General features: G+C 59.7%; 198 protein-coding genes, 1 other RNA gene and 3 pseudogenes (1 of these 202 cut by a window edge). 108 read left to right on the top strand and 94 right to left on the bottom strand.

Features of this window, described 5'->3' with window-relative positions:
• Nucleotides 1-117: 117 nt before the first annotated feature.
• Nucleotides 118-1,251: a hypothetical protein gene (locus DBP26_RS08135; RefSeq protein WP_146749653.1), complete on the bottom strand. Its 1,134-nt coding sequence runs from the start codon at nt 1,249-1,251 to the stop codon at nt 118-120.
• Complete coding sequence (locus tag DBP26_RS26850) at nt 1,248-2,324, bottom strand: hypothetical protein (RefSeq protein ID WP_146749654.1); 1,077 nt, start codon at nt 2,322-2,324, stop codon at nt 1,248-1,250. The genes DBP26_RS08135 and DBP26_RS26850 overlap by 4 nt, the downstream gene beginning before the upstream one ends.
• Nucleotides 2,325-2,752: 428 nt before the next feature.
• Between DBP26_RS26850 and DBP26_RS08145 the strand changes: the two are divergent.
• A pseudogene (locus tag DBP26_RS08145) lies at nt 2,753-3,004 on the top strand (phosphate-starvation-inducible PsiE family protein); the annotation flags it as partial.
• Nucleotides 3,005-3,182: 178 nt separating this feature from the next.
• Here the strand turns inward: DBP26_RS08145 and DBP26_RS08150 are convergent.
• Together DBP26_RS08150 and DBP26_RS08155 are read right to left on the bottom strand one after the other, a co-directional pair.
• On the bottom strand, nt 3,183-3,512 hold the full coding sequence (locus tag DBP26_RS08150; protein WP_108236783.1) for a DUF3509 domain-containing protein: 330 nt from the start codon (nt 3,510-3,512) through the stop codon (nt 3,183-3,185).
• A gap of 517 nt (nt 3,513-4,029) precedes the next feature.
• The gene (locus DBP26_RS08155; protein WP_108236784.1) at nt 4,030-4,449 is read right to left on the bottom strand and encodes an HPF/RaiA family ribosome-associated protein; all 420 of its coding nucleotides are present in this window, start codon (nt 4,447-4,449) and stop codon (nt 4,030-4,032) included.
• A 404-nt stretch (nt 4,450-4,853) separates the two neighbouring features.
• On the opposite strand from DBP26_RS08155, the gene DBP26_RS08160 reads away from it, so the two are divergent.
• From DBP26_RS08160 to DBP26_RS08185, 6 genes and pseudogenes are all read left to right on the top strand, one after another.
• Entirely contained in the window at nt 4,854-5,201 is a 348-nt protein-coding gene (locus tag DBP26_RS08160; RefSeq protein WP_108236785.1) for a DUF3649 domain-containing protein, read from the top strand.
• Entirely contained in the window at nt 5,198-6,814 is a 1,617-nt protein-coding gene (locus tag DBP26_RS08165) for a PepSY-associated TM helix domain-containing protein (protein ID WP_108236786.1), read from the top strand. The genes DBP26_RS08160 and DBP26_RS08165 overlap by 4 nt, the downstream gene beginning before the upstream one ends.
• On the top strand, nt 6,814-7,146 hold the full coding sequence (locus DBP26_RS08170; RefSeq protein ID WP_108236787.1) for a DUF3325 domain-containing protein: 333 nt from the start codon (nt 6,814-6,816) through the stop codon (nt 7,144-7,146). Before DBP26_RS08165 ends, DBP26_RS08170 begins: the two co-directional genes overlap by 1 nt.
• Nucleotides 7,147-7,153: 7 nt before the next feature.
• A pseudogene (locus tag DBP26_RS08175) lies at nt 7,154-7,725 on the top strand (sigma-70 family RNA polymerase sigma factor); the annotation flags it as partial.
• Nucleotides 7,714-8,709 (top strand): FecR family protein, encoded by a 996-nt coding sequence (locus DBP26_RS08180; RefSeq protein ID WP_108236789.1) that lies wholly within the window; start codon nt 7,714-7,716, stop codon nt 8,707-8,709. The pseudogene DBP26_RS08175 and the gene DBP26_RS08180, both read left to right, overlap by 12 nt.
• Before the next feature lie 45 nt (nt 8,710-8,754).
• Complete coding sequence (locus DBP26_RS08185) at nt 8,755-11,103, top strand: TonB-dependent receptor (RefSeq protein ID WP_256601031.1); 2,349 nt, start codon at nt 8,755-8,757, stop codon at nt 11,101-11,103.
• A gap of 116 nt (nt 11,104-11,219) precedes the next feature.
• On the opposite strand, the gene DBP26_RS08190 is transcribed toward DBP26_RS08185, so the two are convergent.
• The gene (locus DBP26_RS08190) at nt 11,220-12,095 is read right to left on the bottom strand and encodes an AraC family transcriptional regulator (protein WP_108236791.1); all 876 of its coding nucleotides are present in this window, start codon (nt 12,093-12,095) and stop codon (nt 11,220-11,222) included.
• Between the two features lie 171 nt (nt 12,096-12,266).
• Here DBP26_RS08190 and DBP26_RS08195 point away from each other — a divergent pair, with 171 nt between their 5' ends.
• Complete coding sequence (locus DBP26_RS08195) at nt 12,267-13,166, top strand: DMT family transporter (RefSeq protein ID WP_108236792.1); 900 nt, start codon at nt 12,267-12,269, stop codon at nt 13,164-13,166.
• Between the two features lie 57 nt (nt 13,167-13,223).
• Here DBP26_RS08195 and DBP26_RS08200 read toward each other — a convergent pair whose 3' ends face one another.
• Together DBP26_RS08200 and DBP26_RS08205 are read right to left on the bottom strand one after the other, a co-directional pair.
• Complete coding sequence (locus DBP26_RS08200) at nt 13,224-14,198, bottom strand: D-glycerate dehydrogenase (protein WP_108236793.1); 975 nt, start codon at nt 14,196-14,198, stop codon at nt 13,224-13,226.
• Between the two features lie 225 nt (nt 14,199-14,423).
• Entirely contained in the window at nt 14,424-15,371 is a 948-nt protein-coding gene (locus DBP26_RS08205; RefSeq protein WP_108236794.1) for a LysR family transcriptional regulator, read from the bottom strand.
• 181 nt (nt 15,372-15,552) lie between these two features.
• Here DBP26_RS08205 and DBP26_RS08210 point away from each other — a divergent pair, with 181 nt between their 5' ends.
• From DBP26_RS08210 to DBP26_RS08225, 4 genes are all read left to right on the top strand, one after another.
• The gene (locus DBP26_RS08210) at nt 15,553-17,064 is read left to right on the top strand and encodes an efflux transporter outer membrane subunit (protein WP_108236795.1); all 1,512 of its coding nucleotides are present in this window, start codon (nt 15,553-15,555) and stop codon (nt 17,062-17,064) included.
• Between the two features lie 147 nt (nt 17,065-17,211).
• Nucleotides 17,212-19,410: an FUSC family protein gene (locus DBP26_RS08215; protein WP_108236796.1), complete on the top strand. Its 2,199-nt coding sequence runs from the start codon at nt 17,212-17,214 to the stop codon at nt 19,408-19,410.
• Nucleotides 19,400-19,600: a DUF1656 domain-containing protein gene (locus DBP26_RS08220; RefSeq protein ID WP_108236797.1), complete on the top strand. Its 201-nt coding sequence runs from the start codon at nt 19,400-19,402 to the stop codon at nt 19,598-19,600. Before DBP26_RS08215 ends, DBP26_RS08220 begins: the two co-directional genes overlap by 11 nt.
• Before the next feature lie 18 nt (nt 19,601-19,618).
• Entirely contained in the window at nt 19,619-20,473 is an 855-nt protein-coding gene (locus DBP26_RS08225) for an HlyD family secretion protein (protein WP_108236798.1), read from the top strand.
• A gap of 18 nt (nt 20,474-20,491) precedes the next feature.
• Here the strand turns inward: DBP26_RS08225 and DBP26_RS08230 are convergent, their stop codons facing one another.
• The 3 genes from DBP26_RS08230 to DBP26_RS08240 form a co-directional block, all read right to left on the bottom strand.
• Nucleotides 20,492-22,588 carry a hypothetical protein gene (locus DBP26_RS08230; protein ID WP_146749655.1) on the bottom strand — a complete coding sequence of 699 codons (2,097 nt, stop codon included), beginning with the start codon at nt 22,586-22,588 and terminating at the stop codon, nt 20,492-20,494.
• Between the two features lie 192 nt (nt 22,589-22,780).
• Complete coding sequence (locus tag DBP26_RS08235; RefSeq protein ID WP_108236800.1) at nt 22,781-23,605, bottom strand: SDR family oxidoreductase; 825 nt, start codon at nt 23,603-23,605, stop codon at nt 22,781-22,783.
• A 27-nt stretch (nt 23,606-23,632) separates the two neighbouring features.
• On the bottom strand, nt 23,633-24,097 hold the full coding sequence (locus DBP26_RS08240) for a multidrug transporter (protein WP_108237034.1): 465 nt from the start codon (nt 24,095-24,097) through the stop codon (nt 23,633-23,635).
• Nucleotides 24,098-24,239: 142 nt separating this feature from the next.
• Here DBP26_RS08240 and DBP26_RS08245 point away from each other — a divergent pair, with 142 nt between their 5' ends.
• Nucleotides 24,240-27,011 (top strand): RHS repeat-associated core domain-containing protein, encoded by a 2,772-nt coding sequence (locus DBP26_RS08245; protein WP_108236801.1) that lies wholly within the window; start codon nt 24,240-24,242, stop codon nt 27,009-27,011.
• Nucleotides 27,012-27,106: 95 nt separating this feature from the next.
• Here DBP26_RS08245 and DBP26_RS08250 read toward each other — a convergent pair whose 3' ends face one another.
• Nucleotides 27,107-27,211, bottom strand: coding sequence for an alginate biosynthesis protein AlgA (locus DBP26_RS08250; RefSeq protein WP_108236802.1), 105 nt, complete (start codon nt 27,209-27,211; stop codon nt 27,107-27,109).
• Nucleotides 27,212-27,304: 93 nt separating this feature from the next.
• On the opposite strand from DBP26_RS08250, the gene DBP26_RS08255 reads away from it, so the two are divergent.
• Nucleotides 27,305-30,064 carry an RHS repeat-associated core domain-containing protein gene (locus DBP26_RS08255; protein WP_108236803.1) on the top strand — a complete coding sequence of 920 codons (2,760 nt, stop codon included), beginning with the start codon at nt 27,305-27,307 and terminating at the stop codon, nt 30,062-30,064.
• A gap of 78 nt (nt 30,065-30,142) precedes the next feature.
• Here the strand turns inward: DBP26_RS08255 and DBP26_RS08260 are convergent, their stop codons facing one another.
• From DBP26_RS08260 to yaaA, 13 genes are all read right to left on the bottom strand, one after another.
• Nucleotides 30,143-31,597, bottom strand: coding sequence for a mannose-1-phosphate guanylyltransferase/mannose-6-phosphate isomerase (locus DBP26_RS08260; protein WP_108236804.1), 1,455 nt, complete (start codon nt 31,595-31,597; stop codon nt 30,143-30,145).
• Nucleotides 31,598-31,826: 229 nt separating this feature from the next.
• Entirely contained in the window at nt 31,827-32,507 is a 681-nt protein-coding gene (locus tag DBP26_RS08265) for an alginate O-acetyltransferase AlgF (protein ID WP_108236805.1), read from the bottom strand.
• Between the two features lie 13 nt (nt 32,508-32,520).
• Nucleotides 32,521-33,696, bottom strand: a complete 1,176-nt coding sequence (locus tag DBP26_RS08270) for an alginate O-acetyltransferase (protein ID WP_108236806.1) — start codon at nt 33,694-33,696, stop codon at nt 32,521-32,523.
• 10 nt (nt 33,697-33,706) lie between these two features.
• Entirely contained in the window at nt 33,707-35,287 is a 1,581-nt protein-coding gene (locus tag DBP26_RS08275; RefSeq protein WP_108236807.1) for an MBOAT family protein, read from the bottom strand.
• Nucleotides 35,288-35,495: 208 nt separating this feature from the next.
• Nucleotides 35,496-36,632, bottom strand: coding sequence for a mannuronate-specific alginate lyase (locus DBP26_RS08280; protein ID WP_108236808.1), 1,137 nt, complete (start codon nt 36,630-36,632; stop codon nt 35,496-35,498).
• A gap of 7 nt (nt 36,633-36,639) precedes the next feature.
• Nucleotides 36,640-38,079 carry an alginate O-acetyltransferase gene (locus tag DBP26_RS08285; RefSeq protein ID WP_108236809.1) on the bottom strand — a complete coding sequence of 480 codons (1,440 nt, stop codon included), beginning with the start codon at nt 38,077-38,079 and terminating at the stop codon, nt 36,640-36,642.
• A gap of 13 nt (nt 38,080-38,092) precedes the next feature.
• Nucleotides 38,093-39,745 carry a mannuronan 5-epimerase AlgG gene (algG, locus tag DBP26_RS08290; RefSeq protein WP_108237035.1) on the bottom strand — a complete coding sequence of 551 codons (1,653 nt, stop codon included), beginning with the start codon at nt 39,743-39,745 and terminating at the stop codon, nt 38,093-38,095.
• Nucleotides 39,746-39,867: 122 nt separating this feature from the next.
• Nucleotides 39,868-41,376, bottom strand: coding sequence for an alginate export family protein (locus DBP26_RS08295; RefSeq protein WP_108236810.1), 1,509 nt, complete (start codon nt 41,374-41,376; stop codon nt 39,868-39,870).
• Nucleotides 41,373-42,800 (bottom strand): alginate biosynthesis TPR repeat lipoprotein AlgK, encoded by a 1,428-nt coding sequence (gene algK, locus DBP26_RS08300; RefSeq protein ID WP_108236811.1) that lies wholly within the window; start codon nt 42,798-42,800, stop codon nt 41,373-41,375. The genes DBP26_RS08295 and algK overlap by 4 nt, the downstream gene beginning before the upstream one ends.
• A gap of 2 nt (nt 42,801-42,802) precedes the next feature.
• Nucleotides 42,803-43,975, bottom strand: coding sequence for an alginate biosynthesis protein Alg44 (locus DBP26_RS08305; RefSeq protein WP_108236812.1), 1,173 nt, complete (start codon nt 43,973-43,975; stop codon nt 42,803-42,805).
• 64 nt (nt 43,976-44,039) lie between these two features.
• A complete protein-coding gene (gene alg8 / locus DBP26_RS08310; RefSeq protein ID WP_177411029.1) occupies nt 44,040-45,521 on the bottom strand; it encodes a mannuronan synthase in 1,482 nt (493 codons plus the stop codon).
• Between the two features lie 128 nt (nt 45,522-45,649).
• The gene (locus tag DBP26_RS08315) at nt 45,650-46,966 is read right to left on the bottom strand and encodes a nucleotide sugar dehydrogenase (RefSeq protein ID WP_108236814.1); all 1,317 of its coding nucleotides are present in this window, start codon (nt 46,964-46,966) and stop codon (nt 45,650-45,652) included.
• Between the two features lie 908 nt (nt 46,967-47,874).
• On the bottom strand, nt 47,875-48,654 hold the full coding sequence (gene yaaA / locus DBP26_RS08320) for a peroxide stress protein YaaA (protein ID WP_108236815.1): 780 nt from the start codon (nt 48,652-48,654) through the stop codon (nt 47,875-47,877).
• A 183-nt stretch (nt 48,655-48,837) separates the two neighbouring features.
• On the opposite strand from yaaA, the pseudogene DBP26_RS08325 reads away from it, so the two are divergent.
• The 5 genes and pseudogenes from DBP26_RS08325 to moaE form a co-directional block, all read left to right on the top strand.
• A pseudogene (locus tag DBP26_RS08325) lies at nt 48,838-49,944 on the top strand (polysaccharide deacetylase family protein); the annotation flags it as partial.
• A gap of 468 nt (nt 49,945-50,412) precedes the next feature.
• Nucleotides 50,413-51,807, top strand: coding sequence for a PhoH family protein (locus tag DBP26_RS08330; protein WP_108236816.1), 1,395 nt, complete (start codon nt 50,413-50,415; stop codon nt 51,805-51,807).
• 179 nt (nt 51,808-51,986) lie between these two features.
• Nucleotides 51,987-52,472 carry a cyclic pyranopterin monophosphate synthase MoaC gene (moaC, locus tag DBP26_RS08335; RefSeq protein WP_108236817.1) on the top strand — a complete coding sequence of 162 codons (486 nt, stop codon included), beginning with the start codon at nt 51,987-51,989 and terminating at the stop codon, nt 52,470-52,472.
• Between the two features lie 2 nt (nt 52,473-52,474).
• Nucleotides 52,475-52,720 carry a MoaD/ThiS family protein gene (locus tag DBP26_RS08340; protein WP_108237037.1) on the top strand — a complete coding sequence of 82 codons (246 nt, stop codon included), beginning with the start codon at nt 52,475-52,477 and terminating at the stop codon, nt 52,718-52,720.
• 2 nt (nt 52,721-52,722) lie between these two features.
• Nucleotides 52,723-53,184 (top strand): molybdopterin synthase catalytic subunit MoaE, encoded by a 462-nt coding sequence (moaE, locus tag DBP26_RS08345; protein WP_108236818.1) that lies wholly within the window; start codon nt 52,723-52,725, stop codon nt 53,182-53,184.
• Between the two features lie 110 nt (nt 53,185-53,294).
• Here the strand turns inward: moaE and rhlB are convergent, their stop codons facing one another.
• Both rhlB and DBP26_RS08355 read right to left on the bottom strand, forming a co-directional pair.
• Entirely contained in the window at nt 53,295-54,758 is a 1,464-nt protein-coding gene (gene rhlB, locus DBP26_RS08350; RefSeq protein ID WP_108236819.1) for an ATP-dependent RNA helicase RhlB, read from the bottom strand.
• A gap of 108 nt (nt 54,759-54,866) precedes the next feature.
• Nucleotides 54,867-55,523, bottom strand: a complete 657-nt coding sequence (locus DBP26_RS08355) for an alpha/beta hydrolase (RefSeq protein ID WP_108236820.1) — start codon at nt 55,521-55,523, stop codon at nt 54,867-54,869.
• Nucleotides 55,524-56,011: 488 nt separating this feature from the next.
• Between DBP26_RS08355 and DBP26_RS08360 the strand changes: the two genes are divergently transcribed.
• The 8 genes from DBP26_RS08360 (at nt 56,012) to DBP26_RS08395 (ending at nt 63,946) form a co-directional block, all read left to right on the top strand.
• Nucleotides 56,012-57,043, top strand: coding sequence for an amino acid ABC transporter substrate-binding protein (locus tag DBP26_RS08360; protein ID WP_108236821.1), 1,032 nt, complete (start codon nt 56,012-56,014; stop codon nt 57,041-57,043).
• A 66-nt stretch (nt 57,044-57,109) separates the two neighbouring features.
• Nucleotides 57,110-58,291 carry an amino acid ABC transporter permease gene (locus tag DBP26_RS08365; RefSeq protein WP_108236822.1) on the top strand — a complete coding sequence of 394 codons (1,182 nt, stop codon included), beginning with the start codon at nt 57,110-57,112 and terminating at the stop codon, nt 58,289-58,291.
• Between the two features lie 10 nt (nt 58,292-58,301).
• Nucleotides 58,302-59,399, top strand: a complete 1,098-nt coding sequence (locus tag DBP26_RS08370) for an amino acid ABC transporter permease (protein ID WP_108236823.1) — start codon at nt 58,302-58,304, stop codon at nt 59,397-59,399.
• Between the two features lie 10 nt (nt 59,400-59,409).
• On the top strand, nt 59,410-60,174 hold the full coding sequence (locus DBP26_RS08375; RefSeq protein WP_062386562.1) for an amino acid ABC transporter ATP-binding protein: 765 nt from the start codon (nt 59,410-59,412) through the stop codon (nt 60,172-60,174).
• A gap of 301 nt (nt 60,175-60,475) precedes the next feature.
• Nucleotides 60,476-61,783, top strand: a complete 1,308-nt coding sequence (locus DBP26_RS08380) for a CynX/NimT family MFS transporter (RefSeq protein ID WP_108236824.1) — start codon at nt 60,476-60,478, stop codon at nt 61,781-61,783.
• 89 nt (nt 61,784-61,872) lie between these two features.
• Complete coding sequence (locus DBP26_RS08385; RefSeq protein WP_108236825.1) at nt 61,873-62,358, top strand: nuclear transport factor 2 family protein; 486 nt, start codon at nt 61,873-61,875, stop codon at nt 62,356-62,358.
• Nucleotides 62,359-62,425: 67 nt separating this feature from the next.
• Entirely contained in the window at nt 62,426-62,740 is a 315-nt protein-coding gene (locus DBP26_RS08390; protein WP_108236826.1) for a GIY-YIG nuclease family protein, read from the top strand.
• A gap of 273 nt (nt 62,741-63,013) precedes the next feature.
• The gene (locus DBP26_RS08395; RefSeq protein ID WP_108236827.1) at nt 63,014-63,946 is read left to right on the top strand and encodes a glutathione S-transferase family protein; all 933 of its coding nucleotides are present in this window, start codon (nt 63,014-63,016) and stop codon (nt 63,944-63,946) included.
• A 55-nt stretch (nt 63,947-64,001) separates the two neighbouring features.
• Here the strand turns inward: DBP26_RS08395 and DBP26_RS08400 are convergent, their stop codons facing one another.
• On the bottom strand, nt 64,002-64,352 hold the full coding sequence (locus DBP26_RS08400; protein ID WP_108236828.1) for a glutaredoxin family protein: 351 nt from the start codon (nt 64,350-64,352) through the stop codon (nt 64,002-64,004).
• A gap of 5 nt (nt 64,353-64,357) precedes the next feature.
• Nucleotides 64,358-65,359: a nucleoid-associated protein YejK gene (gene yejK, locus DBP26_RS08405; protein WP_108236829.1), complete on the bottom strand. Its 1,002-nt coding sequence runs from the start codon at nt 65,357-65,359 to the stop codon at nt 64,358-64,360.
• A gap of 353 nt (nt 65,360-65,712) precedes the next feature.
• Between yejK and DBP26_RS08410 the strand changes: the two genes are divergently transcribed.
• A complete protein-coding gene (locus DBP26_RS08410) occupies nt 65,713-65,994 on the top strand; it encodes an HU family DNA-binding protein (protein WP_108236830.1) in 282 nt (93 codons plus the stop codon).
• Nucleotides 65,995-66,169: 175 nt separating this feature from the next.
• Here the strand turns inward: DBP26_RS08410 and rlmF are convergent, their stop codons facing one another.
• The 5 genes from rlmF to DBP26_RS08435 all read right to left on the bottom strand — a co-directional run bounded on the left by rlmF (nt 66,170) and on the right by DBP26_RS08435 (nt 72,883).
• On the bottom strand, nt 66,170-67,198 hold the full coding sequence (rlmF, locus tag DBP26_RS08415; RefSeq protein WP_108236831.1) for a 23S rRNA (adenine(1618)-N(6))-methyltransferase RlmF: 1,029 nt from the start codon (nt 67,196-67,198) through the stop codon (nt 66,170-66,172).
• A gap of 171 nt (nt 67,199-67,369) precedes the next feature.
• A complete protein-coding gene (locus DBP26_RS08420; protein WP_108236832.1) occupies nt 67,370-70,216 on the bottom strand; it encodes a valine--tRNA ligase in 2,847 nt (948 codons plus the stop codon).
• A gap of 228 nt (nt 70,217-70,444) precedes the next feature.
• Nucleotides 70,445-70,888, bottom strand: coding sequence for a DNA polymerase III subunit chi (locus DBP26_RS08425; protein ID WP_108236833.1), 444 nt, complete (start codon nt 70,886-70,888; stop codon nt 70,445-70,447).
• Between the two features lie 7 nt (nt 70,889-70,895).
• The gene (locus tag DBP26_RS08430; protein ID WP_108236834.1) at nt 70,896-71,324 is read right to left on the bottom strand and encodes a DNA polymerase III subunit chi; all 429 of its coding nucleotides are present in this window, start codon (nt 71,322-71,324) and stop codon (nt 70,896-70,898) included.
• Between the two features lie 68 nt (nt 71,325-71,392).
• Nucleotides 71,393-72,883: a leucyl aminopeptidase gene (locus DBP26_RS08435; RefSeq protein ID WP_108236835.1), complete on the bottom strand. Its 1,491-nt coding sequence runs from the start codon at nt 72,881-72,883 to the stop codon at nt 71,393-71,395.
• Nucleotides 72,884-73,189: 306 nt separating this feature from the next.
• On the opposite strand from DBP26_RS08435, the gene lptF reads away from it, so the two are divergent.
• Together lptF and lptG are read left to right on the top strand one after the other, a co-directional pair.
• Nucleotides 73,190-74,308: an LPS export ABC transporter permease LptF gene (lptF, locus tag DBP26_RS08440; RefSeq protein ID WP_108236836.1), complete on the top strand. Its 1,119-nt coding sequence runs from the start codon at nt 73,190-73,192 to the stop codon at nt 74,306-74,308.
• The gene (lptG, locus tag DBP26_RS08445) at nt 74,301-75,362 is read left to right on the top strand and encodes an LPS export ABC transporter permease LptG (RefSeq protein ID WP_108236837.1); all 1,062 of its coding nucleotides are present in this window, start codon (nt 74,301-74,303) and stop codon (nt 75,360-75,362) included. The genes lptF and lptG overlap by 8 nt, the downstream gene beginning before the upstream one ends.
• Before the next feature lie 97 nt (nt 75,363-75,459).
• Here the strand turns inward: lptG and DBP26_RS08450 are convergent, their stop codons facing one another.
• From DBP26_RS08450 to gap, 14 genes are all read right to left on the bottom strand, one after another.
• Nucleotides 75,460-75,948 (bottom strand): RDD family protein, encoded by a 489-nt coding sequence (locus tag DBP26_RS08450; RefSeq protein ID WP_108236838.1) that lies wholly within the window; start codon nt 75,946-75,948, stop codon nt 75,460-75,462.
• Nucleotides 75,949-76,044: 96 nt separating this feature from the next.
• Nucleotides 76,045-76,257: a cold-shock protein gene (locus tag DBP26_RS08455; RefSeq protein WP_108236839.1), complete on the bottom strand. Its 213-nt coding sequence runs from the start codon at nt 76,255-76,257 to the stop codon at nt 76,045-76,047.
• A 393-nt stretch (nt 76,258-76,650) separates the two neighbouring features.
• Nucleotides 76,651-77,772 (bottom strand): glycine cleavage system aminomethyltransferase GcvT, encoded by a 1,122-nt coding sequence (gene gcvT / locus DBP26_RS08460; protein ID WP_108236840.1) that lies wholly within the window; start codon nt 77,770-77,772, stop codon nt 76,651-76,653.
• A gap of 60 nt (nt 77,773-77,832) precedes the next feature.
• The gene (locus DBP26_RS08465; protein WP_108236841.1) at nt 77,833-79,209 is read right to left on the bottom strand and encodes an L-serine ammonia-lyase; all 1,377 of its coding nucleotides are present in this window, start codon (nt 79,207-79,209) and stop codon (nt 77,833-77,835) included.
• Nucleotides 79,210-79,350: 141 nt separating this feature from the next.
• Complete coding sequence (gene gcvP, locus DBP26_RS08470) at nt 79,351-82,209, bottom strand: aminomethyl-transferring glycine dehydrogenase (protein ID WP_108236842.1); 2,859 nt, start codon at nt 82,207-82,209, stop codon at nt 79,351-79,353.
• A gap of 10 nt (nt 82,210-82,219) precedes the next feature.
• Nucleotides 82,220-82,603 (bottom strand): glycine cleavage system protein GcvH, encoded by a 384-nt coding sequence (gene gcvH, locus DBP26_RS08475; protein ID WP_108236843.1) that lies wholly within the window; start codon nt 82,601-82,603, stop codon nt 82,220-82,222.
• 364 nt (nt 82,604-82,967) lie between these two features.
• Nucleotides 82,968-84,476, bottom strand: a complete 1,509-nt coding sequence (locus DBP26_RS08480; RefSeq protein ID WP_108236844.1) for a sigma-54-dependent transcriptional regulator — start codon at nt 84,474-84,476, stop codon at nt 82,968-82,970.
• A 98-nt stretch (nt 84,477-84,574) separates the two neighbouring features.
• Complete coding sequence (locus DBP26_RS08485) at nt 84,575-84,925, bottom strand: DUF5064 family protein (protein ID WP_108236845.1); 351 nt, start codon at nt 84,923-84,925, stop codon at nt 84,575-84,577.
• A gap of 60 nt (nt 84,926-84,985) precedes the next feature.
• Nucleotides 84,986-85,411 carry a YbaN family protein gene (locus tag DBP26_RS08490; RefSeq protein WP_108236846.1) on the bottom strand — a complete coding sequence of 142 codons (426 nt, stop codon included), beginning with the start codon at nt 85,409-85,411 and terminating at the stop codon, nt 84,986-84,988.
• 92 nt (nt 85,412-85,503) lie between these two features.
• Nucleotides 85,504-86,103, bottom strand: a complete 600-nt coding sequence (locus tag DBP26_RS08495) for a biliverdin-producing heme oxygenase (RefSeq protein ID WP_108236847.1) — start codon at nt 86,101-86,103, stop codon at nt 85,504-85,506.
• Between the two features lie 183 nt (nt 86,104-86,286).
• Nucleotides 86,287-88,875 carry a TonB-dependent receptor gene (locus DBP26_RS08500; protein WP_108236848.1) on the bottom strand — a complete coding sequence of 863 codons (2,589 nt, stop codon included), beginning with the start codon at nt 88,873-88,875 and terminating at the stop codon, nt 86,287-86,289.
• 121 nt (nt 88,876-88,996) lie between these two features.
• Entirely contained in the window at nt 88,997-89,902 is a 906-nt protein-coding gene (locus tag DBP26_RS08505; protein WP_108236849.1) for a FecR domain-containing protein, read from the bottom strand.
• A 154-nt stretch (nt 89,903-90,056) separates the two neighbouring features.
• Nucleotides 90,057-90,575 (bottom strand): sigma-70 family RNA polymerase sigma factor, encoded by a 519-nt coding sequence (locus DBP26_RS08510; RefSeq protein WP_108236850.1) that lies wholly within the window; start codon nt 90,573-90,575, stop codon nt 90,057-90,059.
• A 181-nt stretch (nt 90,576-90,756) separates the two neighbouring features.
• A complete protein-coding gene (gene gap, locus DBP26_RS08515) occupies nt 90,757-91,758 on the bottom strand; it encodes a type I glyceraldehyde-3-phosphate dehydrogenase (RefSeq protein ID WP_108236851.1) in 1,002 nt (333 codons plus the stop codon).
• Nucleotides 91,759-91,993: 235 nt separating this feature from the next.
• Between gap and edd the strand changes: the two genes are divergently transcribed.
• The 10 genes from edd (at nt 91,994) to DBP26_RS08565 (ending at nt 104,251) form a co-directional block, all read left to right on the top strand.
• A complete protein-coding gene (gene edd, locus DBP26_RS08520; RefSeq protein ID WP_108236852.1) occupies nt 91,994-93,820 on the top strand; it encodes a phosphogluconate dehydratase in 1,827 nt (608 codons plus the stop codon).
• Nucleotides 93,817-94,785, top strand: coding sequence for a glucokinase (locus DBP26_RS08525; protein WP_108236853.1), 969 nt, complete (start codon nt 93,817-93,819; stop codon nt 94,783-94,785). The genes edd and DBP26_RS08525 overlap by 4 nt, the downstream gene beginning before the upstream one ends.
• A 73-nt stretch (nt 94,786-94,858) precedes the next feature.
• Nucleotides 94,859-95,596 (top strand): response regulator transcription factor, encoded by a 738-nt coding sequence (locus tag DBP26_RS08530; RefSeq protein ID WP_108236854.1) that lies wholly within the window; start codon nt 94,859-94,861, stop codon nt 95,594-95,596.
• A gap of 6 nt (nt 95,597-95,602) precedes the next feature.
• A complete protein-coding gene (locus DBP26_RS08535) occupies nt 95,603-97,063 on the top strand; it encodes an ATP-binding protein (protein ID WP_108236855.1) in 1,461 nt (486 codons plus the stop codon).
• 308 nt (nt 97,064-97,371) lie between these two features.
• A complete protein-coding gene (locus DBP26_RS08540; RefSeq protein ID WP_108236856.1) occupies nt 97,372-98,658 on the top strand; it encodes an ABC transporter substrate-binding protein in 1,287 nt (428 codons plus the stop codon).
• Between the two features lie 151 nt (nt 98,659-98,809).
• Nucleotides 98,810-99,718 carry a sugar ABC transporter permease gene (locus DBP26_RS08545; protein ID WP_108236857.1) on the top strand — a complete coding sequence of 303 codons (909 nt, stop codon included), beginning with the start codon at nt 98,810-98,812 and terminating at the stop codon, nt 99,716-99,718.
• The gene (locus DBP26_RS08550) at nt 99,711-100,556 is read left to right on the top strand and encodes a carbohydrate ABC transporter permease (protein ID WP_108236858.1); all 846 of its coding nucleotides are present in this window, start codon (nt 99,711-99,713) and stop codon (nt 100,554-100,556) included. The genes DBP26_RS08545 and DBP26_RS08550 overlap by 8 nt, the downstream gene beginning before the upstream one ends.
• A gap of 2 nt (nt 100,557-100,558) precedes the next feature.
• Nucleotides 100,559-101,719: a sn-glycerol-3-phosphate ABC transporter ATP-binding protein UgpC gene (gene ugpC / locus DBP26_RS08555; RefSeq protein ID WP_108236859.1), complete on the top strand. Its 1,161-nt coding sequence runs from the start codon at nt 100,559-100,561 to the stop codon at nt 101,717-101,719.
• Between the two features lie 144 nt (nt 101,720-101,863).
• Nucleotides 101,864-103,219 carry a carbohydrate porin gene (locus tag DBP26_RS08560; RefSeq protein ID WP_108236860.1) on the top strand — a complete coding sequence of 452 codons (1,356 nt, stop codon included), beginning with the start codon at nt 101,864-101,866 and terminating at the stop codon, nt 103,217-103,219.
• A gap of 156 nt (nt 103,220-103,375) precedes the next feature.
• Entirely contained in the window at nt 103,376-104,251 is an 876-nt protein-coding gene (locus tag DBP26_RS08565) for a D-hexose-6-phosphate mutarotase (RefSeq protein ID WP_108236861.1), read from the top strand.
• Between the two features lie 51 nt (nt 104,252-104,302).
• Here the strand turns inward: DBP26_RS08565 and DBP26_RS08570 are convergent, their stop codons facing one another.
• Nucleotides 104,303-105,172 (bottom strand): MurR/RpiR family transcriptional regulator, encoded by an 870-nt coding sequence (locus tag DBP26_RS08570; protein WP_108236862.1) that lies wholly within the window; start codon nt 105,170-105,172, stop codon nt 104,303-104,305.
• A gap of 230 nt (nt 105,173-105,402) precedes the next feature.
• Here DBP26_RS08570 and zwf point away from each other — a divergent pair, with 230 nt between their 5' ends.
• From zwf to DBP26_RS08585, 3 genes are read left to right on the top strand one after another with little or no spacing between them, the layout of a single operon-like run.
• On the top strand, nt 105,403-106,872 hold the full coding sequence (gene zwf, locus DBP26_RS08575; RefSeq protein WP_108236863.1) for a glucose-6-phosphate dehydrogenase: 1,470 nt from the start codon (nt 105,403-105,405) through the stop codon (nt 106,870-106,872).
• Nucleotides 106,859-107,578 (top strand): 6-phosphogluconolactonase, encoded by a 720-nt coding sequence (gene pgl, locus DBP26_RS08580; protein ID WP_108236864.1) that lies wholly within the window; start codon nt 106,859-106,861, stop codon nt 107,576-107,578. Before zwf ends, pgl begins: the two co-directional genes overlap by 14 nt.
• Nucleotides 107,579-107,595: 17 nt before the next feature.
• Nucleotides 107,596-108,270, top strand: a complete 675-nt coding sequence (locus DBP26_RS08585; protein WP_108236865.1) for a bifunctional 4-hydroxy-2-oxoglutarate aldolase/2-dehydro-3-deoxy-phosphogluconate aldolase — start codon at nt 107,596-107,598, stop codon at nt 108,268-108,270.
• Between the two features lie 323 nt (nt 108,271-108,593).
• On the opposite strand, the gene DBP26_RS08590 is transcribed toward DBP26_RS08585, so the two are convergent.
• Nucleotides 108,594-108,857: a DUF3820 family protein gene (locus DBP26_RS08590; RefSeq protein WP_108236866.1), complete on the bottom strand. Its 264-nt coding sequence runs from the start codon at nt 108,855-108,857 to the stop codon at nt 108,594-108,596.
• 231 nt (nt 108,858-109,088) lie between these two features.
• Here DBP26_RS08590 and DBP26_RS08595 point away from each other — a divergent pair, with 231 nt between their 5' ends.
• Nucleotides 109,089-109,559, top strand: coding sequence for a PA2169 family four-helix-bundle protein (locus DBP26_RS08595; protein ID WP_108236867.1), 471 nt, complete (start codon nt 109,089-109,091; stop codon nt 109,557-109,559).
• A gap of 44 nt (nt 109,560-109,603) precedes the next feature.
• Here DBP26_RS08595 and DBP26_RS08600 read toward each other — a convergent pair whose 3' ends face one another.
• From DBP26_RS08600 to DBP26_RS08650, 11 genes are all read right to left on the bottom strand, one after another.
• Nucleotides 109,604-111,127, bottom strand: a complete 1,524-nt coding sequence (locus DBP26_RS08600; protein WP_256600959.1) for a sensor domain-containing diguanylate cyclase — start codon at nt 111,125-111,127, stop codon at nt 109,604-109,606.
• Between the two features lie 283 nt (nt 111,128-111,410).
• On the bottom strand, nt 111,411-111,683 hold the full coding sequence (locus DBP26_RS08605) for an HPr family phosphocarrier protein (protein ID WP_108236868.1): 273 nt from the start codon (nt 111,681-111,683) through the stop codon (nt 111,411-111,413).
• A gap of 16 nt (nt 111,684-111,699) precedes the next feature.
• Nucleotides 111,700-112,557 carry an RNase adapter RapZ gene (rapZ, locus tag DBP26_RS08610; protein ID WP_108236869.1) on the bottom strand — a complete coding sequence of 286 codons (858 nt, stop codon included), beginning with the start codon at nt 112,555-112,557 and terminating at the stop codon, nt 111,700-111,702.
• A 2-nt stretch (nt 112,558-112,559) separates the two neighbouring features.
• On the bottom strand, nt 112,560-113,024 hold the full coding sequence (gene ptsN, locus DBP26_RS08615; protein WP_108236870.1) for a PTS IIA-like nitrogen regulatory protein PtsN: 465 nt from the start codon (nt 113,022-113,024) through the stop codon (nt 112,560-112,562).
• A 12-nt stretch (nt 113,025-113,036) separates the two neighbouring features.
• Nucleotides 113,037-113,345: a ribosome-associated translation inhibitor RaiA gene (gene raiA / locus DBP26_RS08620; protein ID WP_108236871.1), complete on the bottom strand. Its 309-nt coding sequence runs from the start codon at nt 113,343-113,345 to the stop codon at nt 113,037-113,039.
• A 75-nt stretch (nt 113,346-113,420) separates the two neighbouring features.
• A complete protein-coding gene (locus DBP26_RS08625; RefSeq protein ID WP_108236872.1) occupies nt 113,421-114,923 on the bottom strand; it encodes an RNA polymerase factor sigma-54 in 1,503 nt (500 codons plus the stop codon).
• Nucleotides 114,924-115,108: 185 nt separating this feature from the next.
• Nucleotides 115,109-115,834, bottom strand: a complete 726-nt coding sequence (lptB, locus tag DBP26_RS08630; protein ID WP_108236873.1) for an LPS export ABC transporter ATP-binding protein — start codon at nt 115,832-115,834, stop codon at nt 115,109-115,111.
• A complete protein-coding gene (lptA, locus tag DBP26_RS08635) occupies nt 115,834-116,382 on the bottom strand; it encodes a lipopolysaccharide transport periplasmic protein LptA (RefSeq protein WP_108236874.1) in 549 nt (182 codons plus the stop codon). Before lptA ends, lptB begins: the two co-directional genes overlap by 1 nt.
• A complete protein-coding gene (gene lptC / locus DBP26_RS08640; protein ID WP_108236875.1) occupies nt 116,369-116,941 on the bottom strand; it encodes an LPS export ABC transporter periplasmic protein LptC in 573 nt (190 codons plus the stop codon). Before lptC ends, lptA begins: the two co-directional genes overlap by 14 nt.
• 10 nt (nt 116,942-116,951) lie before the next feature.
• On the bottom strand, nt 116,952-117,473 hold the full coding sequence (locus tag DBP26_RS08645; RefSeq protein WP_108237039.1) for an HAD family hydrolase: 522 nt from the start codon (nt 117,471-117,473) through the stop codon (nt 116,952-116,954).
• Nucleotides 117,474-117,485: 12 nt separating this feature from the next.
• Nucleotides 117,486-118,460, bottom strand: a complete 975-nt coding sequence (locus tag DBP26_RS08650; RefSeq protein WP_108236876.1) for a KpsF/GutQ family sugar-phosphate isomerase — start codon at nt 118,458-118,460, stop codon at nt 117,486-117,488.
• Nucleotides 118,461-118,772: 312 nt separating this feature from the next.
• On the opposite strand from DBP26_RS08650, the gene DBP26_RS08655 reads away from it, so the two are divergent.
• From DBP26_RS08655 to hisC, 10 genes are all read left to right on the top strand, one after another.
• A complete protein-coding gene (locus DBP26_RS08655; protein ID WP_108236877.1) occupies nt 118,773-119,582 on the top strand; it encodes an ATP-binding cassette domain-containing protein in 810 nt (269 codons plus the stop codon).
• A complete protein-coding gene (gene mlaE / locus DBP26_RS08660) occupies nt 119,582-120,379 on the top strand; it encodes a lipid asymmetry maintenance ABC transporter permease subunit MlaE (protein WP_108236878.1) in 798 nt (265 codons plus the stop codon). The genes DBP26_RS08655 and mlaE overlap by 1 nt, the downstream gene beginning before the upstream one ends.
• Complete coding sequence (gene mlaD, locus DBP26_RS08665; RefSeq protein ID WP_108236879.1) at nt 120,379-120,846, top strand: outer membrane lipid asymmetry maintenance protein MlaD; 468 nt, start codon at nt 120,379-120,381, stop codon at nt 120,844-120,846. The genes mlaE and mlaD overlap by 1 nt, the downstream gene beginning before the upstream one ends.
• A gap of 11 nt (nt 120,847-120,857) precedes the next feature.
• Nucleotides 120,858-121,514: an ABC transporter substrate-binding protein gene (locus tag DBP26_RS08670; protein WP_108236880.1), complete on the top strand. Its 657-nt coding sequence runs from the start codon at nt 120,858-120,860 to the stop codon at nt 121,512-121,514.
• Nucleotides 121,511-121,816: an STAS domain-containing protein gene (locus tag DBP26_RS08675; RefSeq protein ID WP_108236881.1), complete on the top strand. Its 306-nt coding sequence runs from the start codon at nt 121,511-121,513 to the stop codon at nt 121,814-121,816. The genes DBP26_RS08670 and DBP26_RS08675 overlap by 4 nt, the downstream gene beginning before the upstream one ends.
• Nucleotides 121,817-121,930: 114 nt before the next feature.
• The gene (locus tag DBP26_RS08680) at nt 121,931-122,170 is read left to right on the top strand and encodes a BolA family protein (RefSeq protein WP_081565357.1); all 240 of its coding nucleotides are present in this window, start codon (nt 121,931-121,933) and stop codon (nt 122,168-122,170) included.
• Between the two features lie 23 nt (nt 122,171-122,193).
• Complete coding sequence (murA, locus tag DBP26_RS08685; protein WP_108236882.1) at nt 122,194-123,459, top strand: UDP-N-acetylglucosamine 1-carboxyvinyltransferase; 1,266 nt, start codon at nt 122,194-122,196, stop codon at nt 123,457-123,459.
• 160 nt (nt 123,460-123,619) lie between these two features.
• Entirely contained in the window at nt 123,620-124,255 is a 636-nt protein-coding gene (gene hisG, locus DBP26_RS08690) for an ATP phosphoribosyltransferase (protein ID WP_108236883.1), read from the top strand.
• 147 nt (nt 124,256-124,402) lie between these two features.
• Nucleotides 124,403-125,731, top strand: coding sequence for a histidinol dehydrogenase (gene hisD, locus DBP26_RS08695; protein WP_108236884.1), 1,329 nt, complete (start codon nt 124,403-124,405; stop codon nt 125,729-125,731).
• 2 nt (nt 125,732-125,733) lie between these two features.
• Nucleotides 125,734-126,786, top strand: a complete 1,053-nt coding sequence (hisC, locus tag DBP26_RS08700) for a histidinol-phosphate transaminase (protein WP_108236885.1) — start codon at nt 125,734-125,736, stop codon at nt 126,784-126,786.
• An 86-nt stretch (nt 126,787-126,872) separates the two neighbouring features.
• Here hisC and algW read toward each other — a convergent pair whose 3' ends face one another.
• Nucleotides 126,873-128,033 (bottom strand): Do family serine endopeptidase AlgW, encoded by a 1,161-nt coding sequence (gene algW, locus DBP26_RS08705; protein ID WP_108236886.1) that lies wholly within the window; start codon nt 128,031-128,033, stop codon nt 126,873-126,875.
• Nucleotides 128,034-128,135: 102 nt separating this feature from the next.
• Here algW and DBP26_RS08710 point away from each other — a divergent pair, with 102 nt between their 5' ends.
• The 3 genes from DBP26_RS08710 (at nt 128,136) to cysN (ending at nt 132,149) form a co-directional block, all read left to right on the top strand.
• Nucleotides 128,136-128,894, top strand: coding sequence for a Nif3-like dinuclear metal center hexameric protein (locus DBP26_RS08710; RefSeq protein ID WP_108236887.1), 759 nt, complete (start codon nt 128,136-128,138; stop codon nt 128,892-128,894).
• A 250-nt stretch (nt 128,895-129,144) separates the two neighbouring features.
• Entirely contained in the window at nt 129,145-130,062 is a 918-nt protein-coding gene (gene cysD, locus DBP26_RS08715) for a sulfate adenylyltransferase subunit CysD (protein WP_108236888.1), read from the top strand.
• A gap of 188 nt (nt 130,063-130,250) precedes the next feature.
• Entirely contained in the window at nt 130,251-132,149 is a 1,899-nt protein-coding gene (gene cysN / locus DBP26_RS08725; protein ID WP_108236889.1) for a sulfate adenylyltransferase subunit CysN, read from the top strand.
• A gap of 562 nt (nt 132,150-132,711) precedes the next feature.
• Here cysN and DBP26_RS08735 read toward each other — a convergent pair.
• Nucleotides 132,712-133,149 carry a DUF1043 family protein gene (locus DBP26_RS08735; protein ID WP_108236891.1) on the bottom strand — a complete coding sequence of 146 codons (438 nt, stop codon included), beginning with the start codon at nt 133,147-133,149 and terminating at the stop codon, nt 132,712-132,714.
• 145 nt (nt 133,150-133,294) lie between these two features.
• On the opposite strand from DBP26_RS08735, the gene DBP26_RS08740 reads away from it, so the two are divergent.
• The 3 genes from DBP26_RS08740 (at nt 133,295) to zapE (ending at nt 136,456) form a co-directional block, all read left to right on the top strand.
• Entirely contained in the window at nt 133,295-133,918 is a 624-nt protein-coding gene (locus tag DBP26_RS08740) for an alpha/beta fold hydrolase (RefSeq protein WP_108236892.1), read from the top strand.
• A gap of 30 nt (nt 133,919-133,948) precedes the next feature.
• Nucleotides 133,949-135,298, top strand: a complete 1,350-nt coding sequence (locus DBP26_RS08745) for a tryptophan--tRNA ligase (RefSeq protein ID WP_108236893.1) — start codon at nt 133,949-133,951, stop codon at nt 135,296-135,298.
• A 63-nt stretch (nt 135,299-135,361) separates the two neighbouring features.
• Nucleotides 135,362-136,456 carry a cell division protein ZapE gene (gene zapE, locus DBP26_RS08750; RefSeq protein WP_108236894.1) on the top strand — a complete coding sequence of 365 codons (1,095 nt, stop codon included), beginning with the start codon at nt 135,362-135,364 and terminating at the stop codon, nt 136,454-136,456.
• A 501-nt stretch (nt 136,457-136,957) separates the two neighbouring features.
• On the opposite strand, the gene DBP26_RS08755 is transcribed toward zapE, so the two are convergent.
• Nucleotides 136,958-137,854, bottom strand: a complete 897-nt coding sequence (locus DBP26_RS08755; protein WP_177411034.1) for a GlxA family transcriptional regulator — start codon at nt 137,852-137,854, stop codon at nt 136,958-136,960.
• A gap of 243 nt (nt 137,855-138,097) precedes the next feature.
• Here DBP26_RS08755 and DBP26_RS08760 point away from each other — a divergent pair, with 243 nt between their 5' ends.
• Complete coding sequence (locus DBP26_RS08760; RefSeq protein ID WP_108236896.1) at nt 138,098-139,234, top strand: acyl-CoA dehydrogenase family protein; 1,137 nt, start codon at nt 138,098-138,100, stop codon at nt 139,232-139,234.
• Between the two features lie 110 nt (nt 139,235-139,344).
• Here the strand turns inward: DBP26_RS08760 and DBP26_RS08765 are convergent, their stop codons facing one another.
• A complete protein-coding gene (locus tag DBP26_RS08765; protein WP_108236897.1) occupies nt 139,345-140,382 on the bottom strand; it encodes an NADP(H)-dependent aldo-keto reductase in 1,038 nt (345 codons plus the stop codon).
• A gap of 240 nt (nt 140,383-140,622) precedes the next feature.
• Between DBP26_RS08765 and rplM the strand changes: the two genes are divergently transcribed.
• The 7 genes from rplM (at nt 140,623) to DBP26_RS08800 (ending at nt 145,640) form a co-directional block, all read left to right on the top strand.
• Complete coding sequence (gene rplM, locus DBP26_RS08770) at nt 140,623-141,051, top strand: 50S ribosomal protein L13 (RefSeq protein ID WP_108236898.1); 429 nt, start codon at nt 140,623-140,625, stop codon at nt 141,049-141,051.
• A gap of 14 nt (nt 141,052-141,065) precedes the next feature.
• Nucleotides 141,066-141,458: a 30S ribosomal protein S9 gene (rpsI, locus tag DBP26_RS08775; RefSeq protein ID WP_108236899.1), complete on the top strand. Its 393-nt coding sequence runs from the start codon at nt 141,066-141,068 to the stop codon at nt 141,456-141,458.
• Between the two features lie 261 nt (nt 141,459-141,719).
• Complete coding sequence (gene petA, locus DBP26_RS08780) at nt 141,720-142,313, top strand: ubiquinol-cytochrome c reductase iron-sulfur subunit (RefSeq protein WP_108236900.1); 594 nt, start codon at nt 141,720-141,722, stop codon at nt 142,311-142,313.
• On the top strand, nt 142,313-143,524 hold the full coding sequence (locus tag DBP26_RS08785) for a cytochrome bc complex cytochrome b subunit (RefSeq protein ID WP_108236901.1): 1,212 nt from the start codon (nt 142,313-142,315) through the stop codon (nt 143,522-143,524). Before petA ends, DBP26_RS08785 begins: the two co-directional genes overlap by 1 nt.
• On the top strand, nt 143,524-144,306 hold the full coding sequence (locus DBP26_RS08790; RefSeq protein WP_108236902.1) for a cytochrome c1: 783 nt from the start codon (nt 143,524-143,526) through the stop codon (nt 144,304-144,306). Before DBP26_RS08785 ends, DBP26_RS08790 begins: the two co-directional genes overlap by 1 nt.
• Before the next feature lie 281 nt (nt 144,307-144,587).
• The gene (locus DBP26_RS08795; RefSeq protein WP_108236903.1) at nt 144,588-145,205 is read left to right on the top strand and encodes a glutathione S-transferase N-terminal domain-containing protein; all 618 of its coding nucleotides are present in this window, start codon (nt 144,588-144,590) and stop codon (nt 145,203-145,205) included.
• Between the two features lie 18 nt (nt 145,206-145,223).
• On the top strand, nt 145,224-145,640 hold the full coding sequence (locus tag DBP26_RS08800) for a ClpXP protease specificity-enhancing factor (protein WP_108236904.1): 417 nt from the start codon (nt 145,224-145,226) through the stop codon (nt 145,638-145,640).
• Between the two features lie 173 nt (nt 145,641-145,813).
• Here the strand turns inward: DBP26_RS08800 and DBP26_RS08805 are convergent, their stop codons facing one another.
• From DBP26_RS08805 to DBP26_RS08820, 4 genes are all read right to left on the bottom strand, one after another.
• The gene (locus tag DBP26_RS08805) at nt 145,814-146,392 is read right to left on the bottom strand and encodes a BON domain-containing protein (protein WP_108236905.1); all 579 of its coding nucleotides are present in this window, start codon (nt 146,390-146,392) and stop codon (nt 145,814-145,816) included.
• Complete coding sequence (locus DBP26_RS08810) at nt 146,389-146,982, bottom strand: phosphoheptose isomerase (protein WP_108236906.1); 594 nt, start codon at nt 146,980-146,982, stop codon at nt 146,389-146,391. The genes DBP26_RS08805 and DBP26_RS08810 overlap by 4 nt, the downstream gene beginning before the upstream one ends.
• A 155-nt stretch (nt 146,983-147,137) precedes the next feature.
• Nucleotides 147,138-147,512, bottom strand: a complete 375-nt coding sequence (locus DBP26_RS08815) for a YraN family protein (RefSeq protein ID WP_256600981.1) — start codon at nt 147,510-147,512, stop codon at nt 147,138-147,140.
• The gene (locus DBP26_RS08820) at nt 147,509-149,323 is read right to left on the bottom strand and encodes a penicillin-binding protein activator (RefSeq protein WP_108236908.1); all 1,815 of its coding nucleotides are present in this window, start codon (nt 149,321-149,323) and stop codon (nt 147,509-147,511) included. Before DBP26_RS08820 ends, DBP26_RS08815 begins: the two co-directional genes overlap by 4 nt.
• Before the next feature lie 221 nt (nt 149,324-149,544).
• Here DBP26_RS08820 and rsmI point away from each other — a divergent pair, with 221 nt between their 5' ends.
• From rsmI to lpxC, 18 genes are all read left to right on the top strand, one after another.
• Complete coding sequence (gene rsmI, locus DBP26_RS08825) at nt 149,545-150,450, top strand: 16S rRNA (cytidine(1402)-2'-O)-methyltransferase (RefSeq protein WP_177411030.1); 906 nt, start codon at nt 149,545-149,547, stop codon at nt 150,448-150,450.
• Nucleotides 150,451-150,537: 87 nt separating this feature from the next.
• Nucleotides 150,538-150,895: RNase P RNA component class A (rnpB, locus tag DBP26_RS08830), an RNA gene on the top strand.
• 307 nt (nt 150,896-151,202) lie between these two features.
• Complete coding sequence (gene mraZ, locus DBP26_RS08835; protein ID WP_108236909.1) at nt 151,203-151,658, top strand: division/cell wall cluster transcriptional repressor MraZ; 456 nt, start codon at nt 151,203-151,205, stop codon at nt 151,656-151,658.
• 2 nt (nt 151,659-151,660) lie between these two features.
• The gene (gene rsmH / locus DBP26_RS08840) at nt 151,661-152,602 is read left to right on the top strand and encodes a 16S rRNA (cytosine(1402)-N(4))-methyltransferase RsmH (protein ID WP_108236910.1); all 942 of its coding nucleotides are present in this window, start codon (nt 151,661-151,663) and stop codon (nt 152,600-152,602) included.
• Complete coding sequence (gene ftsL / locus DBP26_RS08845) at nt 152,599-152,892, top strand: cell division protein FtsL (RefSeq protein WP_108236911.1); 294 nt, start codon at nt 152,599-152,601, stop codon at nt 152,890-152,892. The genes rsmH and ftsL overlap by 4 nt, the downstream gene beginning before the upstream one ends.
• The gene (locus tag DBP26_RS08850) at nt 152,889-154,637 is read left to right on the top strand and encodes a penicillin-binding protein 2 (RefSeq protein ID WP_108236912.1); all 1,749 of its coding nucleotides are present in this window, start codon (nt 152,889-152,891) and stop codon (nt 154,635-154,637) included. The genes ftsL and DBP26_RS08850 overlap by 4 nt, the downstream gene beginning before the upstream one ends.
• The gene (locus DBP26_RS08855; protein WP_108236913.1) at nt 154,637-156,100 is read left to right on the top strand and encodes a UDP-N-acetylmuramoyl-L-alanyl-D-glutamate--2,6-diaminopimelate ligase; all 1,464 of its coding nucleotides are present in this window, start codon (nt 154,637-154,639) and stop codon (nt 156,098-156,100) included. Before DBP26_RS08850 ends, DBP26_RS08855 begins: the two co-directional genes overlap by 1 nt.
• On the top strand, nt 156,093-157,463 hold the full coding sequence (murF, locus tag DBP26_RS08860) for a UDP-N-acetylmuramoyl-tripeptide--D-alanyl-D-alanine ligase (RefSeq protein WP_108236914.1): 1,371 nt from the start codon (nt 156,093-156,095) through the stop codon (nt 157,461-157,463). Before DBP26_RS08855 ends, murF begins: the two co-directional genes overlap by 8 nt.
• A complete protein-coding gene (mraY, locus tag DBP26_RS08865) occupies nt 157,463-158,545 on the top strand; it encodes a phospho-N-acetylmuramoyl-pentapeptide-transferase (protein ID WP_108236915.1) in 1,083 nt (360 codons plus the stop codon). The genes murF and mraY overlap by 1 nt, the downstream gene beginning before the upstream one ends.
• A 6-nt stretch (nt 158,546-158,551) precedes the next feature.
• Complete coding sequence (murD, locus tag DBP26_RS08870) at nt 158,552-159,898, top strand: UDP-N-acetylmuramoyl-L-alanine--D-glutamate ligase (RefSeq protein WP_108236916.1); 1,347 nt, start codon at nt 158,552-158,554, stop codon at nt 159,896-159,898.
• Nucleotides 159,898-161,112, top strand: a complete 1,215-nt coding sequence (gene ftsW / locus DBP26_RS08875; RefSeq protein ID WP_177411035.1) for a putative lipid II flippase FtsW — start codon at nt 159,898-159,900, stop codon at nt 161,110-161,112. Before murD ends, ftsW begins: the two co-directional genes overlap by 1 nt.
• Nucleotides 161,099-162,172, top strand: a complete 1,074-nt coding sequence (gene murG / locus DBP26_RS08880; RefSeq protein ID WP_108236918.1) for an undecaprenyldiphospho-muramoylpentapeptide beta-N-acetylglucosaminyltransferase — start codon at nt 161,099-161,101, stop codon at nt 162,170-162,172. The genes ftsW and murG overlap by 14 nt, the downstream gene beginning before the upstream one ends.
• Nucleotides 162,165-163,625: a UDP-N-acetylmuramate--L-alanine ligase gene (gene murC / locus DBP26_RS08885; protein ID WP_108236919.1), complete on the top strand. Its 1,461-nt coding sequence runs from the start codon at nt 162,165-162,167 to the stop codon at nt 163,623-163,625. Before murG ends, murC begins: the two co-directional genes overlap by 8 nt.
• On the top strand, nt 163,622-164,581 hold the full coding sequence (locus tag DBP26_RS08890; RefSeq protein ID WP_108236920.1) for a D-alanine--D-alanine ligase: 960 nt from the start codon (nt 163,622-163,624) through the stop codon (nt 164,579-164,581). The genes murC and DBP26_RS08890 overlap by 4 nt, the downstream gene beginning before the upstream one ends.
• A gap of 3 nt (nt 164,582-164,584) precedes the next feature.
• On the top strand, nt 164,585-165,457 hold the full coding sequence (locus tag DBP26_RS08895) for a cell division protein FtsQ/DivIB (protein WP_108236921.1): 873 nt from the start codon (nt 164,585-164,587) through the stop codon (nt 165,455-165,457).
• 15 nt (nt 165,458-165,472) lie between these two features.
• Entirely contained in the window at nt 165,473-166,732 is a 1,260-nt protein-coding gene (gene ftsA, locus DBP26_RS08900) for a cell division protein FtsA (RefSeq protein ID WP_108236922.1), read from the top strand.
• 61 nt (nt 166,733-166,793) lie between these two features.
• A complete protein-coding gene (ftsZ, locus tag DBP26_RS08905) occupies nt 166,794-167,984 on the top strand; it encodes a cell division protein FtsZ (RefSeq protein WP_108236923.1) in 1,191 nt (396 codons plus the stop codon).
• 112 nt (nt 167,985-168,096) lie between these two features.
• Nucleotides 168,097-169,008: a UDP-3-O-acyl-N-acetylglucosamine deacetylase gene (gene lpxC / locus DBP26_RS08910; protein ID WP_108236924.1), complete on the top strand. Its 912-nt coding sequence runs from the start codon at nt 168,097-168,099 to the stop codon at nt 169,006-169,008.
• A gap of 96 nt (nt 169,009-169,104) precedes the next feature.
• Here the strand turns inward: lpxC and DBP26_RS08915 are convergent, their stop codons facing one another.
• Nucleotides 169,105-169,569 carry a DUF721 domain-containing protein gene (locus DBP26_RS08915; protein WP_108236925.1) on the bottom strand — a complete coding sequence of 155 codons (465 nt, stop codon included), beginning with the start codon at nt 169,567-169,569 and terminating at the stop codon, nt 169,105-169,107.
• A 318-nt stretch (nt 169,570-169,887) separates the two neighbouring features.
• Between DBP26_RS08915 and secA the strand changes: the two genes are divergently transcribed.
• From secA to DBP26_RS08930, 3 genes are all read left to right on the top strand, one after another.
• Nucleotides 169,888-172,638 (top strand): preprotein translocase subunit SecA, encoded by a 2,751-nt coding sequence (secA, locus tag DBP26_RS08920; RefSeq protein WP_108236926.1) that lies wholly within the window; start codon nt 169,888-169,890, stop codon nt 172,636-172,638.
• Between the two features lie 124 nt (nt 172,639-172,762).
• Entirely contained in the window at nt 172,763-173,980 is a 1,218-nt protein-coding gene (argJ, locus tag DBP26_RS08925; RefSeq protein ID WP_108236927.1) for a bifunctional glutamate N-acetyltransferase/amino-acid acetyltransferase ArgJ, read from the top strand.
• 12 nt (nt 173,981-173,992) lie between these two features.
• Nucleotides 173,993-174,937 carry a Nudix family hydrolase gene (locus DBP26_RS08930; protein WP_108237041.1) on the top strand — a complete coding sequence of 315 codons (945 nt, stop codon included), beginning with the start codon at nt 173,993-173,995 and terminating at the stop codon, nt 174,935-174,937.
• Between the two features lie 406 nt (nt 174,938-175,343).
• On the opposite strand, the gene DBP26_RS08935 is transcribed toward DBP26_RS08930, so the two are convergent.
• The 3 genes from DBP26_RS08935 to DBP26_RS08945 all read right to left on the bottom strand — a co-directional run bounded on the left by DBP26_RS08935 (nt 175,344) and on the right by DBP26_RS08945 (nt 179,072).
• Nucleotides 175,344-175,922 (bottom strand): cob(I)yrinic acid a,c-diamide adenosyltransferase, encoded by a 579-nt coding sequence (locus tag DBP26_RS08935; RefSeq protein WP_108236928.1) that lies wholly within the window; start codon nt 175,920-175,922, stop codon nt 175,344-175,346.
• A gap of 5 nt (nt 175,923-175,927) precedes the next feature.
• Nucleotides 175,928-177,976 (bottom strand): ATP-binding protein, encoded by a 2,049-nt coding sequence (locus DBP26_RS08940; RefSeq protein ID WP_108236929.1) that lies wholly within the window; start codon nt 177,974-177,976, stop codon nt 175,928-175,930.
• A 145-nt stretch (nt 177,977-178,121) separates the two neighbouring features.
• Nucleotides 178,122-179,072: a putative 2-dehydropantoate 2-reductase gene (locus DBP26_RS08945; RefSeq protein ID WP_256600989.1), complete on the bottom strand. Its 951-nt coding sequence runs from the start codon at nt 179,070-179,072 to the stop codon at nt 178,122-178,124.
• 221 nt (nt 179,073-179,293) lie between these two features.
• Between DBP26_RS08945 and DBP26_RS08950 the strand changes: the two genes are divergently transcribed.
• Together DBP26_RS08950 and DBP26_RS08955 are read left to right on the top strand one after the other, a co-directional pair.
• Entirely contained in the window at nt 179,294-179,779 is a 486-nt protein-coding gene (locus tag DBP26_RS08950) for a YajQ family cyclic di-GMP-binding protein (protein ID WP_108236930.1), read from the top strand.
• Nucleotides 179,780-179,915: 136 nt separating this feature from the next.
• The gene (locus DBP26_RS08955) at nt 179,916-180,770 is read left to right on the top strand and encodes a mechanosensitive ion channel family protein (RefSeq protein WP_108237043.1); all 855 of its coding nucleotides are present in this window, start codon (nt 179,916-179,918) and stop codon (nt 180,768-180,770) included.
• 111 nt (nt 180,771-180,881) lie between these two features.
• On the opposite strand, the gene DBP26_RS08960 is transcribed toward DBP26_RS08955, so the two are convergent.
• Together DBP26_RS08960 and DBP26_RS08965 are read right to left on the bottom strand one after the other, a co-directional pair.
• Nucleotides 180,882-182,441 carry an AmpG family muropeptide MFS transporter gene (locus DBP26_RS08960; protein ID WP_108236931.1) on the bottom strand — a complete coding sequence of 520 codons (1,560 nt, stop codon included), beginning with the start codon at nt 182,439-182,441 and terminating at the stop codon, nt 180,882-180,884.
• Between the two features lie 42 nt (nt 182,442-182,483).
• Nucleotides 182,484-182,831 carry an MGMT family protein gene (locus tag DBP26_RS08965; RefSeq protein ID WP_108237044.1) on the bottom strand — a complete coding sequence of 116 codons (348 nt, stop codon included), beginning with the start codon at nt 182,829-182,831 and terminating at the stop codon, nt 182,484-182,486.
• A gap of 182 nt (nt 182,832-183,013) precedes the next feature.
• On the opposite strand from DBP26_RS08965, the gene DBP26_RS08970 reads away from it, so the two are divergent.
• The 5 genes from DBP26_RS08970 (at nt 183,014) to groL (ending at nt 187,793) form a co-directional block, all read left to right on the top strand.
• On the top strand, nt 183,014-184,021 hold the full coding sequence (locus DBP26_RS08970) for a DUF481 domain-containing protein (RefSeq protein ID WP_108236932.1): 1,008 nt from the start codon (nt 183,014-183,016) through the stop codon (nt 184,019-184,021).
• A 218-nt stretch (nt 184,022-184,239) separates the two neighbouring features.
• Nucleotides 184,240-184,971: a DUF2470 domain-containing protein gene (locus DBP26_RS08975; protein ID WP_108236933.1), complete on the top strand. Its 732-nt coding sequence runs from the start codon at nt 184,240-184,242 to the stop codon at nt 184,969-184,971.
• A 65-nt stretch (nt 184,972-185,036) separates the two neighbouring features.
• Nucleotides 185,037-185,543 (top strand): FxsA family protein, encoded by a 507-nt coding sequence (locus DBP26_RS08980; protein WP_108236934.1) that lies wholly within the window; start codon nt 185,037-185,039, stop codon nt 185,541-185,543.
• Between the two features lie 256 nt (nt 185,544-185,799).
• Nucleotides 185,800-186,093, top strand: coding sequence for a co-chaperone GroES (locus tag DBP26_RS08990; protein ID WP_108236936.1), 294 nt, complete (start codon nt 185,800-185,802; stop codon nt 186,091-186,093).
• 53 nt (nt 186,094-186,146) lie between these two features.
• Nucleotides 186,147-187,793, top strand: coding sequence for a chaperonin GroEL (gene groL, locus DBP26_RS08995; RefSeq protein WP_108236937.1), 1,647 nt, complete (start codon nt 186,147-186,149; stop codon nt 187,791-187,793).
• A gap of 276 nt (nt 187,794-188,069) precedes the next feature.
• Here the strand turns inward: groL and DBP26_RS09000 are convergent, their stop codons facing one another.
• On the bottom strand, nt 188,070-188,813 hold the full coding sequence (locus DBP26_RS09000) for a phosphatase PAP2 family protein (RefSeq protein WP_108236938.1): 744 nt from the start codon (nt 188,811-188,813) through the stop codon (nt 188,070-188,072).
• 218 nt (nt 188,814-189,031) lie between these two features.
• Between DBP26_RS09000 and colR the strand changes: the two genes are divergently transcribed.
• The 5 genes from colR (at nt 189,032) to DBP26_RS27250 (ending at nt 192,804) form a co-directional block, all read left to right on the top strand.
• Nucleotides 189,032-189,715 (top strand): two-component system response regulator ColR, encoded by a 684-nt coding sequence (gene colR / locus DBP26_RS09005; protein WP_108236939.1) that lies wholly within the window; start codon nt 189,032-189,034, stop codon nt 189,713-189,715.
• On the top strand, nt 189,705-190,985 hold the full coding sequence (locus tag DBP26_RS09010) for a HAMP domain-containing sensor histidine kinase (RefSeq protein WP_108236940.1): 1,281 nt from the start codon (nt 189,705-189,707) through the stop codon (nt 190,983-190,985). The genes colR and DBP26_RS09010 overlap by 11 nt, the downstream gene beginning before the upstream one ends.
• 202 nt (nt 190,986-191,187) lie before the next feature.
• Entirely contained in the window at nt 191,188-191,856 is a 669-nt protein-coding gene (locus tag DBP26_RS09015; RefSeq protein ID WP_108236941.1) for a class I SAM-dependent methyltransferase, read from the top strand.
• Nucleotides 191,857-191,860: 4 nt separating this feature from the next.
• Nucleotides 191,861-192,580 (top strand): lipopolysaccharide kinase InaA family protein, encoded by a 720-nt coding sequence (locus tag DBP26_RS09020; RefSeq protein ID WP_108236942.1) that lies wholly within the window; start codon nt 191,861-191,863, stop codon nt 192,578-192,580.
• A complete protein-coding gene (locus DBP26_RS27250) occupies nt 192,577-192,804 on the top strand; it encodes a hypothetical protein (protein ID WP_108236943.1) in 228 nt (75 codons plus the stop codon). The genes DBP26_RS09020 and DBP26_RS27250 overlap by 4 nt, the downstream gene beginning before the upstream one ends.
• A 237-nt stretch (nt 192,805-193,041) precedes the next feature.
• Here the strand turns inward: DBP26_RS27250 and DBP26_RS09030 are convergent, their stop codons facing one another.
• The 10 genes from DBP26_RS09030 to DBP26_RS09075 all read right to left on the bottom strand — a co-directional run bounded on the left by DBP26_RS09030 (nt 193,042) and on the right by DBP26_RS09075 (nt 207,373).
• Nucleotides 193,042-196,080, bottom strand: coding sequence for a multidrug efflux RND transporter permease subunit (locus DBP26_RS09030; RefSeq protein WP_108236944.1), 3,039 nt, complete (start codon nt 196,078-196,080; stop codon nt 193,042-193,044).
• Nucleotides 196,081-196,106: 26 nt separating this feature from the next.
• The gene (locus DBP26_RS09035) at nt 196,107-197,258 is read right to left on the bottom strand and encodes an efflux RND transporter periplasmic adaptor subunit (RefSeq protein ID WP_108236945.1); all 1,152 of its coding nucleotides are present in this window, start codon (nt 197,256-197,258) and stop codon (nt 196,107-196,109) included.
• A gap of 118 nt (nt 197,259-197,376) precedes the next feature.
• Complete coding sequence (locus DBP26_RS09040; protein ID WP_108236946.1) at nt 197,377-198,498, bottom strand: DUF1513 domain-containing protein; 1,122 nt, start codon at nt 198,496-198,498, stop codon at nt 197,377-197,379.
• Nucleotide 198,499: 1 nt separating this feature from the next.
• Nucleotides 198,500-199,564, bottom strand: coding sequence for an imelysin family protein (locus DBP26_RS09045; protein ID WP_108236947.1), 1,065 nt, complete (start codon nt 199,562-199,564; stop codon nt 198,500-198,502).
• 31 nt (nt 199,565-199,595) lie between these two features.
• Nucleotides 199,596-201,023, bottom strand: coding sequence for a di-heme oxidoredictase family protein (locus tag DBP26_RS09050; RefSeq protein WP_108236948.1), 1,428 nt, complete (start codon nt 201,021-201,023; stop codon nt 199,596-199,598).
• A gap of 143 nt (nt 201,024-201,166) precedes the next feature.
• The gene (locus tag DBP26_RS09055) at nt 201,167-201,706 is read right to left on the bottom strand and encodes an AP2/ERF family transcription factor (RefSeq protein ID WP_146749656.1); all 540 of its coding nucleotides are present in this window, start codon (nt 201,704-201,706) and stop codon (nt 201,167-201,169) included.
• A gap of 235 nt (nt 201,707-201,941) precedes the next feature.
• Nucleotides 201,942-203,288 (bottom strand): imelysin family protein, encoded by a 1,347-nt coding sequence (locus DBP26_RS09060; protein WP_108236950.1) that lies wholly within the window; start codon nt 203,286-203,288, stop codon nt 201,942-201,944.
• Nucleotides 203,289-203,588: 300 nt separating this feature from the next.
• Nucleotides 203,589-205,640 carry a bifunctional diguanylate cyclase/phosphodiesterase gene (locus tag DBP26_RS09065; protein WP_108236951.1) on the bottom strand — a complete coding sequence of 684 codons (2,052 nt, stop codon included), beginning with the start codon at nt 205,638-205,640 and terminating at the stop codon, nt 203,589-203,591.
• Nucleotides 205,641-205,935: 295 nt separating this feature from the next.
• The gene (locus DBP26_RS09070; protein ID WP_108236952.1) at nt 205,936-206,532 is read right to left on the bottom strand and encodes a Fe-Mn family superoxide dismutase; all 597 of its coding nucleotides are present in this window, start codon (nt 206,530-206,532) and stop codon (nt 205,936-205,938) included.
• 238 nt (nt 206,533-206,770) lie between these two features.
• Complete coding sequence (locus DBP26_RS09075; protein ID WP_108236953.1) at nt 206,771-207,373, bottom strand: LysE/ArgO family amino acid transporter; 603 nt, start codon at nt 207,371-207,373, stop codon at nt 206,771-206,773.
• Between the two features lie 108 nt (nt 207,374-207,481).
• Between DBP26_RS09075 and DBP26_RS09080 the strand changes: the two genes are divergently transcribed.
• The 3 genes from DBP26_RS09080 (at nt 207,482) to DBP26_RS09090 (ending at nt 210,417) form a co-directional block, all read left to right on the top strand.
• The gene (locus DBP26_RS09080) at nt 207,482-208,381 is read left to right on the top strand and encodes a LysR family transcriptional regulator ArgP (RefSeq protein ID WP_108236954.1); all 900 of its coding nucleotides are present in this window, start codon (nt 207,482-207,484) and stop codon (nt 208,379-208,381) included.
• 95 nt (nt 208,382-208,476) lie between these two features.
• Nucleotides 208,477-209,475: an NAD(P)-dependent oxidoreductase gene (locus tag DBP26_RS09085; protein ID WP_108236955.1), complete on the top strand. Its 999-nt coding sequence runs from the start codon at nt 208,477-208,479 to the stop codon at nt 209,473-209,475.
• An 81-nt stretch (nt 209,476-209,556) separates the two neighbouring features.
• Nucleotides 209,557-210,417, top strand: a complete 861-nt coding sequence (locus DBP26_RS09090) for an ATPase (protein ID WP_108236956.1) — start codon at nt 209,557-209,559, stop codon at nt 210,415-210,417.
• Between the two features lie 91 nt (nt 210,418-210,508).
• Here DBP26_RS09090 and DBP26_RS09095 read toward each other — a convergent pair whose 3' ends face one another.
• The 3 genes from DBP26_RS09095 to DBP26_RS09105 all read right to left on the bottom strand — a co-directional run bounded on the left by DBP26_RS09095 (nt 210,509) and on the right by DBP26_RS09105 (nt 213,143).
• Complete coding sequence (locus DBP26_RS09095; protein WP_108236957.1) at nt 210,509-211,558, bottom strand: alkene reductase; 1,050 nt, start codon at nt 211,556-211,558, stop codon at nt 210,509-210,511.
• A gap of 81 nt (nt 211,559-211,639) precedes the next feature.
• Nucleotides 211,640-212,806 (bottom strand): MFS transporter, encoded by a 1,167-nt coding sequence (locus DBP26_RS09100; protein ID WP_108236958.1) that lies wholly within the window; start codon nt 212,804-212,806, stop codon nt 211,640-211,642.
• Nucleotides 212,807-212,840: 34 nt separating this feature from the next.
• Complete coding sequence (locus DBP26_RS09105; protein ID WP_108236959.1) at nt 212,841-213,143, bottom strand: helix-turn-helix transcriptional regulator; 303 nt, start codon at nt 213,141-213,143, stop codon at nt 212,841-212,843.
• Nucleotides 213,144-213,382: 239 nt separating this feature from the next.
• Between DBP26_RS09105 and DBP26_RS09110 the strand changes: the two genes are divergently transcribed.
• A complete protein-coding gene (locus DBP26_RS09110) occupies nt 213,383-213,979 on the top strand; it encodes an ACP phosphodiesterase (protein ID WP_108236960.1) in 597 nt (198 codons plus the stop codon).
• Here DBP26_RS09110 and DBP26_RS09115 read toward each other — a convergent pair.
• Together DBP26_RS09115 and olsB are read right to left on the bottom strand one after the other, a co-directional pair.
• The gene (locus DBP26_RS09115; protein WP_108236961.1) at nt 213,940-214,728 is read right to left on the bottom strand and encodes a lysophospholipid acyltransferase family protein; all 789 of its coding nucleotides are present in this window, start codon (nt 214,726-214,728) and stop codon (nt 213,940-213,942) included. The two genes, DBP26_RS09110 and DBP26_RS09115, sit on opposite strands and share 40 nt — an antisense overlap.
• A complete protein-coding gene (gene olsB, locus DBP26_RS09120; RefSeq protein WP_108236962.1) occupies nt 214,728-215,483 on the bottom strand; it encodes an L-ornithine N(alpha)-acyltransferase in 756 nt (251 codons plus the stop codon). The genes DBP26_RS09115 and olsB overlap by 1 nt, the downstream gene beginning before the upstream one ends.
• A gap of 308 nt (nt 215,484-215,791) precedes the next feature.
• Here olsB and DBP26_RS09125 point away from each other — a divergent pair, with 308 nt between their 5' ends.
• The gene (locus DBP26_RS09125) at nt 215,792-216,373 is read left to right on the top strand and encodes a YceI family protein (RefSeq protein WP_108236963.1); all 582 of its coding nucleotides are present in this window, start codon (nt 215,792-215,794) and stop codon (nt 216,371-216,373) included.
• A gap of 2 nt (nt 216,374-216,375) precedes the next feature.
• Nucleotides 216,376-217,533 (top strand): phosphatidylserine/phosphatidylglycerophosphate/cardiolipin synthase family protein, encoded by a 1,158-nt coding sequence (locus DBP26_RS09130; RefSeq protein WP_108236964.1) that lies wholly within the window; start codon nt 216,376-216,378, stop codon nt 217,531-217,533.
• Between the two features lie 42 nt (nt 217,534-217,575).
• On the opposite strand, the gene DBP26_RS09135 is transcribed toward DBP26_RS09130, so the two are convergent.
• Complete coding sequence (locus tag DBP26_RS09135) at nt 217,576-220,227, bottom strand: RHS repeat-associated core domain-containing protein (protein ID WP_108236965.1); 2,652 nt, start codon at nt 220,225-220,227, stop codon at nt 217,576-217,578.
• Between the two features lie 314 nt (nt 220,228-220,541).
• Here DBP26_RS09135 and DBP26_RS09140 point away from each other — a divergent pair, with 314 nt between their 5' ends.
• Nucleotides 220,542-224,912, top strand: a complete 4,371-nt coding sequence (locus DBP26_RS09140) for a SpvB/TcaC N-terminal domain-containing protein (RefSeq protein WP_177411031.1) — start codon at nt 220,542-220,544, stop codon at nt 224,910-224,912.
• A gap of 73 nt (nt 224,913-224,985) precedes the next feature.
• Here the strand turns inward: DBP26_RS09140 and DBP26_RS09145 are convergent, their stop codons facing one another.
• The 3 genes from DBP26_RS09145 to DBP26_RS09155 form a co-directional block, all read right to left on the bottom strand.
• Entirely contained in the window at nt 224,986-226,509 is a 1,524-nt protein-coding gene (locus DBP26_RS09145; RefSeq protein WP_108236967.1) for a fumarate hydratase, read from the bottom strand.
• Nucleotides 226,510-226,748: 239 nt separating this feature from the next.
• Nucleotides 226,749-229,193 (bottom strand): RHS repeat-associated core domain-containing protein, encoded by a 2,445-nt coding sequence (locus DBP26_RS09150; protein WP_158541411.1) that lies wholly within the window; start codon nt 229,191-229,193, stop codon nt 226,749-226,751.
• Nucleotides 229,194-229,274: 81 nt separating this feature from the next.
• A protein-coding gene (locus DBP26_RS09155) for an RHS repeat domain-containing protein (RefSeq protein ID WP_158541412.1) crosses the window boundary here: on the bottom strand, nt 229,275-230,686 show its 3' portion. Its footprint extends 280 nt past the window's final position; only the last 1,412 of its 1,692 coding nucleotides appear in the window; its start codon lies off the right edge, out of view — the gene reads right to left on this strand; the stop codon is at nt 229,275-229,277.

The following is a 230,686-nucleotide window of genomic DNA, read 5'->3' on the forward strand; positions in this document are numbered from 1 at the left end:
AAAAATTTTCCTGCCGTGATTATGTCGTAGATTCCGTGATCAGATTTCGTATTTTTATAATTACTTATCCTTTCAAATAATGTCACTTCATCAAGGTCAATTTTTAAGCTGAAAAGTTTACGCACTTTCAGCCTCCTCTTCCTTTGTCGAGGGGAGAGTTGTTAGCATGAATTTTGAAATTAAAGTTCTCGCGGTGGTTTCAATTTTTGTGTGAATGTCTCGCTCTATGGTTCCTGAGGGTGGGAACCTATTAGTGGAATACTTATCCAATGACATGTATCTGTAAAAGCCCTTTACTTTTTGTGAGAACTTACTGCAATTTTCGGCATCTTCAAATTTTATCTCGATTTCATAAATATCAGGTGTGGCTGACTCCTCACTACATGTCCATACTACGTGAGACGTGTAAAATCCTTTTTCATGTAACGAGTCTACTTCTTTTGAATTTAGTACTCCTTTCCCATTTAGTGATGCACGAAATACATGGGTGCCAGAGTCGATATCGTCATTTTCAGTTTCCAGTTCATCTGAGATTCCAGAAGGTTTATTGATTTTTTCAGGATTGAAAACTGAAACTTTTGAAACATCTTTTAATGAGTAACCTTTGATTGCTTTGATCAGCTCCTCCAAGAACTGTGACCTAAGCTTTGGATTGTCTAAGAACTCTAGCGAAATCGTCTCTATCTTTGGTGGCGTTTCTTTGTCGTTACTTAGGATTTCGATAAGATGGTTTACCCACTTTTCAGAGTCTTCATTGTACGGAGAACGAAGTGTCAGTTCCCCTTTTTCTTCGGTGATTACGATAGTGGATTCTTTGGTGACGGTCTGTTGGAGTTGGCTTTTGTTGGGATTTATATCTGTGTAGGTTATTGTTAGCCTGATTTCGTTTTGATGTTTGGCAATGGTGGCGGATGCGTCCTTTGGATAGTCTTTAGAGTTTATTATATCTTTTAATTCGTTCGCAGCCTGTAGCACTTCTCCAGAACTGGTATTGGTTATGAATCTCGAGGTCGTTTTCTCCCGTTGAGTTATTGACTGAAGATTCGAGGTGAGTTCGTCATAGTCTCTATAGCCGGTGAACATTCGCGAGTAATAGAATGAAAGATTTTTTCTGTCTGTTTTTGGTGAGATAATAATGCCGCGTTTAAAAAATATTTCTGACAAGCTTTGATTGCTGACTTTTGAACTATTTACGGCATCACAAATTGCTTTGTCATTTGGCATATAAATGCTTTGTTTTTCTATACTCACCAGTCCAATTCCTCTTTGCTGAAGAAATCACTCACGGTAGCGATGAGTTCGAACTCTATTTTTTCTATAGTTTCCGACTTACCCCATTTCTTTATGTACTCTTGGGTGGCTGTCCTAAAATAATTTTTTGCCATATCGCTTTGATCAGATGCAATCGCTCGAATTGATATCTTTTTGTTGCTATTTAAAATCTGGTAGTTGGATAGAGAGTCGAGCAAGAAAAACATATCTTTCCAGTCATCTATTCTTGCTTTGTAATAAATTTTGTACCCTGCATCGATGGCTTTGATTGGCTCTTGCTTTGCGTTAAATAAATGTTCTTCTTGATACTCAATGATCATGAAAGGAGCAGAGATCAGCTCAAGGGTCGCTGGTCTGGAACTTGGTAGATTTTTGGCTTTATGAAGGTTAAGATCAGGGTAGAAGAATTGATAGTTTTCTCTGTTGAATTCCCCTCTAGAATGGAGTTTTTCCAAATCATCTATAACAGTTTTTATATATTTTATGCTGCTTGGTTCTAGTATGTGTATTTGCTGGTCTTTCTGTAGGTCTATGTTCAGGATGTTGATATCTTGCTCGCTTTCCGTGTTAGTGCTAGACTTTTTTGCGCTTTTTTTTCCATAGAAAATATCGTAAAAAGTGCTGTCCCACCCGCCGTCGTGATTGTATACGAACAGCATGCCCCTAATTTCAAGATCTTCTTGGGTTAATGAATATCGGGTTTTCCACTCATCGCTATAACGAGCGCAGTCTATTGAATGCGCTAATGACTTTAATGCTTTCCTAATAGCAAATTGTTTTATTGTTCCAGTTGCGTAACTTTTAAGATCTGTGTTTAGGGCAATTGTTTTTTCTGTGTATGGATCAATGTAAGAATAAACTACGTCTGTAGGATGATTGTGTGCTTTCTGCTCTGAGTCGGGCTCGGTTTTAGGTGGATTATGCTTCTGGGGTTGTACGCATTCGAAATTTTGGTCTGGTGGCGGATGTGAGTTCCATTTCAACCAAGGAATAATTTCGTTTGCAACTTTACCAGCAATTGCGGCAATACCAGCTCTTTCTCCTCCAGCCATTTTATTCCCTTATTTCTGAGTTTATCTGCTATCCATGCGCGAGCTTTAAATCCATAAGTCATTTGACAATGGCACGATGGCAGGCCAAACGCCAGCATAGATCAAAAACTGTTGGTGTCAATAACCATTGTGACCGGATGCCTTGGACGCTTTCCAGCCAGCATCCAGCCCTTTGCCTGTGCGACGTGAGTCATCGAGCCGAGTTCGTAAAAACGATCCGCTCAACCGATGACGCTTGGAGCGCCAAGGATCTGCGCTAGGAAAACTCAAAGTGTCGTGACGGAGAAAAACTCTACAAGCTTGTCGATTGAGGATTGGGTGTGTCGAAGGTGAGACCCAGCTACATCATCTGCCTCTCAGTTTTGGAAAGTTAATGTGAACAAAAAAATATTGAAATTTTTTTTCAGAAAACTCCCGGCAATTTCGTCAAGACCAACCACATGCCGGTTCGCTTCCTTATCTACGTGGCGATCACTGCACTGACTCGACTGCTGATCTCCGACGTCTCGCACCACGCGCCGCCGGACCTGGGTGTCGTGTACCTCAGTGGTGCAATTCTGCTGCTGGCCTTCGCGATCCTTGTGGTGCGCTACGCATCGTCGCAATTTCCTTCGGTGAAAGTGCCGGACCCGCACAGCAACAAGAAGGGCGCGGTGATCGAGGAGAAGGGAGAGATCTGAGGGGCTTGGCGAAGCGTTCGGCCGGTTTGGCCACATAACCAATAACAACTGGCGTTCGGTTTAGAAACACTGCATTGCAAGCGGGGAGGGGGAGATCCGCGAAATGGGAGGCGAGGGTACTCGTCGCCTCCTTCAGCTTCGCATCATGCGGGAAAACTTCCGGCTCAGACGTTCGGTGTCAAATGCCCACATTCAACTGCGGACGATTGAAGGACTGCTGGTTCGCCGGGGGCGGCGTCAGTTGTTTGAGGTCGCCATCGGTCATGGCGGCCAGAATCTTGATCGCACTGTGACCCTGTTCGATGGCAATGCCGAATTGAACGCTTTCGATCAGACGGCGCAAACGCTTCGGAGAGTTGCGCTGCTCGGCGCTGATCAGGCGTTTCGCAACCACGCCTGACGCGTTGGAAAGGGTCAGCATGATGGTGCCGTCTAGGCCCTGGATACTCAGATTGACCCGGTATTCTGGGTGGAATGCATCAGTGATCTGCTGAAAAGGGTTGTCCATGGCCTGATACCTGATTATCGATCTGCATAAGTTGACTGAGGGTTAGTCCCTTTAGTTCTGGACGGTGGATGGACGGTCGTCGTCCATTTGCGTCGGGTGGTCGTCAGCGGCCCCATCGAGCCATGAAAAGCGGGGCCTGCAGAGGTGGTGGCTCGACGCTCTGATACTTGCAGGGTTCGGGCCAGTCAGCGATTTCAGCGCGCTTCAATCGCTCGTGAATCCTTTAAGCACCTGAAATGTGACTGAGTTAATCGTTTCGGATCAGTGTGCAGTGCTAGCCAACTGCCGCCTCTTCAGGGTCCGAGCACCATTAACGCGCCGGGTGCCTGCTTTGTGTGCGTGACCTGACGGGTTGGTCAATTCTCGAGGTTAGCCAGAAGGCTGTCTAATCGGCCGATTCAGGCTCGTGAGCGTCAAGCTGCCTGCCGTTTGGCTGTTGTTGAGACGTAAAAAAGGCGGGCCCGTGTTGACGGGCCCGCCTGTTCATCTTGATCGCTCTGTTATCTAGCCGAGCGACTCAGCCTTGCCGAGCCTGATCGTTTTCGAGAAATTCTTCCTGTAGCAGGGCGTCCGTTTGGTCGGTGTTACGACTGTTGGCGCCACTGATGGAGTAAACGCCGCCACGCTTGCTGCGCAACTTGCCAAACAGGTGATCCAGCGCATGATCGAGCTTCAGCGCGGCGCCGTCCACGGCCTGGTCCAGCGAATCGGCCTTGTGCGTGACGGAAATGGGTTGGTGTCCTTTCGGCCGGGCTTCCATCTGGCAGCGGATGTCATGGGGGCCAGGTTTGTCGCCGTTTTCGTCGCCGATATGGACTTCGACGCGGGTGATGTCTTCATCGTAGCGTTCGAGCGTGCTTTCAACGGTGGTTCGTACCCACTCCTCCAGTCGGATGCTGCTTTCGATGTGGTTATCGCTGTTGACCTGGATTTGCATAGTTCTTCCCTTACTTTGGCTTGCTCGGGAGAGTCTCGACGAAGATGGATTTTCGTCTGCCCTCAGGCACAGTGTTGGCGCCGAACGGATAACAATTCAACCCCCAAAACAGAGAAATATTTCCTTGCAGAATTGATTTTTCAAGTCACTTAAAGAGGAGATACAGCGCTTTTCGACGCCGTAAGACATGCGTTTGGATAATATCCCCTCACGTCTGCCGAGACTGTGCGAAGTAGATTGCCAATCTTTTTGCATATGAGAATATTTATCATTAATATTGCGTTCTTTTATGCTTCTGCCGTTGTTCGGCCTTCGCATTGACCTTGCTCGGGACCCCTTCCTCTGATGACGATTCGCTCGTACTGCCGCGAAATCTCTGACGCCGTGATGAGGGTCTTTTCCTGATGCGAGTCTCGTCGTCAAGCCCTTGCGCCCTGAAACGGCGCCCAATACCTGCCCGCACGCGCGCGGGAGTAAGCGTCGGCATCCGGTTGGCCGTTGCATCCCGTGTAGTGGCGGCGCTGATCGGCGGCTACCTGCTGGCCGCCTTGGCCAGTGTCTGCATGGCGCAGTTCCTGCCGTTGCCTCGGGCTGAAGCGGCGGTGCTGTCGATGACGTTGTCGTTTCTCGTGTACTTGCCAGCTGTGCTGTGGTGCTTCGCCTGCCGTACCGCGTGGCGCGCTTGGTATGGCCTGATAATGCTCAACGCGTTCCTCGGCACGGTATACGCCAGTGCGAGGTGGCTGCTGTGAAAGATGGGTTTCGCCAGGCAATGGCCTGGTTGCATACCTGGGTTGGGCTGGTATTCGGCTGGCTGCTGTTTGCGATCTTCCTGACGGGCACGCTTTCGTATTTCAAGAACGAAATCACCCGATGGACACAACCGGAAATCGTGCCTCATGCGGTCACGACGGTGGACAGCATTCGCTTGGCGCAGGGTTGGCTGCAGCAAAACGCTTCCGACGCCAAACGCTGGTTCATTCGGCTGCCGGACGAGCGCACCCCCGAATTGGGCGTGAGTTGGGCGAAGGCAAAGGGCGGTTTCGAGGAAAAACCGCTGGACTCGCTGACCGGTACTCCAGTCCTGGCCCGGGACAGCAAGGGAGGCGAGTTCTTCTACCGTTTCCACTTCCAGTTGCAGATGCCTCACCCTTGGGGGCGCTGGCTGGCGTCGCTGGCCGCGATGGCCATGTTCGTCGCGCTGATCAGCGGCATCATTACCCATAAGAAAATCTTCAAGGAGTTCTTCACTTTCCGTCCACGCAAAGGGCAGCGCACTTGGCTCGATGGTCACAATGCAGTCGCGGTGCTGGTGCTGCCTTTCCACCTGATGATCACCTACAGCAGCCTGGTGATTTTCATGACCATGATCATGCCCGCCAGCATTCTCACCACCTACGGTAAAGATACGCAGGGCTTTTTCGACGACCTGTTCCCCGCATTCAAAACGGCTCCCCCCGCGCCCGAACGTGCGCCGCTGGCACCGATCGCGCCAATGCTCGCTGTCGCGGCGGACAAATGGCCGGGCAGTCGGGTCGGGCTGATAACGGTCAACAACCCCGGCAGCGCAAATGCTTCGGTGACGTTGACGCGCCATGGCGCCGATCACATCGCCAACGAACCCGGCACCGCGTTGGTGTTCGATGGGGTCAGCGGTGACTTGAAGAATCAAACCACCATGAGCTCGGCATCGCTGGTGCTGGCGGGTGGGCTTTATGGGTTGCACATGGGGCATTTCGCCGGCCCGCTCCTGCGCTGGCTGTACTTCCTGGCGGGTATCGGCGGTACCGCAATGATCGGCACCGGTTTGGTGATCTGGCTGGGCAAACGCAAGCTCAAGCACGCCAAAGCCGGCGTCATGCCTTTCGAGCTGCGGCTGGTGGAAGCATTGAATGTGTCCGGGATGGCGGGGTTGATGCTGGCGGTGGTCAGTTTTTTCTGGGCCAACCGACTGTTGCCGACCGGTTTCGCCGCGCGAAGCGATTGGGAAGTGAAAGTGTTTTTCTACGTATGGGCCGTGGCCTTGCTGCATGGCTTCGTCCGTGTGTTCCTGCGTGACGGCCGTACCGCGTGGCGAGAGCAGTTGACGCTCGGGGCATTGCTGTACTGCACGCTGCCGGTGTTGGACGTGCTAACGGCGGGCGATTATCTGCTGGCCTCGTTGAAACAGGGAGACATGACCCAGGCAGCGTTGGATGCGACGGCGGCGGCGACGGGGGTGTTTCTGGCCTGGGGAGCGTTCAGGTTCCGGCGGGATAGCAGCGCCGCATTGGAGGGTAGGTTCACCTCCCAAGACGTGAGGCGGGCCCCTGGCTTGCGTCATCAGCCGGACGGCGCCTCCGCCAACGTTCGCGAGGTCAACTGATGGTGCTGGCGACGTTGCTTTGTTACCTCGGCTTCACGGCACTGTGCTTGTCGATGAGCCGTCACTACGAGGCGCTCATCGGCGGCTCATTGTCGGTCGCGCGGAGTCGGTGGCTCAAATTAATGGGCTGGGGCACGTTGCTTGCTTCGCTCTGGGCGGCCGTTTGGGCCCTGAGCTTGGGGCAAGCGTTGGTGCAATGGTCTGCCGCGTTGATGGCCAGCGCAGTGGTGCTGGTTTTTGCGATGTCCTATTGGCCAAGGCTGGCCTTGTCGATGGCAGGAATCGGCGCGCTGCTCGCGCCGGTCGCTGCCTGCCTTCAACATTCGGCCTGAGCCCAAGATGATCGACCTCGTCCCTCCGACCTCGGCGCCTGCTGACGCCGACCCCGATGCCCCTAAAGCGGCTCGGGCGCATTTTCTCCAAGTCTTCCTCTCTCAACGCTCGCAGATGGAAGCGCTGGTCAGTCGACGCGTCGGTTGCCGGGCAACGGCGGCGGACCTGGTGCAGGACCTTTTCGTGAGGTTCTGGCGGCGACCTTTGGTTCAGGTCGAGGAACTCAACACGTACCTGCTGCGCTGCGCGGGTAATATCGCCATTGATCATTTGCGCACCGAGGGCACGCGGGCCCGTATCAATGAAGAGCTGCTGCCCGACGAGCAGGACCTGCGTACCGATGAGCCACAAGCCGCCGTCGAAGCGAGCAACGATTTGCGCCATATCGAAGCCGCGCTCCGCGAGTTGCCCGACAAGACCCGCCGTATCTTTCTGCTCAACCGCATCCACGGACGCAAATATGGCGAAATCGCCAAGGCCATGGGGCTCTCACAAAGCGCGGTGGAAAAACATATGATGCGCGCCCTGCAAGTCTGCAAGGCGAGCCTGGATCAGGACGCTCGCCGATGAAAGCGCCTCTGGATTCCGCTCTGATGATTTCGCCCGAACAACATGCCGCTGCCTTGCAGTGGCTCGCCCTGCTTCACGAGCAGCCAAGTGCTGCGGATCAGGCGCGTTTCAGCCGCTGGTTGCGCGCCGATCCCGCTCACGCCGAGGCTTACGCGCAGGCCCAGGTGATCTGGGAGCTGAGTGAAGAGCCTGCTGCCAAGCTCGCCGCGGAGGACTCGGCAGCCTTGGACGCGTTGCTCAGCAAGATGGATGCGCCGTCCAGGCGTCTATGGCCACATTGGACCGCCGCACTGGCGATGGCCGCGTCGGTGGTGATGGCGGTCGGCATAGGCTTGGGCTGGCAGCCGCAGCGCTGGATCGACGATATGGGCGCCGATTACGTTACGGGGCCGGGGCTCGTGCGCACTGTAACGCTGGCCGACGACTCACAGGTCACGCTCGACGCGGACAGCGCCATTGCGGTGGATTTCGCCAGGGGCGAGCGGCATGTGCGCTTGCGTCGAGGTGCGGCTTTCTTTCAGGTCACTCACAGAGGCCAGCCTTTCGTGGTGGACGCAAAGAAGGGTGAAACACGGGTGCTGGGAACACAGTTCGAAGTGCGCCTGCAGCCCGACGGGGCGCGGGTCACGGTGCTGTCCGGGCGCGTGGGGGTGAAGGCGGGCGCCGACTTGCCGCAACAGACACTCACGGCGGGCCAGCGCGTCACCTATGACGCGATCCACACGGCGCCTCCTCAGCCTGTCGACAGCGAAAGCCAGTTGGCCTGGCGTCAAGGGTGGCTGAATTACTACCGCACACCGTTGGCGGAAGTCATTGACGACCTGGGCCGCTACTACCCAGGGCGGATCGTGGTGCTCAACGATCGGCTGGCTGCGAAGACAGTCAGTGGCAGTTTCCCGAGCAAAGACCCGGCGGCGGTGCTGGCAGCACTCAAATCGGTCGTTGGGTTCGAGCAGTACGAAGCGTTGGGGCGGGTGATTGTGATTCGTTGAGCGGATCATGCAGAGGTGTGTTTGCACGTGAAAGTCTGGCTCGGCTTGTCCTTGGTCACCGTGTGGAGCGCTTGCGTTCAGGCGGACGAGCCTGCGTATGCGTTTTCACTGTCCGCCAAACCGCTGCCCCATGCGCTAAGCGAATTCAGCCGTGTCACCGGGCAGAGCGTCATCTACACGCAGGACGCTCCGTATGGCGTCGAGGCTGCGGCCCTCAAAGGATCATTCACTGCCGAACAGGCATTGGGCCGATTGCTGAGGGGATCGGGGCTGCGGTTTCGTCGTGCGACGCACGATACGTTCACGCTGGAACCTGCACCGAGCGACGGCGCCATTGCCTTGGACCTGACGCAAATCGACGCGACGCGCGACCGCACAAAGACCTGGCAGCCTCCGGCCAGTGCCTCCGTCATGCGGACCTCCACCCCTTCGCTGGAAAATCCGCAGTTCGTCAGTACGGTACCTGCTCAGGTGCTGCAAGACCTGGCCCCTCGTAACCTCGACGACGCTTTGAAAAACGTCAGCGGCGTGACTCAGGGCAACACGCTGGGCAGTACCCAGGACACGCTGATCAAGCGCGGCTTTGGCGAAAACCGTGACGGTTCGATCATGCGCGACGGGATGCCGGTGGTTCAGGGCCGCAGCCTCAATGCCACGGCAGAGCGCGTGGAAGTCCTGAAAGGCCCTGCCTCGCTGCTGTACGGCATTCAAGATCCGGGCGGGGTGATCAACGTGGTCAGCAAACGGCCCGAATCGCAGCCCAGCCATGCGCTGACGGCCCGAGGCTCGAGTTACGGCTCGGAGAAAAACGGCAGCGGCGCCACGTTCGACAGCACGGGGCCGGTGGGCGATTCGGCGCTCGCGTATCGTTTGATCGTTGACCACGAGGACGAAGATTACTGGCGCAATTTCGGCGTTCATCGCGAGTCCCTGGTGGCGCCATCGCTGGCTTGGTATGGCGAGGCCACGCAAATGATCGCTCGTTATGAGCATCGTGAGTTCTTGACGCCATTCGACCGAGGGACCGCTATCGACCCCGTCACCCATCATCCGCTGGACATTCCAGCCACTCGCAGGCTGGACGAGCCGTTCAATAGCATGGAGGGGCGCTCGGACCTGTATCACTTGGAAATCGATCACCAGTTCGACGAGAACTGGAAGGGTCATCTGGGCTACAGCTACAACCGGGAAACCTACGACGCCAGCCAGGTGCGGGTCACCGCCGTGAACCCGGCCAGCGGCACCTTGAGTCGCTCGATGGATGGTACCGGGGACGCCTTGAGCACGGACCGTTTCACCACGCTGAGCCTCGATGGCAGCGTCGATATCGCTGGAATGCGCCATGATCTGCTGGTGGGATTCGATGACGAGTACCGCAAGTTCTACCGTGGTGAGTTGATTCGGCAAAGGAGCCTGAGCACCTTCAGTTACCTGAACCCAATGTATGGCCGAGAGGTCGAGGGTACGCATGTCAGCGCCCCCGACAGCAATCAGTTGGATGTTCTGCGCAGTGACGCGTTATTTCTCCAGGATTCGCTGCACCTGAACGATAAGTGGGTATTCGTCGCGGGTGCGCGCTATCAACGCTTCGATCAGCAGGCCGGCAAGGGCATTCCGTTCACCCGGAACACCGACCTGAACGGCGAAAAATGGATTCCCCGCGCGGGGCTGGTCTATCGATACGACGACGAGGTGTCGTTGTATGGCAGTTACACCGAGGCGTTCAAACCCAACGCCAGCATCGCGGCGCTGACGGGCGGCACCGTGCTCGATTCAGGCACCTTGCCCGAACAGTCCAGGGCCTGGGAGCTGGGCTCGAAATGGGATTTGCAGAGCGGGGTCAGCGGCACGCTGGCGCTGTTTGATATCAGGAAACGCAACGTACTGGTGGCCAATTTCGACGCGCCAAGCGCCAGCACGGTCTACAGCACGGCCGGCGAGGTGCGTTCACGGGGTGTCGAACTGGAGCTTAGTGGGCAGTTATCCGAGCGTTGGAGCCTGATCGGTGGCTACGCTTTCACGGATGCCTGGGTGACGAAAGACCCGACATTGGAGGGTCACCGTTTGCAGAACGTGCCCAGGCACAGCGGCTCGCTGTCGGCAGCGTACGACGCGGGTGCGATGCTGGGCGGTGATCGACTGAGAGTCGGCGCCGGCGCCACTTACGTAGGCGATCGAGCGGGCAATCCCGCGAACGATTTCACCTTGCCGGGTTATACCATCGCCGACGCCTTCGCGACCTACGAAACGAAGCTGGACGGGCAAACGCTCACGTTTCAACTCAACGTGAAGAATCTGTTCGACCGAACGTACTACAGCTCGGCAGTAAGCCAGTATTTCGTTTCCCTCGGGGACGCGCGGCAAGTGGTTCTGGCGACCACGCTGGCTTTTTGAGAGGCTTCTGAGCGCTGCGCCTGAGCTTGCCTGTCGGGCTGTCTGACGCACCGCGTGGCCAGGTTTTTCTAGGTGCGGAGGTCGAACACCGGCACGAACCCGCTCGGAATGCGGCCTCAGGATTGAAACGCCAGCCGATAGGCCCCCGGCGTTGCGCCCATCGCCTGCCTGAACGTGTTGCTGAAATGGCTGGCACTGGCGAATCCACAGGCCAGCGCAATGTCACCAAAGGGCTGGCGCGTGTTGCGAAGTTGTTCGCGGGCCCGGTTGATGCGGCGGGCGAGCAGGTAGCGGTGTGGCGGCAAACCGAAGCTTTCACGGAACATCCGCGCGAAGTGGTATTCGGACAGCGCGCACAGGTTCGCCAGTTGCCCGAGACTCAGGGGTTCGGCGAGGTTCAGCTCGATGAACTCCACCAGCTGACGACGCAGGTGCGGCGCCAGGCCACCCTTGAGCTTCAGGCCTTCGCGCAGTCCCATCTGGTTGAGCACCATGTGATCGAGCAGGTCATGCGCCAAGCTGCTGGTCTGCAGACGGTCACCCGGTTCGCTCCAGTTCATGCGGATTAAACGATGAAAGCGCTCCGCCTGCGCCTGATCATCGAGGAAGGTGGCTTCGCGCAGCATCATTTCCCGAGGCTCGCGGTCCAGCAACGTGACGCAACGGTGCGCGAAGTCCTCAGGGCTGATGTAAAGGTGAGCCAGCCGGATATCGCCATTGACCACCCATGACGACTGGTGCCCGGCAGGCAATACGCACAGCTTGCCCGGTGCGCCTTTGCGGTCGGGCTGATCTCGGCGGTAAGTCCCTGTGCCACCGTCGATGTAGCAGGACAGGGTATGGTGGCTGGGGGCGTGATAGTCCTGGGCATCGTGGCGGTTGTTCCACAGTGCAGCCACGACGCCATCTCCCAACGAGGCACTTTGCTCCAAGCGCGCATGGGGCGAGCGGTTCAGCGACTGGAATACCTGAATGTGGTCGAGTGGGGGCATGGGGCTGCTCGTGGAACCTTGACTGCCGAGACGTGAACGCCATCGGTTGCGGTGTTTGCATCCTACTCCCTGAGAGGCTCGCTGGCAGCGGGGGAGCACGCAAATGCGCAAGTTTTTGCAAGTGGCGCCGACAGGCGTCGAGCAGACTGGTGGCTCATCGAGGAGCCTGTCATGAACATTTCGTTGTACCTGCTGACCGTCCTGATCTGGGGCACCACCTGGATAGCCCTGAAGCTGCAATTGGGCGAGGTGGCGATTCCGGTGTCGATCGTTTACCGCTTTGCCCTCTCGGCGCTGATTCTGTTCACGCTGCTGTTGGCCAGCGGCAAGTTGCAACGGCTCGGGCGCCGGGGGCAGTTCATTTGCCTGGCGCAGGGGCTTTGCCTGTTCTGCGTCAATTTCATGTGCTTCTACACGGCGAGCCGCTGGATTCCCAGCGGGTTGGTGGCGGTGGTGTTTTCTACCGCCACCTTATGGAATGCGCTCAACGCGCGGGTGTTCTTCAAACAGCAAATCGCTCGCAATGTGCTGGCCGGTGGCGCATTGGGCTTGCTCGGCCTGGGGTGTCTGTTCTGGCCTGAGCTTTCGGGGCACAGCGCCAGTCGCGAAACGCTCATCGGGCTCGGTCTGGCCCTGCTTGGCACGCTGTGCTTCTCGGCGGGCAACATGCTGTCGAGCCTGCAGCAAAAGGCCGGCCTGCGGCCGCTGACCACCAACGCGTACGGCATGTTGTACGGCGCGGCAATGCTGTGTGGGTACTGCCTGATCAGCGGAACACCGTTCGCGTTCGAATGGAATGCCCGCTACATCGGCTCGCTGTTGTACTTGGTGATTCCGGGTTCGGTGATCGGCTTCACGGCGTATCTGACGCTGGTGGGTCGTATGGGCCCGGAACGCGCCGCGTACTGCACCGTGCTGTTCCCCGTGGTAGCGCTCAACGTCTCGGCGTTCGCCGAAGGCTATCAGTGGACCTTGCCCGCCTTGATGGGGCTGGCATTGGTCATGGTGGGTAATGTTCTGGTGTTCAGGAAACCGAAAGCGGTATTGCCGGCAGCGGCCAAGTTGGCCTGAGGTCGGTGCTCTGAGGTGTGTTCCCACGCTGGGCGTGGGAACGGTCCACAGGAAGGCTCAGCCCTTCCAGGCCTGGGGGTTTACCAAGTCCCGCGGTTTCTCACCCAACAATGCGGCGCGCAGGTTGCTGTAGGCTCGGTCTGCCATGGCCTGACGGGTTTCATGGGTCGCCGAGCCAATGTGTGGCAAGGTCACGGCATTGCTCAACTGGAACAGCGGCGAGTCGGACAATGGCTCCTTTTCATACACATCCAGCCCAGCACCGCGCAGCGTGCCGTTTTGCAACGCTTCGATCAGGGCCTGTTCGTCGACGATCGGACCGCGTGCGATGTTCACCAGGATTGCGCTTTTTTTCATCAACGCCAGTTCACGCGTGCTGATCAAGTGTCGAGTCTTTTCGCTCAGCGGTACGACCAGGCACACGAAATCGGATTCGGCCAGCAGTTGATCCAGCGTGCGGAATTGCGCACCCAATGCTTGCTCCACCGCCGGCTTGCGCGAGTTGCCGCTGTACAGGATCGGCATGTCGAACCCCAGTCGCCCGCGACGTGCGACTGCCGCACCGATGTTGCCCATACCCACAATGCCGAGTGTCTTCCCGTAGACATCGGTGCCGAACTGCGGCGCCTCGATGCTTCGCGTCCATTTCCCGGCCTTGGTGTAGGCGTCCAACTCGGCCACGCGGCGCGCAGTGCTCATGATCAGCGAGAAACCCAGGTCCGCGGTGCTTTCCGTTAGCACGTCCGGCGTGTTGGTCAACAGGATGCCGCGTTCGCTGAGGTAATCGACATCGTAATTGTCGTAACCCACGGAAATGCTCGACACCACCTGCAGTTGCGCGGCGTTCTCCAACTGCTCGCGGCCCAGCTTGCGGCCCGCGCCAATCATGCCGTGCACGTGGGGCAGGGCATCGTTGAACTGTGCGTTCAAGTCGCCTTTTTTAGGGTCGGGAATGATCACGTTGAAGTCTTGCTGCAGGCGCTCGGCCATTTCCGGGGACACGCGACTGAAGGCAAGGACGGTCTTTTTCATCGGATAGCTTCTCTCGGCAGTTCAGAAGGACGATGCGTAGCACGCTAACATTCTTGTTGGAGGTTGGGCAGGGGGAGCCGCGCAACGGCTTTTGCAGGAGCGCGCTTGCCTTGGGCGGCAATCCGACGATTGCGGTGGGCCACAGCAGGTAGTAGGACTGGCACTCCGCAATCGTCGGAACGCCGCCCAGAGCACGCGCGGTCCGGCAATGGATATCGTTCGCCGTTACACCAACTCTGGCAGGACGTGGGTCTGCAAATCCGCCTCATGGGCCGCCATGATTTCCGGCAGCGAGCCGCGCAGGTATTCCACCCAGGTCTTGATCTTCGCATCCAGATACTGGCGCGACGGGTAAATGGCATACAGGTTCAGCTCGTTCGAGCGGTATTGCGGCAATACACGGCTCAGCGAGCCGTTACGCAAACCTTCGATGGCCGAATAGATCGGCAGGATGCCCACGCCCATGCCGCTGCTGATGGCAGCCTTCATCGCGTCGGCCGAGTTGACCTGAAAGGGCGAACTGCCGATGGTCACGGTTTCCTGGCCCTCGGGTCCGTCGAATGCCCACTTTTCCAGCGGAAAGGCCGGGCTGACCAGCCGCAGACACGCATGGTTAAGCAGATCCGTCGGCTTCTGCGGCAGCCCGAAGGCTTTGATGTAGGCCGGCGAAGCGCAAAAGATGCTGTAGGTGATGCCCAGCCGCTGCGAAACGAAGCCTGAGTCCGGCAGTTCGCTGGCCAGCACGATGGACACGTCAAACCCTTCTTCGAGCAGGTCCGGCACGCGGTTGGTCATCGTGAGGTCGAACGACACGTCGGGGTGGTTTCGTCGGTAGCGAGCGATGGCATCGATGACGTAATGCTGGCCGACGCCCGTCATGGTATGGACTTTCAATTGCCCGGCAGGGCGTGCATGCGCATCGCTGGCTTCTGCTTCCGCTTCTTCGACGTAAGCAAGGATCTGCTCGCAGCGCAGGAGGTAGCGCTTGCCGGCTTCTGTCAGGGCGATGCGGCGAGTGGTGCGGTTCAGGAGGCGGGTTTGCAGATGCGCTTCGAGATTGGAAACAGCGCGGGAAACGTTGGCGGTTGTGGTGTCCAGTTGAGCGGCCGCAGCGGTGAAACTGCCCGCTTGGGCCACGCAACTGAAAGCGCGCATGTTTTGCAGAGTGTCCATGGGCCGTTCTCTGGTGAGATAGCAAATTGTGACATGAAGTTACTGATCTATGTCAGCCATACCAAAGGATTATCTTCCTTTCAGTAACAAAGATTCGCAGAACGCCCGGCTTATCGGCGAAACAGACGCGTCCTAGAATCGCCGCTCGCTTCCACATCTCTCATTTCGGGTAATTGCAGCTGTGCCGCGTCGCATCGTCAGGGGCCTCATGCCCCTCAGTGTCTGGGCTTTAACGTTACTCATCAGCGGCTGCATTGGAACCGGCGGAATTGCCCCTCAGAGCACCACGTTATCGCCAGACAGTCTGGCGACCGACGAGGCCATCAAGGAAGCCGACAAGGATGCCCATTGGCCGGACGGCCAGTGGTGGCGGGCCTATGGCGATGATCAACTCAACCATTGGATCGAGCTGGCGGCGCTGGGCAGTCCCAGCCTGGCGATTGCCGCCGCCCGTGTTCGGCAGGCCAAAGCCATGGCCGGCGTCGCCGAGTCGGCCGAGTCGTTGCACGCTACCGCGGACAGCACTCTCAAACGTCACAACTGGCCCACCGACCCGTTCTACGGCCCCGGCGACCTGTCGAACACCAGTACGTGGGATAACAACGCGTCCATCGGCCTGAGCTATTCCCTGGACCTGTGGGGCAAGAAAAGCAACAGCACCGAGCAGGCGCTGGACATGGCCCATATGAGCGCAGCGCAAGCGCGGCAGGCGCAATTGGAACTGCAGGACAACATCGTCCGCGCCTATATTCAGCTGTCGCTGAACTACGCCCAGCGTGACATCGCCGAGGCGACCCTTGCCCAGCAAGAGCAGATCCTCGAACTGGCTCAGCGTCGGTTGAAGGGGGGGATTGGCACTCACTTCGAGGTGAGTCAGGCACAGGCGCCGCTGCCGGAGACCCACCGCCAGATCGACGCGCTGGATGAAGCCATTGCCCTGAGTCGCAATCAGATCGCAGCCCTGGCTGGAAAGGGGCCGGGCGACGGTGCCAGCCTCAAGCGTCCGACCTTGTCGCTAGGGACCGCACTCAAACTGCCGTCCTCGTTGCCTGCGCAACTGCTGGGCCAGCGCCCTGATGTCGTGGCCAGCCGCTGGCGCGTGGCGGCCCAGGCTCGGGGCATCGACGTCGCCCATGCCGGTTTCTACCCCAACGTCGACTTGATGGGCAGCCTCGGTTACATGGCCACCGGTGGCGGGATGCTGGAGTTTCTCACCGGTAAGAAATTCAACTACAGCGTGGGCCCCGCCATCACGTTGCCCATCTTCGATGGCGGGCGTCTGCGGTCGGAACTGGGTGTGGCATCGGCGGGGTACGACGCTGCGGTCGGGCAGTACAACCAAACCTTGATCAATGCGCTCAAGAACATTTCCGATCAGTTGATTCGCCGCGAGTCGATGAGCAAACAGCAAGTCTTCGCCGATCAATCGGTGGCGGCTGCGCAGAAGACTTACGACATCGCAAGGGTCGCCTATCAACGCGGCCTGACCGATTACCTCAATGTGCTCAACGCGCAAACGTTGCTGTTTCATCAGGAGCAGGTTCAGCAGCAGGTACAGGCCGCTCGCCTGACCGTTCACGCCGAATTGGTGGTGGCGCTGGGTGGGGGATTGATGGCAGGGAACGATTCGCCAGCGGCTGAAAAAACCGTCGCGCCGAAAACGCCGGTTTCGCTGAGCGTGCTGGGACAGTGATCAGATGAATGTTCCGCCAGACAAACAGGCCACTTCGTCGGATGTGCCGCCCAGGCCCGGCGCGCGCCTCCAAGGGATCGCATTCCAACGTAGGAGCGCGCTTGTCCGCGATATCGTCCTATCGGGCGATACAGGGCCTGAGTTGAAATGACCACCGTCCTGCACTGGCTCAAATCCCTGGAATTGCGTCGCGAACTCAACGGCTGGGCGCGCAGTGACGGGGTAACCTGGGTGTATATCTTCAAGGTGCTGATCGCCGCCTTCCTCACGTACTGGATCGCGATGCGCCTCGAACTGCCGCAGCCACGCACGGCCATGATCACGGTGTTCATCGTGATGCAGCCGCAGAGCGGGCACGTGTTCGCCAAGAGTTTCTATCGCCTGCTCGGCACGGTGGCGGGGTCCGTGGCGATGGTGATCATGATGGCGCTCTTCCCCCAGGACAGTGCGCCGTTTCTGACCCTGATGGCGCTATGGGTAGGCTTTTGTTGCGCAGGGGCTGCGCGTTATCGCAACTTTCGCGCCTACGGGTTCGTCCTGGCGGGCTACACCGCGGCCTTCACCGGGCTTCCGGCGCTCGCGCACCCGGAAACGTCGTTCATGGCAGCGGTCTGGCGGTTGCTGGAAATCTCACTGGGCATCGTCTGTTCGACATTGATCAGCGCGGCGATCCTGCCGCAGAGTTCCGGCGTTGCCATGCGCAACACGGTGTATCAGCGATTTGGCGTATTCGCCCGATTCGTGATCGATGGACTGCGCGGGCAGAGTGATCCCGAGGCGTTCGAGGCCAGCAACGTGCGTTTCATCGCCGATGCCGTTGGCCTCGAGGGGCAGCGTGCGGTGACCGTTTTCGAAGACCCACACATGCGCCGCCGCAACGGTCGTCTGAACCGATTGAACAGCGAGTTCATGACCATCACCACGCGCTTCAACGCCCTGCACCAGCTGCTCGAACGTTTGCGCCGCCGTGGCCTGACGCCGGCTGTCCAGGCCATCGAGCCGGGGCTCGACGCGCTGGGCGGATTGCTCGAGCCCTTTGCCGGACGCGCCCTGACCGATGCGGACGCTGCGCTGCTGGCCACGCGTTTGAGCGCCTTCAAATCCGAGATGCCCGACCACGTCCGCAGCCTGCGTGCCGAATTCGTCAAGACGGACCCCAGCGACGACGACTTGCTGGACTTCCACACGGCGTACGAGCTGCTCTATCGCTTCGTCGATGACATGCACGACTACGCGCAGACCCACGCTTCGCTGGCCGACCATCGTCACGCGCGCGAGAAGTGGGTCGAGCCATTCGTATCGACCACTAACTGGACCCTGTCGCTGGCGTCCGGTCTGCGGGCGCTGGTGATCATGGCCGTGCTGTCGTGGTACTGGGTCGCGACCGCCTGGCCAAGCGGGGCGATGATGACGTTGGTGTCGGCGGCCACGGTCGCGCTGTCGGCCACCACGCCCAATCCCCGCCGCATGTCCTTCCAAATGGCGTGCGGGACCTTCATCGGGGCGCTCCTCGGGTTTTTCATCACGTTCTTCGTGCTGCCGCGGATCGACGGTTTTGCGCTGCTGTGCATGGTGTTGGCCCCGGTGTTCGCGGTGGGGGCGTTTCTCACCACGCGGCCGCAGTGGGCGGGGTATGGGCTGGGCTTGCTGATCTTCTTCAGCATCGGTTCGGCGCCGGACAACCTCACGGTGTACAACCCTTATGCGTTCATCAACGACTACATCGGCATGGTCATCGGCATGCTGTTATGCGCCGCGGCGGGGGCGATCATCTTGCCGCCCAACAGTCGCTGGTTCTGGCGGCGACTGGAAAGCGATCTGCGCCAGCAGGTGAGTTTCGCCATCAGCGCCCCTTTGCGCGGCATCCGCTCCAGTTTCGAAAGCCGTACCCGGGACCTCATGCACCAAGCGTACGGCTTGGCAGCGGGCCAGCCGCTGGTGCAGCGCAATTTGTTGCGCTGGATGTTCGTGGTGTTGGAAATCGGCCACGCAATCATCGAACTGCGTCGCGAGCAGGACGCGCTTCCCGTGCATCCGAGCTACGCCCCATCACAGCCCTGGCAACAAGCGGTTCGTGCCATGGGGCGGGCGTTGGTGCGGCTGTTCATCCAACCCGATCACCACAATCTGGCGCGTTGCCTGTATGCGGTGGACCACGCGATCAACTGTGTGCAGAACACCGACGAGCCGTTCGCCCCGCATTTCGACACATCGGCGCTGCGTCGGGTGAAGAGCTACCTGCATTTCATCCGGACCTGCCTGCTCGACCCGCAATCACCGCTGGCCGCCTTTGCGCCCGCCCAAGCTGACGCGCAATTGGCGCAAGGACTTTCGCATGCCTCGTGAAATCGCCTTTCACGGCGTTTACATGCCGACCGTGACCCTGATGTTTCTGGTTGCGATGGTGTTGTCTTGGGCGCTGGATCGCTTGATGTCCGGCCTCGATCTGTACCGATTCTTCTGGCATCCGGCGTTACTGCGTCTGGGGCTGTTCAGCTGCATGTTCGGCGCAATGGCGCTGACCGTTTACCGTTAAGGCACATGTGAATTCGAGATGAAAAAACTCATCAGTCTGATCGCGACATTATTGATCCTGGCACTGGCCATCTGGATAGGCCGCCTGCTGTGGATTCACTACATGGACACCCCGTGGACCCGCGACGGTCGTGTCCGGGCCGACGTGATCAATGTCGCCGCCGACGTCAGCGGTGTGGTCATCGACGTGCCTGTCAAGGACAACCAACCCGTGAAGAAAGGCGACCTGCTGATGCAGATCGACCCCGATCACTACCAGTTGGCGGTCAAGCAGGCTGAGGCCGTGGTGGCGTCGCGCAAGGCGACCTGGGAGATGCGCAAGGTCAATGCCGCCCGCCGCAAGGACATGGATGCGCTGGTGATCTCGGCTGAAAACCGCGAAGACGCCTCCAATGTCGCTAACTCGGCCCAGGCCGACTACCAACTCGCGATCGCCCAACTGGAGGCCGCGCAACTGAACCTGCAGCGCACTCGCGTGCTGGCGGCGGTCGATGGCTACGTTACCAACCTCAACGTCCATCGCGGCGACTACGCGCGTATCGGTGAGGCGAAAATGGCCGTCGTCGACAAAAACTCGTTTTGGGTGTACGGCTTTTTCGAAGAAACCAAGCTGCCTCATCTCACCGTCGGCGATCCGACCGACATGCAGTTGATGAGTGGCGAAGTGATGAAGGGGCATGTGGAAAGCATTGCGCGGGCCATTTATGACCGGGACAACCCGGAAAGCCGCGAGCTGATTGCCGACGTCAACCCCACCTTCAACTGGGTACGCCTGGCCCAGCGCGTGCCGGTACGCATTCATCTGGACAGCGTACCGGCAGGCGTGGTCCTGGCGGCGGGGATGACTTGTACGGTGATCGTGAATCCTCAGTGAGGGACGCGCGCCGGTGGATCAGTCGATCGGCACTTCAATGCTCTCGACGGCGTACGCAGCGGTGATCCCGGCGGCCAGGACCGATGTCGTCGTCGCTGTGACAGCCACGCCGGCCAACGTTTCGCGGATGATCTTTATCGTGAGATCCCGGACGTAGTGCTTGAGGGCCGGGTTGTTGGGAATGAAGACCCCCGCCGAGTTGTAGGCCCCCAGAATGCTGCTGGGGGGAATGTTTTCACCGAAGTTGATCTCGGTCGGCTTGTAGCGAATTTTGTTCGCCTGCGTCGGATGCCTGGCGTTGTGATGATTCTGGTAGAGGTGATAGCCATCCAGTTTCCGCGCGTCGATCAGATAGGTGTGCCCTCCCTTTTGACCGCCGTAGACGAACGCGCCGGTGTGTTCCCGGTAGTAATAGGCGGAGGTCGAAATGCCTCTGCCGTCGAGTCCGAGTGCGTTGGGGTCACCGCCAAAGCCTCCGCGCACACCCGTGATCTGATGAATGTCTTTCTGAATTTCGAAGGCGGGTGTCCTGAGTTCGAAACCCTTGGCGAAAATTTCCTCAGGCGGGCGCATGTCGCCCCTGAAGACCTTGCCTCGATACACCACCAGATCGTGACCTTCCACGTGCCTGTTCAACAGCCGAGCATCCGTTTCTACCAGCCGCTGAGCATGCTCCGGCCCCCGGCGAAGCCTGTCGACCAGCTCCCCTTTGATGCGTTTGAGGTCCCCCGAGTGTGGCTTGATCATATCGGGGGGTGAGACCTGACCGTGGAAGGTTTGGGCCTTTCTCAAGTGCTTCAAGATCCTGGTGCTGATCCGGGTTCTGGTGATGGCTGACAGCGTCTTGCCAGCCAAGGCAACACCGAGCGGCACGACGATCCCGCTGATGCTTTCATAAAGTGCAGCCTCGTATTGAGCACTTGCCTGTTCGGGTATATCGGCTTGTGCGCCGCGAATGGCCTCCAGTACGGCAGCACTCTGCCCGAGCAGAAAGCTGGCCAGCAAGCGTACTGACATACCGCCCGCAGGCCCCAGCGGAAGTGTCGACAACAGTGCGAGCGTCTTGAGGATGAACACCCCTGCGTCCAAAGCCTGGTCCAACAGTCGCTCGCCATCGGTCGACACCAAGGTGTCCATATCTGAAACCATGCGCTCGATCTGAAGGGTATTGAGGGTCTCGAAAATGTCTTCGGCAGGAGGAAAGCTCAACGCCGGCCGCGCGCGCGGAGGGACACTGATGTAAGACATGATCGGCCGCAGCTTGTAGTCCCCCAGACTTAGCTGGTCATACAGCGCAAGTCGTTGAAGAATCGCACGGCGAAACACAGGCATCTGAATGAAGACATTGCGGTATTTCATGGGTAGCACATGAACCGCGTTGCCTTGGGGGTCACCCAGAAATATCACCAGCCCGCCATGAGTGGGTTCATCTGCGCAGGGCAAATAGGCCACCTGTCCTACGGTGTAGATCCTGCTGCGGGTTCGGAGCTCTACCAGTCGAAGTTTGACCTCACCCCGGAGGTACGCCCGCGCCGTCTCCCGGTAGACGGGCGGCGCATCGTCACGCATGGCGAAATTCTCCAAGTGCGTATCGGCCTCGACAGACAGCAGCAGCTTCGAAAGTCTCTTTGCGTTCGGCGTCTTCAAGCGTCGCTCGACTTCAGCCGTGTATCGGGCCTGGAGATTTGCCGATTCCAATGCAGTGATCAGATCTTCGGGGTAATCGTCAGGCCACACGACGCTCACTGCAGTCTCGGCTGCCAGCGCACGCCGATAGGTGTCGGTAACGATTTCCCGAAGAGTAAAGTTCTGGCTTCTCAGAGGGAAAAGCTCACCGGAGATCGAGATCAGCCCACTGGATTCCTTGTAGGTCTCTCGAAATTGCACCTTGATCCCCGTCTCGGCGCTGATTTGCTGTTTCAACTCGTCCGGGGCTGTAGACGCACTGACGATCTCACCTATCGCGGTGTCGATGTATTGCAGCGGATCCAGCAGGCTCGGATCGTAGACATCGTCGATCAAGGCGATCATTTCGTCGCTCAGACGCGTCAGCGCCTCTTCGCTCAAATCCTCGGGGGCGGCTGGCCCATCATGTAACGCAGTATCTGTACTCATGGCATCTTCCTTGATAATGAGCGGCTTCATCCAGAAGCCTTTGGTCGGGTCCTTCTTCGGGACACAGCCGAGAGTATGACGCGACGAGTTTTCCGACGCTGAAAGGATATTTACCGAGTGACAGGCGAAAAGGCGTCACGGGGCTTGGCCGTTTCTTACGCGCGTTAGAGAAAACGGCGTGGTTGGGGTCAGTTAAAGCGAAGCATCCAGTTTGAATCGCTTGCGCAGGATCCTTTCCAGCAGCGCTTTGGGCAGAAGCCTCGCCATCAGCGGCAGCGCGCGGCTGCCATTGCCGGAGCGCAGCAGACGCGGCGGGTGGCGTCGTTGCACGGCATCGAGCACGTCTCGGGCGAAATCGGCGGCAGGGGTGGGGTGGGTTTGCGAGGCATTGGCGCGGGCCCGTACGCCTTCGCGCAGTGGCCACCACGGCGAGCTTTCCCGAATGACCTGTTCGGCTTCATGGCTGGCGTTTTTGGCGAACTGCGTGTCGATTGCGCCGGGTTGCACTTCCATGACGCGCACACCGAACGGAGCCAGTTCCATACGCAGCGCATCGCTCAGCGAACCGACCGCCGCTTTTGACGCGCAGTAAGCGCCGCCAAAAGGCGTCGTCAGCACTCCCGAGACGCTGCCGATGTTCACCACCAAACCTTTGTTCTGGCGCAGCAGCGGGAACACTGCTCGGGTCACGCCGACGATGGAAAACACGTTGGTTTCGAACTGTCTGCGAATCGCCTCGACACCGCCATCGAGCAATGGCCCGATTCCGCCGTATCCTGCGTTGTTGATCAGCACATCCAGCCCTTTGCCAAGCTGAAGGAGCTCATTCGCCAGCCGCTCGACGGCTGCACTGTCGTTCACATCGAGTTCCACCGCTTGAAAACCGGCCGCTGCCAATGCTTGGACATCGCCTGTCTTGCGCGCCGTTGCCCACACCTCATGTCCGGCCCCTTTGAAGGCATCCGCCATGGCGCGGCCGATGCCGCTGGAGCAACCGGTGATCAGAATGACAGCCATCGTGATCCATTCCTTGAAGTCAAAGGGTTAGCCGGAAAACGTCCCTTGCAGGCGCTCGGCGCGAAATTCCAGGGTTTGCGGCCGATAGCCGTTACGCAAGGGGGGCATCGGGAGGCAATCCTGCCACTGGCTGCCCGGCAGTAGTTCGCCGGGGCCGCGATAGCGTGGTGCAGTGTAAGTGTCGTCCGCGAGGTTGACTGTATCGCCCGGGGCATAAGCGGCGACTTTCCAGCGCAACTCCTGCAGTGGAACGTCGTTGCCATTGTCAATCAGCACCAGCAGCGGGCGACCGACCGGGCATTGCTGTGGGGCGTAGTTGACGCGCAGTTGAAGACGCTCCAAGCGCTGAGCGTCGCGCTTGTCCTCCCAGACCACGAACCCCGCGACGATTCCCAACCCAATGGCGGCTGCCATTGAGACCGGCAAGGCTTTGGCCGGATAGCGCAGCAGCAGAATCAGCCAGGTGAAGATCAGTACGGCGCCGATGATCATGAATTCCGTCTCGCGAAGGCAGATGAGGGCATCGTACCGAAAGGGAAGAGGGGAGACCAAGCGGCGTTCTCCAGACAGACGGTTCAGACTGAGAGCCATGCCGCACTAATCTTTGAGACAGATCGCAAAGGATTGCAAACCCATGGCGTCTCTTTCCGCGCTGCATGCGAACACCCCCACGCTAACCGTGAGCGAATCTCGCGGCTATCTGGTGCGTGAGGTGTCTTTTTTTAGAGCAGACAGTGATGACGTTCCCCTGGAACGGGTTGATCGTTCTGCTTACGATCCCAGTGGCCGTCGTGTGGACCGCTGGGACCCCCGATTGTGGGACGCGGCGAATCAGGCCGGAAATGGATCGAGCAATGTGCGAGCGATCCACTCGCTCTCGGGGCAAGTGCTTCTGAGGGACAGCGTCGATGCAGGCTGCGACGTCGAGTTGTTGAGCGAAGCGGGGGCGAGTGTCTGTCGCTGGGGCGCCAGAGGCCAGTGGCAGCGGGTGGAGTACGATACGTCGCTTCGGCCTGTTGCGATCTTTGAAGGTGATGATTCGGTAGAGACCTGTGTCGAGAGGTTGACCTACGGCAGGCCTGATCAGGCTGAGAGCAACCGTTGCAGCTTGTTGATTCGACACGATGATCCGGCGGGTTCGCTCAGCAGCGACGCCTTTTCCCTGAGTGGTGAACTGACGCAGCAGACGCGGCGATTCCTGAATACGCTCGATGACGCTGATTGGCCTGAGGCCTTGGCCGAGCGTGATCAACTGCTGGAACCCGAGGAAGGCGCCACGACGTGCTGGATGTTCGGCGTGTTAGGAGACAAGATTCGGCAGGTCGATGCTGAAGGCAACACTCAAAGCTTTAGGCACACCGTCGCCGGGCAGTTGGTGTTCACACACGTTCAACCGACAGAACAGACCGTTCAAACGCTGGTGAGGGACATTCGTTATGACGCGCACGGACGCATTGCGTCAGAGACGGCAGGCAATGGGCTTGTTATAACGCTGACGTACGACGCCCTCGACGGTCGTCTGACACGGCTGCTTAGCGGTGACGGGCGTCTGCAGGATTTGCACTATGCCTATGACCCGGTGGGCAATGTCGTCAGTATTGAGGACCGGGCGCAGCCTACACGCTATTTCGCCAATCAACAGATCGAGCCTTTGCGTACATTTGCCTACGACACGCTGTATCAACTGATCGAGGCAACGGGTTACGAATCCGCTGCCGCCAATCGCGGCCCTCGCTCGTTTTCCACAGCGACCGGACTGAGCAATTACACCCAGCGCTATGAATATGACGCGGGGGGTAATCTCAAGAAGATGATTCACACAGGCGCGCAAAATCATACTCGCGTGTTTGCCACAGCACAGGACAGTAATCGTACGCTGCTGCGAAACGGCGATCGTCCACCGAGCGAGGAAGACATTGCTCAGGGCTTCGATGCCAGTGGCAATTTGCGGGAACTGGCGCCGGGTCAGCGACTGAGCTGGGATTCACGTAATCAGCTCAGTGAAGTGACGCCAGTCGAGCGGGATACCGGAGCAGATGACAGCGAGGTTTATCGCTACGACGCCGCAGGAAAGCGACTGCGCAAAGTGCGTGTTACCCAAGCTAAAGCAGCGGTCACTCATACCCACGAGGTGCGCTATCTACCGGGCCTGGAAATCCGCACCAACAGCGCGACCGGTGAAGTGCTGCATGTGATTGTCGCATCGGCAGGGCGCAGTGATGCCCGCGTGTTGCATTGGCAAGCCGGACGCCCCTCGGAAATCGACAACGACCAGATTCGCTACAGCCTCTCGGATCACCTGGGGTCAAGTGCGATGGAACTGGATCAAACGGGGCATTTGATTAGTCATGAGGTGTATTACCCCTATGGTGAGACGGCTTGGTTTGCGGCGAGAAGCGATGTTGAGGCTGCGTACAAGACGGTGCGTTATTCGGGGAAAGAGCGGGATGTGACGGGACTTTATTACTACGGATTGAGGTATTACGCGCCGTGGTTGATGCGATGGGTGAGTCCGGATCCTGATGGCGAGAGCGGCGGAATCAATCAGTTTTGTTTCTGCAGAAGCTCACCGATTCGATACGGTGATCCTGATGGCGCTGCTCCATACGATGTACCTCTTACTGTAATGGTCGCGAGCGGGCTGGGAGGGTTCAGTTCAAGTCAGTTGGCTAAAGTCAGGCAAGCTCTGGACATTTCTTCGGACTTTGTCACTCGCACTCGCGATGAATTGCTCAAGAGCAGGCCGGGCGCGGGAGTTGCCAAAGCGTTCGACGCCGCATTCGGTGAGCTGGATGAAGGGCTTCGTATACAGACTATGCATGCTGTCGCTGAGGAACTGGATAAGCAGAGGAACCTTCGGGTTTCCTTCGGCACACCCGAGGCAGATGTGGAGATAGAACTTTTTGATGGGCCGAAATACATGCAGGGTGCGGCGGATTTATTGGGAGAGTTCGGGGATACTGCCGGGAATATCCGACTATTCAAATCTCACGTCGAGAATGACCATGTATTGCGAATTGCGCATACGCTTGTGCATGAAACTGCTCACGCTGCCAATTTTGCCCGCGATACACATTACTACCATGTCCCGTTTCTTGACGCTGAGGCAAGCGAGAATGAAGTTAAAAGCTGGTCAAAAAAGGTTAGGCAGTCACTACGTCGCATTGCTCGGCAGGCACCTGTCGAGACCGGTTCAACTGGCCCCGAATACATCGAGGTCATGCAAGCGATTACAGAGCACGCCGAGAGTCCCGAGCAGCGCAAGGGAGCTTTTCTAAACATCCCCTCTGTCAGGGCGTCACTGTTGCGAATGAATGCTGATACAACGGCTTCGCTGGTGATGGCAACAAGGCTTCCAGAGAAATGGTGGCGGTCTGTCAATCGTCCTGTTCAAAGGGCTAGCTAACCTCCATTTGATGTTTGCTGGCAAAACCGCCCACCCCTGCGGATGGGGATACACAGAAGGCGGGCGGGGCAGTACAACGGTTTTTTACAGACCGATCAACGGGCGATGGTTTGAGTCTTCACACCTACATCGATACCCGGCGTCGAACGGCCGTAGACGTCTTCGAAACGTTCGATGTCGTCCTCGTGGGAAGAGACCAAACGGCACCTTGGCCGGCCTTCGGATCGGAGGTCAGTTACCGGAAAAACGTCGCACTAATCTTGGAAGAGATACCGCCAAGGATTGCACCCATCATGTCCTCTCTCTCCAGGCTGCACGCCCACACGCCCACGTTGACCGTGAACGAGCCGCGCGGTTTGCCGATTCGAGCTGTGTCTTTTTATTGTTCAGGGGTAGATGCCCTGCCTTCGGAACGTGTTGATCGTTCGGCGTTCGATGCATCGAGCAGGCTGGTCTTTCGTTGGGATCCGCGTTTATGGATCGCCGCCAACGGGACGAGCGATGCTCCCAGCAACCTGCACAATCTTCATTCGCTGTCCGGGCGAGTGCTGCTCACTGACAGTGTCGATGCGGGCTGTGCTGTCGAGTTGTTGAACGAGGCTGGAGCACGCGCATGTCGCTGGGGGGCGAAAGACCACGTGCAGCGGGTGGAGCACGACGGGCTGCTTCGGCCGGTTGCGATCTTCGAAGGCGAGGGTTCGGACGAGCGATGTTTAGAGCGGATGAGCTATGGCGGGGCTGATCTTGCAGAGCGTAATCAGTGCGGGCAACTGATCCGGCACGATGACCCGGCGGGTTCACTGTTCAACGAGGCATTTGCGATCACGGGTGGCATCACGCAGCAGGCGCGTCGATTTTTGACGGTGCTCGATACGCCCGACTGGCCAGAAGCCCTGAACGAGCGAGACGCCTTGCTGGAGGCCGGAGAGGGCTATCCGACGCGTTGGCAGTTTTCGGCAACAGGTGACGCCATCAGGCAGACGGACGCGATGGGGCATCTTCGCCTGTCGACATTTGCCCCGTCGGGGCTGCTCAAAGGGAGCCACTTGCAGCTGGTTGGCCAAGCGGTACAAGCGCTGAGCATCGACGTTGCTTATGACGCACAGGGGCGCGTTGAGTCTGAAACCGCCGGAAATGGTGTGGTCACTTCGCACATTTTCGATAAGGCGGATAGCCGATTACTCAATTTGCGAGTGGATGACGGTTGGCTGCAAGACCTCCATTACGCCTATGACCCGGTTGGCAATGTGCTGAGCATCGAAGATAAGGCGCAGCCCACGCGCTACTTCGCCAATCAGCAAATCGAACCCCTGCGCACGTTCGCTTACGATTCGTTGTATCAATTGATCAATGCGACGGGGTACGAGTCGGCGGTTGCCTCTCGTGGACCTGATGCGCTCGGTTTTTCCACGGCCGCGGATTTACGCAATTACACCCAGCATTATGAATACGACGCCGGAGGCAATCTGCAGAAGATGGTCCATACGGGTGCGCAAAATCACACACGGTTGTTCTCCACTGCACGCTATAGCAATCGGACATTGCTGCAAATGGGTGATCAACCGCCCAGTGAAGAAAACATCGCGCAGGGCTTCGATGCTGCGGGCAACTTACGGGAGCTGGCGCCGGGGCAGCGCTTGAGTTGGGATGTGCGCAATCAGATCAGTGAAGTCACCCCGGTTAAGCGAGAATCCGGGGTCAACGACCATGAAGTTTATCGATACGACGCCGCAGGAGAACGACTGCGCAAGGTGCGTGTCATTCGTGCCAGAGCGGTGACGCACGTGAGTGAGGTGCGTTATCTGCCGGGGCTGGAAATCCGTACGATCGAGGCGACGGGCGAAGCGCTGCAGATCGTCGTTGCGGAGGCGGGAGGTCGCGATGTACGCGTGTTGCATTGGGAAGCGGGACGCCCAGCGAACATTGACAATGATCAAGTGCGTTACAGCCTCAAGGATCATCTCGGGTCGAGCACCTTGGAGCTGGATCAAGCGGGGCAACGCATCAGCCAAGAAGCGTATTACCCCTACGGGGAGACAGCGTGGTTCGCTGCGAGAAGTGAGGTCGAGGCGACTTACAAAACGGTCCGGTATTCCGGAAAGGAACGGGATGCAACGGGGCTTTATTACTATGGGTTGCGACATTACGCACCGTGGTTGATGCGGTGGATCAATCCTGATCCTGTTGGGGATGCATTCGGGTTGAATCGTTACTGGTTTGTTTTCAATCGTCCGATCGCCTTCGCAGATCGTTATGGGCTAGCGCCAACGGAAGTCGTTGCAACAGATATTTCGAACTTTCCGCAGGGTGCGCAGAAGAAAATGCGTGAGGTGCTGAAACTGAGTAAGGAAATCTTGGGGTTCGTTATAGGGCAAATAGAGTTCGGCCCTTACAGTGCCAGCATGGGGGATGCGATGGAAACCAGCTTTGGCGAGGAGCGAGACCCCGAGAGTGAAGCATATTTGAAGCAGCGACTTGCAAGTATGAATGATTTTCTGAAACGACTCGATAGTGACCAAGAAGACCGCCTACTGCTGGCGAACCTGCCTAGCGGGATCAGAGGGGAGACCTCAGATGCGAGGGTAAAAGGGGACCGAACGATTACGCTTTCAACGCACTTGTTAGAGAAAGGTCATCCGTTATATATAGCGAAAACGCTTATCCACGAGGCTAGCCATGCCGTTCACCATACGCGTGATTTTGGCTACCTGGATTCGGGAGTAAGAACGCCAAGTTCATCCCCATCGTCCGTCAATCGCTACGTTGAAAAGCTGAAGTCGGCCTCTCGGCAGTTGAGAGCAACGGGCTTTAATGAAGCGGAAATGGAGGCGTGGGACAAGCTGCATTTCTTTGACCGGATGAGGCGGTTGGGGATTGCTGAGAATGACCCTGATATTCGTAGGCAGAACTTCAACAACGATGCGACTGTTCGCAAGTCCATGTTGATGCACAATGCCGACACCTTGGCGACTTTTTCAATCATCGGGTGGCACAACGCACATCCTCCAGTACGGCCGTCATGGAAGCAGAGACTCGCAAACATGTTTAAGTAAAAAGCCCCCACCCACCCTCTGCGGATGGGGATACACAGAAGGCGGGCGGGGGCAGTACAACGATTTTTTACAGACCGATCAACGGGCGATGGTCTGAGTCTTCACACCTACATCGATACCCGGCGTCGAACGGCCGTAGACGTCTTCGAAGCGTTCGATGTCATCCTCGCCCAGATAACTGCCGGACTGCACTTCGATGATTTCCAGCGGGATCTTGCCGGGGTTGCGCAGGCGGTGGACCGAGGCGATCGGGATGTAGGTCGACTGGTTTTCGGTCAGCAGGAAGACGTTTTCGTCACAGGTGACTTGAGCGGTACCCGATACAACGATCCAGTGTTCGGCGCGGTGGTGGTGCATCTGCAGCGACAGGCTGGCGCCCGGTTTGACCGAAATACGCTTGACCTGGAAACGACCGCCCATGTCCACGGAATCGTACGAGCCCCATGGGCGGTAGACTTCGAGGTGGCTCTGGGTTTCGTTACGACCCTGCTCGTTGAGGGTGTTGACCAATTGCTTGACGCCCTGAACCTTGTCCTTGTGGGCGATCATCATGGCGTCCTTGGTTTCCACCACGACGATGTTGTCCAGACCGATCACGGTGACCAGTTTGCCGTTGCCTTGCACCATGCAGTTGCGGCTGTCCTGAATGACCACGTCGCCCTTAGTGACGTTGCCGTGCTCATCCTTGTCGTGCACTTCCCACAGCGACGCCCAGCAGCCAACGTCACTCCAACCGGCCTCCAGCGGCACCACGCAGGCGCGTTGGGTTTTTTCCATCACGGCGTAGTCGATGGAATTGTCCGGGCAGCAGGCGAAGCTGGCTTGATCCAACTCGATGCTGTCGCCGTCGTGCTTGCTGCGCTCGAGGGTCAGCAGGCAGTTGTCGTAGATGTCCGGGTCGTGCTTCTTCAGCTCTTCCAGGTAGCGGCTGGCGCGGAACAGGAACATGCCGCTGTTCCAGAAGTAGCCACCGGCTTCGACGAATTCCTGAGCGCGTTTTTCGTCAGGCTTCTCGACGAACTGCGCCACGCGGCTGACGCCTTCCGGAAGCAGCGCGTCGTTGGTGGACTTGATGTAGCCATAGCCTGTTTCAGGACGGGTGGCTGGCACACCGAACAGCACCATCTCGCCACGCTCGGCGGCGACGGTGGCCAGGGCGAGTGCACGCTGCAGCGCTTTCTGGTCGTCGATGACGTGGTCAGCGGGCAGCACCAGCATCAACTCATCACGGCCTTCGTTGGCGAGCATCATCGCGGTGATGGCCACGGCAGGCGCCGTGTTGCGACCGAACGGCTCCATGATGATGCCTTGAGTGTCCAGGCCCAGACCGTCGAGCTGTTCGCCGACGATGAAGCGGTGGTCCTTGTTGCACACCACGATCGGGTGCTGCATGCCTTCGAACTGCAGGCGTTCGAGGGTCTGCTGGAACAGAGTGTGTTCGCCGGTCAATGCCAGGAACTGTTTTGGAAACTGTTTGCGCGAAAGAGGCCAGAGTCGGGAACCGCTGCCACCTGACAAGATCACTGGAATCATTTTGTTTCTCCAAAATTTCTATAGCGTTTGTTTGGGCTATACGTCGGTTGTATCTGTCGTTTCGGGTGTTTCTAGTTGTGCGTTATCTGTAGGAGCGCGCTTGCTCTGGGCCGCATTCGGACGATTGCAATGGTCCATTCCACACATCTGTGTCGGATGTACCGGCCCTTTCGCGGGCAAGCGCGCTCCTACGGCTTTCAGCCAGAAGCCGAAGGCGGTGTTCTCGGGTTTACTGGGTCGAAGTCGGGCGCTTGACCCACACAGGCGACAGGTTGCTGCCGTTGCCAGTGATGTACAGCACGGCGGCTTCGCCACGTTCCAGCGCAACGGGTTTCAGGTCGCTGACCTTCTTGTCACCGTCGAACAGCGCAAAGCTGACCTTGACCGGGTTGATTTCACGTTCGCCGGTACCTTTGGCCTTCACCGAATCCACGACCGACGTCTTGCCGTCAGCGGTTTTCAGGGTCAGCGCCTTGTCGCTGAGGTTCTGCACGCGCACCAGGGACTTCTGCTTGTTCTTGAAGGGCGGCTCTTCAACCAGTTGCGGGGCGCCCGAGGTGTTGTTGACGATGGTGTAGTAGTGGTCGCTCGCCAATTTCACCGGCAAGGTGTTGCTGCCGATCTTGGCGCTGTAGTCGCCCTGCGGCATGAAGCTGAAGTCGCTGCTGGCCAGTGGGCCGATTTCATTGAGGCTGGTGTTGCCGACGCTCGCGCTGATCTCGCTGTTGCTGGCGTTGTAGACGCGCACGAAGGTCGAGCCTTTTGGCGCGGTGGGGCCATACAGGGCAGCGTCGCCGCCGGCGAAGGCGGACAGAGAGACGAAGCCGAGGCTAGCGGCCAACACGCAAGTTTTCAGCAGGCCGGATTTGGTCGAACGAGTAGGCATGTGAGTAGTGGTCTGCATAGTCATTTGAGGAGTCCTCTCAGTTTTGCGCCCGGTTGGGCGAATCGGAGTTATTGGCGTTCTGCGCCAGATTTTGTTGTGGGTCACCGGCCTTCTTGAGTTCGGCGATCCACTGCGGATCGAACTCGGTCAGGTCGTTGTGTGCAGGCAGGTAGCGCTCGGGAAATTCCCAGATGAGCACTTGCGGTGGGTTGCTTTTGAACGCGTCCGTCTGCAGGTACTTGAGCATCGGCAGGATCGGACCGTGGCCGTCTTCGGCGTAGTTCACCACGTCGCTGTGCAAGGCCTGTTTGAGCGCGCCAGCGAAGTTCCAGTTGGGGTTGGCACTGTAGCTGGTGCCCACCAGGCCGACGGCTACCGAATTGTCGGCGAACAGTGCGTCATCCCCTTCACCCTCGGCTTGCGCAGGATTGGTGCTGCGCTGTTGGAGGTCGTCAGGCTTTGGCAGCAGGTTGCTGAACAATGGGTCCAGCGGCAGGAAGTTGGTCAGGTCACCCTTGTACGGCGCGGTGCTCTTGGCTTCGGTCACGAACGTCTGTGGATCACCGCTCAGCGGCGTCCTTTTCGAGATCGCGTCCCCCAATTGCTGGGCGACCACTTCGGCGCCCATCGGCGTCCAGTGGGTGTCGGTGCGCAGGAAGACCTGGCCCTTACCCTTGGCACTTTGCAGCGGCGCCAACAGATCAGGCGCGAAAATGCCGGCCTGGCTCATTTGGGCGTGGAACTGCTGGTACAGGTCGGTGTGCAGGGCCGAAGGCTTGTTGTCGCCGATGTGCTCGGGATACAGGCGGGTTTTGGCCGGGACGATGGCCAAGACCAGCTCGGTGCCCTGTTTTTTCAGGGTGTCACGCACCCCCTGGATGATGGCCAGATTGTCGGCTTCGTTTTGCTCGCCGTTGACCACCGCGTCGAATTCCTCATCGGTGTACAGCCACTGGTCCTTGCCCAGAATCACGCCCGGACGACCTTCGTTGAACACTTTGTAATCCAGCGCGGCCCAGAGATTGGTGCCCAGGCGCTTGATCGGAAACTGATCGTCGTAGTGGGTTTCCACCGCCTTTGTCCAGTGGCCATCGAGCACCGTGGTTTCTTTCGAAGTCGAGAAGCCAACGAAGCTGCGCAGCGACCACAGGCCCAGCACCAGGAGAATGGCCAGGAACAGGAAGATATATATGAAACGCAATGAGCGGGTCATGTCAGGCGCCTCAGAACTGGAAGTACAGGAACGGCGAGAAGCTGGCCGCCGAAAGTTTGAGAAGCGAGGCGACGAACATCAGCAGGATCAAGGCGCGCATGACGTAGCGCGACCAGTCGGCGGTCCAGTAGGCAGGCTGCACCTGCGCTTCTGTTCCGACGATGTAGCCCGGTTGATGGATGCTGCCCGGCTTGTCTCCTGGCACGGCCTTGATCAGGCCTGGCACTGTTGACGCTGGGCCATCCGCCTGAGCTGCCGCATCGCTGCTCGGGGTGTCCGAGACAGGCTTTTGCGGGGCCCGATTGCGGTAGAAGTCGCGCAGGCCGAAGAACGCCAGGGTGATGTACGCGACGATCAGGGTGGCCACTTGCAGGCCGGTCAGGCTGGCGCGGTTGAGGTCCGACAGCTGCCACTCACTGAAGCTGAACATTGCACCGTACATGCGGGCAGCGACGTGCAGGTTCTCTGCGCGGAAGATCACCCAGCCCATCACCACCAACAGGAAGGTGAAGGCCCAGCGCACCACGTTGAAGGTTTTTGGCGTGGTGTTGATGCCCAACGCTTTCTCGATGGCCAGCCACACACCGTGCCAGGCGCCCCAGACGATGTAAGTGATGTTCGCGCCATGCCACAGGCCGCCCAGCAGCATGGTCAGGAACAGGTTGCGATAGGTCGCCACCTTGCCGCCACGGTTGCCACCCAAGGTGATGTAGAGGTAGTCACGCAGCCAGGTGGAGAGGCTGATGTGCCAGCGGCGCCAGAACTCGGTGATCGACTGGCTGATGTAGGGTTGTTTGAAGTTTTCCATGAAACGGAAACCCATCATCAAGCCCAGGCCGATGGCCATGTCGCTGTAACCGGAGAAGTCGAAGTACAGCTGCGCGGTGTAGGCCAGCGCGCCCAACCAGGCATCACCTGTGGTGGGGTGCTGCAGCGCAAAGCAGTGGTCTGCCACTACGGCCAGGGTGTCGGCGATGAACACCTTTTTGATGAAACCCTGCATGAACCGCGTGCAGCCTTCGGAAAACTTGTCCAGCGTGTGCGTGCGGTTGTTGAACTGGTCCACCAGGTCACGGAAGCGCAGCACGGGCCCTGCAATCAGGTGAGGGAAGATCGCCACGAATGCGGCGAAGTCGATCAGGTTTCGTGTCGCAGGCGTGTCGCCGCGGTAGACGTCGATGATGTAGCTGATGGACTCGAAGATGTAGAACGAGATCCCGATCGGCAACAACACGTGAGTCAGGATGAACGGTTCTAGGCCGAACGAGGTCATGATCGCGTTGAGGCTGTCCACGCCAAAGTTGGCGTACTTGAAGTAGCCGAGGATGCACAGGTCAACGGCGACGCCGAGCAACAGCCAGCGCTGGGCCGGTTTGGTCTTGACCCCGGCGGCGCCAACGCGCAGGCCGATCCAGTAGTTCCACAGCGTTACCGCCGCGAACAGGGCCAGGAAGTCCACACGCCACCAGGCGTAGAACACGTAGCTGGCAACCAGCAGCAGCAGGTTGCGGTAGCGGTTTCCGCTCACGTAGTACAAGCCGAGAAATACCGGCAAGAACAGGAACAGGAACACGTTGGATGAGAAAACCATCCTTCTTTCTCCGTTTGTCCAGCATCAAGGGCCACAGCCCCCCCAAACCCCCCATGAAAAATGGAGGGGTGAAACATGAATCTCACTGCCAACGCCGCACTCTGTGCTGATCGTACCCACGCTCCGCGTCACCGCGGACGGCGCAGGAGCGACGGGGAAGGCATTCACACGCGGAGCGTGGGAACGATCAGACAGGGGGCATCACATCTTACGAGCCGCCTTTCTCACCCTTTTCATGACTTGGGTCATAGGTGCGGGTCAGGTCGCCGCCCAGGCGGAAGTTCTTGAAGGGCTGCATCTTGTGTTTTTGATCCAGCACATCGGGACCGCAGTCGTAGAGCGAGCAGTAGGGTTCGAGCCAGGCGAATTTCATGTCGGTTTTCAGGTCCGTCATGTCCTGCTTTTCACCATCGCGCGCTTGGAATTCATTGCCCGAGTCTTTGACCCCGGCCAGCACCCGGTCACCCAGGCGCTTCAACGCACCGTTGTTTTCCTGGCGCAGATCGACCCCATTGGCCTGGGCAAAACTGGCGATCATTGCCAGCGGCGGCAGGGCGTAGTTGTGGTAGGCCAGCGCCCGCTGTTTGCGTTTGAGCTCGTTGGGCAGGAAGCCTTGCGGATCGATCTGGTTGGCGGCGATCTTGAATTCCTTCACCGACCAGTCGAACAGGTCGCGGCGGTTGGTCGCTACGGCGGTCGACATCACTGACCACGCCGCCCAGTACGAATGGTTGTTGGTCTTGTCCAGCGGCAAATTATTCCAGTCGCTGACGACCTGATCGGCCAGTTTGCTGAACCAGGCTTCGATCACTTGGGCATCCTGCTGGCGAGTAGCCAATGGATGCGACTCGGAGAATTTCAGGCGCAGATAGGACGAGGACATGCTCCCCAATGCCCATTTGCGCATGGACTTGCCGGTGTGGTTGAAGTCCGTGGATTCCAGTGCGTCAGCCCGTGCCCAAGTCGTGAGCATGCCCAGCGCGCAGTCGAGTTGCTCTGGACGGCCGTCACGCATGTACTGCATCACCACTTTCGCGGTGTTGCGCTCCATGGTGGTGATGTCCTTGGTCGAATCGCGGAAGGCTTTTTCCGACACGGTGTTCAAGGTGGCGCGAGCCTTATCCGAGCCTTCGTACTTGCTGCGGAACTGCAGCGAGCCGGTGTAGGGCTGCGGCGTGGCCTCGCAGGTGAACTTGTTCTCGCCCGTCTTGAATTTCTCCACGCCCTCGTAGTACCCCTGCGGCGGCACCAGATTCGAAGCTGCGCTGGCCGAGGTGGCGAAGGCCGCCGCAGACAGCACGGCCAGTGAGAGCAAGGTAGGGAGCATCAGTTTTGGAGTGTGCATAAGAGCCTCATAACCCGGCTTGCGCGGTTTGATGCGCGGCATTCGGGAACACGTTGCGTTTGCATACTTTCGCTTCGACTTCTTGCGGCGCAGTGCCCGCTTCGGGGCCCTGAACTTCCAGCGCAAGCAGCTGCAGGTCGGCCCAGTCGCCGTCATTGCGCAGTTCGAAGGAGAAGCGCCCGTCGGTTTCGGATGTTTCAGGTTTTTCGATCTTCAAGTCTTCGTGGCGGCCGTTCATGTACCAGAGGCGCGCCTGAAGCGTTTTCACCGAGGTATCGGCGAACTTGATGTCGATCTGGTTGCTGCCGTTGCGCACATCCTTGATGCCGTTTTTGCCGTTGACCAGCAGTTCGTTGATGCCCGGTTTGAGCGAGGTCTTGGTGGTCATCAACGCCGGTTTGCCTTCGCAGCCGTTATCCAGCAGCGACATCATCTGGCGGTAGATGGTCTCCTGATCCAGACGGTACAGCGGCGAGAACTCCCAGATGAGGATCTTCGGCGGGTGCTTCTGGAAATCCTCGCTGCCCAGGTACTGCAGCATGGAGCCCTCCAGGCCACCGCCCGGGAATGCAACGTTCAGCACGTCGGCACCGATGTACTCCTGCAGGAAACCGGCGAAGTTGTAGTTCTTGCCACTGTGGCTGGTGCCGACCAGGGTGATCTCCGGGTTGCCGGAATCGCCGAACAGATCGCCGTCTGCAGCCTCGCCCTTGGGTTCGGTTTCGAACTGATCCATGTACTGGATCGCGTAACTGGTCCCGCACAACTGACCCGCCATATTGTGCAAGGTGCCCTTCTTGCCCATGCGACCTGACAAATGGGTCTCGAATTCACGCTTGGGAACGTCGGCGAACGCCGGCATTTTCTTCACGGACTCGGCCACGATTTTCGCGGTGCGCTGAGCACCGTAGGGGGTCCAGTGCTGGTCGCCGCGGAAGTAGAAGTCGTGGGCCTGCTGCTCGTTGGTCAACGGCGACAGGTCCGGCACGGTGTAGCCCATTTTTGCGAAGCGGCCGAGCATCGTCTGGTAATTGCGCAAGGCGGTGTTGTAGTCGAACTTGTCGCGGTCGGCAGGGAACAGTTTGTTGCGATCGACCAGGCCACGGGTCGGTTGGTAAACGATGACGAGCTCGACCCCCTTGCTCTTGAACGCGTCGTGCAGTTGCTGCATGCGGCGATAGCCTTCAGGGGTGGTGTCGAACTCTGTGCGCAAGTCCTCGCGTGTCCGGAACAGCCAGTCGCCCTGAGCCTGCACCAGCGTGGTGAAGTTCTGCTGGTAGCGGGTGACGTAGTTTTTCGCATCATGCGCTTCCGGGCACAGGCTGCAGCAAGGTTCCGCGGTGAAGCTTGGCGCCGTCGCATCGGCGGCTGACGCCGTGTTGCTGGCCGCGAACAATGCAGCGGCGAGGCCCGAGAGGGTCAGCAATTTGATCAAGTGTGCGTGCATGAATTTGGCTTCCTCAGTCCCGGAGTTGTTTCTGGCTTTCGACCGGGTCGATCAACACGGCTTTTTGTTGGCGCACCAGCAGATCGAGGATTTCGTCCTGGCGATCGCCGAGTACACCGTTGAAGCTGATTCCGCTGCTCTTGGTCGGTGCGAGCATCGACACTTTGTAAAGCTCCACGCTCAGTGGCGAGTCGATGGACAGGGGGCCTGAACCATTGGAGGTCAGTTCGCCGCCCACCATGATCAGCGAGACTTCGGCGTCAAACGGGTCGAGCTTGATGTCGCGGTCTGTGTCGGTCAGGTCTTTGATGTGGCCGTAGACCCCCATCAGCCCGTTACCGATCGCCAGGTTCTCGTACAGCTTGATGTTGGTGCTGTTGCGGACCCTGATACCGTGCCGTTTGTTGGCGAACACGCGGTTGCCCCACAGCAGATTGTCGGCGCTCTCATACAACGTGATGCCGTCGGTGTGGTTGCGGTAAATCTGGTTGTAGGCCACCAGATTGTTCACGCTGTTACGGTCCAGCACGATGCCCGACAGGTGGTTTTCATAACTCTTGTTATTGATGATGAAGCTGTCGTTCACCTCACGGGAGATGATGATCCCGTGTTTCTTCTTGGTCCCGTAGACGGTGTTCTCCGCGATGATCAGGCCGTGGGAGCGGTCGTGCGGGTCGATGCCGTAGACGATGTTGTCGTGGTAGGTATTGCCCTTGACCACGAAGTCGCGGGTCTCGTAGCAGTAGTAGCCATACCACAGGTCCGAGAATTCGGAATTGACGATCCAGCCGGTAGGGTCGGGCCGATTCATCTGCGCTTTCATGTTTGGCGTGTATTGGGAAATACTGATGCCGTACGACTTACTGTTGTTGTACCCCAGGCTCGCGACCTTGGTGTTGAAGATATAGGTCTGCGTGCCACCCCAAGACAGCAGGAAGGGGCGAAATTCCTTAGGTGCCTTGAACGTCGAAGGGCCGTTGGCTTTCTCGCTCCAGCCGGTCACTCGGGTGTCCTGGATGAACAGCTGGTTGTCGTTGATCACGAAGGCGCCGGCTTCCTGGGACAGGCGCAGCTCGGTGGTCTTCTTGTCGATTTCGAAGATGCCTTTTTTCCCGACGACGATCGGCAGGCGGGCAAGAAACACGCCTGGCGAGGTTTCGCTCAGGTATTGCTTGGGTACTTTCTTCGCCAGGTCCTGAAGGTTCAGGTACCCGTCATCGACGAAGATCGCCTGTGGGATGCCATGTTGACGGGCTACCCATTCGGACATCTTGTTGTCGCCGCCGATGAATTCCTTCAACGCGTCTTCCTGCATCATGCGGCGGATCGACACCTTCGCAACCTTGTTGCGCACGATCTTCTTCTGCATCGCTTGCTGGGTATAACCCGACAAGTCCGGCAGCTTGGGCTTGTCCATCATCAGCGGTTCGGCGGGTGGGCTGGAGATGGTGTAGGTCTTGGCTTCGTGCAGGTCCTTGACCGTTCCGCTGTCGGCAGGCGCCTGCGCCGCCGCTGCGGCGGGTTTGGCGACCGCCGCGGTGTTCGCCATCGCGGGCACGCCGGACAGCAGCAGGATGCCGCCGAGCACCGCGTTTCTCAGCGCGACACTGTCCAGCAGAGCGTGAGGCCACGCCCGAGGGCGCAAATTGCTTGTATGGCTGTTCATGTCATTTGCACTCTCATCAACCTGAAAACCACTGTCGAATGTCATACCCGCGTGGCTGACCGCCGAGCCTTCGTGGGCGCGCCGAATGGCCAGGACGGGGATGTAATCCATCGTGGTCATCCTCAGAAGCGCCAGATGACGTCGACGATGGCGCGATGCATGTAGTCGTCGACACCGCTGTGATACGCATCGCCGGGTTTGAACACGCCCGCGCGCAGACGAATCAGCGCTGACGGCTCATCGAACGACTGGCTCACCGACGCAGGCAGCAGGCCTTGCTTGAAGTACTTGGTGACCACCAGGTCCATCTCCTGACCCAAATCCTTGCGGCCGTCTTCCAGCGGCAGGGAGTCGAAGGTGCTGATGCCGTCAGCGTCGACGTTTTCGCGAGCCGGATTGATGCCTGCACCGCCGATGCCGGCGTGGCCGTCCACCCGACGGAACTTGTGGTAAATCAGCGAGGCGTCGTACTCGTCCTGCATCTGCCAGGAAGCGAACAGGGAGCCGGATTCCACGTTGGCCATCTCACCCTGGAAGGCTTCGCCGAAGCGGTGAACGCGCGAACGGGTTCCGGTCCAGTTCGAGCGGTTGCTTTCCAGCCCGTTCTGCTCGTAATTCTTGCTGGCGCGGGAGTAGGCCCCGCCGACTTGCCATTGCGGGTCGAGGCGCAAACGCAGGCCAAGGTCGGTCGCCCAGCCGTTGACGTTTTCGTTGTCCTTGCGCCCCGCCACGTACTGGTCGCTCGTGGCATCGTAGGTGGTGCCCAGGCGATCGCGATCACCGGTCAGCCAGGTCACGCTTCCCCAGTAATTGAGGGTGTTCAGGTTGCGGTAGTTGTAGGCGTCGCTGTTGGCCTGAATGCCGAGCCAGGTCAGGTCTGAGCGCGTGGTCTTGTCCAGGTCGTCGATGGATTCGCCCTGATGTTTCAGGCTGCCGCCATCATGGCTGTGATGAGCGCGAATGCCTGCCCACTGGCCGGGTGTCCATTGGTAGGCCACGTCGCCGAAGATGTGCTGACGGTCCTTGTCTTCGGCTGACAGTTCGGTCAAGTCGGTGCGGTATTCGCTGAAACGCTGGGCTGCGCCGACCTCAGCCTTGAGCAGCGTGGTGTCGAAGATCCAGTTGAGCGCTTCGATATTGGTGTCATGCCATTGGCCGTCATCGTTGCGCAGACGCTGGCGACCGAACTTGAGAATCTCGCCGGGGTAGGGGGTGAAACCGCTGTAGCCGACCCAGAATTCACGCAGTGCGGCGTAGCTGTCGTCCACTTCGCGGCTGCTGGAGGTCTTGCGCGCGCGCTGGCTGCTTTGCCCAGTGGCGTCGGTGACCTGCTGGTCCAGCGGGTCGGTCTGGATGGTGTCGGTGGCAGTGACCACCTGGCCCATGGCATAGCCGCTCCAGTTGCCCCATTCGCCGTAGGCCCATGGACGCAAGTCCAGACCGATACCGTTGACATCGCCACCGCCACGGGTGCCGAGGTCACGGTCGTCTTCAGCCTGCCCGGTGATTTTGATCTCGATCCCGAAATTGTTCGGCGTATCGGTCAAGGCAGCCAATGTCGGCGTGGCCCACATCAAGGTGAAGCCCAGGCCCAGCCCGGCTGTCACCAAAGGATTCAACTTAAGCTTCATAGAGGTGCGTCCTCGCCTTCTTTTTCTTCTTGCAGTGTTTGCAGCGCCAGCGCGTTCTGGGCGGTAGCGCCACGGACCTGCTGCTCGCGCTGGAGAAGGCTCTGTGCTTCGGCGCGCTTCTCGGGTGGCAATTGATCGTTGAGTTGCTGCATCAGGTCGGCCGCTTGCGGTGTGCCTTGGGCCTGGGCCAATTGGCCGAAAACCCACGCATTGACCGGGTTGGGCTTGATGCCCTTGCCTTGCGAGAACAGTTGCGCAAGCGCGAAGTCGGCGCTGTTCTGACCACCGCGAGCGGAGGTCAGCAGTTCATCGACGGCGCGTTGCGGGTCAGGTTTGCCAAGGTAGCCACGGCGGTACAACTGACCGAGGTAGTAGTGCGCGGAAATCTGTGTCGGCGCGGCTTTGCTCAGATGCGCTTCTGCCTTCTTCGCGTCCGGCAGCACCAGCTTGCCTTCGTAATACAGCTTGCCCAGCAGCAACTCGGCGCGCGGTTGATCCGCAGCTCGGCCGTTGTCCAGGTATTCCATCATCTTGTTCACGTCGCCCAGTTCGGGGTAGTCGTACAGCAACTGCGCCAGACTGACCCACGACGCCGGGTAGCCCGGCGCGACCTTCTCCAGCAATTGCTGAGCGGTTTTCTCGTCAGGTTTGCCGAGGCTGGAATCGGCCAGGACGCGGGCGACGGTGTCGACGCGCATGGCGGGGACAGAGCCGCTGGCATAGCCGCTTTCCATCTGCTTGATCAGCGCCGCCTGTTTGTCGGCTTCACCCCGTTTCTGATAGACCGTTGCCAGCTCCATGTAGCAGACATCGTTCGTCCGCAGCGCCTGCGTGCAGATCGATTCGACTTCCGCCAGATGCTGGTCGTAGGTGCCCTGGGTGCGGTACAGCACCACTTGGGCCAGCCCGGCTTCGGGGTAACCCTGCGCGCGCCATTCGTTGATCTTTTGTTGTGCGTTCACGTTGGGAAACGTGTGCGGGTACTGCAGGTAAAGCATGGCCAACGGAATCAGCGTGCCAGCCTCGCCGTTGGCGAAGGCCTTCTTCAACAGGGTCTCGGCTTCGCGCTGCTCGGCTTCGGTGGAGTTGGGCTTGACCGCCAGCAACTTCCCGAGGCGCGACTGGGCGCGAGGCGAGGTCTGCGCCGCTGCGCGATAGGTCGCTTCAGCCTGTTTGATGAGCTCGGGGTCGCGTGTGCCGACCTGAATATCTGCAAGACCCACCTGCGCATCGGTGTAGCCCATGTCTGCCAGTTGGCGATAGTTCTGCTCCGCGAGGTTGGTATCGCCCCGTTGCAGCGCTTCATTGGCCAGGCGTTGGTCGGGCAGATTCAGGCCGCAGCCGCTCAAGCCCAGGGCAATGCCCACGGCGATGGCCAGGTTCAGCACCGCCGGAGCAGACACGTTTCGTAGAGGGCCCGTCATGATCAGAGACCTGCTGCAGTGGCTTTATCGATCAGCCAGTTCAGCGAAGGGCCGCGGTCGCTGACCACTTCCACGGGGCGCCCGGCCAGGGTGCTGCTCAGGGATTCGTCAGGCTGGATCTGCACACGCAGGTCGGAGGACAGGTCGGCAGGGCTCAGCGCGGTGGAACTGACGATTTTGCCGCTGTGGGTGGTGTCGTCGCCGGCCACGGTGAAGTTGACGCGCGCGCCCGGCTGCACATCGTTGAACTGGCGATAGGTGAAGCGCGCATCGACAGTGGCGGCCGTGTTGCGTGGCACCAATTGGAAGATCACCTGGCCTTTGCTTGCGTACTGGCCGTCTGCGACCAGTTGCTTGCTGACGATGCAGTCGCAAGGGCTGGTCATGGTCCCGGCCAGTTGGCGACCGAAGAGCTCTTCGATCTTCGCCGGTTGCATTTCATCCGGATCCAGATTGCCTTTGAGCATGTCCAGCATGCTGGTGTTGAAGGTGGCCAGCGGGGCGCCCTTGGCCACATCACCGTTCGGAGCGACCAGGCTGGTCATGGTGCCCTCGCGCGGCATGGTCACGTCCATGGTCGGTACACTGACCAGACCCGACGTCGAGTGGCTGACGAAATACATGCCGTAGACGGATTTGGCGACGAATGCGAAGGCGGCCAGGCCGACCACGAAGATACCGGCGCTGAAGGTCACTGCACGCAGGCGGCCGAACGCGCTCAGGCCGCTGCCGTTGTCCTTGACCTTGCGGGCCTTGGTGAAATTGTCGCGTTGCAGGGTGGCGAGGACCTCACCCATGCTGACGATCTCGCCCGACAGGTGAGAGGTGATCAGGTGGCGCAGGGTTGCGATGTCCTGCGCTTCGAGGTGCTGGAATTGGCAGCCGATTCGGTTCGTGGCGGGATCGATGGCGCGAACCAGCAGTTCGACGTCCATGGCCAGGCCCAGGTTATCGATCAGGAACTGCAGGCGGCCCTTGATCACGTCACCCACGCGCGGTTTCAGGTTGGCAGGGGCGATGTAGCTCAGGCCGCCAGCGGACAGGTCCTCGATGCGCACCAGCGGCGCGTTGGGCTGGCCGTTGAGCAGGCGGAGCTTGGCTGGGATCTTGATCCGGGCGTGCTGGCGCTGGGCTTCGGATTCATGGACGACGTTTGCATTCACGGCTGTATTCATGACGGTAATTCCTGATTAATCGGTTGATCCATACGTGTTGTCAGAGCGCTGCTCAAAAGCCTTTTCATACCAACGTCAGCAGCACGGCAACGAAGATGCTGCCCGCCGAGAAAGTCATGGTTCGGGAAGACCAGGTGTTGAACCATTGCTGAAAGCTGGCCAGGTCCCGTTTCAGAGCGGTGGGCTGGCGGGTCCAGGATTGTTTGTCGAGGCGGAAGAACACGTAGATCTTCATCAGTGCGCCGACAATCTGGTTGTAATAGAGGATCACTGGATAGGCCGGGCCGATGCGGTGCCCGCTGCACGACAGCAGCAGGGTGAGGATCAGGCGGGTGATGCCGATCCACAGCAAGTAGGCCAGCAAAAATGCAATGCCGTATTTGAAGCTGGCCAACAGGGCGACGGTCAGGCCGAGAATGGATGTCCACATCGACACGCGCTGGTCGAACAGCACGATGCTGGTGAATACGCCCAAGCGGCGGACACCGAGCCCCAGCGCGCGGGAGTTCTGGCGCAGGTTGTTGCCGTACCAGCGGTACATGAGCTTGCGGCTGGCCTTGAGGAAACTCTTTTCGGGCGGGTGCTCGACGGTGTTGATCGCCGCATCCGGCACGTAGAACGTGTCGTAACCCAGACGCATCAGGCTGAACCAGCTGGATTTGTCGTCACCGGTCAAGAACTTGAAACGACCCAGACGCCAATGCTGCAGCGAGTCGCTTTCGACGTCGGCGATGAAGTCAGGATTGGTCACCACACTGGCGCGGAATACGGACATCCGGCCGGTCATGGTCAACACGCGCTTGGACAGGGCCATGGAGCACATGTTGATGTGACGCTGGGCGAAGCGCAGCTTGTGCCACTCGCTCATGATGTAGCCGCCACGCACTTCGCAGAATTCGTTGGTGGTCAGGCCGCCGACGTTGCCGAACAACTGGAACCAGGGCACGGTTTTTTTCACCACGCCTTCGGCCAGAACGGTGTCGCCGTCAATCACGGCAACCACGGCACGGTCATCGGGCATGTGGCGGGAAATGGCGCGGAAGCCGTACGCCAGCCCGTCGCGCTTGCCGGTACCGGCGATGCGCACGAAGTCCAGGGTGACATGGGCGGGAGGGTTGTACTTGGCCCAGAGTGACTTGACCAGCAACTCATCGGACCTTTCCACCAACGAGCAGACGACCGTGGTTGGAAAGCCACAGGCGATCGCCTCTTGAATGACCGAGCTGTATACCTCGGCGGTGGTCAGCGCATCGATACGGAAGCTGGTGACCATCAGGAACACGTGAGACGGATCGGCCGCCTTGCCCAACTTGCGCACCTTGCGGCGAAGATGCGGGTAGACGATGTAGAGAAAAATCATGCCGCGCACAAAGTGCGTTGCGCCCATCGAATAACGCCAGATGCCGACGATACCGACGAGAAAAATAAAGTCTTTCGACTGCGAGTCGAACAGCGATTTCGGCAGGGCCATCGCAATGACCGCCAGCAAACACAAGTAAAACAGCCAACCTGCGGCTTGAAGAAAGGCGTGTCTGAGCCCGTTCATAATCTGCATCCCTAAAAAACAGTTGCAAGCCGCAAGCTTCAAGCCTCGAGCCCAGGCAGAACGCGCTGGACTCGAGACCTGGAGCAGGCTCTTGACGTGTCGCTTGAAACTTGCAGCTTGCGGCTGCGTTACCAGCAGATGCCTTCGGTCTGGCCGTCTTCGCTGGTGGTGCCTTTCATGAAGCCCACCAGGTCGATGACTTTCTTGCCGGCTGGCGCATTGTTGGCCAGTTCGCGGAAGCGCTCATCGCGGTTGCCCAGGATGATGACGTCGGAGTTGTCGATCACTGCGTCGAAGTCGGAATTGAGCAGCGATGACACGTGAGGGATCTTGGACTCGATGTAATCCTTGTTTGCACCGTGAACGCGGGCGTACTCGACGTTTGCGTCGTAGATGCTCAGATCGAAGCCTTTACCGATCAGCATTTCGGCCAGTTCGACCAGTGGGCTTTCGCGCAGGTCATCGGTGCCCGCCTTGAAGCTCAGGCCCATCAGCGCCACTTTGCGTGTGTCGGCGGCGGCGACAATGTCGAACGCGTTCTGTACCTGCGACACGTTGCTGCGCATCAGCGAGTTGAGCAGGGGGGCTTCGACGTCCAGCGAGCTGGCACGGTAGGTCAGGGCGCGAACGTCTTTCGGCAGGCAGGAGCCGCCGAACGCGAAGCCAGGGCGCATGTAGTACTGGGACAGGTTCAGCGCCTTGTCCTGGCAGACCACGTCCATCACCTCGCGGCCATCGACGCCGACCGCTTTGGCGATGTTGCCGATTTCGTTGGCGAAGGTGACTTTGGTGGCATGCCAGACGTTGCAGGTGTACTTGATCATCTCGGCGACCGCGATGTCCTTGCGGATGATCGGAGCATCGAGCTCTTCGTACAGCGATTGCAGAACGTCGCCGGAGGCTTTGTCGAACTCGCCGATGACGGTCATCGGTGGATGGTCGTAGTCTTTGATCGCGGTGCTTTCACGCAGGAATTCGGGGTTGACGGCAACGCCGAAATCTACGCCGGCTTTCTTGCCCGAGCAGTCTTCCAGAATCGGGATGACCACGTTGGCAACGGTGCCTGGCAGCACGGTGCTGCGCACGACGATGGTGTGGCGCGAGGTCTTTTCGCGGAGCACGAAACCGATTTCGCGGCAGACGGATTCGATGAAGTCCAGTTCCAGATCGCCGTTCTTCTTGCTTGGCGTGCCGACGCAGATCATCGACAGGTCAGTGGCACGAATGGCCTCGGAAAAATCAGTCGTTCCGCGCAGTCGGCCGGTCTTGATACCGTCCTCCAGAAGCTCGCCCAAGCCTGGCTCCACAATCGGAGATTTACCCTGGTTGATCAGATCGATCTTGGCGCTGGAAATGTCCACACCGACCACATCATGACCACGCGCCGAGAGGCAACCAGCACAGACTGCACCGACATAGCCCAAACCAAAGATGCTAATACGCATCGTAATCTCCTCGATTTTTATGCCATTTAGTTGGCTGGATATAAGAACTTTCTTACATGCTTCGCGCACTCGTTCGCACGGCACGTTAATGTCGTGATACAAGCACAGGCAGAATTTAAAGTTGAGCGGCCTGAATATATGAGGCGGGCTCTAATACTAACGATTACACGCGTCGAGTAACCCATACATAGTTGTATGCGTTCCCGATCTGGGATATGGCATAGCACTCCAGCGGGTGTTTGCGAGTCCCTGGCGGGCCTCTGGACCAGGGCTTTGGGCCATGATGCAGTCTTGCCTCGCTCGTCAGTGGCTAAAGGCACCCTTTTGGTGCTTGCTCGTTTAACTCAACTAGTTTGGTGCGTTCTCTCCTTGCACGAACCATTTAGACGAAGTGCCTAACTATGTTGAACCTCAACTTCCAGATCTATCGCTAGTCCTTGTAAGAGATGTCTCACAGAGGGGGCGAGAATTGTTACGGGATGTAGGAACGCAAGGTTTCCCCAGAAGTTCCTGGCCGTCTGTCCTCTTTTTGAGATTTTTTGAAACAATGCGTCGATGTTCGATGGTTGCACTTTGATAGCACTTACCGTTTCCCCCTTTATCTAGAAGGGGTTGGCCCTAGTTAGGGCAAAAGTGCCACTAGTGAAAATCCGGAGACGAATGGTGAGCAATCCCAGTGTTAAATTTTTGAGAAAAAGTTCGGGAACTCGAGCCATGACTGTTTATTGGCGGCGAGCTTCTGACGCCTGCGCCGTTCGTCTGGCATAAACGGCAAAACGGAACTTCAGCGCTTGGCACTTTAGAAGAAAGAAGGGGGAATGATGGGGATGGCCGCTCTAGTGCGTGTGTCGGGAGCAGGGATTTTGCGAGGAGGGTGCGCCACGCTCGGACGCACCTGCTCGGAGCGGCTAGGCGTCGGCCTCATCCCGCAGAAACACCAGCTTGTCCGCGCTCGATAGCGATTTGGCGAACCGATAGCCCTGTACATCGAACTGCTTTAAATGTTCGGGCTTTTCGATACGCTCGCTGATCACGAAGCGGCTCATCATCCCGCGGGCTTTTTTGGCGTAAAAGCTGATGATTTTGTACTGCCCGTTTTTCTGGTCACGGAATTCAGTGTCGATGACGCGGGCTTTGAGGGCCGGGCGTTTGACGGCGGAGAAATATTCGTTGGACGCGAGGTTGAGCAAGACGTCGTCGCCTTGTTCAGCCAGCGCCTCGTTGAGCCATTCGCTAATGAGTGTGCCCCAGAAGGCATAGAGGTCTTTGCCGCGGGCGTTGGCCAGTTTAGTGCCCATTTCCAGGCGATAGGGCTGCATCAGGTCCAACGGTCGCAGCAGCCCGTAGAGACCGGAGAGCATGCGCAGGTGCTGTTGGGCGTAATCGAGGTCGCTGTCGGCGAGGGTTTCGGCGTCGAGGCCGGTGTAAACGTCGCCTTTGAAGGCGAGGATGGCTTGCTTGGCATTCTCAGGGGTGAAGGCCGGGGTCCAACTGCCGAAGCGTGCGGCGTTGAGGCCGGAGAGTTTTTCGGACAGGTGCATCAGTTCACCGATTTGAATCGGGGTCAGTTCGCGCAATTGGGTGATCAGTTCTTGAGAGTGATCCAGGTACTGCGGCTGGGTAAAGCGCTCGGTGGTCGGGGGCGTTTCGAAATCGAGGGTTTTCGCTGGGGATATCACCATCAGCATGGGGTCGTCTCCTTTGATCGTGGGGCGATTCTAGGGGTTGTGCGTGACTGACTCCAGCTATGGTGGCGATAGCCCTATGGGCTGAGGGCCGTTTCTATCCGCTACTGCGGCTGGCCCTGGCCAAATCCGCTATAGTGCCCCGCTGGTTTTGGCCTCTTCGTTCAAGGATTGGGAGCACGTGGTTTGCGCAAGCTGTTATTGATCGGTGCCTGTCTGATGGGCCTCAATGCTCACGCCGCTACCGGTGATATCGCCATCATCGACCGCAGCGTCTGGCCAGAGGCGTTGGACACGCCGCAGTTATTCGACGTCGCCTCCCGCGCGCAGATCCTCAGCTTCGCCCATCAGTTGATCGAGAGCGAGGGCCTTGGCGATACACAGCTCGCTGATCGGTTGGGCTTGAGGCAGATCAACATTCAGACGATCAACGTCGTGCGCACGCGCTTGTGGACCCGTCTGTTCGAAAACTGGAAAGCCGCTGAAAAATCCTGCGAAGCAGACGCCTCTTTCTGTGTGCTGGTGGACGATGTCCCGATGCTGCGACAGCGCGCGAGTGAATACAAAGTCGCCGATGACTCCTTTTATGCGCCTTGGGCAGCACCCGCCGATGCCTTCAACCAGCGCTACCTCAATGAGCTGCTGCGCATGGCGGCCCTGTTTCCGCAAACCAGCAGCGAAATCGAACGCTACAACTCCGATGAGCTGAGCGGCGAGGAAATGCCGGACCGCACCTTTCTACTCAATTTCGAGAGCGGGCCGTCGGCCGTCGATGGCGCCACGGACTGGCTGGCCGACTTCATGCGGCAACAGAACATCAACGCCACGTTCTTCGTGCTGGGCAAACCGCTCCAGAGTCGGGTGCAAAACAGCACACCGCAAGCCTTGCAACGCGTATATCGCCAGCAATGCGTGGGTCTTCAGGGTTGGGAATACCGCTCACATGCGCACTGGAATGGCTGGCAAGATTCCATTGAGCGAAGCGCTGCGCTGGTGCAGCAAGTGTTGCCGGACAACTTCGTGCCGTTGTTCCGTCCTCCTTACGGGCATCGCCGGGCGGACAGCGCGACCTTTTTCCGCGAGCAGGAGCTGCGTGTTTCGCTGTGGAATATCGACTCTCAGGACGCCACGGGGCGCATCAGTGCCGAGCAGGCGGCGAATCGGGTGCTGACCCTGATGCTGTTGTGGCGTCGTGGCAACGTCGTCTTTCATGACAGTGCGGACAAAGCGCAACAAGCGGTGCCATGGCTGATGGCCAACACTGCCCAAAGCGGTATTCAGTGGGAAGACTGTCATATTTATCCACAGCAGCTGTCGGACGAAGCCGATCCCGATGAGCCTGAAGATGACGACCCTGACGAGCCCGCCGACGAGCAGGAGGAAGCGCAGGCGCCAGGCGCCGATACACAGGCTGAACAGCCCGGAAACAGGGGATAGAAGAACGGGATAGGAGAGGGCCGCGTCGAGTTTTTTCAGGATTTCCCTTCGACCGGACTTCCGACTGTAAACGGGTGTGGCGGATCCGCCAAGGGCTATTCGTCATGCTGTGAAATAAACTTCAAAATGCGCTCAAAACGCTTTTTCATGTCATCGGTTTTGCGGTATTACGACAACAGACCGCCGAACCCTGCAACACAGGTGGCGTCACCCAGACCCCACTTTGCGCATTTCTCTCCTGCCTTAAGGTGAGAACCTCGGCGGCCTTCAGGCGCGGCATCGTCAGTGTGCCGCGTTATCTGGCGACTACAAAGGTGAGCGAGTATGGATGACCACGGACGCAGCCCTTCCTTTAACCAGCCAATCCTCTACGTGCTCGATACCAATGTCCTGATTCACGATCCAAACGCACTGCTGAATTTCGAAGAACATCACGTTGCACTCCCCATGACGGTCCTGGAAGAACTGGACAAGCTCAAGGCGGGCAAGCACTCGGTCGCCGCTGAATGCCGCCAGGCGATTCGGCTGATCGACAAGACACTCGGCGAAGCGACCCCGGAGGAGGTCGAGCGAGGCGTACCCATCGATCGGGGTACGGGGGTGTTCAAGGGTTATCTGTCCATCCTGATGAACAAGCGTGAAGAGCCTAACAGCCTTCTGCCCGAGCACCTGAACGACAACATCATCATCAACCAGTTGATCGACCTGCATGCACGTAAAAAGGACACGCGCATCGTGCTGGTCACCAAAGACATCAACATGCGCCTCAAGGCGCGCGCCTGTGGTATCGCGGCCGAGGACTACAGCACTGACCAGTTGGTCGATGACGTGTCCTTGCTGTCCCGCGGCTACCATACGCTGAGCGGTTCATTCTGGGATCGCGTGAGCAAGGTCGACACCCGGCAGGATCACGGGCGGACCTGGCACAAAGTGCAGATGAACGAGCAGATACCGGCCGTGCACATCAATGAATTCATCATCGATGAGCAGGGGTTCGTCGGATGGGTCAAGGGAGTGAAGGCCGATGAAATCGTGTTGCTGGACATGCACCAGGAGCCGCTGCTGCATCAGGAAGCCTGGGGGCTGAAACCTCGTGACATTTATCAGGGGCTGGCGCTGTTTGCCTTGCTGGACCCAGACATTCACCTGGTCAACCTGTCTGGCGCCGCGGGCTCGGGCAAGACCATTCTGGCACTGGCCGCTGCCATCGAGCAGACCATGGTCAGCAAACGTTACCGCCGCATCATCGCCACCCGCAGTGTGCAAGGGCTGGACCAGGAAATCGGCTTTTTGCCGGGCACCGAAGCGGAGAAGATGGAGCCATGGCTGGGCGCGATCACCGATAACCTGGAAGCACTGCACATGGATGACGAAAACACCCATGGCAGTGTCGATTACATCCTCAGCAAGGTGCCGTTGCAGTTCAAGTCCCTCAACTACATTCGAGGCCGCAGCTTCCAGCAAAGCCTGATCCTGATCGACGAATGCCAGAACCTCACCCCGCATCAGATGAAAACCATCATCACCCGTGCCGGTGCCGGTTCCAAGGTGGTCTGCCTGGGTAACCTGGCGCAGATCGACACCCCTTACCTGTCGGCCACGAGTTCAGGGCTGACCTACTTGACGGAGCGCTTCAAGGATTTCCCCAACGGCGTGCACATCACTCTGCAAGGGGTGCCACGCTCCATACTGGCCGAGTATGCAGAGAGTCATTTGTAAGGCTCAAAACGGCTTGACGATTAACCTGTAGGAACGCGCTTGCCCGCGATTTGCGCAGTGTCAAACGACGAAAGTGTCGCTGACGCACCGTAGTCGCGGGCAAGCGCGCTTCCACAATCGGAAAGCCGCACCTCTGCGTTTGGGTTTACAATCCCGACTCCTGGTCCCGGAGCCATCCTGTGCTTACCCATCTCGATTCCCAAGGCCGCGCCAACATGGTCGACGTCACTGACAAGGCGGTGACGTCCCGTGAAGCCGTGGCCGAAGCGCGCGTGCGCATGTTGCCTGAAACGCTGCAAATGATCGTCGACGGTGCTCATCCAAAAGGGGATGTATTTGCCGTCGCGCGAATCGCAGGTATCCAGGCAGCGAAGAAAACCAGTGACCTGATCCCCTTGTGCCATCCCCTGATGCTGACCAGCGTCAAGGTGGAGCTCAATGCAGAAGGCGCCGATACCGTTCACATCGTTTCCCGCTGCAAGCTGTCTGGGCAGACCGGTGTGGAAATGGAGGCGCTGACCGCTGCCAGTGTCGCTGCGCTGACCCTCTACGACATGTGCAAGGCGGTCGACCGTGGCATGGTCATCGAGCACATCCGGCTGCTAGAGAAGCTGGGCGGCAAGAGTGGCCATTTCGTTGCCGGTGACGCGGAGGGGGCAAGATGAGCATTCATGTTCAGGTCCAATACTTCGCCCGTTTCCGCGAAACATTGGGCGTGGAGAGCGAGACCCTCGACGGTGCTTTCGCTACGGTGGATGCCGTGCGGCAACATTTGCTGCAACGCGGCGGCGTCTGGGACGTGCTGAGCGAGCAAAGCATCATGTGCGCTCGCAATCAGGAATTGTGCTCGCTGAGTGAACCGGTCGAGCAGGGTGATGAAGTGGCGTTTTTCCCGACCGTGACCGGAGGCTGATCATGGCGATTCGTGTGCAGGCTGCGGCGTTCGATCCGGGCGCCGAAGTCAATGCGATGCACGATGCCAATGTTGGCGTCGGCGCAGTGGTGAGCTTCGTGGGCTACGTGCGCGATTTCAACGAGGGTCGCGACGTGGCGGGCATGTTCCTCGAGCATTATCCAGGCATGACGGAAAAGGCCCTGTCGCGGATTGTCGAGGAAGCCCGGCAGCGTTGGCCGTTGTTGAAAATAGAGGTGCTGCACCGGATCGGCGAGCTGCAACCAGGCGAGCCGATCGTGTTCGTCGGGGTGGCCAGCGCCCATCGGCAGGCGGCGTTCGAAGCCTGTGATTTCGTGATGGACTATCTCAAAACCCGCGCGCCGTTCTGGAAGAAGGAAAACACGTCAGAAGGCCCGCGCTGGGTGGAAGGGCGGGACAGCGACCATCAGGCCGCAGAGCGGTGGAAGACTACCGAGCTTTAGCTCTCCCTTGTGTAGGAGCGCGCTCGCCCGCGATGGCGTACTGTCAGACAACTCAATCGTTGCAGACGTAACACCATCGTGGGCAAGCGCGCTCCTACAGACAGTGGGCGTTATTCAGAAGCAGGCTGTGCCTTCTGCTTACGCACCACCGCCCTCAGGAGCTCAGTGGGCGGCATTTCGCAGCTGATCTTGCGCCCGAGCTTTTCTTCGATCGCCGGCAACTGATACGAGTCGTCTTCGCCAGCAAAACTGATGGAAACGCCTTCGGCACCCGCCCGACCGGTGCGGCCGATCCGGTGTACGTAGTCGTCCGGTACTTCGGGCAGGGTGAAGTTGATCACGTGGCTGATGCCATCGATGTGGATCCCGCGCCCAGCGACGTCGGTGGCGACGAGCACGCGGATCTTGCCCTCCCGGAACCCTTCAAGGGTCTTGATGCGTTTGTGCTGCGGGACATCGCCGGAAAGCTGCGCGGCATTGACGCCGTCACGCACAAGGCGCTCCTCGATGCGGCGCACTTCGTCCTTGCGGTTGGCGAACACCATCACGCGCTCCCAGCCGTTGTCGTTGACCAGGTTGTAGAGCAGCTTGTATTTGTCCGCTGCTGCGACGGCATAGACGTGCTGCTCGACGTTGTCGCTGGCAACGTTCTCGGCTTCGATCTCGACGATTGCCGGGTTGGTCGTCCATTGTTTCGCCAGATTCATCACGTCGTCCGTGAAGGTCGCAGAAAACAGCAAAGTCTGGCGTTCGCTTTTCGGCGGCGTCTGGCGAATGATCTGACGCACTTGGGGGATGAAACCCATGTCCAGCATCCGGTCGGCCTCGTCCAGCACCATCACTTCGACCATGTCCAAATGCACTTCGCCACGCTGGTTGAAGTCCAGCAAGCGGCCTGGTGTGGCCACGAGAATGTCGCAGTGCCTGGCTTCGAGCTGTTTGAGTTGCTTGTCGAAGTCCATGCCACCGACGAATGTCATGACGTTCAACTGGGTGTATTTGGTCAGCGCGGCGGCATCCTTGGCGATCTGCACCACCAGCTCGCGGGTGGGCGCAATGATCAGCGCTCGGGGCTCGCCCATGTAGCGTTCTTTGGGCGGCGGCGTCTGGGTCAGTTGCGTGATGATCGAAACCAGGAACGCGGCGGTTTTTCCCGTTCCTGTCTGGGCGCGGCCGATGGCGTCCTGGCCCTTTAGGGTATAGCCCAGCACACCCGCCTGGATCGGCGTGCAGTAGGGGAAGCCCAGGTCCTGGATGGCATGCATCAGTTCGGGGGCGAGGGGGAAGTCGTGGAAGCGGGTTTTGCCTTCTTGCGGCTCAACCACGAAGTCTTCCAGTTTCCAAGGTGCCACGGTTGGCTTGGGTACGCGCTCGCGACGGGGGCGTTCGGTCTTTTGCCTTGAGGGCGCTGACTTGGCCTGTGTTTCGGCCTGCGCAGGGTTGGCGACGGGCGTCGCGGCTTCCCGGGGGGCGGCTTCAGTCGGGTTTGGAGCGGCGGGGACGTGGACTGCTGGCGCGAGTGGCTCAGCCTCGCTCTTGCCGAACATCTTTTTAAGTGCTTTGAGCACGGTCATCTCGTCGATTGATTAAGGAGTGTACGCCGGGCAGTGTAAAGCAAGAACCCGGCGCGGCGTAGTGCCATACCAAATCCGCAGGAAAAAAGAAAGTGAAAGCGCTGGGTTTCAATGCAGCCGATCTGCGAGCCAGGCGCCTATGTCGTTAATTTCCTGCGGTAACACTTCGTGGCCCATTGGGTATTCCTGCCATGACGCGGTGACGCCTTGAGCCTTCAATTGCTCATAGGCAGTGCGCCCCATCGCGTTCTGAACCACTTCGTCGTAGTGGCCATGCAAGCAATACACCGGAATGCGCTGCTGGCTCGCTGACAAGTCCATGTCATCGCTGAAGGTGGGGGCGTAGGTAGACAGCGCGAGTACACCCCCCAACGGCCCTTCCCAGCGCAAGAAAGCCGCGTGCAAGACCACCGCGCCTCCTTGGGAAAAGCCCGCGAGAAAGATCCGCGCAGGGTCGATGCCGCTGTCCCGTTGCTGCTCGATCAATGCAATCACGTGCTGCGCCGAGGCTTCCAACTGATCGCGATCGATGGCCCGCGCCGGGCTCATGGCCTTGATGTCGTACCAACTCGGCATTTCGTAGCCGCCGTTGACGGTAACAGGGCGGGTAGGCGCCTGGGGCAACACGAAGCGCGTCGTGAGCAACCGCTGTTGCAGCGCTTCCGCGACGGGCATGAAGTCATAACGGTCGGCACCCAGGCCGTGCAGCCAGATGACGCAAGCATCCGCTGGTTTTTCAGGCTGGATAATCAGGGGTTCACTCATGCTTGCTCCATTTGTGTGCGATGACTTTGGCGCCATGCTTCAAGGTTGTGCGCGGTCATCGCGGTATATGAAAGAAGATGTCGCAAGGTTACAAGTTTACATCTTGACCTGTCGCTAATTTGACATTGCCACCATGATGGTACGCGCTTTGCTATAAGACCGTCGGAGTGAAGGCGCTCACCTCGGGCGGTAACACTATCAGGCCATCAATGATGCAGTCTGGTGTGACGCCGGGGCAGCACGGGGTCCGTGAAGCGGATGCCTGGCACGATTTGCCCGTAACCTCGCGTTGCGGGACATCAGGGGGCTTCAGTCCGCTTGACCCTATGGAATCCGACCGGCGCAGCAGCATGATGCCAGCGGCACGGAAAAGATCCGGGTCTCACGTCGCATGACCCAAAATCAAGCCAACACGGGTCATTAATGCCTCACAAGGGTGCGACGGGGCTAAAGCTCCTTACACAACAAAGGGCAAACTGGAGGTTTGAATGAAGATGTTGAAATCCACCCTGGCTGTAGTGGCCGCCGCAGCAGCACTCGGTGTCAGCAGTTTCGCCCAGGCGGGTGCGACACTGGACGCCATTCAGAAGAAAGGCTTCATTCAGTGCGGTGTGAGCGACGGTCTGCCGGGTTTCTCGGTGCCCGATGCAAAAGGCACCATCGTTGGTATCGACGCCGACGTTTGCCGTGCTGTAGCTGCTGCCGTGTTTGGCGATGCCAAGAAAGTCAAATTCAGCCAGTTGAACGCCAAGGAGCGTTTCACCGCGCTGCAATCGGGCGAGATTGACATCCTGTCCCGCAACACCACCTGGACCAGCTCCCGCGATGCGAGCATGGGTCTGGTGTTCCCAGGCTTCGTGACCTATTACGACGGCGTTGGCTTCCTGGCCAACAGCAAGCTGGGCGTCAAGAGCGCGAAGGAACTGGACGGTGCGACCATCTGTATTCAAGCCGGTACCACCACCGAGCTGAACGTGTCGGACTACTTCCGTTCCAACGGCCTGAAATACACCCCGATCACCTTCGACACCTCCGACGAAAGCGCCAAGTCGCTGGAATCCGGTCGTTGCGACGTACTGACCTCCGACAAATCGCAACTCTACGCACAACGCTCCAAACTGGCCTCGCCAAAAGACTACGTCGTTCTGCCTGAGACCATCTCCAAGGAGCCTCTGGCGCCGGTCGTGCGTCGCGGTGACGAAGAGTGGGCCGAGATCGTTCGCTGGGTCGGCTACGCGCTGCTGAACACTGAAGAAGCAGGCGTGACCTCCAAGAACGTCGAAGCTGAAGCCAAGTCGACCAAAAACCCTGACGTCGCTCGTTTGCTGGGCGCTGACGGTGAGTACGGTCCGCAGCTGAAACTGCCGAAGGACTGGGTCGTCAAGATCGTTTCCCAAGTCGGCAACTACGGCGAAATCTTCGAGAAAAACCTGGGCAAAACCACGCCTCTGGAAATCGACCGTGGCATGAACGCCCTGTGGACCAACGGCGGCATTCAATACGCACCACCAGTACGTTGATGGACCTGTGCCCGGCCGCGTGATGCGCAGCCGGGCACTTCGTTGCATTTCTTCCGGGGCACTCCCATGCAAAATCAGATCAGCGCACCCAAGCAGAGGCTATCCCTCAGCGACCCTAAAGTGCGTGCGTGGCTATTCCAGATAATCACGGTTATCGCGGTAGTCGCGATGGGTTGGTATCTGTTCGATAACACTCAGACCAACCTGCAACACCGGGGCATCACCTCCGGTTTCGGTTTCCTTGAAAACAGTGCCGGCTTCGGCATCGCGCAACATTTGATTCCGTTCACGGAATCGGACTCCTACGCGCGGGTTTTCGTCATCGGTTTGCTCAACACGCTGCTGGTTACCTTCATCGGCGTGATTCTCGCGACGCTCCTGGGCTTCATCGTTGGGGTAGCGCGGCTGTCCAACAACTGGATCATCAACAAGCTGGCAACCGTTTACGTCGAAGTGTTCCGTAACATTCCGCCGCTGCTGCAGATCCTGTTCTGGTATTTCGCTGTCTTCCTGACCTTGCCTGGCCCTCGTGCAGCGCATGGTTTCCTTGGCTCGTTCTTCGTCAGCAGCCGAGGTTTGAATATGCCGGCCGCGATCACCAACGACGCGACCCTGCCGTTCGTGATCAGCATTGTGCTGGCTATCGTCGCCATCGTGTTCATGGCGAAGTGGGCGAACAAGCGCTTCGACGAGACGGGCGTGCCGTTCCATAAGTTCTGGGCGGGCCTGGCGTTGTTCATCGTGATTCCAGCGTTGTGTGCACTGATCTTCGGTGCGCCCGTGCATTGGGAATTGCCGGAGCTCAAAGGCTTCAACTTCGTGGGCGGTTGGGTCCTGATCCCTGAATTGCTGGCGCTGACGCTGGCATTGACCGTTTATACCGCAGCGTTCATCGCCGAAATCGTCCGCTCGGGTATCAAGTCAGTCAGCCATGGTCAGACCGAGGCGGCTCGCTCGCTGGGCCTGCGGCCAGGGCCAACCTTGCGCAAGGTGATCATTCCACAAGCGCTGCGCGTGATTATTCCGCCGCTGACCAGCCAGTACCTCAACCTGGCGAAAAACTCTTCGCTGGCGGCCGGTATCGGTTACCCGGAAATGGTGTCGCTGTTCGCCGGTACGGTACTCAACCAGACCGGTCAGGCCATCGAAGTGATTGCCATCACCATGAGCGTCTACCTGGCGATCAGCATCAGCATCTCCTTGCTGATGAACTGGTACAACAAGCGCATTGCGCTGATCGAGCGGTGAGGACACGCGCATGACATCCCATACTTTCAAACCTGACATGCCGCCGCCGAGCAAAGTCTTCGGCCCGGTGGCATGGATCCGTCAGAACCTGTTCTCGAACTGGATCAACACCCTGCTGACGCTGTTCGCGATCTACCTGATCTGGCTGGTGGTCCCGCCGCTGTTGAGCTGGGCAATCTTCGATGCCAACTGGGTCGGTACTACGCGGGCCGACTGCACCAAGGCGGGCGCCTGCTGGGTGTTCATCGAGCAGCGCTTCGGCCAGTTCATGTACGGCTACTATCCTCAAGCGCTGCGCTGGAGGGTAGACCTGACCGTCTGGCTGGCAATCATCGGCGCTGCGCCGTTGTTCATCAAAGCAGTGCCGCGCAAGGCGATCTACGGCCTGAGTTTTCTCGTGATCTACCCGATCGTGGCGTTCTTCCTGCTGCACGGCGGGCTGTTCGGCATGGCCGAAGTGGCGACCAGCCAATGGGGCGGCCTGATGCTGACCCTGGTCATCGCCACCGTGGGTATCGCCGGTGCACTGCCGCTGGGAGTGATTCTTGCCCTGGGGCGTCGTTCCGATTTGCCCGCGATTCGGGTGATCTGCGTCACCTTCATCGAGTTCTGGCGTGGCGTTCCGCTGATTACCGTGCTGTTCATGTCCTCGGTGATGCTGCCGCTGTTTCTGCCCGAAGGCATGAACTTCGACAAGCTGTTGCGCGCCCTGATCGGCGTGATCATGTTCCAGTCGGCCTACGTGGCCGAGGTGGTGCGTGGCGGCATGCAGGCCATTCCCAAAGGTCAATACGAGGCCGCTGCGGCGATGGGCCTCGGTTACTGGCGTCGCATGGGCCTGGTGATTTTGCCGCAAGCCCTGAAGCTGGTGATTCCGGGGCTGGTCAACACCGTGATCGCATTGTTCAAGGACACCAGTCTGGTGATCATCATCGGGCTGTTCGATCTGCTCAACAGCGTCAAACAAGCCGCCGCCGACCCGAACTGGCTCGGTATGGCAACCGAGGGCTACGTGTTCGCAGCCCTGGTGTTCTGGATCTTCTGTTTCGGTATGTCCCGCTACTCCATGCACTTGGAGCGTAAGTTGGACACAGGCCACAAGCGTTAGGAGTTAAGTGATGAGTGAAGCTATCAGCAAGCCTCTGGGCGCCGAAGGCATGATCCGGATGGAAGGCGTACACAAATGGTACGGCCAGTTCCACGTACTCAAAGACATCAACCTGAACGTGCGTCAGGGCGAGCGCATCGTCCTGTGCGGCCCGTCGGGCTCAGGTAAATCGACCACCATTCGGTGCCTCAATCGCCTGGAAGAGCACCAGCAAGGCCGCATCATCGTCGACGGCACCGAACTGACCTCGGACCTGAAGCAGATCGAGACCATCCGCCGCGAAGTCGGCATGGTGTTCCAGCACTTCAACCTGTTCCCGCACTTGACCATCCTGCAGAACTGCACGCTGGCCCCGATGTGGGTGCGCAAGATGCCGAAGAAAAAAGCCGAAGAAATCGCCATGCACTACCTGGAGCGCGTGCGCATTCCAGAGCAGGCCCACAAATACCCGGGTCAGCTCTCGGGTGGTCAGCAGCAGCGCGTGGCGATCGCCCGGGCACTGTGCATGAAACCGAAGATCATGCTGTTCGACGAACCCACCTCGGCCCTTGACCCGGAAATGGTCAAAGAGGTGCTGGACACCATGGTCGGCCTGGCGGAAGAGGGCATGACCATGCTCTGCGTTACCCACGAAATGGGCTTCGCCCGCACTGTGGCCAACCGTGTGATCTTCATGGACAAAGGCGAGATCGTCGAACAGGCCGCCCCGAACGACTTCTTCGATAACCCGCAAAGCGACCGTACCAAGCTGTTCCTCAGCCAGATCCTGCATTGAGTTAACAGTCGCGGTACCCAAAAGCCCGGGCCTTGTGCCCGGGTTTTTTATGACGGCTGAAAATGCACAGACGACCTCTGTAGGAGCACGCTTGCCCGCGACTGCGGGTGTATCAGGCAGTCTGTAGGTGTCTGCCACACCTCGGTCGCGGGCAAGCGCGCTCCTACAGGGATTGGGTTCGTTCGGGGGGCGGTGGAAACTGTACCCAATCCCCTTGAAACTTGTGTTCTTTGCCATTCTCAAACAGGATGGCGTCTTTGCGCTCTGCGCTGTTACACAATCCTGCCCCCACGAGAATCCCATGACGACCAAGGCGCCGACGGCGAGCGACACGCTATCCCTTTCCCGAAAACATCACGAAATCGACGAAATGCTGATCGATGCGGAAGCTGACGACGAGCAGGTTCAACAGCATCGTCCAGTGTTGAAGCGACCGTGGTTTTTGCTGTTGGGGCTGGTGCTGGTGGCGCTGAACTTGCGCCCGGCATTGTCGAGCATGGCGCCGCTGTTGAGCGAGGTGTCGAAGAGTCTTGGGCTGTCGGCTGCCACTGCGGGCCTGCTGACGACCTTGCCCGTGCTGTGCCTGGGATTGTTTGCGCCATTGGCCCCCATTTTGGCGCGGCGTTTTGGGAGTGAGCGGGTGGTGCTTGGCATTCTGCTGACCTTGGCCTGCGGCATTCTTCTGCGCAGCTCGTTCGGCGTGGTCGGGTTGTTTACGGGGAGCATTCTGGCAGGCGCCTGCATTGGCATCATTGGCGTGTTGTTGCCCGGCATCGTAAAACGCGACTTTTCCCGTCAGGCCGGGGCCATGACCGGCGTTTACACCATGGCGCTGTGCCTCGGCGCAGCGGTTGCCGCGGGCTCGACCGTGCCCTTGAGCCATGCGTTTGGAGGCGATGTCGGCAATAGCTGGACGCTCGGGCTCGGTTTCTGGATCGTTCCAGCAGTGCTCGCGGCCGCGTTCTGGTGGCCGCAAACCCGTAACAGCCACGGCAAACACCAGGTTGCCTACCGCGTTCGGGGGCTATTTCGCGATCGGCTGGCCCGGCAAGTCACGTTGTACATGGGCCTGCAATCGTCTCTGGCCTACATTGTTTTCGGCTGGTTGCCCTCCATTCTCATCGCTCGTGGACTGACGCCGACCGAAAGCGGCCTGCTGCTCTCGGGGTCGATCATGATTCAACTGTTCAGCTCGCTGGTAGCGCCTTGGCTGGCGACGCGAGGCAAAGATCAGCGTTTGGCGATTCTTCTGGTCATGGGCCTGACCCTTGGCGGGCTGTACGGTTGCCTCTATGCCCCTGTGAGTCAGTTGTGGGTGTGGGCGGTGGTGCTCGGGCTGGGACAGGGCGGTACCTTCAGCCTGGCGTTGACCCTGATCGTCCTGCGCTCACGGGACGCCCACGTCGCTGCCAACCTGTCGAGCATGGCTCAAGGCATCGGCTACACGCTGGCCTCACTGGGGCCATTCGCGGTAGGCGTGGTGCACGACTGGACGGGTAGCTGGAGCGCAGTCGGCTGGATCTTCGGGGTGATCGGTGTGGCAGCCATCATTGCCGGACTGGGCGCAGGTCGCTCCCTGTACGTCGATGTCATCAGCGAAAAAGTGTGATTCGGGGTATTTGCCTGGCGAATGTCCGTGGCAAAACCCTGTGTTGCCGCTTATCGTGCAGGCATCTTTTCCATGGACGCCAACTTCCCATGAGCGACATCACCCCGAGTGAACAGAACAAGGCACTGATCAGCCGCTTCTACGAGGCGTTCAGTCGCCTCGATGCAGAAGCCATGGCCGCCTGCTACAGCGAAGACGTGCTCTTCAGCGACCCGGTCTTCGGTGAATTGCGAGGGGCCGAGGCGGGTGATATGTGGCGAATGCTGACATCCCGTGCCCAGTCTTTTTCGGTGCACTTCGACAACGTGCGCGCTGACGAGCGTTCCGGTAGCGCGCATTGGGTCGCGACCTATCTGTTCAGCCAGACCGGACGTACCGTGGTCAACGATATACAGGCGCGGTTCGTCTTCCGGGACGGCAAGATCTGCGAACACCATGACCACTTCGACCTGTGGCGCTGGTCACGGCAGGCGCTGGGTGCGAAAGGCGCGCTGCTGGGGTGGACGCCGCTGGTCCAGAACAAGATCCGCCATCAGGCGCGGCAGGGGCTGCGCGGCTTCCGCCAAGGACGCTAAGCACCCGTGGTCGACCGTCGAGCGCATCCTCTGTAATCTTGCGTGACGTTTCACCTGAGACCCTGCCGTGTCAGCCGAGAGCCGCTCCGACATTCCCTGCAAACCGTGGTTCGTGTACCTGGTACGCGCTGCCAACGGTTCGCTTTATTGCGGTATCAGCGACGATCCGCATCGACGTTTTCAAAAGCACCAGAGCGGCAAAGGCGCGCGCTTTTTCTGTTCAAGCCCTGCTGTGGCACTGGTGTACATCGAGTCCTGCCGCGACAAAGGCGAAGCCCTGCGCCAGGAGCGGCTGATCAAGAAACTGCGCAAGTCTGCGAAAGAGGCGCTGGCTGCAACGTTTATTGACCCGTCGTCGAGCGAACACCTCGTCATTTCGTAGCGCTCAGGTCGAGTTCGCAGCGTCATCGAGCGGTTGCGTTTCGCCATCCGTTCTGGCTGTCTGCCTGCCAGGAGCACTGCCTTATCCTATCTTCAACGCCCTTGACGTCTCCGACGTAGTCGACCCATTGTTTGACTGCTTGGCGAGCGCTAAAACTGGCTGCGATAAGCTCGATACGGGTTATCGCAAGTACCTGATTTGGCCTTCACGTCACTCGACGTGAAGCAGAGTAGCCACTAGGCTGGCCGTTCCCTAGACGAGGTCTCGAAGCACATGTCAGAGCTGATTCTGCATCACTATCCAATGTCGCTGTTCGCTGAAAAGGCCCGCCTGATGCTCGGTTTCAAGGGGGTGTCGTGGCGTTCGGTGATCATCCCTCCGGTCCTGCCAAAGCCTGACCTCATCGCGCTGACGGGGGGGTACCGCAAGACGCCGGTGTTGCAGGTCGGCGCAGATATCTATTGCGATACCGCTTTGATTGCCCGCCGTCTGGAGGCTGAAAAGTCAGCTCCTGCGTTCTATCCGGAGGGCCAGGAATTCAATGCTGCCAGCCTGGCTGCCTGGGCCGATTCGGTGCTGTTTCTGCATTCGGTCAGTCTGGTTTTTCAGCCGGCCTCACTGGCCGCGCGTTTCGCCAACCAGCCACCCGAGAAAATGAAAGCGCTGGTGAACGACCGCTCGAAGTTTTTTGAGGGAGGCACTGCGACGCGCATCCCGCTCGAACAGGCGCAGCATCAGTGGCCCACGCTGATGGGACGTCTTGAAACGCAATTGCAGCGCAACGGCGACTTCTTGCTGGGCGTGCCTTCCATTGCCGACTTCGCTGTGGCGCATACCCTTTGGTTCCTGAAGCAAACCCCAGTCACCGCTTCGTACGTCGACGATTACCCGGCTGTGCTGGCGTGGTATCAGCGTGTGATCGGTTTTGGCCATGGTGCGCCCAGTGAGCTCAGCTCGACAGACGCCATCGGGATCGCGCGTGCAGCGCAGCCAGCCCCGCTGCCGAACGAAGTGTTCAAAGACCCTAATGGTTTCGAGCCGGGTCAGCAGGTGAGCGTGTCGGCGGTGGACTACGGCGTTGACCCAGTGGATGGAGAGCTGATGTTCAGCGGCCGCGAGGAAATCATTGTGCGCCGCGAGGATGAGCGTGCAGGGAAAGTGCATGTGCACTTTCCCCGTTATGGATTTCGGATTGAGGTGCGCTGATTCATGTGAACCTTAGTTCGAGGTTGCTTCGAGCAATCCAAGGCGGACACGTTGATCACTTCAACGCTGCCAGAGTCTCCTCCGGCGAAAAGCCCCTGATCAACGTGCCATTCACATCGATCAGGGGAATGCCGCGACCACCCAGCGCCTCGTAAGCCTTGCGGCCTTCCTTGGACTTCTCGATGTCGTACTCGGTATAGGGAATGCCCTTGCTGTCGAGGAAGCGCCGCGTCTGTTTGCAGTAGCCACACCAGTCGGTCGCATACAGGGTGACCCTGGCGTTGCTCTGGACCTGCGCGGACACGGTGGGGTCAGGGTGGACGAAGTTTTCGATTTTGCCCCAGTTCTGATAGACCACGACCACCATCATGATCAACACGAACTTCTTCAAGGTGCGTACGAACATCGCGATCAGCGCCTTTTCAATTGGTCGGTCAGTTGGGTCGGCAAACCTCTGATGATCAGCGTCCCTGTTTCCTCGTCGTATTCGATCTTGTCGCCCAACAGGTGCGCTTCGAAGCTGATCGACAGTCCTTCAGCGCGGCCAGTGAAGCGGCGAAATTGGTTGAGCGTACGTTTATCCGCAGGGATTTCCGGCGACAGGCCGTAGTCCTTGTTCCGGATGTGTTCGTAGAACGCACGCGGGCGGTCTTCGTCGATCAGCCCGGAAAGCTCTTCCAGCGCGATCGGCTCACCCATTTTGCTTTGGCTGCTGGCGTAATCCACCAGTGCCTTGGTTTTCTCGCGGGTGGACTCTTCGGGCAAGTCTTCGCTCTCGACGAAGTCGCTGAAGGCCTTCAGAAGGGTGCGAGTCTCGCCGGGGCCGTCGACGCCTTCTTCGCAACCGATGAAGTCGCGGAAGTACTCGGAGACCTTCTTCCCGTTCTTGCCCTTGATGAACGAAATGTATTGCTTGGATGCTTTGTTGTTCTGCCACTCCGAAAGGTTGATCCGCGCGGCAAGGTGTAATTGGCCCAGGTCGAGATGACGTGAGGGCGTGACGTCCAGTGCTTCGTTCACCGCGACCCCTTCGCTGTGGTGCAGCAAAGCGATCGCCAGGTACTCGGTCATGCCTTGCTGATAGTGGGCGAACAGCACGTGCCCACCAACGGAGAGATTCGACTCCTCCATCAGCTTCTGCAGGTGTTCGACGGCCACCCGGCTGAACGCAGTGAAGTCCTTCCCATCGTCGAGGTATTCCTTGAGCCAGCCGCTGAACGGATAAGCCCCGGACTCGGGATGAAACAACCCCCACGCCTTGCCTTGTTTCGCGTTGTAGCTTTCGTTGAGGTCGGCCAGCATGTTTTCGATGGCTTGAGACTCTGCCAGTTCGGAATCTCGGGCGTGGAGGACTGCTGGCGTACCGTCGGGTTTCTTGTCGATCAGGTGAACGATGGCGTGACGGATCGGCATGGATTTCTCGGCTGCTGAAAAGGGACTGAACGGGAAAAGGACGGCCCGTGCGAAAGTCGGCAAGTGTACCGCAGACTGGGTGAATCTCGCGTGGGCGAGGGCTGAAACAGGGGAGGAGAGCGTAGTGATATGACTTTTTTACCCCTCAAACACGATAAAGCTGACCAAATGGCTAGTCAGGTGCGGATATTTACCTGTCTCTGTGCTAGCTTTGCCCGGTCTTGCGCACCGAGGCGCGCCAAGCATGCAGTTTGTGGGCGTTTGGCCGAACCAAAGACCGTTTTCGGTATCTACATTTCGCGTCCGTGCACACTCTGCAAACCATATGAATTTGATAGGGAAGGAACACCACCATGGCTCTGACTAAAGACCAATTGATCGCCGATATCGCAGAAGCTATCGACGCGCCAAAAACCACCGCGCGCAATGCTCTGGACCAATTGGGCCAAATCGTCGCTGACCAACTGGAAGCCGGTAGTGAGATCACTCTGCCAGGCATCGGCAAACTGAAAATCACCGACCGCCCGGCTCGCACTGGCCGCAACCCATCGACTGGCGCAGCCATCGAAATCGCAGCCAAGAAAGTGGTCAAGTTCGTTCCAGCCAAAGTGCTGACCGACTCGATCAACAAGTAAGCGACAACGCTGCTTGTGAAGAGAAACCGTGTGACGGAGCGATCCGAACACGGTTTTTTTGTGCCTGCGCTCTGGTTTTTGTAGGAACGCGCTTGCCCGCAACGGCGGTGTGTCGGACGACATTCAGGCGCTTGGCACGACACGGTCGCAGGCAAGCGCGCTCATACACCGACAATCAGCTGCGTTCGGTCACCCAACGCTCGGCACGCCATGTGGCCCGCTGGGCCCCGTCCTGAAACGTCCAGGCCACGAAGCGGCTTTGTTTCTGCCCCTGTGACATCTCCACCACATGGCGTTCCAGCGCGCCGGCCTTTTTCAGGGCCGCCTCGATCAGCGGCAGGTTGGAAGCTTTTGACACCAGCGTGCTGAACCACAACACCTGATTCGGCACTTGAGCGCTTTCGCTGATCAGTTGTGAAACAAACCGCGCCTCGCCCCCCTCGCACCACAGTTCGGCTGCTTGCCCGCCAAAGTTCAGCACCGGCAGTTTGCGCTTGGGGTCGGCCTTGCCCAGCGCGCGCCATTTGCGCTGGCTGCCGCGCAATGCTGCGTCAGCGGAAGCGTGAAAGGGCGGGTTGCACAGGCTCAGGTCGAAGCGCTCATCGGCCTGTAACAGACCGACCAGAATGTGCTTGCGGTCGGTTTGTTGGCGCAGGCTGATGGCTTTGCCCAAGGCGTTGGCCTTGACGATGGTAGTGGCCGAGGCGAGGGCGACCTTGTCGATGTCTGACCCCACGAAGTGCCAGCCGTATTCGCGATGACCGATCAGCGGGTAGATACAGTTGGCGCCGGTCCCGACGTCCAGCGCCTTGATCGCCGCACCGCGAGGGATGGCCCCTTCGTTGTGCTCGGCCAAGAGGTCGGCCAGAAAGTGGACGTAGTCCGCGCGGCCGGGGATCGGTGGACACAAGTAATCCGCCGGGATGTCCCAATGGGCGATGCCATAGTAGGCCTTGAGCAAAGCGCGATTGAACGCCCGAACCGCCGCTGGATTGGCAAAGTCAATGCTTTCCTTGCCGTAGGGATTGATGATCACGAACTGGCCCAGTTCAGGGCTGCTTTTGATCAACCGAGGGAAGTCGTAATGCCCCTGATGGCGATTGCGTGGATGCAGGCTGGCTTTTTCGCGCGGTTCGGCGGGTTTAGCCGCAGGGGCAGCTTTGGGCTTCTTGCGTGGTGGTTTGGGTGTGTCTGGAGTAGCCATGACGAATTCGATTCTCGTGAGAATACAAAACCCCGTAGGAGCGCGCTTGCCCGCGATTGCGTTGTGTCAGCTACACAATGGGGCTGACAAAATGCTATCGCGGGCAAGCGCGCTCCTACGGGGCTTGCGACCGGTCAGTCTGACCGGATGTCAGGCTGACCGCTTGTTTCATTACAAACTCGCAATCCGTGCGTGCTGCTCGGCCAGCTTGCCCAGGGCCTGCTCGGCCTCGGCCAGCTTGGCGCGCTCCTTGGCGATGACATCGGCAGGGGCCTTGTCGACGAAGGAAGCGTTGGACAGCTTGCCGCCCACGCGCTGCACTTCGCCTTGCAGGCGCTGGATTTCCTTGTCCAGACGTGCCAACTCAGCGCCTTTGTCGATCAGGCCGGCCATTGGTACCAGCACTTCCATTTCGCCCACCAGCGCGGTGGCGGAGAGCGGGGCCTCGGCGCCAGCAGCCAGCACAGTGAAGGACTCGAGCTTGGCCAGCTTCTTGAGCAGGTGCTCGTTTTCGCTCAGGCGGCGCTGATCTTCGACGCTGACGTTCTTGAGGAACAATTGCAATGGCTTGCCGGGGCCGATGTTCATTTCGCCACGGATGTTGCGCACACCCAGCATCAGGCCCTTGAGCCACTCGATGTCGCCTTCGGCGGCGGCGTCGATGCGCTCTTCGTTCGCCACTGGCCAAGGTTGCAGCATGATGGTCTTGCCCTGCACGCCGGCCAGCGGCGCCAGGCGCTGCCAGATTTCCTCGGTGATGAACGGCATGAACGGGTGCGCGAGACGCAGCGCCACTTCCAGGACCCGCACCAGCGTACGGCGGGTGCCACGCTGACGCTCGACGGGTGCGTTTTCATCCCACAGCACCGGCTTGGACAACTCCAGATACCAGTCGCAATACTGGTTCCAGATGAACTCGTACAGCGCCTGTGCCGCGAGGTCGAATCGGAATTGGTCCAGTTGACGGGTCACTTCGGCTTCGGTGCGTTGCAATTGAGAGATGATCCAGCGGTCCGGCAGCGAAAGCTCGAACGCTTCGCCGTTCTGACCGCAGTCTTCACCCTTGTCGAGCACGTAGCGCGCAGCGTTCCAGATCTTGTTGCAGAAATTGCGGTAGCCCTCGACGCGGCCCATGTCGAACTTGATGTCACGACCGGTGGACGCCAGCGAGCAGAAGGTGAAGCGCAGGGCATCGGTGCCATAGCTGGCGATGCCCTCGGCGAATTCGGCGCGGGTCTGCTTCTCGATCTTCTTGGCCAGTTGAGGCTGCATCATCCCGCTGGTGCGTTTTTGCACCAGGGCTTCAAGCTCGATGCCGTCGACGATGTCCAGCGGGTCCAGCACGTTGCCCTTGGACTTGGACATCTTCTGGCCCTGGCCGTCGCGCACTAGGCCATGTACGTAGACGGTCTTGAACGGGATCTGCGGGGTGCCGTCTTCGTTCTTCACCAGGTGCATGGTGAGCATGATCATCCGGGCGACCCAGAAGAAAATGATATCGAAGCCGGTCACCAGCACGTCGGTCGGGTGGAAGGTTTTCAGGAATTCGGTTTGCTCCGGCCAGCCCAGCGTGGAGAACGTCCACAGGCCCGAACTGAACCAGGTGTCGAGCACGTCGTTGTCCTGCTGCAGCGCGACGTCTGGCCCGAGGTTGTGCTTGGCGCGCACCTCGGCTTCGTCGCGGCCGACATACACCTTGCCTGCTTCGTCGTACCACGCCGGGATCCGATGGCCCCACCACAACTGGCGGCTGATGCACCAGTCCTGGATGTCGCGCATCCAGGAGAAATACATGTTTTCGTACTGTTTGGGCACGAAAGCGATGCGCCCGTCCTCGACTGCGGCGATGGCGGGCTCGGCCAGCGGCTTGGTGGACACGTACCACTGGTCGGTCAGCCATGGTTCGATGACCGTGCCGGAGCGGTCGCCTTTCGGCACTTTCAAGGCGTGGTCATCGACACTGACCAGCAGGCCGGCGGCGTCGAAGGCGGCAACGATCCGCTTGCGCGCCTCGAAGCGGTCCAGGCCTGCGTATTCGGCAGGCAGGGCAGCGTCGATGCTTTCGTTGAGCGTGCCATCGAGGTTGAACACCTGCGCCGCCGCAAGCACGGTGGCATTCTTGTCGAAGATGTTCAGCAGCGGCAGGTTGTGGCGCTTGCCGACTTCGTAGTCGTTGAAGTCGTGGGCGGGCGTGATCTTCACGCAGCCGGTGCCGAATTCAGGGTCGCAGTAGTCGTCGGCAATGATCGGGATGCGACGGCCTACCAGCGGCAGCTCGACGAACTTGCCGATCAACGCCTTGTAGCGCTCGTCGTTCGGGTTCACTGCGACGGCCGCGTCGCCGAGCATGGTTTCAGGACGGGTAGTGGCGACGATCAGGTAGTCCTGACCGTCGGCGGTTTTCACGCCGTCGGCCAGCGGGTAGCGCAGGTTCCAGAGGCTGCCCTTTTCGTCGTGGTTCTCCACTTCCAGGTCGGAAATGGCCGTGTGCAACTTGGTGTCCCAGTTGACCAGACGTTTGCCACGATAGATCAGGCCGTCTTCATGCAGGCGTACGAACGCTTCTTTGACGGCTTCGGACAGGCCGTCGTCCATGGTGAAACGCTCACGGCTCCAATCCACGGACGAGCCCAGACGACGGATCTGACGGCTGATGTTGCCGCCGGATTGATCCTTCCACTCCCAGACCTTCTCGAGAAATTTTTCACGACCCAGATCATGGCGGTTCTGGCCCTGAGCTTCGAGCTGACGCTCGACCAGCATCTGGGTGGCGATACCGGCATGGTCTGTGCCCGGTTGCCACAGGGTGTTGCGGCCCTGCATCCGGCGGAAACGGATCAGGGCGTCCATGATCGCGTTGTTGAAACCATGGCCCATATGCAGGCTGCCGGTGACGTTCGGCGGCGGAATCATGATGGTGTACGAGTCGCCCGCGCCTTGCGGAGCGAAATAGTTTTCGGACTCCCAGGTCTGGTACCAGGAAGTTTCGATGGCGTGCGGCTGGTAGGTCTTGTCCATGCGCGGCGGGAACCTGATCTGCTTTCAGTCGGAAAAGCCGGTCAGTATAGCTACAGGGGCAGCTTCAAGCCACAAACTATAAGCCGCAAGCTGATCGCCAGCGTACGGGGACTGTGGATTTTGTCCGCAAATCGTGGGAGCGCGCTTGCCCGCAAATACGTCGGCAAATCCAATATCTCGGCTCACTGACACGCCCTCATCGCGGGCAAGCGCGCTCCTGCTTGCAGCTTAAAGCTTGCCGCTTGAGGCTGCTGTTATCAGCCGCTCCATCCGCGCTTCGAGGCGACGCTTGATCTCGTTTTCGATATGCGGTGCGAAGTCGTGGATGACGTCCTGCATGATCAGTTGCGCAGCCGCCCGCAATTCGCTGTCAAGGTGCAACAGGTCGTCGGGATTTGGCGCAGCGGGCACAGGATCAGGGCGGGGAGGGGCAGGCGCTGCAAGGGCGGCGACAGGCTCCGGTTGCAACACTGGAACGTCGTGAGCGTCGGGTTCGTCTGCGGCAACAATCTGGCCGCTGACCACATCGAACAGCAAGGGAATCTGGCCTTCGCCGGGAACGGTGTCCGTCAGCAATGGCGGTTGCAGGGTGTCGTCGCCCAACAGCTGGCGGATCGACTCGAGATCATCCAGCAAGTGCGCCGAGTCTTTCAGGGATTTTGGATTATCCATTGTGTACTCAAAAACGCTGCAGTCGGTGGTTGTGCAGAGGATAGCCCTGTTCACGGTAGAAGCGGAAACTCTCTCGCGCCGCTTCGCGGATGGACGGTTCTTCTACGACGATTTCCGCGACGCGCGCGAATCGTTTGAAAAAGGGAGGGATGCGCAGGTCGAGATTGACCAGCAGATCCTGATGGGCAGCCGGGTCGTCGCCGATGCCAAGTGCCACAGGGGCGTCGGGATCGTCTTCGAGTGGGCCGTGGGGCACGAAGGTTTCGCCCTTGAAGCGCCAGAGACGGGCGTCCAGTTCTGCCCGTTGTTCGGCATCGCTGCAATGCAGGTAGATGCGGTGGCCCAGCCGCCAGGCCTTGTCGGTGAGTTTGCAGGCGAAGTCCAGGCGCGCGACAGGATCGGCGGTGGGCAGAATGTAAAAGTCGACTTGGGTCATGAACGGTCCATGGCGTGAAGCGTGCCGCAGGCTTCAGGATCAGCGCTGCGGCACGTTTCAGCGGCGTGTTACACGCCGGCGCGGTCGAGCAGGTATTGAGTCAGCAGCGGAACGGGACGGCCCGTGGCACCCTTGTCCTTGCCGCCGCTCAGCCATGCGGTACCGGCGATGTCCAGGTGTGCCCATTCGAACGATTTGGCGAAGCGGGACAGGAAGCAGGCAGCCGTGATGGTGCCGGCTTTCGGGCCACCGATGTTCGCGATGTCGGCGAACGGGCTGTCCAGTTGCTCCTGGTATTCGTCGAACAGCGGCAGTTGCCAGGCGCGGTCGTCGGCGCGTTTGCCCGCGTCCAGTACTTGCTCGATCAGCGTGTCGCTGTTGCCAAGCAGGCCCGAGGTATGGCCTCCCAGTGCGACGACGCAAGCGCCAGTCAGGGTCGCGATATCGATCACCGCCTGCGGTTTGAAGCGTTCGGCGTACGTCAGAGCGTCGCACAGCACCAGACGGCCTTCGGCGTCGGTATTGAGAATTTCGACGGTCTGGCCGCTCATGGTCTTGACGATATCGCCCGGACGCGTCGCGGTGCCGCTCGGCATGTTTTCGGCAGCGGCGATGATGCACACCAGGTTGATCGGCAGCTGCAGTTGCAGGGCGGCAGTCAGGGTGCCGAACACACTGGCCGCGCCGCACATGTCGAATTTCATTTCGTCCATGCCCAAGCCCGGCTTCAGGCTGATGCCGCCTGTGTCGAAGGTGATGCCTTTGCCGACGAGCACGAAGGGCTTCTCGCTCTTCTTGCCGTTGTTGTACTGCATCACGATCAGTCGAGGTGGCTGAGCGCTGCCCTGACCGACGGCGAGGAACGAGCCCATGCCCAGATCGGCGATTTTCTTCTCGTCCAGGACTTCCACCTTCAGGCCCTTGTTGGCCTTGCCCAAGGCTTTGGCCTGTTCGCCCAGGTACGTCGGGTGGCAGATGTTCGGCGGCAGGTTGCCCAGGGTGCGGGTTACCGCCATGCCTGCGGCGATGGCCTGGGCGTGTTTGGCGGCGCGCTCTACATCCGCGACGCTGGATTTGGCAGTCAGCAGCGTGACTTTCTTGAGGGCGCGAGGGTCGACTTTCTGGCTCTTGAACTGATCGAACACGTATTCGCCATCGGCCAGCGTTTCTACCAGCAGGCGGCTCTTGCCGTAGGTGTCGCGGTTTTTGACTTTGAGGTGATCCAGCGCAAAGGCCGCATCGGTCCCGCCCAGGGTTTTCAAGGTGCTCAGCACTGCGCCGACGATCTTGCGGAAGGGACGGTCGCCCAGTTCAGGCTCTTTCCCGGTACCAACCAACAACACGCGTTCAGCCTTGAGGTTCGGCAGGTTGTGCAGGAGCAGGGTCTGGCCGACTTTTCCCGCCAGGTCGCCGCGCTTGAGCACCGCGCTGATCGCGCCGCCGCTCAGCAGATCGATACTTTGTGCTACATCGCTCAGGGTACGGCCTTCACCGACGGCAACCACCAATGTGGCGGTTTTCAAGGTTTCTGCACTGACGCTCTTAACAACCAATTCCATGTCGGGGTCCCCGAATAAACTGTGGTTCATCGCAATTTGAATGCGCGGCGCGGCGGATTGCGATGAGCTGCAACCCTGTGCTCGCGACAAGGCCCGCAGTTTGACCCCGGCTCATGACCCCTGACAACCCCGTACAGGGCGCTCAGGCGCCTATAGGGTAAATAAGTATCCGGTGCACGCAGTGACAGACACGATCAATCACAGGATAATGCCGCATATTTTTTCGAGGGCCCGCGGTCGCGCGCGCCCTGAGTGACCCATTTCCTTGTCAGGCTGCCTGAGCGTGACGCCCCTGGAGTGTCTGGTTTGATTGTCTTCCGTTACCTGTCCCGAGAAGTGCTGGTTACCTTGAGCGCTGTGAGTGCCGTGCTGCTGGTCATCATCATGAGTGGCCGTTTCATCAAATACCTCGCCCAGGCGGCTTCAGGTGCGCTCGATCCGGGTGTGCTGTTTCTGATCATGGGCTTCCGTCTGCCGGGCTTTCTGCAACTGATCTTGCCGCTGGGGCTGTTCCTCGGCATTTTGCTTGCCTACGGGCGCCTGTACCTGGAAAGCGAAATGACCGTTTTGTCGGCGACCGGCATGAGCCAGCAGCGTCTCTTGGCGATGACCCTGGCACCTGCCGCGCTGGTGTCGCTGCTCGTTGCCTGGCTGAGCTTCAGCCTCGCGCCGCAAGGGGCCACCCAGTTTCAACTGCTGATCAACAAACAGGATGCGATGACCGAGTTCGACACCCTCGTACCGGGCCGCTTCCAGTTGCTGCGGGACGGCAGCCGCGTGACCTACACCGAAACCATGACCGACGACCGGATCAACCTCGGCGGCGTGTTCATCTCCGAGAAGAAGATGGACGAGAAGAAGGATCACGGCATCACGGTGCTGGTGGCCGAGAAGGGCAAGCAGGAAATCAAGCCGGACGGCAGCCGTTATCTGATTCTGAACAATGGCTATCGCTACGATGGCAACCCGGGGCAGGCCAACTACCGTTCCATCAAGTACGACACCTATGGTGCGCTGTTGCCCAAGCCTGACATCAGCGATGAAATCACCGACCGCGACGCCATCCCGACCTCCGAATTGTTCACCGGCGAAGACTCGCTGCGGAACAGGGCCGAGTTGCAATGGCGCATTTCGTTGCCGATCCTGGTGTTCATCGTGGCATTGATGGCCGTTCCGTTGGCGCGGGTCAACCCGCGTCAGGGCCGTTTCCTCAAGTTGCTGCCCGCCATTCTGCTGTACATGGCGTACCTGACCATCCTTATTGCCTCTCGCGGTGCGCTGGAGAAAGGCAAAATTCCCGCCGTGCTGGGCCTGTGGTGGGTGCACGGCATCTTCCTGGCCATTGGTCTGGGGCTGCTTTACTGGGAGCCGTTGCGTTTGAATCGGGCGAGTCGCCGTGCACAATCGGAGGTGGCCCGTGGTTAAGCTGGATCGCTACATCGGTAAAAGCGTCTTCATGGCGATCATCGCCGTGCTAGGCATCATTCTCGGTCTGGCATCGCTGTTCGCCTTCATCGACGAGATGGCCGACATCAGCGACACCTACACCTTCTGGGATGCGGGCAGCTACGTGGTCATGACCGCGCCGCGGCGGCTGTATGACATGCTGCCGATGGCTGCACTGATCGGCTGCCTGATTGGCCTGGGAACGCTGGCCAGCAGCAGCGAATTGACCATCATGAGGGCGGCGGGCGTTTCCATTGGGCGCATCGTCTGGGCGGTCATGAAGCCCATGCTGGTGCTGATGGTGGCCGGTCTGCTCATTGGCGAATACGTCGCCCCCGTGACCGAAGCGTCCGCTCAGGCCGCTCGTTCGCTGGCACAGGGCACGGGCGACGCGCAAAGTGCTCGCCATGGTCTTTGGCACCGTCAAGGTGAAGAGTTCATCCACATCAACACGGTGCAGCCCAATGGCCTGCTGTATGGTGTGACGCGGTACCGTTTCGACGACCAGCGTCACATGCTCAGCGCCAGTTTCGCCAAGCAGGCGAACTACAAAACCGATTACTGGCTGCTCAAGGATGTCTCCACCACACTGTTCCAAGAGGGCCGTACCGAAGTCGTCACTGCCCCGGAAGAGCGCTGGGACATTTCCCTCAGCCCGCAATTGCTCAGCACGGTCGTGCTGCCGCCCGAGTCGTTGTCGATGACGGGGCTCTATGGCTACGCGCATTACCTGGCTGACCAAGGGCTGGCAAACGGTCGCTATTGGCTTGCGTTCTACACCAAGATTCTGCAACCGCTGGTGACGGTCGCCCTGGTGTTGATGGCGATCTCCTTCATCTTCGGTCCGCTGCGCTCTGTGACCCTTGGGCAGCGCGTGTTCACCGGTGTTCTGGTGGGGTTCACCTTCCGGATCGCTCAGGACCTGTTGGGCCCGTCGAGTCTGGTGTTCGGCTTCTCACCGCTGTTCGCGGTGCTGGTGCCCGCAGGAATTTGCGCGCTGGCCGGCCTCTGGCTGCTGCGTCGAGCGGGCTGATCGCCTGATGCCATGAAAAGCCGACCTCAGGGTCGGCTTTTTTGTGGGCGCGAGATGGAATTGAAAGCAGATGCAGAGCGAGGCGCTCATCGCTCACTTATTTACCGCGCTTCGGAATTCGCACCAACTGCGTGTTCGAATACAGGTCATGCCAGGTGCGTTTGCGCTGGTCGAAGAGGCTCCAAAAGAAACCCAGGCCCACACACAGCCAGGAAGCGATCGCCACCAGAAAACGCAGCAATGCCTGCCACAGGCTGATGGCCGTCCCATCGGCATTCTGCACGCGGATGCCCCAAACCTGCATGCCCAGCGTCTGCCCGGCGTGGGTCCAGAATTTGGCGAAGAATGCGAACAGCGCGAACACCAGAAGGGTCGAGAGCAGCGGATCGCCATCGAGGGCTCCTGCGTCGGACAGTTGGCGAAGCCTGGCTTCGCCCATGACGCCCATCCACAGCAGTTTGTAAATGAAGGTGGTCACCATGAGGAGGGCAACGCACAGCAAGGCATCGTAGAAAATGGCCGCCAAACGTCGACCAAGCCCGGCCGGTGGGAAATCGCCCTGAGGGCTCAAGAGGTGTCGGGACATGACGCTGCCTGATCGTGAAGGTACCGACAGTGTAGAAAACGACAGGCATAAAAAAGCCCCTGATGTTGCCATCAGGGGCTTTTCAGGCTTCAGCAATCAAGCTTCAGCGATAACTTCGTCAGCCTGCATGCCTTTCTGGCCTTGCACGGCGACGAAGGTCACTTTCTGGCCTTCTTTCAGGCTCTTGAAGCCGCTGCCTTGAATAGCGCGGAAGTGGACGAACAGATCCGGACCGCTCTCTGGAGTGATAAAACCAAAACCTTTCTCGTCGTTAAACCACTTAACGGTACCGCTCTGACGTTGAGACATTTTCTTATTCCTTGAAGCATAAATTAATGACAGCCCCTTTCACACGAAAGAGTACTGGGCTGGTTGCAGGAAGAAGAAACGTAGAGCGGGATGTAGCATTGCTTTCAGCGCTACTGCCCAGGTCACGATCCCAGCGACCCATGCAAACACAGTTAAGCGACTCTACGCTAACTCTCGCAGAAAAAACAAGCCCCGGATAAGCCCGGTTTCAGGGGCTTTCGGCCACTTTTTGAAAACTTTAACCAAGGGACGCGAATCGATAGTTTTTGCAGTTGATGCTTATATGGAAGTGCAGTTTTTTTGACACTTTCGTTGCTGTTTTCAAGGCGCCAGACTGCAGCAGTCGAGCAATGACTTGCACTGTTGCGGTGCTGCAGTCTGTTGGCGTCCAGGTCAGCCGCGGAAATAACGCGGTGCGACGAAGGGCATTTTGCTGACTTTCATCGGCACTTTTTTACCGCGCACAATTGCCCAGAGCGGCGTCTCCAGTGCCGTCAATGCGGCGTCCACGTAGCCCATTGCAACAGGAGCGCCCAGTGTCGGGCCGAAACCCCCACTGCACACTCGGCCGACGACCTGATCATCTGCATCGACGATGTCGGCGCCCTCCCGAACAGGCGTGCGCTCTTGTGGCAAGAGCCCTACGCGCTTGCGTGCTGCACCGCTTTGGTGCTGAGCAAAAATCTCCTCGGCGCCTGGGAAACCGCCTGCGCGGGCGCCATCGGCACGGCGCACCTTGGAGATGGCCCACAGCAGGCTGGCCTGAATGGGGGTGGTCTCGGTGTTCATGTCGTGGCCGTAGAGGCAGAGCCCGGCTTCGAGTCGCAGGGAGTCGCGCGCGCCCAGGCCGATGGGGGCGACTTCCGGCTCGGCCAGCAGACGCCGGGCCAGGGACTGAACCTGGTCGCCGGGAAGCGAGATTTCGTAACCGTCCTCACCGGTGTAGCCCGAGCGGCTGACATAGCAGTCGATGCCGTCGATCTGCATTGCGGTGTATTGCATGAAGGTCATTTTCGCCACGTCCGGCGCCAGGCGGGAGAGTACCGTCACGGCCTGTGGACCTTGCAGCGCCAACAGCGCGCGCTCCTCGAAGAGTGGCGTGATTTCACACCGGCTGCCGATGTGCTGGCGCAAGTGAGCCAGGTCGTCGTTCTTGCAAGCGGCGTTGACCACGAGCATCAATCGATCGTCGCCCAGGTTGGCGACCATCAGGTCATCCAGAATCCCGCCTGCATCGTCAGTGAACAGGGCGTAACGCTGCATGCCCACGGGCAAGTCGATGATGTCCACCGGCACCAGGGTTTCCAGGGCGGCGGCAGCGTCGGCGCCGCTGAGCAGGATCTGACCCATGTGCGACACATCGAACAGGCCTGCCTGATCGCGCGTGTGCAGGTGTTCCTTCATCACGCCCGCCGGGTACTGGACAGGCATGTCGTAGCCTGCGAACTCGACCATCTTGGCGCCCAATTCTCGGTGCAGGGCGTTCAGCGGGGTTTTCAACAGTTCAGTGGACATCGATGACTCCTTGGAGGGGGCTTCGGCGCTCGGCGCTGAAACCCGAAAAAACGGCTGAAATCAGCACTCGATAATGTTCACGGCCAGCCCGCCACGGGCTGTTTCCTTGTACTTGCTTTTCATGTCGGCACCGGTCTGGCGCATCGTGCGAATGACTTTGTCCAGCGACACGAAGTGCTGGCCGTCACCGCGCAAAGCCATGCGCACAGCGTTGATGGCCTTGACCGAGCCCATGGCGTTGCGCTCGATGCAAGGAACCTGGACCAGGCCGCCAATCGGGTCGCACGTCAGGCCAAGGTTATGTTCCATCCCGATTTCGGCGGCGTTTTCCACCTGCTGCACGCTGCCGCCCAGGACTTCGCACAACGCCCCCGCGGCCATTGAACAGGCCACGCCGACTTCGCCTTGGCAGCCGACTTCGGCACCCGAAATGGAGGCGTTTTCCTTGTAGAGAATGCCAATGGCAGCGGCCGTCAACAGGAAACGGACCACGCCTTCTTCGTTGGCACCGTTGATGAAGCGCATGTAGTAATGCAGAACGGCCGGCACAATGCCTGCCGCGCCATTGGTGGGCGCTGTGACCACGCGCCCACCGTTGGCGTTTTCTTCATTGACTGCCAGCGCGTACAGATTGACCCAGTCCAGCACGGACAACGCGTCGCGCAGCGAAGCCTCCGGGTTCTTGCACAGCTGCCGGTACAACCCGGCAGCGCGGCGCTTCACCTTCAAACCGCCGGCGAGAATGCCTTCGTTGCGGCAGCCGGCTTCGACGCAATCCTGCATTACCTGCCAGATATTCAGCAGCCCAGCACGGGTTTCGGCCTCAGGTCGCCAGGCAGCTTCGTTGGCCAGCATGATTTGGCTGATGCACAACCCGGTGTTGGCGCAATGGGCCATCAGCTCCTTGGCGGTTTTGAACGGGTAGGGGAGAACGGTGTTGTCTTCGACGATTCGGTCGGCACCCGCCGCCTCCTCATCGACCACAAATCCACCGCCCACCGAGTAGTACTCGCGGCTGCGGATCTGCAATCCCGCATCGTCGAATGCGCGAAAGATCATGCCGTTGGGGTGATACGCCAACGGTTTGCGGATCATTGCCAGGTGCTGTTTTTCAATGAATGCAATGCTGTGCTCACCCAGCAGGTTGATCCGCTGGCTGTTGCGGATGCGCTGCAAGCGTTCATTCACCTGTTCGGTATCGACCGTGTCCGGGTGCTCACCCTCCAGGCCCAACAGCACGGCTTTGTCGCTTCCGTGCCCCTTGCCGGTGGCGCCCAAGGATCCGTACAGCTCGACTTTCACACAGGCCGTCGAGGGTAGAAGACCGTCGCGGCGCAAGCCTTCGACGAACCGCGCCGCGGCGCGCATGGGGCCCACGGTGTGGGAGCTGGAGGGGCCGATGCCGATCTTGAACAGGTCAAACACGCTCAGGGACATTGTCGCCTCCGAAGGGAAAGCAGCTATAAGCTTCAAGCTTCAAGCGGCAGGTAACGAGCTGATGGGTTTCGGACTCCAGGCCGCCAGCCACAAGAAAACGCGACCTGCTTTCTCTTGTGGCTTGCAGCTTGGGGCTGTTTGTCAGGCGTAGTTTTCGATGGAGGGGCAAGCGCAAACCAGGTTACGGTCGCCGAAAACGTTGTCGACGCGCCCGACCGGTGGCCAGTACTTGCCCTCGACCAACGAGGCCACTGGGTAGACCGCTTGCTCGCGGCTGTACGGATGACTCCACTCACCGACCAATTCCGCAGCGGTGTGCGGTGCGTTTTTCAGTGGGTTGTCGTCTTTGTTCAACTCACCGCTCTCGACCGCACGAATTTCTTCGCGGATCTTGATCATCGCGTCGCAGAAACGGTCCAGTTCTTCCTTCGACTCGCTTTCGGTCGGCTCGATCATCAGGGTTCCTGCCACCGGGAACGACATGGTCGGAGCGTGGAAGCCAAAGTCGATCAGGCGCTTGGCCACATCGTCTACGCTGATGCCGCTGCTGTCCTTGAGCGGGCGCAGGTCGAGGATGCATTCGTGCGCGACCAGGCCACTGCTGCCGGTGTACAGCACGGGATAGTGCTCTTCCAGGCGGCGGGAGATGTAGTTGGCGTTCAGGATCGCCAGCTGCGAAGCCCGTTTCAGCCCTTCGCCGCCCATCATGCGAATGTACATCCAAGTGATCGGCAGGATGCTCGCGCTGCCGAACGGTGCTGCGCAGACCGCGCCTTCCTTGCGCTCCATCTTGCCGTGGCCCGGCAGGAATGGCGCCAAGTGCGACTTCACGCCGATAGGGCCGACACCTGGGCCGCCGCCGCCATGGGGAATGCAGAATGTCTTGTGCAGGTTCAGGTGGGACACGTCACCGCCGAACTTGCCCGGTGCGCAGAGGCCCACCATGGCGTTCATGTTGGCGCCGTCGATGTACACCTGGCCGCCGTTGTCGTGGATGATGCCGCAGATTTCGCGAATGCCTTCCTCGAAAACGCCGTGAGTCGACGGGTAGGTGATCATCAGCGCCGCGAGGTGGTCACGGTGCTCGATGGCCTTGGCGCGCAAGTCCTCGATGTCGACGTTGCCACGGGCATCGCAAGCGGTGACGACCACGCGCATGCCTGCCATCTGGGCGGTGGCCGGGTTGGTGCCGTGGGCCGAGGATGGGATCAGGCAGATATCACGGCGCTCATCGCCACGGCTCTGGTGATAGGCGCGGATGGCCAGCAGACCAGCGTACTCGCCCTGGGAACCGGCGTTCGGTTGCAGCGAGATCGCGTCATACCCGGTGGCTGCACACAACATGGCTTCCAGCTCGTCGGTCAGTTGCTGGTAGCCAGCACTTTGCTCGGCAGGCGCGAATGGGTGCAAGTTGCCGAACTCGGCCCAGGTCACCGGAATCATTTCGCTGGCGGCGTTGAGCTTCATGGTGCAGGAACCCAGCGGAATCATGGTGCGGTCCAGCGCCAGGTCCTTGTCGGCCAGGCGACGCAGGTAACGCATCAGCTCGGTTTCTGAGTGGTAGCGGTTGAATACCGGATGGCTGAGGATCGGCGATTGACGCTTCAATCCGGCGGGCAGGTGTGATTCCACGCTGCTTGCCAGGGCACCGAAATCAGGGAGCGCCTGGCCGTCGGCCGCGAACAGTTTCCACAGCGCTTCAACATCGGCAGGCTGGGTGGTTTCGTCCAGCGAGAGACCCAGACGCTCGGCATCCACTTCGCGCAGGTTGATCTGTTGGGCACGGGCCTTGGCGTGCCATTCCGCGGTTTTCGCCCCGGTGTTCAGGGTGATGCTGTCGAAGAAGAAGGCCTGTTCGGCGTTCAAGCCCAGCTGGCTCAAGCCCTTGGCGAAGATCGCGGTCAGGTGATGCACGCGATTGGCGATACGGGTCAATCCGACGGGGCCATGGTAAACGGCGTACATGCTGGCGATGTTGGCGAGCAGGACTTGCGCGGTGCAGATGTTGCTGGTGGCCTTTTCGCGACGGATGTGTTGCTCGCGGGTCTGCATGGCCAGGCGCAAGGCCGTTTTGCCGAAGCGGTCGATGGACACGCCCACCAGGCGGCCGGGCATGTCACGCTTGTAGGAATCTTTGGTGGAGAAGTACGCCGCGTGCGGGCCACCGAAGCCCAGTGGTACACCGAAGCGTTGCGCGCTGCCGATCGCCACGTCCGCGCCGAACTCACCCGGCGGTGTCAGGAGGGTCAAGGCCAACAGATCGGCGGCAACGGCCACCAGTGCGTTGGCGGCATGGAAACGCTCTACCAGTTCGCGGTAGTCGAACAGGTCTCCATTGCTGGCCGGATATTGCAGCACGGCGCCGAAGAACTCGCTGACATCGTTCAGTTGGTTTTCATCCGCTACAACCACCTCGATCCCCAGCGGCTCGGCACGGGTGCGTAGCACGTCGAGGGTCTGAGGGTGACAGTGAGCCGAAGCGAAGAATTTGTTGCTGCCTTTGTTTTTGCTCAAGCGCTTGCAGAACGTCATGGCTTCGGCGGCAGCGGTCGCTTCGTCCAGTAGCGAGGCGTTGGCGATGGGCAGGCCGGTCAGGTCGCTGATCAGGGTCTGGAAATTGAGCAGCGACTCCAGGCGACCCTGGGAAATTTCAGGTTGATACGGGGTGTATGCGGTGTACCAGGCCGGGTTTTCCAGCAGGTTACGCAGGATCGGCGCCGGTGTGTGGGTGTTGTAGTAGCCCTGTCCGATGTACGTTTTGAACAGCTGGTTTTTCGCGGCGATGGCTTTGATGTCCGCCAGTGCGTCTGCTTCGCTTTGTCCGGCAGAAAGGCCCAGGACGCTGGTGCCTTTGATCGACTCTGGGATGACGGTGGCGCTCAGCGCCTCCAGCGAGTCGAAACCCAGAGTCGCCAGCATGGCGTGTTCGTCACTGGCACGAGGGCCGATGTGGCGGGGGATGAATTCGTTGGCGGTGCTCAATTCGATGCGATCGGTCATTACGCGTTCCTCAGGCTTCGGCGTTGGCTTTGATCAGGCGGTCATAGGCGTCCTGATCCAGCAAATGGCCGACAGCGGTAGCGTCGGAAGGAATAAAACGGAAGAACCAGCCTTGGCCCATCGGGTCTTCGTTGACCAGTTCCGGATTGGCATCCAGTGCCGGGTTGATCTCGACGACCTCGCCATTCAATGGCATGTAAACACCGCTGGCCGCTTTGACCGATTCAACGGTAGCCGCCTCGGCGCCTTTGTCGTAGGACTGTAGCTCAGGCAGTTGAACGAAAACCACGTCGCCCAGTGCGTCTTGTGCGAAAGCCGTGATGCCGACCGTAACGCTGCCATCCGCTTCGGCACGCAGCCACTCATGATCTTCGGTAAAACGCAATTCGCTCATGGAAACTCCCCGGGGGTAAAGACTGCTCGTCGTTGGCGCGAGCATGATGGGGCAGGTCTATAGCAAGTTTGCGGCCAAACTTGTACGAGGCTTGTAAATCAAGGCCTCCAGGGAGTTCGGCGAAGTATCGAGAGGAGTATTTGTAGCGAAATCGCTACAGTTTGGCACGGTTTGAAAAGTGCTTCGGGATCAACGCCTTGTCGCTTGGGGGTATACGCAGGTCGTAACGATATCGTTCCGGTGTTTCGAATTCGTTCCGGATGGCTTTTGTGGGAGCACGCTTGCCCGTCCTGGCGCGTGTCAGGCAATGCCTGTATCAGCAGTACCCCCTCTATAGCGGGCAGGCGCGCTCCTACAGGGCAGTCTACGGTCTGCCAGGGATTCCATACTTGCGCAGCCGATGGGCGATGGCGGTGTGGGAGGTTTGCAAGCGAGCCGCCAATTGCCGGGTCGAGGGATATTCGCCATAGAGTTTTTCCAGCAGCGACTTTTCAAAACCCTCTACCGCTGCTTCGAGACTGTGAATCTCGCCGTCGCCTTGCCGGGCCACGGACGTCCCGGCAATGTCCAGATCGCCAATGTCGACCAGCGCGCTTTCGCAGATGGCGGCAGCGCGGAAGATCACGTTCTGCAACTGTCGGACATTCCCTGGCCAGCGATTGCCCAGCAAAGCCGGGTATGTCGCAGGCGCGAGTCGGCACACCGGACGCTGAATCTGCGTGCAGGCCTGTTCCATGAAGAAGCGCGCGAGCAGCAGGATGTCCTGACCCCGTTCACGCAACGGCGGGACTTCCAGATTGAGCACATTCAGGCGGTAGAACAGGTCTTCACGAAAGGTCCCTTCGGCGACCATTTTTTCGAGGTCGCGGTGGGTCGCGCTGACAATCCGGACGTTGACCTTCACTTCTTTATCGCCGCCCACCCGACGGAAGCTCCCATCATTCAGGAACCGCAGCAACTTGGCCTGCAGATACGGCGACATTTCTCCGATTTCATCGAGAAAGACCGTTCCCTGATTCGCCATCTCCATCAGGCCGGGTTTGCCGCCTCGTTGAGCGCCGGTGAACGCCCCGGGGGCATAACCGAACAGTTCGCTCTCGGCCAGGCTTTCCGGGAGCGCCGCGCAATTCAGCGCCAGAAAAGGCGCGCCGTTGCGCGCGCTGACGGCGTGACAGGCGCGCGCCACCAGCTCTTTACCGGTCCCGGTTTCGCCGCGGATCAGCAGCGGGGCGTCCAGGGCGGCGACGCGCTGCGCACGGGCCTTGAGTGTGCGGATCGGAGCGGAATCGCCCAGCAGCGAATCGAAGCCCTCGGCATGGTCGTGATGCAGCGCCGAGAGGCGTTCGCCGATGCGGCTGGGCAAATACAACGTAAGCAGAGCCCCGGCGTCGGTGATAGGCGTGGCGTCCAGCAGCAAAGCCTCGCCGTTCAGGGTGACCTCACGCATGGGCAGCCGGAAGCCGTTTTCCAGCAATGCCGTCTGCAGTGCGGAATCGGTGAACAGATCGCCTACCGATTCTCCGGAAGGGTCGCGACCGGACAGAGCGACCAGTGCGGGGTTGGCCAGCAGTACGTGGCCGGCGCTGTCGAGTGCCAGCACCGGGTCGGTCATGGCGGCAAGCAGCGCGTCGAGTTGCAGGTGCCGTCGCTGCCCGGGGAGGATGTCCACGACTTTGATCGCTTCCACGCCCCGCACACGAAACAGCCTGTCCTTGAGCGCTTCCAGCAATTCATGGCTCAGCGTCGGTGCATCGATGTAGACGTTGGGTGGCACCATCTCCACGGCATCGAGGTTCAGATTCCGCGCGCCGAGGATCGCCAGCACTTCTTGAGTGATGCCGACGCGGTCGATGAACGTGACGTGGATGCGCATGGGTGTGAAAGCGGCCGGGCGGAAGTGAGCGCAGATTATGCCAGCAAAGCCTGCGGCATTTCATGCCGTACCGGGTGGCGAGCAATAGGAAAGCGTCGCTAGCCTAAATGCTCTGGCTTGACTGGGTCTCCCGATTTCATGTCGAGTTGGTCGCGAATGTCTTTGAACATGGCGTCGTACTGGCCATGCATGTCGTGCAGGTCCGTGTGCTTCGGCAAGCCGTGTTGCTCGGCCAGACGCGAAACATCGTGGGCGAAGTTGTAGGCCAGGTCTTTGGGCAGGTCGAATGTTTCGTTGACGCTTTTGCCATCGATCTCGCCTTCTAAGATGAAATGCATGCCGGGACCGGCGTCGGTCTGGCTCAATTCATAGCGAATGTGCAGGTCGTAACCGACGTCTTCCGGCTGCAGGGCCGCGTGGGCTATGTGCAGATGGCCTGGCTCGAACATGTGACGACTCCCTCAAGAAGCGATGATCGTAAGGAGCAGACCCTGTTGCTGGCTTTGGGTTCAGCGCTGGCCGGAAGACTCGGAACAGTCGGTCGTGCGTACGGCAGGCTCGGGGCGGGACCATATCCACAGATTGACCAGCACCATGCCGGTAATAGCGAAATACATCCACCAGTGGTGCTTCAGCATCAGCAGCATGACCACTGCGCAGATCAGCATGGTGACCGTCGCGCTGATCTTCGCGCCGCGAGCGATGAGTTTGCCGTTACGCCAATTGCTGAGCATCGGGCCGAAAAGCCGGTGGTTTTCCAGCCACGCGCTCAGGCGGGGGGAGCTTTTGGTTGCCGCCCAGGCGGCCAGCAGGATGAACTCGGTGGTGGGCAGCCCTGGAATGAAGATGGCGATGATGCCAATGGCAAGGCTGACGTACGCCAGGATGCCGAACAGGATGCGGGACAGTTTGCTGCCGGGCGGTGTGTGGGTCATGGGTCTCGGGACAACCGGGTGAAGAGCTTTTGCACGGGGCGCGCCCGTTGAAGGTGCCCAGCTTAACAAAGCCAGGCAGCCCGTGGGCACCCTCACGCGGGTTCGGACTCGGGTGCCGACGCGTAGGCGTGGTCCAGCAACGCGTTGAAACGCTCGAATGCCGCGATCGCGCCTTGGTCGAGCTGGCGCTCTTGTTCTTCACTGAAAGGCAATTCGTCGAGGATGCGGATGAAGCGCTTCCACCCATCGGCACGGCCACCCACGGGTTCACCCAGATGGCGGGCGCCGAAGGTTTCGCTCAGATTCAGCACGACGGCACGCTTGATCAGGAACGCTGCGCCGAGTTTCGAGCCCTCTGACACGAAGAGCCAGCCCAGCGCTTCGGCTTGTGATGGCGCGTCAACGGCACCCGCCAAGGGCGACGGAAGGGGGGCGTCGAGGTCATGGAGATCGGCTTTGGCCTGCTCGGCCCGGCAGCGCTCCGGAAGATCGGCGATCAGAACGGCCAGTTGTGGGTCGTTGTACAGCGCTTTCAGTTCTTGCTGGAACAGGTACTGAGCACTCAGAAAACGTTTGTAGCTGGCCAGCGTTTCGAAAGGCGCGTGGGCTTTGACGGCCTGGTCCAGCTTCTCGTGAGGGGCATGGGTTATTTGGTTGAGCCGTTGTGAGCGGCGAATCGGGGCATCGGACATGATGTCTTCCTTGGAAAGTGAGGCCTTGTAAACAAGACGGTTGAGTCTCGAACCGCAGTAGAAAAGATGATGATCGACGCGATCCGTAGGAGCGCGCTTGCCCGCGATCCGGGTGCCTCGGTTGTCGGGCAAACGGTGTCATCGTTTATCGCGGGCAAGCGCGCTCCTACAGGGACGTCACGTTTAGATGTCCCACACCAGATTGATAGCGAAATTGCGACCGGGTTGGGTCAGGCGGTCAAGGTTTGCTGGCGCAGTCACGCCTGCTTCGCCAACGCCGTCGTAGCCGCGCACGTCATCCCACAGCCAGTATTTCTTATCGGCCAGGTTGTAGAGACCGCCGCTGACCGTCACGTCGTCGGCAACCTTGTAATAGCCGGTCAGATCCACCAGGCCGAACCCCGGCGTCTTGAATGGCGAACTCGAGCCGTCGGGCGCGTGAAAACTGGAGTCGTCGACACGGGTTTTGCGCTTGACCAGGGTCCAGCTCAGCAGGCCACCGTAGCGTTTCTGGTCATAACCCAGCCCCCATACGCCGGTCAGCGGGTTGACGCTGTTGAGCGGTTGACCCGTGTCGTCATTGCGTCCGTAGGCGTAGGCGAGCGAGCCTTGGGTGTACAGGCCCTGCGGCGCGCCGAAGGTGTCCAGATTCAAACGACCCTTGAGTTCCAACCCCTTGATGGTGGCGTGCTTGATGTTATTGGACTGGAACACCGCGGCCGAGGAGGTCGCTGGCTGAATGGCGTCTTCATTGATGAAATCGCGGTATTTGTTGTAGAACACCGCCAGGTCGAACGACCCTTCGTCGAAGCGCCCGCGCAGGCCCGTTTCATAGCCTTTGCTTTTTTCCGGTTCGAGGTCCGGGTTCGGCTCGACGACATAGCCAGAATTGAGGTTCTGGAACCGGCCGTACAGCGCTTTGGCACTTGGCGTTCGGAAACCTTCGGCATATTGGCCGTACCAGGTATAGGCGTCGTTGATGGCGTAGGTCACGCCCAGTTTTGGCGACAGACGATGCCATTTCTTCTCTTTGTCGTTGAACTGATCGGCGCTGGTCAGGTTGACCGCGCGCAGGAACGCATCCGTGACGTGCGGATCGAGCCGTGTGTAGTCGTAGCGTGCACCTGGCATGAAGGTCCAGTCGCCCCAGGTGATCTGATCCTGAGCGAACAGGGCATAGGTGTTGATGGTTGGGTCCGGGAAGTCGCTGTTGGTCGCCAGGCTGTCGGAGGCAGTGGGGCTGGCCGTGCCAAGGGTGCGACAACTGCCCAGAACGGCGGCACAGGTTGCGGTCCCGCTGCGTTCACCTGTGACTTTCTGTTGCTTGAGGGTGGTGCCATAGGTCAACAGGTGCTCGGTATCACCGAGGTTGAAGGCCTTGTCCAATTGAGCGTCAAAGATCCACTGGCGTTCTTTATAGGTGGTGTCGCGAGTTCGCCAAACGTCCCGGCTGCCCGGCACGTAACGCTCGATGGTGTTCTGATCGGTCTTGGCAATCTGGTAGTTCAAGCTCCACTTGACGTTGTCTACCAGCAGGCTGTCCAGCGCGAAGGTGTTTTCCAGACCGAAACGCTCACGGGTGACGACGTCGTTGCCTTCGCGGCCTCGATAGAAGCCGAAACCGCGCCCGCCGGTGAAGGGCCCACCCACTGCACTCTTCTGATTGGTGTGGGTGTCGTCCTTGTACTTCTCGTAAGTGAATGCCAGACGATCACCTTCGCCATAGTTCCAGCCCAGTTTGGCCAGCACATTGGTGGCGCGAGCGTCTTCCGGGTTGGCCGCCGTACGATTCAGGCCAGTGCCACCGTGCTCACCGAAGGATTCGGTCTCGCGCCCGTTGCGTTGGCTGACATGCAGCAACGCGTCGAAATCACCTTCGCGACCGGCCACCGTGGCCGAGTTCAGCCAGCTATTGTCCGCCGAGCTGTACCCGGTCTTTAAGCGGGCGCCGACATCTTTGCCTTCTTTGATGATGTCGTCCGGGTCGAGCGTGTAATAGCTCACTGCACCGCCGATGGCGCTGCTGCCGTACAGCGCCGAGGCCGGGCCGCGCAGGACTTCCACGCGCTTGACGATTTCCGGATCGACGTAGTTGCGGTGCGTGTTGGCATAGGGCCCGGAAAAGTAGTTATCCGGCACTTCGACACCGTCGACTTGAGTCAGGATGCGGTCCCCATCGATGCCGCGAATGTTGTAGCCACTGGTGCCAGCGCGCTGACCGGCGCCGCCCACTGTCACGCCCGGCTCATAGCGCACCAGATCGCGAATGTTGTTGACGTTTTGGCGATCCAGTTCGGCGCGGTCGTGCACGGTGACGGTGCTGGGAACCGAAGCTACCGACTGCGCCTGACGGGTGGCACTGACGGTCACCGGGTCCAGTGCCAAGGTACCCGCGGTGTTGCGTTTCTCCAGCACGACAGTGTTGTCGCCCAAATGGCGATAGCTCAGGTTGCTGCCTGCCAGCAGACGATCGAGGGCCTTTTCTGCGGACATCGAGCCGGTGACTCCTGGCGACGTGACGTTCTGCGCCAAGTCTGCCGACATCCCCATCTGCCACCCTGTCACTGTGCTGAACGCGTTCAGCGCTGACACCAGCGGTTGTTGCTCGATCGAGAACGCGTAGTTGCCCGCCACGCGCGCCGGCTGCTCGGCGGCTGAAAGGGGCGCGCTGTGCAGGCCGGCGCACAGCACCGCGATGGTCAGCAGCGTCAGGGCGAAATGACCGGTGGGGCTGGAGGAGTCGGATAGGGGAGGGGTAAACGTGGGCGGCATCGATTGCACTCCGTGTCATGCGTGTCGTTACAGTGTTGGCAAGTGTATTGGTAATGGGAATCACTTGCATTGGCTATAACGAGACGAACGACTCGCGGCTATCGCGTAAAAATAATTGCCCTCAATTCAGAATCAGCAGCGCAGGCAGTTCGTGCAGGCGCGCGGAGGTGATTTGCGCCAATGAGCGGACCACGTCGATGGGATTGTCCAGCCGATAGTTGCCTGTCACCGCGACCCGATCCAGCTGGGTGTTGGCGTTGACGATCCAGCCGGGGTAGTAACGGCGTAGCTCTGTCAGGACTTCGCTCAGCGGGCAGTTATCGAAGATCAGGCGTCCCTGGACCCAGGCCAAGTCCCTGTTCCGATCTAGCTTCTCTCGGTCTCCGAAACCATCGGGGCCGACGCGCAGACTGTCGCCTGCATTCAGATTCATCTGGGAGTTGCCTTTGGCTGAATGGACATTTACGGCGCCACGTTCGACCTGAATCTGCGCGACACCGTCCAGATAACGCACGGCAAACGAGGTGCTGCTGGCGCTCATGCGCACCGGGCCAGCCTCGACTTCCAGTGGCAAACCCTTGGCGCCAGGCACTTCAAAGAAAGCTTCGCCCTCGTAAAGCCGGGCGATCCGTTGCCGATCATCCAACTCGCTGGAGAATGCCGATCGGGTATTGAGTAGCACCTTCGAACCGTCTCCCAGCTCCAGGCGCTGGCGCTCTCCCGCTACTGTCAGGTGGTCGGCCTTCAACCGTAGGGGCAGCTCGCTGAAGTTGAACAAGCCCAGTAGCACAATGGCGGCAGTGGCCAATGGCATCCAGTGCGGACGCAGGCGACGCAGGGCCGACGTTTTTTTGGGCGCGGCAACGCTCAGCGCTGCATCGAAAACCGGTCGGGAGTTCCAGATGGCCTCGGCCTTGGCGAACGCTTCGCCATGGGCAGGGTCGGCGGCGAGCCATTCCTGAAAACGCACGCGCTGTTGTGCGTCAGCACTTTCCAGTTCGATCAGCCAGTTCAGGGCTTGATCCATGGCGCTGTCGTTCGGCGTCGGGGATGCCTGACCAGGGCCGGATGAGTGAGAGTCCGTCAAGGGGCGTCCTCGGCTACACGGTATGGGGCGGGAGTTTAGCGCTATGGTGGCGAGCTTCCGCAAGATGTCTTGTGGAGTAAGGATCAGGCAGCTCTCATCGACGTTCAAGCCGGGCTGCAACCCCGACGCAAATTGCCATGATCAGCTTGAGTTCCTTTTGTACGGTGCTGGCGGAAACCCCTAGCTGTTCGGCAATTTCAGGATAGCTGCAGCCGTTCAATCGGCTCAGGGTGAAGATTTTCTGCTGGCGCGGCGTGAGCTTTTCCAGGCTCGCAGTAAGGCTTTGCAGCAATCGGCTGGCGTGCTCGGTGTCTTCCAGCGCGGCGTTGGGCGCGACGATGCTGTGAAGGTCGGCCAGGGGTAAATCCTCGACGACCGTGCGGGCGTGCAGGCGTCTGGCGCGCAGGTGATCCAGCGCCAGATTGCGGGCGGTCTGGAACACGAAGGGCTCGAGGTGCTCGATGGCGCGTTCGCGGAGCGCCCGGGCCACCCGAAGGTAGGTTTCCTGCAGCAAATCCTCGGCAGTGCTGGAGTTGCGGACCATGCGTTGGAGCGTGCGCAGTAGAATCGTCCGCCTTGCCAGGAAAACGTCGTTGAAGTGTGAATGACTCACAGATGTGCTCAACCAAAAAATCAGCTAATGATAATGATTGTCATTAACCGATTGGGTCAAGGGCTGAGTTTGCAAAGAATGTGTAAACGATAGATACGGGGTTTCAAGGCCGTGGGAATGCGCTGGCCCACGATGTCATCGCGGGCCAGCGCACCTGCAAATTGAAATGCCCCGGGAAGACTTATTCCGCCTTCATCAACGCCAGGCAATTATCCAGCATGCGGTTGGAGAAGCCCCACTCGTTGTCATACCAGGCCAGGACTTTCAGCAGACGACCGCTGACTTTGGTGTGGTTGGCGTCGAAGATCGATGACAGCGGGTTGTGGTTGAAGTCGTGGGAGACCAATGGCAGCGAGTTATAACCGAGAATTTTCGAGTGCTTCGCGGCGTCTTTCATGATCGCGTTGACCTCCTCCACCGTGGTATCGCGCTTGAGATGGATGGTCAGGTCCACCAGCGACACGTTGATGACCGGTACACGAACGGCCATGCCAGTCAGCTTGCCTGCCAACTCCGGCAGCACAAGGCCCACGGCCTCGGCGGCGCCGGTCTTGCTTGGGATCATCGATTGCGTGGCCGAGCGCGCGCGATAGGGGTCGGTGTGATAGACGTCAATCAGGTTCTGGTCATTGGTGTAGGCGTGAATCGTGGTCATCAAGCCGCTTTCGATCCCCAATTCGCGGTTCAGGACCTGCGCGACCGGGGCCAGGCAGTTGGTGGTGCACGAAGCGTTGGAGATCACTTGGTGGGATTGGCGCAGCACGTCATGGTTGACGCCGAAGACCACGGTGGCATCCGCGCCTTTGGCGGGCGCCGAGATGATGACTTTCTTCGCGCCGGCCGTAATGTGCGCGGCGGCCTTGGCACGGTCGGTGAACAGCCCGGTGCATTCGAACACCACGTCGATGTTCTCGGATTTCCATGGCAATTCGGCGGGGTTGCGAATCGCGCTGACCGCAATACGGTCACCGTTGACCGTGATGCTTTCCTTGTCGTGTTCGACAGTGGCGTCGAAGGGGCCATGCACGGTGTCGTACTTGAGCAGGTGGGCGTTGATCTCGCTGTCGCCCAGATCGTTGATGGCGACGACCTGCAAGTCCTGACGGTAGCCCTGGGTATAGAGTGCACGAAGGACATTGCGGCCGATCCGGCCAAAACCATTGATTGCGATGCGGAGCGTCATATGCCCATCCTCGGTGAATTTGTTGTTGGAATTACAAGATTATTCTCATAAAAATAGAAAACAAGCCTTTTTAGTGGCAGTATTTTGTTTTATCTACAAATAGAAACCCGTCGGGCCAGCACAATCGTCTGAAAATCAATGCGTTGCTGAAGCGTTTCTTCAGGGCCATCATGGTTGTCAGATTTTGTAAGCGCCTGAAACGGGTGACCCATCCGCTAGCCTGGAGTTCATGACAATGCATCCCCGCGTTCTTGAGGTAACCGAACGGCTGATCGCTCGCAGCCGTGACACCCGTCAGCGCTATCTGCAACTGATCCGGGGCGCTGCAAGTGATGGGCCGATGCGGGGCAAGCTGCAATGCGCCAACTTCGCCCATGGGGTGGCGGCCTGTGGCAGTGAAGACAAGCACAGCCTGCGGATGATGAACGCGGCCAACGTGGCCATCGTTTCGGCATACAACGACATGCTCTCGGCGCACCAGCCGTACGAGCATTTCCCCGAGCAGATCAAGAAGGCCTTGCGTGAGATTGGCTCTATCGGTCAATTCGCAGGCGGTGTGCCCGCCATGTGCGATGGCGTCACCCAAGGCGAGCCAGGAATGGAACTGAGTATCGCCAGCCGCGAAGTCATCGCGATGGCCACCGCCGTGGCGCTTTCCCACAACATGTTCGATGCCGCGTTGATGCTGGGTATCTGCGACAAGATCGTGCCCGGGCTGTTGATGGGGTCCCTGCGTTTCGGCCACCTGCCAACGATCTTCGTGCCGGGCGGGCCAATGGTGTCGGGCATTTCCAATAAGGAAAAGGCCGACGTGCGGCAACGCTACGCCGAAGGCAAAGCGACCCGCGAAGAACTGCTGGACTCGGAAATGAAGTCCTATCACGGTCCGGGGACTTGCACCTTCTACGGCACGGCCAACACCAATCAGTTGCTCATGGAAGTCATGGGGCTTCACTTGCCGGGCGCCTCCTTCGTCAATCCTTACACCCCGTTGCGCGATGCCCTGACACGCGAGGCCGCGTTCCAGGTGACCCGCCTGACCAAGCAGAGCGGCGAATTCATCCCGTTGGGAGAGATTGTGGACGAGCGTGCGCTGGTCAACTCGATCGTTGCATTAAACGCGACGGGCGGTTCGACCAACCACACGCTGCACATGCCGGCCATCGCGCAGTGCGCCGGCATTCAATTGACCTGGCAGGACATGGCCGATCTTTCGGAAGTCGTACCGACCCTCACTCATGTCTATCCAAATGGCAAAGCAGACATCAACCATTTCCAGGCAGCGGGCGGCATGTCGTTCCTGATCCGTGAACTGCTGGATGCCGGTTTGCTCCACGAGGACGTCAACACGGTGATGGGGCGTGGTCTGCGCCGCTACACCCAGGAGCCGTTCCTCGAGGACGGCAAGCTGGTGTGGCGTGATGGCCCCCGAGAAAGCCTGGATGAAAACATCCTGCGCCCGGTCGCCCGACCGTTCTCGCCAGAGGGTGGTCTGCGCGTGATCGAAGGCAACCTAGGTCGTGGCGTGATGAAAGTCTCGGCAGTGGCGCTCGAGCATCAAATTGTCGAAGCGCCCGCCCGCGTCTTTGAGGATCAGCAAGACCTGGCAGACGCATTCAAAGCGGGTGAGCTGGAACGAGACTTCGTCGCGGTGATGCGCTTCCAGGGGCCGCGCTCCAATGGCATGCCCGAGTTGCACAAGATGACGCCTTTTCTGGGCGTACTGCAGGACCGCGGATTCAAAGTGGCGTTGATCACCGACGGTCGCATGTCCGGCGCGTCAGGGAAAATCCCGGCGGCGATTCACGTTTGCCCTGAAGCGTCGGATGGTGGCCCTTTGGCTCTGGTGCGTGACGGAGACCTCATCCGAGTGGATGGCGTCAAAGGGACGTTGCAAGTTCTGGTCGAACCGGCAGAATTGGCGGCCAGAGAACCGGCGATCGGTCGCTTGTCCCACAACGTGGGCACCGGCCGCGAACTGTTCGGATTCATGCGCATGGCCTTCAGCTCGGCAGAGAAGGGGGCCAGTGCCTTCACTGCAAATCTGGAGACGCTCAAGTGACATTGGCGATGGTGGGTGATATCGGCGGCACAAATGCGCGTTTCGCCATTTGGGAAGACGATCAGTTGCATTCGATCCGGGTCTTTCCGACCGTCGATTACGCCAGCCCCGAGAAGGCGTTGGCGGTCTATCTGGAGGATCTGGAGCTGCAATTGGGGGATGTGCAATCCATCTGCCTGGCCGTGGCAGGCCCCGTGACGGGTGATGATTTCCATTTCACCAACAGTCACTGGAAAATCAACCGTCAGGCGTTCTGCAAGGCGTTGAAAATCGACCACCTGATCATGGTCAACGACTTCACGGCGATGGCATTGGGCATGACTCGCCTGACCGATGACGAGTACCTCACCGTCCGTCATGGCAAGGGCGACCCGAAAGGGGCGCGCGTGGTGATCGGTCCGGGGACCGGGCTGGGCGTGGGCACGTTGATCCGTTCCGGTGAAACCCATTGGACTGCTGTTCCTGGTGAGGGAGGCCACGTCGATTTACCTATCGGCAGCCACCGAGAAGCCCTGCTATGGACACGCCTGATGGCCGACCATGAGCACGTCAGTGCGGAAACCATCCTCAGCGGCGCCGGTCTGTTGCTGCTCTATCGCGTCAGTTGCGCTTTGGATGATATCGAACCGGTCTTGAAATCTCCTGCCGCAATCACCTCCGCGGCGCTCAAAGGCGATCCAGTGGCCAGCGCGGTGCTGGATCAGTTCTGCGTATTTCTCGGGCGCGTGGCGGGTAACAACGTGTTGACCGTCGGCGGCCGAGGGGGTGTGTACATCGCCGGTGGCGTGATCCCGCGTTTTGTCGACTTCTTCCTGCAGAGCGGCTTCAATAAGGCGTTCGCGGAAAAAGGCCTGATGAAGGATTACTTCAAGGACGTGCCGGTTTGGCTGGTGACGGCGGAATATCCCGGGCTTGTGGGGGCAGGCGTGGCCCTCGATCAGGCTGCGGCGAGCCGCCAGCTCTAAGCCACAAGCTGCAGCCTGTGGCTTGCAACTGATGCTTATAACAATAATTTGAGTACCCACAAGGACGATCCAATTGAACGCTGTCAGTAAATCGATACTGGTCGTCGACGACGATCAGGAGATTCGGGAATTGCTGCAGGCCTACCTGAGCCGCTCCGGCTTTCAGGTGCGTACCGTCGGTGACGGCGCCGAGTTTCGTCAGGCGTTCAATGACGAACCCAGTGACCTGCTGATACTCGATGTCATGTTGCCCGATGAAGACGGGTTCAGCCTCTGCCGCTGGGTTCGCCAGCATCCGCGGCAACCCCATGTCCCGATCATCATGCTGACGGCCAGCTCCGACGAAGCCGACCGAGTCATCGGCCTGGAGTTGGGCGCTGACGACTACATGGCCAAACCTTTCTCCCCCCGTGAGCTGCAGGCCCGAATCAAGGCCCTGTTGCGGCGTGCCCAGTTCGGGCAGGAGCGCGGCGGTGGCGAAGTGCTCGTGTTCGACGAGTGGCGTCTGGACATGGTCAGCCATCGACTGTTTCACAACGATGGCGAAGAAGTGATTCTCTCTGGCGCCGATTTCGCGCTGCTCAAGCTGTTCCTCGACAACCCCCAGCAGATTCTCGATCGTGACACCATTGGCAACGCGACCCGAGGGCGGGAGCTGATGCCTCTGGAACGCATCGTTGACATGGCGGTGAGCCGGCTGCGCCAACGTCTGCGGGACACGGGCAAGGCACCCCGGCTGATCCGTACCGTACGCGGCAGTGGTTATCTGCTGGCTGCCAACGTCCTGCCTCAAGCCAGCAACGGTTACTGACCGTCGATGAGCAACGAGAAGAAGCGCCGAGTGCCGGTGCCGCGCTCGCTGCTGGGGCGCATGCTGCTGTTGACGTTGCTCGCCGTGCTGCTGGCCCAGACGCTTTCCAGCCTGATCTGGCTGTCGCAATTGCGTGCGACGCAAATGGAAGGCCTGATCACCAGTGCCCGTAGCCTCGGCTTTTCCATGGCGGCGAGCGTGAGTTATTTCCGCTCACTGCCCGTGGCGTTTCGGCCGATGGTGCTCGACCAACTGCGCAGCATGGGAGGCACGCGGTTTTTCGTGTCGCTCAACGAACGGCCACTGGACATGCAAGTGCTGGAGCCCACCGTCCGCAAAACAGCGGTGATCGATGTGGTAGGCCAGGTGCTGCGGCAGAACCTGGGGGCTGCCCCCGACATCCTCGTGCGTTTCGTGCGACCCGAAGACCTGCGCATTTTCAACAGTGGCCTGAAACTCGACGAATTGCCGCGTTCCTGGGCGCACTACGCATTGACTCTGGAACCCTTGAATCCTCCAGTGCTGGTCACTCAGATCGAGCTCTCACCGGGCGAATGGCTGTATATCGCGTCCTTGCTGCCCGAGCCCTACACCATGCTGGAGGAGGAGGGGCTGCCCTCCCAACAGGTCTGGTTCATCGCGCTGACCAGCATTTTCCTGCTGCTGTTCATCGGCCTGTTGGTGCACTGGCAGAGCGGTCCGCTCAAACGTCTGGCTCGCGCCGCACGCGATCTGTCGCTGGGCGCGGACGTCGAGCCTGTCGTGGAAGGCGGCGGCAGCGAGGTGATTGAAGTGACGCGCGCCTTCAACACCATGCGCGACCGCATCAGCCGTTACCTGACCGAGCGCGGCCAACTGTTCAGCGCCATTTCCCATGATTTGCGCACCCCGATCACCCGCCTGCGCCTGCGCGTCGAGCTGTTGGAAGACGAGGCGATGCAAGCCAAATTCACCCGCGATCTGGACGAGCTGGAGTTGCTGGTGAAAGGCGCACTGCAATGCGTGAAGGATACGGACATCCATGAAAACATCGAGCCGGTGGACCTCAACCATGCTCTGGATTGCCTGATCGAGCCCTACTTGGGCGTCAATGGTGATGGCCGCGTCACCCTACAAGGCAAGGCCATGTCAATGTTCTATGGCAAGCCTCTGGCGTTGCGCCGTTGCATGGGCAACCTGATCGACAATGCCATCAAATACGGCGACAAGGCGCATCTGTTCGTCGAGGACGATGCCGAGGCTTTTGTGTTGCGTGTCGAAGACGAAGGGCCGGGCGTTCCTGAACAGCGTCTGGAGCAGGTATTCGAGCCGCATTTCCGTCTAGCGGGTAAACAGCAGCAGGGCTACGGCCTGGGGCTGGGCATTGCGCGCAACATTGCCCACAGCCATGGCGGAGAAGTGACATTGCAGAACCTGCGCGAGGGTGGGCTGCGCGTGACGCTTTACCTGCCTCGCGGGGTTGAATGAGTTGACGCGGTCGGACCTTTCGAAAGCGACGAGCCGCGAACTTTTGAATCCATGCGCCTGATCATTTCGCGATAACGCGGTTCACCAGGGCGAGCGTGCTTGCAACGATGCTACAGGGAGGGGGAGCAATATCATTTTCGGCGCTGTCCCATCCCGCATTGCGGGCGCAGCGGTTAGGTGTGCGAATGTCACCAGTTTGTGACATTCGCGCATCCCTTCGTTACCGTCCGCTCTAACTCGTTGTTTAGAATCCATGCAGCGCAAGCACCAAGACTTGCTCATGCATAACAACAAGAAAGGTCAACTAGATGAATTCGATCTCCCGTCTCGCAGCACTCGTTTCTCTCGCCTCGTTGTTCCCTCTGAGCGCCATCGCCGCTGATTCCAAAGGCACTGTCGAAGTGGTCCACTGGTGGACGTCGGGCGGTGAAAAAGCGGCTGTCGACGTGCTCAAAGCCCAAGTCGAAAAAGATGGCTTCACCTGGAAAGACGGCGCCGTGGCCGGTGGCGGCGGTTCGACCGCCATGACCGTGCTGAAAAGCCGCGCGGTAGCCGGTAATCCACCGGGTGTCGCACAGATCAAAGGCCCGGATATCCAGGAGTGGGCGTCCACGGGCCTGCTTGATACCGATGTCTTGAAAGACACCGCCAAAGAAGAAAAGTGGGACAGCATCCTCGACAAGAAAGTCTCCGACACCGTGAAGTACGACGGTGACTACGTGGCCGTTCCGGTGAATATTCACCGTGTGAACTGGTTGTGGATCAACCCGGAAGTCTTCAAGAAAGCCGGTATCGAAAAAGCCCCGACCACGCTGGAAGAGTTTTACGCCGCGGGCGACAAACTCAAGAAAGCCGGCTTCATCCCGCTTGCCCATGGTGGCCAGCCTTGGCAGGACAGCACCGTCTTCGAAGCGGTGGTCCTGTCGGTGATGGGGGCTGACGGCTACAAGAAAGCCCTGGTCGACCTGGACAACGGCGCCCTGACCGGTCCCGAGATGGTCAAGTCGCTGACCGAACTGAAGAAAGTCGCCACCTACATGGATCCCGACGGCAAAGGCCAGGACTGGAACCTGGAAGCGGCCAAGGTCATCAACGGCAAGGCCGGCATGCAGATCATGGGTGACTGGGCCAAGTCCGAATGGACCGCCGCCAAGAAAGTTGCAGGCAAGGACTACGAGTGCGTGGCGTTCCCTGGCACCGACAAGGCATTCACCTACAACATCGACTCGCTGGCCGTTTTCAAACAGAAAGATGCCGGAACCGCTGCCGGGCAGCAGGACATCGCCAAAGTCGTGTTGGGTGAAAACTTCCAGAAAGTCTTCAGCATCAACAAGGGCTCGATTCCTGTGCGCAACGACATGCTCGCCGACATGGGCAAGTACGGCTTCGATGCCTGCGCCCAGACCGCCGCCAAAGACTTCCTCACCGATGCGAAGAGTGGTGGGCTGCAACCGAGCATGGCGCACAACATGGCAACTACCCTGGCGGTTCAAGGGGCGTTCTTCGACGTTGTGACCAACTACATCAATGATCCGAAAGCCGACCCGGCCGACGCGGCCAAGAAATTGGGCGCTGCGATCAAGGCGGCTAAGTAAGCTGCGGTAGCGCTGGGCTGTAGGAGCGCGCTTGCCCGCGATACGGTGTGCCAGATACATAATTGTTGACTGATACCCCGCCATCGCGGGCAAGTGCGCGCCTACACCTGGACATGTTTGTGTTCTTCATTTTTCTGTACTGGATTTCACCATGAGTTCTGTTGCTGTGTTCAGCAAAGCCTCGCCGTTCGATGTACTGCAGCGCTGGCTACCTAAACTGGTGCTGGCGCCCAGCATGTTCATCGTTCTGGTGGGCTTCTACGGTTATATCCTGTGGACGTTCATCCTCTCGTTCACCAACTCTACATTCCTGCCGTCCTACAAATTCGTGGGGCTGGCGCAGTATGCCCGGCTGTTCGACAACGACCGCTGGTGGGTCGCGAGCAAGAACCTCGCGGTGTTCGGCGGCCTCTTCATTGGCATCAGCCTGGTCGTTGGCGTGTTGCTGGCTGTTTTCTTGGACCAGCGCATCCGCCGCGAAGGTTTCATCCGCACGGTCTATCTCTACCCGATGGCGCTCTCGATGATCGTCACTGGTACCGCCTGGAAATGGCTGCTCAACCCCGGCATGGGGCTCGACAAGCTGTTGCGTGATTGGGGCTGGGAAGGGTTCCGTCTGGATTGGCTGATCGATCCGGATCGCGTCGTGTATTGCCTGGTGATCGCCGCGGTATGGCAGGCGTCGGGCTTCATCATGGCGATGTTCCTGGCCGGCCTGCGGGGTGTCGATCAATCGATCATCCGTGCCGCTCAAATCGACGGCGCCAGCATGCCGAAGATCTATTGGAAAGTCGTGTTGCCTAGCCTGCGTCCCGTGTTTTTCAGCTCGGTGATGATCCTCGCCCATATTGCGATCAAGAGCTTCGACCTGGTCGCTGCGATGACTGCGGGTGGGCCCGGCTATGCGTCGGACCTGCCGGCCATGTTCATGTACTCGTTCACCTTCAGCCGTGGCCAGATGGGGATGGGGTCGGCCAGTGCGATTCTGATGCTCGGTGCGATTCTCGCCATCCTCGTGCCTTACCTGTACTCCGAGCTGAGGACCAAGCGCCATGACTAGTCTCGCCGAGAAACCGACATTGAGCTTGAGCCGCCTGGCGATTTACGCGGTGCTGATCGGCGCGGTGCTCATTTACCTGATCCCACTGGTGGTGATGCTGCTGACCAGCTTCAAGTCGCCGGAAGACATTGGCACTGGCAACCTGCTGAGTTGGCCTGCCGAAATCACCACCATCGGCTGGCTCAAGGCCTGGGCGACGGTGAAAGGATACTTCTGGAACTCGATCATGATCACCGTTCCGGCGGTGCTGATTTCCACTGCAATCGGCGCGTTGAATGGCTACGTGCTGTCGATGTGGCGCTTCCGAGGGTCGCAGATGTTCTTCGGTCTGCTGCTCTTTGGTTGCTTCCTGCCGTTCCAGACCGTGCTGCTGCCCGCTTCGTTCACGCTTGGCAAGATGGGCCTGGCCAGCACGACGACCGGCCTGGTCCTGGTTCACGTCGTTTACGGCCTGGCGTTCACTACGCTGTTTTTCCGTAACTACTACGTGAGCATTCCGGATGCGTTGGTCAAAGCTGCCCGCCTTGACGGTGCAGGCTTTTTCACGATCTTCCGTCGCATCATTCTGCCGATGTCTACGCCGATCATCATGGTCTGCCTGATCTGGCAGTTCACCCAAATCTGGAACGACTTCCTCTTCGGCGTGGTGTTCTCGAGCGGCGAATCGCAACCGATCACCGTGGCGTTGAACAACCTGGTCAACACCAGTACCGGGGTCAAGGAATACAACGTGGACATGGCGGCGGCGATGATCGCCGGCCTGCCAACCCTGCTGGTCTACGTGCTGGCAGGCAAGTATTTCGTGCGTGGGCTGACGGCCGGCGCAGTCAAGGGGTAATCATGGCAACGCTTGAACTTCGCAATGTAAACAAGACGTATGGTACCGGTCTGCCGGACACGCTGAAAAACATCGAGCTGTCTATCAAGGATGGCGAGTTTCTGATCCTGGTAGGCCCATCAGGGTGCGGTAAGTCGACCCTGATGAACTGCATCGCGGGCCTGGAAAACATTACCGGTGGCGCAATCATGATCGGTGATCAGGACGTCAGCGGCATGAGCCCGAAGGACCGCGACATCGCCATGGTGTTTCAGTCCTACGCGCTGTACCCCACGATGAGCGTGCGCGAAAACATCGAGTTCGGACTGAAGATCCGCAAGATGAGCCAGGCGGACATCGACGCCGAGGTGGCACGCGTCGCCAAGCTGTTGCAGATCGAACACTTGCTCAACCGCAAGCCAGGCCAGCTTTCTGGCGGTCAGCAGCAGCGAGTGGCGATGGGCCGCGCCTTGGCGCGCCGTCCGAAGATCTACCTGTTCGACGAGCCGCTTTCCAACCTCGACGCCAAGCTGCGTGTCGAGATGCGTACTGAAATGAAGCTGATGCACCAGCGCCTGAAAACCACCACGGTCTACGTGACCCATGACCAGATCGAGGCCATGACCCTGGGCGACAAAGTGGCTGTGATGAAGGATGGGATCATCCAGCAGTTCGGTACGCCGAAAGAGATCTACAACGACCCGGCCAATCAATTCGTCGCCAGCTTCATCGGTTCGCCGCCCATGAATTTCATTCCGCTGCGCCTGCAACGCAAGGAGGGTCGCCTTGTGGCCTTGCTGGACAGCGGGCAGGCACGCTGCGAATTGCCGATGAACATGAGCGATGCCGGGCTTGAAGACCGTGAGGTGATTCTGGGCCTTCGTCCTGAGCAGATCATGCTAGCGTCCGGTGAGGCGGCGGGGCTGCCTACCATTCGCGCCGAAGTGCAGGTCACCGAACCGACAGGGCCCGATACGCTGGTATTCGTGACCCTCAACGACAGCAAGGTCTGCTGCCGCCTCGCGCCGGATGTCGCGCCTGCTGTGGGTGAGACGTTGACCTTGCAGTTCGACCCGGCCAAGGTGTTGCTGTTCGACGCCGCTACCGGCGAGCGCCTGGGCGCGCTGAAGAAGTCGCAGCCTGCCGAGGGGGTGAGTAACGTCACCCGGCTCAACCGCAACTGACTCGCAATCATTCAAGGGTACCCATACCGTATCAACGAGCACATCTGACAGGGCGCTGCTGCCGTAACGAGGGCCCTGTCAGGCACACGAAGCAAGTGGTTAACGCTGTTCAAGGCTAATAACAATAAAACGAGGATCTAAGGGATGAAGAAGGTAAAAGGCAAATCGCTTAACCAGTTCCAGTTAATCGGTGGCTTGTCGGTCCTGAGCGCGTTGTCGCTGTCGGGAACGGCTTCCGCGATGGAACCGTTCAAAGCGAGTGAACACTTGACCGGCGACTGGGGCGGACTGCGCCAGGAGCTTTACGACAAGGGCTACGATTTCCCGATCGAGTACGTAGGCGAGGCGGGCTCGAACCTGGCCGGCGGCTATAACCACGACACGACGGGCCGCTACAGCGACCAGTTCGCGTTTGGCGTGCAAATGGATCTGCAGAAAATCCTCGGTTGGCATGACGCGGAATTCAAACTGGCGATCACCGAGCGTAGCGGTAACAACATCTCCAACGACCGTATAGGCGATCCTCGCGCTGGCACCCTCAGTTCCTCGCAAGAAGTCTGGGGCCGCGGGCAGACTTGGCGTCTGACGCAGATGTGGGTCAAGCAGAAGTATTTTGACGGTGCGCTGGACATCAAACTCGGTCGCTTCGGCGAAGGCGAGGATTTCAACAGCTTCCCATGCGACTTCCAGAACCTGTCGTTCTGCGGCTCGCAAGTGGGCAACTACGTGAACACCTGGTACAACTGGCCGGTCAGCCAGTGGGCCCTGCGCGTGAAATACAACATCACGCCGGAAGTCTTCGCCCAGATTGGCGTTTACGAGCAGAACCCTTCCTACCTGGAAACCGGCAACGGCTTCAAGCTCAGCGGCAGCGGCGCGAAAGGCACCGTGGTCCCAGTGGAACTGGTGTGGTCGCCGAGCGTGAACTCCCTGCCAGGCGAGTACCGCGTCGGTTACTACCTCAGTTCGCCGAGCGCCGATGACGTCACTGAAAACGTCAATGGCCAGAACCAGCGTATCTTTGGCGGCGACTTCAAGTCTCACAAGGACAAGCACGGCTGGTGGATCGTGGCGCAACAACAGTTGACCACCCACAACGGCGACACCTCTCGCGGGTTGAGCATCTTCGCCAACGCTACCGTGCATGACAAAGCCACCAACTTCGTCGACAACTATCAGCAGATCGGCTTTGTGTACAAAGGTCCGTTCGATGCACGTCCGAAAGATGACATTGGTATTGGTATCGCGCGCATTCACGTGAACGACGATGTACGTGACGCTCAGCGTGAGCTCAATGCCTTCAACGGCGTGAACGATTACGACAACCCTCTGTTCCAGCCTGTGCAGACCAGCGAATACAACTCGGAAATTTACTACGGCTTCCACGTCACCGACTGGCTGACCGTGCGTCCGAACCTGCAATACGTGAAGAGTCCAGGCGGCGTGACCGAAGCGGATAACGCACTGGTTGCGGGCCTCAAGATTCAATCCAAGTTCTGACCGCTCGAACCGCCGCGCGGGTCGCTCCCCCGCGTGGCGCACTTGATGTGCTTCACAAACGATCCAGGGTCGTGTGTGCTTTGCGGGCAGCCAGGCTGCCCGCTTTTTTTCGTGTAACGGCTCCGCTTTCAGGAGCGTTTTTTATGGGGTCGAGCAATGTCCAGCACCGATCCAACAGTGCCCCAACACCCTTTTCAGCGCTTTTTTACGTCCGCACGCCCTCAGCCGACGTTTCAATGGGAGCGTCACCAACAGCGTGACGTGCTCATCATTACGCACCCCCAGTGTCAGGCGGTGTTCAGTCGGCAGGGCGCTCAGCTCCTGCACTTTCAGCCTGCCGGACAGAAGCCCTGGCTTTGGTGCGCTTCGCGATGGCCCCATGTAGGAGCCATACGAGGCGGTGTGCCGGTCTGTTGGCCGTGGGTGGGGCGGCATCCCGAGGAAGGCGGCTGGCCAGCGAATGGCTGGGGGCGGTTGCTGAACTGGAAGCTGATCGACAGTCGGGAGCACGACGAAGGCGTCTCCTTGCATTGGCGCTTGTGCTTATGGGATTGGCAGGCGGACCTCTACGCCCAGCTAGGGGCTGTCATGGGGCTGCGGCTCGAAACGCAGCATCAGGACAGCGAACCATGCCAGTTCGGTCACGCCTTGCATGCTTACTGGCGAGTCAGCGACGTCGCCGATGTTGCGTTGGAGGGGCTGGACGGTGCGCAAGGCTACGACGGAATCAATCGTGCCGTTTGCGCCCAGAGCGGCGGGTTGCGGCTGTCGGGCGGCTGTCAACGTCGCTTCGATCATGCTGGAGCGCTTGAGCTCCAGGACGATAACTGGCAGCGGCGGTTGAGCATCGATACCCATGACAGCGTCAACACTGCTGTCTGGCACCCGGGCAGCCGGCCACTGTTGGGGGTGACAGGGCACGAGGCGGCGGAGTTCGTGCGGGTGGAGGCCGCTTCAGGCGTCGGCGACTGCCTGCACCTTGCGCCGGGGCAGCGTGCCAGGTTGAGCCTGCAGGCAAGTCTGGTCGGGTAGGTTGAGTGTTCGATGCGGCGACGCCGCGTCACGATCGCCAGGTCGCCAGGTTCAATCCAACCCATCATCGACCGGATAGCGGCTGGCGTTGAGGCTTTCCTTGATCTTGCGCAGATGGGGCTGGAAGTCCACGCCGCGGCGCAGCGTCATGCCGGTCGCCAGCACATCGAGGACAGTCAACTGGATGATGCGCGACGTCATCGGCATATAGATGTCGGTGTCTTCAGGCAGTGGGATATTGAGGCTCAACGAGCTGGCCTGGGCCAGCGGGGAATTGGCAGCGGTCAGTCCGAGGACCGATGCGCCGTTTTCCCTTGCGATGCGCGCGACCTCCACCAGCTCGCGGGTGCGGCCGGTGTAGGAAATGATCACGAACAGTTCGCCGGTATGCGCCACCGAGGCCAGCATGCGTTGCATCAACACGTCGGCGTGCGCGGTCACCGCAAGATTGAAGCGGAAGAATTTGTGCTGGGCATCGAGCGCTACAGGCGCAGAAGCACCGAGGCCGAAGAAGTGGATCTGCCGTGCCTGGATCAGCAGGTCGACAGCCTTGCTGATCAGCGTCGGATCGAGCACCTGGCACACGCTATCCAGCGACGCGATGGCACTGGCGAAGATCTTGCGGGTATACGCTTCGGGGTTGTCATCGGCTTCGACTGCCCGGCTGACGTAGGCTGCGCCGCTGGCCAGGCTTTGGGCCAGTTGCAGTTTCAGTTCGGGATAGCCGCTGACGTCGAATGACCGACAGAAGCGATTGACGGTCGGTTCGCTGACCTTGGCGGCCTGCGCGAGCGCGGCGATGCTGAAGCGCGTGGCCTGTTGGGGATTGCTCAGAATCACCTCGGCGACTTTGCGCTCGGCCTTGTTCAGTTCATCAAGGCGGCTCTGGATCTGCTCCAGAAGATTGCGTACGCGTTCCATTCAACGTCCTTCTCGTAAAGCTGTAACAGGCTGATCGGTGAGCCATTGTGCAAAAGGTACTCACTGGGCCTTTAGCCTGTAGCAAAGGTGGCCTATCGTACTGGGGGCCTGTAGCGATCACCACTCTTAAGTGCTTTTTGGGCAAATGTTGTGGTTATTACTACATATGGCCTTGAGTAACGCCTTTAAAAAAGGTATTTGTAGCTTAACTTGATAAAAGAACCAACATTATGCTCTCGATTACGGTTGAACCGTGCACGTTTGCCTTGTTTGGCGCCTTGGGCGACCTGGCGGTGCGCAAGCTGTTCCCTGCGTTGTACCAGCTGGACCGTGCTGGACTGCTGCACGCCGAGACGCGAATTCTCGCGTTGGCCCGAGAAGCGGGTACGCCTGAGGAGCATCTGGCGTATATCGATAAAAGCCTGCGTCGTTTCGTACCCGAGGCGCAGCTTGAGCGTGAACATGTGGAGCGTTTCCAGGCGCGCCTGAGTTACCTGCACGTGGATTTTTTGAAAGGCGAAGACTACGCCGCGCTGGCCGAGAAGGTTGGCGACGCGCAAACCATGATCGCCTACTTCGCCACGCCTGCTTCGGTCTACGGGGCCATCTGCGAAAACCTGGCGTTGGTTGGCTTGACTGACCGTACACGAGCCGTGCTGGAAAAGCCGATTGGTCACGACCTGGCTTCTTCTCAGCGGGTCAACGACGCCGTGGCCAGATTCCTCCCGGAAAACCGCGTTTACCGCATCGATCACTACCTGGGCAAGGACACGGTTCAAAACCTCATCGCACTGCGATTCGCCAACAGCCTCTTCGAAACCCAGTGGAACCAGAATTACATTTCCCACGTTGAGATTACCGTGGCGGAAAAGGTCGGCATCGAGGGCCGCTGGGGGTACTTCGATCAGGCCGGTCAGTTGCGCGACATGATTCAGAACCACTTGCTGCAACTGCTGTGTCTGATCGCGATGGATCCCCCCAGCGACCTGTCCGCCGACAGCATTCGTGACGAGAAGGTCAAGGTGCTCAAAGCATTGGCGCCGTTCACTCCGGAGCGGCTTGCGACGCAAGTGGTACGCGGCCAGTACATCGCCGGTTACAGCGAAGGGAAGCCAGTGCCAGGTTATCTTGAGGAGGAGAACTCCAACACGGCGAGCGATACCGAGACCTTCGTTGCCATTCGTGCCGATATTCGCAACTGGCGCTGGGCCGGGGTGCCTTTCTACCTGCGCACCGGCAAGCGCATGCCGCAAAAGCTGTCGCAGATCGTGATCCACTTCAAAGAACCTCCGCACTATATTTTTGCGCCTGAGCAACGGATGCAGATCAGCAACCGACTGATCATCCGCCTGCAGCCCGACGAAGGTATCTCGCTGCAAGTGATGACCAAGGATCAGGGGCTGGACAAAGGCATGCAACTTCGCAGCAATCCGCTGCAACTGAGCTTCTCTGACGCCTACCGCAGCGCCCGGATTCCGGACGCCTACGAGCGGTTGTTGTTAGAGGTCATGCGCGGCAATCAAAACCTGTTTGTCCGCAAAGATGAGATTGAGTATGCGTGGCAATGGTGCGACCAGCTGATTGCTGGCTGGAAAAAGGCGGGCGATGCGCCCAAGCCTTACGCGGCAGGCTCTTGGGGGCCGATGAGTTCCATTGCGCTCATTACTCGTGACGGGAGATCCTGGTATGGCGATATGTGAACTTGATTTGCCGGCTGGTCTGAAGGCCAACGAATTCGACAGCCCCGAACAACTGGCCAGTGCGTTGGCCGACCACGTGGCCGAACGCCTGAGCGCGGCCATTTCCGACAACCCGCATGGCGTCGCGACACTGGTGGTATCGGGTGGCAAAAGCCCGGTCGCTTTTTTCCAGGCGCTGGCGCAAAAGCCGATCCAGTGGTCGAAGGTCGTCATCAGTCTGGCCGACGAACGCTGGGTGCCCACCGAACATGCCGACAGCAACGCTGGCCTGCTCAAGCGTTTCTTGCTCCAGGGGCCAGCCGCCGAGGCCGGATTTTTTGGCCTCTATCGTCCGACCACGACGCTGGATGAAGCCGCTGCCGCTGCGGATGAAGCCCTGAAAGAATTGCCGAAAATCGACGTGCTGGTGCTCGGCATGGGGGACGACGGTCACACGGCATCATTGTTCCCGAACAGCCCGAATCTGGCTCAGGCCCTGGACTTGGGGAGCGAACGTCGTTGTCTGCCCATGCTGGCGCCGAGCATTCCTCATCAGCGTCTGACCATGACGCGGTCCCTGTTGGCGTCGGCGACGACTCCGATTCTGTCCATTTCCGGACAGGCAAAACTGGAAACACTGCGTGCCGCGCTGGCCGGCGGCGACGTTGCCGAAATGCCTGTACGCGCATTCCTTAACTCGTCTCTAGAGATTTACTGGTGCCCATAAGCGAAGGATCAGCCGCCATGGAGAAAAACCCTATGACACAACCGTTGAACAGCATGGCGAGCAAAGTTGCCCAAATCGACGAACTCTGCGCGAAAGCGAAGATTTTGCCGGTCATCACCATCGCGCGTGAGCAGGACGTGCTGCCGCTGGCCGACGCACTGGCGGCGGGCGGTTTGACCGCGCTGGAAATCACCCTGCGCTCCGAATTCGGCCTCAAGGCGATTCGCATCCTGCGCGATGCCCGTCCAGAGCTGTGCGTGGGGGCGGGGACAGTGCTGGATCGACACATGTTGAAAGCTTCCGAGGATGCGGGTTCGCAGTTCATCGTCACGCCCGGCAGCACACAGGATCTGCTGGAGGCGGGTGCGCAAAGCGAATTGCCGCTCCTGCCTGGTATCGCCAGCGCCTCGGAGATCATGATCGGTTACGCGCTGGGCTATCGCCGCTTCAAGCTGTTTCCTGCGGAAATCAGCGGGGGCGTCGGTGCAATCAAGGCGCTGGGTGGCCCGTTCCCGGAAGTGCGTTTTTGCCCCACCGGCGGCGTCAGTGCCGCCAATCTGAAAAGCTACATGGCGCTGCCGAATGTGATGTGCGTGGGGGGTACCTGGATGATCGATAACGCCTGGGTGAAGAACGGTGACTGGGGGCGCATCACCGACGCGACCGCTGAAGCTGTCGCCTTGTTCGGCTGAATCAGTACCCCGTTCGCTGGATTGACCTTCGACAGCTTCCGTTCAAGCAGAAGCTGTTTCAATGACCCCTCGATGGGCGTTACGCAAGAAGTCGTTGTTGCATGGCTATTTAACGGTGTTCCCTTGGTCAGGAGCGCCGTTTTTTTTGCATCGTTCTCGAAAGATTCAAGCGCGATAGATATGTACCGCACCCGGTACCGAGCGCTCCCGTATCTTCAGCACTCCTTGTAGTTGTGTTTCCATGAAGCTCTTTGGCGGCACCGTATTCGTATGCGGTCGCCGCCTTTTTTGTGCTGGGTCTGTGGTCAGGCTCGGGTTCAGGTTCAGGAAAAGCGGATCGGCGTTTTCAGAGGACGTTCTCTCAGCGCTTCGCGAGGGCGGCTGCGCAACGGGTCCAGAAGGGCAGACAGGCCGTTGTGGTCGATTTCATGCATCAACGCGAGCAGGCGACCCAAATCGCCTGCAGGGAACCCCTGACGTGCGAACCAATTCAGGTAATCGCCTGGCAAATCTGCCAAGAGGCGACCTTTATATTTGCCAAAGGGCATTTCCAGACTGACAAGTTGCTTCAGCTTCTCAGCATCCATGACCGCTCCGTCTGTCGCATTAAGTGAACCTCGACGATACGTGCATTCTGCATGTATGCCAATGAGAACATCATGCAGAACGCGATAATCCAATAATTAAACTCGTTTGTAAGTCTATGATAATAAAAGGATTATTGTTTTCTCTCTGAATGGCACGGGCAATGCAACAAGACTTTCATCGAACGTAGATACATCAACTCTTCGATTAACTGCCATAGAGGAACTGCAAAAATGACAGACATCAACAAAGAAGCCATTTCGATTCTCAATGATTTGATCGAGACCAGTAAGGACGGCGAAAAAGGCTTTCATACTGCCGCCGAAGACCTGAAGAATCCGGAAATCAAAGCATATTTCCTGTCTCGCTCGTCCGAATGCGCTTCGGCGGTTCGTGAACTCCAGGCAGAGGTTCGCGCACTGGGTGGTGATCCAGACAATTCGTCGAGCGCCACCGGGACCATTCACCGCCTGTGGGTGGAGCTGAAAGCGGCTGTCACTGGCAAAAGCGACGAAGCAGTGCTCAATGAAGTCGAGCGCGGCGAAGACCACGCCTTGAAAGCCTACAAAGAGGCACGCCAGAAGGCGGGGGAGAAAGCACTGCCTACTAACGTAGTGACCCTGATCGAGCGTCAACTCGTAGGCGTGCAAGCCAATCACGATAAAGTGAAAGCGCTGCGCGACGCCGTACGTAAAGCGAGCTAATCGCTTTAGCGTCCATAAAAAACGCCAGCCCGCCTGGCGTTTTTTTATGGCTGGATCGTTTCGGGCTCGATCGCTGGTTGAGTTTCAACGCGGTTGCGTCCTCTTCGTTTGGCGCGATAGAGCGCGTCGTCTGCTTCAGTAAACAGCTGCGCTTCTTTTTTACTCGAATCCGGTATGCGCGAAGCCACCCCGATGCTGACGGTGACGGCGTGCTGGTCGCCGGCATAAGGCGGCAACACGGCGATGGCTGCCCTGATCGTCTCAGCCAATGCGTGCGCCCCCTTGAGGTCAGTCTCTGGGAGCACCGCGATGAATTCCTCTCCGCCGTACCGAGCGGCAAGGTCCCCCGGACGACGGATGTTGGCCGACAGCGCTTGGGCCACGTTGCGCAAGGCGATATCCCCTCCATGATGACCATGGCGGTCGTTAAATGCCTTGAAGTGGTCCACATCGATCATGAGCAATGACAGCGGCTTACCCGTCCTGGCGCTGCGTGCCCATTCCTGGCGGAGCACACGATCAAGATGGCGACGGTTGGCCAGGCCTGTCAGGCCATCTGTCGCTGCCAGTTCGGCAAGTTCCCGTTCCGCCTTTTGTCGTAACTGCAACTGTTTGCCGAGCAGGTAAGACAGCCAGAGAATTCCCAGGCATAGCAGGCCAGTGGCTCCCGCAACCAACAGCGTGTTGCGCTTCCAGACGGCGTACACCTCAGATTGTGACTGGGCGACGACCACGATCAACGGCAGATCGCCCACTCGTGAGAAGGTATAGAGCCGATGCTCGCCATCCAACTCCGATCGAGCAGCGAAGCTGCCGTTGACCTCTCTGAGAATGCGCCGAAAATTCGTTCGTTCGCTCAAATCCTGGCCGATGAACGTTCGCTCGGTTTGCTCCGGCTCCCGGGCCAGCATCACTCCCTGTGCACTGATCAGGTTGATCGTGCCATGTTGTCCCACGTCCAGCCCTCGGAACAGGCGACTGAAGTACGCCAAACGCATTGATGCGGCCACGATGCCCACGAACTTGCCATTGGATGAAGGAATACGGCGGCTGAAACTGATGCACCAGTCCTTGAACCCCCAGCGAGATTTGAAGGGCCCGGTGACCAGCAAACCAAGGGACGGATTGCTTCTGTGCAGGATGAAACTGGGTCGGTCAGCGAAATTGTCGTGGCGGGGAATGACCGAAATGGAATCGGCAACGATGGTGCCGGTTTCATCCAGGACCACCAAGTCGCCCTTGTAAGGCGCGGCAGTCGAGCGATCAAAGACTATTTGTTGGCGCAACTGCGGTGAAACCGACATCACCTCGGGCTGCTGCCATGTTGCAATCATTCCCTCCAGCGAGGTGTCATACAAGTCGGCATTACGCTGCACGTCCGCATCGATGAGTTGCACCACGTTGTGCGCCGCGCGAACAGCACTGTCGGTTGCGCTCGCGTACTCTCGCGCAAGCAACGAGGTAACGATCGATAAAATCGCTACCACCGCCAGCACGCTGCCCGACATCAACATCTTTTCCGAACGGGACCAAGTCCCTTTGCGCACCAGTTCAGCGGACAGTGTCATCGATTAGCTCTTTGGGGAGGACACCTGGAATATGCTCCGCCCGAGTCTGGAGTCGAGCTGTTGCTCAGGCCTACCAAGATCGAGCTGGGCGATGAGCGACGAGGTGTTTCAAAGCGATGAATTAAAGATCCACCACTTTGAATGATCAAGTATAGGGATCCCAATTTGGCGAATTGATGTGCGAAGGTATGCGGTGGGACACATTCAGACGATGAAGAATCGGCAATAGTGCAGGTTTCAAAGCGTCAAGCGGGGAGGGCGAACAGCTCAAGGGCCACTGGTGTCACTCACCCTCATCGAACCTGTTGTTGATAAGCTCGATCAGGCCCTCCAGGGCAGCCTGCTCGTCTTGTCCCTCGGTCAAAAGGTGAATCTCGGTGCCTTTCCCCGCAGCGAGCATCATGACGGCCATGATGCTTTTGCCGTCGACCATGCTGTCGGGAGAACGGCCGACACGGATCTGGCAAGGGTACTTGCCGGCAACGCCGACGAATTTGGCGGCAGCCCGGGCATGCAAGCCCAGCTTGTTGATGATGGTGATTTGGTGAGCGGGCATCGCGTGAAGGGTCCTTTCAGCTAAGGTCGCGGTGGCGGACCTGAACATTCTTGAGCGATTGCTGCAGCACCTGGCCGAGACGTTCGGTCAGGTAGACGGAGCGGTGGTGCCCGCCGGTGCAGCCAATGGCAATGGTGACGTAAGCTCGATTGCTGGCGGCGAAGCGCGGCAACCATTTGGTCAGATAGGAAGCGATGTCCTGAAACATCTCTTCGACGTCGGGTTGTGCTGCAAGGTAGTCGGCAACCGGCTGATCGAGCCCGGATTGCTCGCGCAATTCGGGTTTCCAGTAGGGATTGGGCAAGCAGCGCACATCGAACACCAAGTCGGCGTCGACCGGCATTCCCCGCTTGAATCCGAACGACTCGATCAGGAAAGCCGTGCCGGGCTCAGGTTTGTTCAGCAGTCGCAACTTCAAGGTGTCGCGCAGCTGATACAGGTTCAGGTGAGTCGTGTCGATGGTCAGGTCGGCGAGGTCGATGATCGGCCCCAGCAGCGTTTTTTCGTCGCGGATGGCCTCGGCCAACGAGCGTGTCGCGTTACTCAGGGGGTGACGGCGACGGGTCTCGGAAAAGCGTTTGAGAAGGGTGGATTCTTCAGCGTCCAGAAACAGCACGTCGCAGCGAATATGTCGGCCGCGGACCTCTTCGAGCATGCGCGGGAAGCGGGTCAAATGGCTCGGCAGGTTGCGCGCGTCTATGGAGACCGCGAGCAGCGGTTCGGCCAGTTCGGTGTTGATCAATGCGCGTTCGGCGAGCTCGGGCAGCAGCCCGGCCGGCAGATTGTCGACGCAGTAGAAACCGCTGTCTTCAAGAACATCGAGGGCCGTACTCTTGCCAGAGCCGGAGCGACCGCTGACGATGATCATGCGCATGATCAGTGGCCGTTCTGGACGTGGAGCACAACGTTGTAGAGCTCATCGCTACTTTTGGCCGCGCGCAGGCTGGCGCGGACGTCGGCGCGATCGAGCATGCTGGCGATCTGGCGCAGCAGCTCCAGATGAGCATCGGTTGCCGCTTCGGGCACGAGCAGGACGAAAAGCAGGTCTACAGGCGCGCCGTCGATGGCATCGAAGTCAACGGGCCGCTCCAGATGGAGCACCGCGCTGACCGGCGCATTGCATCCCTTGAGCCGACAGTGCGGAATGGCGATGCCGTTTCCGAAACCGGTCGAGCCTAGTTTTTCGCGGGCGATGAGGCTTTCGTACACAGTTTCCCAGTCGAACTCGGGCACTTGCTGCCCGATCAGTCTGGCGATCTGTTCCAGTACGGCTTTTTTACTGCCGCCTGGCACGTTCACCAAGGAACGGCCAGGGGTCAGGATGTTTTCAAGTCGGATCATGGATGGGGAGTATCAGCGAGCTGCCGCACCCTTGAGGATGCTTTGCTGCTTTTCCTTATGCTTGAGCAATTGTCTGTCGAGCTTGTCCGTGAGCAGGTCGATCGCCGCGTACATGTCGTCATGTTCCGCAATGGCAACCACCTCTCCACCAGGGATATGCAAGGTGGCCTCGATCTTCTGTTTGAGCTTCTCGACGGCCATCGTCACCTGCACGTTCGTAATCTTGTCAAAGTGCCCTTCGAGCTTCTTCAGCTTCAGCTCGACGTACTCGCGCAGAGGCTTGGTGACTTCCAGTTGGTGTCCACTGATGTTGACTTGCATACAGCTTCTCCTTCGTTGCCAGTGCATTAAGAGGCAGGCTTGGATGCCTGCCACTGGAACGCTGTGGCTGTGGCGTTACATCAGTCGCTTACGTTCGCTCGAAGGCGCTATCCCGAGAGATTCGCGATACTTGGCGACAGTGCGACGGGCCACTTGAATGCCTTGTGCCTCCAGTAAACCAGCGATCTTGCTGTCGCTCAACGGCTTTTTCTGATTTTCCGCGGCAACCAGTTTCTTGATGATCGCGCGGATCGCCGTGGACGAGCATTCACCGCCTTCGGAGGTACTGACGTGACTGGAAAAGAAGTACTTCAGTTCATAGATGCCACGGGGCGTGTGCATGAATTTCTGCGTGGTCACGCGTGAAATCGTCGATTCGTGCATGCCCACCGCTTCTGCGATGTCATGCAGCACCAAGGGTTTCATCGCCTCGTCGCCGTATTCCAGGAAACCCCTCTGATGCTCGACGATCTGGGTCGCCACTTTCATGAGGGTCTCGTTCCGGCTTTGCAGGCTCTTGATGAACCAGCGCGCTTCCTGCAACTGATTGCGCATGAAGGTGTTGTCCGCACTGGTGTCGGCGCGACGCACGAAACCGGCGTACTGAGGATTCACCCGCAGGCGCGGCACTGCCTCCTGGTTGAGTTCGACCAGCCAACGTTCGTTGTCCTTGCGCACGATGACGTCCGGCACGACGTATTCGGCTTCGGTCGACTCGATCTGCGAGCCGGGGCGGGGATTGAGGCTCTGAACCAGCTCGATGACCTGACGCAGGTCGTCTTCCTTGATTTTCATCCGGCGCATCAATTGCGCGTAATCGCGGCTGCCCAGCAAATCGATGTAGTCGCTGACCAGTCGCTGGGCTTCGGCCAACCACTTGGTCTTCACCGGAAGCTGGCGCAATTGCAGCAGCAGGCATTCGCTCAGCGTCCGAGCACCGACGCCAGCCGGTTCGAACTGCTGGATGCGGTGCAGGACGGCTTCGATTTCGTCCAGTTCGATGTCGAGTTCTGGATCGAATGCGTCGAGCAATTCCTCCAGCGACTCGTCCAGATATCCCTGGTTGTTGATGCAGTCGATCAGCGTGACGGCAATCAGGCGGTCGGTGTCGGACATGGGCGCCAGGTTCAACTGCCAGAGCAGATGGCTTTGCAGGCTCTCACCCGCCGAGGTGCGGGTGGTGAAGTCCCACTCATCGTCATCGTTGCTTGGCAGGCTGCTGGCGCTGGTCTGGTAGATGTCTTCCCACGCCGTATCGACGGGCAGTTCGTTGGGAATGCGTTCGCTGTCGCCCCATTCGCCGTCTTCGAGATTGTCGACCGTGGTGGTCGAAGATTCCTGGTATGTCGGTTCTTGAACGTCGGCAGCTGGCTTGGCTTCGACGTTATCGGCCATGGGATCAGCGTTGTCGAAATCGTCGCCTTCTTCCTGGCGTTCCAGCATGGGGTTGGATTCCAATGCCTCCTGGATTTCCTGTTGAAGATCCAGCGTCGACAATTGGAGCAAGCGGATGGCCTGTTGCAGCTGCGGCGTCATCGTCAGCTGCTGGCCCATTCTCAAGACTAGCGAAGGTTTCATGGCAGGGGCTTAATACCTTATTCGCCGGCGCGCTCGCGCCATCCACTACGAGGCGCCGAGGCGCCAAACTAAGCAAATTATATGCCTGAAAGCGGCTCGTTTGCCTAGAGTGTGATGGCAATTAATGCGAGGTTGGCGATGAGCCGCATGCTGCGTTCACTCGCCACCCGCTCGTCATCGGCCTTTTAAAGGCGGAACTCGTGGCCGAGGTACACTTCCTTCACCAATTGGTTGGCAAGGATCGTTTCGGCATCACCCTCTGCGATGAGCTGCCCATCGTTAACGATGTAGGCTGTTTCGCAGATATCGAGCGTTTCACGGACATTGTGATCGGTGATCAGAACGCCGATGCCTTTCGCTTTCAGGTGGTGGATGATCTGCTTGATGTCGCCAACGGAGATAGGGTCGACACCGGCGAAAGGTTCGTCCAGCAGGATGAACTTGGGGGAGGTGGCCAAGGCCCGTGCAATTTCCACACGGCGGCGCTCACCACCCGACAGGCTCATGCCCAGGTTGTCGCGGATGTGGGTGATGTGAAATTCCTGAAGCAGGCTTTCCAGCTCCTTGCGACGCCCGGCGCGGTCGAGGTCCTTGCGGGTCTCGAGGATGGCCATGATGTTGTCCGAGACCGACAGCTTGCGGAAGATCGAGGCTTCCTGCGGCAGATAGCCGATACCGGCGCGGGCGCGACCGTGCATGGGCTGATGGCTCACATCCTGATCGTCGATCAGCACGCGGCCCTGATCGGCCTGCACCAGGCCGACGATCATGTAGAAGCAGGTCGTCTTGCCTGCGCCGTTCGGCCCCAGGAGGCCAACGATCTGGCCGCTGTCGATGGACAGGCTGACGTCACGGACGACCTGGCGAGCCTTGTAGGACTTGGCCAGGTGTTGGGCTTTCAGCGTTGCCATTACTGGGCCTTCTGCTGGTCGGTTTTCTTTTTCGGCTGGATCACCATGTCGACGCGAGGGCGCGATTCGGTGACCTTGCTGCCGTTGGCGCGGCCGGCGCTCGCCAGCTTGCGCACGGTGTCATAGACAATCTTCTCGCCCTGGGTGGTGTTGTTGTCCTTGTCGACAACCTTGGCCTTGTCGATCAGCACGACCCGGTTTTGCGGAGCATGGTACTGAATCGTTACGCCCCAGCCCTGAACAGGTTTCGGATCACCTGCCGTCTGCAGCTGTTCGAAATACGCAAGGTTACCCACGGAAGTCACGACGTCGATGTCGCCCGCCGGAGTGCGCGTCATGGTCACCTTGTTGCCGGTGACCTTCATCGAGCCTTGGGTAATGATCACATTCCCGGTGTAGGTGGCGATGCCTTGTTTATCATCCAGCTGGGCGTCGTCGGCCTGGATACGGATAGGCTGATCCTGATCGTTCGGCAGAGCCCAGGCGCTCACGCTTCCCAGTGCTGCGCCCAAGCCGAGCAAAATAGGGAGGGTTTTAAGGAGCCTCATACTGTCCTCTTGCATTCGATAGCAGGTGAATCCTGCTTTCTTTTAGATAGGCCTTCATACCCGTACCGGTGCTCACGCCGTTAAATCCGTCGATTCTAACGGGTTGCGCGGTTTCCGCATATTGCTTCTGAGGGAAGACGGTCATGCGGGTGCTGGTGATGATCGTGGTGCGGTTCTTTTCGTCGGTGCGGTTGATGCGCACATCGTCGATCAGCTCGACGTGGTCGCCGCCAGGTGAGACTTCAGCGCGCACGCTTTTCACATGCCACGGAAATTCCGTTCCGCGGTACATCGCCAGGACAGGCGTCGTCATCAGTGTCACGTCAGTGGCCTTGAGGTGCTCCACCTTGTCCGCCGTCAGGTCGTACTGGACCGAGCCGTCTTCCAGGTACTGGATGCTGTGGGCGTTCGTCGCATAGTAGTCGATCGCGCTTTCGTCCACGGCCGGCTTGGGTTGGTCCATGAAGCTTTCCGGGCTGATGTTCCAGTAGCCCGCCGCTGCAAGCAGTGCGGCAAGGACACCGAATGTCAGAAATGTACGAATCCGTTTACTCAGCATAATTGCACTTCTATAGGTAGGCGGCGTGGGCCGCTTCGAGGTTGCCCTGAGCGCTCAGGATCAACTCGCAGAATTCCCGGGCAGCGCCTTCGCCGCCGCGTGCCTGGGTGACGCCGTCCGCATGTTCGCGGACGAAGCCGGCCGCGTTGGCAACCGCCATGCCCAGACCGACGCGGCGAATCACCGGCAGGTCCGGCAGATCATCGCCCAGGTAGGCCACCTGTTCGTAGCTCAGGTTCAATTGCTCGAGCAGTTCATCGAGCACCACCAACTTGTCTTCGCGGCCCTGATAAAGGTGCGCGATGCCCAGGTTCTTGGCGCGGCGCTCCACGACAGGCGTCTTGCGTCCGCTGATGATAGCGGTAGTCACGCCGGAATTGATCAGCATCTTGATACCCTGACCATCCAGTGTGTTGAACGTCTTGAATTCACTGCCATCTTCAAGGAAGTACAGGCGGCCGTCCGTCAGGACGCCGTCGACATCGAAGACAGCCAGTTTGATTTTCTTTCCGCGTTGCATCAGTTCGTTCATTTCGTCACTCACTTACATGACTCCCGCGCGCAGCAAATCCTGAAGGTTGAAGGCGCCGATAGGGTGGTCGTTCTCATCGACCACGATCAAGGCGCCGATCTTGTTGTCTTCCATGATCTTCAAGGCTTCGGCTGCGAGCATTTCCTGATGCACCGTCTTGCCATGGACGGTCATCACCTCGTCGATGGACGCGTTGCGGAGGTCGATGTCGCGATCCAGTGTGCGGCGCAGATCGCCGTCGGTGAAGATCCCGGCCAGACGACCATCCGCTTCGAGAATGGCCGTCATGCCAAGGCCCTTGCGGGTCATTTCCATCAGCGAGTCGCGCAGCAGCGTGCCCCGGGCGACTTTTGGCAGCGCGTCCCCCGTGTGCATGACGTGCTCGACCTTCAGCAGCAGGCGCCTACCCAGCGCGCCGCCCGGGTGCGAGAAGGCGAAGTCCTCGGCGGTAAAGCCGCGAGCGTCGAGCAGTGCCACGGCCAGCGCATCGCCCATGACCAGCGCTGCGGTGGTCGACGATGTGGGTGCCAGGTTCAGCGGGCAGGCCTCTTTCTCCACGCGTGCGTTGAGGTTGACGTCTGCGGCCTTGGCCAGAGCGGATTCGGGGTTGCCGGTCAGGCTGATAAGCTGGATGCCCAGGCGTTTGATCAGTGGCAACAGCGTCACGATTTCGGCAGTCGTGCCTGAATTGGACAAGGCCAGAATGATGTCCTCGCCGGTGATCATGCCCATGTCGCCGTGGCTGGCCTCGGCAGGGTGCACGAAGAAGGCAGGGGTACCCGTGCTGGCCAGGGTGGCGGCGATTTTCTTGCCGATGTGCCCGGACTTGCCCATGCCGACGACCACCACCCGGCCCTTGCTGGCGAGAATCATCTCGCAGGCACTGACGAAGTCCGCGTCAATGTGCGCGAGCAGACTTTCGACCGCTTCGATTTCGAGACGGATGGTGCACTGGGCGGATTGGATCAGGTCGCGAGGGTTGGTCATGTCTGAAAAGGGTCGGTCGGGTGAAAAGGCGGCGATTATAGCGACAATGTTGAAAACCCTCACGCCTCATCGCAGTTCTTTGTTTATCGAAACGACTGTTCCTTCAGCGCTTGTCACCCAATTGCGCTGACGTTGGAAGGAAATTTCCACGGGCCATGAAATATTTCGCTGAAATTACAACTGACCAAGTTGGCGCTTGGGCGGCGTACGACAGCGGTGTTATAGTCCGCGGCTTGTTCGGCCCCTCCAGGCGGAGTGTCGATCGAATACGACGCGATCTCTGAGAGGCAGGCTGCATCGCAAGGAGTTTAGATGAGCGCCGATAACGCCTACGCGGTCGAGCTGAAGGGAGTGTCCTTCAAGCGCGGCACGCGCAGCATCTTCAATAATGTGGATATCCGCATCCCCCGGGGCAAGGTCACCGGCATCATGGGGCCGTCGGGCAGTGGTAAGACCACCCTGCTGCGATTGATGGGCGCACAGCTGCGTCCCAGTGCCGGCGAGGTCTGGGTCAATGGCCAGAACCTGCCGAAGTTGTCGCGCAGCGATCTGTTCGATGCGCGCAAACAGATGGGCGTCCTCTTTCAGAGCGGTGCACTGTTCACCGATCTCGATGTTTTTGAAAACGTCGCGTTTCCCCTGCGCGTGCACACCCAGCTTCCGGAAGACATGATTCGCGACATCGTGCTGCTGAAATTGCAGGCGGTGGGGCTGCGCGGTGCCGTCGAGTTGATGCCCGACGAACTGTCGGGCGGCATGAAGCGCCGGGTCGCGCTGGCGCGCGCCATCGCTCTCGATCCGCAGATTCTCATGTATGACGAACCCTTCGTGGGCCAGGACCCGATCGCCATGGGGGTGCTGGTTCGGTTGATTCGCCTGCTCAACGATGCGCTGGGCATCACCAGTGTCGTCGTCTCTCACGATCTGGCCGAAACCGCGAGCATTGCAGACTATCTCTATGTGGTCGGCGACGGTCAGGTTCTGGGGCAGGGAACGCCGCAGGAATTGATGCAGTCGGATAACCCGCGCATTCGCCAGTTCATGACAGGGGATCCAGACGGCCCTGTACCTTTTCACTATCCGGCGCCGGATTTTCGCGAAGATCTTTTGGGGAAGCGCTGATGCGCAGAAAGTCGTTGATGGATCGCGTTCGCCTGATGGGGCGATCCGCGATCGATATTGTTGCAGTACTGGGGCGTTCGGGCCTGTTTCTGGCTCACGCCTTGCTGGGGCGGGGCGGTATCGGCGGTGGCTTCCAGTTGCTGGTTCGCCAGCTTTACTCGGTGGGGGTGATGTCCCTGGCGATCATTGTCGTCTCCGGCATTTTCATCGGCATGGTGCTGGCGTTGCAGGGCTTCAGTATTCTGGCCAAGTACGGCTCGGAGCAGGCCGTCGGGCAAATGGTCGCGCTGACCCTTTTGCGTGAGCTGGGGCCTGTGGTCACTGCCTTGCTGTTCGCAGGTCGCGCCGGGTCGGCGCTGACGGCGGAAATCGGCAACATGAAATCCACCGAGCAGTTGTCGAGCCTTGAGATGATCGGTGTCGATCCGCTGAAATACATCGTGGCGCCTCGGCTATGGGCAGGCTTCATCTCCTTGCCGGTGCTCGCGCTGATTTTCAGCGTCGTCGGCATCTGGGGCGGTTCGTGGGTCGCCGTCGATTGGCTGGGCGTCTACGAAGGTTCGTTCTGGGCCAACATGCAGAACAGCGTTTCTTTTCCCAACGACGTCATCAACGGTGTCATCAAAAGCGTTGTCTTCGCTTTCGTGGTCACCTGGATTGCCGTTTTCCAAGGCTATGACTGCGAGCCCACCTCCGAGGGGATCAGTCGCGCCACGACCAAGACCGTGGTCTATGCCTCTTTGGCCGTACTGGGCCTGGACTTTATTCTGACCGCCTTGATGTTTGGAGACTTCTGATGCAAAACCGCGCCCTCGAAACCGGTGTCGGCCTGTTCCTGCTGGCCGGTATCCTGGCTCTGCTCTTGCTGGCCCTGCGCGTCAGCGGTCTGAGCGCCAGCACGACCACTGACAGCTATAAACTTTATGCAAATTTCGACAATATCGCCGGTTTGACTGTCAGAGCGAAGGTGACCATGGCCGGTGTGACCATCGGCAAGGTCACAGCGATCGATCTGGACCACGATACTTTTACGGGCCGTGTGACCATGGAAGTCGACAAGCGGGTCAACAACCTGCCGTCCGACTCCACCGCTTCGATCCTCACCGCAGGCCTGCTGGGCGAAAAGTACGTCGGCATCAGCGTAGGTGGGGACGACCAGTTGCTAAAGGATGGCGGTACGATTCATGACACCCAGTCGTCGTTGGTACTCGAGGACCTGATCGGCAAATTCCTGCTCAACTCTGTGGGTAAAGACGCCAAATGAGGAGTTTTTTCATGATCTCGATTCTGCGCCGTGGCCTTCTGGTGCTGCTGGCTGCTCTGCCTCTGTTTGCCAACGCGGCTGCCAGCCTGTCCTCCGCCCATGACCTGGTGGACAACACCACCAAGCAATTGCTGGCGGATCTGGCTGCCAACAAAGAAAGTTACAAGACCAACCCGCAGGCCTTTTATGACGCGCTCAATGGAATCGTCGGTCCGGTGATCGATGCCGACGGCATCTCCAAGAGCATCATGACCGTCAAGTACTCGCGTAACGCCACACCGGCACAGATGCAGCGCTTCCAGGAAAACTTCAAGCGCAGCCTGATCCAGTTCTATGGCAATGCGCTGCTGGAGTACAACAACCAGGGCATTACCGTTGGCTCGGCGCGTGACGACGGCTCTGATCGTGCTTCGGTCGACATGTCGGTCAAGGGCAACAACGGCGCGGTGTACCCCGTTTCTTACACCCTCGTGAAGATCAACGATAACTGGAAAGTGCGTAACGTGATCATCAACGGCATCAACATCGGCAAACTGTTCCGTGACCAGTTTGCCGATGCGATGCAGCGCAATGGCAACAACCTGGACAAGACCATCGATGGCTGGGCCGGTGAGGTCGCCAAGGCCAAGGATGCCACTGAAAACTCGCCTGACAAGGTCGTCAAATGAGTGAGGCATGTGTCACCGCGGTCGGCGGCGGCGAATTGAAGTTGTTCGGCATCCTGGACTATCGCACCGCTCCCGCCTTGCGCAAGCAGGGCGCCGAACTGATCAAGGCCAGTGATTCGCCTTCCGTGGTGCTCGATTGCTCGGCGGTGGAGAAATCGAGCAGCGTAGGGCTGGCCCTGCTTCTGGCCTTCATGCGCGATGCTCAGGCAGCGGGCAAATCGGCTAGCGTTCGTGCACTGCCGGGAGACATGAGAGAAATCGCACAGGTATCGGGTGTCACCGAGCTGTTCGAACAACATTGATCGCCGTCATCGCTCAAGCCCCTCGTCCGGCTCCTGCAAAGCAGGGTTCGCAACGAGAGGGCTTTTTTGTATGATGGCCGACCCGCGCGCGTAGGGCGCCGATTGAGGTTAAGCATGCAGGCCGTAGAAGTTAAGAGCTTCCTTGAAGGTAAGCTGCCAGAGGTCCAGGTCGAAGTTGAAGGCGAAGGCTGCAACTTCCAGCTGAACGTGATCAGCGATGAGCTGGCTACACTGAGTCCAGTCAAGCGCCAGCAGCAGATCTACACGCATTTGAACCCTTGGATCGCCGATGGCAGCATCCATGCGGTCACCATGAAATTTTTCAGCCGCGCGGCTTGGGCCGAGCGCACCTGAGCCACGTTGGCGTCGAGATCCCAATGGACAAACTGATTATTACTGGCGGCATTCGCCTCGATGGCGAAATCCGCATTTCCGGGGCGAAGAACTCTGCCCTGCCGATTCTCGCAGCCACCTTGCTGGCTGATGGTCCCGTCACCGTCGCCAACCTGCCGCACCTGCACGACATCACGACCATGATCGAGCTGTTCGGTCGCATGGGCATCGAGCCCATCATCGATGAGAAGCTCAGCGTTGAAATCGACCCCCGCACCATCAAGACCCTGGTCGCACCGTACGAACTGGTGAAAACCATGCGTGCGTCGATTCTGGTCCTGGGGCCGATGGTTGCGCGCTTCGGTGAGGCCGAAGTCGCCTTGCCGGGTGGCTGTGCCATCGGTTCGCGTCCTGTCGACCTGCACATTCGCGGGCTTGAAGCCATGGGCGCGATCATTGAAGTCGAAGGCGGGTACATCAAGGCCAAGGCGCCGGAAGGCGGGCTGCGTGGCGCTCATTTCTTCTTCGATACCGTAAGCGTCACGGGCACTGAGAACATCATGATGGCCGCCGCGCTGGCAAAAGGGCGCAGCGTCCTGCAGAACGCCGCCCGCGAGCCGGAAGTCGTCGATCTGGCGAACTTCATCAACGCCATGGGCGGCAAGGTCTCCGGCGCCGGTACCGACACCATCACCATCGAAGGTGTCGAGCGCTTGGGTCGGGCGACGTATCGCGTCATGCCTGACCGGATCGAGACCGGCACCTATCTGGTCGCCGCTGCCGTGACCGGCGGTCGCGTCAAGGTCAAGGATACCGATCCGACCATTCTCGAAGCGGTGCTGGAAAAGCTGCGTGAAGCTGGAGCAGAAATCACTACCGGCGAAGACTGGATCGAGCTGAACATGCACGGCAAGCGTCCGAAGGCCGTAAACCTGCGAACCGCCCCGTACCCGGCGTTTCCGACCGACATGCAGGCACAGTTCATCTCACTGAACGCCATTGCCGAAGGCACGGGCGCGATCATCGAAACGATTTTCGAAAACCGTTTCATGCATGTCTATGAAATGCACCGCATGGGCGCGCAGATCCAGGTCGAAGGCAACACTGCGATCGTCACCGGTTGCGATAAGCTCAAAGGCGCACCGGTCATGGCCACCGACCTGCGTGCTTCGGCCAGCCTGGTGCTGTCGGCGCTGGTCGCCCAAGGCGATACGCTGATCGACCGCATCTACCATATCGACCGCGGCTACGAATGCATCGAAGAGAAGCTGCAGATGCTGGGTGCGAAGATCCGTCGCGTACCGGGCTAGCGGTGAGTGGTCCGTGGCGGTTCGCGCCGTGCGAACGGCCACGGGCTGATTGAAAGTTCGACCTTTTGAATCGTTTCGCTTCGGCCCTTCCCAGGTTCGAAGAGTGTCGGGCGCCACTTGCGACCCGACATGCGCATGCTGATAAGGACTGACGTTTTCCATGTTGACCATCGCACTGTCCAAGGGCCGGATCCTTGACGACACCTTGCCGCTTCTCGCTGCTGCGGGCATCGTGCCGACCGAGAACCCGGACAAGAGCCGCAAGTTGATTATCCCGACGACTCAGGATGACGTGCGTCTGCTGATTGTCCGGGCCACCGATGTGCCGACCTACGTCGAGCATGGTGCGGCGGATTTGGGTGTGGCAGGCAAGGATGTCCTCATGGAATATGGCGGGCAGGGTCTTTACGAGCCGCTGGACCTGCAAATTGCCAAGTGCAAGTTGATGACTGCCGGTGCGGTTGGCGCCGTGGAGCCGAAAGGCCGACTGCGTGTGGCCACCAAATTCGTCAATGTCGCCAAGCGTTATTATGCCGAGCAGGGGCGTCAGGTCGACATCATCAAGCTGTACGGTTCGATGGAATTGGCACCCCTGGTCGGGCTGGCCGACAAGATCATCGACGTCGTCGACACGGGCAACACCTTGCGTGCCAATGGTCTTGAGCCCCAGGATCTGATCGCGACCATCAGCTCGCGCCTGGTGGTGAACAAGGCCTCGATGAAAATGCAACACGCGCGTATCCAGTCGTTGATCGATACGCTTCGCACTGCCGTGGAGTCGCGACACCGCGGCTGACTGTCTGGCGCAACGGCTTCGAACGTTGCGCCCAGCTATCCGCGTCATAGCCAAATTTCTCAGGTGCCTGCGCGGATGGCTTGGTAGCTTAGGCTCCTGCCTTTGCTCAAGGCTCCTGAGAAAACGCCATTTATAGAGGCTCACGCTATGACCAGTCCCAATACCCTTCGCCGACTCGACGCTGCTGATCCGGATTTCGCTCGACATCTGGCTCATCTGCTGAGCTGGGAGAGTGTGTCCGACGACGCGGTCAACCAGCGTGTGCTCGATATCATCAAAAATGTCCGCGAGCGCGGCGACGCAGCGGTGGTGGAGTACACCCAGCGCTTCGACGGCCTGAGCGCGCAGTCGATGGCCGACCTGATCCTGCCCCGCGAGCGTCTGGAACTGGCGCTGACCCGTGTCACCCCTGCACAGCGCCAAGCGCTTGAAAAAGCAGCCGAGCGCGTACGCAGCTACCACGAGCGCCAAAAGCAGGATTCCTGGAGCTACACCGAAGCCGATGGGACCGTGTTGGGCCAGAAGGTCACGCCGTTGGACCGTGCAGGCCTCTACGTGCCGGGCGGCAAGGCCTCCTATCCGTCCTCTGTGCTGATGAACGCGATTCCGGCCAAGGTGGCTGGCGTCGGTGAGGTGGTGATGGTGGTGCCGACGCCCCGTGGCGAGGTCAACGAGTTGGTGCTGGCCGCGGCCTGCATCGCCGGTGTCGATCGCGTCTTCACGATTGGCGGTGCTCAGGCGGTTGCAGCGCTGGCGTATGGCACGGAAAGCGTCCCGCAGGTGGACAAAGTGGTCGGGCCGGGCAATATCTACGTCGCCACTGCCAAACGCCATGTCTTCGGGCAGGTCGGCATCGACATGATCGCAGGGCCCTCCGAAATTCTGGTGGTGTGCGACGGCCAGACCGATCCGGACTGGATCGCCATGGACTTGTTCTCTCAGGCAGAGCACGACGAGGACGCCCAGGCGATTCTGGTCAGCCCTGATGCCGATTTCCTCGACCGGGTGGCCGCCAGCATCAGCAAACTGATGCCGACCATGGAACGTGCCGACATCATCCAGACGTCCATCACCGGGCGCGGCGCGCTCATCAAGGTGGCCGACATGGCCCAGGCCATCGAAGTCGCCAATCGTATCGCACCCGAACACCTGGAATTGTCAGTGGCGGACCCACAGGCCTGGCTGCCGCAGATTCGTCATGCCGGCGCGATTTTCATGGGGCGCCACACGTCCGAAGCCTTGGGCGACTACTGCGCTGGCCCGAACCACGTCTTGCCCACTTCCGGCACCGCGCGCTTCTCATCGCCGCTGGGCGTCTACGATTTCCAGAAGCGTTCCTCGATCATTTTCTGTTCGGAACAAGGCGCGTCGGAACTGGGCAAGACCGCCTCGGTGCTGGCACGTGGCGAGTCATTGACCGCCCATGCACGCAGCGCTGAATACCGAATCGTCGACACACCTCAGGAAGGCCGTTGATCATGAGCAAGTTCTGGAGTCCCTTCGTCCGTGATCTCGTGCCTTACGTGCCGGGTGAGCAACCGAAGTTGAGCAAGTTGGTGAAGCTGAATACCAACGAAAACCCCTATGGCCCTTCGCCCAAAGCCATCGAAGCGATGCGCGCCGAGGTCAACGACAACCTGCGTTTGTATCCGGACCCGAACAGCGACCTGCTGAAACAGGCCGTGGCCCGCTACTACGGCGTCGATGCCCGTCAGGTGTTTTTGGGCAACGGTTCGGATGAAGTCCTCGCCCACGCGTATCACGCGTTCTTCCTGCGGGAAAAGCCGCTGCTTTTCCCGGACATCAGCTACAGCTTCTATCCGGTGTACTGCGGCCTCTATGGCGTCGAGTACGAAGCGGTGCCGCTGGACGACCAATTTCAGATTCGCGTCGAGGACTACAGCCGTCCAAATGGCGGCATCATCTTTCCGAACCCCAACGCACCGACGGGCTGCCTGCTTGCACTCGACGCCGTCGAACGCATCGTCGAAGCCAACCCGGACTCGGTGGTGATCGTCGATGAGGCTTACATCGACTTCGGCGGTCAGAGCGCAATTGCTCTTGTGGCTCGCTACCCGAACCTGCTGGTCACGCAGACGCTGTCCAAGTCCCGCTCGCTGGCAGGCCTGCGAGTGGGCCTGGCCGTCGGGCATCCGGACCTGATCGAGGCGCTGGAGCGGGTCAAAAACAGCTTCAACTCCTACCCGTTGGATCGCATGGCCATTGTCGGGGCCGCAGCCGCGTTCGATGATCGCGAGTATTTCGATAAAACCTGCGGGCTGGTCATCGCCAGCCGTGAGCAGTTGGTGGCGCAACTGCAAGCCAAGGGCTTCGAGGTGCTGCCGTCTGCGGCCAACTTCATCTTTGCTCGTCACCCGAACCACGATGCGGCAAGCCTGGCCGCTAAGGTGCGGGAGCAGGGCGTTATCGTACGCCATTTCAAGCAGGCACGCATTGCCCAGTTCCTGCGTATCACGATCGGCACGCCAGAGCAGAATCAGGCGCTGGTGGAGGCGCTGGGGGATCTTTGATCTGTTGTCTCGCCAATAAAAAACCGCCGTATTCGGCGGTTTTTTATTTGGCGGGTTAACGATTTTCCGCTGAGTAGCCCAACGGCTCAGTCAGCGGCAGCCGGTGGCGGCGTCTGCGGTGGGCGCAGGCCCACTTCAGCCGTCAGTTTCAATTCCTTGCCGTTGCGCATGACCTGAATTGCGATTCGCTCGGAAGGCTTGGTGCGGGCCACCTGGTTCATCGACTTGCGGCCGTCGCCCGCCGGCTCGCCATTGATGCTCAAAATCACGTCGCCCAATTGCAGGCCGGCCTTTTGTGCAGGTCCATCGCGGAAAATACCGGCAACGACGATGCCGGGGCGGTCCTTCAGGCCAAAGGACTCAGCCAGCTCCTGGGTCAGGGGTTGCACCTCGATGCCCAGCCAGCCACGAATCACTTGGCCGTGTTCGATGATGGACTTCATCACTTCCAGCGCCAGCTTGGTCGGGATCGCAAAACCGATGCCCTGAGAGCCGCCGGATTTGGAGAAAATCGCGGTATTGATCCCGGTGAGGTTGCCGTTGGCATCCACCAGCGCGCCGCCGGAGTTGCCTGGATTGATGGCGGCATCGGTCTGGATGAAGTCTTCGTAGGTGTTCAGACCCAACTGGTTACGCCCCGTGGCACTGATGATCCCCATCGTCACCGTCTGGCCGACGCCGAACGGGTTGCCGATGGCCAGCGCGACATCACCGATGCGGATGTTGTCCGAGCTGCCCAGCGTAATGGAGGGCAGGTTTTTCAAGTCAATTTTCAAAACCGCCAGGTCGGTTTCCGGATCGCTGCCGATCACCCGTGCGATGGTTTCCCGGCCGTCTTTGAGCGCCACGACGATCTGATCGGCACCTGAGGTGACGTGGTTGTTGGTCAACAGGTAGCCCTCGGGGCTCATGATCACCGCCGAACCCAGGCTGGACTCCATGCGTCGCTGCTTGGGCAGGTTGTCACCGAAGAAGCGCCGGAACTGTGGGTCTTCGAACAGCGGATGATTCGGCTTGTTGTTGACCATCTTGGTTGTGTACAGGTTGGCCACCGCAGGGGCGGCGCTGCTCACGGCATCGGCGTACGACACCGGCCCCTGTTGAATGAAGGCGGTCTGCGGGGCTTGCTGCAGGTTGACGTCCTGGCTGGGCAGGCCGACCCACTGCGGATAACGCTGAATAATCAATAAAGCGATAAGCACACCAGCGAGCAATGGCCAGCCGAGAAAACGCAGCGCTTTGAGCATCGAACAAGGTCCTGAAAGGAAAAAACGCAGCGTACCTGCGCCATAATGGCGGGCATTATACGAGGACCGGCACGGTCTGAAATGCCTATTTAGGAGACTTTTATGGCTGTTTCTCTGAACACACTCGTTGAAGAAGCCGACCGCTATTTGGGCAGTGCACGGATTCAGGATTATTGCCCCAACGGTCTGCAGGTCGAAGGGCGGCCACATGTCACCCGGATCGTCTCCGGCGTCACGGCCAGCCAGGCATTGCTGGATGCCGCAGTCGATGCCGAGGCGGATGTCGTGCTCGTGCATCACGGGTATTTCTGGAAAGGAGAGGACGCCCGTATCACCGGGATGAAGCAACGTCGGCTGAAGACGCTCCTCAAGCACGACATCAGTCTTCTCGCCTATCATCTGCCCCTCGACCTGCACGCCGAAGTGGGTAACAACGTGCAACTGGCAAGACAGTTGGACATTACGGTGGAAGGGCCGCTCGACCCGGACAATCCACGCATCGTGGGGCTTGTCGGTTCACTCTCCGAACCCATGACGCCGCGGGATTTCGCCCACCGGGTGCAGAGCGCGCTGGGGCGTGAACCGTTGCTGATCGAGGGCAGCGAGATGATTCGCCGCGTGGGCTGGTGCACCGGGGGCGGGCAGGGTTATATCGATCAGGCCGTGCTGGCAGGCGTCGACCTGTATTTGAGCGGCGAGGCCTCGGAGCAAACGTTCCACAGCGCGCGGGAAAACGACATCAGCTTCATTGCCGCGGGTCATCACGCGACGGAGCGATACGGCGTTCAAGCGTTGGGGGATTACCTGGCGCGACGCTTTGCGCTGGAGCATTTGTTCATCGACTGCCCGAATCCCATCTGATGGGTGATGCCGAGTCGATTGCAGCATGTCTGCAGAGAGTGAGGTCATCGTCTTTTACGTCTCATCCGGCCGATTGTTGACCACGCGCAATCCAAGGCGGCGGCGTCAAAAACGGTCCAAATCCCGAGCTATATGGTTATACCGTTTCGATCTATAGAGGCCGCTGATTAGAATCAGCCCCCATGATAAAGTGCCTCGCTCGATAGAGCCCGCAGGCTCTCCATATAAGTACGTGATCCCGTGAGTAACCATGGTCGACAAACTGACGCATCTGAAACAGTTGGAGGCGGAAAGCATCCACATCATCCGTGAGGTCGCCGCCGAGTTCGATAACCCGGTGATGCTGTACTCGATCGGCAAGGACTCCGCCGTGATGCTGCACCTGGCACGCAAGGCGTTCTTTCCGGGCAAGCTGCCGTTCCCGGTGATGCACGTCGACACGCGTTGGAAATTCCAGGAGATGTACCGTTTCCGCGACAAGATGGTCGAGGAGATGGGGCTTGAGTTGATTACCCACATCAACCCGGAAGGGGTGGCCCAGGACATCAACCCGTTCACCCACGGCAGCTCCAAGCACACCGACATCATGAAAACCCAGGGCCTGAAGCAGGCGCTGGACAAACACGGCTTCGACGCTGCCTTTGGCGGTGCCCGCCGCGATGAAGAGAAGTCCCGCGCCAAGGAGCGGGTGTACTCGTTCCGCGACAGCAAGCACCGCTGGGACCCTAAAAACCAGCGCCCGGAGCTGTGGAACGTCTACAACGGCAACGTCAATAAGGGCGAGTCCATCCGGGTGTTCCCGCTTTCCAACTGGACCGAGCTGGACATCTGGCAGTACATCTACCTCGAAGGCATCCCGATCGTGCCGTTGTACTTCTCCGCCGAGCGCGAAGTGATTGAAAAGAACGGCACGCTGATCATGATCGACGACGAGCGCATCCTTGAGCACCTGACCGATGAAGAAAAGGCGCGCATCGTCAAGAAAAAGGTGCGTTTCCGTACGCTTGGTTGCTACCCGTTGACGGGCGCTGTCGAGTCGGAGGCCGAAACCCTGACAGACATCATCCAGGAAATGCTCCTGACGCGAACGTCCGAGCGCCAAGGCCGCGTGATCGACCACGATGGTGCGGGCTCGATGGAAGACAAGAAACGCCAGGGCTACTTCTAAGCTTCGAGTGGCAAGCGGCAAGCTGCAAGTCTGGGTGCATAGCTCCAAAGTCTTTGTGAGCAGCCACCGGTTCTTTGAACGAGTCTGCGGTTTGCCAAGATGCTCGTTGGGCTGATCAACAAAATTTCTAACTAGCTGTACGCCGACAAGCTTGCCGCTTGACGCTTACAGCTTGGAGCTTGAATGCTATGAGTCACCAATCTGATTTGATCAGCGAGGACATCCTCGCCTACCTGGCCCAGCACGAACGTAAAGAGATGCTGCGCTTTCTCACCTGCGGCAACGTCGACGACGGCAAGAGCACGTTGATCGGTCGCCTGCTGCATGATTCCAAGATGATCTACGAAGATCATCTGGAAGCCATTACCCGTGATTCCAAGAAGTCCGGTACCACGGGCGAAGACGTCGATCTCGCGCTTTTGGTGGACGGCCTGCAAGCCGAGCGCGAGCAGGGCATCACCATCGACGTGGCATACCGCTATTTCTCGACGGCCAAACGCAAATTCATCATTGCCGATACACCTGGCCACGAACAGTACACCCGCAACATGGCCACCGGTGCTTCCACCTGTGACCTGGCCATCATCTTGGTGGACGCCCGCTACGGCGTGCAGACCCAGACCCGCCGTCACAGCTACATCGCGTCGCTGCTGGGCATCAAGCACATCGTGGTCGCCATCAACAAGATGGACCTCAACGGCTTCGACGAAACGGTGTTCGAGCAGATCAAGGCCGACTATCTCGCGTTCGCCGAGCGTATTTCCTTGAAACCGACCACCATGGAATTCGTTCCGATGTCGGCGCTCAAGGGCGATAACGTCGTGAACCGTAGCGAGCGCTCGCCGTGGTACACCGGCAAGTCGCTGATGGAAATCCTCGAAACCGTGGAGATTTCCAACGACCGCAACCTCGATGACCTGCGCTTCCCGGTGCAGTACGTCAACCGTCCCAACCTGAACTTCCGTGGCTTCGCCGGGACGCTGGCCAGCGGCATCGTGCGCAAGGGCGACGAAGTCGTGGTATTGCCCTCCGGTAAGGGCAGCCGGGTGAAATCCATCGTCACCTTCGAAGGTGAACTGGAGCACGCCGGCCCTGGCCAGGCTGTGACCCTGACCATGGAAGATGAGATCGACATCTCCCGCGGAGACCTGTTGGTCCATGCCGACAACGTTCCGCAAGTGGCCGATGCGTTCGATGCCATGCTGGTGTGGATGGCCGAAGAGCCGATGCTTCCGGGCAAGAAGTACGATATCAAGCGCGCCACCTCCTATGTGCCGGGCTCGATTGCCAGCATCACCCACCGGGTCGATGTGAACACCCTGGAAGAGGGCCCTGCCAGCGCGCTGCAGTTGAACGAAATCGGTCGGGTGAAAGTCAGCCTTGACGCGCCAATCGCCTTGGACGGCTATGACACCAACCGCACCACGGGCGCATTCATTGTCATCGACCGGTTGACCAACGGCACCGTCGCTGCGGGCATGATCATCGCGAAGCCCGTTGCAGCCGGTCATGACACTCACCATGGCGCGCTGGCTCATGTCTCGGTCGAAGAGCGGGCCCAGCGTTTCGGTCAAAAACCTGCCACCGTGCTGTTCAGCGGCCTGTCTGGCGCGGGCAAGAGCACCCTGGCCTATGCCGTTGAGCGCAAGCTGTTCGACATGGGCCGCGCCGTGTTCGTTCTCGATGGGCAGAACCTGCGTCATGACCTGAACAAAGGGCTGCCGCAGGACCGGGCAGGACGTACCGAAAACTGGCGCCGTGCCGCACATGTGGCGCGCCAGTTCAACGAAGCGGGCCTGCTTACACTGGCTGCATTCGTGGCTCCGGATGCCGCAGGCCGTTCGAATGCCAAAGCGCTGATCGGGGATGATCGTCTGATCACGGTCTACGTGCAGGCCTCGCCGCAAGCTTGTCGCGAGCGCGACCCGCAGGGCCTGTATGCTGCCGACAAGGACAACATCCCGGGTGAGTCCTTCCCGTATGACGTCCCGCTGGATGCCGACCTGGTGATCGACACCCAGTCGCTGAGTGTCGAAGAAGGCGCGAAACAGGTCATCGACCTGCTGCGTGCACGCGGCGCGATCTAAGCGCTGGTCGTTGCACAAGAAACCCGCCAGCGATGGCGGGTTTCTTTTTGCTCCCGATCGGCTTATGGCCGCAGGCCGCAGGAGCGTGCCTTGCCCGCGATCTGGCGCGCAGCGGCAGCAAAATCAGACAGCGCGTTGTTTCAGACTTACCGAGTACTCAGGTTTTATTGCCGCTTCGCGCCAGGTCGCGGGCAAGCGACGCTCCTACGCCCTTCGGGCAGAATCAGACGCTCATAAAACCGGCAAGGGCGAACGCCCCTCACAACGCCGGTCAAACGTGTGTTTCTCACATAACTGCTCCCACCGCGATTCGTATGCCTGTTGTTCGGTGAGGTAGCAATTCTCGGTGCAGTCCGCGGATATGCAGCCAGTCAGTGCAATGCACAACGCGGCAGCCTTGATGAAGTTCATGATCCCTCCAGAAATACGAGGGGAGCTTAGGGCGGGCAACCTTGAGGTGATATCCGACGGCGTCTGACAGGCGTGTCGGGCATTTCTGAGGGGCAAAAAAAAGCCCGCCCTTGAATGTCCCAAGGGCGGGCTTTTGCAGTCACTGGTGCGCTTACTTCTTCAAACCGTAATGCTCATCGAGCATGCCGGGTGTATTCGGCGCTTTAGGTGCGTAGTCCCGTGGAGGCTCGGCGGCAGTGCGTGGCGGTGTCAGGCGATCGCGAGGTGGCTGCAGGGCATCGGGGTGCAGAGCGGCCAGGAGACGTTGGCGAGTGATGTCGTCGGTGGCCAGGCGGTTGGCGCCTTCGGCGAGGTGTTCCTGAACGTCCTGATAGCTCTGGGAAAGCTTCTTGACCAGATTAGCCGTACTGTTGAAATGAGTGACCACCTCGTTCTGGTAGGTGTCGAAACGCTCCTGAACGTCATCCAGCTGGCGCTGAGTGCTGTTAGGCGCGGCATTGGGCAGCGCACGTGCCACGAAGAAACCGATGGCAACACCGGCAACCAGGGCAATCGTCGGCAGCAACCAAACTAAGAGCGAGTAATCCACGAGTCCTTCCTCTATAAACGGCTTTGCTTTACGTTAACGGCTCGAACCTGCGCTGTATAGCGGCGACGCGTCGCCGACATGCCAGCCACAGACAATCAGCTAGACGAGTCGACCCAATTGAAGGTCACGGAGTTCATTCTTGCTCATGCGTGAAACCCCCGTATTCATCGATGGCCCGGTGGGCCAACTCGAAGCCCTGTACCTCGATCTGGAGGAGGCCAAGGGCCTGGCGCTGATCTGCCATCCTAACCCGGTTCAGGGCGGCACGATGCTCAATAAGGTCGTATCGACCCTGCAACGCACCGCGCGTGACGCAGGATACATCACGCTGCGTTTCAACTATCGGGGCGTTGGAGAGAGCGCGGGCAGTTCGGACATGGGCCAGGGCGAAGTCGACGATGCAGAAGCCGCCGCTGTCTGGCTGCGTGAGAAGCACCCCGACCTGCCGATGACCCTGTTCGGTTTCTCGTTCGGTGGTTTTGTCGCCGCCACTCTCGGTGGTCGCCTTGAAGCCAAGGGGCAAGTGCTGAGTCATCTGTTCATGGTAGCGCCCGCGGTGATGCGTATCGCTGATCCGGGTTCGCTGCCCCAACAAGCGCCTTTGACCCTGATTCAGCCGGAAACCGACGAAGTCGTTGACCCACAACTCGTATATGCCTGGTCTGACGCACTCTCGCGCCCCCATGAGCTGCTGAAAGTGGCAGAATGCGGGCACTTTTTCCACGGCAAGCTGACCGATCTCAAGGATCTGGTCGTACCGCGCCTTTGAATCCGCCGCACCCAGAATAAGCGACCTGCCATGACCACTCGTATCCTGACCGGTATCACCACCACCGGTACGCCCCATTTGGGGAACTACGCCGGTGCCATTCGCCCGGCCATCGTCGCCAGCCGCCAGAGCGATGCCGATTCGTTCTACTTCCTGGCGGACTACCACGCGTTGATCAAATGCGACGACCCTCAGCGCATCCAGCGTTCGCGTCTGGAAATCGCCGCGACGTGGCTCGCCGCTGGCTTGGACGTGGACCGGGTGACCTTCTATCGCCAGTCCGACATTCCGGAAATCCCTGAGTTGACCTGGCTGCTGACCTGCGTCGCGGGCAAGGGCCTGCTCAATCGCGCCCACGCTTACAAGGCTTCCGTCGACAAGAACGTCGAAGCGGGAGAGGACCCGGATGCGGGCGTCACCATGGGGCTTTTCAGCTATCCCGTGCTGATGGCGGCGGACATCCTGATGTTCAACGCGGAGCAAGTGCCGGTCGGTCGTGACCAGATTCAGCACGTGGAGATGGCCCGCGACATCGGCCAGCGCTTCAACCACCTGTTCGGCCAGGGCAAAGCGTTTTTCGTCATGCCCGAAGCGCTGATCGAAGAGAGCGTGGCGACCCTTCCGGGCCTCGACGGTCGCAAGATGTCGAAGAGCTACGACAACACCATCCCTTTGTTCAGCAGTGCGAAAGCGATGAAGGAGGCGATTTCGCGCATCGTCACTGACTCGCGCCTGCCGGGCGAGCCCAAGGATCCGGACAATTCGCACTTGTTCACCTTGTATCAGGCTTTCGCCACTCAAGAGCAGACCCAGGCACTGCGTGCTGATCTGTTGCAAGGGCTAGGCTGGGGTGACGCCAAACAACGTCTGTTCCAGTTGCTCGACACGGAACTGGGTGAGGCGCGTGAGAATTACCATCGTCTGATCGAACGTCCGGCCGATCTCGAAGACATTCTGCTGGCCGGTGCCCAGAAGGCGCGTCGTATCGCCACTCCGTTCCTCGGTGAACTGCGTGAGGCCGTGGGCCTGCGCTCTTTCCGCGAGTCCACGCAAGCGGTCGCTGCGACGAAAAAGAAAGCCGTCAAAGGCGCGCGTTTCGTCAGCTTCCGCGAGGACGACGGCAGTTTCCGTTTCCGTCTGTTGGCCGCTGATGGCGAGCAACTGCTGCTGTCGCGGACCTTCGCCGATGGCAAGGCAGCGGGTGCCGTCACCAAGCAGTTGCAGCAAGGCGGCCCGCTGGACATCCGCAGCGAAGGCCAGGCCTTCACGGTCTGGCTGGACGGAGCCTGTGTCGCGGACAGTCCGTCCTATGCCGAGGCTACGGCCCGTGATGCGGCTATCGAGAGCCTGAGGCTGGCCTTGACGCCGCAGCAGGATTAATTGCCATTACAACGGGCCATCGCTACAGTGACGGCCCGTTTTTGTTACCTCGTTAACGAAATTATGACGCCTCTAGAAAGCTATCAGAACGACCTTAAGAAACCCGAGTTCTTCCATGACGCCGCGCAGGAAAATGCGGTGCGTCATCTGCAGCGTCTGTACGACGATCTGATCGCCGCCCATGAGAGCAAGCCCGGCCTGTTCGGCAAGCTGTTCGGCAAGAAGGACGCCACGTTGGTCAAAGGCCTGTATTTCTGGGGTGGGGTAGGTCGGGGCAAGACCTATCTGGTGGACACCTTCTTTGAGGCGCTGCCGTTCGAAGACAAGATGCGCACGCACTTCCACCGTTTCATGAAGCGTGTGCACGAGGAAATGAAGACCCTCAAGGGTGAGAAGGATCCGCTGAAGGCGATTGCCAAGCGCTTCGCTCAGGAAGCCCGAGTCATCTGCTTCGACGAGTTTTTCGTGTCCGATATCACCGATGCCATGATTCTCGGCACCTTGATGGAGGAACTCTTCAAGAACGGCGTGACCCTCGTGGCCACGTCGAACATCGTGCCGGACGGTCTGTACAAGGACGGCCTGCAGCGGGCTCGCTTCCTGCCAGCGATTGCGCTGATCAAGCAGAATACCGACATCGTCAACGTCGACAGCGGCGTGGACTACCGCTTGCGTCATCTGGAGCAGGCCGAGCTGTTCCACTTTCCACTGAACGAAGCTGCGCATGAAAGCTTGCGCAAAAGCTTTCGTGCCCTGACGCCAGAGTGCACCAAGGCCACCGAAAACGATGTGCTGATGATCGAGAACCGCCCGATCAAGGCGCTGCGTACCTGCGACGATGTGGCTTGGTTCGAGTTTCGCGAACTGTGCGACGGCCCGCGCAGCCAGAATGACTACATCGAGTTGGGCAAGATCTTCCACGCCGTTTTGCTCAGCGGCGTTGAGCAGATGAGTGTCACCACCGACGACGTCGCCCGTCGCTTCATCAACATGGTCGACGAGTTTTACGACCGCAACGTGAAGCTGATCATTTCGGCAGAAGTCGAGCTGAAGGATCTGTATGCCGGTGGCCGGTTGAACTTCGAATTCCAGCGCACGCTGAGCCGCTTGCTGGAGATGCAATCCCACGAGTTCCTGTCACGGGCGCACAAGCCGTAACCGCAGTCACCACCTGTAGGAGCGCGCTTGCCCGCGATCGCGATTGCTCAGTCAGAACAGGGTTGTCTGACACGCCGCTGTCGCGGGCAAGCGCGCTCCTACTGTCGATTTAGGCGGCCTGCTGGAATTGTTGCCGGTATTGATTGGGCGACAACTCCGTGTGCTGGCGGAGCAGCCGAGCGAACAAGTGACCTTGCGTGCGTCACCCCCTGTAGGAGCGCGCTTGCCCGCGATCGCGATCGCTCAGTCAGAACAGGGTTGCCTGACACGCCGCTGTCGCGGGCAAGCGCGCTCCTACAATCGATTTAGGCGGCCTGCTGGAATTGTTGCCGGTAGTGATTCGGCGACAGCTCGGTGTGTTGCCTGTACAGCCGAGCGAAGGAGTGACCTTGCGTGCGTCACCCCCTGTAGGAGCGCGCTTGCCCGCGACCGCGATCGCTCAGTCAGAACAAGGTTGTCTGACACGCCGCTGTCGCGGGCAAGCGCGCTCGTACAGTCGATTTAGGCGGCCTGCTGGAATTGTTGCCGGTATTGATTCGGCGACAGCTCGGTGTGTTGCCTGAACAGCCGAGCGAAGAAGCTCGCATCGTCATAGCCGACTTCGTAACTGATGGTCTTGATGCTCTTGCGCGACCCAGACAGCAGCCCTTTGGCGGTCTCGATCCGCAGCCGTTGCAGATAATGCAGCGGTTTATCACCCGTGGCGGTCTGGAAGCGACGCATGAAATTGCGGATGCTCATCCCGTGTTCGCGCGCCACGTCTTCGAAACGGAATTTGTCGGCGAAGTGCTGCTCGAGCCAATGTTGAATCTGCAGAATGATCACGTCCTGATGCAGTTTCTGGCCGCCGAAGCCCATGCGCCCTGGCGAATAGCTGCGCTGAACCTCGTAGAGAATGTCCCGCGCCACGGTTTGCGCCACGTTGGCGCCGCAAAAGCGTTCGATCAGATAGATATACAAGTCACAGGCTGAGATGCTGCCGCCGGCGCAGTACAGGTTGTCGGCGTCAGTCAGGTGTTTCTCTTGATTGAGCAGTACGTTTGGAAAGCGCTCGGCGAAGTCATTGAAGAAGCGCCAGTAGGTGGTCGCTTCCTTGCCGTCGAGCAAACCTGCCTCCGCCAGCCAGAACACACCGCTGGCTTCCCCGCAGAGTACGGCCCCCCGCGCATGCTGCTCGCGTAGCCAGGGCAGGATCTGCGGATACCGGGCGCGCAGCGTGTCGAAATTATCGACGAAGGCAGGAAGGATGATGATATCGGCGTTTTCCAGCGTACCGTCGACCGGCAGAATCACCTCGCTGAAGCTGCGGACCTGCTGGCCATCGGGGCTGACGAGCCGAGTTTCGAAGGCGGCTTTCAGGCCTTGGCCCAACTGCTTGCCATAGCGCAGGCTGGCCAGATGAAAGAAGTCTTTGGCCTGAGTCAGGGTCGAGGCGAAGATTCCATCGATCGCGAGGATGCTAACGCGCCGCAAGGGCACGGTGTGTTGAGTAGACATAATCTTTTGTTCTTATAAGGGAAAGTGGTCAAGCAACGGCGTGATCGTCTTATTTTTTGTCGGGTGTGTCCAGTGTCGTCGTCAAATCCCTCGGCTTACGCTCTGTTCGTGACGACCAGCCGATCCTTCCCCATAAGGTGTCCCATGCTCCCAAGACCACTCTTCAGCCCGGAACACGAGCTTTTCCGCGACAGCGTCCGCAAATTTCTCGAGCAACAGGCCGCGCCCTTTCACGCGCAATGGGAAAAGCAGGGGCATGTTGAGCGCAGCCTGTGGAACCGCGCTGGCGAACAAGGGATGTTGTGTTCCCACCTGCCCGAAGAATACGGCGGCATGGCGGCGGACTTTCTCTACACCACGGTCGTCATCGAAGAGATTTACCGACTGGGCCTGACCGGCATCGGTTTTTCCCTGCATTCGGACATCGTCGCGCCTTACATCCTGCATTACGGCGATGAGGCGCTTAAGCGCAAATACCTGCCGAGGATGGTCTCTGGCGAGTTGGTATCCGCCATCGCCATGACTGAGCCGGGCGCGGGCTCTGACCTGCAGGGCGTGAAGACCACGGCCGTTCTGCAAGGGGACGAGTACGTCATCAATGGCTCAAAGACATTCATCACTAACGGGTTTCTCGCGGATCTGGTGATCGTCGTGGCGAAAACCGACCCCAAGGCAGGCGCGAAGGGGACAAGCCTGTTTCTTGTGGAGGCGGGCACGCCGGGCTTCGAGAAGGGCAAGCGTCTGGAAAAGGTCGGGATGAAGGCGCAAGACACCTCCGAATTGTTCTTTCAAGATGTTCGGGTGCCGAAGGAGAACCTGTTGGGACAGGCAGGCATGGGCTTTGCCTATTTGATGCAGGAGCTGCCACAAGAGCGCCTGACCGTCGCCATTGGTGCCATTGCGTCGGCTGAAGCCGCGTTGCAATGGACACTGGATTACACCCGCGAGCGCAAGGCGTTTGGGCAGGCGATCGCTGATTTTCAGAACACTCGGTTCAAGCTGGCGGAGATCGCTACCGAAGTGCAGATCGGGCGTGTATTTATCGACCGCTGTCTGGCATTGCATTTAGAGGGCAAGCTGGATGTGCCGACGGCGGCGATGGCCAAATACTGGGCTACGGACCTGCAATGCAAGGTGCTGGACGAATGCGTGCAATTGCATGGCGGCTACGGCTTCATGTGGGAATACCCGATCGCACGGGCTTGGGCGGATGCGCGGGTGCAGCGGATTTATGCGGGCACCAACGAGATCATGAAAGAGATCATTGCCCGTTCGCTTTGAATCGAACGCTTGTAGGAGCGCGCTTGCCCGCGAATGGGGTGTGTCAGTCAATATCAACGTTTCAGACACATCGCAATCGCGGGCAAGCGCGCTCCTACAGGGGTTGTGCGTTACGGAGCTGGGTTTGGTTGATCCTTGTGAATCGCCTCGATGCCCGCCAACACCTCTTCGGACAACACCAAATCGGCGCTGGCCAGGTTGCTCTCCAGTTGCTCGAGCGTCGTCGCCCCGATGATGTTGCTGGTGACGAACGCACGGCCGGTGACGAACGCCAGCGCCATCTGCGCCGGATCCAGGCCATGCTCTCGGGCCAGCGCAACGTAGCGGGCGCAGGCGGCTTCCGATTGCGGATTGAAGTAGCGGGTGAAGCGACTGTACAGGCTGAGTCGACCTTTGGGTGGGCGGGCACCGTCGGCGTACTTGCCGGACAGCAGTCCGAACGCCATCGGCGAGTACGCCAGCAGGCCGCATTGTTCGCGAATCGCCACTTCGGCCAGCCCCACCTCGAAGCTGCGGTTCAGCAGGTTGTAGGGGTTCTGGATGGACACCGGGCGTACCAGGCCGTGGGCCTCAGACTCGGCCAGGTATTTCATCGCGCCCCACGCGCTCTCGTTGGACAGACCCACATGGCGGATCTTCCCAGCCTTGACCTGCTCGTCCAGAGCTTCGAGGGTCTCGAGCAGCGGCGTGAACTGTTCCTCGCTGTGGGTATAACCCAGCTTGCCGAAGAAATTGGTGCTGCGCTCGGGCCAGTGCAGTTGGTAGAGATCGATGTAGTCGGTCTGCAAGCGCTTGAGGCTGGCATCGACGGCGGCAACGATATGCGCGCGGTTGAATTTCAGCGGCGCGTTGCGAATGTAGTCGATGCCGTTGCCCGGCCCGGCGATTTTGCTGGCGAGGATCCAGTCGGCGCGGTCGCCGCTTTTACTGAACCAGTTGCCGATGATGGTTTCGGTGCTGGCGTAGGTTTCTTTCTTGGGCGGGACAGGATACATCTCGGCGGTATCCATGAAGTTGATCCCGGCAGCCTTGGCTCGCTCAATCTGGGCGAAGGCTTCGGCCTGGGTATTCTGCTCGCCCCAGGTCATGGTGCCCAGGCAGATCGCGCTGACAGTGAGGTCGGTTCTGCCCAGTTGGCGGTAATCCATACAGCTCTCCCGATCAAAAGACCCATAAAAGCAGGTTGAAATTTTTTTCGCAATCTGCATAATTCCGCAGCTCTTCATCGTGGGAGTGATGCCCCGCGATACAAGACACCGCTGCGATCGAACGCGCTGACCCGAGCCCCCTATAGCGTTCGTGCCCGGCGGCCTTTGACTTGTCAAAGACCGTACTAACGAGTATGCTCCGCCGTCTATTTTTTCAGGCGGCCTTTGAGGCTATAAAGAATGAAAACTTTTACCGCTAAACCGGAAACAGTAAAGCGCGACTGGTACGTCGTCGACGCTGCTGGCCAGACCCTGGGTCGTTTGGCCACTGAAATCGCGAGCCGTCTGCGTGGCAAGCACAAGCCGGAATATACTCCGCACGTCGACACTGGCGACTACATCGTCGTGATCAACGCTGAGCAAATCCGTGTCACTGGCGCCAAGACCTCCGACAAGATCTACTACTCTCACTCCGGTTTCCCGGGCGGGATCAAGTCGATCAACTTTGAAAAGCTGATCGCCAAAGCTCCTGAGCGCGTGATCGAGACCGCGGTCAAAGGCATGCTGCCTAAGAACCCGCTGGGTCGCGACATGTATCGTAAGCTGAAAGTCTATGCGGGCGCTGCTCACCCTCATACTGCTCAGCAGCCCCAAGAACTGAAGTTTTAACGGAATAGTTCATTATGTCGGCGACTCAAAATTACGGCACTGGCCGTCGCAAGACCGCAACCGCACGCGTTTTCCTGCGTCCGGGCACCGGTAACATCTCCATCAACAACCGCTCGCTGGACACGTTCTTCGGCCGCGAAACCGCCCGCATGGTGGTTCGTCAGCCTCTGGAACTGACCGAGACCGTTGAAAAATTCGACATCTACGTCACCGTTATCGGCGGCGGTGTAAGTGGTCAGGCTGGCGCAATTCGCCACGGTATCACCCGCGCTCTGATGTCCTACGACGAAACCCTGCGCAGCGCATTGCGCAAAGCAGGCTACGTCACTCGCGATGCTCGCGAAGTTGAACGTAAGAAAGTCGGTCTGCGTAAAGCGCGTAAGCGTCCGCAGTACTCGAAGCGTTAATTCGCTTTCGTTCAAAAAGAACGCTCAGTTCCCTGTGGGAACTGGGCGTTTTTTTATGGGCGTCTATTATTGGTGATGACGACGTGGATCACCCGCGGATGCCTCGATCTTCATGGCTTCCCAGTTTTCGCCAAACGGCAGTCTCCTAGAAGGATCAGGGTGCTCCGATTGCCCTTGGCAGGATGCATCGACAGCTAGAAAAATAATTCGAAAAGGGCGCCTGGCCCACCGGGCATCCAACAGCTGATGGGAGAGGACGTAATGAGCAATGACGGCGTGAATGCAGGCCGGCGTCGCTTCCTTGTCGCTGCCACTTCGGTGGTCGGTGCTGCAGGGGCGGTCGGTGCTGCGGTTCCGTTCGTAGGGTCCTGGTTTCCCAGCGCCAAAGCCAAGGCCGCTGGCGCCCCCGTCAAGGTCAACATCAGCAAGATCGAGCCCGGCCAACAGATCATCGCCGAGTGGCGTGGCCAACCGGTGTTCATTGTTCACCGCACACCGGAAATCCTCACCAATTTAGGCAAGATCACCGCTCAGCTTTCCGATCCCGAGTCCAAGAACTCCACTCAGCCTGCGTACGTCGATCCTGTGGTCCGTTCGATCAAGCCCGAGATGCTGCTGTTAATCGGGATCTGTACCCACCTGGGTTGTTCGCCCACCTTCCGTCCGGAAGTAGCCCCGGCAGACTTGGGAAAGGATTGGGTGGGGGGCTATTTCTGTCCCTGTCACGGCTCCCACTACGACTTGGCCGGCCGCGTTTACAAGGCCCAACCCGCACCCTTGAACCTGCCAGTACCGCCCCATTCCTATGAGTCGGACTCGGTTATCGTCATTGGTGTCGACCAGGAGAAAGCGTGATGAGCAAGCTCATGGACTGGATTGATGCACGTTTCCCTGCCACTTCCCTGTGGGAAGACCACCTGAGCAAGTACTACGCCCCCAAGAACTTCAACTTTTTCTATTTCTTCGGCTCGCTCGCGCTATTGGTATTGGTCAACCAGATTGTCACCGGCATCTGGTTGACGATGAGCTACACCCCTTCGGCGGAAGAAGCGTTCGCGTCCGTCGAATACATCATGCGTGACGTGGAATACGGTTCGATCCTGCGCTTGCTGCATTCCACGGGCGCGTCGGCGTTCTTCATCGTCGTTTATCTGCATATGTTTCGCGGACTGCTCTACGGCTCGTACCAGAAGCCACGGGAACTGGTCTGGATCTTCGGGATGCTGATTTACCTGGCGCTCATGGCGGAGGCCTTCATGGGGTATCTCTTGCCTTGGGGGCAGATGTCGTACTGGGGCGCGCAGGTGATCATTTCGCTGTTCGGGGCCATTCCGGTCATTGGCAATGACCTCACCCAATGGATACGTGGCGACTATCTGATTTCGGGCATTACCTTGAACCGCTTCTTCGCGCTGCACGTCGTGGCGCTGCCCATCGTGATCCTCGGGCTGGTGGTGCTGCACATCCTGGCGCTTCACGAAGTCGGATCGAACAACCCGGATGGCGTGGACATCAAGAAGCTCAAGGATGAGAACGGCAAGCCGCTGGATGGCATTGCGTTTCACCCGTACTACACAGTCAAGGACATCGTCGGTGTGGTCGTGTTTCTGTTCATCTTCTGTTCCATTGTGTTTTTCTTTCCGGAGATGGGCGGTTATTTCCTGGAAAAGCCCAATTTCGAACAAGCCAACGCATTCAAGACGCCGGAACACATCGCCCCTGTCTGGTACTTCACTCCGTTCTACGCCATCTTGCGTGCGATCCCTGACAAACTCATGGGCGTCATGGCGATGGGGGCCGCCATTGCAGTGCTGTTCGTGCTGCCATGGCTGGATCGCAGTCCGGTCAAGTCCATGCGCTACAAAGGTTGGCTGAGCCGAGTCTGGTTGATGTTGTTCTGCGTGGCGTTCGTGACCCTGGGGGTTCTGGGCGTGCTGCCGCCCAGCCCAGGCCGAGCGTTGCTGTCACAGGTGTGCACGTTCCTCTACTTCGGCTACTTCATCCTGATGCCGTTCTATACGCGCATGGAGAAGACAAAACCCGTGCCGGAAAGGGTGACGGGCTGATGAAAAGACTATGGGCGGTACTCCTCCTGGTAGCGCTACCGGTGCTGGCCTTCGCCGAAGAGCATGGCGGGCCTGAGCTCGAAAGTGTGGATATCGATGTCTCCGACAAGGTGGCGATGCAAGACGGGGCGCGGACGTTCGTCAACTATTGCATGGGCTGTCATGGCGCTAAATTTCAACGCTATGAGCGGGTGGCGGACGATCTGGGGATTCCCCACGATCTGATGCTCGAGAAACTGGTGTTCACGGGTGCGAAGATCGGGGACCACATGGTCACCGGCATGCAGCCTGCCGAGGCCAAGGTCTGGTTCGGCGCCGCGCCGCCCGATCTGACGTTGGTCGCCCGTGTGCGTGGCACTGACTGGCTGTATGGGTATTTGCGTTCGTTCTACGAAGACCCTGCGCGCCCCTGGGGCGTGAACAACACGGTCTTTCCGAACGTCGGCATGCCTAACGTCCTCGTCGGGCTGCAGGGGCGTCAGGTTATCGGCTGCAAGCAGATTCAACGCGTCGAGGGGGGCAAGAAGCAGTACGACCCCCTGACCGGCAGTCCTCTGACCCATGAAGCCTGTGACCAATTGACCATCGTGCCCAAGACCGGCACGTTGACCGAGGAGCAATTCGACGAAAAGGTGAAGAATCTCGTGACGTTCCTCGCCTACTCGGCGAACCCGGTCAAATTGCAGCATCAGCGCATCGGTACCTATGTGCTGTTGTACCTGGCGGTGCTGTTCATCTTCGCTTATCTCCTCAAGCGCGAGTACTGGAAGGATGTGCACTGAGCACTGGCTTGAAGCAGTGCCTGCTTTCGATCGTGGCTGGGTCAGCGCCGAACGCGCATTGGCACGCGCGTATCCTTCACGGGCCCAGCTATGAAGCGTCGGATTCGGGTAATGACCACAGACCGGGTATAGTGGCGGGCGAAAGATTGCAGAATTTGCAGGGCATAAATGCGCTATCTTGTCGCCCGCGATGAACACCCCCTTATGGATAACGCCGCAGGCGTCGTTCGGGCGCGTTCGTTTTTCTGCTTCTGCCTATTTGACAAGCGAGGAGGATCGCCATGGGCGTGACCAACCGGTTGGCCTGTTACTCCGACCCCGCCGACCACTATTCCCACCGCGTGCGCATCGTGCTCGCCGAGAAGGGTGTCAGCGCCGAGATCATCGATGTCGTTGGAGGCCAGCCCTCCGCCAGGCTGATCGAGGTAAACCCTTACGGCACAGTACCCACGCTGGTCGATCGTGACCTGGCTCTCTACGAATCGACGGTGGTCATGGAATATCTGGATGAGCGCTATCCGCATCCGCCTTTACTGCCGGTTTACCCTGTGGCCCGAGCCAACAGCCGTCTGCTGATGCACCGCATTCAGCGCGACTGGTGTGCTTTGGTGGATGTCATTCTGGATTCGCGCACCAAAGAGGCCTCGCGTGCCCAGGCGCGCAAGGAATTGCGCGAAAGTCTGACCGGCGTCTCGCCACTGTTTGCGGAAAAGCCTTTTTTCCTCAGTGACGAGCAAAGTCTGGTCGACTGCTGTCTACTGCCCATACTCTGGCGTCTGCCGGTTCTGGGTATCGAATTGCCGCGGCCCGCCAAGCCGCTGCTTGATTATATGGAGCGCCAGTTCGCGCGTGAGGCATTTCAGGCAAGCTTGTCTGCTGCCGAACGCGACATGCGCTAAGGCTTAAGGAACCGTTCGATGAATTCCAGTCGCCCCTACTTGATCCGCGCTCTTTACGAGTGGATCGTGGACAACGATTGCACGCCACACATCCTGGTCAATGCCGAATATCCGGCCGTCCAGGTTCCCCAGGGCTTCGCCAATGATGGGCAGATTGTCCTCAACATTTCGCCGAGCGCCGTGCGTCATTTGCATATGGACAACGACGCCGTGAGTTTCGAAGGCCGCTTCGGCGGCGTTCCCCATAGTCTCTACGTGCCGGTTGCGGCGGTCATGGGCATCTATGCTCGGGAAAATGGCCAAGGCATGGTTTTCGACCTGGAGCCGGCAGTCGACGACGATGAGGATCTGGATGTCGAGGACGATGACATGCCGCCACCTGATGACGAGCCACCGCGCCCCAGCGGTCGGCCGAGTCTGAAAGTGGTCAAGTGATCTTTCGGCAGTAACAAAAAAGGCGATCCGGGTGGATCGCCTTTTTTTCGTGCTGCAGAAAAAACCGTTGTAGGAGTGCGCTTGCCCGCGAATACGTATCTACAGCCGCAGCGGATGTGTCGGACGCCAGGAGCCTATCGCGGGTAAGCGCGCTCCTACAAGCTCGACCCATGTCAGTCGATGTACTCGAACAGCTTCACGATTTTCTGCACGCCACTCACGCCTTGGACCAGATTGGTGGCGCGGTTGGCTTCCGCCTGGGTCAGCAGGCCCAACAGGTACACGATCCCGTTCTCGGTCACCACCTTGATGCGCGAGCCGGGAATGGCGCTGTCGGTCAGCATTTCGGTCTTGATCTTGCTGGTCAGCCAGGCGTCGTTACTGCGGGCGAGCAGGGAAGAGGGCTCGATGACCTGCAGCTCGTTGTTGACCTTCTTGACCTTCTGCACTTGGCTGGCGGTCTGTTCCGCGAGTTGCTTGAGGTCGGCGCGAGGCGTTTGGCCTGCCAGCAGGACGATGCCGTTGAAGCTGGTCACGACGATGTGCGAAGCGTTATCCAGGTCGGGACTGGCTTTGGCGATATTGACCGCCACTTTGGTTTCGATCAGCGAGTCGTCGATCTTGCTGCCCAATGTGCGGGTACCGCGATCATCCTCGATCGGCGCTTCGCGGCTGACATTGACCACTGAGCTGCATCCGCTGAGACCCAGGCAAAGGGTCAGGGCCACCAGGCTGAGGCGTGTGGATATCATTCTTCACTCCCGAAAATTTGGCTGTCGATCAAGTAGCACAAGCAGTGGATCACCAACAGGTGGACCTCCTGAATGCGTGCGGTGACTTCGGCCGGAACACGGATTTCCACGTCTTCCGGCAGCAGCAGCGACGCCACGTCGCCGCCGTCGCGCCCGGTCAGAGCCACGACGATCATTTCCCGGTCATGGGCGGCCTGAATGGCCTGGATGATGTTGGCAGAGTTGCCACTGGTGGAGATCGCCAGAAGGACATCGTTGGGCTGGCCGAGGGCGCGAATCTGCTTGGAAAAAATCTCGTTGTAACTGTAGTCGTTGGCGATCGAGGTGATCGTCGACGTGTCTGTGGTCAGTGCGATGGCGGGCAGGCTCGGACGCTCGCGTTCGAAGCGGTTCAGCAGTTCGGACGAGAAGTGCTGAGCGTCTCCCGCCGAACCGCCGTTGCCGCAGGCGAGAATCTTGCGCTCGGTAAGCAGAGCGTCGACCATGACCTGGCTGGCTTGCTCGATGTAAGGTGCAAGAACGTCCATCGCCTGTTGCTTGGTATCGATGCTGGCCTGAAAAAGCTGGCGAATTCGGGATTGCATGTCCATCTATGAAAACCTTAATAGGGGCGGCTGGGCGGTGGGCGTCTGAATCAGGTCAGCGGCCTCCCGGCACAAAACTGTGCAGCCCGCAAAGCAAAGAGCAAAAAACGGTGTGAATGAGGTGTCCGGAAAAGCGCGCCGCTTGTGCATTCACCGGGGGTTTAGCCTTCGAACGCATGTTGCAGCCAGTTCAGAGCAGGGGCCGCGCCTGGGTCGCCGTTGATCGCCACGACATCGAAACGGCAGGGGGAATCAGACCATTTCAGATTGCTCTGCAGAAACCATTGCGCGGCCAGGATGAGTTTTTCCTGCTTGCGAAAATCGACGCTCTCCAGTGCGCCGCCCCATCCGGCATGGCGCCTATAGCGAACTTCGACGAATACTACTGTATCGCCGTCGAGCATGACCAGATCAAGCTCGCCGCGTTTGCATGACCAGTTCTGCGCGATGAGCTGCAATCCATGCTGCTGCAGGTGACGCAGGGCATAGGCTTCCGCCATTTGCCCTGCGGTCGGTCGCGCCGGGTCCGTGGTCAAGGAGCCGTATCCGGCAGGCGCTGGACCTTGCCATCGACAAACTGAGCCCATGGCAATTGACGCTCGATACGCTGGCCCTGACCGATGGCCAGGCTCCCCGACAGGCCGTCGATGCGGCTTTCCGGAAGGGTCTTGAGTTGAGTCAGGCGCGGCGCGAGACGGTAGGCGTCGATGCCCATGGCATACAGGCGACCCAGGCTGCCGGCGGCCTGCGGCCATTGATTGGTGACCTGCTGGCGCAGCGGGTCGGCCGCATTCAGCAGCCAAGGCGTTTCACAGAAGCGCACGCCGGCCAAGTCGTTGTACATGGCTTGGTCGCCGCTATTGGTGAACAGATGGGAAGTGGCGTAGACCGGTACATCGCCCGCGTACTGGAAGACCATCGTCGGTTTGATCTGCTGCGCTTGCTGCGGAGTGGCAGCCAGGAACATGAAATCGACGTCCTGACGGCGCGAGGGCTGAGCGGCCATTTGAGCGCCAGTGGTGCTCTGCAGGCGCTGTGCGCGGCCTTCGCTGTTACGCAACTGGAACAGGTCCGCCACTTGTTGGGCCAGCGCAACGGGTTGGTCGATACGCTCGACGCCCAGCAGCGTCCCGCCCTTGGCTTGCCAGCTTTGACGGAAGGCTTCAAGTACGCGGTCGCCCCATTCGCCTTTCGGCACCATGGCCACTGCGCTGCGTTTGCCGTCCGCCCAAGCGCGGCGAGACACTTCGCGAGCTTCGTCTTCCGCCGCCAAGCCGAACTGGAACAGCTCCGTCGGGCCTTGGGTGGTCACATCGCTGTAGTTCAACGCCAGCGTGGTGATCGGCAACTGCGGGTGCGCGCTGAGTTGCTTGACCAGCGGCTTCTCCAGCGGACCGACAACCATTTGCGCGCCTGCGGCCTTGGCCTGAGCGTAGAAGGCATCCATGGATGTCACGCGGGAGCTGTCGAAGACCTCAATGGCAGGCGACGGCTGACCAGCCTGCTGTGCTTGATAATGCGCAGCCATGAAGCCGTCGCGCAGGGCGCGTGCGACCGAGGCGAGCGGGCCATCCTGCGGCAGCAGCAGGGCAATCTTGGTCAGTGGCTGGCTTTTCAGCTCCCGCAGTTGAGCAAGAGAGGTAGGCAGTTGGCGGGCAGCAGGGTGCTGCGGGTTCTGCGCTTTCCAGTTGTCGATGGCAGCCTGCTGCTGCTCCAGCGTACCGGCGCCTTTGACAGCACGTGCGAGGCTTAGCCAGCCCCCCATGTCGTCATTTGCGGTGCTTTGCAGTTGTTCCGGCGGCAGGGCGGCGACCAGCGTCCAGATGGCGTCGTTGTTGGCGGTCAGAGCATCGCCTTGCAGGAGCGGACCCATGAAGACTCGTTCGCTGGCAGCGGCAAGCGGTTGGCCATCGGCCTCGAAAGCGCGGGCGCGTGCCGTGTGAGCTCGGGTCTGCAAGTCCACGGGCATTTCGCCCAGGTGCTGCATGCTGGGATGGTTGAGCGCTGTCAGCGCCGCCTTGGGCTGGCTGCGCCCGAGCGCAAGTTCAGCGGACAAGGTATTGGCGTAGATTTGCTTGTCGGTCTTGAGCTGATCGATCTGGACCTGCTCCAGGATGCTGGCCGCGCGGCTCGGATTGTTCTGGCGCGCGGCCAGATCCGCAGCCGTCAGGCGCAGCAGCGCGGCCTGGTCCGGTGTCTTGGCGGCGGCAGCCTGTTCAAGCAGTTGCTCGATACTGGCATCCGGCGTGCGGGGCAGCTCGCCCAGACTCGAAGAGGGTGAACTGGCACAGGCCGCCAACAGGGCAGCCAGGCAGAGGGCAGAGAACAGCCGCAGGCAAGCGATCATGTATATGTCCTGGTACTCAAGCAAATAAGCGTGGAATTGTACCCAAGCGCTGGCCGGGGTGCGATGTCGTAGACGTTAAACCCCAAATATTGGCCCGCTCGCGCATGGAGTGGGCTGCTCGGTCAATGATTTGTCCTGGCCTGGGCACACGGCCCTGAGACCGGGGCGAGTCGTTCGCTTCATTCGTCAATCTCCCTGTTTGTTTCGCCTTAACCTGTACAATGCAGGCTTTGACCGACCATGAGGTGTCCGCTTTGACTGCTCCGGGTGTTTCGAATTCCACTGCAGGCTCGCTTTATGTGGTGGCCACGCCAATTGGCAACCTGGATGACATGAGCGTGCGCGCCTTGAAGGTGTTGCGTGAAGTTTCGTTGATCGCTGCTGAAGATACCCGGCATTCGTTACGGCTGATGCAGCATTTCGGCATTTCCACTCCGCTGGCGGCGTGTCACGAACACAACGAGCGCGATGAGGGCAGCCGATTCATCGCTCGTTTGCAGGCCGGAGACAACGTGGCCTTGATTTCCGATGCGGGCACACCGCTGATTTCCGATCCGGGTTATCACCTGGTGCGTCAAGCGCGGGCGGCGGGGGTTCAGGTCATTCCCGTTCCGGGGGCCTGCGCGCTGATCGCAGCATTGTCCGCCGCCGGGCTGCCGTCCGATCGTTTCATCTTCGAAGGCTTTCTTCCGGCCAAGTCGGTCGGCCGCAAGGCGCGACTCGAGCTGCTCAGGGAGGAGTCGCGCACAGTCATCTTTTATGAAGCGCCTCACCGCATTCTGGAATGCCTTCAGGACATGGAAGCGATCTTCGGCGCTGATCGGCCGGCTGTCCTGGGGCGTGAGTTGACCAAGACCTTTGAAACCCTGAAGGGGTTGCCGCTGGGTGAGCTGCGCGAATTCGTCGAGCGCGACAGCAACCAGCAGCGCGGTGAGTGCGTGGTACTGGTGGCAGGGTGGAGTGAACCTGAAGGTGAAGATGCAGTCGGTGCCGAAGCGCGGCGCGTGTTGGACCTGCTCCTGGGGGAAATGCCGCTCAAGCGCGCGGCGGCACTGGCCGCCGAGATCACCGGTGTGCGCAAGAATCTGCTTTATCAAGTAGCGCTTGAGAGGCAGAAAGGCGAGTGACAGTGGCCCCTCAGCCGGTCGTTTAAATGGCCGGAAGGCTGATTAAAGCTTGTTCTGGAGCCTGGCAGTCAGTACCCTTGGCGGCGGAGAGTCGATTGGACAGTCGCTGCTTTTCATTGTTCCGCAATGAAAGGGGGAGGAAAGTCCGGGCTCCATAGGGCGGAGTGCCAGGTAACGCCTGGGGGGCGCGAGCCTACGGAAAGTGCCACAGAAAACAACCGCCTAAGCACTTCGGTGCCGGTAAGGGTGAAAAGGTGCGGTAAGAGCGCACCGCACGGCTGGCAACAGTGCGTGGCTAGGTAAACCCCACTCGGAGCAAGACCAAATAGGGTTCCAAGGCGTGGCCCGCGCTGGAACCGGGTAGGTTGCTAAAGATGTCCAGTGATGGCCATCGTAGAGGAATGACTGTCCTCGACAGAACCCGGCTTACAGATCGACTCTCCACCTCTTCCCACCTCGCATTTCCCTCGTAATACCCCTCGTCGTAAATATCGAAAAAAGTCAGAACCTGAGAAAGCACTTTAACTTCGAGCCTCATGCTTTTGAGTTTCTTCAGGTTTATCCGAAGGAACGCTCCGTTTTTTCTTAAAACTCCTCTATGACGTCGCGTAAATCTCCGTCCTGTAAGGCTTTTCCTTAAGAAGTTGCCTTGACGGTGTGGTGGGCGGATTCCTATAGTGTGCGCAAGTGGCGGAAAGTGGCGTGAAGTGGGTTTTTTGAGCGCAAAAAGATAATATTCGGAGAAAGCGCCTGTGTTCCGTGGTGCAAATGCAATCAATCTCGACGCAAAGGGCCGTCTCGCTATGCCGAGCCGGTACCGTGACGAGCTCGATTCGCGTAGCGCCGGCCAATTGATCGTCACCATTGATACCGTCGACCCCTGCTTGTGCATCTATCCACTTCCGGAATGGGAACTGATTGAGGCCAAGTTGCGTGAGCTCGCGACATTTCGCGAAGAGAACCGTCGTTTACAGCGGTTGCTGATAGGTAATGCGGTTGATCTGGAGCTCGATGGCAGTGGTCGTTTTCTGGTGCCACCCCGTTTGCGTGACTACGCCAAGCTCGATAAGCGAGTCATGCTGGTAGGCCAGCTGAACAAGTTTCAATTGTGGGATGAGGACGCCTGGAACGCGCTGGCTGATGCGGACCTGGCGGCCATTCAAAAACCGGGCGCGATGCCTGATGAACTGCGTGATCTGATTCTGTGACTATGAATAGCGGCTTTACTCACATCACCGTACTGCTCGAAGAAGCCGTCGAGGCTCTCGCGGTGCGCGCCGATGGCTGCTATCTGGATGGCACGTTCGGGCGGGGCGGCCACAGCCGTCTCATTCTCCAGAAGCTCGGGCCGGATGGCCGGCTTCTCGGCTTCGACAAGGATCCTCAAGCGATTGCCACCGGGCAAGCGCTGGCGGCCGAAGACGGCCGCTTTGTCATTGTGCAGCGCAGTTTTGCCGAATTGGGCGACGAGGCTCTAGCCCGGGGCATTGCCGGGAATGTCAGCGGTATTCTGTTGGACTTGGGCGTTTCTTCGCCACAGCTCGACGACCCGGAACGCGGCTTCAGCTTCATGAACGATGGTCCGCTGGACATGCGCATGGATCCGTCGCGCGGTGTCAGCGCTGCGGAATTCGTCAACACCGCCCCCGTGGACGAAATCGCGCGCGTTTTCAAGGAATATGGCGAAGAACGTTTCGCCAAGCGCATGGCGGCTGCAGTGGTCGCGCGCCGTGAGGTCCAGCCTTTCGAGCGCACCGGTGACCTGGCCGAGGTCCTTAAAGTGGCCAATCCAGCATGGGAGAAGGGCAAGAACCCTGCGACCCGCGCGTTCCAAGGGTTGCGCATTCACGTCAATAACGAACTGGGCGATCTGGAAGCGGGCCTGGATGCCGCGCTGGAAGCCCTCGAAGTGGGCGGCCGTCTGGCCGTGATCAGCTTTCACTCCCTGGAAGACCGTATCGTCAAACTGTTCATGCGCAAGCTGGTGAAGGGCGAAGCGGACAACATGCCGCGCAATCTGCCGATCCGGCATCAGGCCTTCGAGCCTCGCATCAAGCTGATCGGAAAGGCTCAATTCGCCTCCGATGAAGAGACCCGCGCCAACCCTCGCTCACGCAGTGCCGTGATGCGCGTTGCGGAGAAACTCCGGTGAGTCGCGGTTTCTTCAAACCCCTGCCCGGGGGCAGCTTCTTCATGATGCTGCTTTTCATCGCCGTCCTGGTATCGGCGATTGCCGTTTCCTACAGCGCGCACTGGAACCGCCAGTTGCTCAATTCCCTGTATGCCGAACTCAGCGTTCGTGACAAGGCGCAGGCCGAGTGGGGGCGGCTGATCTTGGAACAGAGCACTTGGACGGCCCATAGCCGCATTGAAAACCTGGCCACCGATCAGTTGAAAATGCACATTCCTAATGCCGCCGACATCCGGATGGTGTCGCCATGATGAAGCTTGAAGGCGCACTGTATCCGTGGCGGTTCCGCGTGGTGGTCGGTTTGCTGTCGGTCATGGTCTTGGCCATTTCCTACCGCATCGTCGATCTACAGGTCATTGACCACCGCTTCCTGATCGAGCAAGGCGATGCTCGCAGTCTGCGCACCGTCTCGATTCCTGCTCACCGCGGGTTGATTACCGACCGCAATGGAGAGCCGCTGGCCGTCAGTACGCCTGTCACCACTATTTGGGCAAACCCGTCCGAAATGCAGGCGGATAAAAGTAAATGGGGTGTGTTGGCGCAAGCCTTGGGGCAGGATCCCAAAGCCTTGACCGACCGTCTGAATGAACAGGCTTCCAAGGAGTTTATCTACCTGGTCCGTGGCCTGACCCCGGAGCAGGGGCAGGCGGTGCTCGATTTGAAGGTACCGGGAGTCTACGGCAAAGAAGAGTTTCGCCGTTTCTATCCGGCAGGCGATGTCACCGCGCACATGGTCGGCTTTACCGACCTGGACGACCACGGCCGCGAAGGCGTGGAGCTGGCATACGACGATTGGCTCGCCGGCGTGCCCGGTAAGCGGCAGGTCATCAAGGACCGGCGCGGCAGGTTGATCAAGGACCTGCAAGTGAAGAAAAACGCCAAGGCCGGGAAGACCTTGGCTTTGTCTATTGATCTGCGCCTGCAATACCTGGCGACCCGCGAGCTGCGCAATGCGATTCAGGAAAACGACGCCAAGGCGGGAAGCCTTGTCATCATGGACGTGAAGAGCGGTGAAGTGTTGGCGATGGTGAACCAGCCAACCTACAACCCCAACAACCGTCGGACCATGGTGCCAGCCGCCATGCGTAACCGCGCAATCATCGACGTGTTCGAGCCGGGCTCGACGATGAAACCGATTTCCATGACGGCGGCGCTGGACAGCGGCCGCTGGAAGCCCAGCGACAAGGTCGAGGTGTACCCCGGCACGTTGCAGATCGGCAAATACACCATTCGTGACGTGACCAAGACCGAAGGCCCGATCCTCGACCTGACCGGCATTCTGATCAACTCCAGTAACGTCGGCATGAGCAAGGTGGCGTTTGATGTGGGTGGCGAAGCCATTTTCCGTGCCATGCAGCGCGTAGGCCTGGGTCAGTACACAGGGCTGGGCTTTCCCGGCGAGCGTGTCGGCAACCTGCCGAACTACCGCGAATGGCGCAAGGCGGAAACGGCGACCCTGTCGTACGGCTATGGCCTGTCGGTGACGGCGCTGCAACTTGTCCACGCCTACTCGGCACTGGCCAACAACGGCAAGATCGTCCCGCTGACCATTCTAAAAACCGACAAGCCGGCCGAAGCGACCCAGGCCATCCCGGAAGCAACCGCCAAGACCTTGCAAACCATGCTTCAGGCGGTCATCGAGGACCCGCGTGGCGTTTATCGTGCCCGCGTCCCGTCCTACCACGTTGCCGGCAAGTCCGGTACTGCGCGTAAAACGTCGGTCGGTACCAAGGGGTACGCTGAAAACTCCTACCGCTCCCTGTTCGCCGGATTCGGACCGATGAGCAATCCGCGCTACGCCATCGTGGTGGTCATCGACGAGCCGAGCAAAGGTGGCTACTTCGGTGGTCTGGTCTCGGCACCGGTCTTCAGCAAGGTCATGTCGGGCACGCTGCGTCTGATGAACGTGCGCCCTGATAACCTCGCGCCCGTTCCGCCCGAGCAGCAGGCCAACGCGGCGCCGCTGGTCGTTCCGGTAAAAGGAGGGCGCGGCTGATGGCCTTCAACCTGAACAAGATCTTCGCTCAGAGCGACCGCGACCTGCTGATCCGGGAACTGACCCTGGACAGCCGCAAGGTGCGTCCAGGTGATTTGTTCCTGGCGGTTCCGGGCCTCAAAGTCGACGGGCGCGATCACATTACCGATGCCATTGCCCACGGCGCAGCCGCGGTCGCCTACGAAGCGGAAGGCGCGAAAGTGCTGCCGATCACGGATATCCCCATGATTCCGGTCAAAGGGCTGGGGGCGCAATTGTCGGATATCGCCGGTCGTTTCTACGGAGATCCGAGCCGCAGTCTGAACCTGGTCGGTGTGACCGGAACCAATGGCAAGACCAGCGTCACCCAGTTGATCGCTCAAGCGCTGGACGCGCTGGGTGAGCGCTGCGGTTTGATCGGCACGCTCGGCACCGGCTTTTACAGCGAGCTGAAAAGCGGAATTCACACCACACCCGATCCGATTTCCGTTCAGTCGACCCTCTACGACCTGAAAAAGGCCGGTGCCAAGGCAATTGCCATGGAAGTGTCGTCTCACGGCCTGGATCAGGGGCGGGTGACGGCACTGGCGTTCGATGTCGCGGTCATGACCAACCTGTCTCGCGACCATCTGGACTACCACGGCACGATGGAAGCTTATGGCGCAGCCAAAGCCAAGTTGTTCGCCTGGGATGACTTGCGTTGCCGCGTGGTCAACCTTGACGATGATTTCGGTCGTCAACTGGCGAGCCAGGTCCACCCCTCGCGTCTGATTACCTACAGCCAGGAAGACAGCCGTGCCTATCTGTTCTGTCGCGATGCCCAGTTCGACGACGACGGTGTTCGCGCCACGCTCGTGACGCCGCAGGGCGACCATGTGCTGCGCAGCAGTCTGCTGGGGCATTTCAACCTGAGCAATGTGCTGGCTGCGGTCGGCGCGTTGCTTGGCCTGGACTATCCGCTGGACGAAATTCTCAAGGTGCTCCCAGGCCTGGAAGGTCCGGTCGGGCGCATGCAGCGCCTGGGCGGCGGCGCTCGTCCTCTGGTGGTGGTGGATTACGCGCACACCCCGGACGCACTGGAAAAAGTCTTGCTCGCGCTTCGGCCGCACGCGAAAGGCCAACTGACTTGCCTGTTCGGCTGCGGCGGCGATCGGGATCGCGGTAAGCGTCCGATCATGGCCGAAGTGGTCGAGCGCCTGGCTGACAAGGTGCTGGTCACCGACGACAACCCTCGCACGGAAGACCCTGCCGTCATTTTCGATGACATCCGCGCCGGGTTTGCTGCCGTGGAGGACGTGACCTTCGTGGCAGGTCGCGGGCAGGCCATCGCCCGGATCATTGCCGAGGCCCAAGCCGCCGATGTGATCGTGCTGGCAGGCAAAGGGCATGAGGATTACCAGGAAATCGATGGTCAGCGCCATCCGTTTTCCGATCTTGAGGAAGCCGCCAAGGCACTGGACGCATGGGAGGCTGCACATGATTAAGCCGCTTTCGTTCAGCGAATTGCTGTTGCCACTCGACGCGCGCCGGGTGGGTGAGGATGTCAGCTTCGAGGGTGTCAGCATCGACAGCCGTGCGATCGAAGCCGGGCAATTGTTCGTGGCGCTGACCGGCCCGCGTTTCGATGGGCACGATTATCTCGACCAGGTCGCTGCCAAGGGGGCCGTTGGCGCTTTGGTCGAGCGCGAGGTTCCAGGAAGTGCTCTGCCCCAGTTGATCGTCGGCGATACCCGCAAGGCGCTGGCTCAGTTGGGCGCGATGAATCGCAATGCGTTCGTCGACAAACCGGTCGCGGCGATCACCGGTTCCAGCGGCAAGACCACGGTCAAGGAAATGCTGGCGAGCATCCTGCGCACGCGCGGCTCGGTCCTGGCGACCAAGGGCAATCTGAACAACGAGCTGGGCGTTCCGCTCACCTTGCTGGCGCTAGCGCCGGAGTTCGACGCCGCGGTCATCGAGTTGGGTGCGTCCCGCGTCGGAGAAATCGCATTCACCGTGAGTCTGACCAAGCCGCATGTGTCGGTATTGACCAATGCGGGGACTGCTCATGTCGGTGAGTTCGGGGGGCCACAGAAGATCGTCGAAGCCAAAGGCGAAATCATTGAAGGCCTGGACGGTCGGGGCACCGCGGTGTTGAACCGTGACGACAAGGCGTTCGACATCTGGGTCGCGCGGGCAGGGGCGCGGAATGTGCTGAGCTTTTCGATCAAGGACAGCGAAGCGGACGTCTACGCCAGTGACCTGGGCATCGATGCCCGTGGCTGCCCGGCGTTTACCCTGCACAGTCCGGCGGGGGCGGCGCAGGTGCAACTGAATCTTCTGGGCGCCCACAACGTGGCCAACGCGCTGGCTGCAGCGGCTGCCGCCCATGCGCTGGGCGTTGCACTGCCCGGCATCGTGGCCGGCCTGAATAATGTCCAGCCCGTCAAAGGGCGCACGGTCGCGCAACTGGCGACCAACGGCATTCGCGTGATCGACGACACCTACAACGCCAACCCAACCTCCGTGGCCGCCGCCACCGATATCCTCACGACGTTCCCGGGCCGCAAGGTGCTGGTACTGGGGGACATTGGCGAGTTGGGCGACTGGGCGGAACAGGGGCATCGCGATGTCGGCGCGTATGCCGCAGGCAAGGTCGATGCGCTGTATGCCGTCGGTCCGTTGATGGCCCATGCGGTCAAGGCTTTCGGGCAGGATGCCCGCCATTTTGCAAGTCAGGCTGACCTGATCAAGGCGCTGGGCGCCGAGCAAGACAAGAACACCACCATTTTGATCAAAGGTTCTCGCAGCGCCGCGATGGAAAACGTCGTCGCCGCGCTGTGCGGAACTCGCCTGGAGAAACATTAATGCTGCTGCTGCTGGCCGAGTATCTGCAACAGTTCTACAAAGGCTTCGCGGTCTTCCAGTACCTGACCCTGCGCGGGATTCTCGGCGTGCTCACCGCACTGTCGCTCTCGCTGTGCCTGGGTCCATGGATGATCCGTGCCCTGCAGAACAAGCAGATCGGTCAATCCGTCCGCAACGACGGCCCTCAATCCCACCTGTCCAAATCCGGCACCCCGACCATGGGGGGCGCGCTGATTCTGTCCGCCATTGGTATTGCTACCTTGCTGTGGGCCGATTTGACCAACCGCTACGTGTGGGTCGTGCTGATCGTCACGCTGTTGTTCGGCGGCATCGGCTGGGTCGACGATTATCGCAAGGTCATCGAAAAGAACTCGCGCGGCCTGCCGAGCCGCTGGAAATATTTCTGGCAGTCGGTGTTCGGCCTTGGCGCTGCGATCTTCCTTTATATGACCGCGCAGACGCCGGTAGAAACGACACTGCTGATCCCAATGCTCAAGGACTTCAGCATCCCGCTGGGCGTGGGCTTCGTGATCCTCACGTATTTCGTGATCGTCGGCTCCAGCAACGCCGTCAACCTGACCGACGGTCTGGACGGCCTGGCCATCATGCCGACGGTCATGGTCGGCGGGGCCCTGGGCATCTTCTGCTATCTGTCCGGTAACGTGAAATTCGCCGAATACCTGCTGATTCCTTACGTGCCGGGTGCCGGTGAGCTGATTGTCTTCTGCGGCGCGCTGATTGGCGCCGGTCTGGGCTTTCTGTGGTTCAACACTTATCCGGCCCAGGTGTTCATGGGCGACGTCGGTGCGCTGGCGCTGGGTGCGGCACTGGGCACCATCGCGGTCATCGTCCGTCAGGAAATCGTCCTGTTCATCATGGGTGGCGTGTTCGTGATGGAGACCCTGTCAGTCGTCATTCAGGTTGCATCGTTTAAGTTGACCGGCCGCCGCGTTTTTCGCATGGCGCCGATCCATCACCATTTCGAACTCAAGGGCTGGCCCGAGCCGCGCGTGATTGTCCGTTTCTGGATCATCACCGTGATCCTCGTGCTGATCGGCCTTGCTACGTTGAAACTGAGGTAAGACAGAGTGTCACTGATCGCTTCTGACCACTTCCGCATCGTTGTCGGCCTCGGCAAGAGCGGCATGTCCCTGGTTCGCTTCCTGGCGAGCCGGGGCGTGGCGTTTGCCGTGGCCGATACGCGGGAGAATCCTCCGGAACTGGCGACCCTGCGTCGCGACTACCCGCAGGTGGAAGTGCGTTGTGGTGAGCTGGACGTCGAATTCCTCTGTCGCGCCGATGAACTGTACGTGAGTCCCGGCCTGGCCCTCGCCACCCCTGCGCTGCAGCAAGCGGCAGCTCGCGGCGTCAAGCTTTCCGGTGACATCGAGGTGTTTGCCCGCAATGCCAAGGCGCCGATCATCGCGATCAGCGGCTCCAACGCGAAAAGCACCGTCACCACGCTGGTTGGGGAAATGGCCGTCGCAGCGGGCAAGCGCGTAGCGGTCGGCGGTAACCTCGGCACGCCAGCACTCGACCTGCTGAGCGATGACGTCGAGCTGTACGTCCTGGAGTTGTCGAGCTTTCAGCTGGAAACCACCGATCATCTTGGCGCCGAAGTGGCTACCGTACTGAACGTCAGCGAAGACCACATGGATCGCTACAGCGGCTTGCCTGCTTATCATCTGGCCAAGCACCGGATTTTCCGCGGCGCGCGCCAGGTGGTGGTCAATCGCCAGGATGCCCTGTCGCGTCCGCTCATTGGTGAGGGCGTAGCCTGTTGGACCTTCGGTCTGAACAAGCCGGACGTCAACGGCTTCGGTCTGCGCGAAGAAAACGGCGAAAAATACCTCGCGTTCCAGTTCGACGCCCTGATGCCTGTCAGTGAACTGAAGATCCGTGGCGCGCATAACCAGGCGAACGCGCTTGCAGCGCTCGCGCTCGGGCACGCCGCCGGGCTGTCGTTCGCGCCCATGCTTGAGGCGCTGCGTCGCTTCGCAGGCCTGGTGCATCGCTGCCAGTGGGTGCGCGAGCGCCATGGCGTCAACTATTACGATGACTCCAAGGCCACCAACGTAGGCGCCGCGCTGGCTGCCATCGAAGGCCTGGGCGCGGACATCAAGGGCAAGCTGGTGCTGATTGCCGGCGGTGACGGCAAGGGCGCTGATTTCTCGGCCTTGAAAGCGCCAGTGGCGACGCACTGCCGTGCGGTCGTTCTGCTAGGGCGCGATGCCGAGCTGCTCGCCGCGACCTTTGGCGATTCGGTGCCGCTGATTCGCGTCAACACCTTGGAAGAAGCGGTGCAGAGCGCCGCCGATGCGGCCCTGGAAGGCGACGCGGTGCTGCTGTCCCCCGCCTGTGCGAGCCTGGATATGTTTAAGAATTTCGAAGAGCGCGGACGCCTGTTCGCACAGGCCGTGGGAGACTTGTCATGATCTTTGGCGTGATCAAGCCTTACCCGTCGCCGATCATCAGCGGCCGTGGTGTCGATGTCGATTTCCCCATGCTCGCCGGCTGTCTGGCGCTGCTGGGCCTGGGCCTGGTGATGATCACTTCCGCCTCGTCGGAAGTGGCTGCCGTGCAGTCGGGCAACGCGCTGTACATGATGACCCGCCATCTGATTTACCTGGTGCTGGGGCTGGGTGCGTGCATCGCGACCATGATGATTCCCGTGGCTACCTGGCAACGTCTGGGCTGGCTGATGCTGATCGGCGCCTTCGGTTTGTTGGTGCTGGTCATCGTGCCCGGCATCGGGCGCGAGGTGAACGGCTCGATGCGCTGGATCGGTTTCGGCATGTTCAACGTGCAGCCGTCGGAAATCGCCAAGGTATTCGTGGTGATTTTCCTTGCGGGTTACCTCATCCGTCGTCAACAGGAAGTGCGCGAGAGCTGGATGGGGTTCTTCAAGCCCTTCATCGTGCTGCTGCCGATGGCGGGGCTGCTGCTGATGGAGCCTGACTTCGGCGCCACCGTCGTGATGATGGGCTCGGCTGCCGCAATGCTGTTCCTCGGTGGCGTCGGCTTGTTCCGCTTTACGCTGATGGTGGCGCTCGCGGTGGCGGCCGTGTTCGTGCTGGTTCAGGCGCAGCCGTACCGGATGGCGCGTCTGATCACCTTCACCGACCCTTGGTCCGATCAGTTCGGCTCGGGCTATCAGCTGACTCAGGCGCTGATCGCGTTCGGCCGTGGCGAATGGTTCGGCGTGGGGCTGGGCAACAGCGTGCAGAAACAGTTCTACCTCCCGGAAGCGCATACCGACTTCGTGTTTTCGGTATTGGCCGAAGAGCTGGGCGTCGTCGGCTCGCTGGCCACCGTCGCGCTGTTCGTGTTCGTGAGTATTCGTGCGATGTACATCGGCATGTGGGCCGAGCGCGCCAAGCAATTCTTTGCGGCTTACACCGCTTATGGTCTGGCCTTCCTGTGGATTGGTCAGTTCCTGATCAACATCGGAGTGAACGTCGGGCTGCTGCCTACCAAAGGTCTGACCCTGCCGTTCCTCAGCTATGGCGGCAGCTCCCTGATCATCTGCTGTGCCAGCCTTGGGCTGTTGTTGCGTATCGAATGGGAGTCGCGCAACAACATGGGCAGTGAAGAAGCCGAGTTCAAAGAAAGCGATTTTGCCGAGGAGCCGAGCCATGGCCGTCGGTAATGTTTTGATCATGGCAGGCGGCACCGGCGGGCACGTGTTCCCGGCGCTCGCCTGCGCGCGGGAATTCCAGGCACGTGGCTATACCGTCCACTGGCTTGGCACCCCGCGGGGTATCGAGAACGAACTGGTCCCGGCTGCTGGCCTGAAATTGCACCTGATCGACGTGACCGGCCTGCGCGGAAAGGGGCGTCTTTCGTTGCTCAAGGCGCCATTCATGCTGCTCAAGGCATTGCTGCAGGCGCGCAAGGTCGTGCGCGAATTGAAGCCAGTCTGCGTCGTCGGGTTTGGCGGCTATGTCACAGGGCCGGGCGGGCTGGCGGCCAAATTGGCGGGTGTGCCCTTGATCATTCATGAACAGAACGCGGTCGCGGGGACGGCCAATCGCAGCCTGGCATCTTTCGCGGCGCGGGTATGCGAGGCGTTTCCTCAGACGTTCGCGGCGTCGGCCAAGCGTCGCACCACGGGTAACCCTGTGCGTCCCGAACTGTTCTTCGAAACCCCGCGCCAGGCCCTGGAAGGTCGCAAGCCGCGCCTGCTGGTGCTAGGCGGCAGTCTGGGTGCTGAACCGCTGAACAAGCTGTTGCCGGAGGCGCTGGCGCAAGTACCGGTCGAGGTCCGGCCTGAAGTCTTCCACCAGGCTGGCAAAAACCACGACCAAATCACCGCCGAGCGTTACCGCGCCGTAGGCGTCGATGCGCAGGTCGCGCCGTTCATCAAGGATATGGCCCAAGCCTACGGCTGGGCGGATCTGGTGGTATGCCGCGCCGGCGCGTTGACCATCAGTGAATTGGCGGCGGCTGGGCTGCCTTCGCTGCTGGTGCCGCTGCCCCACGCAATCGATGACCACCAGTCACGGAACGCCGAATACCTGGCCCGCGAAGGCGCTGCCTTCGTCATGCCACAGAGAACAACCGGCGCTGCCGAAATGGCGGCTCGCCTGAAAGAGGTTTTGATGCAACCCGAACAATTGAAGCGCATGGCTGCAACGGCTCGCCAACTGGCCAAGCCGGACGCCACCCACACCGTCGTCGATGTCTGCCTGGAGGTCGTCCATGGTTGAGAGTCAACGCGCTATGCCACAACCAGAAATGCGCCGCATCCGTCGCATCCACTTCGTCGGGATCGGTGGCGTGGGCATGTGCGGCATCGCCGAGGTGTTGCTGAACCTGGGTTATGACGTGTCCGGTTCCGACCTGAAAGCGTCGCCCGTGACCGAGCGTCTGGAAACGTTCGGCGCGCAGATCTTCATCGGTCATCGTGCGGAAAACGCCGCGGCGGCTGACGTACTGGTCGTGTCCAGCGCTGTGAACACGTCCAACCCGGAAGTGGCGACCGCGCTGGAGCGCCGCATTCCGGTGGTGCCCCGTGCGGAAATGCTCGCCGAGCTGATGCGCTACCGCCATGGCATCGCCGTCGCCGGTACCCATGGCAAGACCACCACCACCAGCCTGATCGCATCGGTGTTCGCGGCGGGCGGGCTTGATCCGACGTTCGTGATCGGTGGCCGTCTGAACGCAGCAGGCACCAATGCCCAACTGGGCACCAGCCGTTACCTCATCGCCGAGGCTGACGAAAGCGACGCCAGTTTCCTCCACCTGCAGCCGCTGGTGGCCGTCGTGACCAACATTGACGCCGACCACATGGCGACGTACGAAGGTGACTTCAACAAGCTGAAGAAAACCTTCGTCGAGTTCCTGCACAACCTGCCGTTCTACGGGCTGGCGGTGGTGTGCACCGACGACCCTGTGGTGCGCGACATCCTGCCATCGGTCAAGCGGCCGGTGGTGACCTACGGCTTCAACGAAGACGCTGACGTGCGCGCGATCAATGTCCGTCAGGAGGGGATGCGCACTCACTTCACCGTGCTGCGCCGCGACCGTGAGCCGCTCGACGTGTCGGTGAACATGCCAGGCAATCACAATGTGCTCAACTCGCTGGCCACCATCGCCATCGCGACCGATGAGGGCATCACCGATGAGGCCATCATTCAGGGCCTCTCGGGCTTTCAGGGCGTGGGCCGTCGGTTCCAGGTATATGGCGAACTGCCGGTCGAAGGCGGCAACGTCATGCTGGTGGACGACTACGGCCACCATCCTCGGGAAGTCGCTGCGGTGATCAATGCGGTGCGCGGGGGCTGGCCGGATCGTCGACTGGTCATGGTCTATCAACCGCACCGTTACAGCCGCACGCGCGACCTGTACGACGATTTCGTGCAGGTGCTCAATGACGCCAACGTGCTGTTGTTGATGGAAGTCTACCCCGCAGGCGAAGAGCCGATTCCAGGCGCGGACAGCCGCCAGTTGGCGCACAGCATCCGCCAGCGTGGCCAGTTGGACCCGATTTACATCGAGCGTGGCGCCGAGCTGGCCCCGCTGGTCAAGCCGCTGTTGCGGGCGGGCGACATTCTGCTGTGCCAAGGCGCGGGAGACATCGGCGGCCTTGCCCCGCAATTGCTCAAGAGCCCGTTATTCACGGGCGCCATCGTGGCTTCTACCGAAGGTAAGCTGAAATGACAGCCGTCGCGCCAGTCTCCCTGCTCTCGACCCTGGAACCGAAAACCTTCGGTCGGGTTGCCGTGCTTTTCGGTGGCAAGAGTGCGGAGCGGGAGGTGTCCCTGAAATCCGGCCAAGCGGTGCTTCAGGCGCTGCTGAGCGCGGGCGTCGATGCCTTTGGCATCGATGTGGGCGATGACTTCCTGCATCGACTGGCCAGCGAAACCATCGACCGTGCGTTCATCGTCCTGCACGGTCGTGGCGGCGAAGACGGCACCATGCAGGGTTTGCTGGAGTGTCTGGGCATCCCTTATACAGGCAGCGGTGTACTGGCCTCTGCACTGGCGATGGACAAGCTGCGCACCAAGCAGGTCTGGCAGAGCCTGGGCTTACCCACACCCCGTCACGCCGTACTGAACAGCGAAGCTGACTGTATTTCTGCAGCGACGGAACTGGGCTTTCCTTTGATCGTCAAACCCGCCCATGAAGGCTCCAGTATCGGTATGGCCAAGGTGACCGGCGTCGACGAATTGATCGCCGCATGGAATGCCGCCAGTACCTACGATTCGCACGTATTGGTCGAACAGTGGATTCAAGGTCCCGAGTTCACGGTCGCGTCTCTGCGTGGGCAAATCCTGCCTCCCATCGGCCTGGGCACCCCCCACAGTTTTTACGATTACGATGCCAAGTACCTGGCTTCTGACACCCAGTACCGGATTCCGTGTGGCCTGGATGCGGCCAAGGAGCAGGAACTCAAGGCGCTGGCCGCCCGTGCCTGCGAAGCGGTGGGTGTCGCCGGTTGGGCGCGCACGGATGTCATGCAGGATGCCGAGGGCAAGTTCTGGCTGCTGGAAGTCAACACCGTTCCCGGCATGACCGATCACAGTCTGGTGCCCATGGCGGCGAGCGCCGCCGGGCTCGATTTCAACCAGTTGGTGTTGGCGATTCTGGCCGACAGTGTCCAGGTGCGGGGGTAAGTCATGCTCGGCACAACACTACGTCATCAGCAACCCGTTTCCGGTGGTCGCAAGCCGGTACCCCGTGGCGCCAGCCGTATGGTGGCCAAGGAGCCGCTGTCGGCCCGTCTGCCCAAGCCGAACTTCGGGTTCCTGCGCGGCCTGATGTGGCCGGTACTGCTGGTGGTGTTCGGCTTCGGCTCTTACGAAGCTGCCCAGCGTCTATTGCCCTACGCCGATCGTCCCATCTCGCGGATCAACGTTCAGGGTGACTTGAGCTACATCAGCCAACAAGCGGTGCAGCAGCGGATTGCGCCATACGTGGCCACCAGCTTCTTTACGATCGATCTGGCGGGGATGCGCACTGAACTGGAGCAGATGCCCTGGATCGCCCACGCCGAAGTGCGTCGGGTCTGGCCAGATCAGGTGGTGATTCGTCTGGAAGAACAGTTGCCGGTGGCGCGCTGGGGCGATGAAGCCCTGCTGAACAACCAGGGCCAGGCGTTCACCCCGCGTGAACTGTCCAACTACGAACACCTTCCGCAGTTGTTCGGGCCTCAACGGGCTCAACAGCAGGTGATGCAGCAGTATCAGGTGCTGAGTCAGATGTTGCGCCCATTGGGGTTCTCCATCGCGCGTCTGGAATTGCGTGAGCGAGGCAGTTGGTTCCTCACCACCGGCGCGAACAATGCCGGGCCTGGCCTGGAGTTGTTGCTGGGGCGTGACCATCTGGTAGAGAAGATGCGCCGCTTTATCGCCATCTATGAAAAAACGCTTAAAGAACAGATCACGAACATTGCGCGCGTCGACCTGCGCTACAACAACGGCCTGGCTGTTGGGTGGCGTGAGCAGGCACCAGCGCCAACGACGGAAAAACCCGCCGTCGCGAAGAATTGATAAGAGGCAGGACCCATGGCAAACGTGCAAAGCGGCAAAATGATCGTCGGATTGGATATCGGTACCTCCAAGGTGGTGGCGCTGGTAGGCGAAGTCGCGGCTGATGGCACGCTGGAAATCGTCGGTATCGGCACCCACCCATCACGTGGCCTGAAGAAGGGCGTGGTGGTGAACATCGAGTCGACCGTGCAGTCGATTCAGCGTGCCGTGGAAGAGGCGCAACTGATGGCGGGCTGCCGCATCCACTCGGCGTTCGTCGGGGTCGCGGGTAATCACATCCGCAGCCTGAACTCCCACGGTATCGTGGCGATTCGTGACCGTGAAGTGAGCTCCGCCGACCTGGAGCGCGTGCTCGATGCTGCCCAGGCGGTGGCGATTCCGGCTGACCAGCGCGTGCTGCACACCTTGCCGCAGGACTACGTGATCGATAACCAGGAAGGCGTTCGCGAGCCATTGGGCATGTCGGGCGTGCGTCTGGAGGCCAAGGTGCACGTCGTGACCTGCGCCGTGAACGCCGCACAGAACATCGAAAAGTGCGTGCGCCGTTGCGGCCTGGAAGTCGATGACATCATCCTCGAGCAACTGGCTTCGGCGTATTCGGTCCTGACCGACGACGAGAAAGAACTCGGCGTGTGCCTGGTGGACATCGGCGGTGGTACGACCGACATCGCAATCTTCACCGAGGGCGCCATCCGTCATACGGCGGTGATCCCGATCGCTGGCGATCAAGTCACCAATGACATCGCCATGGCGCTGCGTACACCGACTCAGTACGCCGAAGAAATCAAAATCCGTTACGCCTGCGCCCTGGCCAAACTGGCCGGTGCGGGTGAGACCATCAAGGTGCCGAGCGTGGGCGACCGTCCACCTCGCGAACTGTCCCGTCAAGCCTTGGCCGAAGTGGTCGAGCCCCGCTATGACGAACTGTTCACGCTGATTCAGGCCGAACTGCGTCGCAGCGGTTACGAGGACCTGATTCCAGCGGGCATCGTGCTGACCGGTGGCACCTCCAAGATGGAAGGTGCGGTCGAGCTGGCCGAGGAAATCTTCCACATGCCGGTGCGCCTGGGCACACCGCACAATGTCAAAGGGCTCGCGGACGTGGTTCGCAACCCGATTTACTCCACTGGGGTCGGCCTGTTGCTGTATGGACTGCAAAAACAGTCCGACGGCATCTCGTTGTCGGGCTTGTCCGGCTCCGGTAGCAGTTATAGCGATGAACCTAAGGCTCCCGTGTTTGAGCGCCTCAAACGGTGGGTCCAGGGGAATTTCTAAGTTTCAAAAGTGGTAGGCGGCAGTAGGCGATAAAAAACTAGAGAAGTGAAGGAGAGGGAACATGTTCGAGCTCGTAGACAACATCCCACAAAGCCCGGTAATCAAAGTTATCGGTGTTGGTGGTGGCGGCGGCAACGCGGTCAATCACATGGTCAAGAGCAACATCGAAGGCGTTGAGTTCATCTGCGCCAACACCGATGCTCAAGCCCTGAAAAACATTGGTGCGCGGACCATCCTGCAACTGGGTACCGGCGTGACCAAAGGTCTGGGTGCCGGTGCCAACCCGGAAGTCGGTCGTCAGGCCGCCCTGGAAGATCGTGAGCGCATCGCTGAAGTGCTGCAGGGCACCAACATGGTCTTCATCACCACCGGCATGGGTGGCGGTACCGGTACCGGTGCAGCCCCGATCATCGCCGAAGTGGCCAAGGAACTGGGCATCCTGACCGTCGCGGTCGTAACCCGTCCGTTCCCATTCGAAGGCCGCAAGCGCATGCAGATCGCCGATGAAGGCATCCGCGCGCTGTCCGAAAGCGTCGACTCGTTGATCACCATTCCCAACGAGAAGCTGCTCACCATCCTGGGCAAAGACGCCAGCCTGCTGTCGGCGTTCGCCAAGGCGGACGATGTACTGGCCGGTGCCGTTCGCGGTATCTCCGATATCATCAAGCGCCCGGGCATGATCAACGTCGACTTCGCTGACGTGCGCACCGTGATGTCCGAAATGGGCATGGCAATGATGGGTACGGGTGCAGCCAGTGGTCCGAACCGTGCACGCGAAGCCACCGAGGCGGCCATCCGCAATCCGTTGCTGGAAGATGTGAACCTGCAAGGTGCCCGCGGCATTCTGGTCAACATCACGGCGGGTCCAGACCTGTCGCTGGGTGAGTACTCGGACGTCGGCAGCATCATCGAAGCGTTCGCCTCCGAACACGCCATGGTCAAGGTCGGTACCGTCATCGACCCAGACATGCGCGATGAACTGCACGTCACCGTGGTCGCCACGGGCCTGGGTGCGAAGATCGAGAAGCCTGTAAAGGTCATCGACAACACCATGCAGACGGCTCAAGCGGCACCCGTGCAGCAGCAGGCCGTTCGCCAGGAGCAGCCTTCGGTCAATTACCGCGACCTGGACCGTCCTACCGTGATGCGCAATCAGGCTCACGCAGGCGCCACCGCTGCGGCCAAAATGAATCCGCAGGACGATCTGGATTACCTGGATATTCCAGCATTCCTGCGTCGTCAGGCTGATTGATGAGTTCTATCAGGGGTATGAGGGTGATTGGTGTTCAGCAAAGGCGAGGTCTGCTATCATCGCCAGCCTTTGTTGATACTAATTCGCGATATGCGCTGAAGCGGCCAATGCCATGATTAAACAACGCACCCTGAAGAATATTATCCGTGCCACAGGTATCGGCCTGCACTCGGGGGAAAAGGTTTACCTGACCCTCAAACCTGCACCTGTGAACGCTGGCATTGTGTTTTTCCGTACCGACCTCGAGCCGGTTGTCCAGATCAACGCACACGCGCTGAATGTGGGCGATACCACGCTTTCCACGACGCTGTTCAATGGCGATGTGAAGGTCGATACGGTTGAACACTTGCTGTCGGCCATGGCTGGCCTTGGCATCGATAACGCCTACGTTGAACTTTCCGCCTCCGAAGTTCCAATCATGGACGGCAGCGCAGGCCCCTTTGTATTCCTGATTCAATCGGCTGGCCTGGAAGAACAGGACGCACCGAAGAAGTTCATCCGCATTCTGAAAGAAGTCTGCGTGGAAGAAGACGGTAAATACGCCAAGTTCGTGCCGTTCGAAGGTTTCAAGGTGAGTTTCGAAATTGATTTCGACCACCCCTACCTGAAAAACCGCACGCAAACGGCGAGCGTCGACTTCTCCAGCACTTCGTTCGTGAAAGAAGTGAGCCGCGCACGTACCTTCGGTTTCATGAAGGACATCGAATACCTGCGCAAGCACAACCTTGCCCTGGGCGGCAGCGTTGAAAACGCTATCGTCGTTGACAAGGACGGCGTGTTGAACGAAGACGGTCTTCGTTATGAAGACGAATTCGTCAAGCACAAGATCCTGGATGCCATCGGTGACCTGTATCTGCTGGGCAACAGCCTGATCGGCGAGTACCAGGGCTTCAAGTCCGGACACGGCCTGAACAATCGTCTACTGCGTGCGTTGATCGCCCAGGAAGATGCGTGGGAAGTCGTGACGTTCGAAGATGCCAGTACCGCACCGATCTCGTACATGCGCCCTGTAGCGGCGGTGTAACAACACCTCTTCTTCTCAGTTTGACTATTTCAGGCCACCTCCGGGTGGCCTTTTTTATGGCGACTGCCGAAGGATTCAGGCAGACGCGAAGGCCGTTCAGTCGCTCGACTTTCGAGGTTTCCCATGCGCTGCCAGGCGTTCCAGCGCCGCCCTCAACTTTGGATCGCTAATGCCTTCGGCGGCCTCATTGAGTGCCTCTGCGGCCACGGGAGATAAATCCCTCGCCGCGCCCGGCAAGGCTCCGCGGGTGATCGATGGTTGAACCTTCAACGACAGCCGAGTCAGATTGGCGAACTCCTTGAACGCCACCAACTGCCGTTGCAGCCGCTTCTGCTGATAGCGCAGCCGGGTAGCCCAGTGACCATCGGTGACCACCAACACCAGCGTACCCTCGCGCCAGGACGCCACATGACAATGTTCTCGCGCAGCCGGCTGCAGCTGGCTTTCCAGCAGTCGTTGCAAGTGAGCCAGCCGCTGAGCGTGATTGAAAATGGCCTTGAGGGATCTTGCATCACGCAAAAAAACCGAAGGTGCGCGAGCCGGGAGGGGCCGGAATGCCATGTCAGGAGTGCCTTTCGATACCAGTCAGCGATGTTACCAGAATGGTGCCCCTCACTCTCGACGCGAGACTCGGTGCAAAACGAGCAGTCTGATTGTGAAGAAAAGTTTAAGTATTCAGATGCCCGTACGGGTTGAAGTCCGAAGAAATGCCCCTATTGTACTTCTGCCCCGTAACATTGCAGTGCCAGCATCGTGGAATAACGCCACTTTCCTCACCACCATTTCCGGGTAGAATGCTCGTTCGCATGCGGCCATGAGGGCTGCACGGGCGACTCACGGGGCCGCCCTCCATTCCTATGTGTGGAAGATCCTGTCGATATGTTTGCACCTTTGTTGAAAAAACTTTTCGGAAGCAAGAACGAGCGCGAAGTGAAGCGCATGCTCAAGACGGTCCAGATCGTCAACGGCTTCGAAGAGCAAATGGTGGCCCTTTCGGACGAGCAGTTGCGCGCCAAGACCGAAGAGTTCAAGGCCCGCATCGCCAAAGGTGAGACCCTCGATAAGCTCCTGCCCGAAGCCTTCGCGGTGTGCCGTGAAGCGGGCAAGCGCATCATGGGAATGCGCCACTTCGACGTGCAGTTGATCGGCGGCATGACCCTGCATGAAGGCATGATTGCCGAGATGCGCACCGGTGAAGGCAAGACCCTGGTCGCGACCCTCGCGGTGTACCTGAACGCGCTGTCCGGTAAAGGCGTGCACGTCGTGACCGTGAACGACTACCTGGCACGTCGCGACGCCAACTGGATGCGCCCGCTGTATGAGTTTCTCGGCCTGACCGTCGGTGTCGTCACACCGTTCCAGCCGCCGGAAGAAAAGCGCGCTGCTTACAATTCCGACATCACCTACGGCACCAACAACGAATTCGGCTTCGATTACCTGCGCGACAACATGGCGTTCAGCCTGGAAGACAAATTCCAGCGCGAACTGAACTTCGCCGTGATCGACGAAGTGGACTCCATCCTCATCGACGAAGCCCGTACCCCGCTGATCATTTCCGGTCAGGCGGAGGACAGTTCCAAGCTGTACACCGAAATCAACAAGCTGATCCCCCGACTCGAACAGCACATCGAGGAAGTGGAAGGCCAGGTGACCAAGCAGGGCCACTTCACCATCGACGAGAAATCCCGTCAGGTGGAGCTGAACGAGGCCGGCCACCAGTTCATTGAAGAGATGCTGACTCAAGTCGGGCTGCTCGCTGAAGGCGAGAGCCTGTATTCGGCACACAACCTGGGCCTGCTGACCCACGTCTATGCCGGCCTGCGCGCGCACAAGCTGTTCCATCGCAACGTCGAGTACATCGTTCAGGACGGCGGCATCATGCTGGTCGACGAACACACCGGTCGTACGATGCCGGGGCGTCGCTTGTCCGAGGGCCTGCACCAGGCCATCGAAGCCAAAGAGAACCTGAACATCCAGGCCGAGAGCCAGACCCTCGCCTCGACCACTTTCCAGAACTACTTCCGTCTGTACACCAAGCTGTCCGGCATGACCGGTACGGCTGACACCGAAGCGTTCGAATTCCATCAGATCTACAACCTCGCCGTGATGGTCATTCCGCCGAACAAACCGTTGGCGCGTAAGGACTACAACGACCTGGTGTACCTGACCGCCGACGAGAAGTACGCGGCCATCATTGCCGACATCAAGGCCTGCCTGGCCGAGCAACGTCCGGTGCTGGTGGGTACGGCGACCATCGAAACCTCCGAGCACATGTCCAACCTGCTCAAGAAGGAAGGCATCGATCACAAGGTCCTGAACGCCAAGTTCCACGAAAAGGAAGCCGAAATCATTGCCCAGGCCGGTCGTCCTGGCGCCCTGACCATCGCCACCAACATGGCCGGTCGCGGCACCGACATCCTGTTGGGTGGCAACTGGGAAGTGGAAGTCGCCAGCCTGGAAAACCCGACGCCCGAGCAGGTCGCACAGATCAAGGCCGACTGGCAAAAGCGTCATCAGCAGGTCATCGAGGCGGGCGGTCTGCACGTCATCGCCTCCGAGCGCCATGAGTCGCGTCGTATCGACAACCAGTTGCGGGGCCGTGCCGGTCGTCAGGGCGACACCGGTTCGAGCCGCTTCTACCTCTCGCTGGAAGACAGCCTGATGCGCATCTTCGCCTCCGACCGGGTGAAGAACTTCATGAAAGCGCTGGGCATGCAGTCTGGCGAAGCCATCGAGCACCGCATGGTGACCAACGCCATCGAGAAAGCGCAGCGCAAGGTCGAAGGCCGCAACTTCGATATCCGCAAGCAGTTGCTGGAGTTCGACGATGTCTCCAACGAACAGCGCAAAGTGATCTACCACATGCGCAACAGCCTGCTGGCGGCAGAGAACATTGGCGACACCATCGCCGAATTCCGTGAGGAAGTTCTGGATGCCACGATCAGCGCGCACATTCCGCCACAATCCCTGCCGGAGCAGTGGGATGTGGCTGGCCTGGAAGCGGCGTTGAACAGTGACTTCGGCGTGAAATTGCCGATCCAGCAATGGCTGGACGAAGACGATCACCTGCACGAAGAAAACCTGCGCCCCAAGCTGCTGGAAGCCATCCTCGCGGCCTACAACGAGAAAGAAGACCAGGCCAGTGCCGAGGCGCTGCGCACCTTCGAGAAGCAGATTCTGCTGCGCGTGCTGGACGACCTGTGGAAAGACCACCTGTCGACCATGGACCACCTGCGCCACGGCATCCACCTGCGCGGCTACGCTCAGAAGAACCCGAAACAGGAATACAAGCGGGAGTCGTTCACGCTGTTCCAGGAATTGCTGGACTCGATCAAGCGCGACACGATCCGCGTACTGTCCCACGTTCAGGTCCGTCGCGAAGACCCGGCCGAAGAAGAAGCCCGTCTGCGTCGCGAGGCCGAAGAGCTGGCCCAGCGCATGCAGTTCCAACACGCCGAAGCGCCGGGCCTCGAGCAGCCGGCGGCTCTGGTGGAGGAGGGCGATGACGTCGCGGTGGCCGCTGCGACTGCAATGTCCCCGGTGCGCAACGACCAGAAGCTGGGTCGCAACGAGCTGTGCTGGTGCGGTTCGGGCAAGAAATACAAGCACTGCCACGGTCAGATTTCCTGATCTACGGCCTGGCAGTCGTTTCTCTGTAATATCGCGCCGCGACCGGCCTAGCCGTCGCGGCGTTTTTCCAATTATCGAGCCGTCGTGGCCTGCCCGGCGGCCTGGCTTTCAAGGAGCGCATTTCATGGCTGTTGGTCTTGGTCCTCTGCCGACGCTGCACCCAGTTCCCGGTTTCGAGCTTGGCATTTCGTCTGCCGGCATCAAGCGTCCAGGGCGCAAGGACGTCGTGGTCATGCGCTGCGCCGAAGGTTCCAGCGTGGCCGGCGTATTCACCCTGAACGCTTTCTGCGCGGCCCCCGTGATCCTGTCCAAACAGCGTGTGGGCGGCACCGTTCGCTACCTGCTGACCAACACCGGGAACGCCAACGCCGGTACTGGTGAGCCGGGCCTGCGCGCGGCCGAACGCACCACGGCGAAGCTGGCGGAACTGACCGGCGTCGATGCCAGTGCCGTCCTGCCGTTCTCCACCGGGGTGATCGGCGAGCCGTTGCCTGTGGAAAAGATCGAAGGTGCCTTGCAGGCGGCGTTGGACGATCTTTCGGTGGATAACTGGGCAGCGGCCGCCACGGGCATCATGACCACGGATACCCTGCCCAAGGGTGCCAGCCGTCAGTTCCAGATCGACGGCGTGACCGTGACAGTCACCGGCATCAGCAAAGGCGCCGGGATGATTCGCCCGAACATGGCCACGATGCTCGGCTACATCGCCACCGACGCCAAGGTCTCGCAGAGCGTGCTGCAAGACCTGGTGCGTGACGGTGCCAACAAATCCTTCAACCGCATCACCATCGACGGCGATACCTCGACCAATGACTGCTGCATGCTGATTGCCACCGGTCAGGCCGACCTGCCTGAAGTCACCGAGCCCAAAGGGCCGTTGTTCGAGGCGCTGAGACAAGCCGTGTTCGACGTCTGCATGGAGGTCGCTCAGGCCATCGTGCGTGACGGCGAGGGGGCGACCAAGTTCGTGACCGTCGAAGTCAACGGTGGCGGCACGCATCAAGAATGCCTGGACGTCGGCTACACCGTTGCCCACTCCCCATTGATCAAGACCGCTTTGTTCGCCTCCGATCCGAACTGGGGCCGAATTCTGGCCGCCGTGGGCCGGGCCGGTGTCCCGGAGCTGGATGTGAGCAAGATCGACGTCTTCCTCAGCGGCGTCTGCATCGCCAGCCAGGGTGCTCGCGCGGCGACGTACACCGAAGAGCAGGGCTCGGCGGTGATGGCTGAAGAAGAGATCACCATTCGCATCGAGCTGGGCCGGGGTGATTGCAGCGAAACCATCTGGACCACCGACCTGTCCCACGAATACGTGAAGATCAACGCGGAATACCGCACCTGATTGGGGTTTGAGGTGAAACGCATCCATGTAGCCGCCGCGGTCATCCGCGGCACTGACGGCAAGATTCTCATTGCCCGACGGGCTGACAAGCAGCACCAGGGCGGCTTGTGGGAGTTTCCCGGTGGCAAGGTCGAGCCTGGTGAAACCGTCCAGGCGGCCCTGACGCGTGAGTTGAAGGAAGAGCTGGGTATCGAGATCGTTGACGCGCGGCCGCTGATCAAGATCAAGCACGACTACCCCGACAAACAGGTGTTGCTGGATGTCTGGGAGGTCTCGTCGTTCAGGGGCGAGCCCCATGGCGCCGAAGGGCAGCCGTTGGCGTGGGTGTCGAACAAGGCGCTGGTCGGGTACGAGTTTCCGGCGGCGAATACGCCCATCGTGGCTGCTGCGCGCTTGCCGAGCGAGTACCTGATCACGCCGGACGGCCTCGACACGCCGGCGCTGCTGCAAGGCATGCAGAAGGCAATCGCCAGCGGTATCAAGCTGATCCAGTTGCGCGCCCCGAACATGTACGACCCTAAATACCGCGATGTAGCGGTCGATGCCGTGGGCCTGTGCGCAGGCAAAGCCCAGTTGATGCTCAAGGGGCCCCTGGAGTGGCTCGGCGACTTCCCGGCGGCGGGCTGGCACCTGACCAGCGAACAACTGCGCAAGTACGCCAGCAAGGGCCGTCCGTTCCCGGAAGAGCGCTGGTTGGCGGCGTCTTGCCATAGCGCTGAAGAACTGTCCTTGGCTGAGCAGATGGGTGTGGATTTCGTCACCCTGTCACCGGTTCAACCGACCCAGACGCACCCGGATGCCACGCCGTTGGGCTGGGAGCAGGCGCGGGCGTTGATAGACGGGTTCAGCAAGCCGGTCTATCTGTTGGGCGGGGTAGGGCCTGCGCAGCGGGAACAGGCGTGGGAAAACGGCGCGCAGGGCGTGGCCGGAATCCGCGCGTTCTGGCCGAAGGTGTAAAAACTCCCCTGTTGATCGTACCCACGCTCTGCGTGGGTACGCAGCCCCTGACGCTCCGCGTCAGTGCGACGCAGAGCCTCGCGAGCGGCATTCCCACGCGGAGCGTGGGAACGATCATGTAACGCGGTGCTCAGGGTGTTGCGAGCATCCGCGCGTTCTGGCCGAAGGTGTAAAAACTCCCCTGTTGATCGTACCCACGCTCTGCGTGGTTACGCAGCCCCTGACGCTCCGCGTCAGTGCGACGCAGAGCCTCGCGAACGGCATTCCCACGCGGAGCGTGGGAACGATCATGTAACGCGGCGCTCAAGGTGTCGCGGGAATCCGCGCGTTCTGGCCTGAGGCCTGAACGCTGTCTGCTGGCTGCTCTGCGCCAGCGAATGGCCTACAGAGAGTAGCGAAAGTCGAATCACTCCGGCTTTTTCGCCGGCTCCCATAAAATCTCCGCAACACCTTGCCTGCGCGCAATGATTCGCGCTGCCACGAACAGCAGATCGGACAGCCGATTGATGTACGCCAGCCCCACACCGTTCAATGGTTCGACGGCGTTCAGGTGCTGACAGCGGCGTTCGGCACTGCGCGCCAGGCTGCGGCAAACATGGGCTTGGGCAATCAACGAAGAACCACCGGGCAGGATGAAATTCTCCAGCGGTCCCACTTCTTCGTTCCACTCATCAATGGCCGCTTCCAGCCGCTCGATTTCGGCCGCATTCAGCGCCTGATACTCGGGCATCGCCAACTCGCCCCCCAAGTCGAACAACCGGTGCTGACACGGCGCCAGTACGTCGATGACGTCCTGCATCGCAGGCACTGAATGGGCCAACTCTTCAAGCCCCGCCAGCAGCAAACCCAACTGGCTGTTCAGCGTATCGACTTCGCCAATGGCTTCCACCCTGGGGTGGTCCTTCGGCACCCGACGGCCATCGCCCAGGCCAGTTTCGCCCTTGTCGCCGGTCCGTGTGTAAATCTTCGACAAGCGAAATCCCATGTGCCTTACTCCCGGTCGTTCTGGCCAATCACTTGAGGGGCAGGGACGTTCACCGGGTTGCCTTCCAGTGGCAGACGCAGGGTGAAACAGGTGCCTTGACCCAGGGTGGAGTGCACCTCCATCTGGCCCTTGTGATTGTTGGTGATAATGAAATATGAAACCGACAGGCCCAGCCCGGTCCCCTGGCCAACTTCCTTGGTCGTGAAGAAGGGTTCGAAGATGCGCTTACGCACGTTTTCCGGCATGCCGACGCCATTGTCTTCGACCTGAATCTCCGCCCAGGGCGGATTGAGCCGCGTGCGCAGAATGATCCGTCCCGGTTCGGTTTCGTTTTCCCGCTGATGGATCGCCTGGGCGGCGTTTTTCAACAGGTTGAGCAACACTTGTTCCAGTTCGTTCGCGGTGCCGGGAACGGGCCCGAGTGCCGGATCGAACTGACGAAGAATGTTTTGCCCTTTGAAGTCGAAACCGATCGTCAGGTCGAAGTCGTTGCTGGCAATTTCTACCGCCTGGTCAATCAACGCAGGGAGGTCGCAAGGGGCCATCTGCCGGTTGCTGCGTCGGCTGAAACTGAGCATGTGGCTGACGATTTTCGCTGCCCGGCCCCCCGCCTGCTGAATACCGTCGAGCAATTGCGGGACTTCCCGCGCAGTGAGGTACTGGTTCACGGCGGCCAGTTCGACGCCGTCCTGCTCGGCTTGTTCCAGGTTCTTCGGTAGATCAGGGGACAGACGCCGTCGGATGTTTTGCACGTTGTGCATGATCGCGCCCAGCGGGTTATTGATCTCGTGGGCCATGCCAGCGGCAAGCCCACCCACCGAAAGCATCTTCTCGGACTGCACCATCATGTCCTCCAGCGACAGGCGCTGGGTAATGTCGTCAATGCGGATCACCACGCCGCGACCCGCCCCGCCGGTCAACGGATAGAACGTCAGTGCGAAATGGCGTGTGAGGTCGTCCTTGACCCAGGTGACGCGCTCGATCTTGGTCACGGTGTGCTTTTCGACGGTTTGCTTGATCTGCGGCAGAAATGCCTTCATCGGCGGGAAGGCCAGGAAGATGGGTTGGTTGAGTGCCTCGTCCAGCGGCGTGCCGGAGAGGGCACCTGCCTCCTGGTTCCACTGGGTCACGTACAACTGTTCGTCCAGCGCGATCAGGGCAGAGGGCATGGAGTCGATGATGCTGTTCAGATAATTCTGGAAACCGGTGAGTTTCTTCTCGATTTTGCTGCGAACCTGGACTTCCAGCTCCAATTTACGGTTGGTGTGGCGGGTTTCTTCCGCCAGGCCCTGTGCCTGGTCATAGGCTTCCTGAGACTCGTCCCGCGCCCGCTTGAGCTGCTGCTCCCGCGCTTCCATTCGCGACAGCATGGTGTTGAAGGCTTCAGCCAGGGAACCGATTTCATCCTGATTGCCAGGGCCCGCGCGCAGTGCGTAATTTTCCTCGCGGGTGACCCGGCGAGACAGTTCTTCCAACTGGTAAATCGGTTCGGTGATAAAGCGGCGAATCTGCCGCGCCACGCCAGCCCACAGCAGGACGCTGAAAATCAGGATTCCCAGGCTGGCCGTCAGGGTGCCAGTGTAGAACGCTGCGGGCAGCTCACTGCTGGCCACCAATAACAGATGGCCGGGAGCCTGGCCCGGTTTGGGGATTGATATCAGCTGGGTGTTACGAAACTCGGTGATGCGCCAGCTTTCGATGTTGCGGTAATGCTCAGGCAGACGCAGCTTGTTGCCTTGCTGCACCTGCGCCAGTCGGTTGCCGTTGTTGTCGTAAACGGCAGCGGCGCGCAGCGGACCGTAGTTCTTCAATTCGTTGAGCAGCGCTTGAGCATTGGTCGACGAAGCGAGTGCCTGTTCGGACAGCCCGGGATTACTGATCAGCCGCCCAATGGTCTGCAGCGCCTGGGGCGCCATCGCTTCCTGGGAAATGTAATAAGCGGCACTGATGAACGTCAGATTGGCGACCAACAGAACGGTGGTCAGCAGAACCAGCAGGGCGGCCAGTAGCTTCTGGCCGACGGGCAGATTTTCAAGGCGCTGGCGCAATGGCATGGGGCAGGATCACTGACGAATGAGGAAGGGGCAGGTTAGCGCTGTTCGAGGCTGACGCAAACCCGCGATGTGAATGCCCGGACTCAATGAGCGGCGCAGTTGCAAGCCGCCCAGCGGGCGAACACGCAGGGCCACGCGCCTCCGCTCAGTCGGCCGGCAGGCCTTTGGCGAGCAATCGCTGCATCAATCGCTCCTGCAAAGCGTTCAGCCCGGGGGCTTTTACACCCTGCTGCCGTGCGGCATTGCACGCATACCCCAACAGGTACCCGATCTCCGTACGCCGCCCCTGTGCCACGTCCTGGTACATCGACGAGTAATTGGCCGCTGTGGCTTGAATAACCTGGGTCACCGCCTCATCCAGGCCTTCAGCGGCTTCGGGGTGTCCACACGCCCTGAGTACGGCACTCAACTCGTTGCACAACGCGCTGACTTCCCCGGCATGGTGCTGCAATTGGCCGTTGCGGCAGCCGTGCAGCACGGTCAGGGGGTTGATGGCGCAATTCAGTGCCAGTTTGCGCCACAGACGATCGAGAATCTTCGGCGTCCATTCATGCGCAATGCCCGCCTGGACGAGTGCTGCGAGCCATTCGGGCGCAGGACCTTGCTGGCCATCTCCCAGCCAATTGAAGCCCTGGCCGGCGAAGACGACGCTGAAGTCGTCATCGCGGAAAGCGCCTTCGGTACTGGAAACGAAGGTACAGCGGGCGTGAGGAATCCGCGCCGCGACCGCTTCCTGACTGCCCAAGCCGTTTTGCAGCAGCAGGACGTCCGCGCCGGGGATGAGCCGCGACGCGATACCGGCCACGGCAGGCTCGGCGTCGTAGGCCTTGCATGCCACGATGACGCGCTCGATGGGCTCCGCGTCGTCGATAATCCCGGCCGGGAGAGCGAAGGTATGCCGCTGGCCCTGTTCGCTCAAGGTCAGGCCTCCTCGCGTCAGATAAGCGTCCAGGCGCGCCCGATCCCGCAGGATCAGGCGCACGCTGAAACCGGCACGGGCCAGCCGCGTGGCCCAGAGAGTGCCCAGGCTGCCCGCGCCCAGGATGTGCCACGTCACTGACGTGGGCTCGCCGATATCAGCGATGAGAGTGCTCACAAACAGCCCCTTATAAACGCCGCGCGTCGTGGTTTCGTGGAGCGCTCTTCAAGCGCTCGTTCACTGCCACTGCGCGCGGTCTGCCAAGGTAAAACCAACACGACATTGTCGGGCCCGCATGAACCGAAGAAAAGTCTCGTTATAATGACCCGGTTTTCAACCCGTCACGTCAGGCGCGCTCCCTGTGCATCGAGCCGCGCCGCATCAATTGGAGAAATGACATGCCCTCGTTCGACGTAGTGTCTGAACTGGATAAACACGAAGTCACGAATGCCGTCGACAACGCGATCAAGGAGCTGGACCGCCGTTACGACCTCAAAGGCAAAGGCAGCTTCGAATTCAAGGAAAAGGAACTGACCGTCAACCTCACCGCCGAAGCGGAATTCCAGCTCGAAGCGATGATCGAGATCCTCAAGATGGCGCTGATCAAGCGCAAGATCGACGTGCAATGCCTGGAAGTCAAAGACGCTTATCCCTCCGGCAAAGTGATGAAGCAGGAAGCCACCCTCAAGGAGGGCATCGACAAGGAGCTGGCAAAGAAGATCGTCGCCCACATCAAGGAAGCCAAGCTCAAGGTCCAGGCCGCGATTCAAGGCGAGCAGGTCCGCGTCACCGGCAAGAAGCGCGATGATCTTCAGGAAGCCATCGCGGCCCTGCGTGGCCACAGCTTCGGCATGCCGCTTCAGTTCAACAACTTCCGCGACTGACCGTCCCTCGATTTGCCCCGACGCGGAACCTGCCCGGTTTGTGCGCGTCGGAGTGCAGGTCCCTTGAAACGAAGAGCCTCGATGCAGGTGTCGTTTCAGTGTTTCGTTTCGCGACCGTAAGGAGTAATCAATGGATCTGGATCTGAATGGCCAGGTGGATCATCTGGTCAAGGCTTCCCAAGCCTGGATTCCCATGGTCATGCAGTACGGCAGCCGCGTGCTGCTGGCCGTTGTCGTATTGCTGGTGGGCTGGTGGCTGATCAACAAGCTGACATCCAAGGTCGGGGCGCTGTTGGCGTTGCGCCACGTCGACCTGGCGTTGCAGGGGTTCATTTGCAGCCTGAGCAACATCATTCTCAAAATTCTGCTGATCGTCAGTGTCGCCTCGATGATCGGTGTGGAGACCACCTCGTTCGTCGCGGCGATTGGTGCCGCAGGTCTGGCCATTGGCCTGGCGCTGCAAGGCAGTCTGGCCAATTTTGCCGGCGGGGTGCTGATTCTGCTGTTCCGTCCGTTTCGCATCGGTGACTGGATCGAGGCGCAGGGTGTCGCTGGCACCGTGGACAGCATCCAGATCTTCCACACCATCATCCGCACCGGCGACAACAAGACGGTCATCCTCCCCAACGGTAACCTCTCCAACGGCATCATCACCAACACGAACCGGCAGCCGACCCGCAAGATCACGTTCGACGTGGGCATCGATTACGACGCAGACCTCAAGCAGGCCCTGCAGGTGCTGATGGAAATGGCCGATGACCCCCGTGTCTTGCAGGACCCGGCGCCCCAGGCCGTGGTGGCGGCGTTGGGCGACAGTTCGATCACCGTTTCGCTGCGAGTCTGGACCAAAACCGGTGATTTCGGTGAGGTGTCCAACCGGTTCAACGCGGAAATCCGCGACCGCCTGCGCGCCGCCAATATCGACATTCCGTTCCCGCAGCGTGTCGTTCGCGTGGTGCAGGAGCAGCAGGAAACCGCGCTGCAGCGTTAATCACTGACCTGATACGGACAATCTTGTAACGCAAAAGCCCCGACTCGCGAGAGATCGGGGCTTTTGCGTAAAGGGGCGGCGTCGGGACGTCTCTGAGGCTCTCCGCAGCCTTCAGGGTCGCTCGCTGGCGGGCTCCTCTACCGGTTTCTCGTCTTCGGACGGCTTTTCCTTGCGCAACTCCTGGCCCCAGTGCAGGGCGATCATGAACAGGGTCGGTACACCCATCAACGCAGTGATCAAGAAGAAGTTGTGGTAGCCCAGTTTTTCGACCATCACCCCCGAATAGCCACCGATCAGCCGGGGCAACAGCAGCATGATAGAGCTCAGGAGGGCGTATTGGGTGGCAGAAAACTTGAGGTTGGTCAGGCTCGACAGGTACGCCACGAACGCTGAAGTCGCCAGCCCGGAGCTGAAGTTGTCGAGCGAGATCGTAAGGATCAGCATCTTCAGGTTAGGGCCCATGTCGGCCAGCATCAGAAACAGCAGGTTAGTGGCAGCGGAGGTTGCGCCGCCGATGAACAGAATCGGCAGAATGCCGAAGCGCACGATCGCCAGGCCGCCGAAGGCCGCGCCGACCAGCGTCATGACCAGGCCGAAGATTTTGCTGACACTGGCGATCTGGTCCTTGGTGAAGCCCTGATCGATGTAGAACACGTTGGCCATCACCCCCATGACCGTGTCGGACATGCGGTAGGTGGCGATCAGGCCCAGGAGCAGAAAGGCCTGCCAGCGGTAGCGCAGGATGAAGTCGTTGATTGGCGTCAGCACCGGTGCCAGGCCGCGTCGGCCTATGGATGACAGGCAGGCCGCCGTGAGCAGGGTGTACAGGATGGCGCGCAGGAACGCCCGATCTTCCATCAACAGGCTTTTCCAGGTGGCATCCTTGAACAGTACGCTGGCGAAGTCGGTATTGTAGAGCTGGGTGAACATCGCGGGGACCGACACCAGCAGGATGATCAGAACGAACACCGACGCCAACTGGTGCGCAAAGCCGTAGCGCGCCGCCGACAGTTGCGTGCGCAAAGCGACGGCGGGTTCGCGCATGACCAGCGTGGTGATCAGCGCGGGCAGCATCAGCAGGCCGAAGATGACATACGTGCCGGTCCAGGCTGAGTGCTTGTAGGCGAAGCCGGATGAGCCGAAGCCTTCGGCGAAATACAAGGCGCCCGCTGTGGCGAGCAGGGCGGCCACGCGATAGCCCGCCATGTAGCTGGCGGCGAGGGTGGCTTGCTGGCTGTCCGAGGCGATCTCGAGGCGATAGGCGTCGATGGCGATATCCTGCGTCGCGGACGAAAACGCGACCACCACAGCGATCGCAATCAGCCAGGACAAATGCTGCTGGGGGTCGCAAAAGCCCATGCCGATCAGGCCGAGCGTCACCAGGGTTTGCGAGAGCACCAGCCAGGAGCGGCGCCGACCCAGCTTGCCCAGCAATGGCAGCCGCCACTGATCGAGAAGAGGCGACCAGACCCATTTGAAAGCGTACGCCAGGCCGATCAAGCTGGCGTAGCCGATGGTCTCACGGGCAACACCCGCTTCCCTGAGCCAGACCGACAGCGTGGAAAACACGAGCATATAAGGCATGCCCGCGGCGAATCCGAGGAGCAGCAGCACGAACGTCGATGGGCTGGCATAAGCGGCGAGCGCGGCGCGCCAGGTTTTGCGGGGCATGGGCTGGAATCTGCCTCAGATTACATAAACAAAGCGCGCACTCTAACCGTTGTCCTCTGTCGGGCGCCAGCCATGACGCGCCATATCCACACGATTGTTACGGATGGTCACGCCTTCGGCGCGCAGGCGGGCGCGTTGCTCTTCGCCAGAAGCCGTTCCAGCCGGCAGGCTCAGCCGTCCGCCCGCGCCGATCACGCGATGCCAGGGCAGGTGGCTACCGTCGGGCAACTGGCTCAAGGTTCGGCCAACAAAACGTGCCGCTCGTCCTAAACCGGCCAATTCGGCCAACTGCCCGTAACTGACGACCTTGCCTTCGGGGATTTGATGCATGGTCAGATAAACCGCCGCGCGCCGGGCCTCTGCGGGCGGTTGTCCACTGGGGTCTTGCATCCATGAAATGTGTTCGCTCACGCGTTCGTTCCTGTTTAAAGGACCCGCAATTCTGTTCGACACGGAACTGAAGAAACTTCCTACGGTCTTTGAATCCTGTGTCGGCGGTCCACGGATTGCCTCGATGTTGTCCCGAGGGATAATGCCCGATTTAACCGCCAGCCAGAGCCTTGTCGTCGCTTATGTTGTCCAGAACCCTGTTGTGCATCGCTATCATCAGTGCCTCTACCCCCTTGCTCGCCGATACCGTCTGGTTGAAGAACGGTGACAAACTGACGGGGACTATTAAGGTTTTCGACGGCGGGAAACTGCTGCTCAATACCAAGTATGCAGGCGATATTCCGCTGGACTGGAAAGAAGTCAAGACGCTGGAAAGTGACCAACACCTGCTGGTGAAACAGGATGCCTACACGAGCGAGATGTCCAAATCGCTGAAGGCGGCGGACGAAGGCAAGGTGACCCTGGCCAACGGTGATGCGCCCAAGACGGTCGACCTGGCCAGCATCCAGCAGATCATGAAACCCAAGCCGGTGGTCACCGATCTGGTCTGGAAAGGCAACATCGATGCAGCGCTGGACTTCCAGCGGGCGGACACGGACACCGACGACTACAACCTGGCCTTCAAGACCTCTGCCAGCCATGGTCGTTGGCGGCACAACGCCAAAGGCGAGTTCAACCGCGAGACTCAGGACGACACGACCACCACCAACAACTGGAGCGCCGAGTACTCGCTGGATCGCTTCCTGACCGACAAGTTTTTCTGGGACGGCCGCATCACCTACAAGCATGACGGCATCGAGGACTTGCGTCGTCAACGCACCGTGGGTACCGGTCCGGGCTACCAGCTCTGGGATGACGAACTGGGCGCGTTCAAGATTGGCGCGCTGCTCAACCGCACGGACTTCGAATACTCCAATGGCGAGAAGGACAATTTCTACTCCGTGTCCGGGACATGGGATTACAACCGCTACCTGATCGGCAAGAAGGTTGAATTCTTCACCAACGGCGAATTGGGCAAGCCTCTCAGCGGCGTGGCGGATTACAGCCTGGATACCGAGGTCGGGTTTCGCTACAAAGTCACCGAATGGGCCTCGCTCAACGTCAAGGCCGAAAAAGACATCATCACCGGCTCCGACAATGGCGATCTGAACAAGACGCGCTACACCGCCGGCTTTGGTGTGGCCTGGTAAACGCTTCCTTATTAAGACGCAGTGGCTGGCCTGCGCGCTCTCGCTTCCTTCCGGGACTGAGCCAGGTCAGCAGCGCTCGCTGAAAATGACGCGAATCTTGCGTCGAACCGTCACCTCCCTTCGATCTGGCACCCCTGGGTGATAACGATTATCGTGGTGGACCTCAGCCGCTTGAGGCTGGCCCACATTCGTCGTTTTACCTGCCTCAGGAGCCTCACATGAGCGCCAAAGCCAACCGGCAAGCCCGAGAGTTGCTGCTCAAGGAATACCGTGGCGTGCTGTCGACCCATTCGAAGTCAATGCCCGGTTACCCGTTCGGCTCGGTGGTGCCGTATTGCCTGGACGATCAAGGCCGTCCATTGATCCTGATCAGCCGCATCGCTCAGCACACGCATAACCTGCAACGCGACCCCAAGTGCTCGATGCTGGTGGGCGAACGTGAGGCTGAAGATATTCAAGCGGTGGGGCGGGTGACGGTGATGGCTGAAGCGCAGAAGCTCAGCGATCAAGCCGCCATCGATGCCGCAGCCCAACGCTATTACCGCTACTTCCCGGAGTCAGAGAGCTACCACAGCGCCCATGATTTTGACTTCTGGACGCTGCTCCCGGTGCGCTACCGCTATATTGGTGGTTTCGGGGCCATTCACTGGCTCGACGATATTGCCTTGCCCAATCCGTTCGCTGGTGGGGCCGAGATCGGTATGGTCGAGCACATGAACCAGGATCATGGAAAAGCCATCGCGCACTACGTCGAGCTGGCCGGTCTACCGCAGAGCGAACCGGCGGCGCTGGTGGGCATCGACAGCGAAGGAATGCACTTGCGTATCGGCCAAAGCCTGCATTGGCTGGCCTTCCCCGAGCCTTGTAATACGCCGACACAAGTGCGCCAGGCCTTGGTTCAACTGGCTCACGCCGAAAAATGGCCGACCGCTGAGGCGTCCGAAGCTTGAATTAACGACTTTGCGACGTCACCTAGTGTCTACTGGAAGCCTTCTTCCCTAGAGGAAACTATTTGATGCGCGCTTTTCTACTGCTTTTTTTGCTTTTTCCGGTGCTCGAGCTGTTCGTGCTGGTGAAAGTCGGGATGTCGATCGGCTTTCTGCCGACCTTCCTGCTGGTGGTGGCCGGGTCCATGCTCGGCTTTTTCATCATTCGTGTCGCCGGTCTGGCAACGGCCATGAGCGCTCGCGAGAGCTTGGCGCGAGGGGAGTTGCCTGCCCAACAGATGATGGACGGTCTCATGATGACGGTGGGTGGCGGGCTGTTGGTCTTGCCGGGTTTCATCAGCGACGTGCTGGGCCTGATCTGTCTGATGCCGTTCACCCGTCGGCTGCTGGCCAACAAGGTGCGTCAGCGTGCCGAAGCTTCGGCCAGTCGCCAGCGGGCGTTCGCGGATGATCTGCGTTCGGCAGGGGCTACGCACTCGCCGCATGCAGGAGCGGGTCGCCCAGGGGCTCGCCAGCCGGAGGTTATCGAAGGCGAGGTGATCGAGGGCGAGTACGAGCCTGTCGACAAAAAGTGAATCCTGCTTGTGTTTCGCGCGGCACCTTCGGGTGCCGTTTTCGTTTCAACGGCATGTGCCCGTTGAAAATTTTTTCTTCGCCCAGCCTTGTAATCATCTTGCCCGCCCCTATGTATGGGTCACCGTAAGGTTTCTGGCGCATTTCGCCAGACCGTATTCCGCGGTTCGCTCGCGAGCCGCGCCCGGCAAGTCCGGAACGTTTTAGCCGCTCGGTGCCAACGCCGGACGTTCAAAAACCATAATTAGGAGATCGACAATGAAGCTTCGTCCTCTGCATGACCGCGTCGTAATCCGTCGCAGTGAAGAAGAAACCAAGACTGCTGGCGGTATCGTGCTGCCTGGTTCGGCCGCCGAAAAACCAAACCGTGGCGAAGTCATCGCCGTCGGCGCAGGTCGCGTCCTGGACAACGGCGAAGTACGTGCGCTGGCCGTGAAAGTGGGTGACAAAGTGGTATTCGGCCCTTACTCCGGCAGCAACACCGTGAAAGTGGATGGCGAAGACCTGCTGGTGATGAGCGAGAACGAAATCCTCGCCGTCGTTGAAGGCTGAGTCGGTACCTCCCGCATTTCCCGTTACTACACAGTATTTAAGGAATAACGATCATGGCTGCTAAAGAAGTTAAATTCGGCGACGCTGGCCGTAAAAAAATGCTGGCTGGCGTAAACGTTCTGGCTGACGCCGTCAAAGCGACCCTGGGCCCGAAAGGCCGTAACGTCATCATCGAAAAAAGCTTCGGCGCTCCGCTGATCACCAAAGACGGTGTCTCGGTTGCCAAAGAAATCGAACTGAAAGACCGTTTCGAAAACATGGGTGCGCAGCTGGTCAAAGACGTTGCCTCCCGCGCGAACGACGACGCCGGTGACGGTACCACCACCGCAACCGTTCTGGCTCAGGCCATCGTCAACGAAGGCCTGAAAGCCGTCGCTGCCGGCATGAACCCAATGGACCTGAAGCGCGGCATCGACAAGGCCACCCTGGCCATCGTCGCTCAGCTGAAGTCCCTGTCCAAGCCATGCACCGACACCAAGGCCATCGCTCAGGTGGGTACCATCTCGGCCAACTCGGACAGCTCCATCGGCGACATCATTGCCGAAGCCATGGAGAAAGTGACCAAAGACGGCGTGATCACCGTTGAAGAAGGTTCGGGTCTGGAAAACGAACTGTCCGTAGTCGAAGGCATGCAGTTCGACCGTGGCTACCTGTCTCCGTACTTCATCAACAAGCCGGACACCATGGTCGCCGAGCTGGACAGCCCGCTGCTGCTGCTGGTCGACAAGAAAATCTCCAACATCCGCGAAATGCTGCCAGTGCTGGAAGCCGTCGCCAAAGCCGGTCGTCCTCTGCTGATCATCGCAGAAGACGTCGAAGGCGAAGCGCTGGCGACCCTGGTGGTGAACAACATGCGCGGTATCGTCAAAGTCGCGGCCGTCAAGGCACCGGGCTTCGGCGATCGTCGTAAGGCCATGCTGCAGGACATCGCCGTCCTGACCGGCGGTACCGTGATCTCCGAAGAAATCGGTCTGAGCCTGGAAAGCACCACCCTGGAGCACCTGGGTAACGCCAAACGCGTTGTGCTGAACAAAGAAAACACCACCATCATCGACGGTGCTGGCAACAAGACCGACATCGATGGTCGCATCGCTCAGATCCGTCAGCAGATCGGCGATACTTCGTCCGACTACGACAAAGAGAAACTGCAAGAGCGTCTGGCCAAACTGTCCGGCGGCGTTGCAGTGATCAAGGTCGGTGCTGGTTCCGAAGTCGAAATGAAAGAGAAGAAAGCCCGCGTTGAAGACGCCCTGCACGCTACCCGTGCAGCGGTCGAAGAAGGCGTGGTGCCTGGCGGTGGTGTAGCGCTGGTTCGCTCGCTGCAGGCCATCTCCGAGCTCAAAGGCGACAACGCCGACCAGAACGTGGGTATTGCCCTGCTGCGCCGTGCCGTTGAAGCGCCGCTGCGTCAGATCGTTGCCAACTCCGGCGATGAGCCAAGCGTCGTGGTCGACAAGGTCAAGCAAGGTTCGGGTAACTTCGGTTACAACGCTGCGAGCGGCGAATACGGCGACATGATCGAAATGGGTATCCTGGACCCAGCCAAAGTGACTCGCTCTGCTCTGCAAGCGGCGTCCTCGATTGCCAGTCTGATGATCACCACCGAAGCGATGATCGCTGACGTGGCTGAAGACAAGCCTGCAGCTGGCGGCGGTATGCCAGACATGGGCGGCATGGGTGGCATGGGCGGCATGATGTAATTCAGCCTGACCCTGATGCACGAAAAACCCCGCTTCGGCGGGGTTTTTTTATGGGTGGCGATTTTTTTAAAAGGGGGGAGTCGGATCTTAGCCTGGTTTGGGATCGCCCCAGTGATGCCCTTTCGGCGCATCGCGGGCAAGCGCGCTCCTACATCTGTTGCAACGTGCCGCATTCCGAAAGACCACCTTGTCCGCCTTTGGCATCCCGAAGCAAACGTAGGAGCGCGCTTGCCCGCGATAGCGCCCAAAGGGCATCCGAGTAACGATCAAAGCCAACTACCCCGAAACCACCGCACCTTCAACCACCCTGCCTTTCCCGCCCGTCGGCCGGTACAACACCGCGTAATAAGCCCCCAGGCAAATCAGCCAGCAAAACACGGCCGTCCAGACGTTGTGCGAGAAAAAGTGTGCGCCTTGCAGCATGCGTCCTACCGAAAAGACCGTGCCCAGGCCGAATGCGAAGACCAGCCCCGCCTTGGCCAGGCGCGGGCGACGGTCGCGGAAGAGGAAAAACAATGCAAAAAGGGTAAACCCGGTTGCTGCATGACCACCTGGCCAGCAACGACCAGGCTTGTCAGTCTGTGGGCGAGGGGCCAGCAACTCGCTGTAGGTTTCCGTTCCGCCGAACTGGGTGAGGCTCCAAGGGCACTGGACCGCCGTCACTGCCTTGACCGGGGTGACGAAGCTGGTGGACAGCGCCATTGACAGCACCAGGCACCCCAGCTCTCTTTTCCAGGACTGCAGCGGCCCCACGAAAAACGAGGCCACGAAGGCTGCGAAGGACAGCAGGCCCAAGGCAATGACGGCCTGTTTGGCGCGGTCGTGCAGTACGTTCTCCAGAAAATAGCTGTGTTTGCCGATGAACCCGCCGGCTGCCGGATCGTAGGCCCATTGCGCGATGCTCATGTCCAGTGACGTCAACTCCAGCAACAATAGGGCAAGGGCGGTCGCCGCCGGGATGCCGACGTAAACCCAGAGGTTGATCGGGCGCGAGGCGCGGCGTTCGAGAACTTCAGACATGTCGGATTCCATGTAATGGCGAGGAGACCCTCATAAACGTTCGGCAGTCTGAGCGCAGGGCTGTCGCGCCCCTGTGAACCACCGGTGAAAAAAACGTTGTGTACCTCGGTGCTGGCCCTCAGGCGAAGTTGGCCGTAAGCTGCCGCCAACTCTGACCTCATCGTGCGCACCCTCGGTGCACGGGTCATCGCTACAACTGCGTAGGGAGATATGCGCCCATGAGAATTCTGCTGGTTGAAGACAACCGCGACATCCTGGCAAATCTGGCCGATTACCTTGGGTTGAAGGGATACACCGTCGATTGCGCGCAGGATGGTTTATCCGGGTTGCACCTGGCCGCGACCGAGCATTACGACCTGATCGTGCTCGACATCATGCTGCCGGGCATTGACGGCTATACGCTGTGCAAACGCCTGCGCGAAGACGCTCGCCGCGATACGCCGGTCATCATGCTGACCGCTCGGGACCAGCTCGATGACCGTTTGCAGGGCTTTCGCTCCGGTGCGGACGATTACCTGCTCAAACCATTTGCGTTGTCCGAACTGGCGGCTCGAATCGAGGCCGTATTGCGCCGCGCGCAGGGCGGCGGGCGGCGCACCCTCCAGGTCGCCGATCTGGTCTACGACCTCGATACCCTCGAGGTGACGCGTGAAGGGCGCATGCTCAAACTCAACCCTGTCGGGCTCAAACTGCTGGCGGTGCTGATGCAGAAGAGCCCTCATGTGCTGCGCCGGGAAATTCTCGAAGAGGCCCTGTGGGGCGATGATTGTCCAGACAGTGACAGCCTGCGCAGTCACGTGCACCAGTTGCGCCAGGTGATCGACAAGCCATTCGCCAAGCCGTTGCTGCAAACGGTCCATGGCGTGGGCTATCGTCTGGCCGAGGGCCGCGATGGAGTTTAAGCAGAGCCTCGCTCAGCGGATCATTATCGCGTTTGCGCTGATGAGCGCCTTGGTGGCCGGTTCTTTCGCAATGGGCATCGTGGCAACGGTTCACCTGGTCGAAGAGAAACTAATCTCCGCCGGGCTGGGCGGTGATCTGACGCGCCTGTTGTTGATGGACAGCGTCGAAGACTGGAGCCACCGCCCGGAGCCGGACCAACTGTTCTACTTCAGTGGTGGACCGGGCGATTTCGAGCTGCCCAAGGACCTGCGCCATCTGGAGCCCGGTTTCCATGAGGTATTCCGCGGGCCGCTCTCATACCACGCCATGGTCGAGGTCGTGGACGGCCGACATTACGTGTTGCTGCAGGATCAGAGCGATTTCGAGGAGCGCGAGCGCGTGCTCTTCGCCGTCGTGCTCGTCGGCTTCGTGCTGGCTTTGGCACTGGCGGTGGTCCTCGGCTGGATTCTGGCGCGCCGAGTGATGGCGCCGGTGGTGCGGCTGGCGCGGCAGGTGCGGCATCGCGACCAGTTGTTGGGGCTGGCGCCGCCCTTGGCGCCGGATTACGCGGCGGATGAGGTGGGCGAACTGGCCGTGGCCTTCGATGCCACGCTGGGGCGGCTGCGTGACGCCTTGACCCGTGAGCGCATGTTCACCAGCGATGTCAGCCACGAGTTGCGCACACCGTTGATGGTGCTTGCCAGCTCGTGTGAATTGCTGCTGGAGAACCCTGCGCTCGATCAGCGTGCCCGAACCCAGGTCGAGCGCGTGTCGCGGGCTTGTGAAGAAATGCGTGATCTGGTGCAAACCTTCCTGATGTTGGCCCGCACCCAGCACGATGACGCGGGTTTGAATCCCCAATTGTCACTCGAGGGGGCGGCCCAGCAGTTGCTGAACCTGTGGCGTGACCCGATCGAAACCAAAGGCCTGCGTCTGGAATACCACCCGGAGGGTGCAACGCAAGGCACCTACAACGCCACGTTTCTGTATGCGGTGATGGGCAACTTGCTGCGCAATGCGCTGCATTACACCGACCAGGGCTTCATCCGTCTGACCCTGCTGGCCAACGGCTTTATGGTGGAAGATTCTGGTGTGGGCATTCCAGAAGAGAAACGCGAGGCAATGTTCCAGCCCTTCGTCCGAGGCAACGAAAAACGAGGGGAGGGCCTCGGGCTTGGATTATCGCTGGTGCAGCGCATCTGCGAAAACCAAGGGTGGACCGTCAGCCTGGATACGATGGAACCGAACGGCTGCCGTTTCACCGTCGAATTCAAACGGTCGCCCAACTGATCGCCTCAGTTCAGGCAAAAACCATCAGGTCAGTCGACTGCCGTGCTGCGATTTGTCGGATTATGGCTATTTAATGGCCACATCTTCTTGAAAAATCCCGTAACATGTTACCCGCCCAAGGGACGTTTTTTTCACATTCACGTGACTTGAGCATGACGTTAACCCGCCTAGTTTGGCCGTATCACCTTCAGGAGAGACGGTCATGAGCAAGCGGATTGAGTTAGATTTCTCGCACAAATACGACGATGCGCACGCCAAAAAATATTTGCGCAAACACAGGGACGGATTGGCGCGACGGTTGTCAGACCATCGCGACAAGCAACTGGCACGCCGCGCATTGGCGCTGGCCGGGGAGCCAGGCCTGGTGCTGGACCTGCCGTGTGGGGCTGGCCGCTTCTGGCCACTGCTGGCAGAGAAGGCCAATCGGGTCATCATTGGTGCCGACAATTCGGCATCCATGATTAAGACGGCCTGCAGCGCGCAACCGGCTGAGGTGGTGAAGCGGGTTCAACCCCTGCAGACCTCCGCATTCGCCATCGACATGCCCGACAACGCAGTGGACAGCATCTTCTGCATGCGTCTGCTGCACCATGTCGGCAAGGCCGAGGACAGGGCTGTGCTACTCAAGGAGTTCCACCGCGTCACCCGAGACAGCGTAATCGTTTCGCTCTGGGTTGACGGCAATTTCAAAGCCTGGAAACGCAAGCGTGCTGAGCGTAATCGTCGACAAGAGGGTTACCAGAACCGCTTCGTGTTACCAGTGAGCACCGTAGAAGCCGAATTCGAGCAGGCAGGATTCCGCATCCAGGACCGTCTGGATTTCCTGCCGTTGTACGCCATGTGGCGTGTGTATCTATTACGTAAGAGGTAACAGGATGGCCGTGGATTTCGCAGCAGATTCGACCCTTCCCGCCAAGGATCGCTTTGCCTATTTCTGGAACACCAAGGGTGATTGGGTGGAAGAGCCCAACGTGCGCCGCGGTGGAGAAAGTGGGGTTCAGCGTGTGGTGTCGGAAAACGGCCGTCTGCTGTATGTGAAGCGGCAGGTCGGCCATATCTATCGCAGTTGGCTACACCCCTTTGGTCGCCCCACTGTCCTGCGAGAGCGGGATGCGCTGGAAGGCCTGCGCCAGCTCGACGTCAACGTACCGCGCATGGTGTTCTGCGGCGCGGAGCGTGACGCGAACAATGAATGGCGCGCGTTGCTGGTGACCGCCTCCCTGGATGGCTTCGTCGAGTTCGAGCACTGGCTCAAGGCCGGCGGGCGTGAACAGCACGGCGAAGGGGTATATGAACAGATGCTCAAGGAACTGGCCGAGAATCTCGCGCGCATGCACCGGGGACGCTGGCAGCACAGCTGCATCTACATCAAGCACGTGTTCGTGCGTGTCGTGGGCGAGGGCGCCAGTGCGCGCCCCGAAGTCGCGTTGCTGGATCTGGAGAAATGCCGCCAGCGCCTGACCGCCTATGGTGCCGCCCAGCACGACATGAAACAGCTTCGTCGCCATTCGTCGTTTCAACCTGCGGACTGGAGCAAGCTCGTCTACTTTTACGAAGCAGCGTTTGGCAGCCCCATCAAAGGTTTAGATCGATGAAGTTAGAAATCGCTCGAGGTATGTTTCTGGTTGGAGCGTTAGGCATCGCATCCATAGCCATGGCCGCTTGGGAAACGCCCAAGCCGAAGATCCTTAGCGCAGTCCATGGGGAAGGCCAATGTGCCCTCCCGCGTGTGGCGAAGGCTGAATCGCCAGTACGGCCGGACCACGATTTGCTGTTGTTGATGTTTGGTCTGGCGCAGGGGACGAGGGGGCAGAATTGACCTTGGGTTGTTGGCTCTGGATCTCTTACTCTGATGCCCTGTCGGGCGCTAATCGCGGGCAAGCGCGCTCCTACGTTTTTTGAAACGTGCCAAATTCCGATGGACCGAGTTGTTAGCCTTTGAACCACACATAAAAATCGTGTGTCGAGCACCAAGGCTACCCACGCGGTCCATCAGGCCATCGCGCGTTGCAAAAAATGTAGGAGCGCGCTTGCCCGCGATAGGCCCGATAGGGCATCAATGGGGGGCCTTCGAGCCATGCCCGGTCGCCAGCACCACATAGACGCACGGCAGCACGATTAACGTGAACAACGTACCGACCGACATCCCCACTGCAATCACCAACCCAATGTCGAACCGGCTCACGGCCCCCGCCCCCGAGGCCAGAATCAAAGGCACCATCCCGAACACCATGGCCGCTGTGGTCATGAGGACTGGGCGCAGGCGAATCGCCGCGGCGGCGTCCACCGCTTCCCGGGCCGTGAACCCCTTTTCTCTGCGCAACTGATTGGCGAACTCGACGATCAGAATGCCGTGCTTGCTGATCAGGCCAATCAGTGTCACCAATCCGACTTGAGTGTAGATGTTCAGGGTGGACACCCCAAGAAACAGGGGCACCAGTGCACCGCAGATGGACAAGGGCACGGTCACCAGAATCACCAAGGGGTCACGAAAACTCTCGAACTGCGCAGCGAGCACTAGGAAGATGATCGCCAGCGCCAGGCCGAAGGTGACCCACAGCGCATTGCCTTCCTGGACCAACTGCCGCGAAGCCCCCGCATAGTCGTAAGCAAAGCCTGCGGGCGCTTCCTCCATGGCGATCTGCCTGACGGTGGCGATGGCCTCACCCATGCTCACCAGCGGGAATCCGGAAATGATCGCTGAGTTGAGCTGCTGAAACTGATTGAGCTGACGTGGCCGCGCCCGGTCGCTGACAGTGATCAGCGTCGACAGTGGCAGCAGGGTGCCTTGAGCGTTCTTCACATAATAGTTGGCTAGCCATTGCGGATTATCCCGATACGCTCGCTCCACCTGCGCGATGACCTTGTAGCTGCGCCCATCGATGGTGAACCGGTTGATCTCCGCCTCGCCGAGTAGAGTGGCGAGGCTGCCGCCGAGATCCTGCATGGAAACGCCCATTTGCGCCGCCTTGGCACGGTCGATGTCGACCACCACCTCCGGTTTGTCGAACGCCAGATCGAGGTCAAGAAAGGCGAATTTGCCGGAATCGTTCGCGCGCTTCTTGATGCGGTTCACCACCTCCAGCAATGCCGGGTAGTCATTCGGGGTGTTGACCACGAACTGAAAAGGCAGGCCCTCACCGGTGCCGGGCAGCGAAGGCAGGTTGAAGCCGAAGATCTGCAAGCCGGTGATCTGTTCGAGCTTGGCCTGGACCTCCGGCAGCAGTTGCATTTGCGTTCGTTTTCGTTCGTCCCATGGCTTGAGCAGGAACCCGCCCACGCCGGTCTGCACGCCATTGAAGCCATTGATCTGGAACGACGAGTAGTACTCAGGAAACGCCTTGAAGATCTCGATGAACTGCTGCGTGTACTTGTTCATGTAATCGAGGTTGGTGGGCTGTGGCGAGGTGGCCATCATGAAGATGATGCCTTGGTCCTCATCCGGCGCCAGTTGCGACTGGCTGAACTTGAGGAATACCGGTATCAGGCAAAGCACCAGCACGGCGAACACCATCACCACTGGCCGGGTGTTCAGCGTGCTGTGCAGCAGGCGTTGATAGCGGACTTTCAACCCGTCGAACACTTCGTCGAGCTTGTGCGCCAGCCCGCTGGGGTTTTCGTCATGACGCAGGAGTACCGCGCACATCATGGGTGACAATGTCAGGGCGACGATCCCGGAGATGACCACGGCTCCGGCCAGTGTCAGCGCGAACTCTTTGAACAGCGCGCCCGTCAGCCCCTCCAGAAAGCCTATCGGCGCATAGACGGCGGCCAGGGTGATGGTCATCGACACCACCGGCATGGCGATTTCCCTCGCGCCTTCGAGCGCCGCGTCCAATGGGGTCTTGCCTTGCTCGATGTGCCGATGGATGTTTTCCACTACCACGATGGCATCGTCGACCACCAGGCCGATCGCCAGCACCATCGCCAGCAACGTTAACAGGTTGATCGAATAGCCCATCATCTGCATGAAGAACAGCACGCCGATCATCGACAACGGGATGGTGATCACCGGGATCAATACCGAGCGCAGCGCGCCGAGGAACAGGAACACCACGACGATCACGATCAGCACCGCTTCGATCAGCGTTTTCACCACTTCGTGAATCGAGGCCTGGATGAACAGCGTGGCGTCGTAGGCAATGGAGGCCTTCAAGCTCGGTGGCAACTGGCTTTCCAGTTCCGGCATGATCCGGCGCACTTCCTTGATCACGTCCAGCGGGTTCGCGCTCGGGGTACCCTTGATGCCGATGTAGACCGACGGCGTGCCGTCGAACGAGCTGACGGTGTCGTAGTTCTCCGCCCCCATTTCCACCCGCGCCACATCACCCAGCAGCACCCGGCTGTTGCCTTCGGTCTTCAAGGGGATGGCGGCGAACGTCTCGGGGGACTTGAGGTCCGTGGTGGCGTTGACGCTGGTCACCACGTATTCGCCCTTCACTTCGCCGGCAGCCGAAAGAAAGTTGTATTTGCGCACGGCTTCGGTCACGTCGTTCGCGGTCAAGCCAAAGCCCGCCAGCTTGACGGGGTCCAGCCACAGGCGCATGGCGAATACCTGATTGCCGAGGATTTCCGCTTCGGCCATGCCTGGCAGTGTGGCCAGCTTTGGCTGGATGACCCGCGACAGGTAGTCGGTGATCTGTGGGTTGTTCAGCCCCGCGCTGTAGAAACTGATGTACATCAGCGCCGAGGCGTCAGCCGCTTCCTTGCTCAGCACCGGGTCTTCTGCATCCTGCGGCAGCTTGTTCTTCACCTCGTTGGCCTTGGCGAGCAACTCGGTGTAGAGGCGGTCGGTATTGGCGCCGATGCGGGCATAGATGGAAATCACCGAGAAGTTCTGCCGACTGACCGAGGTCATGTAGTCAATGCCTTCCGCGCTGGCCAGGCTCTGTTGCAGCGGTTGGGTGATATAGCCCTGAATCGTCTCGGCGTTCGCACCGGGGTAGGCAGTGGTGACGGTGATGAGCGCGTTTTCCATCTGCGGGTACTGGCGGATGGTCAATTTGCTGAATGCCTGAAACCCCAGCAATACGATCAGCAGGCTGATGACGCTGGCAAGCACGGGGCGGCGAATGAACGGATCGGTAAATGCCATGAAAGCTCCTTCGGACAGTCGCCAGGTCAATCAGCCCTGGGCGGGGCGGTCTGTTCGACGGGGGCTGTCGGGTCGCCGCCGATGGCGACCGCCGTGCCGTTGTCCAGTTTCAACTGGCCGCCGGTCACCACCTGCTCGCCAGCCTTGAGCCCTTTGCGAATGATCACCTGCCCTTCGCGGCGCTCTCCAGTTTCCACAAAGCGACGTTCCACCATCAGGAGCGGCTCGCCTTTGGCGTTTTTTTCCGGCCGGCCCTCGGCGTCGGTTTTCGGCGCGATGACGAACACCGAGTTGCCGTAGAGTGTGTAAGTGATGGTGCTCTCGGGGACGACCAACGCTTGCGTGTCCTGACCCAGAATGACTTGCAAGTTGGCGAACATCCCTGGCAGCAGTTTGCCGTCCGGGTTGGGCAGGGTGGCGCGCACCAGGACATTGCGGGTGGCGTCTTCGACCTTGGGGTTGATCGCACTGATGCGGGCATCGAAGCGCTCACCGGGCCAGGCGGCAACGCTGACCTGAACCCCTTGCCCGACCTCCAGCTTCGGCAGCGCCTGTTCAGGCACGTAGAAATCGGCGTAGAGGCTGCTCAAGTCTTGCAGCGTAGCGATCACCGTGCCGCTGGCCAGATAGTCGCCGACATCCACCTGACGAATGCCGATGGTGCCGCTGAACGGCGCGAGAATACGCTTCTTGGCCAGCGAGGCGTTGAGTTGCGCAACGGTGGCCGCGGCCTTTTTCTGCGTGGCGGCGAGTCGGTCGAATTCGCCTTTGGAAATGGCCGCGTCGCCGATCAACTTGCTGCCGCGGACATAGTCGACCTGCGCCAGGCCCAAGTCCGCTTCGGCGGTGCCCAGCAGGCCCTTTTCCACGTCGCTGTCCAGTTGCAGCAGGGGTTGGCCGAATTTGACCTTCTGCCCGGATTCGAACTGCACCGCCTTGACCGTGCCCGCGACCTCCAGGCTCAGGTCAACGCCCTGCAGCGCCTTGAGGCTACCGATGGCGGGCAGGCGGTTCTGCCAGGCGCGCGATTCGACGACCGCCACGGCGACATTGATCGGCGGTTTGGGTGCTGTGAATTGCTGGATCTGCTGGTAGATCGAAAACGCCTTGTAACCCCCCAAGGCCAACACCACGATCAAAGCGACTCCCAGCATGATCAACATGCGGCGACGCAACATATTCCACTTCCTTGGAAAACGGATGACTCAGGCGAGCACGGTAGTCCAACTCCGTCGCGCAGGCCATGGCAGTTGCAACAAATGTCGGCGATACGCCGCCTTTGCGCGCACGTTCACCTTATGCGGGCGAACGCTGCGGTCCCTGGACCAAATGCAGATGGTTGTCCCACAACCCCGCCGGCAGCGGCAAAGCCTCTGCGACATCCGTGCGCGTGCGGCAGTCGTAAAAGCGGCAGCGGCCTTGGCCTGAGGTGACAACGAAACCATCGGCGACCGCGCCCACCCCCGCGCAATCCGGCAGCGGCGCGTCGAGCCGCAGCGCACCGCTGTCCAGCTCCCAGATGAAGAAACGATTGCCCCGTGGCGCCGTCAGCGCCACCAGTCGCAGTTCGTCATGGACCGCCACGCTGGCGGTGTAATGCGCCATGGCCTGCAATTGCGTCTCGGCCACGGGGAACGCTTGGAACGGTTGCCCGGGTCGCTTGATCGCCAACAGATCGGAGGACTCATGGGCCGGCCCCATGAATTGTTGACCGGTGACGATGGTGCCGTCACGGGCGATTGACATGTGGCGCACGCTGTTCATCTGTTGCGGCAGGGCTTCCTTGCTGAGCAACGTGCCGTCACGTTGCATCAGCACGAGGCTCGCCTCCATGGCGTCGAGGTTCATCTCCACGCGGCTTTCCGCCTCGGTGCGAATCCCACCGTTGGCCACGACCAGCGTTTCCCCGTCCGGCATCCAGGCGACCTGATGCGGGCCGATGCCATGGGTGGGGATTTCCCCGGTGTGTTCCAGTCGCTCGTTCACGAACCGGTAGACGCCCAGCACGCCCCGGCCCGGCTCTGTGGTGTCGTTCTCAGTGGCGTACAGCCATTCGCCGTGCTTGTGAATTACAGCATGGCCATAAAAATGCCGGTGAGGCCCGGACACGATGGTTTGCAGCAGACGGCCATCGCGCAGATCGATCAGGTAGCTTTCCGTGCCGGGGCGCCGAGCGACGAACAGCGCAATCGGCCGGTCGGGGTGGTTGATGATGTCGTGGCAACGCTGGGCCACCTGGGTGGCAAACACTCGAGTGCCGTCCACGCGGTAGCCCACAGCGTAGTGCCGGCCATCGGCGTCATCGCGAGCGGAGAGCAGCAGGGGGCTCTCGCCTTTTTTCCGCCACAGCGACCAGCCGCCCAGCGTGCACGCGCCAAGAACCAGACTGCCCAAGGCCAGAGCCTGACGTCGCAACATATCAGTCACCATCATTGGCGTTGAAACCGAGTTGGATGCCCAATGCCTTGGCCAATTCGCCCTCATGCAGGCGATGGACCACATTGAGGCTGTCGTAGAACGCGTTCAACTGCTGGCGGCCTTCTTCCGTCGCCAGCAGGTCGGCCAGCGGTGGCTTGAGTGCGGCCAGTTGCCTTCGGCTTTCGGCATAGGCGGCATCGATCTTTTCAGCCAAGGGCTTTTGCTCGGCCGGTAGCAGGCTGCGCAACCCCTTGTTGTCCACACCGGACCACACCGTCTCGGCACTCTTCAGACTGGCCTGCAGGCTGCTCAGCGAGGCCTTGCTGCGCCAAGCCTCGGCCTGGAACGGCTGCGGAACGCCTTTGGACTGCCGGCCCAGCGGGGTGCCGAGTTTCTTCTTCAGGCTGTCCAGCGCGGTGACCTGCACCCGCAGCAACTCGGCGATCGCTTCGTGGGAATCCGCATAGCGCGGGTTCGGAAATTTGCTCAACTGCGCGAGCATGCCGTCAGCGGCATTCCAACGCGTGAGGATTTCTTCCGCGAGGCTCTTCTGACGTTCACCGATGGCGGTCAGCAACGGGCAGTACTGGGCTTTCTGCTCGGGGCTGGCCAAGTCGATGTCGGCGTCGAACAGGATGTATTCGTAAGCGGACAAGCCTTGAACCACGACACTCGATTTCGCCAACGCTTCAGCGGTGATCTGGGGCTGTGCGCTGATCAACTGCTCGACCTGCCGCCCGACGAGGTTTTTCTTGTCCGGCCAGAACTGGATCTGCCACGACCGGTTGCCTTCGGCCAGGGGGCCGATCAGCAGGGGTTGCAATTCGGCCCAAGCCTTTTGCGCATGAAGAAAGTCAGCGCGGGCGGCCTGCAGGTCGGTCTTGCCCTGACAGAACGCCAATGCGCTCGCCGCGAGTTGCCGGTCGGCGTCGACCCAACGGCTGTAGGTCGGGAGAATGACCTGCGTGGCGATAGCGGCGGACGTCACGGCTTGCGGGTCCGAGGGGGCGCAGGCACCCAAGGCCAGCGCGGCAAGGCTGGTGAACAACAGCTTGGGGCGGAACATGTCCGGCTCCTTATCAATCGGTAAAAACAGGTTATAGAGAGTTCAGGAATGCCAGCAAGGCCGCCCGCTGTTCCGCGTCGAAGGCCAGAACCTGGCGCTGCGCAGGCAGTGCCTCGCCGCCATGCCACAGCACGGCTTCCATCAGGTTGCGTGCACGCCCGTCATGTAGAAATTGCGTGTGGCCGCTGACGCTTTGGGTCAGCCCGATGCCCCACAAAGGCGGGGTGCGCCATTGCTGACCGTTGGCCTGGAATTCACTGAGGTTATCGCCCAGACCTTCCCCCATGTCATGCAGCAGAAGGTCGGTGTAAGGCCGGATGACCTGATTGGCCAGTTCGGGCTCCTGCGCATCGGCGGCAGTGGTGAACTGCGGCGTGTGGCACTGCTGACAGCCGGCCTTGAAGAACAGACTCTTGCCCTGTAATACCTGGGGGTCACCTACATCACGACGGGTCGGCACCCCCAGGTTGCGGGTGTAGAAGGTCAGCAGCCGGAGGATGTTGTCGCTGACCTCCGGCTCACCGTCGGGGCCTTTGCCGCTTGGGGCCTGAAGGCAGGCGGCCTGTGACGCTGTGCAGTCGTCTGCGGGCTTGAGGTGTGAGGTCAGCCCCATGTCCCCCGCCAGCGCGTGGGCATTCTGTTGGGTGACACTGGGCTGTGATGCTTTCCAGCCGAAGCGGCCAAGCACGGTTTTCTGCCGAGCTTCGTCCCAGACCCAATTGGGCGTGCCGGTGATGCCGGTACCGTTTTTATCACCCGCGTTGACGTTGGCGAGGATGGCCGCTTCTGGAATCGCTTCCAGCAGGCCAAGGCCGATCATGGGAGGCGCGATCCGTGCCGATGCGCGGGTCTGCGGATGCATGGGGCCGTAGCCCAGGCGGGTGATCTGTAACGTCGGCCGGCGCAGTTGAATCGGTGTACCGTCGCGGAAATGCAGGGTCAGTGAATCGTACTCGACCCGCACTTTCCCCTCCGGGGGGACGCCGGGAATCGCCATGTCCTGCAATTGCATGCCGTACACCGGTTCCGGCGTCAGGCCCAGTTGCTGCAGCCGTTGGCCATGCATGGGGTCATCGGGTATGGACAGCCGCACCAGCATGGACACCGCGTTGTCGGCGCCGGGTTCAGGCGGATGGCCGCGACCGTCCCTGATGTGGCAGTTCTGACACGCATTGGTATTGAACAGCGGCCCCAGACCATCGCGTGCGGTAGTGGTGGAGGGGGCGATGACCCAAGGGCTGCGGAAGAAGCTGTTTCCGACGCTGAAGTCCAGACGGCGCACGGGGGACAGGTTACCCGAGGGCAGGGCGAAGGCGTTTCGGTCACTGCGGCTGACGGTGGCCGCGCCCCCCGATAGGGCTTCGCCGGGCTCGGCTGCAGTGAAATGCGGGGCGTCGTCGCACCCACCGAGGGCCAGGGCCATCAGCAGAACGAGTGAAAGACGGGGCCACGCGGTCATACGGATCCTGCAAAAGCGGGGAATCGGGGCGGGCAAGCTTACCAGCCCCGTGGGGGTCGAATAAGAGGGATTTGCGTTTGTAAGGACCTCTCGAAACGTGTTGTAACTAAATACCGCCCCGCCACAACGCGCTCTTCATGTGATCAGAAACCCGAGATTTCCAATGAGGGGTCTTCCACCATCAGCTGCATCAAACGTTGTTCGCCTTCCACCACCTTGAAACATCGGTACTCCCCGACGCTGTCGAGCTGACGTTCGCGCTCTCGAATCGCCAGTTCCTTGGCCCGCTCATAACCGTAGTGTTCAACCCGGAAGGATTTGGTCACGCTGCTGCCATTGCGCAGGGTAGTGCGAGCGACCCAGTAGGCAATGCCGGTGTAACAGCGGTAGTGGACGCCAGGGTGGCCACTGGTGTTGGTGGCGATCAGGCGCTGCCGGATGTCACGGGTGAGTTTCGGAAGATGGGTCAGCATCAACTCGTCACGGCACGCGTCGGCGGCTTTCCTGGCGGCTTCGCGTCCGCCGTATCGGGAAAATGAGAACAATCTGTTGAAGGTTTTTCCGTCGCGGTAAATGGTCACCTTCCAGGCTCGGGGACCTCGGGTGCCAACCAATAGATGGATGCCGTAATCATTGGCTTTGAGCTTGGTGACGCGACGCCTTTTGTTGTTTCCTTTCGGCACGGTCTGTCTCCTCCTGGATGGGATGGGATCAAAGGAGCGGCCATGATCAGGGGCGAATAAAAGGCGTTCAATCCGACAGAGTGCGAACAGGAAATACCCTACAAAACTTACGGATCGGTCTCGGAAATGCTGCCGTTCCACCCCCTTGATGAAGTGTTTCTGGCACCCAAAAAAAGAGCCGACCCACGAAGGGTCGGCTCTGCTGGTTAGACCTGCCGCGTATTGCCAGCGGCGATCAGAATTCGTGATCGGCGTTATCAGGGTTCAGGTCAGTGATGCCCAGCTTGCCTGCCGCTTGTTCGATGGCCCCGGTCTGCTTGACCAGTGCGGCAATTGCGTCGCGCACGACCTGGTTGCCCGCGGTGTTGCCCGCAGCAATCAGTTGATCGAAGTGCTCGCCCTTGTTGGCATGATCGACCAGCACTTGCAGCTTGGCCTGAGTGTCATCCAGGTCGGCACGCAACGTCGAATCGGTCGCTGCATCGACCTTGGCGACTAGCGACGACAGGCTCGGGCCGCTGACCTTGCTGCCGTCCACACGGGTGTATTCACCCAGGTAAACGTTGCGGATACCCAGACCGTTGTAGAAGTGCGAGTTATGGGTGTTGTCGCTGAAGCAATCGTGTTCGTCCTCGCTGGAGTTGGCTTCCAGCGCGACCTTCATGCGCTCGCCTGCCAACTCACCCAACGAAAGGCTGCCCATGCCGAACAGCATCTTGCGCAGGCCGCTTTCGCCGGACTCGGCTTCCAGGGTGGCGCGGTAGTTGTCGGCGACCCCTGGTTTCCAGTTGTTGACCATTTCTTCCAAGTCACTGACCAGCAGGTCAGTGGCGGCTTTCAGATAGGCGCGGCGGCGATCGTTATGGCCTCCGGTTCCCCCCTTGCCTTCGATGTAATCGCTGGCGGGACGCTCGCCCGCACCGGGTCCGGTGCCATGCAGATCCTGACCCCACAACAGGAATTCGATCGCGTGGTAGCCCGTGGCAACGTTGGCTTCGGCCCCGCCCAGTTCATTCAGACTGGCCAGTTTCTCTGGAGTGATTTCGCTGACATCCACTTTGTCTTCACCGACCTGGATGGACGTGTTGGCGATGATGTTGGCCGTCGCACCCGGGTTGCCCAATGCGTGCTGATAGTCCTTGGCGACGTAGTCGATCAGCCCTTCGTCCAGCGGCCAGGCGTTCACCTGGCCTTCCCAGTCATCGATGATGGTGTTGCCGAAGCGGAAGACTTCTGTCTGCATGTAGGGAACGCGAGCGGCCACCCAAGCGTCGCGGGCGGCCTTGAGCGTCTGGTCGTTCGGCGACGCCAGGAAAGCGTCGACGGCAGTGCTGAGATGCTTTGCGGTGGATTCGGCGTCGCTGAAGGCGGCATACACGATGTTCGCATAGTTGGCGACCACTGCCTTGGCAGCGGCGTCGCTGGCCTGGGCAGGTGCAGCAGCAGGCGTTGGCGTTGGCGCGGAAGCGGCGGGAGCCGGGGTCGGTGCAGCGGCGGCGGGCTTGTCCTTGCCTTGGTCGCAACCAGCCAGAGCGATAGCGAGGGCCAGCAGACTGGCGGCAGCCAGGGGCTTACGAATCATGACGGAATCCTGCGTCGAGAGGGGAGAAGAACGGTGGTGAATGGCTTAAAAAATCTGCGACATAATGCGAAAGATTTGCATTCTGTGTAAAGGCTAAACGGAGGGTCGTGCGGGAGGAGATATTTCAAGCTGTTACAGAACGGAGGGCAACAGAAAGGGTGCCGCGTCAGGATGCAAAGCCGGAAATCGCATTCGGCGCCGCATGTCGAAGTCCAGACCGATCAATGCACCGCTGCGCTGGCTGCGGTCGTCGGCAAGCCCGCAACCCTCGGGTTGAAAGGGGGCATATGCCCACGATGGTCACAACACGCTGACGTGGGTGCGCTGCGCCTGTTTGAGATAAGAGAGCAGCTCCCGTGCAGGCAGTGGCTTGCTGTAGAAATAGCCTTGCCCCTCGTGGCAACCCTCGGAAATGATGTAGGCCTCTTGTTCCGCGGTTTCCACGCCTTCGGCAATGACCTGCATCCCGAGGCTTTTGCCCAACTGAATGATCGCCCGCACGATCGTCGCGTCGTCATCGTCATCGATGAGGTCTTGAACGAAGCTCTTGTCAATCTTGATCTTGTCCAGCGGCAGACTTTTCAGGTAGCTCAAGGACGAGTAACCGGTACCGAAGTCGTCGATGGCGATCAGCGCGCCCGAGCGTCGCAGGCTGAGCAAATGCTGCGCCGCCGTGCTGATATCTTCCATCAGGCCGGTTTCCGTCACCTCCAGCTCCAGGCTGCGTGGCGGGAGGCGGTAGATCTGCAACAGATTGTTCACCACCCGAGGCAGTTCGGAGTGGTGAAGTTGCACGGTGGACAGGTTCACCGCCATGCGCAGCTCGGTGAAGCCCTGATCGTGCCATTCGCGCAATTGCTTGCAGGCCTGATCCAGCACCCATTCGCCGATGGCGATGATCGTGCCATTTTGTTCGGCCAGCGGAATGAATTGGTCAGGCGGCACGAAGCCGTGTTCAGGGTGTATCCAGCGGATCAGCGCCTCGACGCCCACCACGCGGTGGTCGCGGTAGCTGATCTGCGGCTGGTACACCAGATGAAACTGGTTGCGCACCAGCGCTTCGCGCAAGTCTTTCTCGAGCTCGCGGCGGCGACGCATTTCGCTGTCGACGCTGGCGATGTAGAACTGGTAGCGGTTGCGCGACCGGGTCTTGGCCAGGGTCATGGTCTGCTCGGCTTTCTGTAGCAGCTTTTCGGTGCTGTCGCCGTCCTCCGGAAACAGGGTGATACCGATGGTCGCCCTTAGACGGATTTCTTCACCGTCTACCGCGAAGGGAGCCTCAAGGTCGTCGAGAATGCTCTGCGCCAACTCGGCCGCTTCGTAGGGCTGCTCAATGTCAGCCTGGACCAGGGCGAACTGATCGCCGCCCAGGCGAGCCAAGGCACCGAGCCTGCCACTGTGGGCGCGCAGGCGGTCGGCCAGCGCGAGCAGTAACTGGTCGCCCGCCTGATAGCTGAATTGTTCGTTGATACCTTTGAAATCATCCAGGCCCACGCATAGCACCGCAACCCGATGCTGGACGCGCCCGGCATCGATGAGGATCTTGTCCAGTTGGTTTTGCAATTGCTGGCGATTGGGCAGGCCGGTCAGGAAATCGTACTGCGCCATGCGTTGCAAGCTGGATTCGGCTTCATGGCGCAGATGCGTATTGCGCTCGATGGAGGCCAGCAACTGGTTGGCAGTCGTGACCCAGATGCCCAACTCGTTCCTTTCATGGCCCTTGAGCAGCGGGAGCTGATGCTCGCTGGGGCGGTCGGGGTTGATGCTGGTCAGGTGCTCGATGATGCGCGACAAGGGCTTGGTCAGCAGCCAGTGATAGACCAGGTAAAGCACCAGCCCCATCGCCAACGCACGCAATACCCCGGAAATGAAGATGATCATCGAATTGAGCAGAAAACCCTCACCGTAGGTGGCGGTGTCCAGGGTGATGCGCAAGTCGCCGTAGTATTCGCTGTAGGGGCTGCGGCCCACCAGTTGGGTCGTGAAACTGCGTTCCTGGCCGAGAATCAGATCGGTCAGCCAACGGGTGGGAGACGATTTGAGATCGCGGGACTTTTCAGCCAGCAGCGTTTCGTTCGGGTGGCCGATGGAGGCCATGCGCACGGCCTTGTCTTGAAACAGGCCTTCGATGACCTGCATGCCCATCTCCCGGTCCAGGCTATAAACAGCCTGAGTCGATGGGTCGCGGAACATGTCCAGAATCCGGTCGGCGTCCGTGGCGACGGCCTGTCGCGTCTTGTAGGCGTCGTAGACGATTTGCGCGCAACTGAGCACGACGCCCACCACCAGCGCCGACAACAACACCACACGCAGCAGCTTCACCGACAAGCTGTTTTTGAGTTCCAGCTTCAAATGGCCATTCCTTCATCCATGCTGATAGCGGGTGACGTAACAAGCATTGGCAATACCGCGCCAAGGGTCAAGGGGTTGGGAGACCCCAGGACCCGTTTCACTCAGCATACGATTCCCATGGGGGCGATCAGGGCTGTCGGTACTGTGTCGGTAACTTCGGAGCGGAACTTGAGCGTCGTTTCGTCGACTCCGACCGAACCTGATATTAGTCCGCTATCGTTGTCTGACAATACATAAACCGGAATGCAAGGCAAAAAAAAACCCGGACGCGCCGGGTTTTTCGATTTGAAGCCAATCAGGCGGTGAATGCCTTGCCTTCGAACTGCTCGGCAACGAACTTCCAGTTCACCAGGTTCCAGAACGCCTCGACGTATTTTGGACGCAGGTTGCGGTAGTCGATGTAGTAAGCGTGCTCCCAGACGTCGCAGGTCAGCAGCGGAGTGTCGCCGTTGGTCAGCGGGTTGCCTGCACCGATGGTGCTTGCCAGGGCCAGAGAGCCGTCAGCTTTTTTCACCAGCCAGCCCCAGCCGGAGCCGAAGGTGCCGATGGACGTCTTGCTGAACTCTTCTTTGAATTTGTCGAAGGAACCGAATGCCGCGTTGATGGCGTCAGCCAGTGCACCGGTCGGTTGGCCGCCAGCGTTCGGTGCCAGGCAGTTCCAGTAAAAGGTGTGGTTCCAGACCTGAGCGGCGTTGTTGAAGATACCGCCCGAGGAAGACTTGACGATTTCTTCCAGCGTCTTGCCTTCGAACTCGGTGCCTGGGACCAGGTTATTCAGGTTCACGACATAGGTGTTGTGGTGTTTGTCGTGGTGATATTCCAGCGTTTCCTTGGAGATGTGCGGTGCCAGGGCGTCATGAGCGTAAGGCAGCGGCGGCAATTCGAAAGCCATGGTAATTCTCCTAATCAGGTCAGGTTGCGGTTAGCGCAAGGCCGATCACGGACGGCCAGACAGAATACGCCGACGAGTTTTTACTCTTTGCGACGCAGGGGCTGGATCATAGCACCGGGTCCGGCCCATAACCACGCAACAACTGTGTGGGATAGAGGTTCCGGCGACGTGCAAGGATTTGACGACAGGTGTCGGCTCCCGCTGCGCAAAACCGGCGCAACCCTGCTGCCCGACAGCGTTAAACCGTTCTGATCAACTGCACCGCGACGCTGAACATCATCGCCGCCACCATCAGATCCAACAGCCGCCAGGTCGCCGGGCGAGCGAGCCAAGGTGCCAGCCAAGCCGCACCGACCGCCAGGGTGGAGAACCACACCAACGATGCACTGGCGGCGCCTGCCACGTAGGCGCCGGGTTCAGCCTGCTGAGCACCGAGGGTGCCGATCAGCAGAACGGTGTCGAGGTACACATGAGGATTGAGCAAGGTCACTGCCAGTGCCGTCAGCAGGACCGCTCGACGCGAGCGCTGGCCCTGGCCGTCACCTTGCCGCAGGCTTTGCGGCGAGAGCGCGCGGCGCAGGGCCTGAGTGCCATACCACAGCAGAAACGCTACTCCGCCCCAGCGAGCCACCGCCAGCAATGTGGGGCTGTGAGCGAGCACATTGGCCAGTCCGAACACGCCGGCCGTCACCAAGATTCCATCACACACAATGCACAGCACGGCGACAGACAGATGGTGTTCACGGCGCAGGCTTTGCGCGAGTACGTAAGCGTTCTGGGTGCCAATCGCGACGATCAGGCCGAAGGCCACCAACAATCCGTTGAAATAGCTTTGCCACATGACTTCCGGGCTCCTGGGTTCGTGTGTGCGATGGACAGAGGTGGCCAGTGTGGCGGGATTGCCTGTATAAGAAAAACCAATACTGCTGATTACTCATTAGGAAAAATGATGTTCGATTACAAACTGCTCGCCGCGTTGGCGGCCGTTATCGAGCAAGCCGGTTTCGAACGCGCCGCACAGGTCTTGGGGTTGTCGCAGTCGGCAGTCTCGCAGCGCATCAAGTTGCTGGAGGCACGCGTCGGCCAACCGGTGCTGGTGCGCGTCACTCCGCCGACCCCGACGGAGATTGGCCAGCGTCTACTCAACCATGTTCAACAGGTCCGGCTGCTGGAACGCGATCTGCAGAGCGTCGTGCCCGCGCTGGATGAAGGCGGTGCACCCGAGCGGTTGCGAATCGCGCTCAACGCCGACAGCCTGGCGACTTGGTGGGCGGCGGCAGTGGGGGATTTCTGCGCCGAGCACCAGATGCTGACCGACCTGGTGGTCGAGGACCAGGATGTGGGTCTCAAGCGCATGCGGGCGGGTGAAGTGGCGGCGTGTCTGTGTGCCAGTGAGCGGCCGGTGGCCGGAGCGCGCAGCCTGTTATTGGGCGCGATGCGCTATCGTGCGTTGGCCAGCCCTGAATTCATCGCGCGTCATTTTCCCAACGGTGTGACGCCGCAGGCGCTCGCGCTCACGCCGGCACTGGTGTTCGGGCCGGACGATTACCTTCAGCATCGCTACATGGCGTCGCTGGGCATCGAGGGCAGCTTTCAGCATCACCTGTGCCCGTCCTCCGAAGGGTTCATGCGCATGACCGAGGCTGGCATGGCGTGGGGTTTGGTGCCCGAGATGCAGGTTCGCCAGCAACTGGCGAACGGCAGGTTGGTGGAGTTGTTCGCCGAGCGCTGCATCGATGTACCGTTGTACTGGCATCATTGGCGCAATGGTGGGCAGTTGTTGGCTCGCTTCACCGAACATCTGGCGAACAAAGCGAAGCAGTGGCTAGTGCCGCTGGACCAGCAGTGAGCGTCAAGAATGTCTGATTCACGTAATTACTGCAGCCAACCGGCGACCTTGGGTCGTGATTGAATTGGCTGCAGCCAGTCAAAACGGAGCGGTACATGAAGATTCTGGTCACCGGCGCAAGCGGCTTTATCGGCGGACGCTTTGCGCGTTTTGCGTTGGAGCAGGGGTTTAGCGTCCGGGTCAACGGCCGTCGTGCGCAAGGCGTCGAACACCTGGTCCAGCGTGGCGCCGAATTCATCCCAGGCGACCTGAACGATCCAGAACGGGTGCTGGCGCTGTGCGAAGACGTGGAGGCGGTGGTGCATTGCGCCGGTGCGGTGGGGACGTGGGGCAGCTACCAGCATTTCCTTCAAGGCAATGTTCAGGTCACCGAAAACGTGGTCGAGGCGTGCCTCAAGCAGAGGGTGCGTCGGCTGGTGCACCTGTCCTCGCCGTCGATTTATTTCGATGGCAAATCACACGTGGGTATCCGTGAAGAGCAGGTGCCCAAGCGGTTTCACAATCACTACGCCGCCACCAAGTACCTCGCCGAGCAGAAGGTGTTTGGCGCCGAAGAGTTCGGCCTGGAGGTCATTGCGCTGCGTCCTCGATTCGTCACCGGCGCGGGTGACAACAGCATTTTCCCGCGGTTGATGCAGATGCAGGCCAGAAAACGTTTGTCGATCATCGGCAATGGCCTGAACAAAGTGGACTTCACCAGCATCCAGAACCTGAACGAGGCGCTGCTCAGCAGTTTGCTGGCGACTGGGTCGGCGCTGGGCAAGGCCTACAACATCAGCAACGGCACGCCGATCCCGATCTGGGACGTGGTGAACTACGTGATGCGCAAAATGGAGTTGCCACCGGTCACGCGTTACCGCGCGTACGCCTTGGGTTACAGCGCAGCGGTGGTCAACGAGACGGCATGCAGGCTTTGGCCAGGCCGGCCTGAACCCACGCTGTCGCGAATGGGAATGCAGGTGATGAGCCGAGATTTCACCCTCGATATCAGCCGCGCCCAGTATTATCTCGACTACCAGCCCAAGGTCAGCGTCTGGACCGCCCTGGACGAGTTCTGTGGTTGGTGGAAAGCGACGCACGGGACGGGTGTATAAAACGCCCGGCGTTGCGGACGGTCACAAGGTTCGGCGGGTCGAGTCCGCCTTCAAGATTCAACGGATTTCAAAGGTAACCCCATGCGTAAAGATCCGTATGACGACATCGACGACGTGCCCAGCCTCAGTGCCAAGGACGATGACGATGATTTCATTCCCGACGCCAAGACTCGCGAGCGGACCACGGTCTATTCGCGGACCACGCCGGTGGTCAAGGTCAAGGCGCCCGGGACAGGTGCCTTGTGGGCATTGATCGGCGCGCTGTTCATCGCCTTCTGCGGACTGGGTTGGTGGAGCTTCCAGCAGGTCTCGCTGATGGAGCAGCAATTGGTGGCGACTCAGGAAAGCTTTGCGCGCATCAGCGAAGAGGCTGCCGGGCGACTGCAGGACATCTCCGGCAAATTCAACGCCAGTGAGTCGGAAGCCAACAGTGGCGGCGAAGCGCTCAAAGCGCAGATCAAGCAGTTGCAGGATCAACTGGCTGATCAGAGCCGGCAGCAGCAGGGTGTGGCAGGGGCGCAGGGTGGTTTGGACAAGCGTCTGGAGCAGATCACCAGCCAGGTCGCGGCGCAGCAGGCGACCACTCAGCAAGTGCAGGACCAGCTCAAGACGATTACCACCGAGCTTGCGGCGTTGAAGGCAGCGATGCCGGACGGCAAATCGGCCCAGACTGAGCAGGATCGGCTCGATACGCAGCTCAAAAGTCTGGCTGCGGACGTGGCGAACCTGAAGAAAAGCAACAACAGTCAGGCGATCGAACGGCTCGAACAGGACATGATTGTGCTCAAGAGCGAACAGGATAATCGTTCGGCGCAGCCGACTTCTTCGGGGGCGAGCACTCAGGAATTCGACGCGTTTCGCGGGCAGATGACACGCAATCTGAATACGCTGCAGAGCCAGATTCAGACGTTGTCGCAGCAAATCAACGCGCGGGGGCAGTAGGTTCCCGCCGCATCGTTACGCCGAGGCCCTTCAGCCCTCTGCGCGAGCATGCCCGCGATGAGGGTGAAGGGCATCAACGTCATATGACGACTTACAGCGTCGGATAATCCAGATACCCGACCGGACCCTTAGCGTAGAAGGTCTCAGGATGCGGCTCGTTCAGCGGCGCATCCTTGGCCAGGCGCGCAGGCAGGTCGGGGTTGGCGATGAAAGGTACGCCGAAGGCCACGGCGTCGGCCTTGCCCTCTGCCAGCCAAGCGTTCGCGCTTTCCTTGGTGAATTTTTCGTTGGCGATGAACACGCCACCGAAGGCCTGTTTCAAACGTGGCGCGAGGCTGTCGTCCAGTTCACGTTCGCGGGCGCAGATAAAGGCGATACCGCGTTTGCCCAATTCCGAGGCCACGTAGGTGAACGTCTCGGCCAAGTTGTCGTCGCCCATGTCGTGGGCATCGGCGCGAGGTGCCAGATGCACGCCGACGCGACCAGCGCCCCAGACTTCAATCGCCGCATCAGTCACCTCCAGCAGCAGCCGTGCCCGATTTTCCAGCGAGCCGCCGTAGGCATCGGTGCGGTGGTTGGTACTGCTTTGCAGGAACTGGTCGAGCAGGTAACCGTTAGCGCCGTGAATCTCGACGCCATCGAAGCCAGCAGCCTTGGCGTTTTCTGCCCCCACGCGGTAAGCCTCGACGATGTCGGCGATTTCAGCCGTTTCCAGGGCACGTGGTGTCGGGAAGTCGACCTGTGGGCGAATCAGGCTGACGTGACCTTTTGGCTGGATGGCGCTCGGCGCCACGGGAGCTTCGCCGTTCAGATAACTGGTGTGGGACACGCGGCCCACATGCCACAACTGCAGCACGATCTTGCCACCGGCGGCGTGAACGGCCTTGGTGATGTTGCTCCAGCCGCGAACCTGGTCGTTGGACCAGATGCCGGGGGTGTCCGGGTAGCCCACGCCCATTGGCGTGACGGAGGTGGCTTCGCTGATGATCAGACCAGCCGAGGCGCGCTGAACGTAGTACTCGGCCATCATCGCGTTTGGGACGCGACCTTCGTCGGCGCGGCAGCGGGTCAGCGGGGCCATGATGATGCGGTTGCTCAGGTCCAGTTCGCCGATCTTGATCGGGTCAAAAATCGTGGTCATCGGAAGAATCCTCAATTGCAGTCGGTAAAAGGTTGAATCCGCAGTCGTTAACGCAAGTGCCGAAGCGCTGACTCGTAAGGCTCAGTTCGCTACAGCAGCCAGCCCGGCATCGCCGCGCTGACGGAAATTAATCAGGGTGACCAGTAAGGCCAGTACCGCCAGGGCGCCTGCGGCCAGTGGCACGCTGGTCAGGCCGAAACCGTGGGCGATGACACTGCCGCCGACCCACGCGCCCAAGGCGTTGCCGACGTTGAAGGCGCCGATGTTCAAGGTCGACACCAGATTCGGTGCGTCCTTGCCAAAGGTCACGACGTTGATTTGCAAGGCCGGCACCGCGGCGAAACAGGCGACGGCCCAGAGGAACAACGTCACTTCGGCCGGAACCAGCGCAGCGCTGGTCCAGCTCAGGAGCGTCGATACCACGGCCATTGTGATGAACACGCCGATCAGCGTGGCGGCCAGGCGGCGATCTGCCAGTTTGCCGCCGAGGATATTGCCCACCGTCAGGCCAAGGCCGATCAGCATCAGGGTCCAGGTCACGCCGCGCGGCGAGACGCCTGTGACGTCGCCGAGCAACGGCGCGACGTAGGTGAACAGCGCAAACACCGAGGCTGCGAACAACGCGGTCATGCTCAGCGACAGCCAGATCCCGGCGCCTTTGAGCAGGGCCAGCTCAGCGCGCATATTGAGTTTTTCTTCATCGCGCTTGGCAGGCAGGAAGCGGATCAGGCCGATGAAGGCAATCACGCCGATGACCGTCACGGCGAAGAAGGTCGAGCGCCAGCCCGCCTGTTGCCCGAGTGCAGTGCCCAGCGGCACGCCCAGCACGTTGGCCAGGGTCAGCCCGGTGAACATCAACGCGACGGCCGACGCCCGGCGATTGGCTGGCACCAGTCCGGCAGCGACTACCGAGCCGATGCCGAAGAATGCGCCGTGACACAGCGCGGTGACGACCCGGGCCAGCATCAGAATGGTGTAATCGGACGCTATCGCGCACAGAAGATTGCCGACGATGAAGATCCCCATCAGTGTGATGAGTGCGGCTTTGCGCGGCAGACGGGAGGTGGCCATGGCCATGAATGGCGCGCCAATGGCGACCCCCAATGCATAGCCGGTGACGAGCCAACCGGCGCCGGGAATGCTGACACCCAGGTCGGCGGCCACGTTGGGCAGCAGGCCCATGATGACGAACTCGGTGGTGCCGATGGCGAAGGCGCTCAGGGCCAGAATAAGTAGCGAAAGAGGCACAGTGCGTCTCCTGAATCCGTAGGGAAGCGTCAGCTCAAAGCTGTTCGTTCAAGTCGTGCAAAAACGCCTGAATGACGGCTTCGTCGCGTTTGAAGAAATGCCACTGCCCGTGCTTTTTGCTGGTGATCAGGCCGGCACGTTGCAGCTGTGACAGGTGAGCGGAGACCGTCGATTGCGAAAGACCTGCGCGCTGGTCGATCTGACCGGCGCAGACACCGCCTTCGAAGGAGTGTTGTTGGTCGGGAAAGCAGGTCGCCGGGTCTTTCAACCAGGCAAGGATCTGCCGACGGACCGGGTGTGCCAAAGCTTTTATTATGTCGTCGAGGTCGATAGGCATGTCGTTCTCACGGGTGCGTAGCGGTATATCGCGATGGGGCGAACTTTATATCTATAAATCGCGATATACAAATATGATTTGGCGCTAAGGACACCATAAATCGGTATATCGGGTTATAACGATATGAGTCGTCGCAGGCTGGGCGGCTTGAACAAGTGTCAGCAACCACGCACTCTAACCGGCGTGAACAGGTTCCCACCCCGGGCCCGTGCGCCTTCAGCAAAAGGTCCTGCGTTCCCATGAACTACCTCGCACACCTGCATCTCGGCGGCCAGACACCCCCGCAATTGCTTGGCAGCCTCTACGGCGACTTCGTCAAAGGATTGCTGGTTGGGCGCTTTCCCGCGGACGTCGAGGGCGCCATCCGCCTGCACCGTCGCATCGATGCATTCACCGATGGTCACCCGGTCATCAGACAGGCCATGGAGCGTTTTCCGACAGTGCGCAGACGTTACGCCGGGATTGTGCTGGACGTGTTTTTCGACCACTGCCTGGCGCGGGACTGGAATCGTTACTCCGATGAGCCATTGTCATCCTTTACCGACAAGGTCTACCGCATATTGGCCAACGAGCCCGATTTGCCGGAGCGTCTCGCGCTGATCGCCCCGCGCATGGCGGCCCAGGACTGGCTGGGGTCCTACGCGGAGTTCGAGGTGGTGGGCAACGCACTGGCCGGCATTTCCCGGCGTTTGTCGCGCCCAGAAGCACTGGCCGGGGCGATGCAGGAGCTGAGGGCGCTTTACGAACCCTTGAGTCAGGACTTCCGTGCGTTCTATCCCGAACTTCAGGCGTTCACTCAGGCCGCCTTGGCGGCCGAGCGCACCTCGGTCTCTTGATCCGTGCTGCCGAACAAGGCTGTCTGCACGGCCTGCTGGGCTTCGAAGGCCAGGGCCGCGCGTTCTTTGCCCTGGGTTTCGATTGGGGTCAGCAGGTGAATGTGCACCTCGCTCACTTCATGGGCGAACAGACGCCGCAGATGCGAAAGCAGGTCGTCATCCCCAATGAATGGCGCGATGCGGTCCGGATGCCCATCGCGCAGGTACTGGATCGCGACTGGTTGCAGCGGCGTCCCGGTATCGATGGCGCTGGCCAGAAGACGGCCATGGAAGGTGCGCAGGCTGCGACCGTCCGTGGTCGTGCCTTCCGGGAAGATCACCAACGAATGCCGATTCAACAAATGTTGGCCCATCTGTTTCTGGATCAGTTTGCTGTCGCCCGAGCCGCGCCGAATGAACAGCGTGCCCGCTTTCAGTGCCAGCCAGCCGGCCACCGGCCAGGTCCGGACTTCGGCCTTGGACAGAAACGACAACGGGGCGAGCATCCCCAGCAGTGGAATGTCAGTCCATGAAACATGGTTGCAAACCCACAGCATCGGCTGCGCGGAGCGTTGACCGCTGACGGTCACCCGAAACGGCAAAGCGGCCGTCAAACGACCCATGAACCAACGGGTCCAGCGCTGCCGCCGAGCCATGGACGCACCCAGGCGCAGCCGTTCCATCAGCGCGAAAGTGCCCGCGATGCTCAGGCCCAGAGCGATGACCCACAACACACGAATGATCCGCGCGTGTCTGCGCAGCGCCCTCATCACACGGCTGCCTTGAAATGACGCGCATAGCGAGGGCACAGCTCGTCGCGCTTGAGCAGGATGAACACATCAGCGACCTGAAAGTCTTCGTCCCAGCACGGCTCACCGCAGATCTTCGCACCCAGACGCATGTAGGCCTTGAGCAGCGGCGGCATTTCGCAGATGACGTTGTTCGGCAGGTCCAGATTTGGCAGTGGTTTTTTCGGCTCGGCGCGCAGGTGCTCGGTGCTCAGATAACGTTCGCGCAGGCGCTGCATGATCGCGTGAGCTTGAATGCCGCCGTCCTGCATCGGAATGCTGGCGCAGCCCATCAGGTAGCTGTAACCGCCCTCATTGAGCACCTCGGCCAGTTCGCTCCAGAGTACGGCAATGGTGCCACCGTTACGGTAGGCCGGGTCCACGCAGGTGCGGCCCAGCTCTAGAATCGGGCCTTGCAGATGGCCGAGGCCATGCAGGCTGAATTCTTCTTCGCTGTAGAAACGGCCCAGGGAGGTGGCCGCTTTGTGGTCCAGCAAGCGGGTGGTCGCGACCAGGCGGCCGTTACTCAGATCGCGCACGCCGATGTGCATGCAGTGAACGTCATAGTCGTCGATGTCCAGGCCCAGCTCGGCGCCTTGGAGTTTGGCGTTGAATTCACCACTGAACACGCTGAAGCGCAAGGCCTGCGCTTCCTGCAAGGCATAGGTCCCGATCAGGCGTTCTGCCTGCAGGCGGCGGTCGGAGCTGGTGTCTCGAATGCTGGCGATCTGAGTCATGTGGCGTCTCCGTGGGCCAGCCCTGGTCCAGGCCGGTCGACTGATTATTCGATGCATTGCTGTACGAATTCAGGCTAGGGAGGGCCGATGTCACGACCGTTAAGCTTTGGTGATGGTTGCGTGACAGGGGGCGCGTTATGGGGAACACGTATTGGTTTCTGGCCGCAGGCCGGGAGAGCGCGGCGCAATGGCAAGGCGCGCGCCAGGGCTGCCGATTGCTGCCCCCGGTGCCGTAACGTCGAACATCCCGATTTGCTTGCGGTCTGACAGCCGGATAAGGTTTGCCCCATCGCGCATCTGGAGTTCCCATGCCCTTACTTTCTCGCCTGCTGCTGGCCTCGCTGGCCCTCCTGGCGCTGCCCGCTCAGGCGAATTGGTATCTGGACAACGAGTCCTCGCGGCTTTCGTTCATCTCCACCAAGAATGCTGACATTTCCGAAGTCCATCGCTTTCTCAATCTGCACGGCAAAGTCGACCCCAAAGGAATTGCTGAACTGGAGGTGGAGCTGGATTCAGTGAGCACGGGAATCCCCCTTCGTGACGAGCGCTTGCGCAGGCAATTGTTCGACGTCACGCAATTCCCCGAGGCGAAGATCACTGCGCAATTGGACATGCGTCCGATCAACGCACTGGCGCCCGGTGCGCAATTGGAATTGCGTTTACCGCTCAAGGTGCAGATGCACGGCCAGTCGCAAAGCTACCGGGCAGAGTTGCTGGCCACCCGGCTCGACGACCGCCGCTTTCAAGTGGTGACGCTGGAACCTCTGGTATTGCACGTCGAAGACTTCGGCTTGCTGCCGGGGCTCGACAGCTTGCGCAACGTGGCGGGTCTGTCAGCCATCGGCTATTCGGTGCCAGTGGGCGCCGTGCTGATCTTCACGGCGCGCTGAGCATGAGGGGCGCGATCTTTCCGTGGCGTGAGGGCAACCAGTTCAATCTGCTGATCGACGGCCCGGCGTTCTTTCCGCGGATGATCGCCGCGATCGACGCCGCTCAGCAGCAGGTCGAGCTGGAGTTGTATCTGGTCGAAGCGGGCGCGTGTGCCGAGGCGATCGTGCAAGCGTTGGTCAATGCGGCCAGGCGGGGTGTGATCGTGCGCTGCCTGTTCGATGATTTCGGCTCCCTGGCGTTTACCCTCAGCCTGCGCGAGCGCCTGACCGAGGCGGGCGTGATCCTGCGGTTCTACAACAAGGTGCATTGGCGTCGGGGCATTCGCAATTTCTACCGCGATCATCGCAAATTGCTGTTGGTGGACAAAGCGCTTGCCGTGGTCGGCGGCACCGGCGTCACGGATGAGTTCTGGCGTCCCGATCAGGCCACCAGCGAGTGGCACGAGGTGATGGTCGAAATCCGCGGCCCGTTGGTCATCGACTGGCAAGCGCTGTTTGATCGGCAGTTCCATGCCAACGCCCGACGTCGCGCTTGGCGCCCGGCGGAGAATTTCGGCCTGCCACGGCTGCCCAAGGTTCCGATCAGCGGCGAGGGCCTGGGGCGAGTCGCCTACGCCGACTCACGACAACGGCGCGACATTCTGCAATCGCTGGTTCGCTCGCTCTATACCAGCAAAAAGCGGATCTGGCTCGCCACACCTTATTTTCTCCCCACGTGGAAAGTCCGCCGAGCCCTGCGCCGCGCGGCCTCCCGAGGCGTCGAGGTGCGCCTGCTGCTGACCGGTCCGCGCACCGACCACCCTTCGGTGCGCTACGCTGGTCATCGCTACTACCCGCGCCTGCTAAAAGCGGGCGTGAAAATTTTCGAGTATCAACCCCGCTTTCTGCATTTGAAGATGGTGCTGGTGGACGATTGGGTCAGCATCGGGTCTTGCAATTTCGATCACTGGAATCTGCGCTTCAACCTTGAAGCGAACCTCGAGGCGATGGATCCGGCCTTGACGCGTTCGGTGACGGAAAGCTTCGAGCGGGACTTTCTCGTCAGCACCGAAGTCAGCCTGGAAACCTGGCAGACCCGGCCACTGTGGAGTCGCATCAAGCAGCGGGTCTGGGGCTGGGTGGATCGGTTGGTAGTGAATGTGTTGGATCGGCGGGGATGAAATTGAGCACATTGCTGGGTGTCTCTGATGTGGAAAGCGCATTTATATTGCATTTGAATGAGGTCTTCTGGTTGATCGCTCGACTTTGGACGGTGTTTCGCGCAATGAAAGCTTTCTGAGGCTTGAGGTAGAAGATGAATCGTTTCCTGGAAGAGGGGATGAATCAAGGAACTTGGCTTTGCTTTTGACGTGCACGTAGATGTCTACCAACTCTACTTCATTGAATGAATGCTCTATTTTGACAATGTCTAGCCCAAATTCATCAACAATTCGTTGAGTGCTTTTGCCATTCTGAGTTTGCGTCAGGAATGCCTTGGTGAATTCTGGGGTGTTGCTTGGATACCTATGTGCTACGTCTTTTACACCCTTGTTTGAAATGTTGTTTCGGATAATCAGGGTTGGTAATTTTCCGAAGAAGCCGACGTCGTTGGATACTCGGTAGTATTGGTAGGCAGCTATTTCGTTTGCGTAAAGCATAGGGTGTTCTTTTATAGGTTTGTTATTGTTCTTGAAGGTCCAGACATCGGGTTCAAATTTGTTTATGAACAGATTGGGGCTGATATGCCCAGCGGGGTGGTACTTGGAAGCGATCGTGTATTTGTCGCGCATTACGTGGCTATATGAATTCTCAAACATATCCTTCTTCTCTGGGTTTTTTTTAAATTTTTTCTCAAAATGTTGGCGTAATACATCAGTCATTGTGTTGGACGGCGTATTGACGTGCTCCTTCGTTTTGCCCGATGGATCGGAATACGAGAGAGGGCAGTTGGCGACCATCTGATAGCGATTCAGCCCATCTTCGCCCTCTGCAGGATCCGGACTGACCCACCGCATCAACCAAGGCGCGTAATACCGGAAGCCATAGTAATAAAGCCCCGATGCATCCCGCTCTTTGCCCGAATAACGAACTGTTTTGTACTTTGCATCTGTCGCATTTCTGGCAGCCCACCACGCCGTCCCTCCGAACGGGTAATAGCCTTCCAGGCTGATCACGCTGCCTCTGCCGTCCAATTCCAGCGTACTTGAGCCCAAGTGATCATTGAGGCCGTAACGCACTTGATCGTTGTCAATGCCATCCGGCTTGTTGGCGGCCCAGTGCAACACTTGTACGTGGCAGCGTCCTGCGGGTGCTGAACAGACGTGCAGGATTTCACCGTTGTGCATCGTGCGGATTTCAAGACCCGGCAGATAGCGCGTTTCAGCCATCACTGTTCGGTTTTGGGTGTGAGTGCTGCGAATCTTGCGACAGCGCTGACCGTCGGCAGCGTAGATGTAAACTTCATCGTCATCGGGGTCGTCTTCGCGTTTTATGGCGGTGACCCGACGCAACTGATTACGCAGATCCCACGCCAAACCTTGTCCGCGCATCAACTGCTGGAAATTGCCATTGGCATCGAAGCTTTTTTCAAAATTCGCATCGGCTTCGCCTTCAGGCAGGCTTCGGTTGCTGTCAGGAGCAACGCGCATTTTTCGCGTGAAGCATTGGGCGCCGATATGTCGCATTTCCAGCAGATTACCCCCGCCATCGTAGCTGTAGAGCTGGGCGTAGTTGCTCAGTTGAGTAGGGTCTTGGGGCAGATTTTGCAGCATCGGCAGTGCCGGGCCGTAGCTGGCACCGTTGGACATTTCGCGACCGGTGGCTTCAATCAACTGATACAGCGTGTCGTAGCGATAGCGACTCATGGGGTCGATGCGTTGGTTGGCGAAAAAGCGTGTTGCTTGAGCAGCGTCCTCGATTTCGACGAGGTTGCCCACTGGGTCGTAACAGTAACTCAGGTCCTGCAAGGCGGTAGTGGCGGCTTTCGAAGAGAAGATGCGCGTCAGTCGTCCGGTTTCCGGCTCGTAGGTTTTTTCGGTGATGACGCCGTTACCCAGACGCTCGCTTTCCAGTTGACCTATTGGGTTGTAGCGAAGGTCGCTGATGAGCGTCTGAGCATTCTGCGTGTTGACCAGTGTCAGGTGTGTTTCCCGGAGGAGCCCATCAACGCTGTAGCGGTGTTCAGTGCGGTTGCCGGCAGCGTCGGTCTGGAGAATGAGCGCAGCCGCAGCATCGAAAACAGTCGTGGTGGTGTGCCCAGTTCCCGGCTCCAGTAATGCATCGCGTTGGCCCAAATCAAGCGGCCAGTCGGGTGGCTCGTCTGTGTGCAGAAATCTCCGATTCTCGGTCAGTACCTCGGCTGTCAACCCGAACTCCTGAGCGCACAGGGTGCCTGCCGGATCGTCATGGCGAATCAGTCGGCCGCATTGATTGCGGAGCGCCGCAGCGGACGACGCGCCACCGTAGATATACCGCTCGACGATCTTGGGTGGGCCATCGACGCCCGTTTCTGTCACGCAGAGTGGTCGTGTTTGGTCGTCGAAGTCGGTTCGGCTGTGGCTTCCCCGACCATCCCAGGTGTCCAACGACTGACCATCGGCTGCGATCAAGTTCAACCGCCAGCCTGCGTCGAAATGGGTGGTGAGAATTGTTTTACCAGACAGGGTGTGAATCGCCGTGGTGTTAGCAACCACTCCCTCGGCCCCCAGCCGCGGATCCCAAACCGATGAAGGTTGTCCGGCGATGTCCCATGTGTGACGCGTAACGCGCAACTGCGCAGGGTCGTCCGGGGCGGAGCGGTGCCAGTCAAGTTCCCGGATTGAAAGTCCCCTTGGGTCAATGGCGTGTACCCGAGGGGTCTGGCTGTGAAGGGGCATGGCAACGGCGTCCCTGTCCGTAGGTGACTTATTCTTTCAGGCTAGACTTCAGTAGCGCTGCCTATCGTTCCCGGCGACCTACGGTAATGCTCACTTCCTAGGCCAACCCTTCCCATTGTCACGCTGCAGTGTTCGGCAGTTGTCCCATGCTGCGACGTGGCGATAACGGATATCGCGATACGTTCTAATCCTGTGCGCCGTCATTTTCTAGACTGAACAGCAATCGAGGCGTTACAGGTGGCTCGGCGCTTCTTTCGCCGTATTCGCCATTCGCCCGCGCATCGCCGATGTCCAAAGGAGTGGAGAGCACGATCATGGCTGATCAGCAGGAACACGTCGGCATTTCCGCGCCTTCGCTGCCCAAGGGCGGCGGCGCGATTCAAAGCATTGGCAAGGGCTTTGGTGCCGTGGGGGCCATGGGGGTTTCTTCGTTAAGCCTCCCTTTACCGGTTTCGGCGGGACGTGGTTACGCGCCGCAGTTGGCGCTCAACTACCAGAGTTCAGTAGGCAACGGCATTTTCGGGTTGGGCTGGGGCCTGAACCTGGAGCACGTCAGCAGAAGAACCAGTAAGGGCGTGCCACGCTATACCGACGATGATGTGATTCTCGGCCCTGGCGGTGATGTCTGGTTGGCACAGCGCGACGCGCAGGGCTCGGTGGTGGAGACCACCGTGGACACCTATGGTGACCTGACACTGGACAAAAGCTACCAAGTCATCCGCTATTTCGCTCGAGTCGAAAGTGCATTCAATCGCATCGAGCATTGGCGACACGTCGACGACATTCCGGGTTTCTGGCTGGTGCATGGGGCCGATGGAAGTCTGGCGATGTACGGCCGTAATCCAGGCTCGCGCATCGCTGACCCCGAGGACGCAAACCGCGTCGCCGAGTGGTTGTTGGAAGAAACCATGAATGCGCGCGGCGAGCACATTCTCTATACCTACAAGCCAGAGGATATGGCGGGCACCGTCGGTGACACCCAGCCTGATCCTGCACGCGACTTCACGGCCCAGCGCTACTTGCATCGGGTGTGCTACGGCAACTTCGCCGCCCATTCACATCTGTATCTCTGGCGGCCGGAGCAGGTCGCAGGGCTTGAGTGGCATTTCTATCTGGTGGCTGATTATGGGGAGCGTGTGGACCAAGGCTCCGCCCCTCCATTCGTGACGGAGGGTACGTGGGGCGCGCGCTCGGATTTTCATTCATCGTTCGCCACTGGGTTTGAGGTCGGCACGTTGCGGCTCGCCCATCAATTCATCCTGTTTCATCATTTTCCTGCTGAAACCGGTGAGATGCCGCAAGCGGTCGCCTCACTGAAGTTTGGTTACACCGACCTTGCGCAGCGCTACCAGGCGCTGACCTTGGCGACAAGTTGGGGCTGGTACCACTATGACGACGGCACCGCTAAAGTCGAGGGCCAGTCGCGTCCACCATTGAGCTTCACCTATCAGGATTTCGACGCCAGAGATGGGAGCTTCACCTCCTTCCTGCAGATGCCGGGGCTGGACGATGGCCAGCGTTATCAACTGGTGGATCTTTACGGCGAAGGGGTGGCCGGTGTCCTTCACCGTGACGACAAGGGATGGATGTACCGCGCCCCACAACGTGATGTCGAGGCCCAGGATCCCGATGCAGTGACCTACGGCGCCTGGCAGCTTTTGCCGCTGATTCCTGTCGCCGACGCTCAGGCCCCAGTGCGTCAGACGCTCGCCGACCTGACCGGCAATGGTCGGTTGGACTGGGTCTTGGCGCAACCGGCTTGCGCTGGTTTTTTCTCCATGAAGGCCGATGGTAGCTGGTCGAACTACCTGCCTTTCGCGGCTTTTCCCCCGGAGTTCTTTAACGCTGAAGGGCAGTTTGTGGATCTGGTAGGCGATGGGCTTGGCGATTTTGCGCTCGTCGGGCCCAGGAGCGTGCGACTCTATGCCAGCCGGCGTGCTCAAGGCTTTGCAGCAGGAGAGAATGTGCCCCATGAGGGGGAAGACGATCGGTTACCGGTATTAGGGGACAGCCCGAACGAACTGGTGGTTTTCTGCGACATTCTTGGGTCGGGGCAGCAACACCTCGTGCGGATTCGGCATGATGAAATCCGCTTTTGGCCGAACTTGGGACGAGGGAAATTTGGCAAAGGCCAGCCATTTGCCACGCTGCCATTTTCTTACACCGAGTTCGACGCGGGGCGCATTCGTCTGGCCGACATGGACGGCTCCGGAGCCGTAGACCTGATATACCTCGAGAGCGAAGGCTTCAAGCTGTTCTTGAATCGATCTGGACGAGGCTTGAGTGAGCCTGTGTTCCACGCCTGGCCCGAGGGTGTGCGCTATGACCGGTTGTGTCAGGTCAGCATGGCCGACCTCCAGGGGTTGGGTTGTTCGAGCCTGGTACTGACCACTCCCCACCTGAGCCCCACCCATTGGCGCTATGACCACCCACCGGTCAAACCGTATTTATTGCGCCAGACCCACAACAACATGGGGGCATCCGGAACCGTGACATATCGCAGTTCGGCACAGGAATGGCTGGACGAAAAGCATGAGCTGCAAATGTCCGGATCACCGATCGAACCCGGTGTGCCCTTTGCGCTGCATGTCGTCAGCCGGCAGACACAGCTCGACGAGGTGACCGGTAATCAACTGACCCAGATCTTTCACTACCGCCAGGGTTATTACGATGGTGAGGAGCGCGAGTTCAGAGGTTTTGGTCTGGTCATGCAACGAGACAGTGAGGCGCAGCAAGCGGGGCAGGAGGATGAAGGTTTCACGGCGCCTGTGCTGAGCAAAACCTGGTACCACACGGGGCGGTTTCCGCATCGCCCTGCGGCAGGCTTCAATCAGAGCGACCCACAAGCCCAAGCCCTGGGAGAAGACTTGCTGACGACCTATGACCAAGGGCAAGACCAAGTGATCCAGTCGCCCACCGAGGCTCAGTCAAGGTCAATGGGGCGCACGCTTGCCGGGTCTGTAATCAGGGCTGAGGTGTTCGCGATGCTGGGAGATCGTCCCGACGACGTCCCTTATTCCGTGCGGACTTCGCGCTACCTGGTGCGCGAACTCGAACCGGCAGGTCTTCATCAGCCTTATGCCCGTATGCTGCCGCTGATGCTGGAATCGATCAGCTATCAATACGAGGGCTTCGCGGATGATCCGATGTGCCAGCGCAGCATCAGTCTGGGCTGGGATGCCTACGGCGTGCTGACCCACGGCGCCAACGTCCATTACGCGCGGCGCAAGCGCGAAAGCGATGCGCCTCCCTTCGAAGATGAGCATCAGCAGCGCTGGTGGCGCGCCGCCCATGACGAAGCGCAGCAGCGTTTCTACCTTACCGAAAGTCGGGTTCAGGTCATTCATCTGGATGCTCCGCAGAGCTGGCGCCTGGGCTTGCCGTATCTGAGGCGTGACAATGCAATGATGGCGGAGGCCGCCGATGTGAACCTTGAGGACATCAGCTATGAAGCCTTCATTCAAGCCGATGGTTGGTTCGCTTCATTACCTCGCACGTTGTTGACCTTGACCCGGCAGCGGTACAAGGAGGCCGGAGAGGGCGAGGCGACGTTCCAGGCGTTGCCTGACGCCACGGAAATGGCGGAGCTCGATGAGCATGCGTTGACCGCTTACGATCGGGTCATGACCGCTGATCAACTGACCGCCAAATTGATCGAGCTGGGTTATCACACCATGGCGTGCTTTCTGCCAGAAGAGCCGGAGCGCGTTCTGTGGTCGGTCAAGCGCGAGTTCAACACCTATGCGGGCGCCGAGCATTTTTACCGTGTCGATGCGTTCAGACCCACGGCCAGCCATGGCCTGAGCCGGGTGGAATATGACCCCTACAGTATGCAGCTGACCGCCGTGACGGCACCGGATGGCTGCAGAACATCGGCGACTTTCAGCTATTACAGCCTGCAACCCATCAAAGTGGTCGATCCCAATCAGAATACGCAAGAGGCGCTCTACGATGGGTTCGGAATGCTGCGCATGACCAGCTTCCATGGCACCGAGCTGGGAGAAGCAGTCGGCTTCGACACCCTGGAGCATGTCGTTCTCCCTGACCAGACGCCCGATGAAGCCATCTCCAATCCTTCCCAGACCATCAACTTCGGCACTGCTTATTTCTACGATGCGTACAGTTGGACAGACCGCAAAGTGCCGGTGCACAGCTTGGTCCAGCAATGGGATCGCTACCCAGGAGATCCAGAGCGGCAATTGCGCATGACGCTCAGTTCCGTCGATGGTTTCGGCAGGCAATTGCAAACCCGGCAATTGGTCGAACCCGGCATGGCGTATCAGGTCATTGACGGTCATCTGTGCTTCGATGGCGATGGGCTGATTGAGGTGGACGTCAAGGACAAGCGGTGGCGAGTCAGCGAGCGGGTGGAGTACAACAACAAAGGGCTGGCGATCAGGGTCTACCGCCCGTACTTTACCGACAGTCACGGTTACGTGAGCGACAGTTCGGTGCGTGAGCTTTGGTACCACGACAAGCAGTTTTATGATCCCTTGGGTCGGCCCACTGAGAGCTGGACCGCCAAAGGCTGGTTGCGACGTACCACCTACCGGAACTGGTATTCCATTGCCGAGGACGAAAACGATACGGCCGAGGAGGTCAACGCGCGGCGGGCGCAGGCAGGGCTGCCGTTGCTCGATGACGGTTCGAACGTGGGCAGGAAGAAAAACGTGTTCGGGTTTTGATGACTCAAAGGCCCTGTGCGCAGAAAGCCCGGCACGCTGGCCGGGCTTTCTGCAAAACAGACACCGTCAGTGCTTACTGCACTTCCACTGCCAGGCTTTCACTGATCTTCTTCTGCCAGATCGCAGGCCCGGTGATGTGTACCGACTCACCTTTGCTGTCCACGGCGACCGTGACCGGCATGTCTTTGACCTCGAATTCGTAGATGGCTTCCATGCCCAGTTCGGGGAATGCCAGCACTTGCGACTTCTTGATGGCCTGTGCGACGAGGTACGCCGCGCCGCCCACCGCCATCAGGTAAACGGCTTTGTTGTCCTTGATCGCGTCGATGGCAGTCGGGCCCCGCTCGGACTTGCCGATCATGCCCAGCAAGCCGGTTTGTTCGAGGATCTGACGGGTGAACTTGTCCATCCGGGTCGCGGTGGTCGGGCCGGCTGGGCCCACCACTTCGTCACCGACTGGATCGACCGGGCCGACGTAATAAATGAAGCGACCTTTGAGGTCCACCGGCAGGGTTTCGCCCTTGTTCAGCATCTCGACCATGCGCTTGTGTGCGGCATCGCGACCGGTGAGCATCTTGCCGTTGAGCAGGACGGTTTCACCCGGCTTCCAGCTCTGGACGTCTTCTGGGGTCAGGGTGTCGAGATTGACGCGACGAGCCGACGGGCCGGCTTCCCAGACGATTTCCGGATACGCGTCCAGCGGTGGCGCTTCCAGCGATGCAGGACCTGAGCCGTCGAGCACGAAGTGGGCGTGACGGGTGGCGGCGCAGTTAGGGATCATGCAGACCGGCAGCGACGCGGCGTGGGTAGGGTAGTCCATGATTTTGACGTCGAGCACGGTGGTCAGGCCGCCGAGGCCCTGGGCACCGATGCCCAGTTGGTTGACCTTCTCGAACAGCTCCAGACGCATTTCTTCCAGACGGTTTGACGGGCCGCGCGCCTTCAGCTCGTGGATGTCGATGGACTCCATCAGGACTTCCTTGGCCATGACCGCGGCCTTCTCGGCGGTGCCGCCGATGCCGATCCCGAGCATGCCAGGCGGGCACCAGCCAGCGCCCATGGTCGGAACGGTCTTCAACACCCAGTCAACGATCGAGTCGGACGGGTTGAGCATCGCCATCTTCGATTTGTTTTCCGATCCGCCGCCTTTGGCCGCCACGTCCACTTCCACGGTGTTGCCCGGGACGATGGAGTAGTGAATGACCGCCGGCGTGTTGTCCTTGGTGTTTTTGCGAGCGCCTGCCGGGTCGGCGAGGATCGAAGCACGCAGGACGTTTTCCGGGAGGTTATAGGCGCGACGCACGCCTTCGTTGATCATGTCGTCCAGGCTCATGGTGGCGCCGTCCCAGCGCACGTCCATGCCGACGCGTACAAATACGGTGACGATGCCGGTGTCCTGGCAGATCGGACGATGGCCGGTGGCGCACATGCGCGAGTTGATGAGGATCTGAGCCATGGAGTCGCGCGCGGCGGGCGATTCTTCGCGCAGGTAGGCCTCGTGCATGGCCTGGATGAAATCGACGGGGTGGTAATAGGAGATGAACTGCAAGGCGTCGGCGACGCTCTGAATCAGGTCATCCTGCTTGATCACGGTCATGGGCGTTCTCCTCTATTCAGGCGGGAACATTATAGGGGCGGCTGGCGCAGGATACGCGTGGCAGTTGCGCAAACGGCCTCTGGCTCGGCTACCGCTCAGGCACAGCAGCAGGAAAAAGGCGCGGCAGTATACCGCGTGAACATCGCCGCGACACCCTGTCGCAGGGTAAACATTGGTCTTAAAGGCCAGGACAGGCGCTTCGGTATTACCGCTAACCGCCATGCCCTGCGCCGGTTCCGTCAGACCGGTGTGACCGTGCCGTCTGGATGATAGATGTTGGCGCGCGCCTCCCGGAAGGTGGTTTTCCAAGCCTTGATCGGGTTGCCGGTGGTTTGCAGGCGTTCAAAGAAAGAAACGGCTTCCAAGGGCCTGTTGGATGAGTTGATCGGGCTCTGGAGGCCAGCGAATCCTTTCAAGTAGACCTTGTTGACGAAGCCCTGCACCGGCCGGTTCAACACCTTGGCAATCTCCAATGCCGACCCGTTCGAACCTCCCCAGCACGATAACAGCACGAAGGTCTGGTCTGCCGTCTCGTTGAGCGTTTGGAGTCGAGGGGCGATGACGTCTCTTGCCACGTCGGCTGCGCGACTGACTTTTCCATCCGCGCCCATGAGCAGCGCACGCAAGGGGTCACCGTGCGTGAGCAATGCCGCGCGGTTGGTGGCGTGATAGGTGTCGATGAAGCCGACGTCCACGGCCCTCGACGTGTGCTGGGCGAGCACTTCGCCGTTCCCCAGGCGTCCAGGCTTGGGCGGCTTCCACCCTTGTGTGACGTCCAACGCCCTCTGTCGCGAACCGGCCCGTCTGAGACTGCTCAGCTTGAAGCCCGCTCCTGCCCCCGCAAGCCCAGTGACCAGAGAAATACTCCCCAATACCCCTGACGCGGCGCCGTTTTGGCCGGTTGCTTCAAGCGCTGTGCTCGCCACACCCGTGGCCAGGGAAACGATATCCAACGTGGCGGCAACCAATGCCGTGATCTGCCCAGTGGTCAGCGCGCCCAGTCCCGAACCGATCAACGCCCCCGCGGCGGGTAACGCCGCTTGAAGGCCGGGAATCAATGCCAGCGCACCCAGCGCGAGGCCGACCCCAGCCAAGGCATAGCTCACCCAATTGTGGCCATCGGGGTCAACGCGGTTGACCGGGTCGCCCGCGCACCAGGCGTAGGCGTTGATGCCCCCCGGACCAAATGGGCTGTGGCTGTCGGGGGCCAAAAAGCACATCAGAACAGGGTCGTAAGGGCGGTTGCCTCCTGGCACGTACCAGCCGGACACCGGCTCGCGTTGCTCGCCTGCATAACCGAAGGCGACGTGGTCAGAAGCGGAGGTTTCGGCACCATGGGCCGTATAGCGACGGATGCGCAATTCGCTGTCGGCTTCCAGGCGGACGCTTCCCTGGGCGTCGGTGCCGACCAGGATAGTTTGACGAACGCTGTCAGTGATGTTGCTCACCGCGAACAGCGCGCCCATGTCGCCGATCAACTGAACACGATTGTCATCGGTGCGCTTATGAGTGAGTTGATCGGCGCTAAAAAAGTCTCGGGTCAAGGTGTCGTTTACTACGCGGTCGGTCAATTGCCCGCTGGGATCGTAGCGATAGGTGCAGGTGCCCGATGGCGCCCGGACCTCGGTGAGTCGGCCCTGGGTGTTCCAGCTAAGGCTTCGGCCCAGGTTGTCGCCGATCACCCGACCGCAGGCGTCATAGGTCAGGGTGATGGTTGAGGGCCAGGACGGATGCGTGTGGGTAACGGTCACGACGCGGGTGGGGTCGTCGCTGGCGTAGCTGAAGCAGGCCTCGTCTCGGGTGCCGTCCAAGTAGGTGCTGACGACCTTCTCATAGCCATTGAAGGCGTTGAAAACGAACACCTGCTCGACCATGCGGTTGCCGTACGGATCCTCAGGCGCGGCCAGCGCATTGGCAGTGCACCGGATCAGACGATTGCGGGCATCGTATTCAAAGGTTTCCTCCCCTACGTGCCCACCCTGGGCCCAAGTGCGGGAAATGATCTGATCGAGTGCGGAATACTCCACTGTCTGGATGATGGTCTGAACGGCAGTTTCATCGTCCTCGCCTGCCTGGGAAAAGGTAAACGTGCGGGTGTGTTCCCGGCCTACCACGTCGTAGGTGAGCGACGTGACAAGGGTGCGCTGGTTGTGCGGGTCGACGACGCGAATCGACAGAGGGCGCGAAAGGGCGTCGTAGGTGTAATAGGTGTCAACGTCGCCAACACGGGTTTTTTCGACGCGGCCGACGGCGTCGAGCTGGCGCAGGTGCGCAACGCCTTCGGCGTCGTCGAAACCTTGAAGCAGCCCGCCGAACGAATAGCGCCATGCGGTGTGATGAGACTGCCCGTCGACGGTCCAGGTATCGTTCGCGGGCTGGCCGGACGGGGTGAATGCGAACGCCTTGGTACCCAATGCGCCTGCGACGGCTGAAGGCTGACCCAATGTCGGATGACGGGTGATAAGGACGTCCGCCTCGCCCGCAGCCGCGACACCGACTAGCTGATTGTTCAATGCCTTTTCATAGGTGAAGGTGATGTTCTTGCCATCGGCAAGCGTGGTGGACGAAGGCGGCAACTGCCCGTCGGTGTAGTCAAGGCGGGTGGTATGCCCTCCGACTTCTACGGTGAGTTGACGGCCCAGGCCATCGAAAGTTTGCCGACCGATAATCGTGGGTGCGTTCATTTTTTCCATTCCTTGGAAAGAGCGTTAATCAGGAACGTCTGCGTTAACCGGTGTCCCTGTCGTCATGGCTGTGGTTCTTGGTCACGCTTCGTCGAGCGCAGGGGGTGTGACGGCAATGGTCTCCGGGTGGTTGTCATCGCTGTGCAAGGCATACGTCCAGTTCACCACTGTGTCGTCGGCCAGCGTTTGTTCGACCGTCCGACCGTAGACATCCAGCCTTGCAGTGGTCACGCGGTCCGGCTGACCGGGCACTTTGACGGTGGTTTGAGTGATGCGGTCCAGCCCATCCCGGCCCCATTCCTTGCTGCGAATCAGCGTTCCCTGTGAGTCATATAACTGCTCGGCGAGTGGGCTGCCGGACACATTGTGCAGCGTCTGGGTGCAGGCGCTGCGAAGGGGACCGTTTTGCTGCCACGTCTTCAGGGAGAGGGTAACTGGGTTGTGCTCGCTGTGATGTTGGACCCCGTCCGGCGTGGTGCTGCAACTCACCTGACCCCAGTCATCGTACTGAGTGGTTGTAATGAGCGTGAGCGCCGTCACTGTTGCCGGGTGTTCTGGGTCGCGCAACCAGTCCACTTGGGTTTCGATGAGGGGCCGGCCCAAGGCGTCGAAGGCCGTGCGGGCAATTTCGCGAAATACGCCTGGCGCGTGATCGATGTCTTCAAGCTCCACCCGCACGGTTCGGCCTTCGCCATCGAGCCATTGACGGCGACGCTGACCGGTGGTGAGGCAGTCCTCGACCATCACTGGGTTTTCGCCGGTCGCCCGGTGTTCGAGCGCGACGGCATCGCCGATGTGATAGGTCGTGGTGCGGCGGGTTTGGTAAGGGCTGTCGTCGGCAGTGATGACGAGGGTAATCCGCCCCAGGTCGTCATAGTCGTAGCGAGTAATGACCCCAGCTTGATTGCGCTCCCGTGTCACTCGGCCGGTGCTCAGCGAGCGCGCGATGCTTTGCGTCGCCCGCACCCGCTCAGTGTTTTCAAAGCCAATCAGGGTGACATGGGTGCTCAGCTCGTCCTGTGTTTGTTCGTAGCGATAGGAGGTGGTCGTGGGTTTGTCGTTGAGCGTGGTGATTTTTCTATCCACGCGGGCGTAGTGCGGACCTGGCTCGGTGATGTAGGTCTGAGTAGTGGTCTCCAGAACGCGGTTGTGGGTTACATCCCGTGCCGTTTCGCGCTCGACCACCACGACCGCAGGCTCACCCTCAATGAGCGACGCCAATGCAGTGTAGGTGTAGCTCGTGGAGATTTCGGATGCGCCGCCGTAAGAGCCATCTTCCAGACGAGCAGGTCGGGTGGTTTTCTTCTTCAGGTACCTGACCATGCCCATGGCGTTGGCCGGGCATCCTTCGGCGCCTTCGGCGGGGTAGTACTCGTTGTGCTCTTCGACACCGTTGGGGCTGCGACTGAATACGACATTGCCGTTGTCATCGTAGCGATATTCGGTCGTCTCGCTGCGTTGATTGCCGGTCTTGTGGTCAATGAAAGTGACGG

It is taken from the genome of Pseudomonas sp. RIT409, from assembly GCF_003052515.2.
Classification (GTDB): domain Bacteria; phylum Pseudomonadota; class Gammaproteobacteria; order Pseudomonadales; family Pseudomonadaceae; genus Aquipseudomonas.

Coding starts and splice junctions, on each gene's coding strand:
- DBP26_RS26850 (WP_146749654.1), bottom strand. CDS start 2,324: ATGGCTGGAGGAGAAAGAGCTGGTATTGCCGCAATTGCTGGTAAAGTT.
- DBP26_RS08150 (WP_108236783.1), bottom strand. CDS start 3,512: ATGGACAACCCTTTTCAGCAGATCACTGATGCATTCCACCCAGAATAC.
- DBP26_RS08155 (WP_108236784.1), bottom strand. CDS start 4,449: ATGCAAATCCAGGTCAACAGCGATAACCACATCGAAAGCAGCATCCGA.
- DBP26_RS08160 (WP_108236785.1), top strand. CDS start 4,854: ATGCGAGTCTCGTCGTCAAGCCCTTGCGCCCTGAAACGGCGCCCAATA.
- DBP26_RS08170 (WP_108236787.1), top strand. CDS start 6,814: ATGGTGCTGGCGACGTTGCTTTGTTACCTCGGCTTCACGGCACTGTGC.
- DBP26_RS08180 (WP_108236789.1), top strand. CDS start 7,714: ATGAAAGCGCCTCTGGATTCCGCTCTGATGATTTCGCCCGAACAACAT.
- DBP26_RS08190 (WP_108236791.1), bottom strand. CDS start 12,095: ATGCCCCCACTCGACCACATTCAGGTATTCCAGTCGCTGAACCGCTCG.
- DBP26_RS08195 (WP_108236792.1), top strand. CDS start 12,267: ATGAACATTTCGTTGTACCTGCTGACCGTCCTGATCTGGGGCACCACC.
- DBP26_RS08200 (WP_108236793.1), bottom strand. CDS start 14,198: ATGAAAAAGACCGTCCTTGCCTTCAGTCGCGTGTCCCCGGAAATGGCC.
- DBP26_RS08205 (WP_108236794.1), bottom strand. CDS start 15,371: ATGGACACTCTGCAAAACATGCGCGCTTTCAGTTGCGTGGCCCAAGCG.
- DBP26_RS08215 (WP_108236796.1), top strand. CDS start 17,212: ATGACCACCGTCCTGCACTGGCTCAAATCCCTGGAATTGCGTCGCGAA.
- DBP26_RS08220 (WP_108236797.1), top strand. CDS start 19,400: ATGCCTCGTGAAATCGCCTTTCACGGCGTTTACATGCCGACCGTGACC.
- DBP26_RS08225 (WP_108236798.1), top strand. CDS start 19,619: ATGAAAAAACTCATCAGTCTGATCGCGACATTATTGATCCTGGCACTG.
- DBP26_RS08230 (WP_146749655.1), bottom strand. CDS start 22,588: ATGAGTACAGATACTGCGTTACATGATGGGCCAGCCGCCCCCGAGGAT.
- DBP26_RS08235 (WP_108236800.1), bottom strand. CDS start 23,605: ATGGCTGTCATTCTGATCACCGGTTGCTCCAGCGGCATCGGCCGCGCC.
- DBP26_RS08240 (WP_108237034.1), bottom strand. CDS start 24,097: ATGATCATCGGCGCCGTACTGATCTTCACCTGGCTGATTCTGCTGCTG.
- DBP26_RS08245 (WP_108236801.1), top strand. CDS start 24,240: ATGGCGTCTCTTTCCGCGCTGCATGCGAACACCCCCACGCTAACCGTG.
- DBP26_RS08255 (WP_108236803.1), top strand. CDS start 27,305: ATGTCCTCTCTCTCCAGGCTGCACGCCCACACGCCCACGTTGACCGTG.
- DBP26_RS08260 (WP_108236804.1), bottom strand. CDS start 31,597: ATGATTCCAGTGATCTTGTCAGGTGGCAGCGGTTCCCGACTCTGGCCT.
- DBP26_RS08265 (WP_108236805.1), bottom strand. CDS start 32,507: ATGACTATGCAGACCACTACTCACATGCCTACTCGTTCGACCAAATCC.
- DBP26_RS08270 (WP_108236806.1), bottom strand. CDS start 33,696: ATGACCCGCTCATTGCGTTTCATATATATCTTCCTGTTCCTGGCCATT.
- DBP26_RS08275 (WP_108236807.1), bottom strand. CDS start 35,287: ATGGTTTTCTCATCCAACGTGTTCCTGTTCCTGTTCTTGCCGGTATTT.
- DBP26_RS08280 (WP_108236808.1), bottom strand. CDS start 36,632: ATGCACACTCCAAAACTGATGCTCCCTACCTTGCTCTCACTGGCCGTG.
- DBP26_RS08285 (WP_108236809.1), bottom strand. CDS start 38,079: ATGCACGCACACTTGATCAAATTGCTGACCCTCTCGGGCCTCGCCGCT.
- algG (WP_108237035.1), bottom strand. CDS start 39,745: ATGAACAGCCATACAAGCAATTTGCGCCCTCGGGCGTGGCCTCACGCT.
- DBP26_RS08295 (WP_108236810.1), bottom strand. CDS start 41,376: ATGAAGCTTAAGTTGAATCCTTTGGTGACAGCCGGGCTGGGCCTGGGC.
- algK (WP_108236811.1), bottom strand. CDS start 42,800: ATGACGGGCCCTCTACGAAACGTGTCTGCTCCGGCGGTGCTGAACCTG.
- DBP26_RS08305 (WP_108236812.1), bottom strand. CDS start 43,975: ATGAATACAGCCGTGAATGCAAACGTCGTCCATGAATCCGAAGCCCAG.
- alg8 (WP_177411029.1), bottom strand. CDS start 45,521: ATGAACGGGCTCAGACACGCCTTTCTTCAAGCCGCAGGTTGGCTGTTT.
- DBP26_RS08315 (WP_108236814.1), bottom strand. CDS start 46,966: ATGCGTATTAGCATCTTTGGTTTGGGCTATGTCGGTGCAGTCTGTGCT.
- yaaA (WP_108236815.1), bottom strand. CDS start 48,654: ATGCTGATGGTGATATCCCCAGCGAAAACCCTCGATTTCGAAACGCCC.
- DBP26_RS08330 (WP_108236816.1), top strand. CDS start 50,413: ATGGATGACCACGGACGCAGCCCTTCCTTTAACCAGCCAATCCTCTAC.
- moaE (WP_108236818.1), top strand. CDS start 52,723: ATGGCGATTCGTGTGCAGGCTGCGGCGTTCGATCCGGGCGCCGAAGTC.
- rhlB (WP_108236819.1), bottom strand. CDS start 54,758: ATGACCGTGCTCAAAGCACTTAAAAAGATGTTCGGCAAGAGCGAGGCT.
- DBP26_RS08355 (WP_108236820.1), bottom strand. CDS start 55,523: ATGAGTGAACCCCTGATTATCCAGCCTGAAAAACCAGCGGATGCTTGC.
- DBP26_RS08360 (WP_108236821.1), top strand. CDS start 56,012: ATGAAGATGTTGAAATCCACCCTGGCTGTAGTGGCCGCCGCAGCAGCA.
- DBP26_RS08365 (WP_108236822.1), top strand. CDS start 57,110: ATGCAAAATCAGATCAGCGCACCCAAGCAGAGGCTATCCCTCAGCGAC.
- DBP26_RS08370 (WP_108236823.1), top strand. CDS start 58,302: ATGACATCCCATACTTTCAAACCTGACATGCCGCCGCCGAGCAAAGTC.
- DBP26_RS08375 (WP_062386562.1), top strand. CDS start 59,410: ATGAGTGAAGCTATCAGCAAGCCTCTGGGCGCCGAAGGCATGATCCGG.
- DBP26_RS08380 (WP_108236824.1), top strand. CDS start 60,476: ATGACGACCAAGGCGCCGACGGCGAGCGACACGCTATCCCTTTCCCGA.
- DBP26_RS08385 (WP_108236825.1), top strand. CDS start 61,873: ATGAGCGACATCACCCCGAGTGAACAGAACAAGGCACTGATCAGCCGC.
- DBP26_RS08395 (WP_108236827.1), top strand. CDS start 63,014: ATGTCAGAGCTGATTCTGCATCACTATCCAATGTCGCTGTTCGCTGAA.
- DBP26_RS08400 (WP_108236828.1), bottom strand. CDS start 64,352: ATGTTCGTACGCACCTTGAAGAAGTTCGTGTTGATCATGATGGTGGTC.
- yejK (WP_108236829.1), bottom strand. CDS start 65,359: ATGCCGATCCGTCACGCCATCGTTCACCTGATCGACAAGAAACCCGAC.
- DBP26_RS08410 (WP_108236830.1), top strand. CDS start 65,713: ATGGCTCTGACTAAAGACCAATTGATCGCCGATATCGCAGAAGCTATC.
- rlmF (WP_108236831.1), bottom strand. CDS start 67,198: ATGGCTACTCCAGACACACCCAAACCACCACGCAAGAAGCCCAAAGCT.
- DBP26_RS08420 (WP_108236832.1), bottom strand. CDS start 70,216: ATGGACAAGACCTACCAGCCGCACGCCATCGAAACTTCCTGGTACCAG.
- DBP26_RS08425 (WP_108236833.1), bottom strand. CDS start 70,888: ATGGATAATCCAAAATCCCTGAAAGACTCGGCGCACTTGCTGGATGAT.
- DBP26_RS08430 (WP_108236834.1), bottom strand. CDS start 71,324: ATGACCCAAGTCGACTTTTACATTCTGCCCACCGCCGATCCTGTCGCG.
- DBP26_RS08435 (WP_108236835.1), bottom strand. CDS start 72,883: ATGGAATTGGTTGTTAAGAGCGTCAGTGCAGAAACCTTGAAAACCGCC.
- DBP26_RS08450 (WP_108236838.1), bottom strand. CDS start 75,948: ATGTCCCGACACCTCTTGAGCCCTCAGGGCGATTTCCCACCGGCCGGG.
- DBP26_RS08455 (WP_108236839.1), bottom strand. CDS start 76,257: ATGTCTCAACGTCAGAGCGGTACCGTTAAGTGGTTTAACGACGAGAAA.
- gcvT (WP_108236840.1), bottom strand. CDS start 77,772: ATGTCCACTGAACTGTTGAAAACCCCGCTGAACGCCCTGCACCGAGAA.
- DBP26_RS08465 (WP_108236841.1), bottom strand. CDS start 79,209: ATGTCCCTGAGCGTGTTTGACCTGTTCAAGATCGGCATCGGCCCCTCC.
- gcvP (WP_108236842.1), bottom strand. CDS start 82,209: ATGACCGATCGCATCGAATTGAGCACCGCCAACGAATTCATCCCCCGC.
- gcvH (WP_108236843.1), bottom strand. CDS start 82,603: ATGAGCGAATTGCGTTTTACCGAAGATCATGAGTGGCTGCGTGCCGAA.
- DBP26_RS08480 (WP_108236844.1), bottom strand. CDS start 84,476: ATGCGCATCCACGTCACGTTCATCGACCGCGTCGGCATCACTCAAGAA.
- DBP26_RS08485 (WP_108236845.1), bottom strand. CDS start 84,925: ATGTTCGAGCCAGGCCATCTGCACATAGCCCACGCGGCCCTGCAGCCG.
- DBP26_RS08490 (WP_108236846.1), bottom strand. CDS start 85,411: ATGACCCACACACCGCCCGGCAGCAAACTGTCCCGCATCCTGTTCGGC.
- DBP26_RS08495 (WP_108236847.1), bottom strand. CDS start 86,103: ATGTCCGATGCCCCGATTCGCCGCTCACAACGGCTCAACCAAATAACC.
- DBP26_RS08500 (WP_108236848.1), bottom strand. CDS start 88,875: ATGCCGCCCACGTTTACCCCTCCCCTATCCGACTCCTCCAGCCCCACC.
- DBP26_RS08505 (WP_108236849.1), bottom strand. CDS start 89,902: ATGGATCAAGCCCTGAACTGGCTGATCGAACTGGAAAGTGCTGACGCA.
- gap (WP_108236851.1), bottom strand. CDS start 91,758: ATGACGCTCCGCATCGCAATCAATGGTTTTGGCCGGATCGGCCGCAAT.
- edd (WP_108236852.1), top strand. CDS start 91,994: ATGCATCCCCGCGTTCTTGAGGTAACCGAACGGCTGATCGCTCGCAGC.
- DBP26_RS08535 (WP_108236855.1), top strand. CDS start 95,603: ATGAGCAACGAGAAGAAGCGCCGAGTGCCGGTGCCGCGCTCGCTGCTG.
- DBP26_RS08540 (WP_108236856.1), top strand. CDS start 97,372: ATGAATTCGATCTCCCGTCTCGCAGCACTCGTTTCTCTCGCCTCGTTG.
- DBP26_RS08545 (WP_108236857.1), top strand. CDS start 98,810: ATGAGTTCTGTTGCTGTGTTCAGCAAAGCCTCGCCGTTCGATGTACTG.
- DBP26_RS08550 (WP_108236858.1), top strand. CDS start 99,711: ATGACTAGTCTCGCCGAGAAACCGACATTGAGCTTGAGCCGCCTGGCG.
- ugpC (WP_108236859.1), top strand. CDS start 100,559: ATGGCAACGCTTGAACTTCGCAATGTAAACAAGACGTATGGTACCGGT.
- DBP26_RS08560 (WP_108236860.1), top strand. CDS start 101,864: ATGAAGAAGGTAAAAGGCAAATCGCTTAACCAGTTCCAGTTAATCGGT.
- DBP26_RS08565 (WP_108236861.1), top strand. CDS start 103,376: ATGTCCAGCACCGATCCAACAGTGCCCCAACACCCTTTTCAGCGCTTT.
- DBP26_RS08570 (WP_108236862.1), bottom strand. CDS start 105,172: ATGGAACGCGTACGCAATCTTCTGGAGCAGATCCAGAGCCGCCTTGAT.
- zwf (WP_108236863.1), top strand. CDS start 105,403: ATGCTCTCGATTACGGTTGAACCGTGCACGTTTGCCTTGTTTGGCGCC.
- pgl (WP_108236864.1), top strand. CDS start 106,859: ATGGCGATATGTGAACTTGATTTGCCGGCTGGTCTGAAGGCCAACGAA.
- DBP26_RS08585 (WP_108236865.1), top strand. CDS start 107,596: ATGGAGAAAAACCCTATGACACAACCGTTGAACAGCATGGCGAGCAAA.
- DBP26_RS08590 (WP_108236866.1), bottom strand. CDS start 108,857: ATGGATGCTGAGAAGCTGAAGCAACTTGTCAGTCTGGAAATGCCCTTT.
- DBP26_RS08595 (WP_108236867.1), top strand. CDS start 109,089: ATGACAGACATCAACAAAGAAGCCATTTCGATTCTCAATGATTTGATC.
- DBP26_RS08600 (WP_256600959.1), bottom strand. CDS start 111,127: ATGACACTGTCCGCTGAACTGGTGCGCAAAGGGACTTGGTCCCGTTCG.
- DBP26_RS08605 (WP_108236868.1), bottom strand. CDS start 111,683: ATGCCCGCTCACCAAATCACCATCATCAACAAGCTGGGCTTGCATGCC.
- rapZ (WP_108236869.1), bottom strand. CDS start 112,557: ATGCGCATGATCATCGTCAGCGGTCGCTCCGGCTCTGGCAAGAGTACG.
- ptsN (WP_108236870.1), bottom strand. CDS start 113,024: ATGATCCGACTTGAAAACATCCTGACCCCTGGCCGTTCCTTGGTGAAC.
- raiA (WP_108236871.1), bottom strand. CDS start 113,345: ATGCAAGTCAACATCAGTGGACACCAACTGGAAGTCACCAAGCCTCTG.
- DBP26_RS08625 (WP_108236872.1), bottom strand. CDS start 114,923: ATGAAACCTTCGCTAGTCTTGAGAATGGGCCAGCAGCTGACGATGACG.
- lptB (WP_108236873.1), bottom strand. CDS start 115,834: ATGGCAACGCTGAAAGCCCAACACCTGGCCAAGTCCTACAAGGCTCGC.
- lptA (WP_108236874.1), bottom strand. CDS start 116,382: ATGAGGCTCCTTAAAACCCTCCCTATTTTGCTCGGCTTGGGCGCAGCA.
- lptC (WP_108236875.1), bottom strand. CDS start 116,941: ATGCTGAGTAAACGGATTCGTACATTTCTGACATTCGGTGTCCTTGCC.
- DBP26_RS08645 (WP_108237039.1), bottom strand. CDS start 117,473: ATGAACGAACTGATGCAACGCGGAAAGAAAATCAAACTGGCTGTCTTC.
- DBP26_RS08650 (WP_108236876.1), bottom strand. CDS start 118,460: ATGACCAACCCTCGCGACCTGATCCAATCCGCCCAGTGCACCATCCGT.
- DBP26_RS08655 (WP_108236877.1), top strand. CDS start 118,773: ATGAGCGCCGATAACGCCTACGCGGTCGAGCTGAAGGGAGTGTCCTTC.
- mlaE (WP_108236878.1), top strand. CDS start 119,582: ATGCGCAGAAAGTCGTTGATGGATCGCGTTCGCCTGATGGGGCGATCC.
- mlaD (WP_108236879.1), top strand. CDS start 120,379: ATGCAAAACCGCGCCCTCGAAACCGGTGTCGGCCTGTTCCTGCTGGCC.
- DBP26_RS08670 (WP_108236880.1), top strand. CDS start 120,858: ATGATCTCGATTCTGCGCCGTGGCCTTCTGGTGCTGCTGGCTGCTCTG.
- DBP26_RS08675 (WP_108236881.1), top strand. CDS start 121,511: ATGAGTGAGGCATGTGTCACCGCGGTCGGCGGCGGCGAATTGAAGTTG.
- DBP26_RS08680 (WP_081565357.1), top strand. CDS start 121,931: ATGCAGGCCGTAGAAGTTAAGAGCTTCCTTGAAGGTAAGCTGCCAGAG.
- murA (WP_108236882.1), top strand. CDS start 122,194: ATGGACAAACTGATTATTACTGGCGGCATTCGCCTCGATGGCGAAATC.
- hisG (WP_108236883.1), top strand. CDS start 123,620: ATGTTGACCATCGCACTGTCCAAGGGCCGGATCCTTGACGACACCTTG.
- hisD (WP_108236884.1), top strand. CDS start 124,403: ATGACCAGTCCCAATACCCTTCGCCGACTCGACGCTGCTGATCCGGAT.
- hisC (WP_108236885.1), top strand. CDS start 125,734: ATGAGCAAGTTCTGGAGTCCCTTCGTCCGTGATCTCGTGCCTTACGTG.
- algW (WP_108236886.1), bottom strand. CDS start 128,033: ATGCTCAAAGCGCTGCGTTTTCTCGGCTGGCCATTGCTCGCTGGTGTG.
- DBP26_RS08710 (WP_108236887.1), top strand. CDS start 128,136: ATGGCTGTTTCTCTGAACACACTCGTTGAAGAAGCCGACCGCTATTTG.
- cysD (WP_108236888.1), top strand. CDS start 129,145: ATGGTCGACAAACTGACGCATCTGAAACAGTTGGAGGCGGAAAGCATC.
- cysN (WP_108236889.1), top strand. CDS start 130,251: ATGAGTCACCAATCTGATTTGATCAGCGAGGACATCCTCGCCTACCTG.
- DBP26_RS08740 (WP_108236892.1), top strand. CDS start 133,295: ATGCGTGAAACCCCCGTATTCATCGATGGCCCGGTGGGCCAACTCGAA.
- DBP26_RS08745 (WP_108236893.1), top strand. CDS start 133,949: ATGACCACTCGTATCCTGACCGGTATCACCACCACCGGTACGCCCCAT.
- zapE (WP_108236894.1), top strand. CDS start 135,362: ATGACGCCTCTAGAAAGCTATCAGAACGACCTTAAGAAACCCGAGTTC.
- DBP26_RS08760 (WP_108236896.1), top strand. CDS start 138,098: ATGCTCCCAAGACCACTCTTCAGCCCGGAACACGAGCTTTTCCGCGAC.
- DBP26_RS08765 (WP_108236897.1), bottom strand. CDS start 140,382: ATGGATTACCGCCAACTGGGCAGAACCGACCTCACTGTCAGCGCGATC.
- rplM (WP_108236898.1), top strand. CDS start 140,623: ATGAAAACTTTTACCGCTAAACCGGAAACAGTAAAGCGCGACTGGTAC.
- rpsI (WP_108236899.1), top strand. CDS start 141,066: ATGTCGGCGACTCAAAATTACGGCACTGGCCGTCGCAAGACCGCAACC.
- petA (WP_108236900.1), top strand. CDS start 141,720: ATGAGCAATGACGGCGTGAATGCAGGCCGGCGTCGCTTCCTTGTCGCT.
- DBP26_RS08785 (WP_108236901.1), top strand. CDS start 142,313: ATGAGCAAGCTCATGGACTGGATTGATGCACGTTTCCCTGCCACTTCC.
- DBP26_RS08790 (WP_108236902.1), top strand. CDS start 143,524: ATGAAAAGACTATGGGCGGTACTCCTCCTGGTAGCGCTACCGGTGCTG.
- DBP26_RS08795 (WP_108236903.1), top strand. CDS start 144,588: ATGGGCGTGACCAACCGGTTGGCCTGTTACTCCGACCCCGCCGACCAC.
- DBP26_RS08800 (WP_108236904.1), top strand. CDS start 145,224: ATGAATTCCAGTCGCCCCTACTTGATCCGCGCTCTTTACGAGTGGATC.
- DBP26_RS08805 (WP_108236905.1), bottom strand. CDS start 146,392: ATGATATCCACACGCCTCAGCCTGGTGGCCCTGACCCTTTGCCTGGGT.
- DBP26_RS08810 (WP_108236906.1), bottom strand. CDS start 146,982: ATGGACATGCAATCCCGAATTCGCCAGCTTTTTCAGGCCAGCATCGAT.
- DBP26_RS08820 (WP_108236908.1), bottom strand. CDS start 149,323: ATGATCGCTTGCCTGCGGCTGTTCTCTGCCCTCTGCCTGGCTGCCCTG.
- rsmI (WP_177411030.1), top strand. CDS start 149,545: ATGCAGGCTTTGACCGACCATGAGGTGTCCGCTTTGACTGCTCCGGGT.
- rsmH (WP_108236910.1), top strand. CDS start 151,661: ATGAATAGCGGCTTTACTCACATCACCGTACTGCTCGAAGAAGCCGTC.
- DBP26_RS08850 (WP_108236912.1), top strand. CDS start 152,889: ATGATGAAGCTTGAAGGCGCACTGTATCCGTGGCGGTTCCGCGTGGTG.
- DBP26_RS08855 (WP_108236913.1), top strand. CDS start 154,637: ATGGCCTTCAACCTGAACAAGATCTTCGCTCAGAGCGACCGCGACCTG.
- murF (WP_108236914.1), top strand. CDS start 156,093: ATGATTAAGCCGCTTTCGTTCAGCGAATTGCTGTTGCCACTCGACGCG.
- mraY (WP_108236915.1), top strand. CDS start 157,463: ATGCTGCTGCTGCTGGCCGAGTATCTGCAACAGTTCTACAAAGGCTTC.
- murG (WP_108236918.1), top strand. CDS start 161,099: ATGGCCGTCGGTAATGTTTTGATCATGGCAGGCGGCACCGGCGGGCAC.
- murC (WP_108236919.1), top strand. CDS start 162,165: ATGGTTGAGAGTCAACGCGCTATGCCACAACCAGAAATGCGCCGCATC.
- DBP26_RS08890 (WP_108236920.1), top strand. CDS start 163,622: ATGACAGCCGTCGCGCCAGTCTCCCTGCTCTCGACCCTGGAACCGAAA.
- DBP26_RS08895 (WP_108236921.1), top strand. CDS start 164,585: ATGCTCGGCACAACACTACGTCATCAGCAACCCGTTTCCGGTGGTCGC.
- ftsA (WP_108236922.1), top strand. CDS start 165,473: ATGGCAAACGTGCAAAGCGGCAAAATGATCGTCGGATTGGATATCGGT.
- ftsZ (WP_108236923.1), top strand. CDS start 166,794: ATGTTCGAGCTCGTAGACAACATCCCACAAAGCCCGGTAATCAAAGTT.
- lpxC (WP_108236924.1), top strand. CDS start 168,097: ATGATTAAACAACGCACCCTGAAGAATATTATCCGTGCCACAGGTATC.
- DBP26_RS08915 (WP_108236925.1), bottom strand. CDS start 169,569: ATGGCATTCCGGCCCCTCCCGGCTCGCGCACCTTCGGTTTTTTTGCGT.
- secA (WP_108236926.1), top strand. CDS start 169,888: ATGTTTGCACCTTTGTTGAAAAAACTTTTCGGAAGCAAGAACGAGCGC.
- argJ (WP_108236927.1), top strand. CDS start 172,763: ATGGCTGTTGGTCTTGGTCCTCTGCCGACGCTGCACCCAGTTCCCGGT.
- DBP26_RS08935 (WP_108236928.1), bottom strand. CDS start 175,922: ATGGGATTTCGCTTGTCGAAGATTTACACACGGACCGGCGACAAGGGC.
- DBP26_RS08940 (WP_108236929.1), bottom strand. CDS start 177,976: ATGCCATTGCGCCAGCGCCTTGAAAATCTGCCCGTCGGCCAGAAGCTA.
- DBP26_RS08950 (WP_108236930.1), top strand. CDS start 179,294: ATGCCCTCGTTCGACGTAGTGTCTGAACTGGATAAACACGAAGTCACG.
- DBP26_RS08960 (WP_108236931.1), bottom strand. CDS start 182,441: ATGCCCCGCAAAACCTGGCGCGCCGCGCTCGCCGCTTATGCCAGCCCA.
- DBP26_RS08965 (WP_108237044.1), bottom strand. CDS start 182,831: ATGCAAGACCCCAGTGGACAACCGCCCGCAGAGGCCCGGCGCGCGGCG.
- DBP26_RS08970 (WP_108236932.1), top strand. CDS start 183,014: ATGTTGTCCAGAACCCTGTTGTGCATCGCTATCATCAGTGCCTCTACC.
- DBP26_RS08975 (WP_108236933.1), top strand. CDS start 184,240: ATGAGCGCCAAAGCCAACCGGCAAGCCCGAGAGTTGCTGCTCAAGGAA.
- DBP26_RS08980 (WP_108236934.1), top strand. CDS start 185,037: ATGCGCGCTTTTCTACTGCTTTTTTTGCTTTTTCCGGTGCTCGAGCTG.
- DBP26_RS08990 (WP_108236936.1), top strand. CDS start 185,800: ATGAAGCTTCGTCCTCTGCATGACCGCGTCGTAATCCGTCGCAGTGAA.
- groL (WP_108236937.1), top strand. CDS start 186,147: ATGGCTGCTAAAGAAGTTAAATTCGGCGACGCTGGCCGTAAAAAAATG.
- DBP26_RS09000 (WP_108236938.1), bottom strand. CDS start 188,813: ATGTCTGAAGTTCTCGAACGCCGCGCCTCGCGCCCGATCAACCTCTGG.
- colR (WP_108236939.1), top strand. CDS start 189,032: ATGAGAATTCTGCTGGTTGAAGACAACCGCGACATCCTGGCAAATCTG.
- DBP26_RS09010 (WP_108236940.1), top strand. CDS start 189,705: ATGGAGTTTAAGCAGAGCCTCGCTCAGCGGATCATTATCGCGTTTGCG.
- DBP26_RS09015 (WP_108236941.1), top strand. CDS start 191,188: ATGAGCAAGCGGATTGAGTTAGATTTCTCGCACAAATACGACGATGCG.
- DBP26_RS09020 (WP_108236942.1), top strand. CDS start 191,861: ATGGCCGTGGATTTCGCAGCAGATTCGACCCTTCCCGCCAAGGATCGC.
- DBP26_RS27250 (WP_108236943.1), top strand. CDS start 192,577: ATGAAGTTAGAAATCGCTCGAGGTATGTTTCTGGTTGGAGCGTTAGGC.
- DBP26_RS09030 (WP_108236944.1), bottom strand. CDS start 196,080: ATGGCATTTACCGATCCGTTCATTCGCCGCCCCGTGCTTGCCAGCGTC.
- DBP26_RS09035 (WP_108236945.1), bottom strand. CDS start 197,258: ATGTTGCGTCGCCGCATGTTGATCATGCTGGGAGTCGCTTTGATCGTG.
- DBP26_RS09040 (WP_108236946.1), bottom strand. CDS start 198,498: ATGTTGCGACGTCAGGCTCTGGCCTTGGGCAGTCTGGTTCTTGGCGCG.
- DBP26_RS09045 (WP_108236947.1), bottom strand. CDS start 199,564: ATGTTCCGCCCCAAGCTGTTGTTCACCAGCCTTGCCGCGCTGGCCTTG.
- DBP26_RS09050 (WP_108236948.1), bottom strand. CDS start 201,023: ATGACCGCGTGGCCCCGTCTTTCACTCGTTCTGCTGATGGCCCTGGCC.
- DBP26_RS09060 (WP_108236950.1), bottom strand. CDS start 203,288: ATGATTCGTAAGCCCCTGGCTGCCGCCAGTCTGCTGGCCCTCGCTATC.
- DBP26_RS09070 (WP_108236952.1), bottom strand. CDS start 206,532: ATGGCTTTCGAATTGCCGCCGCTGCCTTACGCTCATGACGCCCTGGCA.
- DBP26_RS09075 (WP_108236953.1), bottom strand. CDS start 207,373: ATGTGGCAAAGCTATTTCAACGGATTGTTGGTGGCCTTCGGCCTGATC.
- DBP26_RS09080 (WP_108236954.1), top strand. CDS start 207,482: ATGTTCGATTACAAACTGCTCGCCGCGTTGGCGGCCGTTATCGAGCAA.
- DBP26_RS09085 (WP_108236955.1), top strand. CDS start 208,477: ATGAAGATTCTGGTCACCGGCGCAAGCGGCTTTATCGGCGGACGCTTT.
- DBP26_RS09090 (WP_108236956.1), top strand. CDS start 209,557: ATGCGTAAAGATCCGTATGACGACATCGACGACGTGCCCAGCCTCAGT.
- DBP26_RS09095 (WP_108236957.1), bottom strand. CDS start 211,558: ATGACCACGATTTTTGACCCGATCAAGATCGGCGAACTGGACCTGAGC.
- DBP26_RS09105 (WP_108236959.1), bottom strand. CDS start 213,143: ATGCCTATCGACCTCGACGACATAATAAAAGCTTTGGCACACCCGGTC.
- DBP26_RS09110 (WP_108236960.1), top strand. CDS start 213,383: ATGAACTACCTCGCACACCTGCATCTCGGCGGCCAGACACCCCCGCAA.
- DBP26_RS09115 (WP_108236961.1), bottom strand. CDS start 214,728: ATGAGGGCGCTGCGCAGACACGCGCGGATCATTCGTGTGTTGTGGGTC.
- olsB (WP_108236962.1), bottom strand. CDS start 215,483: ATGACTCAGATCGCCAGCATTCGAGACACCAGCTCCGACCGCCGCCTG.
- DBP26_RS09125 (WP_108236963.1), top strand. CDS start 215,792: ATGCCCTTACTTTCTCGCCTGCTGCTGGCCTCGCTGGCCCTCCTGGCG.
- DBP26_RS09130 (WP_108236964.1), top strand. CDS start 216,376: ATGAGGGGCGCGATCTTTCCGTGGCGTGAGGGCAACCAGTTCAATCTG.
- DBP26_RS09135 (WP_108236965.1), bottom strand. CDS start 220,227: ATGCCCCTTCACAGCCAGACCCCTCGGGTACACGCCATTGACCCAAGG.
- DBP26_RS09140 (WP_177411031.1), top strand. CDS start 220,542: ATGGCTGATCAGCAGGAACACGTCGGCATTTCCGCGCCTTCGCTGCCC.
- DBP26_RS09145 (WP_108236967.1), bottom strand. CDS start 226,509: ATGACCGTGATCAAGCAGGATGACCTGATTCAGAGCGTCGCCGACGCC.
- DBP26_RS09150 (WP_158541411.1), bottom strand. CDS start 229,193: ATGAACGCACCCACGATTATCGGTCGGCAAACTTTCGATGGCCTGGGC.